Annotated in this window: 212 protein-coding genes, 2 tRNA genes and 2 pseudogenes (2 of these 216 only partly in view); 112 read left to right on the top strand and 104 right to left on the bottom strand. The window is 67.3% G+C overall.

The window, feature by feature from the left end:
- Positions 1–16: the start of a glycosyl transferase gene (locus tag IFT87_RS04070; RefSeq protein WP_192007608.1), read on the bottom strand. Its footprint begins 1,085 nt before the window's first position; 16 of the gene's 1,101 nt are visible here — the first part of the coding sequence; its start codon is at positions 14–16; its stop codon lies beyond the left edge, outside the window.
- Between the two features lie 98 nt (positions 17–114).
- Between IFT87_RS04070 and IFT87_RS04065 the strand changes: the two genes are divergently transcribed.
- Entirely contained in the window at positions 115–777 is a 663-nt protein-coding gene (locus tag IFT87_RS04065; RefSeq protein ID WP_192007606.1) for a sulfite oxidase-like oxidoreductase, read from the top strand.
- Here IFT87_RS04065 and IFT87_RS04060 read toward each other — a convergent pair.
- Genes IFT87_RS04060 through IFT87_RS04050 form a run of 3 tightly spaced genes read right to left on the bottom strand, consistent with a single transcriptional unit; the run spans position 774 to position 3,765 of the window.
- The gene (locus IFT87_RS04060; protein ID WP_192007605.1) at positions 774–2,024 is read right to left on the bottom strand and encodes an adenosylmethionine--8-amino-7-oxononanoate transaminase; all 1,251 of its coding nucleotides are present in this window, start codon (positions 2,022–2,024) and stop codon (positions 774–776) included. The two genes, IFT87_RS04065 and IFT87_RS04060, sit on opposite strands and share 4 nt — an antisense overlap.
- Positions 2,021–2,644, bottom strand: a complete 624-nt coding sequence (bioD, locus tag IFT87_RS04055) for a dethiobiotin synthase (RefSeq protein WP_192007603.1) — start codon at positions 2,642–2,644, stop codon at positions 2,021–2,023. The genes IFT87_RS04060 and bioD overlap by 4 nt, the downstream gene beginning before the upstream one ends.
- Positions 2,641–3,765, bottom strand: coding sequence for an 8-amino-7-oxononanoate synthase (locus IFT87_RS04050; protein WP_192007601.1), 1,125 nt, complete (start codon positions 3,763–3,765; stop codon positions 2,641–2,643). Before IFT87_RS04050 ends, bioD begins: the two co-directional genes overlap by 4 nt.
- 170 nt (positions 3,766–3,935) lie before the next feature.
- Between IFT87_RS04050 and IFT87_RS04045 the strand changes: the two genes are divergently transcribed.
- The 3 genes from IFT87_RS04045 (at position 3,936) to IFT87_RS04035 (ending at position 6,728) form a co-directional block, all read left to right on the top strand.
- Complete coding sequence (locus IFT87_RS04045; RefSeq protein WP_037530220.1) at positions 3,936–4,943, top strand: class 1 fructose-bisphosphatase; 1,008 nt, start codon at positions 3,936–3,938, stop codon at positions 4,941–4,943.
- Positions 4,944–5,020: 77 nt separating this feature from the next.
- Positions 5,021–5,503: a hemerythrin domain-containing protein gene (locus IFT87_RS04040; protein ID WP_192007599.1), complete on the top strand. Its 483-nt coding sequence runs from the start codon at positions 5,021–5,023 to the stop codon at positions 5,501–5,503.
- A gap of 43 nt (positions 5,504–5,546) precedes the next feature.
- Positions 5,547–6,728: a glycosyltransferase gene (locus IFT87_RS04035; protein WP_192007597.1), complete on the top strand. Its 1,182-nt coding sequence runs from the start codon at positions 5,547–5,549 to the stop codon at positions 6,726–6,728.
- 27 nt (positions 6,729–6,755) lie between these two features.
- Here the strand turns inward: IFT87_RS04035 and IFT87_RS04030 are convergent, their stop codons facing one another.
- Genes IFT87_RS04030 through yajC form a run of 4 tightly spaced genes read right to left on the bottom strand, consistent with a single transcriptional unit; the run spans position 6,756 to position 10,088 of the window.
- Positions 6,756–7,124, bottom strand: coding sequence for an Mth938-like domain-containing protein (locus IFT87_RS04030; protein WP_107931815.1), 369 nt, complete (start codon positions 7,122–7,124; stop codon positions 6,756–6,758).
- Between the two features lie 39 nt (positions 7,125–7,163).
- A complete protein-coding gene (gene secF / locus IFT87_RS04025) occupies positions 7,164–8,129 on the bottom strand; it encodes a protein translocase subunit SecF (RefSeq protein WP_031441217.1) in 966 nt (321 codons plus the stop codon).
- 16 nt (positions 8,130–8,145) lie between these two features.
- On the bottom strand, positions 8,146–9,750 hold the full coding sequence (secD, locus tag IFT87_RS04020; RefSeq protein ID WP_031441218.1) for a protein translocase subunit SecD: 1,605 nt from the start codon (positions 9,748–9,750) through the stop codon (positions 8,146–8,148).
- The gene (yajC, locus tag IFT87_RS04015; RefSeq protein WP_037532337.1) at positions 9,750–10,088 is read right to left on the bottom strand and encodes a preprotein translocase subunit YajC; all 339 of its coding nucleotides are present in this window, start codon (positions 10,086–10,088) and stop codon (positions 9,750–9,752) included. The genes secD and yajC overlap by 1 nt, the downstream gene beginning before the upstream one ends.
- A 200-nt stretch (positions 10,089–10,288) precedes the next feature.
- Between yajC and IFT87_RS04010 the strand changes: the two genes are divergently transcribed.
- A tRNA-Pro gene (locus IFT87_RS04010) sits at positions 10,289–10,365 on the top strand.
- A gap of 75 nt (positions 10,366–10,440) precedes the next feature.
- On the opposite strand, the gene IFT87_RS04005 is transcribed toward IFT87_RS04010, so the two are convergent.
- Complete coding sequence (locus IFT87_RS04005; protein ID WP_084215302.1) at positions 10,441–10,899, bottom strand: DUF3617 domain-containing protein; 459 nt, start codon at positions 10,897–10,899, stop codon at positions 10,441–10,443.
- A gap of 58 nt (positions 10,900–10,957) precedes the next feature.
- Here IFT87_RS04005 and IFT87_RS04000 point away from each other — a divergent pair, with 58 nt between their 5' ends.
- The 5 genes and pseudogenes from IFT87_RS04000 to hslU all read left to right on the top strand — a co-directional run bounded on the left by IFT87_RS04000 (position 10,958) and on the right by hslU (position 14,322).
- The gene (locus IFT87_RS04000) at positions 10,958–11,200 is read left to right on the top strand and encodes a DUF4169 family protein (RefSeq protein ID WP_192007596.1); all 243 of its coding nucleotides are present in this window, start codon (positions 10,958–10,960) and stop codon (positions 11,198–11,200) included.
- Between the two features lie 117 nt (positions 11,201–11,317).
- On the top strand, positions 11,318–11,854 hold the full coding sequence (locus IFT87_RS03995) for a glycoside hydrolase family 108 protein (RefSeq protein WP_037530946.1): 537 nt from the start codon (positions 11,318–11,320) through the stop codon (positions 11,852–11,854).
- Between the two features lie 71 nt (positions 11,855–11,925).
- Positions 11,926–12,153 (top strand): annotated as a pseudogene (locus tag IFT87_RS03990) (3TM-type holin); the annotation flags it as partial.
- Positions 12,154–12,365: 212 nt separating this feature from the next.
- Complete coding sequence (gene hslV / locus IFT87_RS03985; RefSeq protein WP_081874259.1) at positions 12,366–12,908, top strand: ATP-dependent protease subunit HslV; 543 nt, start codon at positions 12,366–12,368, stop codon at positions 12,906–12,908.
- A 118-nt stretch (positions 12,909–13,026) separates the two neighbouring features.
- On the top strand, positions 13,027–14,322 hold the full coding sequence (hslU, locus tag IFT87_RS03980) for an ATP-dependent protease ATPase subunit HslU (protein WP_037530944.1): 1,296 nt from the start codon (positions 13,027–13,029) through the stop codon (positions 14,320–14,322).
- A 299-nt stretch (positions 14,323–14,621) separates the two neighbouring features.
- Here the strand turns inward: hslU and IFT87_RS03975 are convergent, their stop codons facing one another.
- The 3 genes from IFT87_RS03975 to IFT87_RS03965 all read right to left on the bottom strand — a co-directional run bounded on the left by IFT87_RS03975 (position 14,622) and on the right by IFT87_RS03965 (position 17,360).
- Positions 14,622–14,888, bottom strand: a complete 267-nt coding sequence (locus IFT87_RS03975) for a hypothetical protein (RefSeq protein ID WP_037530941.1) — start codon at positions 14,886–14,888, stop codon at positions 14,622–14,624.
- Positions 14,889–14,945: 57 nt separating this feature from the next.
- The gene (locus IFT87_RS03970; RefSeq protein ID WP_056679374.1) at positions 14,946–16,379 is read right to left on the bottom strand and encodes a DEAD/DEAH box helicase; all 1,434 of its coding nucleotides are present in this window, start codon (positions 16,377–16,379) and stop codon (positions 14,946–14,948) included.
- Between the two features lie 240 nt (positions 16,380–16,619).
- On the bottom strand, positions 16,620–17,360 hold the full coding sequence (locus IFT87_RS03965; RefSeq protein ID WP_235188324.1) for a Crp/Fnr family transcriptional regulator: 741 nt from the start codon (positions 17,358–17,360) through the stop codon (positions 16,620–16,622).
- 154 nt (positions 17,361–17,514) lie between these two features.
- On the opposite strand from IFT87_RS03965, the pseudogene IFT87_RS20985 reads away from it, so the two are divergent.
- Positions 17,515–17,852 (top strand): annotated as a pseudogene (locus tag IFT87_RS20985) (DUF6894 family protein); the annotation flags it as partial.
- Between the two features lie 33 nt (positions 17,853–17,885).
- Here the strand turns inward: IFT87_RS20985 and IFT87_RS03960 are convergent.
- The 7 genes from IFT87_RS03960 to IFT87_RS03930 all read right to left on the bottom strand — a co-directional run bounded on the left by IFT87_RS03960 (position 17,886) and on the right by IFT87_RS03930 (position 23,051).
- Positions 17,886–18,299 carry a VOC family protein gene (locus tag IFT87_RS03960; protein ID WP_037531709.1) on the bottom strand — a complete coding sequence of 138 codons (414 nt, stop codon included), beginning with the start codon at positions 18,297–18,299 and terminating at the stop codon, positions 17,886–17,888.
- 261 nt (positions 18,300–18,560) lie between these two features.
- Positions 18,561–19,364: a hypothetical protein gene (locus IFT87_RS03955; protein ID WP_426291171.1), complete on the bottom strand. Its 804-nt coding sequence runs from the start codon at positions 19,362–19,364 to the stop codon at positions 18,561–18,563.
- Positions 19,365–19,369: 5 nt separating this feature from the next.
- Positions 19,370–20,107: an alpha/beta fold hydrolase gene (locus tag IFT87_RS03950; RefSeq protein WP_037531168.1), complete on the bottom strand. Its 738-nt coding sequence runs from the start codon at positions 20,105–20,107 to the stop codon at positions 19,370–19,372.
- A 38-nt stretch (positions 20,108–20,145) separates the two neighbouring features.
- Positions 20,146–20,349, bottom strand: coding sequence for a helix-turn-helix transcriptional regulator (locus IFT87_RS03945; protein ID WP_031394295.1), 204 nt, complete (start codon positions 20,347–20,349; stop codon positions 20,146–20,148).
- A complete protein-coding gene (locus IFT87_RS03940) occupies positions 20,346–20,753 on the bottom strand; it encodes a hypothetical protein (protein WP_037531170.1) in 408 nt (135 codons plus the stop codon). The genes IFT87_RS03945 and IFT87_RS03940 overlap by 4 nt, the downstream gene beginning before the upstream one ends.
- 582 nt (positions 20,754–21,335) lie before the next feature.
- Positions 21,336–21,590 carry a DUF6356 family protein gene (locus IFT87_RS03935; protein WP_031441081.1) on the bottom strand — a complete coding sequence of 85 codons (255 nt, stop codon included), beginning with the start codon at positions 21,588–21,590 and terminating at the stop codon, positions 21,336–21,338.
- A gap of 36 nt (positions 21,591–21,626) precedes the next feature.
- On the bottom strand, positions 21,627–23,051 hold the full coding sequence (locus IFT87_RS03930) for a glutamate ligase domain-containing protein (RefSeq protein WP_192007592.1): 1,425 nt from the start codon (positions 23,049–23,051) through the stop codon (positions 21,627–21,629).
- 48 nt (positions 23,052–23,099) lie between these two features.
- On the opposite strand from IFT87_RS03930, the gene IFT87_RS03925 reads away from it, so the two are divergent.
- The 4 genes from IFT87_RS03925 (at position 23,100) to IFT87_RS03910 (ending at position 30,308) form a co-directional block, all read left to right on the top strand.
- Entirely contained in the window at positions 23,100–23,915 is an 816-nt protein-coding gene (locus IFT87_RS03925; RefSeq protein ID WP_037532016.1) for an LD-carboxypeptidase, read from the top strand.
- Positions 23,916–24,533: 618 nt separating this feature from the next.
- Entirely contained in the window at positions 24,534–26,525 is a 1,992-nt protein-coding gene (thrS, locus tag IFT87_RS03920; protein WP_031396175.1) for a threonine--tRNA ligase, read from the top strand.
- Positions 26,526–26,624: 99 nt separating this feature from the next.
- Positions 26,625–27,155: a translation initiation factor IF-3 gene (gene infC, locus IFT87_RS03915; protein WP_031396176.1), complete on the top strand. Its 531-nt coding sequence runs from the start codon at positions 26,625–26,627 to the stop codon at positions 27,153–27,155.
- Between the two features lie 333 nt (positions 27,156–27,488).
- A complete protein-coding gene (locus IFT87_RS03910) occupies positions 27,489–30,308 on the top strand; it encodes a TonB-dependent receptor (RefSeq protein WP_192007590.1) in 2,820 nt (939 codons plus the stop codon).
- A 182-nt stretch (positions 30,309–30,490) separates the two neighbouring features.
- Here the strand turns inward: IFT87_RS03910 and IFT87_RS03905 are convergent, their stop codons facing one another.
- Positions 30,491–33,238 (bottom strand): [protein-PII] uridylyltransferase, encoded by a 2,748-nt coding sequence (locus IFT87_RS03905; protein ID WP_192007588.1) that lies wholly within the window; start codon positions 33,236–33,238, stop codon positions 30,491–30,493.
- A gap of 98 nt (positions 33,239–33,336) precedes the next feature.
- Between IFT87_RS03905 and IFT87_RS03900 the strand changes: the two genes are divergently transcribed.
- The gene (locus IFT87_RS03900) at positions 33,337–34,626 is read left to right on the top strand and encodes a homoserine dehydrogenase (RefSeq protein ID WP_192007586.1); all 1,290 of its coding nucleotides are present in this window, start codon (positions 33,337–33,339) and stop codon (positions 34,624–34,626) included.
- Positions 34,627–34,976: 350 nt separating this feature from the next.
- On the opposite strand, the gene IFT87_RS03895 is transcribed toward IFT87_RS03900, so the two are convergent.
- From IFT87_RS03895 to IFT87_RS03880, 4 genes are all read right to left on the bottom strand, one after another.
- Positions 34,977–35,432, bottom strand: coding sequence for a hypothetical protein (locus IFT87_RS03895; protein ID WP_249403168.1), 456 nt, complete (start codon positions 35,430–35,432; stop codon positions 34,977–34,979).
- Between the two features lie 120 nt (positions 35,433–35,552).
- Entirely contained in the window at positions 35,553–35,891 is a 339-nt protein-coding gene (locus IFT87_RS03890) for a hypothetical protein (RefSeq protein WP_192007584.1), read from the bottom strand.
- 76 nt (positions 35,892–35,967) lie between these two features.
- Complete coding sequence (locus IFT87_RS03885) at positions 35,968–36,411, bottom strand: CoA-binding protein (protein ID WP_037532025.1); 444 nt, start codon at positions 36,409–36,411, stop codon at positions 35,968–35,970.
- A 141-nt stretch (positions 36,412–36,552) separates the two neighbouring features.
- On the bottom strand, positions 36,553–37,503 hold the full coding sequence (locus IFT87_RS03880) for an Mrp/NBP35 family ATP-binding protein (protein ID WP_192007582.1): 951 nt from the start codon (positions 37,501–37,503) through the stop codon (positions 36,553–36,555).
- A gap of 69 nt (positions 37,504–37,572) precedes the next feature.
- Here IFT87_RS03880 and hflK point away from each other — a divergent pair, with 69 nt between their 5' ends.
- From hflK to IFT87_RS03855, 5 genes are all read left to right on the top strand, one after another.
- On the top strand, positions 37,573–38,745 hold the full coding sequence (gene hflK, locus IFT87_RS03875) for a protease modulator HflK (RefSeq protein WP_192007580.1): 1,173 nt from the start codon (positions 37,573–37,575) through the stop codon (positions 38,743–38,745).
- Entirely contained in the window at positions 38,742–39,608 is an 867-nt protein-coding gene (gene hflC / locus IFT87_RS03870) for a protease modulator HflC (protein ID WP_037530602.1), read from the top strand. The genes hflK and hflC overlap by 4 nt, the downstream gene beginning before the upstream one ends.
- 105 nt (positions 39,609–39,713) lie before the next feature.
- Positions 39,714–41,279, top strand: coding sequence for a Do family serine endopeptidase (locus IFT87_RS03865; RefSeq protein ID WP_037530600.1), 1,566 nt, complete (start codon positions 39,714–39,716; stop codon positions 41,277–41,279).
- 110 nt (positions 41,280–41,389) lie between these two features.
- Positions 41,390–43,039 carry a helicase HerA-like domain-containing protein gene (locus IFT87_RS03860; RefSeq protein WP_192007579.1) on the top strand — a complete coding sequence of 550 codons (1,650 nt, stop codon included), beginning with the start codon at positions 41,390–41,392 and terminating at the stop codon, positions 43,037–43,039.
- A 334-nt stretch (positions 43,040–43,373) separates the two neighbouring features.
- Entirely contained in the window at positions 43,374–44,606 is a 1,233-nt protein-coding gene (locus IFT87_RS03855; protein ID WP_037530495.1) for a M20 metallopeptidase family protein, read from the top strand.
- A 125-nt stretch (positions 44,607–44,731) separates the two neighbouring features.
- On the opposite strand, the gene IFT87_RS03850 is transcribed toward IFT87_RS03855, so the two are convergent.
- On the bottom strand, positions 44,732–45,688 hold the full coding sequence (locus IFT87_RS03850; RefSeq protein WP_192007577.1) for an isopenicillin N synthase family dioxygenase: 957 nt from the start codon (positions 45,686–45,688) through the stop codon (positions 44,732–44,734).
- A 141-nt stretch (positions 45,689–45,829) separates the two neighbouring features.
- On the opposite strand from IFT87_RS03850, the gene IFT87_RS03845 reads away from it, so the two are divergent.
- From IFT87_RS03845 to IFT87_RS20125, 5 genes are all read left to right on the top strand, one after another.
- Positions 45,830–47,089: a multidrug effflux MFS transporter gene (locus IFT87_RS03845; RefSeq protein WP_192007575.1), complete on the top strand. Its 1,260-nt coding sequence runs from the start codon at positions 45,830–45,832 to the stop codon at positions 47,087–47,089.
- A 72-nt stretch (positions 47,090–47,161) separates the two neighbouring features.
- Positions 47,162–47,503 carry a hypothetical protein gene (locus tag IFT87_RS03840; protein ID WP_037530490.1) on the top strand — a complete coding sequence of 114 codons (342 nt, stop codon included), beginning with the start codon at positions 47,162–47,164 and terminating at the stop codon, positions 47,501–47,503.
- Positions 47,504–47,576: 73 nt separating this feature from the next.
- On the top strand, positions 47,577–48,197 hold the full coding sequence (locus IFT87_RS03835; protein WP_192007574.1) for a hypothetical protein: 621 nt from the start codon (positions 47,577–47,579) through the stop codon (positions 48,195–48,197).
- 265 nt (positions 48,198–48,462) lie between these two features.
- A complete protein-coding gene (locus IFT87_RS03830) occupies positions 48,463–49,128 on the top strand; it encodes an outer membrane protein (protein WP_031394478.1) in 666 nt (221 codons plus the stop codon).
- A 232-nt stretch (positions 49,129–49,360) separates the two neighbouring features.
- On the top strand, positions 49,361–50,125 hold the full coding sequence (locus IFT87_RS20125) for a thermonuclease family protein (RefSeq protein WP_342211126.1): 765 nt from the start codon (positions 49,361–49,363) through the stop codon (positions 50,123–50,125).
- 141 nt (positions 50,126–50,266) lie between these two features.
- On the opposite strand, the gene IFT87_RS03820 is transcribed toward IFT87_RS20125, so the two are convergent.
- From IFT87_RS03820 to IFT87_RS03800, 5 genes are all read right to left on the bottom strand, one after another.
- Entirely contained in the window at positions 50,267–50,548 is a 282-nt protein-coding gene (locus IFT87_RS03820; protein WP_157840523.1) for a DUF2442 domain-containing protein, read from the bottom strand.
- Complete coding sequence (locus IFT87_RS03815) at positions 50,523–50,693, bottom strand: helix-turn-helix domain-containing transcriptional regulator (RefSeq protein WP_157840522.1); 171 nt, start codon at positions 50,691–50,693, stop codon at positions 50,523–50,525. Before IFT87_RS03815 ends, IFT87_RS03820 begins: the two co-directional genes overlap by 26 nt.
- Positions 50,694–50,873: 180 nt before the next feature.
- A complete protein-coding gene (locus IFT87_RS03810; RefSeq protein ID WP_056409090.1) occupies positions 50,874–51,929 on the bottom strand; it encodes a ribonucleotide-diphosphate reductase subunit beta in 1,056 nt (351 codons plus the stop codon).
- Positions 51,930–51,964: 35 nt separating this feature from the next.
- Complete coding sequence (locus IFT87_RS03805; RefSeq protein WP_192007571.1) at positions 51,965–52,228, bottom strand: hypothetical protein; 264 nt, start codon at positions 52,226–52,228, stop codon at positions 51,965–51,967.
- Positions 52,225–52,428: a hypothetical protein gene (locus tag IFT87_RS03800; RefSeq protein WP_031396614.1), complete on the bottom strand. Its 204-nt coding sequence runs from the start codon at positions 52,426–52,428 to the stop codon at positions 52,225–52,227. The genes IFT87_RS03805 and IFT87_RS03800 overlap by 4 nt, the downstream gene beginning before the upstream one ends.
- Before the next feature lie 56 nt (positions 52,429–52,484).
- On the opposite strand from IFT87_RS03800, the gene IFT87_RS03795 reads away from it, so the two are divergent.
- Positions 52,485–52,733 (top strand): DUF2171 domain-containing protein, encoded by a 249-nt coding sequence (locus IFT87_RS03795; RefSeq protein WP_031396615.1) that lies wholly within the window; start codon positions 52,485–52,487, stop codon positions 52,731–52,733.
- A gap of 461 nt (positions 52,734–53,194) precedes the next feature.
- On the opposite strand, the gene IFT87_RS03790 is transcribed toward IFT87_RS03795, so the two are convergent.
- Entirely contained in the window at positions 53,195–53,506 is a 312-nt protein-coding gene (locus IFT87_RS03790; protein ID WP_042467039.1) for a hypothetical protein, read from the bottom strand.
- Between the two features lie 63 nt (positions 53,507–53,569).
- Positions 53,570–54,958 carry a Na+/H+ antiporter NhaA gene (gene nhaA / locus IFT87_RS03785; protein ID WP_037529938.1) on the bottom strand — a complete coding sequence of 463 codons (1,389 nt, stop codon included), beginning with the start codon at positions 54,956–54,958 and terminating at the stop codon, positions 53,570–53,572.
- A 176-nt stretch (positions 54,959–55,134) separates the two neighbouring features.
- On the opposite strand from nhaA, the gene IFT87_RS03780 reads away from it, so the two are divergent.
- The 5 genes from IFT87_RS03780 to IFT87_RS03760 all read left to right on the top strand — a co-directional run bounded on the left by IFT87_RS03780 (position 55,135) and on the right by IFT87_RS03760 (position 62,940).
- Complete coding sequence (locus IFT87_RS03780) at positions 55,135–55,338, top strand: DUF5818 domain-containing protein (protein WP_031440577.1); 204 nt, start codon at positions 55,135–55,137, stop codon at positions 55,336–55,338.
- Positions 55,339–55,424: 86 nt separating this feature from the next.
- Positions 55,425–57,233, top strand: a complete 1,809-nt coding sequence (locus IFT87_RS03775; RefSeq protein WP_192007570.1) for a DUF885 domain-containing protein — start codon at positions 55,425–55,427, stop codon at positions 57,231–57,233.
- 152 nt (positions 57,234–57,385) lie between these two features.
- Positions 57,386–58,894 carry an ATPase domain-containing protein gene (locus IFT87_RS03770; protein ID WP_342211125.1) on the top strand — a complete coding sequence of 503 codons (1,509 nt, stop codon included), beginning with the start codon at positions 57,386–57,388 and terminating at the stop codon, positions 58,892–58,894.
- A gap of 13 nt (positions 58,895–58,907) precedes the next feature.
- The gene (locus IFT87_RS03765; RefSeq protein WP_167396739.1) at positions 58,908–60,581 is read left to right on the top strand and encodes a response regulator; all 1,674 of its coding nucleotides are present in this window, start codon (positions 58,908–58,910) and stop codon (positions 60,579–60,581) included.
- Positions 60,582–60,708: 127 nt separating this feature from the next.
- The gene (locus IFT87_RS03760) at positions 60,709–62,940 is read left to right on the top strand and encodes an ATP-binding protein (RefSeq protein WP_192007568.1); all 2,232 of its coding nucleotides are present in this window, start codon (positions 60,709–60,711) and stop codon (positions 62,938–62,940) included.
- Here IFT87_RS03760 and IFT87_RS03755 read toward each other — a convergent pair.
- The 13 genes from IFT87_RS03755 to gloB form a co-directional block, all read right to left on the bottom strand.
- A complete protein-coding gene (locus tag IFT87_RS03755; RefSeq protein WP_037532835.1) occupies positions 62,937–63,509 on the bottom strand; it encodes a hypothetical protein in 573 nt (190 codons plus the stop codon). The genes IFT87_RS03760 and IFT87_RS03755 overlap by 4 nt on opposite strands.
- Positions 63,509–64,678: a M48 family metallopeptidase gene (locus IFT87_RS03750; protein WP_192007567.1), complete on the bottom strand. Its 1,170-nt coding sequence runs from the start codon at positions 64,676–64,678 to the stop codon at positions 63,509–63,511. Before IFT87_RS03750 ends, IFT87_RS03755 begins: the two co-directional genes overlap by 1 nt.
- Positions 64,675–65,421, bottom strand: a complete 747-nt coding sequence (locus IFT87_RS03745; RefSeq protein WP_037530266.1) for a hypothetical protein — start codon at positions 65,419–65,421, stop codon at positions 64,675–64,677. Before IFT87_RS03745 ends, IFT87_RS03750 begins: the two co-directional genes overlap by 4 nt.
- Positions 65,422–65,603: 182 nt before the next feature.
- Positions 65,604–67,490: a ribonucleoside-diphosphate reductase subunit alpha gene (locus tag IFT87_RS03740; RefSeq protein WP_409349135.1), complete on the bottom strand. Its 1,887-nt coding sequence runs from the start codon at positions 67,488–67,490 to the stop codon at positions 65,604–65,606.
- Positions 67,491–67,897: 407 nt separating this feature from the next.
- Complete coding sequence (locus IFT87_RS03735; RefSeq protein ID WP_192007565.1) at positions 67,898–70,570, bottom strand: EAL domain-containing protein; 2,673 nt, start codon at positions 70,568–70,570, stop codon at positions 67,898–67,900.
- 76 nt (positions 70,571–70,646) lie between these two features.
- The gene (locus IFT87_RS03730; protein WP_031394897.1) at positions 70,647–71,645 is read right to left on the bottom strand and encodes an inorganic phosphate transporter; all 999 of its coding nucleotides are present in this window, start codon (positions 71,643–71,645) and stop codon (positions 70,647–70,649) included.
- Positions 71,646–71,903: 258 nt separating this feature from the next.
- The gene (locus IFT87_RS03725) at positions 71,904–73,022 is read right to left on the bottom strand and encodes a DUF47 family protein (protein ID WP_056679450.1); all 1,119 of its coding nucleotides are present in this window, start codon (positions 73,020–73,022) and stop codon (positions 71,904–71,906) included.
- Positions 73,023–73,167: 145 nt separating this feature from the next.
- The gene (locus tag IFT87_RS03720) at positions 73,168–75,501 is read right to left on the bottom strand and encodes a TonB-dependent receptor (protein ID WP_426291078.1); all 2,334 of its coding nucleotides are present in this window, start codon (positions 75,499–75,501) and stop codon (positions 73,168–73,170) included.
- Between the two features lie 148 nt (positions 75,502–75,649).
- Positions 75,650–76,273, bottom strand: a complete 624-nt coding sequence (locus IFT87_RS03715) for a glutathione S-transferase (RefSeq protein ID WP_192007561.1) — start codon at positions 76,271–76,273, stop codon at positions 75,650–75,652.
- Positions 76,274–76,506: 233 nt separating this feature from the next.
- A complete protein-coding gene (locus tag IFT87_RS03710; RefSeq protein WP_192007559.1) occupies positions 76,507–78,690 on the bottom strand; it encodes a TonB-dependent receptor in 2,184 nt (727 codons plus the stop codon).
- A 135-nt stretch (positions 78,691–78,825) separates the two neighbouring features.
- A complete protein-coding gene (locus tag IFT87_RS03705) occupies positions 78,826–79,188 on the bottom strand; it encodes a hypothetical protein (protein ID WP_192007557.1) in 363 nt (120 codons plus the stop codon).
- 2 nt (positions 79,189–79,190) lie between these two features.
- A complete protein-coding gene (locus IFT87_RS03700; protein ID WP_192007556.1) occupies positions 79,191–79,607 on the bottom strand; it encodes a hypothetical protein in 417 nt (138 codons plus the stop codon).
- A gap of 40 nt (positions 79,608–79,647) precedes the next feature.
- Entirely contained in the window at positions 79,648–80,376 is a 729-nt protein-coding gene (gene gloB, locus IFT87_RS03695; RefSeq protein ID WP_192007555.1) for a hydroxyacylglutathione hydrolase, read from the bottom strand.
- Between the two features lie 156 nt (positions 80,377–80,532).
- Between gloB and IFT87_RS03690 the strand changes: the two genes are divergently transcribed.
- Positions 80,533–81,549 (top strand): fumarylacetoacetate hydrolase family protein, encoded by a 1,017-nt coding sequence (locus IFT87_RS03690; RefSeq protein WP_192007554.1) that lies wholly within the window; start codon positions 80,533–80,535, stop codon positions 81,547–81,549.
- A gap of 12 nt (positions 81,550–81,561) precedes the next feature.
- Here IFT87_RS03690 and IFT87_RS03685 read toward each other — a convergent pair whose 3' ends face one another.
- The gene (locus IFT87_RS03685) at positions 81,562–81,909 is read right to left on the bottom strand and encodes an MmcQ/YjbR family DNA-binding protein (protein WP_192007553.1); all 348 of its coding nucleotides are present in this window, start codon (positions 81,907–81,909) and stop codon (positions 81,562–81,564) included.
- A gap of 195 nt (positions 81,910–82,104) precedes the next feature.
- Between IFT87_RS03685 and IFT87_RS03680 the strand changes: the two genes are divergently transcribed.
- From IFT87_RS03680 to IFT87_RS03670, 3 genes are all read left to right on the top strand, one after another.
- Complete coding sequence (locus tag IFT87_RS03680) at positions 82,105–83,412, top strand: thiamine pyrophosphate-dependent enzyme (protein ID WP_192007551.1); 1,308 nt, start codon at positions 82,105–82,107, stop codon at positions 83,410–83,412.
- Positions 83,413–83,468: 56 nt separating this feature from the next.
- Positions 83,469–84,476, top strand: a complete 1,008-nt coding sequence (locus tag IFT87_RS03675; RefSeq protein ID WP_192007736.1) for an alpha-ketoacid dehydrogenase subunit beta — start codon at positions 83,469–83,471, stop codon at positions 84,474–84,476.
- A 103-nt stretch (positions 84,477–84,579) separates the two neighbouring features.
- A complete protein-coding gene (locus tag IFT87_RS03670; protein WP_192007549.1) occupies positions 84,580–85,932 on the top strand; it encodes a dihydrolipoamide acetyltransferase family protein in 1,353 nt (450 codons plus the stop codon).
- Positions 85,933–85,935: 3 nt separating this feature from the next.
- Here IFT87_RS03670 and IFT87_RS03665 read toward each other — a convergent pair whose 3' ends face one another.
- From IFT87_RS03665 to IFT87_RS03650, 4 genes are all read right to left on the bottom strand, one after another.
- Entirely contained in the window at positions 85,936–86,607 is a 672-nt protein-coding gene (locus IFT87_RS03665) for a peptidylprolyl isomerase (RefSeq protein WP_037530574.1), read from the bottom strand.
- Positions 86,608–86,774: 167 nt separating this feature from the next.
- The gene (locus IFT87_RS03660; protein WP_192007548.1) at positions 86,775–87,971 is read right to left on the bottom strand and encodes a thiolase family protein; all 1,197 of its coding nucleotides are present in this window, start codon (positions 87,969–87,971) and stop codon (positions 86,775–86,777) included.
- Between the two features lie 39 nt (positions 87,972–88,010).
- Positions 88,011–88,424, bottom strand: a complete 414-nt coding sequence (locus IFT87_RS03655) for a DUF4345 domain-containing protein (RefSeq protein WP_037530576.1) — start codon at positions 88,422–88,424, stop codon at positions 88,011–88,013.
- Positions 88,421–88,897: a DUF2721 domain-containing protein gene (locus IFT87_RS03650; RefSeq protein ID WP_031440529.1), complete on the bottom strand. Its 477-nt coding sequence runs from the start codon at positions 88,895–88,897 to the stop codon at positions 88,421–88,423. Before IFT87_RS03650 ends, IFT87_RS03655 begins: the two co-directional genes overlap by 4 nt.
- A 122-nt stretch (positions 88,898–89,019) precedes the next feature.
- Here IFT87_RS03650 and IFT87_RS03645 point away from each other — a divergent pair, with 122 nt between their 5' ends.
- Positions 89,020–90,108 carry a GNAT family N-acetyltransferase gene (locus tag IFT87_RS03645; RefSeq protein ID WP_192007546.1) on the top strand — a complete coding sequence of 363 codons (1,089 nt, stop codon included), beginning with the start codon at positions 89,020–89,022 and terminating at the stop codon, positions 90,106–90,108.
- Here IFT87_RS03645 and trmB read toward each other — a convergent pair.
- Complete coding sequence (trmB, locus tag IFT87_RS03640; RefSeq protein ID WP_037530578.1) at positions 90,105–90,785, bottom strand: tRNA (guanosine(46)-N7)-methyltransferase TrmB; 681 nt, start codon at positions 90,783–90,785, stop codon at positions 90,105–90,107. The genes IFT87_RS03645 and trmB overlap by 4 nt on opposite strands.
- Before the next feature lie 65 nt (positions 90,786–90,850).
- Here trmB and IFT87_RS03635 point away from each other — a divergent pair, with 65 nt between their 5' ends.
- The 4 genes from IFT87_RS03635 to IFT87_RS03620 all read left to right on the top strand — a co-directional run bounded on the left by IFT87_RS03635 (position 90,851) and on the right by IFT87_RS03620 (position 93,887).
- On the top strand, positions 90,851–91,696 hold the full coding sequence (locus IFT87_RS03635) for a formate/nitrite transporter family protein (RefSeq protein ID WP_192007544.1): 846 nt from the start codon (positions 90,851–90,853) through the stop codon (positions 91,694–91,696).
- A 2-nt stretch (positions 91,697–91,698) separates the two neighbouring features.
- The gene (locus IFT87_RS03630; RefSeq protein ID WP_084215210.1) at positions 91,699–92,367 is read left to right on the top strand and encodes a phosphatase PAP2 family protein; all 669 of its coding nucleotides are present in this window, start codon (positions 91,699–91,701) and stop codon (positions 92,365–92,367) included.
- Between the two features lie 33 nt (positions 92,368–92,400).
- Positions 92,401–92,685: a hypothetical protein gene (locus IFT87_RS03625; protein WP_042466252.1), complete on the top strand. Its 285-nt coding sequence runs from the start codon at positions 92,401–92,403 to the stop codon at positions 92,683–92,685.
- An 89-nt stretch (positions 92,686–92,774) separates the two neighbouring features.
- Complete coding sequence (locus IFT87_RS03620) at positions 92,775–93,887, top strand: AI-2E family transporter (RefSeq protein ID WP_107045674.1); 1,113 nt, start codon at positions 92,775–92,777, stop codon at positions 93,885–93,887.
- Between the two features lie 90 nt (positions 93,888–93,977).
- Here IFT87_RS03620 and metK read toward each other — a convergent pair whose 3' ends face one another.
- Entirely contained in the window at positions 93,978–95,195 is a 1,218-nt protein-coding gene (metK, locus tag IFT87_RS03615) for a methionine adenosyltransferase (RefSeq protein ID WP_192007542.1), read from the bottom strand.
- 72 nt (positions 95,196–95,267) lie between these two features.
- Positions 95,268–96,836: an apolipoprotein N-acyltransferase gene (lnt, locus tag IFT87_RS03610; protein WP_192007541.1), complete on the bottom strand. Its 1,569-nt coding sequence runs from the start codon at positions 96,834–96,836 to the stop codon at positions 95,268–95,270.
- An 812-nt stretch (positions 96,837–97,648) separates the two neighbouring features.
- Between lnt and IFT87_RS03605 the strand changes: the two genes are divergently transcribed.
- Positions 97,649–98,068, top strand: coding sequence for a VOC family protein (locus tag IFT87_RS03605; protein ID WP_031438939.1), 420 nt, complete (start codon positions 97,649–97,651; stop codon positions 98,066–98,068).
- A gap of 10 nt (positions 98,069–98,078) precedes the next feature.
- Complete coding sequence (locus tag IFT87_RS03600; protein ID WP_031396320.1) at positions 98,079–98,381, top strand: polyhydroxyalkanoic acid system family protein; 303 nt, start codon at positions 98,079–98,081, stop codon at positions 98,379–98,381.
- 145 nt (positions 98,382–98,526) lie between these two features.
- Here IFT87_RS03600 and IFT87_RS03595 read toward each other — a convergent pair whose 3' ends face one another.
- From IFT87_RS03595 to IFT87_RS03540, 12 genes are all read right to left on the bottom strand, one after another.
- Complete coding sequence (locus tag IFT87_RS03595) at positions 98,527–99,852, bottom strand: PQQ-dependent sugar dehydrogenase (protein WP_192007540.1); 1,326 nt, start codon at positions 99,850–99,852, stop codon at positions 98,527–98,529.
- A 212-nt stretch (positions 99,853–100,064) separates the two neighbouring features.
- Positions 100,065–100,964 (bottom strand): hemolysin family protein, encoded by a 900-nt coding sequence (locus IFT87_RS03590; RefSeq protein WP_031393856.1) that lies wholly within the window; start codon positions 100,962–100,964, stop codon positions 100,065–100,067.
- Positions 100,965–100,972: 8 nt separating this feature from the next.
- Entirely contained in the window at positions 100,973–101,482 is a 510-nt protein-coding gene (gene ybeY, locus IFT87_RS03585; protein WP_031438936.1) for an rRNA maturation RNase YbeY, read from the bottom strand.
- A 123-nt stretch (positions 101,483–101,605) separates the two neighbouring features.
- Complete coding sequence (locus IFT87_RS03580; protein WP_031438935.1) at positions 101,606–102,610, bottom strand: PhoH family protein; 1,005 nt, start codon at positions 102,608–102,610, stop codon at positions 101,606–101,608.
- Positions 102,611–103,034: 424 nt separating this feature from the next.
- Entirely contained in the window at positions 103,035–104,354 is a 1,320-nt protein-coding gene (gene miaB / locus IFT87_RS03575; RefSeq protein ID WP_031438934.1) for a tRNA (N6-isopentenyl adenosine(37)-C2)-methylthiotransferase MiaB, read from the bottom strand.
- A gap of 237 nt (positions 104,355–104,591) precedes the next feature.
- The gene (locus IFT87_RS03570) at positions 104,592–105,116 is read right to left on the bottom strand and encodes a lysophospholipid acyltransferase family protein (RefSeq protein ID WP_342211124.1); all 525 of its coding nucleotides are present in this window, start codon (positions 105,114–105,116) and stop codon (positions 104,592–104,594) included.
- Between the two features lie 193 nt (positions 105,117–105,309).
- Positions 105,310–105,732 (bottom strand): Fur family transcriptional regulator, encoded by a 423-nt coding sequence (locus tag IFT87_RS03565; RefSeq protein WP_031394622.1) that lies wholly within the window; start codon positions 105,730–105,732, stop codon positions 105,310–105,312.
- A 75-nt stretch (positions 105,733–105,807) separates the two neighbouring features.
- A complete protein-coding gene (locus IFT87_RS03560; protein WP_192007539.1) occupies positions 105,808–106,317 on the bottom strand; it encodes a GNAT family N-acetyltransferase in 510 nt (169 codons plus the stop codon).
- Positions 106,317–106,949: a tRNA (adenosine(37)-N6)-threonylcarbamoyltransferase complex dimerization subunit type 1 TsaB gene (tsaB, locus tag IFT87_RS03555; protein WP_192007537.1), complete on the bottom strand. Its 633-nt coding sequence runs from the start codon at positions 106,947–106,949 to the stop codon at positions 106,317–106,319. Before tsaB ends, IFT87_RS03560 begins: the two co-directional genes overlap by 1 nt.
- 39 nt (positions 106,950–106,988) lie before the next feature.
- Positions 106,989–107,588: a malonic semialdehyde reductase gene (locus IFT87_RS03550; RefSeq protein ID WP_037530711.1), complete on the bottom strand. Its 600-nt coding sequence runs from the start codon at positions 107,586–107,588 to the stop codon at positions 106,989–106,991.
- Positions 107,588–108,160 (bottom strand): NifU family protein, encoded by a 573-nt coding sequence (locus IFT87_RS03545; RefSeq protein ID WP_031396534.1) that lies wholly within the window; start codon positions 108,158–108,160, stop codon positions 107,588–107,590. Before IFT87_RS03545 ends, IFT87_RS03550 begins: the two co-directional genes overlap by 1 nt.
- 83 nt (positions 108,161–108,243) lie before the next feature.
- Positions 108,244–109,122 (bottom strand): aspartyl/asparaginyl beta-hydroxylase domain-containing protein, encoded by an 879-nt coding sequence (locus IFT87_RS03540; RefSeq protein ID WP_037530708.1) that lies wholly within the window; start codon positions 109,120–109,122, stop codon positions 108,244–108,246.
- Positions 109,123–109,275: 153 nt separating this feature from the next.
- Here IFT87_RS03540 and IFT87_RS03535 point away from each other — a divergent pair, with 153 nt between their 5' ends.
- Positions 109,276–112,245 (top strand): M16 family metallopeptidase, encoded by a 2,970-nt coding sequence (locus IFT87_RS03535; RefSeq protein ID WP_192007535.1) that lies wholly within the window; start codon positions 109,276–109,278, stop codon positions 112,243–112,245.
- Between the two features lie 151 nt (positions 112,246–112,396).
- Positions 112,397–112,882, top strand: coding sequence for a hypothetical protein (locus IFT87_RS03530; RefSeq protein WP_037531841.1), 486 nt, complete (start codon positions 112,397–112,399; stop codon positions 112,880–112,882).
- A gap of 33 nt (positions 112,883–112,915) precedes the next feature.
- Here the strand turns inward: IFT87_RS03530 and IFT87_RS03525 are convergent, their stop codons facing one another.
- The 3 genes from IFT87_RS03525 to IFT87_RS03515 all read right to left on the bottom strand — a co-directional run bounded on the left by IFT87_RS03525 (position 112,916) and on the right by IFT87_RS03515 (position 117,778).
- Positions 112,916–114,706, bottom strand: a complete 1,791-nt coding sequence (locus IFT87_RS03525; RefSeq protein WP_192007534.1) for an AMP-dependent synthetase/ligase — start codon at positions 114,704–114,706, stop codon at positions 112,916–112,918.
- 199 nt (positions 114,707–114,905) lie between these two features.
- Positions 114,906–116,654: a gamma-glutamyltransferase gene (gene ggt, locus IFT87_RS03520; RefSeq protein WP_192007532.1), complete on the bottom strand. Its 1,749-nt coding sequence runs from the start codon at positions 116,652–116,654 to the stop codon at positions 114,906–114,908.
- A gap of 92 nt (positions 116,655–116,746) precedes the next feature.
- Entirely contained in the window at positions 116,747–117,778 is a 1,032-nt protein-coding gene (locus IFT87_RS03515; RefSeq protein WP_192007531.1) for a quinone-dependent dihydroorotate dehydrogenase, read from the bottom strand.
- A gap of 234 nt (positions 117,779–118,012) precedes the next feature.
- On the opposite strand from IFT87_RS03515, the gene IFT87_RS03510 reads away from it, so the two are divergent.
- The 9 genes from IFT87_RS03510 to mtnP all read left to right on the top strand — a co-directional run bounded on the left by IFT87_RS03510 (position 118,013) and on the right by mtnP (position 126,696).
- Positions 118,013–118,441: an SUF system Fe-S cluster assembly regulator gene (locus IFT87_RS03510; RefSeq protein ID WP_031441060.1), complete on the top strand. Its 429-nt coding sequence runs from the start codon at positions 118,013–118,015 to the stop codon at positions 118,439–118,441.
- A gap of 124 nt (positions 118,442–118,565) precedes the next feature.
- Positions 118,566–120,056 (top strand): Fe-S cluster assembly protein SufB, encoded by a 1,491-nt coding sequence (sufB, locus tag IFT87_RS03505; RefSeq protein ID WP_056020496.1) that lies wholly within the window; start codon positions 118,566–118,568, stop codon positions 120,054–120,056.
- Between the two features lie 96 nt (positions 120,057–120,152).
- Complete coding sequence (gene sufC, locus IFT87_RS03500) at positions 120,153–120,896, top strand: Fe-S cluster assembly ATPase SufC (protein WP_031441058.1); 744 nt, start codon at positions 120,153–120,155, stop codon at positions 120,894–120,896.
- A 157-nt stretch (positions 120,897–121,053) separates the two neighbouring features.
- Positions 121,054–122,127, top strand: coding sequence for a SufD family Fe-S cluster assembly protein (locus tag IFT87_RS03495; RefSeq protein ID WP_192007529.1), 1,074 nt, complete (start codon positions 121,054–121,056; stop codon positions 122,125–122,127).
- On the top strand, positions 122,124–123,338 hold the full coding sequence (locus IFT87_RS03490; RefSeq protein WP_037530760.1) for a cysteine desulfurase: 1,215 nt from the start codon (positions 122,124–122,126) through the stop codon (positions 123,336–123,338). Before IFT87_RS03495 ends, IFT87_RS03490 begins: the two co-directional genes overlap by 4 nt.
- Positions 123,335–123,796, top strand: coding sequence for an SUF system Fe-S cluster assembly protein (locus IFT87_RS03485; RefSeq protein WP_031395029.1), 462 nt, complete (start codon positions 123,335–123,337; stop codon positions 123,794–123,796). Before IFT87_RS03490 ends, IFT87_RS03485 begins: the two co-directional genes overlap by 4 nt.
- A gap of 127 nt (positions 123,797–123,923) precedes the next feature.
- Complete coding sequence (locus IFT87_RS03480) at positions 123,924–124,277, top strand: HesB/IscA family protein (protein WP_031441054.1); 354 nt, start codon at positions 123,924–123,926, stop codon at positions 124,275–124,277.
- A 167-nt stretch (positions 124,278–124,444) separates the two neighbouring features.
- Positions 124,445–125,836: an amino acid permease gene (locus tag IFT87_RS03475; protein ID WP_037528993.1), complete on the top strand. Its 1,392-nt coding sequence runs from the start codon at positions 124,445–124,447 to the stop codon at positions 125,834–125,836.
- Positions 125,833–126,696 carry an S-methyl-5'-thioadenosine phosphorylase gene (gene mtnP / locus IFT87_RS03470; protein WP_192007528.1) on the top strand — a complete coding sequence of 288 codons (864 nt, stop codon included), beginning with the start codon at positions 125,833–125,835 and terminating at the stop codon, positions 126,694–126,696. The genes IFT87_RS03475 and mtnP overlap by 4 nt, the downstream gene beginning before the upstream one ends.
- Before the next feature lie 459 nt (positions 126,697–127,155).
- Here the strand turns inward: mtnP and acnA are convergent, their stop codons facing one another.
- The gene (gene acnA / locus IFT87_RS03465) at positions 127,156–129,840 is read right to left on the bottom strand and encodes an aconitate hydratase AcnA (RefSeq protein ID WP_031396444.1); all 2,685 of its coding nucleotides are present in this window, start codon (positions 129,838–129,840) and stop codon (positions 127,156–127,158) included.
- A gap of 274 nt (positions 129,841–130,114) precedes the next feature.
- On the opposite strand from acnA, the gene IFT87_RS03460 reads away from it, so the two are divergent.
- Positions 130,115–130,552, top strand: a complete 438-nt coding sequence (locus tag IFT87_RS03460; RefSeq protein WP_249403166.1) for a phasin family protein — start codon at positions 130,115–130,117, stop codon at positions 130,550–130,552.
- A gap of 46 nt (positions 130,553–130,598) precedes the next feature.
- Here IFT87_RS03460 and IFT87_RS03455 read toward each other — a convergent pair whose 3' ends face one another.
- From IFT87_RS03455 to IFT87_RS03445, 3 genes are read right to left on the bottom strand one after another with little or no spacing between them, the layout of a single operon-like run.
- Positions 130,599–132,161, bottom strand: a complete 1,563-nt coding sequence (locus IFT87_RS03455) for an efflux transporter outer membrane subunit (RefSeq protein ID WP_192007526.1) — start codon at positions 132,159–132,161, stop codon at positions 130,599–130,601.
- Positions 132,158–135,433, bottom strand: a complete 3,276-nt coding sequence (locus IFT87_RS03450) for a multidrug efflux RND transporter permease subunit (protein WP_192007525.1) — start codon at positions 135,431–135,433, stop codon at positions 132,158–132,160. Before IFT87_RS03450 ends, IFT87_RS03455 begins: the two co-directional genes overlap by 4 nt.
- Before the next feature lie 6 nt (positions 135,434–135,439).
- Positions 135,440–136,630 carry an efflux RND transporter periplasmic adaptor subunit gene (locus IFT87_RS03445; RefSeq protein WP_056679550.1) on the bottom strand — a complete coding sequence of 397 codons (1,191 nt, stop codon included), beginning with the start codon at positions 136,628–136,630 and terminating at the stop codon, positions 135,440–135,442.
- A gap of 537 nt (positions 136,631–137,167) precedes the next feature.
- Between IFT87_RS03445 and rpiA the strand changes: the two genes are divergently transcribed.
- The 15 genes from rpiA to IFT87_RS03370 all read left to right on the top strand — a co-directional run bounded on the left by rpiA (position 137,168) and on the right by IFT87_RS03370 (position 154,958).
- The gene (gene rpiA / locus IFT87_RS03440) at positions 137,168–137,842 is read left to right on the top strand and encodes a ribose-5-phosphate isomerase RpiA (RefSeq protein WP_192007524.1); all 675 of its coding nucleotides are present in this window, start codon (positions 137,168–137,170) and stop codon (positions 137,840–137,842) included.
- A 70-nt stretch (positions 137,843–137,912) separates the two neighbouring features.
- Positions 137,913–140,006, top strand: a complete 2,094-nt coding sequence (gene tkt, locus IFT87_RS03435; RefSeq protein WP_192007523.1) for a transketolase — start codon at positions 137,913–137,915, stop codon at positions 140,004–140,006.
- Positions 140,006–141,130 (top strand): transaldolase, encoded by a 1,125-nt coding sequence (gene tal / locus IFT87_RS03430; RefSeq protein ID WP_192007521.1) that lies wholly within the window; start codon positions 140,006–140,008, stop codon positions 141,128–141,130. Before tkt ends, tal begins: the two co-directional genes overlap by 1 nt.
- 147 nt (positions 141,131–141,277) lie before the next feature.
- On the top strand, positions 141,278–142,261 hold the full coding sequence (gnd, locus tag IFT87_RS03425; RefSeq protein WP_037528983.1) for a phosphogluconate dehydrogenase (NAD(+)-dependent, decarboxylating): 984 nt from the start codon (positions 141,278–141,280) through the stop codon (positions 142,259–142,261).
- Positions 142,258–143,067, top strand: coding sequence for a Cof-type HAD-IIB family hydrolase (locus IFT87_RS03420; protein WP_037528981.1), 810 nt, complete (start codon positions 142,258–142,260; stop codon positions 143,065–143,067). Before gnd ends, IFT87_RS03420 begins: the two co-directional genes overlap by 4 nt.
- Positions 143,064–143,807: an HAD-IIB family hydrolase gene (locus IFT87_RS03415; RefSeq protein WP_031396456.1), complete on the top strand. Its 744-nt coding sequence runs from the start codon at positions 143,064–143,066 to the stop codon at positions 143,805–143,807. Before IFT87_RS03420 ends, IFT87_RS03415 begins: the two co-directional genes overlap by 4 nt.
- Positions 143,808–143,811: 4 nt before the next feature.
- Positions 143,812–144,267, top strand: a complete 456-nt coding sequence (locus tag IFT87_RS03410; protein WP_031441771.1) for a GreA/GreB family elongation factor — start codon at positions 143,812–143,814, stop codon at positions 144,265–144,267.
- On the top strand, positions 144,267–144,449 hold the full coding sequence (locus IFT87_RS03405) for a hypothetical protein (RefSeq protein WP_031396458.1): 183 nt from the start codon (positions 144,267–144,269) through the stop codon (positions 144,447–144,449). The genes IFT87_RS03410 and IFT87_RS03405 overlap by 1 nt, the downstream gene beginning before the upstream one ends.
- Positions 144,450–144,753: 304 nt before the next feature.
- Positions 144,754–145,926 carry an NAD(P)/FAD-dependent oxidoreductase gene (locus IFT87_RS03400; protein ID WP_037528979.1) on the top strand — a complete coding sequence of 391 codons (1,173 nt, stop codon included), beginning with the start codon at positions 144,754–144,756 and terminating at the stop codon, positions 145,924–145,926.
- Between the two features lie 57 nt (positions 145,927–145,983).
- Positions 145,984–147,750: a DEAD/DEAH box helicase gene (locus tag IFT87_RS03395; RefSeq protein ID WP_192007519.1), complete on the top strand. Its 1,767-nt coding sequence runs from the start codon at positions 145,984–145,986 to the stop codon at positions 147,748–147,750.
- A 287-nt stretch (positions 147,751–148,037) separates the two neighbouring features.
- Entirely contained in the window at positions 148,038–148,514 is a 477-nt protein-coding gene (locus IFT87_RS03390) for a YaiI/YqxD family protein (protein WP_192007517.1), read from the top strand.
- 43 nt (positions 148,515–148,557) lie between these two features.
- On the top strand, positions 148,558–151,848 hold the full coding sequence (locus IFT87_RS03385) for a PAS domain-containing protein (protein WP_192007515.1): 3,291 nt from the start codon (positions 148,558–148,560) through the stop codon (positions 151,846–151,848).
- A gap of 100 nt (positions 151,849–151,948) precedes the next feature.
- Positions 151,949–153,247, top strand: a complete 1,299-nt coding sequence (locus IFT87_RS03380; protein ID WP_192007512.1) for an Hsp70 family protein — start codon at positions 151,949–151,951, stop codon at positions 153,245–153,247.
- Positions 153,244–153,906 (top strand): hypothetical protein, encoded by a 663-nt coding sequence (locus IFT87_RS03375; RefSeq protein ID WP_192007510.1) that lies wholly within the window; start codon positions 153,244–153,246, stop codon positions 153,904–153,906. Before IFT87_RS03380 ends, IFT87_RS03375 begins: the two co-directional genes overlap by 4 nt.
- Positions 153,903–154,958: an AbrB family transcriptional regulator gene (locus IFT87_RS03370; protein WP_192007508.1), complete on the top strand. Its 1,056-nt coding sequence runs from the start codon at positions 153,903–153,905 to the stop codon at positions 154,956–154,958. Before IFT87_RS03375 ends, IFT87_RS03370 begins: the two co-directional genes overlap by 4 nt.
- Before the next feature lie 167 nt (positions 154,959–155,125).
- Here IFT87_RS03370 and IFT87_RS03365 read toward each other — a convergent pair whose 3' ends face one another.
- Positions 155,126–156,451, bottom strand: a complete 1,326-nt coding sequence (locus IFT87_RS03365; RefSeq protein ID WP_192007506.1) for a sigma-54-dependent transcriptional regulator — start codon at positions 156,449–156,451, stop codon at positions 155,126–155,128.
- Positions 156,448–158,208 (bottom strand): sensor histidine kinase, encoded by a 1,761-nt coding sequence (locus IFT87_RS03360; RefSeq protein WP_056679588.1) that lies wholly within the window; start codon positions 158,206–158,208, stop codon positions 156,448–156,450. Before IFT87_RS03360 ends, IFT87_RS03365 begins: the two co-directional genes overlap by 4 nt.
- A gap of 230 nt (positions 158,209–158,438) precedes the next feature.
- Here IFT87_RS03360 and IFT87_RS03355 point away from each other — a divergent pair, with 230 nt between their 5' ends.
- The 4 genes from IFT87_RS03355 (at position 158,439) to IFT87_RS03340 (ending at position 163,865) form a co-directional block, all read left to right on the top strand.
- Positions 158,439–159,785 (top strand): dicarboxylate/amino acid:cation symporter, encoded by a 1,347-nt coding sequence (locus tag IFT87_RS03355; protein ID WP_260171256.1) that lies wholly within the window; start codon positions 158,439–158,441, stop codon positions 159,783–159,785.
- A gap of 63 nt (positions 159,786–159,848) precedes the next feature.
- Complete coding sequence (locus tag IFT87_RS03350) at positions 159,849–161,393, top strand: alginate export family protein (protein WP_037531872.1); 1,545 nt, start codon at positions 159,849–159,851, stop codon at positions 161,391–161,393.
- Between the two features lie 167 nt (positions 161,394–161,560).
- Positions 161,561–162,769 carry an acyl-CoA dehydrogenase family protein gene (locus IFT87_RS03345; protein WP_192007733.1) on the top strand — a complete coding sequence of 403 codons (1,209 nt, stop codon included), beginning with the start codon at positions 161,561–161,563 and terminating at the stop codon, positions 162,767–162,769.
- Between the two features lie 4 nt (positions 162,770–162,773).
- Positions 162,774–163,865 (top strand): acyl-CoA dehydrogenase family protein, encoded by a 1,092-nt coding sequence (locus IFT87_RS03340; RefSeq protein WP_192007504.1) that lies wholly within the window; start codon positions 162,774–162,776, stop codon positions 163,863–163,865.
- A 76-nt stretch (positions 163,866–163,941) separates the two neighbouring features.
- On the opposite strand, the gene IFT87_RS03335 is transcribed toward IFT87_RS03340, so the two are convergent.
- Both IFT87_RS03335 and IFT87_RS03330 read right to left on the bottom strand, forming a co-directional pair.
- Positions 163,942–164,259 carry a hypothetical protein gene (locus IFT87_RS03335; RefSeq protein WP_037532235.1) on the bottom strand — a complete coding sequence of 106 codons (318 nt, stop codon included), beginning with the start codon at positions 164,257–164,259 and terminating at the stop codon, positions 163,942–163,944.
- A gap of 77 nt (positions 164,260–164,336) precedes the next feature.
- Entirely contained in the window at positions 164,337–165,455 is a 1,119-nt protein-coding gene (locus tag IFT87_RS03330; protein WP_037532237.1) for a fatty acid desaturase family protein, read from the bottom strand.
- Positions 165,456–165,699: 244 nt separating this feature from the next.
- Here IFT87_RS03330 and IFT87_RS03325 point away from each other — a divergent pair, with 244 nt between their 5' ends.
- Positions 165,700–165,960 (top strand): hypothetical protein, encoded by a 261-nt coding sequence (locus IFT87_RS03325; protein WP_037532231.1) that lies wholly within the window; start codon positions 165,700–165,702, stop codon positions 165,958–165,960.
- A 97-nt stretch (positions 165,961–166,057) separates the two neighbouring features.
- Entirely contained in the window at positions 166,058–166,585 is a 528-nt protein-coding gene (locus IFT87_RS03320) for a hypothetical protein (protein ID WP_192007502.1), read from the top strand.
- Positions 166,586–166,594: 9 nt separating this feature from the next.
- Here IFT87_RS03320 and IFT87_RS03315 read toward each other — a convergent pair whose 3' ends face one another.
- On the bottom strand, positions 166,595–166,870 hold the full coding sequence (locus IFT87_RS03315; RefSeq protein WP_243845694.1) for a hypothetical protein: 276 nt from the start codon (positions 166,868–166,870) through the stop codon (positions 166,595–166,597).
- A gap of 154 nt (positions 166,871–167,024) precedes the next feature.
- Between IFT87_RS03315 and IFT87_RS03310 the strand changes: the two genes are divergently transcribed.
- Entirely contained in the window at positions 167,025–167,864 is an 840-nt protein-coding gene (locus IFT87_RS03310; RefSeq protein ID WP_037531022.1) for a hydroxypyruvate isomerase family protein, read from the top strand.
- Between the two features lie 57 nt (positions 167,865–167,921).
- On the opposite strand, the gene IFT87_RS20820 is transcribed toward IFT87_RS03310, so the two are convergent.
- Together IFT87_RS20820 and IFT87_RS03300 are read right to left on the bottom strand one after the other, a co-directional pair.
- A complete protein-coding gene (locus tag IFT87_RS20820; RefSeq protein WP_031393912.1) occupies positions 167,922–168,716 on the bottom strand; it encodes a retropepsin-like aspartic protease family protein in 795 nt (264 codons plus the stop codon).
- Positions 168,717–168,864: 148 nt separating this feature from the next.
- A complete protein-coding gene (locus IFT87_RS03300) occupies positions 168,865–169,869 on the bottom strand; it encodes an SDR family oxidoreductase (protein WP_192007500.1) in 1,005 nt (334 codons plus the stop codon).
- 162 nt (positions 169,870–170,031) lie between these two features.
- On the opposite strand from IFT87_RS03300, the gene IFT87_RS03295 reads away from it, so the two are divergent.
- Both IFT87_RS03295 and IFT87_RS03290 read left to right on the top strand, forming a co-directional pair.
- On the top strand, positions 170,032–170,736 hold the full coding sequence (locus IFT87_RS03295) for a dihydrofolate reductase family protein (protein ID WP_037531020.1): 705 nt from the start codon (positions 170,032–170,034) through the stop codon (positions 170,734–170,736).
- 144 nt (positions 170,737–170,880) lie between these two features.
- Entirely contained in the window at positions 170,881–171,594 is a 714-nt protein-coding gene (locus IFT87_RS03290; protein WP_192007498.1) for a replication protein A, read from the top strand.
- Positions 171,595–172,031: 437 nt separating this feature from the next.
- Here the strand turns inward: IFT87_RS03290 and IFT87_RS03285 are convergent, their stop codons facing one another.
- Together IFT87_RS03285 and IFT87_RS03280 are read right to left on the bottom strand one after the other, a co-directional pair.
- On the bottom strand, positions 172,032–173,333 hold the full coding sequence (locus IFT87_RS03285) for a hypothetical protein (protein ID WP_192007496.1): 1,302 nt from the start codon (positions 173,331–173,333) through the stop codon (positions 172,032–172,034).
- A 48-nt stretch (positions 173,334–173,381) separates the two neighbouring features.
- The gene (locus IFT87_RS03280) at positions 173,382–174,254 is read right to left on the bottom strand and encodes a hypothetical protein (RefSeq protein WP_192007494.1); all 873 of its coding nucleotides are present in this window, start codon (positions 174,252–174,254) and stop codon (positions 173,382–173,384) included.
- A gap of 1,314 nt (positions 174,255–175,568) precedes the next feature.
- Between IFT87_RS03280 and IFT87_RS03275 the strand changes: the two genes are divergently transcribed.
- The 4 genes from IFT87_RS03275 to IFT87_RS03260 all read left to right on the top strand — a co-directional run bounded on the left by IFT87_RS03275 (position 175,569) and on the right by IFT87_RS03260 (position 180,480).
- Positions 175,569–175,994, top strand: a complete 426-nt coding sequence (locus IFT87_RS03275; RefSeq protein ID WP_192007492.1) for a LexA family protein — start codon at positions 175,569–175,571, stop codon at positions 175,992–175,994.
- The gene (locus IFT87_RS03270; protein ID WP_192007490.1) at positions 175,991–177,262 is read left to right on the top strand and encodes a Y-family DNA polymerase; all 1,272 of its coding nucleotides are present in this window, start codon (positions 175,991–175,993) and stop codon (positions 177,260–177,262) included. The genes IFT87_RS03275 and IFT87_RS03270 overlap by 4 nt, the downstream gene beginning before the upstream one ends.
- Before the next feature lie 244 nt (positions 177,263–177,506).
- Positions 177,507–179,621 (top strand): hybrid sensor histidine kinase/response regulator, encoded by a 2,115-nt coding sequence (locus IFT87_RS03265; RefSeq protein ID WP_342211123.1) that lies wholly within the window; start codon positions 177,507–177,509, stop codon positions 179,619–179,621.
- 238 nt (positions 179,622–179,859) lie between these two features.
- Complete coding sequence (locus IFT87_RS03260) at positions 179,860–180,480, top strand: DJ-1/PfpI family protein (RefSeq protein ID WP_192007488.1); 621 nt, start codon at positions 179,860–179,862, stop codon at positions 180,478–180,480.
- A gap of 102 nt (positions 180,481–180,582) precedes the next feature.
- Here the strand turns inward: IFT87_RS03260 and IFT87_RS03255 are convergent, their stop codons facing one another.
- From IFT87_RS03255 to IFT87_RS03245, 3 genes are all read right to left on the bottom strand, one after another.
- Positions 180,583–181,389 carry a DNA adenine methylase gene (locus tag IFT87_RS03255; RefSeq protein ID WP_192007486.1) on the bottom strand — a complete coding sequence of 269 codons (807 nt, stop codon included), beginning with the start codon at positions 181,387–181,389 and terminating at the stop codon, positions 180,583–180,585.
- Between the two features lie 149 nt (positions 181,390–181,538).
- Entirely contained in the window at positions 181,539–182,552 is a 1,014-nt protein-coding gene (locus IFT87_RS03250) for a phage portal protein (RefSeq protein WP_192007484.1), read from the bottom strand.
- Positions 182,552–184,372, bottom strand: coding sequence for a terminase large subunit domain-containing protein (locus IFT87_RS03245; protein WP_192007483.1), 1,821 nt, complete (start codon positions 184,370–184,372; stop codon positions 182,552–182,554). The genes IFT87_RS03250 and IFT87_RS03245 overlap by 1 nt, the downstream gene beginning before the upstream one ends.
- A 171-nt stretch (positions 184,373–184,543) precedes the next feature.
- Between IFT87_RS03245 and IFT87_RS03240 the strand changes: the two genes are divergently transcribed.
- The 11 genes from IFT87_RS03240 to IFT87_RS03190 all read left to right on the top strand — a co-directional run bounded on the left by IFT87_RS03240 (position 184,544) and on the right by IFT87_RS03190 (position 190,886).
- Entirely contained in the window at positions 184,544–185,371 is an 828-nt protein-coding gene (locus IFT87_RS03240; protein WP_192007482.1) for a GPO family capsid scaffolding protein, read from the top strand.
- 44 nt (positions 185,372–185,415) lie between these two features.
- Positions 185,416–186,486 carry a phage major capsid protein, P2 family gene (locus tag IFT87_RS03235; RefSeq protein WP_192007480.1) on the top strand — a complete coding sequence of 357 codons (1,071 nt, stop codon included), beginning with the start codon at positions 185,416–185,418 and terminating at the stop codon, positions 186,484–186,486.
- A gap of 94 nt (positions 186,487–186,580) precedes the next feature.
- The gene (gpM, locus tag IFT87_RS03230; RefSeq protein ID WP_249403165.1) at positions 186,581–187,303 is read left to right on the top strand and encodes a phage terminase small subunit; all 723 of its coding nucleotides are present in this window, start codon (positions 186,581–186,583) and stop codon (positions 187,301–187,303) included.
- Between the two features lie 135 nt (positions 187,304–187,438).
- Positions 187,439–187,921, top strand: a complete 483-nt coding sequence (locus IFT87_RS03225) for a head completion/stabilization protein (protein WP_192007476.1) — start codon at positions 187,439–187,441, stop codon at positions 187,919–187,921.
- On the top strand, positions 187,921–188,136 hold the full coding sequence (locus tag IFT87_RS03220; protein WP_192007474.1) for a tail protein X: 216 nt from the start codon (positions 187,921–187,923) through the stop codon (positions 188,134–188,136). Before IFT87_RS03225 ends, IFT87_RS03220 begins: the two co-directional genes overlap by 1 nt.
- Positions 188,137–188,140: 4 nt before the next feature.
- Positions 188,141–188,494, top strand: a complete 354-nt coding sequence (locus IFT87_RS03215; RefSeq protein WP_192007472.1) for a hypothetical protein — start codon at positions 188,141–188,143, stop codon at positions 188,492–188,494.
- Positions 188,494–189,009: a lysozyme gene (locus tag IFT87_RS03210; RefSeq protein WP_192007470.1), complete on the top strand. Its 516-nt coding sequence runs from the start codon at positions 188,494–188,496 to the stop codon at positions 189,007–189,009. The genes IFT87_RS03215 and IFT87_RS03210 overlap by 1 nt, the downstream gene beginning before the upstream one ends.
- The gene (locus tag IFT87_RS03205; RefSeq protein WP_192007468.1) at positions 189,006–189,470 is read left to right on the top strand and encodes a hypothetical protein; all 465 of its coding nucleotides are present in this window, start codon (positions 189,006–189,008) and stop codon (positions 189,468–189,470) included. The genes IFT87_RS03210 and IFT87_RS03205 overlap by 4 nt, the downstream gene beginning before the upstream one ends.
- Positions 189,418–189,717: a hypothetical protein gene (locus IFT87_RS03200; RefSeq protein ID WP_342211122.1), complete on the top strand. Its 300-nt coding sequence runs from the start codon at positions 189,418–189,420 to the stop codon at positions 189,715–189,717. Before IFT87_RS03205 ends, IFT87_RS03200 begins: the two co-directional genes overlap by 53 nt.
- 216 nt (positions 189,718–189,933) lie before the next feature.
- On the top strand, positions 189,934–190,428 hold the full coding sequence (locus tag IFT87_RS03195; protein WP_192007466.1) for a phage tail protein: 495 nt from the start codon (positions 189,934–189,936) through the stop codon (positions 190,426–190,428).
- Positions 190,425–190,886, top strand: a complete 462-nt coding sequence (locus IFT87_RS03190; protein ID WP_192007464.1) for a phage virion morphogenesis protein — start codon at positions 190,425–190,427, stop codon at positions 190,884–190,886. The genes IFT87_RS03195 and IFT87_RS03190 overlap by 4 nt, the downstream gene beginning before the upstream one ends.
- A gap of 137 nt (positions 190,887–191,023) precedes the next feature.
- Here the strand turns inward: IFT87_RS03190 and IFT87_RS03185 are convergent, their stop codons facing one another.
- The 3 genes from IFT87_RS03185 to IFT87_RS03175 form a co-directional block, all read right to left on the bottom strand.
- Positions 191,024–191,554, bottom strand: a complete 531-nt coding sequence (locus tag IFT87_RS03185) for a hypothetical protein (RefSeq protein WP_206757220.1) — start codon at positions 191,552–191,554, stop codon at positions 191,024–191,026.
- Between the two features lie 1,008 nt (positions 191,555–192,562).
- Positions 192,563–193,672, bottom strand: coding sequence for a helix-turn-helix domain-containing protein (locus tag IFT87_RS03180; RefSeq protein WP_192007460.1), 1,110 nt, complete (start codon positions 193,670–193,672; stop codon positions 192,563–192,565).
- Positions 193,673–194,338 carry a hypothetical protein gene (locus tag IFT87_RS03175; protein WP_192007459.1) on the bottom strand — a complete coding sequence of 222 codons (666 nt, stop codon included), beginning with the start codon at positions 194,336–194,338 and terminating at the stop codon, positions 193,673–193,675. It lies immediately after the preceding gene.
- 437 nt (positions 194,339–194,775) lie between these two features.
- Between IFT87_RS03175 and IFT87_RS03170 the strand changes: the two genes are divergently transcribed.
- The 8 genes from IFT87_RS03170 (at position 194,776) to IFT87_RS20980 (ending at position 202,283) form a co-directional block, all read left to right on the top strand.
- Entirely contained in the window at positions 194,776–195,675 is a 900-nt protein-coding gene (locus IFT87_RS03170; protein ID WP_192007457.1) for a baseplate assembly protein, read from the top strand.
- Entirely contained in the window at positions 195,672–196,217 is a 546-nt protein-coding gene (locus IFT87_RS03165) for a phage tail protein I (RefSeq protein ID WP_192007455.1), read from the top strand. The genes IFT87_RS03170 and IFT87_RS03165 overlap by 4 nt, the downstream gene beginning before the upstream one ends.
- A gap of 12 nt (positions 196,218–196,229) precedes the next feature.
- The gene (locus tag IFT87_RS03160; protein ID WP_192007453.1) at positions 196,230–198,344 is read left to right on the top strand and encodes a hypothetical protein; all 2,115 of its coding nucleotides are present in this window, start codon (positions 196,230–196,232) and stop codon (positions 198,342–198,344) included.
- Between the two features lie 11 nt (positions 198,345–198,355).
- Positions 198,356–198,586 carry a hypothetical protein gene (locus IFT87_RS03155; RefSeq protein ID WP_192007452.1) on the top strand — a complete coding sequence of 77 codons (231 nt, stop codon included), beginning with the start codon at positions 198,356–198,358 and terminating at the stop codon, positions 198,584–198,586.
- Between the two features lie 88 nt (positions 198,587–198,674).
- The gene (locus IFT87_RS03150; protein ID WP_192007450.1) at positions 198,675–199,226 is read left to right on the top strand and encodes a phage baseplate assembly protein V; all 552 of its coding nucleotides are present in this window, start codon (positions 198,675–198,677) and stop codon (positions 199,224–199,226) included.
- A 5-nt stretch (positions 199,227–199,231) separates the two neighbouring features.
- On the top strand, positions 199,232–199,588 hold the full coding sequence (locus tag IFT87_RS03145; RefSeq protein WP_249403164.1) for a GPW/gp25 family protein: 357 nt from the start codon (positions 199,232–199,234) through the stop codon (positions 199,586–199,588).
- A gap of 14 nt (positions 199,589–199,602) precedes the next feature.
- A complete protein-coding gene (locus tag IFT87_RS03140) occupies positions 199,603–200,781 on the top strand; it encodes a phage tail sheath subtilisin-like domain-containing protein (protein WP_192007446.1) in 1,179 nt (392 codons plus the stop codon).
- Positions 200,782–200,813: 32 nt separating this feature from the next.
- Positions 200,814–202,283: a phage major tail tube protein gene (locus tag IFT87_RS20980; RefSeq protein ID WP_192007444.1), complete on the top strand. Its 1,470-nt coding sequence runs from the start codon at positions 200,814–200,816 to the stop codon at positions 202,281–202,283.
- A gap of 297 nt (positions 202,284–202,580) precedes the next feature.
- Here the strand turns inward: IFT87_RS20980 and IFT87_RS03130 are convergent, their stop codons facing one another.
- Positions 202,581–203,237, bottom strand: a complete 657-nt coding sequence (locus IFT87_RS03130; RefSeq protein WP_192007442.1) for an XRE family transcriptional regulator — start codon at positions 203,235–203,237, stop codon at positions 202,581–202,583.
- 83 nt (positions 203,238–203,320) lie between these two features.
- Between IFT87_RS03130 and IFT87_RS03125 the strand changes: the two genes are divergently transcribed.
- The 9 genes from IFT87_RS03125 to IFT87_RS03085 all read left to right on the top strand — a co-directional run bounded on the left by IFT87_RS03125 (position 203,321) and on the right by IFT87_RS03085 (position 207,333).
- Positions 203,321–203,620, top strand: coding sequence for a transcriptional regulator (locus IFT87_RS03125; RefSeq protein ID WP_192007441.1), 300 nt, complete (start codon positions 203,321–203,323; stop codon positions 203,618–203,620).
- Positions 203,617–204,111 (top strand): hypothetical protein, encoded by a 495-nt coding sequence (locus IFT87_RS03120; protein ID WP_192007439.1) that lies wholly within the window; start codon positions 203,617–203,619, stop codon positions 204,109–204,111. The genes IFT87_RS03125 and IFT87_RS03120 overlap by 4 nt, the downstream gene beginning before the upstream one ends.
- Positions 204,108–204,446, top strand: a complete 339-nt coding sequence (locus tag IFT87_RS03115; RefSeq protein ID WP_192007437.1) for an ogr/Delta-like zinc finger family protein — start codon at positions 204,108–204,110, stop codon at positions 204,444–204,446. The genes IFT87_RS03120 and IFT87_RS03115 overlap by 4 nt, the downstream gene beginning before the upstream one ends.
- Positions 204,447–204,559: 113 nt before the next feature.
- Positions 204,560–204,997 carry a hypothetical protein gene (locus IFT87_RS03110; RefSeq protein ID WP_192007435.1) on the top strand — a complete coding sequence of 146 codons (438 nt, stop codon included), beginning with the start codon at positions 204,560–204,562 and terminating at the stop codon, positions 204,995–204,997.
- Positions 204,994–205,152, top strand: coding sequence for a hypothetical protein (locus IFT87_RS03105; RefSeq protein WP_192007433.1), 159 nt, complete (start codon positions 204,994–204,996; stop codon positions 205,150–205,152). Before IFT87_RS03110 ends, IFT87_RS03105 begins: the two co-directional genes overlap by 4 nt.
- The gene (locus tag IFT87_RS03100; RefSeq protein ID WP_192007431.1) at positions 205,149–205,427 is read left to right on the top strand and encodes a hypothetical protein; all 279 of its coding nucleotides are present in this window, start codon (positions 205,149–205,151) and stop codon (positions 205,425–205,427) included. The genes IFT87_RS03105 and IFT87_RS03100 overlap by 4 nt, the downstream gene beginning before the upstream one ends.
- 29 nt (positions 205,428–205,456) lie before the next feature.
- Positions 205,457–205,699, top strand: a complete 243-nt coding sequence (locus IFT87_RS03095; protein ID WP_197975133.1) for a DUF2312 domain-containing protein — start codon at positions 205,457–205,459, stop codon at positions 205,697–205,699.
- 360 nt (positions 205,700–206,059) lie between these two features.
- Positions 206,060–206,230: a hypothetical protein gene (locus IFT87_RS03090; RefSeq protein WP_192007427.1), complete on the top strand. Its 171-nt coding sequence runs from the start codon at positions 206,060–206,062 to the stop codon at positions 206,228–206,230.
- Complete coding sequence (locus tag IFT87_RS03085) at positions 206,227–207,333, top strand: tyrosine-type recombinase/integrase (RefSeq protein WP_192007425.1); 1,107 nt, start codon at positions 206,227–206,229, stop codon at positions 207,331–207,333. Before IFT87_RS03090 ends, IFT87_RS03085 begins: the two co-directional genes overlap by 4 nt.
- A gap of 4 nt (positions 207,334–207,337) precedes the next feature.
- Here the strand turns inward: IFT87_RS03085 and IFT87_RS03080 are convergent.
- The 14 genes from IFT87_RS03080 to IFT87_RS03015 all read right to left on the bottom strand — a co-directional run bounded on the left by IFT87_RS03080 (position 207,338) and on the right by IFT87_RS03015 (position 221,681).
- Positions 207,338–207,414: transfer RNA gene (locus IFT87_RS03080), tRNA-Arg, on the bottom strand.
- A 23-nt stretch (positions 207,415–207,437) separates the two neighbouring features.
- Positions 207,438–208,127: an endonuclease III gene (gene nth / locus IFT87_RS03075; RefSeq protein ID WP_031441705.1), complete on the bottom strand. Its 690-nt coding sequence runs from the start codon at positions 208,125–208,127 to the stop codon at positions 207,438–207,440.
- Positions 208,128–208,131: 4 nt separating this feature from the next.
- Positions 208,132–208,860 carry a 4-hydroxy-tetrahydrodipicolinate reductase gene (gene dapB / locus IFT87_RS03070; RefSeq protein WP_056405144.1) on the bottom strand — a complete coding sequence of 243 codons (729 nt, stop codon included), beginning with the start codon at positions 208,858–208,860 and terminating at the stop codon, positions 208,132–208,134.
- Positions 208,861–208,961: 101 nt separating this feature from the next.
- Positions 208,962–209,750: a nucleotidyltransferase family protein gene (locus IFT87_RS03065; RefSeq protein WP_192007423.1), complete on the bottom strand. Its 789-nt coding sequence runs from the start codon at positions 209,748–209,750 to the stop codon at positions 208,962–208,964.
- A complete protein-coding gene (locus IFT87_RS03060) occupies positions 209,747–210,640 on the bottom strand; it encodes a hypothetical protein (protein WP_192007421.1) in 894 nt (297 codons plus the stop codon). Before IFT87_RS03060 ends, IFT87_RS03065 begins: the two co-directional genes overlap by 4 nt.
- Positions 210,637–211,674, bottom strand: a complete 1,038-nt coding sequence (locus IFT87_RS03055) for a diacylglycerol/lipid kinase family protein (protein WP_056405148.1) — start codon at positions 211,672–211,674, stop codon at positions 210,637–210,639. Before IFT87_RS03055 ends, IFT87_RS03060 begins: the two co-directional genes overlap by 4 nt.
- Before the next feature lie 66 nt (positions 211,675–211,740).
- Positions 211,741–212,205: a DUF2141 domain-containing protein gene (locus IFT87_RS03050; RefSeq protein WP_056679741.1), complete on the bottom strand. Its 465-nt coding sequence runs from the start codon at positions 212,203–212,205 to the stop codon at positions 211,741–211,743.
- Positions 212,206–212,300: 95 nt separating this feature from the next.
- Positions 212,301–213,629, bottom strand: coding sequence for a lipopolysaccharide biosynthesis protein (locus IFT87_RS03045; protein ID WP_056679744.1), 1,329 nt, complete (start codon positions 213,627–213,629; stop codon positions 212,301–212,303).
- A gap of 73 nt (positions 213,630–213,702) precedes the next feature.
- The gene (locus IFT87_RS03040) at positions 213,703–214,818 is read right to left on the bottom strand and encodes a CDP-alcohol phosphatidyltransferase family protein (RefSeq protein WP_192007419.1); all 1,116 of its coding nucleotides are present in this window, start codon (positions 214,816–214,818) and stop codon (positions 213,703–213,705) included.
- A gap of 47 nt (positions 214,819–214,865) precedes the next feature.
- On the bottom strand, positions 214,866–215,972 hold the full coding sequence (locus IFT87_RS03035; protein ID WP_192007417.1) for a hypothetical protein: 1,107 nt from the start codon (positions 215,970–215,972) through the stop codon (positions 214,866–214,868).
- A complete protein-coding gene (locus IFT87_RS03030; RefSeq protein ID WP_037532820.1) occupies positions 215,969–216,676 on the bottom strand; it encodes a phosphocholine cytidylyltransferase family protein in 708 nt (235 codons plus the stop codon). The genes IFT87_RS03035 and IFT87_RS03030 overlap by 4 nt, the downstream gene beginning before the upstream one ends.
- Positions 216,677–216,889: 213 nt before the next feature.
- A complete protein-coding gene (locus IFT87_RS03025; RefSeq protein WP_426290859.1) occupies positions 216,890–218,302 on the bottom strand; it encodes an efflux transporter outer membrane subunit in 1,413 nt (470 codons plus the stop codon).
- 536 nt (positions 218,303–218,838) lie between these two features.
- Positions 218,839–220,026 (bottom strand): HlyD family secretion protein, encoded by a 1,188-nt coding sequence (locus tag IFT87_RS03020; protein WP_192007415.1) that lies wholly within the window; start codon positions 220,024–220,026, stop codon positions 218,839–218,841.
- A complete protein-coding gene (locus IFT87_RS03015; protein WP_031440138.1) occupies positions 220,023–221,681 on the bottom strand; it encodes an MFS transporter in 1,659 nt (552 codons plus the stop codon). The genes IFT87_RS03020 and IFT87_RS03015 overlap by 4 nt, the downstream gene beginning before the upstream one ends.
- A 261-nt stretch (positions 221,682–221,942) precedes the next feature.
- On the opposite strand from IFT87_RS03015, the gene IFT87_RS03010 reads away from it, so the two are divergent.
- Entirely contained in the window at positions 221,943–223,028 is a 1,086-nt protein-coding gene (locus tag IFT87_RS03010) for a mechanosensitive ion channel family protein (RefSeq protein WP_037530095.1), read from the top strand.
- A 206-nt stretch (positions 223,029–223,234) separates the two neighbouring features.
- Here the strand turns inward: IFT87_RS03010 and IFT87_RS03005 are convergent, their stop codons facing one another.
- Positions 223,235–224,623, bottom strand: a complete 1,389-nt coding sequence (locus IFT87_RS03005; RefSeq protein ID WP_031394052.1) for an alpha,alpha-trehalose-phosphate synthase (UDP-forming) — start codon at positions 224,621–224,623, stop codon at positions 223,235–223,237.
- On the bottom strand, positions 224,620–225,401 hold the final stretch of the coding sequence (locus IFT87_RS03000; protein ID WP_249403163.1) for a glycoside hydrolase family 15 protein. 1,045 nt of this gene lie beyond the right edge of the window; the window shows 782 of its 1,827 coding nt (coding positions 1,046–1,827); its start codon lies off the right edge, out of view; it ends in the stop codon at positions 224,620–224,622. The genes IFT87_RS03005 and IFT87_RS03000 overlap by 4 nt, the downstream gene beginning before the upstream one ends.

Below are 225,401 nucleotides of genomic sequence, written 5' to 3'. Positions count from 1 at the left end.
TGATCGGTTGAGGCATTACCGGGGGATACCCGCTCCGCAGCGTGAAATCCCCTGGGAAATCCCCCGGGAAATCGACAGTGGCCCCGTCGCCGCAAGCCGCCTAGTCTGTGCCGCATGAGCGATGATGACAGGTCCGAACCGACCAAGCTGACGCGGTCGAAGCAACGCTGGGCAAGCGAGGGCAAGTTCCTGACGGGAGCGACAGACCGCGCGGAGGGCGACCGCCTGCCGCCGGGGCAGCACCTGGTCCGCGACTGGCCGGTGCTCGATCTCGGCCAGCAGCCCGATATCGCGCGCGAGCGGTGGCGGCTGACGATCGACGGGCTGGTCGAGCGGCCGGTGACGCTCGACTGGGCGGGGTTCATGGCGTTGCCGCAGACCGCGGTGCGGTCGGACATTCACTGCGTCACGACCTGGTCGCGCTACGACAATGACTGGTCGGGCGTGGCGACGCGCGACCTGCTCGACCATGTCGGCCCGGGGGATGCGGCGGCGTTCCTGACGCTGCACGGCTATGACGGCTACACCACCAATGTCCCGCTGGCCGATTTCGCCGCGGCGGACGCGCTGCTCGTGCACAGCTGGCAGGGCAAGCCGCTGACCCGCGAGCATGGCGGCCCGGTCCGCCTCGTCATCCCGCATCTCTATTTCTGGAAAAGCGCGAAGTGGATTTCGCGGATCGCGTTCCTTGGCGCGGACAAGCCGGGCTTCTGGGAGGTCAATGGCTATCACCGGCGCGGCGACCCCTGGGCGGAGGAACGCTACAGCGAGGACTAGAGCAGGGTCGCGCACGCCTCCTCGATCGCGGCATAGACCGCGTCGAGGTCGGCTTCGTCGATGCAATAGGGCGGCATGACGTAGACGGTGTTGCCGAGCGGTCGCAGCAACAGGTCGCGTGCGGTGAAGAAGCGCAGCAGTTTCGGGCCGAGATCCGATAGATAGCCGCGATCGCCGACTTGCAGGTCGACCGCGGCGATCGTGCCGATGCGGCGCGGATTGGTCACGCCGGGCAGGCGGGCGATGCGGTCGAGATGCGCCGCCTGTCGCGCACCGAGTGTCGCGATCCGGTCATGCACCGGCTCGTCGCGCCAGATCGCCAGATTCGCGTTGGCGGCGGCGCAGGCGATCGGGTTGGCGGTATAGCTCGAGGAGTGGAAGAACATCCGCGCGCGATCGTCGGACAGGTGCGCGTCGAAGATCTCCGCGGTCGCCATCGTCACCGCGAGCGGGACCGCGCCGCCGGTCAAGCCCTTGGACAGGCAGAGGATGTCGGGCACGACGCCCGCCTGTTCGCAGGCGAGAAGCGTGCCGGTGCGGCCCCAGCCGGTCATCACCTCGTCGGCGATGAACAACACGGCGTGGCGGGCGCAGATCGCGCGCATCTCGGCGAGGACGTGCGGCGGATAGATCAGCATGCCGCCCGCGCCGAGCACGAGCGGTTCGACGATGAACGCGGCGGGCGCGGCGCGGCATGCTGCCTCGAGCGCGTCGAGCGTGGCCTGTTCGGCGCCGGGGTGGGGGAAGGGGATGGTGCCGACGTCGAACAGCAGCGGCGCATAGGCGCGGTTGTAGACGCCGCGTTCGCCGACCGACATCGTCCCGATCGTATCGCCGTGATAGCTGTGTTCGAGCACCAGGATCCGGTCGCGCGGTTCGTCGTGGTTGCGCCAGTAACCGAGCGCCATCTTCAGCGCGACCTCGACCGCGGTCGAACCGGAATCGGAGAAGAAGACGTGGCGCAGCGCCTTGGGCATGATCGCGACGAGGCCGTGCGCGAGCGTCTCGGCGGGCTCGTGCGTCCAGCCGGCGAAGATGATCTGGTCCATCCGCCCCGCCTCCTCAGCGATCGCGGCCATGATCCGGGGGTGGCGGTGGCCATGCGTCGTCACCCACCAGGACGAGATCGCATCGACGATCCGCCGCCCGTCGCTGGTATGAAGCGCCGCCCCCTCGGTCCGGACGATGCGGGGGATCGGGTCGCCCAGACCATGCTGGGTGAAGGGATGCCAGATCGGCGACGTCATCGGAAATCCTCGAGCCGGAAACTGGCGGCGAAGGCGGCGCCGAGCGCGGCGGCGTCGAGCCGGGGGAGCATCGGCAGCCGGCCGAGATGCCGCACGTCGCCCAGCCGGACGATCGCCGCCTCGCTGTGCGGGACCGCGTCGCCGACGAACGCGACGCCGAGGATCGGCACGTCGCGGTGGCGCAGCGCCTCGATCGACAACAGGCTGTGGTTGATCGTGCCGAGCGCGGTGCGCGCGACGATCACGACGGGCAGGCGCCACTGCGCGAACAGGTCGGCAAAGACGCAGGTGTCGGTCAGCGGCACCATCACCCCGCCCGCCCCCTCGATCACCAGCGGGCCGGGCAGCGCGGGGGGCACGAGCCGGTCGAGGTCGATCGTCACCCCGTCGATCATCGCCGCGCGGTCGGGCGAGCAGGGCGTCGTCAGCCGGTAGGCCTCGGGGAGGATCCGCTCGCGCGCGAGGCCGGACAGCGCGGCGACGCGCGACGCATCGCTGCCGCCGTCGAGCCCGGCCTGGACCGGTTTCCAATAGCTTGCGTCGAGCGCGCCCGCGAGCGCGGCGGCAAAGACGGTCTTGCCGACATCGGTGTCGGTGCCGGTAACGACGAGACGGGTCATGACAGGGCCTTTTGCAACGCGTCGCCTAGCCCTGCGATCTGGGGTGTGGTGACGTTGAGCGTGAGCGAGATCCGCAGGCGCGACGTGCCGCTGGGCACGGTCGGCGGGCGGATCCCGCGGACGTCGAACCCGGCCGCCTGGACCGCCGCCGCGACGCGCATCGTCGTCGCATCGTCGCCGAGCACGAGCGGGAGGATCTGCGATCCGGTCGGCACGACGCCGTAGGGCGCGAGCGTGGCTTCGGCGGTGGCGATGAGCGCGCGCAGGGCGGTGCGGCGTTCGGGTTCGTCGGCAAGTATCTGCAGGCTCACGCGCGCGGCGCTCGCCATCAGCGGCGAGGGCGCGGTCGAGAAGATGAACGCGCGGGCCCGGTTGACGAGGAAGTCGCGGACGACGTCGGGGCCGCAGACCAGCGCGCCCTCGCACCCCATCGCCTTGCCGCAGGTGCGTAAGGTAACGATGTCGGGCCGTCCCTCCAGATGCCCGGCGAGGCCGCGGCCATCGTCGCCGAACACGCCGGTGGCATGCGCCTCGTCGATCAGCACGACGCCGTCATGCGCCTCGGCGAGCGCGACGAGCGCGTCGAGCGGCGCGCGGTCGCCGTCCATGCTGTAGAGGCTTTCGACCGCGATCCAGGGCCGCCCGGTGCCGCCCGCGCGGCGCCACTGCGCGATCGCATCGGCAAAGGCGGTGACGTCGTTATGCGCTGCCGAGACCGTCTCCGCACGGCCGAGCCGCATCCCCTCATGCGCGCTCGCATGGATCAGCGCGTCGTGGACGACGAGGTCGCCGGTCTGCGGCAGCGTCGCGAACAGCGCGGCGTTGGCGGCATAACCGGTCGAGAAGTACAACGCGGCCTCCGCGCCGAAGAACGCCGCCGCCTCGGTTTCGAGCAGGATATGTTCGGGATCATTGCCGCGGAGCAGCCGCGATCCGCCCGAACCGACCGCGACGCCGCGCGCGAGCGCGGCCGCGACGGCCGCGGCGATCCGTCCGCTCTGGCCGAGCGCGAGATAGTCATTGGAGGCGAAATCAACTCCTTGCCGCGCGATCAGCGCACGGCGGCGCGTCGCGGCGGCAAGCGCGGAGAGGTCGCGATGATGCTGGTCGAACGCGGACATCGCGGCAGCCTCTAGCGACAACGCCGCGCCAGCGCGAGCCGATTGGCCGAAACACCCCGTCATAAAGAGGGATCGTTCGGTCGGATCGGGCATTTCTCTCCTATGGTATAGCAGGATCGGCTTGGCTAACCACGATTGCATTCTCCATTCCGGTCGAAGGTACCCTGCCCATGAAGCGCAAGACGCTGACCCAGTTCCTGATCGAACAGCAACGCGAGGCCGGCACGCTGCAGCCGCAGCTGCGCCTGCTGATCGAGGTCGTCGCGCGGTCGTGCAAGGCGATCAGCCATGCGATCGGCAAGGGGGCGCTGGGCGGCGTGCTCGGCAGCCTCGAGAGCGAGAACGTCCAGGGCGAGGTGCAGAAGAAGCTCGACGTGATCGCGAACGAGATGCTGCTCGAGGCGAACGAGTGGGGCGGGCACCTGGCGGCGATGGCGTCGGAGGAGATGGAGACGATCCACCTCGTCCCCAACCGCTATCCCAAGGGTGAATATCTGCTGCTGTTCGATCCGATCGACGGGTCGAGCAATATCGACGTCGATCTGTCGGTCGGCACGATCTTTTCGGTGCTGCGCGCGGCCGAGACCGCGTCGGGCGCCGATGTGTCCGAGCAGGACTTCCTCCAGGCGGGGCAGACCCAGGTCGCGGCAGGCTATGCAGTCTATGGTCCGCAGACGATCCTAGTGCTGACGGTCGGCGCCGGCGTGCACGAGTTCACGCTCGACCGCGAGATCGGGTCGTGGGTGATGACCGACACCAACATCCGCATGCCCGGTGGCAAGCGCGAATTCGCGATCAACACGTCGAATGCGCGCCAATGGTCGCCCGAGGTGACGCGGTTCATCGACGAGCGGATCGCGGGCAAGGACGGGCCGCTCGGTACCGATTACAACATGCGCTGGACCGGATCGATGGTCGCCGACGCGCACCGCATCCTCAAGCGCGGCGGCGTGTTCCTGTACCCACGCGACGTCCGCCAGCCCGGCAAGGTCGGCAAGCTGCGGCTGATGTACGAGGGCAATCCGATGGCGATGCTGATGGAGCAGGCAGGGGGTGCCGCCACCGACGGCGAGCAGCGCATCCTGTCGATCGAGCCGAGCAGCCTGCACCAGCGGATCGGCCTGATCATGGGCGATCCGGCAGAAGTCGAAGCGATAACCACCGCCTATCGGGAGTAGCGCGCATCGTCACCCGCCGGCGGTCGGGGGTTGGGGCATGACGGACGAGGGCGCGCGTTGAAAAGGGGAGAAATTCGATGGAAGTCACCTCACAAAGACTCGCCGAGCAGCGTGACGACCGGACGTCGTGGCGACGCCTGATCGACGATCATGACCGTATCGCCGAACGCTGCGCCGACCTGGTCGCGCTGTTGCAGCGGCGCGGGCATAATTGCGCGGGGGCGTCGCGCAAGCTGCTCGAGCTGGCGGTGCTGGTCGCGGATCATCTGGGCGTCGAGGACGAGGTGATCGACCTGACCGCGATCGCGACCGAGGCGGACTATTCGCCCGAGACGGTCGCGGTCATGGCCGCGGAACTCGACGCGCTGCGCCGCGAATGGCGGGTGTTCATCGCGCACTGGCTGCCGACGATCGAGCCCGCCGACTGGTATGAGTTCCGCGGCGAAGCCGAGGCGATGCTGAGCCGGCTGACGCATCAGGTGCAGCGCGAAAGCGCGCTGTTGTATGACGATGCGCTGCGCGCGGGGGTGATCGCGACCGGGCCGGTCGACCTGCAATAATCGCGGCGACAGGGTTCTTAACCCGGCGGCGATATCAAGGGCCATGATGCGCGTCCTGACCCTGTCCACGCTGTTTCCCGATGCGAGCCGGCCCAATTTCGGCGTCTTTGTCGAGCGGCAGACGCTGGGGCTCGCGGCGCATCCGGGGGTCGACCTGCGTGTCATCGCACCGATCGGCCTGCCGCCCGGGCCGCTGCGTCTGATGCCGCGTTTCGCGCCGCTCGCGCGGTTGCCGCTCAAGGAGACGTGGCGTGGGGTGGGCGTGCAGCGGCCGCGGTTCACGACGATCCCTGCGACCGGGGGGCGGTGGCAAGCCGCGGCGCTGACCCGCGCGCTGATCCCGGTGCTCGACGCCGTGCGGCCGAATTTTCCATTCGATGTCATTGATGCGTCGTTCTTCTTTCCCGACGGCGTTGCCGCGGTCGCGCTCGGGCGACGCTATGGCGTGCCCGTGTCGATCAAGGCGCGCGGGGCGGATATTCATCTTTGGGGTCGTGCGGCGGGCACGCGCGCGCAGATCCGGCGTGCGGGTTGCGCGGCGGACGGGCTGCTCGCGGTCAGCGCGGCGATGCGCGCGGACATGATCGCGATGGGGATGCCGGCGGCGCGGATCCGGGTGCATCATACCGGAGTCGACCAGGCGCGGTTCCGCCCGATCGACGCGGCGGCGCGTGCGGCTGAGGCGGCGCGGCTGGGCGTGACGGGGCCGATGGTGCTGTCGGTCGGGGCGCTGATCCCGCGCAAGGGACATGACGTGGTGATCGAGGCGGTCGCGCGCCTGCCGGGTGTCTCGCTGAGGATCGCGGGCGAGGGGGGCGACCGGGCGCGGCTGGAGGCGCTGATCCGCACGCTCGGCGTGGGGGGCAGGGTCCGGCTGCTCGGCAGCGTCGCGCATGAGGCGATTCCGCGGCTGGTCGCGACCGCCGACGTGATGGCGCTCGCCTCGGCGTCCGAGGGGCTGGCGAATGCGTGGGTCGAGGCGCTGGCCTGCGGGACGCCGATCGTGATCACCGATGCGGGCGGCGCAGGCGAGGTGGTCACGTCGGGCGAGGCGGGCCGGATCGTGCCGCGCGATGCGGCGGCGTTCGGCGCGGCGATCGCGGGGATCCTGGCGGCACCGCCGGCGAGAGAGGTGACGCGGCGTGTCGCGGCGCGCTTTACCTGGGAGGCTAACAGCGCCGCGCTGTTCGCGCATCTGGCGGGGCTGGTCGGGGGCGGAGCCTAGCGCGCCCGACCAAACGCCTGAAAAGCCTCAGCCTTCGAGAGGGTAGAGCGCGGCGGCGATCCAGCGGCCTTCGCCGCGAAGCACGGCCCAGGCGCGCGCGGCGGCGCGGCTGTCCATCGCCTCGATCCCGACGCCCTGCGCCTCGACCGCGCGGCGGAAGGCGGCGGCGGGCTGGCGCAGCTGCGATCCGGTGCCGAGCAGCAGGAATTCGGGCTTGGGCGACAGCGCGAGGACGCTGGCGACATCGTCCGCGCCCAGTGCCTCGAACGGCGGCGGCGTCCAGCCGTCGGCGCGCGACGGGGTGATCAGCAGCGCGGTATAATAGCCGTCGTCGACCCGGAACCCGCCATGACCGATCGCCGAGATCATCGGTCCGTCGGTCTTTTCCTTGTCCATTCTCACGCGCTTGTCCTCACGTGCCGGGCCCGCCGCGCATCAGCGGCCGGCCTTCGGGCCCACGCGCTCGGCGTCGTCGCGGTCGCCCTTGCGGCCCTCGGGCTCGGCGCGCAGGCCGAGCGTGATGAGCAGCGACGACGACACGTAGATCGACGAATAGGTGCCGACGACGATGCCGAGGATCATCGCCGCGGTGAAGCCGCGCAGCACGTGCCCGCCGAGCACCAGCATCGCGGTCAGCGCGAGCAGGATCGTGACCGAGGTCATGACGGTACGCGGCAGCGTCTCGTTCACCGACAGATCGATGATCTCGCGCATGTCCATCTTGCGATAGCGGCGCATATTCTCGCGGATACGGTCGTCGATGACGATCTTGTCGTTGATCGAATAGGACACGATCGTCAGCACCGCGGCGACGATGTTGAGGTCGAATTCGAACTGCGTCAGCGCGAAGAAACCGAGCGTCATCAACAGGTCGTGGACGATCGCGACGACGGTCGACACGCCGAACTGCCATTCGAAGCGGACCACCGCGAACAGGCCGATGCCGAGGATGGCCAGCCCGACCGCGAGCAGCCCCTTGCTGATCAGCTCGTCCGAAACCTTGCCCGAGATCGTGTCGTATTTCGAGAAGGTCGCGCCGGGGAACTTGACCGCCAGATCGTCGGCGACCTTCTTGACGAGTGCGTTGGTCGCACCCTCGTCGGTGCTTTCGGGGATCGGCAGACGGATCGACAGCACGGTCGGATCGGCGAAGGACTGGATCGAGGCTTCGCCGACGCCGAGACGATCGACCTCGGTACGGACCGCGTCGATCGACGGCGGAGTCGCGAACCGCTCCTCGATCAGGACGCCGCCGACAAAGTCGACGCCCATGTTCAGACCCTTGGCGAAGACCAGCCCGACGGCGGCGAGCGACAGGAGGATGGTCAGCCCGAACGCCCATTTGCGGAGCGAGACGAACTTCAGGTTGGTGTTGTCGGGTACGAGTTTCAGCAGGCGCATGATGATGTCTCCCGCCTCAAATATTGATCGTGGTGGGGCGGTTCTTGCGCAGCCAGAGCGCCACGAGCATCCGCGTGAAGGTCACCGCGGTGAACACGCTGGTGCAGATGCCGATCAGCAGCACGACCGCAAAGCCCTTAACCGGGCCGGAGCCCAGCAGGAGCATGATCACGCCGGTGATCGCGTGCGTGACGTTGGCCTCGAAGATCGTGCGTGACGCCTCCTTATAGCCGAGCTCGACCGCCTGGACGATGTTGCGCCCGCGGCGGCGTTCCTCGCGAATACGCTCGTTGATCAGCACGTTGGCGTCGACCGCAGTACCGATCGTCAGCACGAAGCCGGCGATGCCGGGCAGCGTCAGCGTCGCGTTGAGCATCGCCATGACGGCGACGATCACGAGGATGTTGATGACCACCGCGAGGTTCGCATAGAGGCCGAACCGGCCATAGGTCACGAACATGAACACGATCACCGCGAGCGCCGCGACGATGCTGGCCAGCACGCCGGCGCGGATCGAATCCTTGCCGAGATCGGGGCTGACGGTGCTCTCGGCGATGATCTTCAGATTGATCGGCAGCTTGCCCGATCGCAGCGAGATCGCGAGTGCGTTCGCCGATTCGGTGGTGAAATTGCCCGAGATCGAGGCGCGACCACCGAGGATCGGCTCGTTGATGTTGGGCGCGGAGATCACCGAATTGTCGAGGATGATCGCGAACGGCTTGTTCGTGTTTTCCTGCGTGACCTTGGCGAAACGTCGTCCACCGACCGCGTCGAAGGTGATCGCCACCTGCGGCGCGTTGGTCTGCGGCTCGAACTCCTGGCGGGCATCGGCGAGCTGATCGCCCGAGATGATCACCGATCGCTTGACCGCGATGAACGGAATGCCCTGCGGATTGCCGGGGTAAGGAATGACCTGGCTGCCGACGGGGGCGATGCCCTTGACGAGATCGGCGGGGTTCGCGGTCTCGTCGACCAGCTTGAATTCGAGCTTTGCGGTCTTGCCGAGCAGGTTCTTGAGCGCCTGCGGATTCTGCAGGCCCGGCACCTGGACGACGATACGCGTCGCGCCCTGGCGGACGATCGTCGGCTCCTTGGTGCCGAGTTCGTCGATGCGGCGGCGGACGACTTCGGTCGCGTCCTTCATCGCGGTGTCGATCGCCTGCTGGAGCCCGGCCTCGGTCGGCTTGAGCACGAACCGGCTGGTGTCGACGACGTTGATGTCCCATTCGCGCTGGCCGCTCATCCCGGCGCCACCGCCGGTGATCGAGAGCAGCCGCTCGCGCGCGGCATCGACCTGGCTCGGATCGCGGAGCAGGAAGCTAAGCTGCCCGCCACGCACCGAAATATCGCCGATCGCGATCCGCGGCGTGCCGTTGCGCATCGTGCCCGCGATGCTGTCGCGCATCGCCTCGATCCGCGAATTGGCGAGATCGGCGGTGTCCGCCTCGAGCAGCAGATAGCTGCCGCCCGCCAGATCGAGACCCAGGTTGATCCGCTTATGCGGAATCGCCCCCCACTTGCTGGTCGTCGATTCGGAGAAGAAGCTCGGGATCGCAAGCGCGCAGAGCACGGCCAGCAGGCCGATGATCGACGCGACCTTCCAGCGGGGGAAATCCAACATCAGTCGTTCGCCGGCTTCGTGTTCGGGCTGGTGATGTCGGTGAGCGTCGCCTTGACGACGCGGACGCGCGTGTTGGGCGCGATCTCGACCTCGACGATCGCGTCCTCGACCTTGGTCACCTTGCCGATGATGCCGCCGGCGGTGACGACGCTGTCATTCTTCTTGACCGCCGCGACCGACGCCTGGAGCGCCTTCATCCGCTTTTGCTGCGGACGGATCATCAGGAAATAGAAGACGATGAAGACGAGGAAGAGCGGCGCGAGGCTCAGGAACGAGGCGATGCCGCCCGATGTCGCCGTCTCGCCGGCGGCCTGCGCATATGCTGGGGAAATGAACATGGAGTCCCGTTTTGGCTGGTGGGCAGGCGCCATACGCCCGCGCTCGCATGGGCGATGCCGCTATCACCGGTTGCCGCCCCGCGCAACCGATGCGCGCCGGTGAAGCGTGGCCGGGCCGCGATGAGACGGACGAATATGGGCTTTGCCGCAATCGCGTGCTTGCATCGTGCGCAACATCCGCATAATGCGCGCCCTTCGGTCGGGGCGTAGCGCAGCCTGGTAGCGCATCACACTGGGGGTGTGGGGGTCGCAGGTTCGAATCCTGTCGCCCCGACCAGAAATTTCCGGAGCCGGCCGCCAGAGGCGATGCCGCTCCCGGGCACGAAATATCGTGCCATTCCAGATCCTGGTGTCAGCGTTTGCAGACGGGGCCGGTGCGTGCCGCGACCTGATCCGCGACGATCCGCATCGCGCCCTTGTCGGTCTCGCCGGTCATCGTCATCCGTGCGGTAAAGCCCGTCGCGCCATAGCTGCCCGCGCGGACGATCCGCATCGGCGGCCCCTTTTTCTGCGGACAGCTCATGACATGGTCGATCCGCCCGCCCGCGAACTGTGCGCGCTCGACGGTGCAGCGCGCCTCGGGCTTGGGGACGAACAGCGCGGCGACGCCCGACGATGCCTGTTCGGGCGGCAGGCATTTGCGCTCGGTCTTCGATTTTCCGCGCATCATCCGCAGGATAAACCCCGGCGCACCCGGAATGACGAGCTCGACCGCGGTCGAGGTGATCGCCCAGGCGCCGGGCGGCAGCGCCTGCGCCGACGCGGCGGCGGGGAGCAGGAGAAGGGCGGACAGCAGGACGGGATGGCGCATAGGAGGGGCAGTCTGTAGCGCCGGCGGGGTGCTGGCAAGCGGGGTGCGAGGGGTTTTCATGGGCGAGATCATCAATTTGCGGCGGGCGCGCAAAGCGCGGGTGCGGCGCGAGGCGGGGGTGGTGGCGGACGCGAACCGCGCGGCGTTCGGGCGGACCAAGGCGGAGCGTGCGCGGGATGCTGAGGAGCGGGCGCGGGGGGAGCGGGTGCTGGATGGGGCGCGGCTGGATGGGGAGGAAAGCTCAGGTTTGGGAGCGGGTTGCGGGGTGATCAGGGGGGGGGTGCTTGGCTCTGGATCCTGACTTTCGTCAGGATGACGGATGGGAGTGGGTGTTCGTCTTTTACCATTCGTGTCGCTGATCTTGCTTTTCGCTAACCTATATGGTTATAGGGTGTGCGGCGAATCGGGGGGGTCGGGGATGGAGATCGGTGGGCTGATCGAGGCGGTGATCGATCGTGAGGGCGGGTACGGCGATCATCCGGCGGATCGCGGGGGGGCGACGCGGTTCGGGATCACGCAGGCGGTGGCGCGGGCGCATGGGTTTGCGGGGGACATGCGGGTGTTTCCGCGGACGGCGGCGGTCGCGATCTATCGGCAGGCTTACTGGATTGACCCCGGATATGAGGGGGTTGGCCGGCTCGCGCCGGATATTGCGGGCGAATTGTTCGATACCGGGGTCAATATGGGGCCGGCGGTCGCGAGCGGGTTTCTGCAGCGGGCGCTCAACGCGCTCAATCGCGGGGCGAGCGATTATCCCGATCTCGTCGTCGATGGCCGGATCGGGCCGGGGACGCTGGCGGCGCTGGCGGGGTTCCTCAAGCGACGCGGGGCGGGGGGCGAGGCGGTGCTGCTGAAGGCGATCGAGGCACTGCAGGGCGAACGCTATGTCGCGCTGGCGGAGCGGCGGCCGGCGAACGAGGCGTTCCTTTATGGCTGGCTCGCGAACCGGGCCTGAGGCGGAAAGCGCCACTTTTCCAGGGGGGTGTCATGACGAGAGGCGTTGAGGAGGGGGCGGAGCTGCCCGCCGATCCGTGGGTGACGCGGGCGCGGCCGGGGTTCCTGTACGTGATGTACGCGTTGCTGCTGGGGGCGATCCCGGTCGGGCTGCTCGCGGCGGTGCGGCCGGCAGCGGCGCAGGCGATCGCGGGCGGCGTGGGGGCGTATCTGGGGGCGATCCCCGAGCCGCTCTACGCGCTCTTCGGGACGGGGTATCTGGGGTATACCGCGGCGCGTGAGTGGGGGAAGCGGCGGTGAGCGGGACTGGTATCGGAGCGGCGGGCGTGGCGTTCGGGGCTCTGGATCCTGACTTTCGTCAGGATGACGTAAAGGGGGAAGGTAACCGGGAAGCTGACAGGGAAGTCGAGCGGGAGGGTGAGGGGGTGGTGCAGGGGGTCGGTGCAGCGGACCGTTGCGTGGTCGAAAGCGCACCCTACATCGCGGTCATGAGTGCAAATGATCCCCACGCCATGCCGGTCTGGCACGGCACCACCATCCTTTCGGTCCGGCGCGGCGGCAAGGTCGTCGTGATCGGCGACGGCCAGGTCTCGATGGGCCAGACGGTCATGAAACCCAATGCGCGCAAGGTGCGGCGGCTCGGCGACGGGTCGGTGATCGGCGGGTTCGCCGGCGCGACCGCGGACGCCTTTACGCTGTTCGAACGGCTCGAACGCAAGCTGGAGCAGCATCAGGGGCAGTTGCTCCGTGCCGCGGTCGAGCTTGCCAAGGACTGGCGGACCGACAAGTTCCTGCGCAACCTCGAGGCGATGATGATCGTCGCGGACAAGGACGTGACGCTGATCCTGACGGGCAATGGCGATGTGCTCGAGCCCGAGAACGGCGTCGCGGCGATCGGATCGGGCGGCAACTATGCGCTCGCCGCGGCGCGCGCGCTGGTCGAGTATGAGAGCGATGCCGAGGTGCTGTGCCGCAAGGCGATGGGAATCGCGTCAGAGCTCTGCGTGTACACCAATGACCGGCTGACCGTGGAGTCGATGGACTCGACCAGCTGATTTCGACGCCCCTCCCGTTCGGGGGAGGGGTCGGGTCGGGCTTCACCAGGCGCCCGTCCCGCGGATAGTCCCCACCCCCAACCCCTCCCCTGAAGGGGAGGGGCGAAGAAGAGTGATCATGAACGACCAGCTTACCCCCAAGGCCATCGTGGCCGCGCTCGATGCGCATATCATCGGCCAGGCCGCGGCCAAGCGCGCGGTCGCGGTGGCGATGCGCAACCGGTGGCGGCGCCAGCAGCTCAGCGAGGATCTGCGCGACGAGGTGACGCCGAAGAACATCCTGATGATCGGGCCGACCGGCTGCGGCAAGACCGAGATCAGCCGGCGTCTGGCGAAGCTGGCCGATGCGCCGTTCGTCAAGGTCGAGGCGACCAAGTTCACCGAGGTCGGCTATGTCGGCCGCGACGTCGAGCAGATCGCGCGCGACCTGGTCGAGGAGGCGATCCGGCTGGAGAAGGAGCGCCGGCGGATCGCGGTGAAGGACAAGGCCGAGGAGGCGGCGATGGGCCGGCTGCTCGACGCGCTGGTCGGCAAGGATTCGAGCACCGCGACGCGCGAGAGCTTCAAGCAGCGGTTCCTCGACGGGCATCTGAACGCCGCCGAGGTCGAGATCGAGGTCGAGCAGGCGCCGACCACGCCGTTCGAGATCCCCGGCGGCGCGCCGCAGATGATAAACATCGGCGAGATGATGAAGTCGCTGGGCGGCGGGCAGCAATTGAAGCGCCGCAAGCTGACGGTGACCGCGGCGTGGGACAAGCTGGTCGAGGAAGAGGCCGACAAGCGGCTCGACCAGGACGAGGTGAGCCGCGTCGCGTTGGCGGATGCCGAGGCGAACGGAATCGTGTTCCTCGACGAGATCGACAAGATCGCGGTGTCGGACGGGCGCGGCGGATCGGTGAGCCGCGAGGGCGTGCAGCGCGACCTGCTGCCGCTGATCGAGGGGACGACGGTCGCGACCAAATACGGACCGATGAAGACGGACCATATTTTGTTCATCGCGAGCGGGGCGTTCCATGTCGCCAAGCCGAGCGATTTGCTGCCCGAGTTGCAGGGGCGTCTGCCGATCCGGGTCGAGCTGAAGGGCCTGACCGAGGGGGATTTCGTCGCGATCCTGTCGGACACCAAGGCGTCGCTGCCGCTGCAGTACAAGGCGCTGATCGCGACGGAAGGCGTCGAGATCCGCTTCACCGAGGACGGCATCGCCGCGGTCGCGCGGATCGCCGCCGAGGTGAATGCCGAGGTCGAGAATATCGGCGCGCGGCGGTTGCAGACGGTGATGGAGAAGCTGCTCGAGGATGTCAGCTACAATGCCGAGGATCGCGGCGGGTCCAGCGTGGTGATCGACGGGGCGTATGTCGACAGCCAGCTGAAGGAGATTGCGCGGAATACGGATCTCAGCCGGTTCGTGCTTTAGTCTGGGGGTTTTTCGGGTGCGTTCGGGGGCGGGGGTGCCATTGCGCTCCCCCGCTCCGTTCGTGCTGAGCGAAGTCGAAGCACTTGGGGCAGGCCCTTCGACTTCGCTCAGGGTGAACGGGTGGGGCGCAGGCGCCCCCTCTCTTCCGTCATCCTGGGCTTGACCCAGGATCCAGGGTTACGGGCGGGGTCGCTTTTGGCTCTGGATCCTGACTTTCGTCAGGATGACGCGGGGCGTGAGGTGGTGCGCGCACCACGGTCGTCAGCCTAGGGGAAGCGTGGTCCGCCGCGTGGCGGGCGCTACAGCACGACCGTCTGCGGTCGCGCGGCCTTCAGCGCGGCGAGGACCATGGTTTCCCAGATGGCGGGGTCGCCGGCGGCGGCCATGGTCTGGTCGGGTTCGCGCAAGGTGCGCAGGACCGCGAGCGCGTCGGGGAGATAGTCGGTCCAGGCGTCGTCGATCAGGCGCGACGCGGAGGCGGCGTCGCCGCCGGCATTGGCGCTGATCCGCTGGCCCGCCAGGACGCGGGCGATGCGTTCGGCGATCGGGGTATTCGAGACGTCCATCAGTCTTCTCCTCGCAGGTCTGCCTATAGCAAACCCGCGAGGCAAAGACATGGGGCCTTAGCGTGCCGAGCTGGGGCCGGCGCCGCGGCCCTGGCCGCCGGGGCGACCGCCACCGGCCGGGCGACCACCGCCCTGGCCGCCGGGACGACCGCCGCCCTGGGGACGACCGCCGCCGCCACCCTGGCCGCCGCCACCCTGACCGCCACGGCTCGCGCCCGCATAGTTGCGGCCGGTGGTGCCGGTCGCGCGGGGGGCGTGGGTGGCGCGGGGACGCGCGGGATCGCGCGGACGGTCGATCCGGACTTCGGGATCGGCGCCCATCGTCTTGACGCGGGTCTGCTTGATCTGGTTCGACAGGTTGACGAAATCGTCGGGCAGCGGGCGGACCGTCACCTTCTGGCGGGTGATCCGCTCGATGTCGCGCAGATAGGCCTTCTCGTCATCCGCGCAGAACGCGACGGCGATGCCGCTGGCGCCCGCACGCGCGGTGCGGCCGATGCGGTGGACATATTGCTCGGCGACGTTGGGCAGCTCGAAGTTGATGACGTGGCTGACGCCCGAGACGTCGATGCCGCGTGCGGCGATGTCGGTCGCGATCAGGACCTTGACCTTGCCTTGCTTGAACTCGCCGAGTGCGCGCTCACGCTGGCCCTGGCTCTTGTTGCCGTGGATCGCGTTCGAGGCGATGCCGTTGCCCGCGAGCAGCTTCACGACGCGGTCGGCGCCGTGCTTGGTGCGCGTGAAGACGAGCGCGCGGTCGATCGCGGGATCACCCAGCGTGATCGTCAGCAGCGCCTGCTTTTCCGACTGGTTGCAGAAGGTGACATACTGGTCGACGCGCTCCGCGGTGGTCGCGGCGGGCTTGACGGAGACGGTCTTCGGATCGAGCAGGAACTGCGAGGCGAGATCGCGGATCGCGGTCGGCATCGTCGCCGAGAAGAACAGCGTCTGGCGCTTCTTCGGCAGCATGCGGACGATCTTCTTCAGCGCGTGGATGAAGCCCAGGTCCATCATCTGGTCGGCTTCGTCGAGCACGAGGATCTCGATCATCGACAGGTTGCAGAAGCCCTGCTCGATCAGGTCGATCAGGCGGCCCGGCGTGGCGACGAGGATGTCGACGCCGCGGCTGAGGTCCTGGCGGTTCTTGTTGATGCTGGTGCCGCCGAACACGGTGGTCACCGACATCTTGCTGAACTGGCCATAGGCGCGTGCGCTGTCGGCGATCTGGCTGGCGAGTTCGCGCGTCGGCGCGAGGACGAGCATGCGGCAATGCGTCGGCAGGACGCGCTTCTGCGTCTCGGTCAGGCGCTGGATCGAGGGGAGCACGAACGCGGCGGTCTTGCCGGTGCCGGTCTGCGCGATGCCGAGCAGATCGCCGCCCTCGAGCAGGATCGGGATCGACTGGGCCTGGATCGGCGTCGGCTCGGTATAGCCCTTGGCTTCGAGCGCGCGGACGAGGGGCTCGGCGAGGCCGAGGTTGGAAAAGGACATGAATAGTCTCTCAAATGTGCCGGGCTCGCGAATCCACAGGAGGACGCGCGAGGGGCGTGGTGTTTTGACACCCCGCGTGAAAAGGGAAGCCCGTTAGAAACGACCGAGGCGGAGCCTGGACCTTGTTCAGGTCCGATCACGCTGCATGACACCTCGATGGAGGTCAGATGCGCGCGACCGGCCGAAAAGTCAAGAGTGGCCGGGTCGGGGCGGCTCTGGCCCCGTCCTCGGGCCCCGTCCTCAGCTGCGCGTCTGGGTCAGGTGGAGATAGCGTTCGTTGAATTCGGCGGCGTCGCGCAGCGCGCACCAGTCGACGACGCCGATCTGCCGCTTGCGGCGCGTGATCAGCCCGTCGGTCTCGAGCGCGCGGAGCACGCGGTTGACGTGGACCGGGGTCAGGCCGAGCGCATCGCCCATCTGTTCCTGCGTCATCGGCAGTTCGTAGCTGCCGTCCGCGTCGCTGAGCGAGGAGGCGCGCAGCCGGGCGGAGAATTCGCAGAGCAGATGCGCGAGCCGCATCTTGGCGTTGCGGCGGCCGACGTTGAGTAGCCATTCGCGGTGGATCGACGCCTCGACCAGCGCCTCGATCCACAAGGCGGTGGCGATCTTCGGCGAGACCGCGACGATCTCGCGCAGTGCGGGGATGGGGATCTCGGCGACGGTGATCCGGGTCAATGCCTGGACGTCGTGATCCGATTCCTCGAGGAAGAGGTTCTGGAGATCGATGAAGTCGCCGGGCATCAGGATCGAGACAATCTCGCGCTCGCCATCGGGGGTGAGCTTCTGGCGATAGGCGAAGCCGTCGATCACGAACGCGCAGCGCAGCGGGCGTTGCCCCTCGCGCAGCATATAGGTCGACTGGTCGATCGTGCGCAACTTGCACGGCAGCGCCGCGATCGCCACGCGATCCGCCGCGCTCAGCTCGACCCGGGTCGCGAGCTTGGCAATCAGATGATCGGTGACGACGATGGGGTAATCCACATGCAGGCTCCGCTCGGGCGGGAGCATATCGAACTCTCAGTCGCCGGGTTAAGCATAGCTTGCCCCGAGGCGCCCTGCACTATCACAGGCGTTATAGTCTCGCTCAAACATAGGTTAGACGCGCATTTCGGAAATTGTCGGTTATTGTAAGAAAATGTCGGCTGCCGCGCGCTGTACGGGTGGCGCGGAACCGATCGTCGCGCAGGGGCGTAGACGCCTTGCGAGAAACAGGGGCGAACGATGGGCGCGGCAGCGCCGGTCGCCCCGGCCGTCGCGTCGAACGCACAGGATGTCGCTGATGCCGCGATACAGATTTCAGATCGCCCTGGGCGGCGAGGTGATCGAGGATCACGAGGGGATCGAGCTGGCGCATCGCGCGGCGGCGATCGAGCATGCGATCGTGGCGATGCGCGAGATGCTGGCGGAGGACATCCGCCAGGGCTGTGTCGACCTGACGATGCGGATCGAGATCATCGAGGGCGGCGGTGCGACNGGCGGCGGGCCGACGATCCTTACCAGTGGCCCTTACCAGTGGCCGGTGTTGGGCATCGACGCCCAGGGCTCGGCGGGGTCGAGCCGGCCGTCCTGCAACAGCTCGATCGAGATGTTGTCGGGGGTGCGGACGAACGCCATGTGGCCGTCGCGCGGCGGGCGGTTGATCGTCACGCCGGCATCCTGGAGCCGCTGGCAGGTCTCGTAGATATTGTCGACGCGGTAGGCGAGATGGCCGAAATTGCGGCCTTCGCCATACTCTTCCGGATCCCAATTGTGCGTCAGCTCGACCTCGGCGCTCTCGTCACCGGGCGCGGAGAGGAAGATCAGCGTGAAGCGACCCTGCTCGTTTTCGAGGCGGCGGGCCTCCTTCAGCCCGAGCAGCTCGAAGAACGCGATCGTCTTGGCCGGATCGGTGACCCGGATCATCGTGTGCAGATATTTCATGGACGGCCTTTTCGGGTTGGATCGCCGGTAGATAGGCTGCGCCCCGGCGGGGTTCCAGAGGGGCGGACGGGGTTGTGGGGCATTCGCCATGGAGACTGTTGCCGCGCCCCTATCCTCCGTCCGTCATCCCCGCGGAGGCGGGGATCCAGAGGGGCGGACGGTGGTGGCCGGGCCGTGAGGATTGCCAGTCTGGGTTCCCGCCTGCGCGGGAATGACGTTTGGGCGGGCGCGGCTCTCACGGTCGATCAGGGTTTGGGCGGATCAGGGTTTGGGCGGGTCGAACTGGCGGAGCGCGGCGATGGCGTTGCGGGCGGTGGGGGTGTCGGGGGCGAGGCGCGCGGCTTCGGCCCAGGCGGCGCGGGCGCGGGTTTCGTCGCCGTCGCGCGCGGCGATGTTGCCCGCCTCAAGCTGGACCGAGGCGTCGTCGGGGGAGCGCTTGAGCGCCTCGGCGATGTCGCCGCGTGCACGGGGCAGATTGCCCATCCGCCGCGCGAGCGTTGCGGACAGCAGCCAGGCGAGCGGATCGTCGCCCGCGGTGGTCAGCGCGAGATCGATATCGGTGCGCGCGGAGGCGAGATCGTCCGCGGCGACGAGCGCGCGCGCATGGTCGAGCCGTGCCTCGCCGAGCTGGAGCCCGGTCAGCGTCCCCGCGGTGAGCGCCGAATCGAGCGCGGTGCGCGCCTTGGTCGCGTCGCCCGCGGCGAGCCAGGCATTGCCGCCCTGCGCCCAATAGGTCGCGGCGCGATCGTCGTGCGCGAGCTGCGCGTCGCGCGCCGCGCTCTCGAATTCGGCGGCGGCGGCGGCCCAGTTCTTTTCCGCGGCAAAGGCGAGCCCGCCACAGTCGCGCGCCGCGGCGCCGCCGCCCGCCATCCGCCAGCGGCCCGCCTCGGCACGCGCGGCGACCGGATCGGTGGCGATCGTCGCGATGCAGCGCTGGAGCCGGGTGGCATCGTCGGCGGGGCCGGCGGCGGCGGACCTGGCCGCCGGTGCCGCTGTCGGCTTGGCGGCAGGTTTCGCGGCGGGGCTGGCGGCCTGGGACAGGAGCAGCGCGGGGGCGAGCAGCATCAGGATCATAGGCGGGCGATCACATCCTCGACCGCGCGGATGATCAGCGCGATGTCGGAATCGCGTGACAGGCGGTGATCGCCGTCCTTGACGAGCAGTGTCTGCACATCGGCTGAACGAAGCAGCTCGGCGAGCCGGGTGGTGCGTAGCCACGGCACCGCCTTGTCGCGCTGGCCCTGGATCAGGCGGACGGGGCAGCGGATCTCGATCCAGCCGAACATCAGCCGGTTCGCCTCGCCCGACGCCCAGAAGCCGCGGGTGTAGATGGTGGGTTCGGGGCCGTAGTCGTTGGGGCGTTCGAGCCGGCCCGCGCTGAGCAGCGTCAGCTTTTCCTCAGGGGTGAAGCCCCAGTCGGTGAAGTCGGGCGCGGGGGCGATGCCGACGAGCGCCGCGACCAGATCGGGGCGGGCCTTCGCGACGAGCAGCATCAGCCAGCCGCCGAGCGACGAGCCGACGAGCACCGCGGGGCCGTCCGCCAGCGCCTCGAGCATCGCGATCACGTCGTCGCGCCAGTCGACGAGCGTCTGATCCTCGAACGCGCCCTCGCTGCGGCCGCAGCCGCCATAGTCGAAGCGGAGATAGGCGCGGCCCTGCGATTTCGCCCAGGCCTCGAGCGTAACCGCCTTGGTGCCCGTCATGTCCGAACCATAGCCCGACAGGAAGACGATCGTCGGGCCGGTGCCGGTCGTGTGGTGATAGGCGAGGCGGGGGCGGTCCGGCGCGGGGGTGGTGGTGTCGGTCATGCGCGGGGCTTTAGCCAAAGCGGGCGGGTCGGGATAGGTCAGGCTGGTGCGGAGGGGCTGGTGAAGATGTCCTCGATCGCGAGGCCGAACAGCTCGGCGATGCGGAAGGCGAGCGGAAGCGAGGGGTCGTAGCGGCCGGTTTCGATCGCGTTGACGCTCTGGCGCGAGACGTCGAGGCGGTCGGCGAGGTCGCCCTGGCTCCAGTCGCGTTCGGCGCGCAGGACTTTCAGGCGGTTCTTCATACGGTCCCTGCGCGCACCGCGGCGATGTTGAGGCACCCGCCGAGCATCAGGCCGGCAAACCAGAGCACACCCGCCGAATAGGCCGGGACATGCGGCGCGAGGCCGAAGCTTTCGAGAAAGCCCCAGATCGTCGTCGCGCAGAGCATGAAGACGGTGGCGATCAGCGTCTGGCGGACGTTCATCGTGCGGATATATTCGTCGGGCTCGTCGCGCAGATAGCGCCCCCAGGCGAGGAAGACGCCCAGCAGCGGGAGCGCGGGCAGCACTGCGAGAAGATAGGCGAGCGGGCCGGTCGGCGGATGGCTGCGGAACAGCGCCACCACGCCGAACAGCGTGCCCATATACGCAAGGCTGAGACCGAGAACGGTGGCGTTGTAGCGGCGCAGCGCGGGGCTCTTGTGCATGGTCAAGCGTCCTTTCGAATCGGTAAAGGAAACTTGTCATCTAGGGGTGTGGGAGTCAAGGTGGCTTTACAGCGGGGGTGGGGTTGAGGGGATGCGATCGCGACTGGCCGTTCTCCCACGTAGGCGGGAGTCCAGGGTGGCAGGGCTCGGTGCTGCTTGGCTCTGGATCCTGACTTTCGTCAGGATGACGGGGGAGGGGGGCGGCGCTTCCCCGCCGTCCGGATGGCGAGTGGGGAGGGCGGCGCTTCCCCGCCGTCGGGAGGACGGGTGGAGGGCTGCACTTCACCGCCGTCATCCTGGGCTTGACCCAGGATCCAGGGTCACGGGGCGCAGCGCTGCTTGGCTCTGGGTCCTGACTTTCGTCAGGATGACGGGTGGGGGGTGGGCGTCGCTTCCTCGCCGTCGGGAGGACGGGTGGGGGGCTGCACTCAACCGCCGTCATCCTGGGCTTGACCCAGGATCCAGGGTCACGGGGCGCAGCGCTGCTTGGCTCTGGGTCCTGATTTTCGTCAGGATGACGGGTGGGGGAGGGCGGCGCTTACCGCCTTCGTCCTGGGCCCCCGCTTTTGCGGGGGGACGGGGTCAGATGATGAATTCTACCGTCTTCATCTGGGTCTGGTCGGCGGCGACGGCGCCGCGTTTGGCGACCATCTGGCGGTGGAGTTCGCGCACCGTGTCGCTGCCGCTGGTCTTGCACAAAGCGGGGATGACCGCGTGGACGAGGGCGCCGAGGCCGCCGGCGATCATCGTCACGCCGAACCGGCTCGCGACGCCGAAATGCTCGGCATAGCTTTCGCCGACGGTGGCGGGATGGTCGAGGAAGAGGCGGCGGAACATCGGCGGGTCTCCGGACGGGGGATCGGGCTTATCCTATCAGCCGGCGAGGGATTCGACCATGGTCGCCGCGAGCAGGCTGAGCGTGTCGTCGCGCGCGCCCATCACGACGATGCGGTCGCCGGGGCGCGCCTCGGCGACCAGCAGCGCGGCGGCGTCGGCGCGGTCGGCGATGTGGCGGGCGTCGCGGCCCTCCGCGGCGATCCGGGCGACGATGTCGGCGCTGGTGACCTCGCGGGTGACGGTGCCGCCATAATAGGCCGGGTCGGGGAGGACGAGCAGGTCTTCGGGCGCCATGCGCTCGACGAAGGTGGCAACGAGTTCGGTGCCCATGACCTTCAAGGGACCATAGCCGTGCGGCTGGAAGAGGATCAGCAGGCGGCCGGGAAAGGCGTGGAGCGTATCGAGCGTCGCGGCGATCTTGTCGGGGTTGTGGCCGAAATCGTCGATCACCGCGACGCCGTTTGCCGTGCCGACCAGATCGAAGCGGCGGCGCAGGCCGGTGAAGCTCGCGAGTGCCTTGACCGCGTCGGGCAGCGACACGTCGGCGGCCATCGCCGCGCCGATCGCGGCGAGCGCGTTCGCGACGTTGTGGCGGCCGGGGACGGCGAGCTTCACGCGCGTGCGGACGCCGCGCGAGACGAGGTCGAAGCCAATCGCGAAGGGTTCAGGGGCGAGATTCTCGGCGCGGAGGTCGGCCGACGCGTCGATCGCGAAGGTGGTGACCTGGCCGCGGGGGAGGCGGGCGGCGAGCGCGGCGGCGTCGGGATCGTTGGCGTTGACGACCGCGGTCTCGGCCTTGGCGATGAAGGTGCCGAAGAGCGCGCGGAGTTCGTCGAGCGACTTGTGGTCGAGGCTGACATTGTTGAGGACGGCGATCTTCGGCGCGTAATGCGCGATCGAGCCGTCGCTTTCGTCGACTTCGCTGACGAAGCTGTCGCCGGCTCCGACCAGCGCGCTGGCGAATGGGGCGTCGGGGGATGCGAAGTTCTTCATCACCGCGCCGTTCATCACGGTCGGGTCGCGGCCGGTGGTGTGGAGGATCCAGCCGATCATGCCGGTGACGGTCGACTTGCCGCTGGTGCCGGCGACACCGATCGGCAGGCGGCTGTCGTTGAACAGGGAGGCGAGCAGCTCGGCGCGGGTGGCGCGCGGGCAGCCGAGCGCGGCGGCGGCGATCATGTCGGGCACGGTCGGCTCGATCGCGGCGGAGGCGACGACGTGCTGGTCCGCGGAGACGATGCCGCTGCCGTCCTGCGGGAAGAGCGCGACGCCCTTGGCGGCGAGGTCGTCGAACTTGGCGGGGACGCGGCCCTGGTCGAGATTGCGGTCCGAGCCCGCGACGGTCGCGCCGCGGCCCGCGAGGATCATCGCGAGCGGCATCATCCCCGACCCGCCGATGCCGATGAAGAAATAGGCGGGCTGGTCGGCGGCGGTCTGGTCGGAGGGGTTGGTGATATCCATGTGCTCGCGCTATCGGCGGTTGCGTAACGGGGCAAGACAGGACGAACCATGCGCATCGGTGTTCTCGCCGCGTCGAGCCGGACCAATCCCTCGGCTATCCCCGTGGTCACCGCCTATGCGGCGCGCGCGTTTCCCGAGGTCGAATTGGTGTTCCATCCGCAATGCACCGCGACCGACGGGCATTTCGCGGGGTCGGATTTCGCGCGGGCGGCGGCGTTTCTCGAATACGCCAATGATCCGGCGTTCGACGCGATCTGGTTTTTGCGCGGGGGCTATGGCGCGAACCGGATCCTGCAGATGGTGATGCCCGAGCTGGGGCGCGCGGCACGGCACAAGACGTATCTGGGCTATTCGGATGTCGGGTTCCTGCTGGGGGCGCTCTACGCGCGGCGGATCGGGCGGGTGGCGCACGGGCCGATGGTGAGCGACATCAACCGGCATGACGGCGAGGCGACGGTGGCGCGGTCGCTGGGGTGGATGGCGCGGGGGAATCGCTCGGGACTCGAGCCGGGGCTCGGGGGGCAGCCCTCGGCGGCGTTCAACCTTTCGATCCTGACGTCGCTGATCGGGACGCCGTGGCTGCCCGACCTGACCGACCACGTGCTGATCGTCGAGGAGGTGTCGGAGCCGATGTATGCGATCGACCGGATGCTGTTCAAAGTGGCGAACGCGACGCAGCTGAAGGGGATTGCCGGGCTCAGGCTGGGGGCGGTCACTGCGGTGCAGGCGAACGAGCCGGCCTGGGGGGAGACGCTGGATTACATGATGGTGCGCTGGGCGCGGGACATGGGGGTGCCGTATCTGGGGCGGGCCGAGGTGGGGCACACGCAGGGGAACCATGTGGTGCCGTTTGGGGTGGGGTGAGGGGGCAGATTGCTTCCACCCCGGCGGAGGCCGGGGTCCAGTTGGTGAGGTCGGCGTAACTGAGCGCGGTCTTTTGTCGGCGACGTTTCCCAACTGGGCCCCGGCCTTCGCCGGGGTAGAGTTTGGGGAGGGGCGCGGGGTTATTGCGGTGTGCTGGGGTCGCGGCGCGCGCTGTTTGGCTCTGGATCGTGACTTTCGTCAGGATGACGGGGGTGGGTCCGCCCCGGCGGAGGCTGGGGTCCAGGTGGTGAGGTCGGCGTGACTGGGCGCGGTCCTTTGTTGGCGACGTTTCCCAACTGGGCCCCGGCCTTCGCCGGGGTGGAGTTTGGGGGTGGTCGCGGGGATATTGCGGTGTGCTGGGGTCGCGGCGCGCGCGGCGTGGCTCTGGGTCCTGACGTTCGTCAGGATGACGGGGGTGGTTCCCCGGCGGAGGCCGGGGTCCAGGTGGTGAGGTCGGCGTAACTGGGCGCGGTCCTTTGTCGGCGACGTTTCCCAACTGGGCCCCGGCCTTTGCCGGGGAACATGGGGGCGGTTCGTGGGGTGTCGGTGCGTGGCGGGTTGCCTATATCGGCTGGGCGACGGCATAAGCGCCGCTCTTCCATCACGAGAAAGTTCCTCATGTCTGCCATGTTCCGCATTACGCTTCCCGACGGTTCCGTCCGCGAGGTTGCGCCCGGGACTACGCCCGCGGATGTTGCCGCGGCGATCGGGCCGGGGCTTGCCAAGGCGGCGCTGGCGGCGCGGATCGATGGGCAGGTGCGGGATCTCGGGCGGCCGTTCGAGGGGGATACGCAGCTGGCGCTCGTCACCGCGCGCGACGAGGCGGATGCGCTCGAGCTGGTGCGGCATGACCTGGCGCATGTGATGGCCGAAGCGGTGCAGCACCTGTTCCCGGGGACTCAGATCACGTTCGGGCCGGCGACCGATGACGGCTTCTATTACGACTTCGCGCCGAAGGACCGGCCGTTCACCGACGAGGACCTGCCCGCGATCGAGGCGGAGATGCGGGCGATCATCGCGCGGAACGAGCCGTTCCTGCGCGAGGTCTGGAGCCGCCAGCAGCTGATCGACCGGTGGACCGAGCAGGGCGAGACGTTCAAGGCCGAATGGGCCGCCGAACTGCCCGAGGGCGAGGAGCTGACCATCTATCGCCAGGGCGAGTGGCTCGACATGTGCCGCGGGCCGCACATGGTATCGACCGGCAAGCTCGATCCCGCCGCGTTCAAGCTGACGCGCGTGAGCGGTGCCTATTGGCGCGGTGACCAGAAGAACGCGATGCTCAGCCGCATCTACGGCACCGGCTGGCTCAACAAGAAGCAGCTCGACCAGCACCTGTTCCGGCTGGAGGAAGCCGCCAAGCGCGATCATCGGAAGATCGGGCAGGAGATGGACCTGTTCCACCTCCAGTCCGAGGCGCAGGGGTCGGTGTTCTGGCATCCCAACGGCTTCGTGCTGTGGCGCCAGCTGGAGGCGTATATGCGCCGGCGGCTCGATGCTGCGGACTATGCCGAGGTGAAGACGCCGCAGCTGATGGACGCCAAGCAGTGGGAGCAGTCGGGCCACTGGGGCAAGTATCGCGAGAACATGTTCGTGGTGCCCGACGAGATCCCCAATGTGGAAGACGAGGGCGCGGTCCTGTCGGGCGAGGGCGACCTGATGGCGCTCAAGCCGATGAACTGCCCGGCGCACGTCCTGATCTTCAAGCAGGGGATCAAGTCGTATCGCGACCTGCCGATCCGGATGGCGGAGTTCGGCTGCTGCCACCGCAACGAGCCGCATGGCGCGCTGCACGGGATCATGCGCGTCCGCCAGTTCACGCAGGACGACGCGCATATCTTCGTGCGCGAGGACCAGCTGGTCGAGGAGGTGCGCAAGTTCTGCGAGCTGCTCGACAGCGTGTACAAGCATCTGGGCTTCGAGGATTATGCGGTGAAGCTCGCGCTGCGGCCCGAGAAGCGGTTCGGCGACGACGCGATGTGGGACAAGGCGGAGGCCGAGCTGCGCGAGGCGGTGATGCAGTCGACGCTGAGCGACACGATCAAGGCGAATTTCGAGGAGCTGCCGGGCGAGGGCGCGTTCTATGCGCCCAAGCTCGAATTCCACCTGACCGATGCGATCGGGCGGACGTGGCAGGTCGGCACGATCCAGTCGGACCGCGTGCTGCCCGAGCGACTCGACGCGTCCTATGTCGGCGCGGATGGCGAGCGGCACCGGCCGGTGATGCTCCACCGCGCGATTCTGGGCACGTTCGAGCGGTTCATCGGCATATTGATCGAGCATCATGCCGGGCGCTTCCCGCTGTGGCTGGCGCCGGTGCAGGTGGTGGTCGCGACGATCGTGTCGGATGCGGACGACTATGCGCACAGTGTCGTCGCCGCGCTGCGCAAGGCGGGGATCCGCGTCGAGACCGACCTGCGCAACGAGAAGATCAACTACAAGGTGCGCGAGCACAGCCTGGCCAAGGTGCCGGTGCTGTTCGTGGTCGGCAAGCGCGAGGCGGACGAGGCGACGGTCGCGATTCGCCGGCTGGGCAGCCAGGGGCAGGAGATGCTGTCGCTCGACGAGGCGGTGGCACGCCTTGCGATCGAGGCGCGCGCTCCCGATATGTGATGGACGAGGCCGGCTTTCCGCGCAGAGCTTTCTGCGCTATAAGCCGGCCCAAATACTTCGTCAGAAACAACAGGAGCAACCCCCATACGTCCTCCCACGATGCGCCGGCCCATGCAGACGCCCGCGATGAACGGCCCGCGATTCAACGAATTCATCCAGAGCCAGAAGGTCCGCGTGATCGATCACGAGGGCGAGAATCTGGGCGTGATGTACACGCGCGAAGCGATCGAGCAGGCGGCCGAGCATGGTCTGGACCTGGTTGAGGTTTCGCCCAACGCCGATCCGCCCGTCGCCAAGTTCCTCGATGTCGGCAAGTTCAAGTACGAGGCGCAGAAGAAGGCGAACCTCGCACGCAAGTCGCAGAAGACGCAGGAGATCAAGGAGATCAAGATGCGTCCGAACATCGACGACCATGATTACGACACGAAGATGAAGAAGGTAAACGACTTCATCGGCGAGGGCGACAAGGTCAAGATCACGCTGCGCTTCCGTGGCCGCGAGCTGAGCCATGGCCAGCTTGGCATGAACCTGTTGAAGCGCGTGCAGGACGACGTCGCGGAGATCGCCAAGATCGAGGCGTATCCGCGCATGGAAGGCCGTCAGATGCTGATGGTGCTCGCGCCCAAGTAACGGCGTGACGACGCGGCCCACGATGCGGGACGCGATACGACGATAGCGACCGGCCCATCGCCCCCTGTTCGGGGCGGTGGGCCGTTTGCGTTGGGGTGCAGGTCACCATGACCCTTTCCGTAGCGTCAATCGCCGCGGTCGAACCGCCCGTGCGCGATGCATCGATTTCGGGGCTATCACGCGGTGTTATTGCTCGGTGTTGCGGAAGTGCGACACAGCGACCGGAAAGTTACTTCCGCATACGGAAATCGGTGGACGCTGCATGAAAATTCCAATTACCTCCTGACCAAACCGGAAATTCGAAATAATTCGAAGCCGCCAGGAGAGATGCCCATGCGCATGACCGCATATCTGTTGTCTGCCGCCGCGACGATCGCGATCGCGGCGCCGGCCTTCGCACAGGATGTCCCGACGACGCAGCCCGAGGCGCAGACCGTACCCTCAAATACATCGGGTACCGCCGCCGCGTCGGTCGATGCGCAGCAGCCTCCGGTCGCCGAGAACGCGAATCCCCAGCCGATCAACGCAGGCGACATCGTCATCACCGCGACCCGGCGTTCCGAGCGGCTGTCGAACGTGCCGATCGCGGTGTCCGCGGTCGGCCAGGCCGCGCTGCAGAATTCGGGTGCGACCGACATCCGCCAGATGACGCAGCTCGCGCCGTCGCTGCTGATCTCGTCGACGGGGTCGGAGGCGAACGCCTCGGCGCGTATCCGCGGCATCGGCACGGTCGGCGACAATCCCGGCCTCGAAAGCTCGGTCGCGGTGTTCATCGACGGCGTCTATCGCAGCCGCACGGGTTCGGGGCTCAACGATCTGGGCGAGGTCGACCGGATCGAGGTGCTGCGCGGACCGCAGGGGACGCTGGCCGGGCGCAACGCATCGGCGGGCACGATCAACATCCTGACCAAGCTGCCGTCCTACCAGTTCGGCGGCTATGGCGACGCGACCTATGGCAATTACAACAATATCCGCATCGCGGGCGGGCTGACCGGGCCGATCATCAAGGACAAGCTGGCGTTCCGGCTCGACGGCGTGTTCGGCAAGCGCGACGGCTATTATTACGACGTCATCAACCAGACCGATTACAACGACCGCAACCGCTATTTCGTGCGCGGGCAGCTGCTGTTCGAGCCGAGCGCCGACGTGTCGGTGCGGCTGATCGGCGATTACACGCGGCGTGACGAGAAATGCTGTGGTGCGGTCTATATCGACACGCGCGAGAAGATCGATCCGACGCCGGGCGTCGCGGGCGACTTCGCGATCAACCCCGCGGGCAACCGCATCCAGCAGGTCATGCAGAGCATGGGCGCGGTGTTCCCGAGCCAGGGCGACCCGTATAACCGCCGCATCGCCAACACGCTGGGCCGCGCCTATTCGAACATCACCAAGGATTATGGCGGTTCGGGCCAGATCGACGCGAACCTCGGCTTTGCGCAGCTGACCTCGATCACCGCGTACCGCGAGTACAAGTCGGGCGGCGCGGCGGACATCGATTACGGCAATCTCGACATCGGCTACCGTGCGGACGACGGCAACAGCTATCGCCAGTTCCACACCTTCAGCCAGGAAGTCCGGCTGAACGGATCGCTGTTCGACGACAAGCTCGACTGGCTGGTCGGCGGCTATTATTCGAAGGAAGACCTGGTCGTCGCGGACAATCTGAAGTTCGGGACGCAATATGGCGCGTTCGCCGCGTGCCGGATCGTCGCGACGGTCAACCCGGCGGCGGCGCTGCGCAATCCGGCCAATCCGGGCTGCCTCAGCGCGGCGGGACGTGCGGTCCTGTCCGGACAGGCTCCGGGCACGCAGCCCGCCTTCGGCGCGCTGACCGGTACCATCCTGAGCGGCATCGACCGGTTGAGCACGCTCAACAATCTGGGCGATCAGCGGTCGACCTATTATCAGGACAGCGAGAATTACGCGTTCTTCACGCACAACATCTTCAAGGTCACCGACAAGCTGTCGATCACCGGCGGGCTTCGCTACACGCATGAGGCGAAGGATTTCCACGCCGATTTCAACAACAACAACACCGTCTGCCCCGCGCAGCAGGCGGCGCTGAGCCCGCTGCTGGCGAGCGCGGCGGTGCCCGCCAGCCTGAAGACGCTGGTCGGCGGGATCGTCACGCTGACCTGCACGGGCAATTCGACCTCGGCGCTGAACGGGCTCGATCTGAACGACGGGTTCAAGGAAGGCGAGTTCAGCGGCACGGGGATCGTGTCGTACAAGCCGCGTACCGACACGCTGCTCTATGCGTCCTATTCACGCGGCTACAAGGCGGGCGGCTACAACCTCGACCGGTCGGACCTGACCGCGAACGTGTTCGCGGCGCCGACCAATGCGAGCGCGAGCCGGCTGCGGTTCGATCCCGAGACGGTCAACTCCTATGAGCTGGGGCTGAAGTTCACCTCCGCGCAGTTCACCTTCAACGTCGCGGGCTTCCGCCAGGAGTTCAAGAACTTCCAGCTGAACACGTTCAACGGCACCAACTTCATCGTCCAGAACATCAGCTCGTGCGACACCAGCCTGAACGGCGCGGATCGCGATGCGAGTGCGGCGACGGGCGCGTGCACCGGCGACGTGAAATACGGCGTGCGGTCGCAGGGCGTCGAGCTCGAGGCGGGGCTGTTCCCGGTCCGCGACGTCGCGGTGAGCCTCGGCTACACCTATGTCGACACGACCTTCAAGAACAACCTGGTCGGGTCGGAGACGGGCGAGGCACTCGACCCCGCGCTGTTCCTGCTGTCGGGTAACACGCTGTCGAACGCGCCCAAGCACACGGTCACCGCGTCGGGGACGTGGACGCCCGAGCTGGGGTCGTCGGGGATCACCGGGCTCTTCTACATCGATGGCCGCATGACCAGCGATTATAATACCGGGTCGGACCTGTTCACCGAGAAGGCGCAGGACGGCTTCTTCCTGATGAACGCGCGGATCGGCATCCGCGGGCCGGCGCAGAAATGGGCGGTCGAATTGTGGGCGCAGAACCTGCTCGACACCGATTACCAGCAGGTCGGGTTCAATGCGCCGTTCCAGGGCGCGGGCAATCTCGACCAGGTGAAGGCGTTTGGCGGGGTGGGGAACCAGATCTTCACCTCGTACCTCGCCGAGCCGCGGACCTATGGGCTGACGGTGCGGACGCGGTTCTGATCGTTCAACGTCGCTAGGGAAGGCCGGTCCGCTCGGGAGAGCGGGCCGGCCTTTTTCGTTTGTGGCGGGGGGGGGGGGTGGCGCCTCACCCACGCCGTCATCCTGACGAAAGTCAGGATCCAGGATAACTGAGCGGGACGTTCGTGGCTCTGGATCCTGACTTTCGTCAGGATGACGAAGAATCAGGCGGCGAGGTCGAGTTGCTTGCCGGCGGCCGCCGCGAGCAGGCGGCGTTCGAGGGTCTTCAGCCGGGCGGGGGCGGTGATGCGGTCGCCGGTGAGGTCGGTGATGTAGAAGGTGTCGACCGCGCGTTCGCCATAGGTGGCGACATGCGCGGAGTGGATCGTCACCTTCGACTGGAAGAGCGCCTGGGCGAGCCGGTTGAGCAAGGCGGGGCCGTCGCGGGCGTTGACCTCGACCACGGTGAAGCGGTTCGAGGCGCGGTTGTCGATCATCGCGTTGGGGACGATGTCGAACGCCTCGGCGCGCGCGCGCGGGAGCGGCTTGGCGACGAGGCGGTCGGCGAGCTTGCCGCGGTTGGCGAGCGCATCCTCGATCGCGGTCTTCAGGCGGGCGAGCTGTTCGCTGCCGTCGAACGGGCGGCCGAACGGATCCTGGACGAGGAAATTGTCGACCGCCATGCCGTCGCGCGTGGTGTGGATCCGCGCGTCGATGATGTTGCCGCCCGCGACATGGATCGCGCCGGCAATGCGGTAGAAGAGCCCGGGATGATCCGCGGCGTAGATCGTCACCAGAGTCGCGCCGCGGCCGGGATAGACATGCGCGTCGATCGCGAGCTGCGCGTCGCCGGTGCCCGCGAGGAAGCGCGCATTGTGGACGAGCACGTCCTCGGGCTCGGCGATCCAATAGGCCTCGGGCATGCGGCGGACGAACGCGGCGAACTCGGCGTCGCTCCAGCCGAGATCGGCGTGGAGCGTCTCGTGCTTGGCGGCGATGCGTTCGGCGCGACCCTTCTGCTTGTGGCCGAGCCGGAGCACCTCCTCGGCGGATTCATAGAGGTCGCCGAGCAATTGCCGCTTCCAGCCGTTCCAGACGCCGGGGCCGACCGCGCGGATGTCGACGATGGTGAGCACGAGCAGCAGGCGGAGTCGCTCGGGGCTCTGCACCACGTCGCAGAAGTCGAGGATCGTCTTGAAGTCCGACAGGTCGCGCTTGAACGCGGTCGCGGACATCAGCAGATGCCAGCGGACGAGCCAGGCGACGGTCTCGGTCTCGGCCGGCGACAGGCCGAAGCGCGGGCAGAGACGCTGCGCGACCTCCGCGCCGAGGATCGAATGATCGCCGCCGCGGCCCTTGGCGATGTCGTGGAGCAGCACCGCGACATAGAGGACGCGGCGCGAGACGATCTGGCGGAAGATCGCGCTGGCGAGCGGATGGTCGTCCTTCAACGCGCCATTCTCGATCCGTGCGAGCAGGCCGAGCGCGCGGATCGTGTGTTCGTCGACGGTGTAGTGGTGGTACATGTCGAACTGCATCTGCGCGACGACGCGGCCGAAATCGGGCACGAAGCGGCCGAACACGCCGGTCTCGTTCATCCAGCGCAGGACGAGTTCGGGATCGCGCGGCGAGCTGAGCACGTCGAGGAACAGCGCGTTGGCGGTCGGATCGTCGCGGATGTCGTCGACCAGCTTCACGTCGCGGGCGGCCGCGCGCATCGCGAGCGGGTGGATCTCGAGCGTATTGCGGTCGGCGAGCTGGAAGATCTCGATCAGCCGGACCGGACTTGCACGGAAGAAATCGTCGTCGGGCAGCGCCAGCCGACCGCGGTCGAGGACGAAGCCGTTGAGGCGGCGCGGGCTGCGGCGGATCGTCGGCAGCCCGAAGCGGCGGCCGCGCGCGGCGAACTTCTCGTCGAGATGCGCGAGGAAGACGCCGGTGAGGTCGCCGACGGTCTTCGCCTGGAGAAAGTAGAAATGCATGAAGCGCTCGACCTTCGGCTTGCCCGGGCGGTCGGAGAAGCGCATCCGGTCGGCGATCTCGCGCTGGACGTCGAAGGTCAGCCGGTCCTCGGCGCGACCGGTGATGCTGTGGAGGTGGCACCGCACCGCCTGGAAGAAATTGTCGGCGCGGTGGAAGAGGCGATATTCGGCCTTGGTGAACAGCCCGACATCGACGAGCTGCGCCGCACGCTGGACGTCGTAGATATACTTGCCGATCCAGAAGAGCGCGTGGAGATCGCGCAGGCCGCCCTTGCCCTCCTTGACGTTGGGTTCGACGACATAGCGCGTGTCGCCCATCTTGCGGTGGCGCAGGTCGCGCTCGACGAGCTTGTCGGCGATGAACGCGCGCGCGGTATCCGCCTGGACCTCGACCTTGAAGCGGCGCGAGGCCTCTTCGTAGAGATCCATGTCGCCGGTGACGTAGCGCGCCTCGAGCAAGGCGGTGCGGACGGTGATGTCGGCCTTGGCCTGGCGGATCATCTCGTCGAGCGAGCGGCTGGACTGGCCGAGCTTCAGGCCGAGATCCCAGAGCGTGTAGAGCATCGATTCGATGATGCGCTCGACCCGCGGGGTCTGCTTGCCCGGCGTAAGGAAGCCGATATCGACATCCGAATGCGGCGCCATCTCGCCGCGGCCATAGCCGCCGACCGCGATCAGCGTGAGCCGGTCGTCGGGGGTGGGGGCGGGCGCGGGGTGCAGCCGGGTGGTGGTGAAATCGAACAGCAGGCGGAGCAGCTGGTCGATCAGATAGGCTTGCGCGCTCGACACCTCGAGCCCGCGGCTGGGATGTTCGGCGAGCCGCTTGGCAACCTCGACCCGGCCCGCGTCGAGCGCGGCCTTGAGCAGGATCGTCGCCTGGCGGCCGAGCGCGACCGGGTCGGTCTCGTCCAGCGCGGCGATGGTGTCGGCGACCGCGCGGCGATCGACGATCGCGCGGCGGTTGGGCAGGTGATCGAAGCGGCCGGTCATGCGGGACCAGATAGGGCGCGCGGCGCCATTCGTCATCTTGATTGCGGGAATCCTTCCCGAACCCTAGGTCTTCGCGCGGGTTTGGCGAAAGGAAGACGATGAGCGAAGCGTTGCGCGTGGGACTGGCGGGCCTGGGAACCGTGGGGGGCGGCGTCATCCGGCTGCTCGACGCGAACCGCGAGCTGATCGCCAGACGGGCCGGCCGCGCGATCGAGGTCGTCGCGGTGTCGGCGCGTGACCGCTACAAGGATCGCGGTGTCGATCTGACGCGGTTCGCCTGGGTCGACGATACGACCGCGCTGGCGCAGCAGGCGGACGTCGATGTCGTCGTCGAGCTGATCGGCGGATCGGACGGCCCCGCGCTGACGCTCGCACGCTCGACGCTCGCCGCGGACAAGTCGTTCGTGACTGCGAACAAGGCGATGCTCGCGCATCACGGCTATGAGCTGGCGACCGCGGCGGAAGCGGCGCGTGTCGCGCTGAAGTTCGAGGCGGCGGTCGCGGGCGGGATCCCGGTGATCAAGGGGCTGCGCGAGGGCGCGGCGGCGAACGCGATCGGGCGGGTCTACGGCATCCTCAACGGGACGTGCAATTTCATCCTGAGCAAGATGGAGGCAGAGGGGCGCGATTTCGCCGAGATCCTCGCCGAGGCGCAGGCGCTGGGCTTTGCCGAGGCGGATCCGAGCTTCGACATCGACGGGGTGGATGCGGCGCACAAGCTGTCGATCCTCGCCTCGATCGCGTTCGGGACACGGCCGGCGTTCGACACGGTGGCGGCGAGCGGCATCCGGCACCTGCTGGGCGCGGATATCGCAGAGGCGGCGGCCTTGGGCTACCGCGTGCGGCTGCTCGGGCTGGCGGAGGACGGGCCGGACGGGCTGTTCCAGCGCGTGCATGCGCATCTGGTGCCGGTCGACCATCCGCTCGCGCACGTCACGGGGTCGCTGAACGCGGTCGTCGCGGAGGGCAATTTCGTCGGGCGGCTGCTGTTCCAGGGTGCGGGCGCGGGCGACGGGCCGACCGCGAGCGCGGTGGTCGCGGACCTGATCGACATCGCGCGCGGCGAATATGGGCCGCCCTATGCGATGCCGGCGGCGTCGCTGGTCGCGGCGGCGACCGCGGACAGCGGCGAGCGGCGCGGGCGCGCCTATCTGCGCTTCACGGTCGCGGACCGGGTCGGCGTGCTGGCCGAGATCGCCGCGGCGATGCGCGACGCGGGCGTCTCGATCGAGAGCCTGATCCAGCGCGGCGCGATGGCGGACGGCAGCGTGCTCGTCGCGATCGTGACTCATGAGGGGCCGGAACGGTCGGTCGCGCAGGCGCTGGAGAAATTGCGGGGGTCGCAGAGTCTGGTTGGGCAGCCGTTGTGGATGCATATTTTGGGGTGATTTTGGGGGTGGGGTGATGGCCGCCCGCTTCCGTCATCCTGACGAAGGTCAGGATCCAGGGTGGCGGAGGGCTGCACTGTGTGGCTCTGGATCCTGACTTTCGTCAGGATGACGGGGTTGTGTGGGGATGACGGCCCCTACTTTTCGTCATCCCGGGCTTGACCCGGGACCCAGCGTGGCGGGACGCTGCGCTGCTTGGCTCTGGGTCCTGACGTTCGTCAGGATGACGGGGTCGTGTGCGGGTGGCGGCCGCCCCAGCCGTCATCCTGGGCTTGACCCAGGATCCAGAGTTGCGGGGTGCTGTGCTGCTTGCCTCTGCGTCCTGACTTTCGTCAGGATGACGGGGCGGGTTACGGCCGCGCGGGGGCCGGGGGGGCGGGGTCTGACAGGTCGATGGCGATGCGGCCGGCCTTGTCGGGTTTCTTGGCGAAGGCGCTTTTGGCGAGCGCGACGGCGCCGGCGATGAGGGGGGCGATCGGCGGGCCGAAGCCGGACTGGCAGCCGCTCTGGGTCGCCGCGCAGGGCGTTCCCTCGAGCGACAGCGCGCGGATCGCGGTCATGTTCGGGTTGGAGGCGACGGGGCGGTCGGGCGGGCCCCAGTCGGGGAGCGGGAGGCGCGGGCCCGATTGGGTGCCGGGCGCGCAGACGGTAATCGTCTTGTCGCCCTCCTTCACCACCGGGCAGTCGGGGGGATTGAGGATCGACCAGCTCTTCTCGGTCGGGGCCGACGAGGTCGATGTGGCGGCAGGCTGGGCGGCCGGTGTGGTGCCGGCCTGTGCGAGCGCGAGCAGGGTGACGAGAATCATCGGCGGCACCTCAACGGTTTGCGGTGATCATGAGCATCGCCCGAGCATGGACCCGATCGGGGCGTCTTGCCACTCTGCTGATGGCGGGGGCGTGATGGCGCGGGGGTCAGGGTGCGGGGGTCAGGGTGCGGGTTTGCGGAGGCCGCCGGCGGTGACGCCCGCCGCGCCGACGCCGACCGACACGCCGGCCATGCCGCCGCCGACCTGGAACGGGCCCATGTCCTGGACCGGGGTGCGCGCGTTGAGCAGCCGGACGCGTTCCGCGGCAAGGCTTTCATGGCGCGGATCGCCGGGGTCGTGCTCGACGAACGGCACGCGGAACCGATCCGCCTGGCGCAGGCCGCAGACGGTGATGTCGGTCGAGGCGGGATCGATGACGCAGCGGGGTTCGGCGGCGAGTCGCTCGCCGGCCTTGGCGAGCAGCGGGTCCTGAGCGAGAGCCAGAAAGAAGGCGAACATGACCTGTCCCCGATACGCGATGGGCCGATACGAAGCTCGTCGCGAGGGTGACGCACGCGCAGGCGAGCCGCAAGCGTCAGTCGGTCGGATCCCGATCTATCCTGGCGACGCCGAGCCGGGGGATCTCGATCGCGGGGCAGCGGTCCATGACGACCTGAAGCCCGGCGGCTTCGGCGCGGGCGGCGGCGTCCTCGTTGATCACGCCGAGCTGCATCCACACCGCTTTCGCGCCGATCGCGATCGCCTGGTCGACGGCCTCGCCCGCGGCGGCGGAGTTGCGGAAGATGTCGACGATGTCGATTTCGTCGCCGAGCTGGGCGAGTTCGCGGAAGACGAATTCGCCGTGGATGTGCTCGCCAGTGATCTGCGGGTTGACCGGAATGACACGGTAACCGTGCGCCTGCATCCGCGCCATCACGCCGTAGGAGGGGCGGTCGGGGCGGTCGGACGCGCCGACCAGCGCGATCGTGCGCGCATTTTCGAGCAGCGTCCTGATATCGGAGTCGGCGGTAAGAGGCATCGCGGCGTCCTCTTCGGGGGAGCACCCGTCCGGGTCTGTACATAGACCGGTCGGGTGGCTGGAATCCTGGTCCGCTCGTGCCGTAGCTCTACGCGCCAGGCACGACCGGTAACAGCACAACGGCGCGGGCCCCAAAACGTTTCACATTTTTCCAATCCATGCGACGACCTGAGCAGCGAGGGCGGCAAAGATCACGTCGTCGGGCTCGGCCGCGGGGGGCGTTCCCGCGTCGGAGGCGGTGCGGATCGACAGCGTCAGCGGGACGCGGCCAAGGAACGCGATGCCGAGCTCACGCGCGGCCGTCTCGGCGCCGCCATTGCCGAACGGATCCGAACTTTCGCCGCAATGCGGGCAGACATAGCCGGCCATGTTCTCGACCAGCCCGATGATCGGGATGCCGGCCTTTTCGAACAGGTCGATCGCGCGGCGGGCGTCGATCAGCGCGAGGTCCTGCGGCGTCGAGACGATGATCGCGCCCGCGGGACGGTATTTCTGGACCATCGTCAGCTGGACGTCGCCGGTGCCGGGGGGAAGGTCGAGCACGAGCGTGTCGGTCGCGCCCCAGTCCGCCTCGACCAGCTGGCCGAGCGCACCCGCCGCCATCGGCCCGCGCCAGGCGAGCGCGCGGCCGGGATCAACGAGCTGGCCCATCGACAGGAGGGGGACGCCGTAGGGGGTGGGGACCGGGTCGAGCACCTTGTCCTTCGCGGTCGGGCGGGTGCCCTCGACCCCCATCAGTCGCGGCTGCGACGGGCCGTAAATGTCCGCGTCGACGAGGCCGACGCGGCGCCCGGCCCTGGACAGCGCGATGGCGAGGTTGGCGGACAGCGTCGACTTGCCGACCCCGCCCTTGCCGCTGGCGACCGCGATCAGCCGGCGGGTGGTGCGTTCGGCGGTCATGACCACGCGCACCTCGCCGACCCCCGGCGCGGTGGCGGCCATCTTCACCGTGGCCTCGAGCGCGTCGCGCGCCTTCGGGTCGAGGCCGGTCGCATCGACCACCACGCCGAGCCGCGTTCCTTCGAGTCGCACCGTGGCGCGCGGGCCCGCCACTGCGGCAATCGCCGCCTTTACCGCTTCAATGTCGATCATCGCCGCCAGATAGGCCCGTGGCGGGCGCTTGGCACTGTTTTTCCGCGATGGCACACCTATAAAGGTTGGATGACGATCTTTACGCGCTGGCTCCGGCGTCCCCCCATTCTCGCCGTCGAAACGCCAAAGGGCCCCTGGGGCGGCCCGGGTGACGACAATGCCGGCGAGGGCGGCGGCCCCCGCAATCCCTGGGCGCTGCCCCCCGGCGGTCGCAAGCCGACCGGCAAGCCGAGCGCGCTCGACGAATTCCTGAAAAAGGCGCGGGTCTCGGGCGGCGGTGGCGGCGGCGGCAGCAGCGGCGGCGGGTTCGGCGGCCTGCCGACGGGCGCCAATGCGCGCGCGCTGTGGGCGATTGCGGTGGCTGTGATCGTGGTCCTGTGGCTGCTGTTCACCTCGTTCCACCAGATCGGGCCGCAGCAGCGCGGCGTGGTCACCTATTTCGGCAAATATGCCGGCACGCTCGACCCGGGCATCCGCCTGACCCCGCCCGCGCCGATCGCGAGCGTCGAGGTGGTCGACGTGCAGAATATCCGCACCGACAATTTCCCCGTCGGCGACGGCGAGAACCTGACGCTGACCGGCGACCAGAACATCATCGATCTGGCCTATTCGGTGCGCTGGGACATCGCCGATCCGCGCGATTACGTGTTCCAGCTCGCCGAGCCAAACACCACGGTACGCGCCGCGGCCGAGAGCGCGATGCGCGCGGTGGTCGCGACGACGACGCTGGAGCAGGCGATCGGCACGGGCCGCACGGTGATCGAGCAGCGCGTCGCCGAGATGACCCAGCAGATCCTGAACGACTATAAGTCGGGCGTCCGCATCCAGGGCGTCGCGATCAAGCAGGCCGCCGCGCCCGCGCAGATCGTCGAGGACTTCAACGCGGTGACCGCGGCGCAGCAGGAGGCGATCGCCAACCTCAACCAGTCGCGCTCCTATGCGCAGCAGGTCGTGGCGCGCGCGCAGGGCGAGGCCGCATCGTTCGACAAGGTCTATGAGCAATATCGCCTCGCCCCCGAGGTGACGCGTCGACGGATGTATTACGAGACCATGGAAGCGGTATTGGCCAAGAGCGACAAGACGATCGTCGAGACTCCGGGCGGCGTCGTCCCCTATCTGCCGTTGCGCAACGGCAAGCGGCTCGCCGATCCGGAGGTCGCGCCGCGCGCCGCCCAGCCGGCGACGCCCGCGCCGGCCGCCGCCGCCGCCGCCGCCGCCGCCCAGCCGGGAGCTGCCCAGTGAACGGCCTGACCTGGCGTAACCCGCTGATCGCGGGCGCGATTGCACTGGTGCTCGTGATCCTTGCCGCGGCGAGCTTTGCGATCGTGCCGGAAACGCAGCAGGCGGTGATCCTGCGGTTCGGCCAGCCGATCCGGACGGTCAACGCCTATGCGCCCGGCCAGCCGTTCGGCCAGACCGGCGCGGGGCTGATCGTACGCGTGCCGTTCATCGACCGCATCGTGTGGATCGACAAGCGCGTGCAGGACATCGAGCTGGACAACACGCTGGTGCTGTCGACCGACCAGCTGCGGCTCGAGGTCGATGCCTATGCGCGCTACCGCGTCGTCGACCCGCGCAAGATGCGCAACGCGGTCGGCAGCGAGGAACGCATTCCCGACCAGCTGCGCCCGATCCTGGGGTCGGCGCTGCGCAACGAGCTGGGCAAGCGGCGCTTCGTCGAACTGCTCAGCCCCGAGCGGTCCGAGCTGATGGATAATATCCAGACCGGGTTGCAGCGCGTGGCGAGCCAGTACGGTGTCGAGATCGTCGACGTGCGGATCAAGCAGGCGAACCTGCCCGTCGGCCTGCCGCTCGAAAGCGCGCTCAAGCGCATGTCGAGCGCACGCCAGCAGGAGGCGATCACGATCCGCGCCGAGGGCCAGAAGCAGGCGCAGATCGTCCGTGCGCAGGCGGACGCCGATTCGGCGAAGATCTATGCCGAGAGCTTTGGCAAGGATGCCGACTTCTACGACTTCTACCGGGCGATGCAGTCCTACCGGCACACGTTCGGGGCAGATGGCGGTCCGGCACCCGAAGGATCGACGTCGATAATTCTTTCGCCGAACAACAGCTATCTGCGGGAATTCGAGGGCCGCGGGCGTTAAAGCCCGTGAGCTTGCTCTGAACACCCGTTCATATTCAAGCGTCGTTCAGCCGTAATCGGCGATGAAACCCCGGTTTCGGACGATGAAACGAGAGGACAATATCCAGTGCGTTACGCCTACGCCATTACCAGCGCTCTACTGCTCGGCGGCGCGACCGCGACGCTCGCGCTCCAGCCCGGCACCGCTTCGGGGACCGGCCAGGTCGCCCAGAACGAACCTGGCGCGATCCAGGCGGTCGTGCCCAAGCCCGGCGCGCCGATGAGCTTTGCCGACATGGTCGCGCGGCTCCAGCCCGCGGTCGTGAACATCTCGACCAAGCAGACGATCGTCCAGAAGCAGCAGGCCAACCCGTTCGCGGGCACGCCGTTCGGCGAGCTGTTCGGCGGCATGGGCGGCGGTCCGCAGGGTGGCCCGCCGGTCAAGCGCGAGGGTGCGTCGCTCGGCTCGGGCTTCCTGATCTCGGCGGACGGCTATGTCGTCACCAACAATCACGTGATCTCGCCGGGCGCGCAGGGCGCGACGGTCGATTCGATCACGGTGACGCTGAGCAACAAGAAGGAATATGTCGCCAAGGTCATCGGCAAGGACCAGGAATCGGACTTGGCGCTGCTGAAGATCGACGCGCCCAACCTGCCCTTCGTCAAGTTCGGCGATTCGAACGGCGCGCGCGTCGGCGACTGGGTCGTCGCGATCGGCGAGCCGTTCGGGCTGGGCGGCACGGTGACCGCGGGGATCATCTCGGCGATCAACCGCGTCACCGGACAGGGCGGCGCGTATGACCGCTTCATCCAGACCGACGCATCGATCAACCAGGGCAATTCGGGCGGGCCGATGTTCGACCTGAACGGCAATGTGATCGGCGTGAATTCGCAGATCTTCAGCCAGTCGGGCGGCAATATCGGCATCGGCTTCGCGATCCCCGCGGCGACCGCCAAGCCGATCATCGCGACCTTCATGAAGGGTGGCACGATCGAGCGCGGCTATATCGGCGTGACGCTGGGCCGTGGCGGCACGATCGATGAGGATACCGCCGCAGCGCTCGGCATCGCCAAGAACCAGGGCGAGCTGATCAACGACGTCACCGCGGGCGGACCCGCGGCGCGCGCCGGCGTGCGCGCGGGCGACGTGGTGACCAAGGTCAACGGCCAGGTGGTCACGGTCGACCAGTCGCTGTCCTATCTCGTGTCGAACGTGAAGCCCGGCCAGACCGCGCGGCTCGACATCCTGCGCAACGGCAAGCCGACGAGCGCGAACGTGGTCGTCGTGCCGCGGCCGAGCGCGGACAAGCTGGCGGCGACGCTGGGCGGCGACGCGCAGGGCTTCGGCACCGACGACGGCGATGACGATGATGCAGCGACCGGCGCGGCACCCACCGCGGGTGCGGCACTCGGGATCGGCGTCCAGCCGCTTACCCCGGCGATCGCGCAGGCGGTCGGCGTCGAGGCGGGCACGCAGGGCGTGGTGATCGCGGCCGTCGCGCAGACGAGCGATGCGTTCGGCAAGCTCAAGCGCGGCGACGTGATCATCTCGGTCAACGGCACGCCGGTGCGCAGCGCAACCGAGCTGCAAAGCGCGGTCACGACGGCCAAGGCCGCCGGGCGTCCGCAGGTGCTGTTGCAGGTCAAGCGCGGGCGCGGGCCGGCGCAGTTCCTGCCGGTCAAGATCAAGTAATCGACTCGACACTCGCGTGTCCCGAAGGACCGTCGCTCACCCGAGCGGCGGTCCTTTTTCTTTGCGGGGCGCGGGGTTAGGATCGGGATCGACAGCGAGGATATAGCAGCATGGGCGACGGCATCTTCATCGGCGCGAGCGCGGACGGTACGCGGCAGACGCTCGAGCTCAAACGCGCGAACCGGCACGGGCTGATCGCGGGCGCGACGGGGACGGGCAAGACCGTGACCGTGCAGGGGATCATCGAGGGGTTTTCGGCGAACGGCGTGCCGTGCTTCGTCGCGGACGTGAAGGGCGACCTGTCGGGGCTCGCGATGGCGGGATCGCCGACCGCGAAGACGCATGCGATCTTTGCCGAGCGCACCAAGGCGATCGGCGATGACGGCTGGGCCTATGCCGACACGCCGGTGCAGTTCTGGGACCTGTTCGGCGAGCAGGGGCATCCGATCCGCACGACGATCAGCGAGATGGGGCCGGTGCTGCTCGCGCGGCTGCTCGACCTGAACGAGGTGCAGGAGGGGGTGCTGACGATCGCCTTCCACGTCGCGGATACGGAAGGGCTGCTGCTGATCGACCTCGACGATCTGCAGGCGATGCTGAGCGAGTGCGCGGGGCGGGCCGACGAGCTGACGACGACCTATGGCAACGTGTCGAAACAGTCGATCGGCGCGATCCAGCGGGCGCTGCTCCAGTTGCGGTCGCAGGGCGCGGAGCATTTCTTCGGGGAGCCGGCGCTCGAATTGCGCGACTTTATCGGCGTCGACGACCGGGGGCGGGGGCTGGTCAACATCCTTGCCGCGGACAAGCTGATGGCGAGCCCCAAGCTCTATTCGACGTTCCTGCTGTGGCTGATGAGCGAGCTGTTCGAGCAGCTTCCCGAGATCGGCGATCCCGACAAGCCGGTGCTGTGCTTCTTCTTCGACGAGGCGCATCTGCTGTTCGATGCCGCACCCAAGGCGCTGCTCGACACGATCGCGCAGGTCGTGCGGCTGATCCGGTCGAAGGGCGTGGGCGTGTATTTCATCACGCAGAACCCGATCGACATTCCCGAGACGATCGCGGGGCAGCTCGGCAACCGGGTGCAGCATGCGCTGCGCGCGTTCACGCCGCGCGACCAGGCAGCGGTGCGCTCCGCGGCGGAGACGTTCCGGGCGAATCCGGGGGTCGATGTCGCGACCGCGATCACCGAGCTGAAGGTGGGCGAGGCGCTGGTGTCGCTGTTGCAGGCGGACGGGTCGCCAACGCCGGTCGCGCGCACGCTGATCAAGCCGCCGGTGTCGCGGGTCGCGCCGATCACGCCCGCCGAGCGCGCGGTGATGATCGAGACGGATGCGATCGGGGCAAAATACGACACTTTGGTCGATCGCGAGTCGGCGGAGGAGCTGCTCGCGGCGAAGACCGAAGCGGCGAGCGCGGCGGCGGCGGAGGCGAAGGCGACGACCGCGGCGGAGAAGGCGGCGGTGGCGCAGGCGAAGCTCGACGCGAAGGCGGCGCGCGAGGCTCGGGCGGCGGAGCGCGAGGCGGAGCGGGTTGAGCGGGCGGCCGAGCGCGAGGCGGCGGATTCGCCCTGGGCGAAGATGGCGTCGTCCGCGACGCGGGCGGCGAGCTCGTCGATCGGGCGGCAGGTGGCGAACGAGATCGGGAAACAGGTGTTCGGGACGAGCAGCCGGAGCCGGTCGCGGTCGCGCGGCGGGGCGTCGGGGGGTGGTCTGGTCGGGAGTGTGCTGCGCGGGGTGCTGGGGGGGTTGTTTCGGGGGTGATGGGGGTGGGGTGCGGTTCGGCTCCTCCAGTTACCACCCCGGCGGAGGCCGGGGCCCAGTTGGGGAGGTTGGAGTAACGGAGCGCCGTCCTGCATCATTGGCGTCCCCCAATTGGGCCCCGGCCTTCGCCGGGGTGGTGGGGGGTGTGGGGGCTGGCGGCTCTCTCCTCCATGTTCACCTGCGAAGGCGGGTGCCCAGACTGGGTCCCCGCCTTTGCGGGGACACAAGGGGAGCGGGGTGGTGGAGGGGGTGGGGTGCTGTGGTATAGGGCGGTATCGGCACGGGCCGGGCGTTGGCCGGGCCGGTGCACCACGTCTTGCAAAGGTACCCGATCATGTCGCTCGATTTCGAATCCACCACCGACTGGGCCGCGATCGGTGAGGAGAGTCTCGATGCGGCGATCGAGTTGCGGCGCGCGATCCATGCGGATCCCGAGGTCGGGCTGCACTGTCCGCGCACCTCGGACAAGGTGAAGGCGGCGCTGGCCGGGCTGCCGCTGGAGATCCGCGAGGGGACGTCGACCACCGGCTTCGTCGCGATCCTGCGCGGCGGGCGGGGCGGTGGTACCGCGGGGGGCAATGGGCGGACCGTGCTGTTGCGCGGCGACATGGACGCGCTGCCGATGCAGGAGGAGACGGGGCTGCCGTTCGCGTCGAAGATCGATGGCGCGATGCATGCGTGCGGGCATGATTCGCATACCGCGATGCTGGTCGGCGCGGCCAAGGCGCTGTGCGCGCGGCGGGACGCGTTGCCGGGGACGGTCGTGTTCATGTTCCAGCCGGGCGAGGAGGGGCATCACGGTGCGCGGCACATGATCGCCGACGGGCTGCTCGATGCGCCTTTGCCCGAGGCGGGGTTCGCGCTGCACATCTCGCCCAACATGCCGATGGGGCATGTCGTCAGCCGGTCGGGCACGCTGATGGCGTCGACCGACACGCTGCGCGCGACGATCACCGGGCGCGGCGGGCATGCGGCGATGCCGCACGATTGCCTCGATCCGCTGCCGATCGCATGCGAGATCGTCACCGCGCTGCAGACCTATGTCGCGCGGCAGGTGGCGGTGACCGATCCGGCGGTGCTGTCGATCACCAAGCTGAATGCGGGGAGCGCGCACAACGTCATTCCGTCGAGCGTCGAGATGCTCGGCACGATGCGGACCTTGTCCGAGCGGACGCGCGAACAGCTGCGCGCGGCGTTCGTGCGGATGGTCGAGGGGATCGCCGCAGCGCACGGCGCGGTGGGGACGCCGACGATCGAGCAGGGCTATCCCGTCACCGTGAACGATCCGCGCGCCACCGATCTGATCAAGGCGGTGGCGACGACGATCGGCGGCGAGGGCGCGTATCAGGTGATGCCGCCGATGATGGGGGCGGAGGATTTCTCGTACGTGCTGCAGAAGCTGCCGGGGGCGATGGCGTTCATCGGCGCGGCGCCCGAGGGGAGCGACCCGCGGACCAATCCGCCGCTGCACAATACGAAGATGACGATCGACGAGCGGGTGATGGCGCACGGCATCGCGGTGCACTGCGCGGTGGCGGAGCGGTTTCTGGCGAACGGGTTCGATTGAGGTTCACGCACCACCCCGGCGCAGGCCGGGGCCCAATTGGGAAGGTCGGCGTAATGGAGCGGTGTCCGCGGTTACTGCCGTCCCCCAATTGGGCCCCGGCCTTCGCCGGGGTGGTAGAAGAGCGGTTACTTCTTGATCAGGCCGATCTCTACCAGGCGTTCGTAGAGATAGTCGTGCGCGGTGATCGGGGTGGGGTAGCGGTTGGGGTTTTCCGCGGTGATCGTCGCGGGCAGCGTCTGAATCAGGAAATCCGGCGCGGGATGCAGGAAGAACGGCATCGAGTAGCGCGAATGGCCGCGGCGTTCGGGGGGCGGGTTGACGACGCGGTGCGTGGTCGAGGGCAGGACGTGGTTGGTCAGCCGCTGGAGCATGTCGCCGACATTGACGACCATCGCGCCCTCGGGCGGCTTGATCGACAGCCAGCGGCCGTTGGCGCGGTCGAGCAGTTCGAGGCCGGCCTCTTCCGCACCGAGCAGCAGGGTGATGAGGTTGATGTCCTCATGCGCGCCGGCGCGGACGCCCTCGGCATCGGCGGGGATCGGCGGGTAGTGGAGCAGGCGCAGGACGCTGTTGCCGTCCTTAACCGCGGGGTCGAACCAGTCGGGCGCGAGCTTCAGGTGGCGTGCGATCGCCGAGAGCAATTTGTCGCCCGCGGTGTCGAACGCCTTGAACAGGTCGAGAAAGACCGGCTTGAAGCCCTCGGGCCGGGTCGGCCAGACGTTCGGCGACATCTGTGCCGCGTAGCGGTGGCCGGCGGGGAGCTCGCGGCCGACATGCCAGAATTCCTTGAGGTCGACGACCTTGGCGTCCTTGGCGATCTCGGTCTTGAACGGGGTGTAGCCGCGCGCGCCGCCGCCGCCGGGGGCGAAATAGCCGCGCTTCTCGTCCTCGGGGAGCTCGAACAGCGCCTTGGTCTCGGCCCAGGCCTGGTCGATCAGGTCGGTCGGGATTCCGTGATCGGCGACGATCGCAAAACCGAAGCGTTCGAACGAGTTGCCGAGCGCGGCGGCAAAGCCATCGGGGTCGTGCGCCTGATCGGCGAGGCTGAGCGTGGGAACCTGGGCGGCGGGGCTGTCGAGCATGGAAGGATGTCCGGATAGGGGAGCGTCGATATAGCGACGCGGGGGGGCGGTGCCAATTGCCTGGCGGGATTTCGCGTGGCGGCTGTGGCGGGGTGGATAGCGGGTTTCGTAGGTAGCGATAACGCGGTAGGGCGCCGCATCATGACCGCAGAAACCCCAGTATCCGACGCGCCCGCGATGCGCGGCGCGCCGATCGGCTTTGTCGAGTTCGTGGCGCTGGTCGCAGCCCTCATGTCGCTGACCGCGCTGGGGATCGATTCGATGCTGCCCGCGCTGCCCGCGATCGGCGAGTCGCTGGGGATCGCGAGCGAGAACAGCCGGCAATATATCGTGACCGCGTTCGTCATCGGCTTTGGCGTCGCGCAGCTCGTCCACGGGCCGCTCGCCGACCGGTTCGGGCGCCGCACGGTGCTGCTCTGGTCGCTGGGGCTGTACGCGCTCGCCAATGTCGCCTGCGCGCTGGCGGGAAGCTTCACATTGCTGCTGATCGCGCGGGTCGCGGGCGGGGCGGTGATCGCCGCGGCGCGGGTCGCGACGATCGCGCTGGTGCGCGACTGTTATCACGGGCGGGCGATGGCACGGGTGATGTCGATCGCGTTCATGGTGTTCATGATCGTGCCGATCCTGGCGCCGACCTTCGGCTGGAGCGTGCTGCAGTTCGGCGACTGGCGCGCGATCTTCTGGGTGATCGCAGGCCTGACGCTGGTCGTGCTCGCCTGGTTCTGGGTCCGGATGCCCGAGACGCTCGCGCCCGAGAACGTCCTGCCGATCACGCCGGCGCGGATCCTGTCGGACTGGCGGCAGACGCTTAGCGACCGGCTGTCGCTCGGCTATACGCTGGCGGCGACCGCGCTGATGGGGTCGCTCTATGGCTATCTCAACTCGATCCAGCAGATCATGGCGGACGTGTTCGCAAAGCCTGACCTGCTCGCGCTGATCTTCGCGGTCACCTCGGTGACGATGGCGGCGGCCAATCTGATGAATTCGCGGATCGTGATGAAGCTCGGCACGCGGCTGATCAGCCACTGCGCGCTGTCGGGGCTGATCCTGGTGTCGCTAATGCATCTGGGCGCGATGGAGGCGGACTGGGAATCGCTCACCAGCTTTGCGGTGTTCCAGGCGCTGACGCTCGGCTGTTTCGGGCTGGCGACGTCGAATTTCTCGGCGATGGCGATGGAGAATATGGGGCGGATCGCCGGCACCGCGTCGAGCGTGCAGGGGTTCGTCAGCGTCACCGCGGGCGCGGTGATCGGCGCGATGATCGGCCAGGCGTTCGACGGGACGACGGTGCCGCTGGTGCTCGGCTTCCTGCTCGCGGGGCTCGCGGCGCTGGCAGTCGTCGCGCTGACGGAACGGGGCCGCCTCTTCCGGCCTGCGATCGTCGTCAAACCGGCGGAGTGACGGAACCGGGCACGCGTGCCCGCCGTTCCTTGACGCGAGACCGCACTACGCGGCCTGAGCAGGAGCGATAGCATGGGCGGACATCAGGTTCCCGGCATGGGCACGGGCGACGACGGGTATGACGAGGACGGCTATGACGAGAGCCAGCGCGCCGAGATCCTCGAGGCGACGCGCAGCGGCCCGGTCGACGGCGCGATCGTCACCGATCTGAGCCCCGATCTGGGCACGGACGACGACGAGGACGAGCCGATCGACGACATCGACATGGATTCGGAAGCGGTAGGCCAGACCGATTCGACCGTGACGATGGACGAGGACGATATCGACGAGGACGATGTCCAGGACGAGCTCGACGATGGCAGCATCGACGATGACGAGCTGGACGATGCCGACGACGTCGCGCTGAAGCCCTGACCCCTGCGATCCCCCGACGCGCGTGCGGCAGCGATCCCCGCACGCGCGTCCCGCTTCGATGTAGGAGGCGCGCGTGCGTATCGTGATCGCAACCGGCGGCGTGATGCCGATCCTCCTGGGATGCGGCCTTGGCGGCTGCTCGGACCCAAAGCAGCAGCAGCTCGACGTCACCGCGGCGGCGGCGCGCGCGCAGCAGAATATCGCGCGCTATGCGGTGGACAGCCGCCCCGGCCGGCATCCCGTCGGCACCACCAAGATCGCGGCCGCAGCCCCCGAGACCTTGCCCGAGGCGGCGGCGGCGGTGGTGCGAGGCTATTACCAGCGGATCGCGGCGCATGACTTTGCCGGGGCACGTGCGCTCTGGTGTCGCGACGGCGAATCCTCGACGCTCGACCGGGCGGGCTTCGCGAACCGCTTTGCGCGCTATGCCCGTTATGACGCGAGCATCGCGGCGCCGGGCAGCGTCGATGCGGGGGCGGGTCAGCTGCACATCTCGGTGCCGGTGCGCGTGTCGGGGACGCTCCGCGACGGGACGCGCTTTGCCGATGACGGGATGGTTCTGCTGCACCGCGTCAATGACGGGATCGAGACCGCGAGCGCCGAGGCGCATCTCTGGCGGATCGAATCCACCTCGGTCGACCCGGTGATCCCGCCGCCGCGCGCGCCCGTCACCAGCGCGCCCAGACGCCGCTAAGCCGCTGAAACCCGGGTATCCGTAGCGTCTTGCCGACGCCCGGGAAAAGCCACGAAGCCGCCATGATGGCCGCGGTTTCGCCCTTGTTCGTTCATCCGACCGTCAGAAACCGTTGCCATCTTGCCACAACCGGCGATTGTTCCCGAAATCGACGCACGGCGGTGCAACATTTTCGTCATCGACCTGTTTGGAGGGCCTGAGTGTCACGCGCCACGGGTTGTCCGGGGCGGCGGGACCCAGAACGAAACAAGAAGGTCATTCGAATATGCGTAAGCTTTCCATCGCAGTCGCCATCGCAGCAGCCGCCCTCGCCGCTCCGGCGTTCGCGCAGGACATGTCGGCTCCTGCCCCCACCGACAACAGCGCAGCGCCCGGCGAAGCCGCTGCACCGGACGGCTCGAAGGCCTTCGGGATCGAGCCGTATTTCGGCGTCATGGGCGGTTGGGAGCAGTTCGACAACGAAGCCGGCCACGGCATCCCGCAGGCGCTGAACGCCAACGGCACGCTGCGTCGCGGCTACAAGCCCTCGGGTTCGCTCGTTCAGGGCGTCCTGGGCGTCAACGTTCCGCTGGGCCCGGTCTTCGTCGGCGCAGAAGGTAACGTGATCAAGGGCATCGATGGCAACATCGACTGGCAGTATGGCGCAGCAGGCCGTTTCGGTTTCCGCGCTGGCGACAGCGGCCTGATCTACGGCAAGGTCGGCTACCAGTGGGTCAACTTCGACCATTTCTCGGGCCTGTCGAACACGGTTCCGAACACGAACCGCGACTATAGCGCGATCACCTACGGCATCGGCGCTGAAGTCGGTCCGCAGAGCATCGGCCTGAAGGGCATCACCGGCAACGCCGGCTTCCGCATCCGCGCCGAGGTCAACACCTTCGGCGACGCGCAGAGCTTCCGCCCGATGCTGGGTATCGTCACGCACTTCTGAGCTCTGGCTTAGACACGTGAAATCGGGCGGGGTGCGAGCGATCGCACCCCGCCCTTTTTTGTGTCCGGCGCGGATCGGCCGGGCCGCGTGGAGAGGGGTCGGGCAGTGCCATGACGTCCTCCTGATGTTCCCGATGCGTTCTGGCGCATTTCCGACTCGCTTCGCCGCATGTGAGTCGACGGGCGAGTGACATCGACTCGTGGCCGCGTAGGCGCGAAAGGCGATGGAGTATGTGTTTGATTTTATGCGGTTGCTGAGCGGCAATCGCGGGACGGGTGGCGCCCGTCGTCGGAGCGGTCCGGGTCTCGCGCTCCAGCTCCGCCTGGTGTTCTACGGCGTGCTGATCGGGCTGATGGTGCCGACCTTGCGCAAGATCGACTGGTCGCCGCTCGTCCCGCCGGGTCTGAAGGTCGAATGGCCGACCGGGTTCGGCGTGACCTGGCCCGCGGGGCAGCTCCACGTGCCGGGCGGCTGGGGGCGGCTGCGCGATACCGCCGCCGACGTCGCGCCGTCTGCCGCGGGTCTGGGCAGCACGGCCGCGACCGCGGCGGCTGCGGCGGCGGGCGCGGCGGGCGGGCTGATCGTCGGGGCGGGGGCTGGGGCCGGGTCTGGCGCTGGGGCCGGCGCGGTGGGGGCGGGGAAGGCGGTATCGGCGCGCTTCACGATCTGCGGCCGGGCGAAGCGGGTCAACTGCATGGTCGACGGCGACACCTTCTGGATGAACCGCACCAAGATCCGCATCGCCGATATCGACACCCCCGAAACGCACCCGCCGCGCTGCAAGGCGGAAGCGCGCGCGGGCCACCGCGCGACGCTCCGGATGCAGGCGCTGCTCAATGCCGGGCCGTTCACGCTGACGCGGATCAAGCGCGATGTCGACAAATATGGGCGCAAGCTGCGGCTGGTGCAGCGCGACGGGCGGTCGCTGGGCGACACGCTGGTCCGCGAGGGTCTCGCGCGGCGTTATGGCGGGGGCAAGCGGTCGCCCTGGTGCTGAGCGGGGCTCTGGTCGTCGGCATGTGACGGCACTGGGTTTACGGCGGCGATCACGAAGTCGGGTCAGCCCGTTTGGCTTCCCGCCCTCGCGGAAATGACGACCCTTTCGGGATCAGGCGAGGCGTGCCCCACCGGCCGCGCATTAGGTTGCGTTGCGGATCAGCAGGTCCTTGGCTGCCAGACGCTGATGCAGCGCGTCGGCGGACAGTTCGGAGCCGTTCGGCCAAGCCAGCGCGCCGCCTTCGATGAAGGCGCGGGCGAAATAGGCGGGGTCGGCGAGCGGGCGCGTCATGACCGTGTCGCGGGCTATGAGGTCCGCCGCGGACCAGTGCGCGGCGCTGCCGTCCGAAAAGACGAGGTCCAGCGTATCGTCGCCGGTAATGGCGAGGCGAACGAGGTTAATCACGAACGTCTGCACCGACACTGCTGCGGACCTGGGCCACGTCGGCAAGTGCGGCAGCGATCAACGCCGGGTCGCCGTCTTCGAAGACCGCTTCGAGATAGGCGAGCATTGCGGCATCGCTATCGAGATGCGCGGTAGGGCTCCAGCCGGTCGTTTTGATGGCCATCAGTCTGACACTCCAAACCTCGGCGATCATCGTCGCCTTGCCGGGATTTGTCACCTGCCGTCTGCAGAACGAGGCCGGCATGAGCAAAGCCCATGCCGTCGGCCGGCGCTGATGGCGCCGCCGGCCGGTCGCGCCGCCGGGGCGGGGTTTAGCGGTCGCTAAACCCGCGCGCGGCGCGACTTACTCCGCCGCAACACCCGCCAGTGAGAACATGTCGCCGCCGTCGGCGAGGTCCTCGTTCGCGGCGGGGCCCTTCTTGGCGGTCTGGCGCTTGTCGAAGCTGTCCCAGACGTCGTTCCACTGGCCCTTGGTCGCGGCCTTCGAATATTCGGTGGCGCGCTGTTCGAAGAAGTTGGCATGCTCGACGCCGTTGAGCATCGGGGCGAGCCAGGGCAGCGGGTGCTCGTCGATCATGTAGATCGGCTTGAGGCCGAGCTGCGTCATGCGCCAGTCGGCGATGAAGCGGATATACTTCTTGATCTCCTTGGGGGTCATGCCGTTGACCGGACCCATTTCGAAGGCGAGATCGATGAAATTGTCCTCGAGGCGGATCGTCGTCTGGCAGACGTCGGCGATGTCGTCCTTGACCGCCTTGGTGAGGCACTGACGCTCCGCACAGAAGGTGTGGAACATCTTGATGATGCCCTCGCAGTGCAGGCTCTCGTCGCGGATCGACCAGGTGACGATCTGGCCCATGCCCTTCATCTTGTTGAAGCGCGGGAAGTTCATCAGCATCGCGAACGAGGCGAAGAGCTGGACGCCCTCGGTGAAGCCGCCGAACATCGCGAGCGTGCGCGCGATATCCTCGTCATTGTCGACGCCGAAGCTCTGCATATAGTCATGCTTGTCCTTCAGCTCGGCATATTCGAGGAAGGCGCCATATTCGCTCTCGGGCATGCCGATCGTGTCGAGCAGATGGCTGTAGGCGGCGATGTGCACCGTCTCCATGTTGCTGAACGCGGCGAGCATCATCTTGATCTCGGTCGGCTTGAACACGCGGCCGTATTTCTCGTGGTAGCAATCCTGCACCTCGACGTCCGCCTGGGTGAAGAAGCGGAAGATCTGCGTCAGCAGGTTGCGCTCGTGATCGCTGAGCTTCTGCGCCCAGTCGCGGCAATCCTCACCCAAGGGCACTTCCTCGGGGAGCCAGTGGAGCTGCTGCTGGCGCTTCCAGAATTCGAACGCCCAGGGGTATTCGAACGGCTTGTACTGCTTGCGGGCTTCGAGGAGGGACATGGGATACTCCGGGACAAATTTGGGAAATTGAGAAACTAGAAACGGCTTGAACTGGTGATGACGACGACGAGGAACAGCAGCGACGCGATCGGTGCGGCGATCATCAGCACGCGGCCGCGCTGGCGGATCTTGCCGATGTCGAGCCCGCCGGGGTTCCAGCCGGGCGTCGGACCCCAGAAGGTCTCGCCGCGAAAGTCGCCCGACCAGGGATTATGGTCGAGCCGGCTCCAGTGACGGCCGAGGATCATGTTCGCCGCGCAGATGCCGACGACTGCGAGGATCAGGACGAGCGTGTTCACGATTCGAGCGTCCATTGCCACATCGCGCCCGCCGACAGCGCGAGCACGATCGCGCCCGAGGTGAGCATGATGCCGATCATCCGGAAGGCATAGACCTGCTTGTCGCTGACGTCGGGGCTGCGCAGCCGCAACAGCATCGCGACGCCGATGATCCCGAGCAGGGCCGCGACGACAAACATGATGGCGCTGCCATAGGTCATGCGACCAATGCCCGAGACGCGCGTTCTGCACCCGGACCCACCACAGGAGACGCAAAATGGTCGACGCAACCCAGATCAAGGAACACGCTGAAGTCATCGGCGCGGACGGCGTTCATGTCGGTACCGTCGATCATGTCGACGGCGACCGCATCAAGCTGACCAAGAATGATTCGCCGCAGTCGCAGGACGGGCAGGGCGCCAAGCATCACTATATCTCGCTCGGCCTCGTCGCCGAGATCGAGGGTGACAAGGTCCGCTTGAGCGCGACGGGCGCGAACGCGCTGACGTTCGAAGAGAGCGAGTAACCGCGCGGCGCCCTCTCCCGAGCGGAGGGGGCGCGCCGAGTACGCGACAGGGGCGTTCCGGAACGATCCGGGGCGCCCTTTTCGCGTCGTGCGTGCACGGCTGCGGGCCGTGGCACAGGGCACCCGAATCGGGGTGGCGTCGGCCGATGTCCGCCCGGCGGCAGAGTGCGATTTGCTGCGCATGTCGTCTCCGTCCTAGCTGGGCCCGGCGTCGCCGATGGGCGGCGCTGCGTGACGCCATTTATCTACATGATCGGGCCGGATATCGCTATGCACTTATTTCGATAAGAGCCGCGAATTATCCAACTTGCACCTAGGGATGGTGTGGTCGGGGCCGTTTCGACACCAGATACGGGATCGGGCGTCGGGACGCGCTCGGGTGGTCGAGACCCCTGCGAGCCCGCGGAATTCCGCGGGTTTCGGGGCCGCACAGGCGCTGTCCGGGCCCCGAAATGACGCGATCAGGCTGCTTCGGGGTCGTCGTCGACCGGGGCCGCGCGCCCTGCGGTCGGGAGCAGTGCGGCAAGCGCTGCGATCGCGTCGCCGGTGAAGTGCCGGACCGCGCCCTCGGGCCCGATCTGGAGCGCGTGCTCGGGCGTCAGCGTCGCCGCGCGCTGATGCTCGGGATCGAGCGTCGTCCAGGTGCGGACCGCGGTCTCGAGGCTGGTCACCTCGGCGACGTCGGTGTCGCCGCGGGGCACGTTTTCGAGCGCAGCGCTCATTCGCCAGTCGATGTCGGGCGGCGTCGTGTCGCCCCAATAGGCTTCGGTCATCGTCATACCTCCATCACGCGAGAACCCTATGGAAGCGCCCGGTGCCCGGCGGAGGTTCCGTACTCAGCCGGCCTCGGTCCGCGCCGCGGCGGTGCGCAGCAGGATATAGCCAAGCGCACCCGAGGCGAGCGACGCGGCGAGCACCGCGAGCGAGGCCATCTCGGTCCGCTGCGCATCGGGAAAGGCGAGATTGGCGATGAACAGCGAGATGGTGAAGCCGATCCCCGACAGCGCGCCGATCGCGAGCACCATCCGCCAGGTGACCGCGTCGGGCAGTTCGGCAGCGCCCGCCTTGACCGCCAGCCAGGTCGCGGTGACGAAGCCGAGCGGCTTGCCGAACGCGAGCCCGGCGAACACGCCGATCCCGAGCAGCGATCCCGCGGCGTCGGCGAGCAGGTCCGACGAGAAATGGATCCGCACCGCCGACAGCGCGAACAGCGGCAGGACGACATAGGACACCCAGGGGTTGAGCATCTGGACGAGACGTTCGGCGGGTTCGTCGGTCGCCTCGGTCATTTCCTGGATATAGCCGAGCTGTTGCTGCGCCTTGCGCTGGATTTCCTCGTTTTCCTCGGGGTCGCCCGACTCCGCCTCGTCGACCGCCTGCTTGAAGCGGTCGATCGGGGCCTGGACGCGCTCGGCGAAGCGGCGTTCGGACAGCCGCGACTGGGTCGGCGACAACAGCCCGAGCATCACCCCGGCGATCGTCGCATGGATGCCAGACGCATAGACGCCCGCCCAGACGATCAGCCCGAGCAGCACATAGGGGATGGGCGAGACGAGCTTCAGCCGCAGCAGCACGAAGATCGCGACATAGGCGACCGCCGCGACGACGAGCATCGGCAGGACCAGGGTGCCGGTATAGGCGACCGCGATGACGAGCAGCCCGCCGACATCGTCGATCGCCGCAAACGCCAGCAGCACCGCGCGGATCGACACGGGCAGCCGGGTCGCGAACATGCCGATGATCGCGAGCGCGAACGCGGTGTCGGAGGTGATGACGGTGCCCCAGCCGCTCGCGGCTTCGGTGCCGTAGTTGAAGGCGAGATAGACCGCGACGGGGACGAGGATCCCGCCGATCGCGCCAGCAAGCGGAAACATCGCGGTGCGCACGGTCGACAGCGCGCCCTTGGTGAATTCGCGCTTCACCTCCGCGCCGATGATCAGGAAGAACAGCGGCAACAGCGCCTCGTTCACCCAGTCGGCGAGCGGGTGCGCGGCGCGGAAGCTGCCGAGCCGGATCTCGAGCGTGCTGTCCCACATCGTCTGGTAATCATGCGCGATCGGCAGGTTGGTGCAGACCAAAGCGACGATCGTGGCGATGAGCAGCGGCCCGCCGACGACCTGATCGGCGGCGAAGAACGGCGCGAGGCGGTGGAGGAAACCGGCGGCGGCGGGCGAATGATGCGCGCGCGCCGCCAGCTTGCCGGAGAGACGGGGGGTGAGGGCCATGATGTTCCAGGATCGCGTCGGCAGGACGCGCGTGCGGGTATAACGGTGCAGACCGCCTGTCGTATCCCTTGCCGTATCCCTTGGGCGCGTGGGACACTTCTGCCAGCGGACCGACGCCGCCGGGGGTTGCGTCGCGCGTCACCTGCGGTATCGCCGCTGGCAGGAGGCCGCGCGCCATGACGACCATCGGAACCAAGATCGACGAGACGGGGACGCTGATCCGTGACGGCGGTGCGTTCTACCTCCGCCGCGACATGGGCGGGCGCTATGAGCTCGAGCTCCACCGCACGCCGGTCGACCTGGTCGAGAAGCGCGTGCGGCTGGTCGGCACGCTGGTCGGCGACGACCTGGTGAATGCGGACGGCGTCTCGCCCGTCTGAGCGCGTAAGTCCCAGATAGCATGGGGCCCGGGGTGGATCGAGACCGCCCGGATGCTACACCCTCCCCCGAATCAGGGGAGTAGTCCATGCATCGTCGTCGGTTTCTAACGAGTGCCGCTGCCGCGTCCGTCATCGGCGCGGTCCCGCTGAAGGGGGCCGCCGCGGCGGGATCGCGCGACGCGGCGCTGCGCACGATGCTCGACCGGTTCTTCTATGCGCGGCTCGACGATTCGCCCGAACAGGCGACGCGGCTGGGGCTCGACACGGGAACGCGCAGCGGGCTGAAGGCGCGGCTCGACGACCAGTCGGCGGCGGGACGTGCGCGCGAGCTGGCGCAGGCGACCAAGGAACTCGCCGAGCTGCGCGCGTTCGGGACGAGCGGGCTGTCGAGCGACGCCGCGCTCGATCACGAGATCGTGACCTATCAGCTGACGCGCGCGGTCGCGGGCGCGAAGCGGTTCACCTATGGCAGCAGCCTCGGGCGGTTCGCGCCCTATGTGCTGAGCCAGCTGACCGGGCCGTATCGCGACGTGCCCGATTTCCTCGAATCGCAGACGCGGGTGCGCGATGCGGGCGAGGCGGATGCGTATCTGCAGCGGCTGTCCGCGCTGCCCAAGGCGATCGACGACAGCAGCGAGCAGCAGCGCAGCGACGCGGCGCGCGGCGTGTTCGCGCCCGATTATATCCTCGACACGACGCTGAAGCAGCTGGGCAGCGCGATGGAGGGCGCGGCGGCGCAGAGCGTGATGGTGACGAGTTTCGCCACCAAGCTGAAGGCCGCGGGGCTGCCCGACGACCGCGTCGCGCGCGCGACCGCGATCGTCGAGCGCGACGTCCGCCCCGCGCTCGAGCGACAGCGTGCGCTGGTCGCCGAGCTGCGCGCCAAGGCGGTGCACGATGCGGGGTGCTGGCGGCTGCCCGATGGCGACGCCTATTATGCCGCGGCGGCGGAGGCCGCGACGACGGTGGCGATGAGCGGGGACGAGATCCACCGGCTGGGCCTCGCGCAGGTCGCCGAGATCGGCGCGCGGATCGACGGCATCCTGAAGACGCAGGGGATGACGCAAGGGACCGTCGGCGAGCGGCTGGTGGCGCTCAACAAGCGGCCCGACCAGCTTTATCCCAACACCGATGCGGGCCGCGACGCGTTGCTCGCGCATCTCAACCGGCAGATCGTCGCGATGCAGGCGCGGCTGCCCGAGGCGTTCGCCAGCCTGCCCAAGGCGCCGGTCGAGGTGCGCCGCGTGCCGCCGACGATCCAGGCGGGCGCGCCGGGCGGCTATTACCAGAACGCCTCGCTCGACGGGTCGCGACCGGCGATCTATTATATCAACCTGCGCGATACGTTCGACCGGCCCAAATTCGGGCTCGCCACGCTGACGCATCACGAGGCGGTGCCGGGGCATCATCTCCAGGTCAGCCTCGCGCTCGAAAGCGAGCAGATCCCGCTGATCCGCCGGCGCGGCTTCTTCAGCGGCTATTCGGAGGGCTGGGCGCTTTACGCCGAACAGCTCGCCGACGAGATGGGGACGTACGAGGGCGATCCGCTGGGGCAGGTCGGCTATCTCCAGTCGCTGCTGTTCCGCGCGACGCGGCTGGTGGTCGACAGCGGGATGCACGCGAAACGCTGGAGCCGCGAAAAGGCGACCGATTACCTGATCGCGACGACGGGGATCGCGCGCGGCCGCAGCCAGGGCGAGATCGACCGCTACACGGTGTGGCCCGGCCAGGCATGCAGCTACAAGATCGGCCACACGGTGTGGACGCGCCTGCGCGACGAGGCGAAGACGCGGCCGGGATATACGCCGAAGGGCTTTCATTCGGTGCTGCTGAAGGGGGCGATGCCGCTCGCGATCCTCGAACGCGTGGTGCGCCGGACGGGGGCGGGGGCTTAAGGCCCCCCAGCTTGCCGACGCGGCCGGACCGCGGTGACTTTTGCAAAAATTCCGCAGCGGAAACTTGTGCGTTGCCGGGGGGTTGTTGGGCGGGGGCTCTCGAACCGGACATGGTCCGGCGCGGCGCCCGGACTGGCCTGGAGAAATGTCGCGTGCGTCAAGAACCGTCATCACCCTCCGACGGGAGCGTCGTATCGACCGGCCTCGACCCGCTGAACTACATCCTCGACGGCGGCTATGCGTATAACCGCGTCCACCTGATCGAGGGCGAGCCGGGGTCGGGCAAGACTACGCTCGGGCTGCAGTTCCTGCTAGCCGGGCGCGATGCGGGCGAGCGGTGCCTGTACATCACGCTGTCGGAAAGCCGCGACGAGTTGCTCCATGTCGCCAAGACGCATGGCTGGGACATGACCGGGGTCGACATCTTCGAACTGGTGCCGCCCGAGCTGAGCCTCGACGTCGATCGCGAACAGTCGATCGTCTATTCGTCCGATCTCGAACTCGGCGAGACGGTCAACATGGTGATGGAGGCGGTCAGCAAGGTCGAGCCGACGCGGATCGTGTTCGACAGCCTGTCCGAAATCCGCCTGCTCGCGCAGGGGCCGCTGCGGTTCCGCCGGCAGCTGCTCGCGCTCAAGCATTATTTCGCGCAGCGCGGCTGCACCGCGCTGTTCCTCGACGACCTGACGCAGACCGAGGACGATCTCAGCCTGCACAGCCTGGCGCACGGCGTCGTCCGGCTCGAACAGATCGCGCTGCCCTATGGATCCGAGCGGCGGCGGCTGCGCGTCTACAAGATGCGCGCGCGCGCGTTTCGCGGCGGCTTCCACGACTTCGTGATCCGGCGCGGCGGGCTGCAGATCTTTCCACGGCTGACCGCGGTCGCGCATCCCGATACGGGTTTCGTCGACCGGCTGGCGTCGAGCGGGATCGAGGAGCTCGACACGCTGTCGGGCGGCGGGCTCGATTACGGGACGACGACACTGATCATCGGGCCGTCGGGATCGGGCAAGACGACGCTGTCGCTGCAATATGTCTTTGCCGCGCTCGAACGCGGGGAAAAGGCGCTGTTCGTCAGCTTCGACGAGACCGAGCGCGTGTTCATGCGCCGCGCGGCGGGGATGGACCTTGACCTCAGCGACCATGTCGCGGCGGGGCGGCTGTGCTTCCGCCAGGTCGATCCGGGCGAATTGTCGCCGGGCGAGCTGACCGGGATCATCCGCGACCAGGTCGAGCGCGTCGGCGCGACGGTGGTCGTGCTCGATTCGCTGTCGGGCTATCAACTCGCCATGCCCGAGGAGCAGCACATGCTGCTGCAGATGCACGAGGTCGTGACCTATCTGAACCAGCAGGGCGTGCTGGGGCTGCTCGTCCTGACGCAGACCGGGATGATCGGGACGATGCAGTCGCCGGTCGACCTGACCTATCTGGCGGATTCGGTGATGCTGCTCAGGTTCTTCGAGGCGGATGGCGCGATCCGGCGGGTGATGTCGTTCCTGAAACGCCGGATGGGTCCGCATGAGGGGACCTTGCGCGAGTTCCGGATCGACAGCGGCGGGATCCGCGTCGGGCCGCAGCTGACCGGGTTTCGCGGCGTGCTGACCGGGACGCCCGAATATGGGGGCAGCGCCGCCCTGCTGACGAACCGTGACGAATCCTGACCGACCGGCCGTGATGACCGACGATTTCCTGGTGGTCGCGCCGACCGGCCGCGACGCCGACGTGACCGCGCAGGTGCTGCGCTCTGCCGATATCGCCGCGGTGGCGGATGCCGACGGGACCGCGCTGTTCGCGGCGATCGCGGGGGGCACGCATGCCGGCGCGATCCTGACCGACGACGCGCTGTCGCGGCTCGACCAGGAGCGGCTGCTCGCAGCGATCGCGGCGCAGGCGCCCTGGTCCGACTTTCCGTTCATCCTGCTGAGCAAGCGCGGCGAACCGCGGCGCGGCGCGCGCGAGGTCGAGGCGGTCGCCAACGTGACCCTGCTCGAACGCCCGCTCCACCCTGCGTCGCTGGTCAGCGCGGCGCGGGCGGCGCTGCGCGCGCGGCAACGCCAGCGGCTGGCGGCACGGCATTTCGAGGACCGCGAAAAGGCACGCGCCGAGCTGCGCGATCTGGCCGACACGCTGGAGGCGAAGGTCGAGGCGCGGACGCGCGAACTGGCGGCGGCGAACGACCGGCTGACCGCGGAGATCGCCGAGCGCGAGCGCGCCGAGGCGCGGCTGGTCCAGGCGCAGAAGATGGAGGCGATCGGCCAGCTGACCGGGGGCATCGCGCATGATTTCAACAATCTGCTGACCGCGGTGATCGGCTCGCTCGACCTGTTGCTGCGGCGCACCGACGACGAGAAGATCCGGCGGCTGGCGAGCATGGCGTTGCAGGCGGGCGAGCGCGGCGCGACGCTGACCGCGCAGCTCCTGTCCTTTTCGCGGCGCCAGCATCTGTCGCCGGTGCCGGTCGAGCCCAACCAGGTGGTGGCGTCGATGGCGGACCTGCTCGCGCGGTCGATCGGGGCGGCGGTGACGGTCGAGCTCGACCTGGCGGACGATGTCTGGCGCGCGATGGTCGATCCGACGCAGCTCGAGGTCGTGCTGCTCAACCTGGCGATCAACGCGCGCGACGCGATGCCGTCGGGCGGGGTGGTGCGGATCGCGACGCGCAACCTGGCCGCGGTGCCCGACGCGCTGACCGCCGAGCTGAACCCGGGCGCCTATGTCGCGATCGAGGTCGCCGATACCGGTGCGGGGATGACGCCCGCGGTGCTGGCGCGCGCGTTCGAGCCGTTCTTCACCACCAAGGGGCAGGGCAAGGGCACGGGCCTGGGGCTCGCGCAGGTCTACGGCTTTGCCCGCCAGTCGGGCGGCACGGTCCGGATCGTCAGCGCGGAGAATGAGGGGACGGTGATCACCTTGTACCTGCCGCGGACGACCGAGGTCGCCGATCCGGTCGCGATCGAGCGGCTGGCCCAGGCGACCGGATCGCGGCAGCGGATTCTGGTGGTCGACGACGACAATGACGTCCGCGGGGTCGCGGCGCAGATGATCGAGGAGATCGGCTATCAGGTGGTCGCGGCGGCGAGCGGGTCCGAGGCGCTGACCGAATTCGGGCGCGCGTCGTTCGACCTGGTGCTGACCGACGTGGTGATGCCGGGCATGTCGGGCGTCGACCTGGCACGGCGGATCCGTGCGGTCGCGCCCGCCATGCCGCTGCTGTTCGCGAGCGGCTATGCCGATGTCGCGACGTTCGGCGACGAACTGGCGGCGGAGACGGTGCTGAAGAAACCCTATCGCATCGGCGAGGTCGCGGCGCGGATCGGCGACGCACTGTCGGCGGAGTCGACGCAGTAGCGCAGGTGACGGACATTGCAGCGTTTCGCGGCGGCGGTGCGGTGTATAGGATGGGGTAAGGCCCGTGCGTGTACGGTGATCAGGGACGCAGGATTTCGGACCCGGGGTGGGGGCAAGGTGGGGCAGCGTGACTGAGCGGCATGGATTCCTGGGCGACGGACCGCTCGCGGCGCTGATCGCTACGTTCGACTGGTCGGCGACCCCGCTCGGCCCGATCGAGGACTGGCCACCGCACCTGCGGACCGTGGTATCGATCCTGTTGCGCGCGCCGGTGCCGATGGCGCTGCTGTGGGGCGAGGAGGGGATCCTGCTCTACAATGCGCGCTATGCGACGATCGCGCAGGACAAGCATCCCGCGATCCTCGGCATGCCGGTGCGCGAAGCCTGGACGGAGGCGGCGGCGTTCAACGACGGCGTGGTGCGCGCCGGGATGGCGGGCAAGACGCGGAGCTATGCGCGGCAGGAACTGACGCTGTACCGCCACGGCGAGCCCGAGACGGTGTTCCTCGACCTCAATTACTCGCCCGTGCTCGATGCGGACGGGGTGCCCGCGGGCGTGCTGGCGGTGGTGATCGAGACGACCGACGCGGTGCTCGCCGAGCGCAGCCTGCGCTGGGAGACGCACAGCCTCGAGACGCTGAACGTCACCGGTGCGGCGCTGGTCGCCGAGCTCGAGCTCGAGCCGCTGATCCAGATGGTCACCGATGCGGGGGTCAAGCTGACCGGGGCGGAGTTCGGGGCGTATTTCCACAATCTGATGGACGAGACCGGCGAGCGGCTGCACCTGTTCACGCTGGCCGGGGCGGAGCGGGCGGCGTTCGAGAAGCTCGGGCGGCCGCGCGCGACCGCGGTGTTCGGGCCGACCTTCCGCAACGAAGGGGTGATCCGCTCGGACGATATCCGCACCGACCCGCGCTACGGCAAGAGCGCGCCGCATTACGGGATGCCGCGCGGGCATCTGCCGGTGCGCAGCTATCTGTCGGTGCCGGTCACGTCGCGCACCGGGGTGGTGCTGGGCGGGCTGTTGTTCGGCCATTCCGAGCCGGGACGTTTCGGCGAGCGGCACGAGCGGCTGCTGGTCGGCGTCGCGGCGCAGGCGGCGATCGCGATCGACAATGCACAATTGTTCAAGGCGGTGCAGGAGGTCAACGACACGCTCGAACAGCGCGTGGCCGAGCGGAGCGCGGAGCTGACCCAGGCGCACGAGGCGCTGCGCCAGGCGCAGAAGATGGAGACGCTGGGCCAGCTGACCGGGGGTATCGCGCATGATTTCAACAATCTGCTGACGGTGATCCGCGGATCGACCGACCTGTTGCGGCGGCCCGACCTGAGCGCGGAACGGCGCGACCGGTACATCACCGCAATCGCCGACACTGCCGACCGCGCGACCAAGCTGACCAACCAGCTGCTCGCCTTTGCCCGGCGATCGTCGCTGACGCCCGAGGTGCTCGACGTCCGCGCCGTCGTCAGCGGGATGACCGACATGCTCGCGACGCTGTCGGGATCGTTCATCGACATCGCGCTGAGCCTGCCCGACACGCCGTGCCTGACGCATGCGGATGCGAGCCAGCTCGAGACCGCGATCGTCAACCTGGCGGTCAATGCGCGCGACGCGATGGCGGGGCGCGGCGCGCTGCGGATCGTGGTCGGGCGCGCGGCGCGGATCCCGGCGGTGCGCGGCCATGTCGCGCGCGACGGGGATTTCGTCACGATCGGCGTGCGCGACACGGGCAGCGGGATCGACCCGGCGCATATCGAGCATATCTTCGAGCCGTTCTTCACGTCGAAGGCGATCGGCCACGGCACCGGGCTGGGGCTGTCGCAGGTGTTCGGGTTCGTGAAACAGTCGGGCGGCGAGGTGATCGTCGAGAGCACGCCCGGCGCGGGCGCGACGTTCACGTTGTACCTGCCGCATGATCCGACCGGCGTGCCGGCGGGGGTCGGCATCGCGGCGGAGGCGCGCGGCGACGGGCCGTCGCTGCGGATCCTGGTGGTTGAGGACAATGCCGCGGTTGGCGACTTCGCAATGTCCGCGCTCGCCGATCTGGGGCATGCGATCGTGTTCGCGCGCGATGCCGAGGAGGCGCTGGCGATCCTGGCGCGGGAGGTGGACGCGTTCGACGTGATGTTCTCCGACGTGGTGATGCCGGGGATGAACGGCGTCGCGCTGGCGCAATATGTCCGCCGGGACTTTCCCGCGATGCGCGTGCTGCTGACCAGCGGGTATAGCGACGTGATCTCGAAGGACGGCGCGCAGGGCTTTGCGCTGTTGCACAAACCCTATTCGATGGCGGAGCTCGCGCGGGCGCTGCATGCGGTGATGGAGGCGGACCGGCCGCTGGCGGCGGGCGCGTTCTAGAGCGCGGCGCTGTCGGTGAGGCGGTGGACGTCGCCGAGCAGCCGGTCGAAATAGTCGGTGCGCGGCGCATCGAAGGTGACGATGTAGAGCAGCCCCGCGACGATCGTCGCGCGTGCCTCGCCCCGGCGCGGCAAATCGTCGGCGTCGACATAGGCATAGCCGAAGCGGATCCCGGCATGGCCGAGAAACGGGTCGGGCGCCGCGGTGGTGAGCCTGAAGTCCGCAATCCCGCCCGCGCTGCGATAGGTCGATTCGAGCAGTTCGGGGATTTCGGCGAGCAGCATCGCGTCGCCGAACCGGGGCAGCGTCCTGCGGCGCCGGGGTTCGCGGAGCAGCGGCTCGCCGGGTGCGATCCCGCCGAACCAGGTGACCGCGTTGAGCCGCTCACCGTCGAGCGTCCAGACCTCGGCCTTGCGGCCCGGTCGGGCGGAGAGCTGGTTCCAGTCGCGCGGCGGGGTGACGGTCATCGTGCGGGCGACGCGGACGGGCTTGCCCTGCGCGCGATAGGCGTTGGCGTCGGCCGGCGCGGGCAGGAGCATGAGGAGGGCGGGAAGCAGCGGGTAGCGCATCAGCGGTCCTCCGGGGCGGCGATCAGGGCCGCGATCATGCCCGCATCGCCGGCGGCGGGGTCGACCGCGAGATAGCGGCGCAGTGCTGCCTGTCCCTCCGCGAGGCGACCGGTCCGGACCAGCGCCAGTCCCAGCCCGCGCTGTGCGGCGGCGAGGCTCGGGTCGAGCGCAGTAGCCTGTGTATAGAAATGTGCGGCGTTGACGAGGTCGCGGGGGTTGCCGCGGGCGCGGTACAGGTCGCCGCGCGCGCGCCAGAGTGCTGCGGTCCAGCCGCGCGCGGCACAGGCGGCGATCAGATAGGCGCTGGCGCCGAAGTCGTTGAGCTTGATCTGGTCGTCGAGGAACTGCGGCAGCCACGGCGCGAGCGCGTCGGCATGGCGGTCGGCGCCGTCGTCGCGGTCCGCCGCGTCGGGCAGCGCGAGCGCATCGAGTGTGGCGGCGCGTTCGGCCTCGGGCGGGTGCGAGGCGTAGAAGCCGATGCGGTCGAGCCGCGGCCGGTGCGCGCCGCGCGCGACCGCGGAGGCCCCGGCCTCGGCGATCGCGTTCTGCCACAGCTGCGCGGCGGCCTGCGGGCGGAGGCGGCTGGCGTTGAGATAGCCGATCCCGAGCCGATCGGCCTCGCGCTCCTGATCGCGCGAGAAGCGGTAGAGCGCGCCATAGACCGATCGGCCGAGCGTGGCGAAGCGGCGGCGCAGATCGGCATCGGGGGCCATCGCGGCGAGCACCGCGCCCCAGCCGAGCAGGTCGGATCCGGTACGCTGCGCCCGGAACTGCGCAAGCGTGTGGCGGCGTTCGAAATGGCCGAATTCATGCCCGAGCACCGCGCCGAGCTCGGCCTCGCTGCGGGCGCGGAGCAGCAGCCCGCTGAACACGCGCATCGTCCCGTTCGCCGCCATGCTCGCGTTGAACAAAGGCACGCGCAGGACATAGACCCGCACGCTTGCACAGCGCGCCGCGCCGACCGTGTCGCAGAGCGCGCGGCGGACATAGGCGTCGAGCGCGGCGTCGCGGATCAGCAGCGGCGACAGCGCGAGCTGGCGCTCGTCCTCGTCCGCCTCGGCCCAGGCGCCGATCTCGTCGACGCCGACCGGTTGATAGGCGCCCGTATAAGGCGGCGGGGCGGGGGCGGTGGCGGCGAGCAGGGCCAGGGCGAGCGCGGTGACGGTCATCGGGGGGCGGGGGTGCTGCCGGGGAAATCGGCGAGCAGTTGCTGGACGCGTGTGGCGGCCCCTTCGGGGGTGCGCAGGTCGCCGCCCATCGCGCGGTCGGCGTTGAGCCAGAGCAGGTCGCCCGTCCGCAGATCGACCAGCCCGGCATAGCCCGCATGTTCGCCAGCGCGGAGCGGGATGCCCGGCCCGAGCATCGCGACGATCTGCAGCAGCTTGCGCCCGGTCGAGCCATAGGCGTCGCTGGTGCTGAGGAAGAGCGCGTAATCGGCGTCGCTCGCGCCGGGCAGCCGCGCGATGCCGGGCCCGAGCGTCCAGTCGAACCGTCCGGCCTGCGTCGCCAGCTTCTTGGTCGGCAGGCGGTCGCCGGCGAAGAACTGATAGCGGATCACCGATTGCGAGACCGCGGCGAACAGCGCGGCATAGTCCGCCACCAGCCGTGCCGCATCGCCGTCCGCTACGGGCGCGGAAATCACGCGGTTGCCGAGCGCCTGTTGCTGCGCGGCGAGTGCGGTTTCGATGTTGCGGCGGGCCTGGTCGGTCCAGTCGCCATTGGGTTCGAACATCCCGCCGGTCGAGCGCGCGCCGACGCGGATGCTCGGGCGGATCAGGAGGATGGTCCTGCCGCTGCCGGCGGGCAGGGTGAAGCCGGTCTTCTGCGCGCTTTTCTGGCGGGCGGCGGCGGGTGGCGCTGGCGTGAGGGCCAGCAGCATGATCGCCAGACGCGTCGCGAGCCTTGTCCCCATCGACGCCCCCCAGCGCGCTGTCCCGGTGACCGGGCTAGGCCGCGCGCACGGGGGCGACAAGCCGCAGACCGGCCCGCTTTGGACCTAGCCCGCGCGCGCACGAAAAAGCCTGTCGCGCTAGCGGCGCGACAGGCTGTTCGATCAGGCGGCGGGCGGGCCCGCCACGGTGATGGGTCGGGGGCTTACTGGCAGGCGAGGCACTCGTCATAATCCTTCGACTCGACGTCGATTTGACGCAGGTCGATGGTGTTGTCCGCCTCGACCCCGCCCGCAAAGCCGGCGCGCTGCACCGACTTGGAGCGGAGATAGTAGAGCGACTTGATGCCGAGCTCCCAGGCGCGGAAGTGGAGCATCAGCAGATCCCACTTCTCGACGTCCGCGGGGATGAACAGGTTCAGCGACTGCGCCTGGTCGATGTACGGCGTGCGGTCCGCGGCGAGTTCAAGCAGCCAGCGCTGGTCGATCTCGAAGCTGGTCTTGTAGCAGTCCTTTTCCTCGGTCGAGAGGAAGTCGAGATGCTGGACCGAACCGCCCTGTTCGAGGATCGAATTCCACACCGCGTCCGAGTTCTTCGACTTTTCGGCGAGCATCTTCTCGAGATACGGGTTCTTGATCGAGAAGCTGCCCGAGAGCGTCTTGTGCGTGTAGATGTTCGCCGGGATCGGCTCGATGCACGCCGACGTGCCGCCGCAGATGATGCTGATCGACGCGGTCGGCGCAATCGCCATCTTGCAGCTGAACCGCTCCATCGCGCCGACATCGGCGGCGTCGGGGCAGGGCCCGCGCTCGATCGCGAGCTGCATCGAGGCTTCGTTGGCCTGCGCGTTGATGTGCTTGAACATCCGCAGGTTCCACGACTTGGCCATCGCGCCTTCGAACGGGATGCCACGTGCCTGAAGGAAGCTGTGGAAGCCCATGACGCCAAGGCCGACCGAACGCTCGCGGCCCGCCGAATAGGCGGCGCGTTCCATGCCGGGCTCGTGGCGGTCGATATAGTCCTGCAGCACGTTGTCGAGGAAGCGCATGACGTCCTCGATCAGGCCCTTCTCGTCCTTCCACTGATCCCAGGTTTCGAGGTTCAGCGACGACAGGCAGCAGACCGCGGTCCGCTCGTTGCCGAGGTGATCCTTGCCGGTCGGCAGCGTGATTTCCGAGCAGAGGTTCGAGGTCGAGACCTTGAGGCCGAGTTCGCGGTGATGCTTGGGCATCGCCTTGTTCACGTGATCGGCAAAGACGATGTACGGCTCGCCGGTCTGGAGACGCGTCTCGACGAGCTTCTGGAACAGCGAGCGCGCGTCGACCGTGGCGCGGATCGCCTGATCCTTCGGCGAGCGCAGATGCCATTCCTCGCCGTTGCGCACCGCCTCCATGAAGGCGTCGGTGATCAGCACGCCGTGGTGGAGGTTCAGCGCCTTGCGGTTGAAATCGCCCGAGGGTTTGCGGATCTCGAGGAATTCCTCGATCTCGGGGTGCGAGACGTCGAGATAGACGGCCGCCGAGCCACGGCGCAGCGAGCCCTGCGAGATGGCGAGGGTGAGCGAATCCATGACGCGGACGAACGGGATGATGCCGCTGGTCTTGCCGTTGAGGCCGACCGGCTCGCCGATGCCGCGGACATTGCCCCAATAGGTGCCGATGCCGCCGCCGCGCGAGGCGAGCCAGACATTCTCGTTCCAGGTGTCGACGATGCCGCCGAGGCTGTCGGGGACCGAGTTGAGATAGCAGGAGATCGGCAGGCCGCGACCGGTGCCGCCGTTCGAGAGAACGGGGGTGGCGGGCATAAACCAGAGCTTCGAGATCGCGTCGTAGAGACGCTGCGCATGGCCGGCGTCATCGGCGTACGCAGACGCGACGCGGACGAACAGGTCCTGATAGCTCTCGCCCGGGAGCAGATAGCGGTCCTTGAGCGTCTCCTTGCCGAATTCGGTCAGCAGCGCGTCGCGGCTGTGATCGACCTCGACCGGGTAGATCTGCGCGCGCACGGAATGGCTGTCCTGCGCCTGACGCGGCGCCTTGGGGGCCTCTGCTGCGGGCGTGTCGAGGGTCTGTTCGATGGTGTCGGTCGTCATGTCGCTATCCCGGCTGCTGTCTCTGAAATCCAAAAGACCGCTCCTAAAATTCTGTAATCGTTCGAATCGGGAGCATATCCCATGCTATCATCGGGCAGATCAAAAGCAGAACGAAAACTGATCGGCAGCGCGTGGTCACGCCTGTCGACAACCAGGGTGGCAGCCCGAGGGGCGCACCGTGTTCTACCAGAGATAGGGCCTGCCGCTGTAAGTAGCCCCCAGATACTGTGCCAATCCCGCAGCGGGTGCAAGCCGCTAGTTGGCCCGTTGCGGCCCTGCCCGGACTGGATTGGGGTGTCCGGACGCGGCGGCGACGGCGCGACGCGTGGATCTGCGCCGGGTTCGCGATACGCAAGCGGATTTCGCGCCTTTCGAAATATTTTCGAGCGAGCCGCGCGCGCCCGCGGTCAGCCCGCGCGGCGCATCCCGCGGACCAGCGGCGGAGGGCCGAGCCGTTCGATATCGACCGGATGGTCGAAGGCGAGCCCGGCGCGGCCGTCGCGCAGCCAGCGAATCTGCGCGCCGATCATCTGGCCGTCGACGAGCTCGATCGAGACCCCGGCGCCGGTCGGATCGCCGCGGACCATCAGCCCCTCGACCATCGCGCCGCTGGTCGAGATGTCGCGGACGCGGACATCGACGAGCGTGTCCTCGACCAGCAGCCGCGCCGAGCGCAGCATCCGCACGCGCGGCGCACGGCTGGTCTTGAACCCGGCGGCGGTCGCCACCCCCGCGGCGGTGGAAAGCTGTTCCATCACCACTTCGTTGAGGACCGGGCGGCCATAGACATAGCCCTGGATATGGCTGCAGCCGAGATCGCGGACGAGCGCGATCTCGTCCTGCAGCTCGACGCCTTCCGCCGTCGTCTCCATGCCGAGCGTGTCGGCGAGCATGACGATCGCCTTGATGATCGCGGCGTTGCGATTGCCGGGCTCGGCCGCGCCCTTCACGAACGACTGGTCGATCTTGATCTTGTCGAACGGCGCGGTGCGTAAGTAGCCGAGCGACGAATAGCCGGTGCCGAAATCGTCGAGCGCGAGCCGGACGCCGATCCCTTTGAGCGCCTTGAACATCTGGTCCGAGGACGCGCTCTCGTCGAGGAAGACGCCCTCGGTGATCTCGAGCTCGAGCCGGTTGGCGGGGAGCCCGGACTGGGCGAGCGCGCTGGTGACGAGGGCTGGGAGCGCGGGGTTGGCGAACTGGATCGGCGAGACGTTGACCGCGACGCGGACGTCGGCGGGCCAGCGCGCGGCGGCGTTGCACGCGGTGCGCAGGACCCAGGTGCCGATCGCCTCGATCAGCCCGCATTCCTCGGCGATCGGGATGAAGTCGGCGGGCGACACGGGGCCGCGGGTCGGGTGGTTCCAGCGGATCAGCGCCTCATAGCCGACGATCCGCGTCGACTTGGTGCTGACGACGGGCTGGTAGCAGAGGTGGAACGCGCCCTCGGTCACCGCGATGCGCAGATCGTCCTCGAGCTGCTTGCGCGATTTCGCCCCCGCCAGCATGTCGTCCGAATAGAAGCGGTGGACGCCGCGGCCATCGGCCTTCGCCGCATAGAGCGCGAGATCGGCGTTGCGGATCAGCGTCTCCGAATCCTTGCCATGCTGCGGCGTGATCGCGATGCCGATCGAACAGCCGATCGAGACCGACGCGCCGCTGATGAAATAGGGTTGCGACAGCGCGAGGATGAGCTCGCGCGACAGGGTGCTGAGCGTGTCGCGGTTGTCGACGCCGGGCAGGACGATCTGGAACTCGTCGCCGCCGAGCCGGCCGACCAGCCCTGCGTCACCGACCACGCGCGTGAGCCGCTGTGCGACCTGCTTGAGCAGCAGGTCGCCCGCCTGGTGGCCGAGCGTGTCGTTGACCGCCTTGAACCGGTCGAGATCCATCAGGAACAGCGCGGTCGGGCGGTAGGGCCCGGCCTGCTGCGCGAGCGTCTTGTCGAGCGACAGCCGCATCCGCTGGCGGTTGGCGAGCCCGGTCAGCCCGTCGAACAGCGCGAGGCGGTTGATCTCGGCATCGGCCTTGCGCTTTTCGGTGAGGTCGAAGCCGGTGCCGATAAAGCCCTGGAAGCGGCCGATCTCGTCGATCACCGGTCGGCCCGACATCGACCACCAGCGCTCGGGCGCGGGGTCGGCGGCGGCGCAGACCGAATAGTCCGAGAAGGAGGTGCGCGACGACAGGTGGAAGGCGAGCGTGCGTTCGGTGCCGGGCGCCTCGCTGTCCATGCGGAACAGGTCGGTGAGGATGCAGCCGACCAGGCCGGACGACGGGTCGCACCCCTCCTCCGGATTGGCCGGCGGCGGGAGCGCGTGCGCGATCTTGGGCGAGATATAGGTGATGCGGCCGCGCCGGTCGGCTTCCCAGAACCAGCCGGGGCCGTAATTCTCGAACTCGGCCATCAGTTTCATCGCAAGCCGGCCCTCGCTCGACTGGTCCGCGTGATCGAGCGCGAGCGCATAGTCGATCCGCGCCATCCGGTAGGCGACCGCGGCAAACCCGGCAAAGGCGGCGATCGCGACGACCGGCGCGATCCCCACGCCCGACAGCAAGGTCAGCATCAGCGCCAGGCCGATGCCGAACCCCAGGGTCGCGGCGCGCACGGCGTAAAGCGTGATCGCGGTGACGCTGATCGCGCCGACGATCGCGACCAGCCCGGCGAGCTCGATCGGCCCACCCGGCAGCTCGACGGTGACCCAGAGCAAGGACAGGAGCGCGGCGGACAGCCCGGCGGCGCAGGTCGCGAGCACCGCATTGCGGCGATGGATCGGCCATTCGCGCAGCGTCCTGCTGCGCACCGTTGCAAAGGCCGCGCCGGACAGCAGGGCGATCACCCCCGCATGCACCGCCACCGCCGCGATCAGCGCCGGCTGTGCCGCCAGCGAGACGCCGAAGACGATCGCCGCGGCGACCAGATGCGCGATCAGCGCGACCGGCCAGACCGCGCCGACCTTGGCGAGGCGGACATGCTGCGCGGCGCTCCACGCATCCTCGTCGCTTTCGACGAGCCCGAACAGGATGAGGCTCGTGGCGTCGGGATGATCGCGGAGAGGAATGGCGGGAGAGCGCGAGAACATTCCGCAAGCGTACCGCATCAGCGGTTGCGCAATTGCCCTCCGATCATGCTTAACAGGCCGTAAGCGCCTGCATTTATCAGATAAATAGCCCAGTCAGCCAATAGGTCGCCGCCCCAATCGCGGCGGCGGCGGGCAGCGTCACCGTCCAGGCAATGATGATGTTGCTCGCGACGTTCCAGCGCACCGCGGACAGGCGGCGCGCGGCGCCGACGCCGACGATCGCGCCGGTGATCGTGTGCGTCGACGAGACCGGCACGCCCCAGAAGGTCGCCGCGAACAGCGTGATCGCGCCGCCGGTCTCCGCGCAGAAGCCCTGCGCAGGGGTCAGCCGGGTGATCTTCGACCCCATGGTGTGGACGATCCGCCAGCCGCCCGACAGCGTGCCGAGCGCCATCGCCGCCTGGCAGGACAGCACGACCCAGAAGGGCACGTGGAACTCGCCGCCGAGCAGCCCCTGCGAATAGAGCAGCACCGCGATGATCCCCATCGTCTTCTGCGCGTCGTTGCCGCCATGGCCGAGCGAATAGAGCGCGGCGGAGATCAGCTGGAGCTTGCGGAAGCGCTTGTCGACGCCGAGCGGGGTGAGCTTGAGGCTGGTCCAGGCGACCAGCAGGACGAGCAGCAGCGCGAGCAGCAGCCCGACCGCGGGCGAGACGAAGATCGCGCTGACGGTCTTGATCACGCCGCTCCAGACGATCGCGCCGAAGCCGATCTTGGCGACGCCCGCGCCGAGCAATCCGCCGATCAGCGCGTGGCTGCTGCTCGAGGGGATGCCGAGCACCCAGGTGATGACGTTCCACGCGATCGCGCCGATCAGCGCGGCGAAGATCACCTGCGCGTCGATCACCTGCGCATGGACGATGCCCGTGCCGACGGTCTGCGCGACGTGGAGCCCGAAGACGGCAAAGGCGATGAAGTTGAAGAACGCCGCCCAGAGCACGGCATATTGTGGTTTCAGCACACGCGTCGAGACGACCGTCGCGATCGAGTTCGCGGCGTCGTGCAGCCCGTTGAGGAAATCGAACAGCAGCGCGATGCCGATCAGGCCGATGAGGACCGGGAGCGAGAGGATCATGCGGCTGCCTCGAACGCGGTGTTACCACCCCGGCGGAGGCCGGGGCCCAGTTGGAGAGGTCGCAGTAACTGTGCGCTGCCCTCGGCCATGGTCGTTCCCCAACTGGGCCCCGGCCTTCGCCGGGGGGGTGCCTTGGGGAAGGTCGCGGGCTGAAACGACGCGTAACGAACGGTCGATCCAGCCATGGCCGTCCCCCAACTGGGCCCCGGCCTTCGCCGGGGGGGTGCCATGGGGGATGTCGCGGGCCGAAACGACGCGTCACGCATGGTCGATGACGAGTCCCTGGATCTCGTTGGCGACGTCCTCGAACCGGTCGACGATCTTTTCGAGGCTCGAATAGATTTCGCGGCCGATGATGAAGGCCATCGGGTCGGCATGGCTCTTCGACGCGGCGAACAGCGCGCGCAGGCCGGTGTCGTGGATGTCGTCGGCGTGACCCTCGATCTGGATCAGCCGGGCGGTCAGGTCGTGGAGACGGCCGGCGTTGCTGCCGAGCGAGCGGAGCAGCGGGATCGCCTCGGCGGTGATCCGCGCGGCCTCGACGATGATCCCCGCCATGTCGCGCATCTCGGGCGCGAACTCGGTCACCTCGTAGAGCGCGATCGCGTTGGCGGTGCCGTTCATCTGGTCGATCGCATCGTCCATCACGCCGATCAGGTCGGTGATCGCGCTGCGGTCGAACGGCGTCACGAACACGCGGCGGACGTCCTGCAGGACCTCGCGCGTGATGTCGTCGGCCTCGTGTTCGCGGCGCACGATCTCGGCGATCTGGCTTTCGATCGAGCCTTCGCCGTGGAGCAGCCGGGCGAGCGCGTCGGCGCCCGCGACGAGCGTCGCGGCATGCGCGTCGAACAGCTCGAAGAACCGCCCCTGCTTGGGCATGAGTGCCTGGAACCAGCCCAGCATCGGAAAACGCCTCCTCATTCGTGACCGCAGCACCGGCAGCACGCGTTGTTCGAACGCCACCGGGATCGGTGGCTTTCGGAATCCTCGGATCAGAGCCTTGAGTTCGGGCTCGTCGACCGCGGCGGCGGCCTTATCAGGCGGAAACCACCGTGTCTCGCGCTGATCCCGCTCGGGCCAGTCCGCGACCTGTTCGACGACCTGCATCGGATAGACGCTGACGATCATCGGCCGGAGACGCCCGCTGCGGCGCCGCTTGTCGTAGCAGAAATCGCCGACCGCGCTGGGGCAGGGGATGCCGCGAATCCCGGCTTCCTCGAACGCTTCCTGCGCGGCGGCCTCGTGCGAGGCGAGGCCGGCAATCGGATTGCCCTTGGGAATCACCCAGCGGCGCGTCTCGCGCGAGGTGATGAGCAGGATCTCGGCGGATCCGTCGGCGGTGATCCGGTAGGGCAGGGCAGCGATCTGACGGATCGGTCGGGTCCTCGGGCAAGGTCAAACCCGATGTCTGACACGCACCGCGCGCGAGCGCCAGACGCTCCGCAACGGTGGCGTGGCGGATGAACCGCCACGATCCGCAAGGGGATGGCGTGGCGGGGTTACCGCCACGCCGGCCTTGTCAGCGGAACTTGCCGCTGAGCGAGACACCGATGATCCGCGGTTCGTTGAACACCGCGGCCATGTAGTTCTCGATCACGCCCTTCAGGTTCTTCTCGCCGGTGATGTTGCGTGCGAACACCGCGAGTTCATAGGCGTCGTCGGGCGCGGCATAGCCGATCTTCAGACCGCCTTCGAAGTTGCCGTTCGCGGTGAACTCCTTGGTCTTGTAGAGCACGAACTGCGTATAGCCCTGGATGTTGAAGTCGCCCGCGATGAACGCGTGACCGCCATTGCCGAGCGGCTGGTCGTAGCGGGCGGTCAGGTCGACATTATACTCGGGCGCATTGGGCAAAGGCTCGCCGTCGATCTTGACGAGGAAGGTCGTGCCGAACGCGCCTGGGACGGGGCGGACCGCCGCGGACGGCGTGCAGACGACCGCGTTGTTGAGCGCGCAGATCTGCACCTCGGTCGTCGTGTCGCGAATCGCGCTGTGGAGCAGGCTGAGCCCGGCGCCGAGCGTGAGGTTGGGAACGGGCTTCCAGTTCGCCTCGGCCTCCATGCCATACGCCTCGGCCTTGTTGCCGTTGAACAGGATGCCGTTCCCGTTGAGATCGTTGCCGTTGAGCTGGATGTCGTTGACGCGGTAGCCGAACACGGTCGCGTTGAGGCTGAGCGTGTTGTCGAGCAGGCGGGTCTTGATGCCCGTCTCCCACGACAGGATCGTCTCCGAATTGGCGGTCGAGAAGTCCGAGTTGAACACCGCCGAGCGGCCCTGGATCGTCGGTCCGCGGAAGCCCTGTGCAATGCGCGAGTAGAGGCTGATGTCGGGGCTCGCCTGGTAGAGGAGGCTCGCGTCCCAGCTCGGCTTGGTCGCCTTCAGCGTGACGTCGGTGCGGAAGTTGGCCGGATACTGGCTGATACCGGCGACATTCTGGACCGGCTTGAGCAGCTGCGTGCGCTTCTTGTCCTCGGTGATGCGGCCGCCGGCGGTGAGCGTCAGCCGGTCCATCAGCTCGTAGCTGATCTGGCCGAAGCCGGCCCAGGAGGTGTTGACGTCGTGGAGGCGGACCCAGTTGTTCGGGTTGCGCTGTGCGGTCGTCAGGAAGAAGGTCCGCTGGTAGAAATCGGTGATGTCGCGCGTGTCGAAATACAGGCCGCCGACCTGCCAGTTGAAGCGGCCGCCCTGCGTGCCCGCCAGACGCAGCTCCTGCGACCACTGGTCGAGATCGCGGATCTGGCCCTGCGACTGGCCGAAGCCGTTCGCCGTGCCGCGCACCGGGAAGTTTGCGCCCGCGCCGCCATCGGTGTCGCCGCGGCTGAAGCCCGAGGTCGTCTCATAGGCGGTGATCGAGGTGAGCGCGGCAGGACCGAAGTCGTAGGTCGCGCGGACCGAGCCGCCATAGGTGGTGTAGCTCTGCGGATTGTCATTGCCTTCGTCGAGCGCGACGATGTTGCGCGGCTCGGCCTGGACGTCGTTCGAACCCTTCTTCAGCGCGGCGCGGTGGAACAGCGTCGAGGTGCCGTCATACCAGCGGGCATGCCCCGACAGGTCGAGCGAGAAGGCGTTGCCCGGCGTCAGCGCGAGCTGGACGCGGACGTTGCGGTCGTCGAACCCGCCCATCGCGTTCTTGCGCGGGGTCGCGGTGCTGTCCTGCGTGACGCCGGCATAGACGTTGTCGACATAGTTTTCGCGGTGCTGGAGCAGCGTCGAGACGCGGATCGACAGCAGGTCCTTGATCAGCGGGCCACCGACGCCCGCGTCGACGCTGACGCTGCCATAGGTGCCGACCGAGGCCGAGGCGCGGCTGTCGAAGTCGTTGGTCGGCTTGATCGTGTCGAACTTGATGATGCCCGCGGTCGTGTTGCGGCCGAACAGCGAGCCCTGCGGGCCGCGCAGCACCTCGACCTGGCGGACGTCATAGACCGGGTTCGACTTCAGCACGACATGCTCGAGGATCACGTCGTCCTGGATGATCGTGACCGGCTGCGACGCGCCGAGGTAGAAATCGATGTTGCCAAGACCGCGGATGTAGAAGCGCGGGAAGATGCGGCCGGTGGTGGTCTCGACATAGAGGCCGGGGACGCGGCCCGACAGCGACAGCAGCGTGTCGTCGCCACCCGCCTGGAACGCACGCAACGCATCGCCCGAGGCGACGCCGACCGACAGCGGCACGCGCTGGAGATTCTCCGAGCGGCGCTCGGCGGTGACGACGATCTCGCCCAGGCCGTCTTCAGCGGGGGCGGCAGCAGGGGCGGTGGTCGTGTCCTGGGCGGCGGCGGGCAGGGCGGCGAGCAGCAAAGTCGCGGGTGCGATGCCGCGCAGGAGCGACGTGGTCAGACGGGTGCGTGTCACGGTGATATTCCCTGGATGATCTTCTTGGTGTCGACAGGGACGCACCCGACGAGCCGCGCGCGCCGATCGCGGCCACCCCCGTGGACCGTGATCGCCGTCGCGCGGCTCATGCTGTCGCAATGCCCCCCGGCGACGCGCTAGCCGCGGATCATGTTGGAAAAATGACAGTCGGCGCATCCGGCTGCCACGTCGTGACTCTGGTCATGACCGCGGCGAAGAGCGGCGAGGCGAGATAGCGCCCCAGCCAGTCGTGGAGCGCGGGGAGGGGGAGCGTGTCGAACCAGCCGCGGTCGGTCTGCGCGAATTGCCGTACGAACGGTAGGATCGCGATGTCGGTCAGCGTGACGCGGGGGCCGGCGAGGTGGCCGGTGGCTGCCAGCCGCGTGTCGAGATCGGCGAGGATCGCGGTGGCGGCGGCGCGGTGCTCGAGCGGGTCGGTCGCGTGGCGATCGGCATATTTGTAGCGGTCGAGGTGATGCTTGAACGCACCGTCGTTGGTCGCGATCAGATCGGCGTCTGCTCCGGCGAGCCAGTCGAGCGGATCGGCGAGTGCCAGCGCCCAGTGCATGATGGCGAGGCTCTGGTCGATGACGCGGCCGTCGGGGAGGATCAGGACGGGGACGGTGCCCTTGGGGGAGGCGGCGAGCATCGCGGCGGGCTTGTCGCGCAGGACGATTTCGCGGAGCTCGACCACGATGCCACTGGCGACGACCGCGCTGCGGGCGCGGATTGCGTAGGGGCAGCGGCGGAAGCTGTAGAGGATGGGGGGCATGGGTTGGGTATAGGGGGCGGGGGGCGGCGCGTCTCCGGGCTGGTTCGCGCGCCGTCGCTCGCGAGGGTTTCTGCTGGCTCCTTGCGCTCGCCCCACCCCGGCGAAGGCCGGGGCCCAGTTGGGAAGGTTTTCGTGATGGCGGGCGGGGGATTATCACCTTGGTCCCCCCACCTGGGCCCCGGCCTTCGCCGGGGTGGTGCTCCTTTTCTGGGCGTGGGGAGTGGCCCCTCCCGTTACAGCCCGAAGCGGAGGGTGGCGCGGATGTCGCGGCCGGCTAGGGGGGCGAAGTCCTTGAGGAAGCTGGCGTGGCGGCGGGCTTCGACGTCGAACAGGTTGTTCGCGCTGAGCAGGATCGAGGTCTTGCTGTCCTTGCCGAACGGGTTGAAGCCCAAGGTCGCGTTGATCATCGTATAGCCGTTGGTGGTCGTCTCGAATGCGGCGATGCGGTCCTGGTCGAAGACGTGCTCGACCTCGAGCCGGCCGTTGACGCGGTCGCCCTGTGCCTCGATCCCGCCGAGCACGCGCATCGGCGGGATGCGGGGGACGGGGCCGTTGTCGACGATCGTCGCGCGGACATAGTCGCCGAGCAGGTCGGCGTTCAGCACATAGCCGCCGATCTGGGCGAGCCGGACCGAGGCATTGGCCTCGAACCCGTAATAGCGCGCATCCGCCTGCTGATACTGGAAGCAGGGCAGGTCGACCTCGCGCCCCGACGGATCGGCGGCGGTCTGGCAGACGCTCTGCGCGACCTGGTTCTCCGAGATATAGTTGGAGAAGTCGTTGTAATAGGCCGACGCGTCGAAGCTGAAGCCGTCGCCATGCGCGTGGAGCGTGCCCTCGATGCCCCAGCTCTTCTCGAGCTTGAAGTCGGGGCTGCCGAATTCATAGGCCTGGGTGCCGGCATGGCCGCCGTTCGCGAACAGCTCTTCGGCCGACGGCGCGCGCTCGGTATGCGAGAGGTTGATGCCCAAGCGGACCGCGTCGGTCACGCCGTAGGAGGCGCCGAGCGAGCCCGAGACCGCGTCGAAGCTGCGGCTGCCGCGGAAGAAGCGGAGATCGTCGAGCGGGGTCTTGGCGGAGAGCGACGTCGTCTCGTAGCGCAGCCCGCCCTCGGCCCGGAACGCGCCGGCGCTATATTGCTGGAGCGTGAAGAGGCCGGTCTGGTTGGTCTCGTTGCGCGGCAGGAAGGCCTCGTCGCCGTTCACGTCGAACAGGCGGTTGAAATATTGCACACCCGATGCGCCCTGCCAGCCGCCGCGATTGGCCTGGACGAGCTCGATCCGGCCTTCGGTGCCGTTGTTGAAGAAGGCGGTGCCGACACCGCCATCGGGTTCGAGCTCGAAATGGCGATAGGTGGCGTGGCCCGCGCGGACGCGGATCTTGTCGAGGAAGCCGCCGCCCGTGTTGATCTCGCCGCGCAGGTCGACGCGGTTCTGGACGACGTCGAGGCGGGGCGCCTCCTGCTCCTGGCCGACCGCGGTCGCGTAGCGGATCGGCACGCCGTAGAGGCTGTCATAATGGCTGTACGACACGCCGAGATTGCCGCCATCGGTGATGATCGACGCACCGACGCCCGCGGTCCAGGTCTCGGACTGGGTGTTGGGCAGCTTGCCGCGGAGTGCGGCGGAGCCGGCGAAGTCGATCGGCTCGTCGGTATCCTGCGGCAGGCCAACCTGGGAAAGCGCGGCGGCGCGCGCCTGCGACGACAGGATGTTGCCGCCGGTGCGCAGATTGCCCGACTTCAGATAGGAACCGTCGGCGTGGAGGACGAGGTGCTGGCCGACCGCGACGTCGCCGGCGCCGCCGCCCGAGCGCTCGTTCGCGGCCGAGCCGTAGGTGGCGATGCCGTTCACGCGGTAGCCGTTTTCGGGGACGGTGCGCGGGATGCGCGTGTCGATGACGTTGACGACGCCGCCGACCGCGGACGAGCCGAACAGGAGGGCGGACGGGCCGCGCAGCACCTCGATCCGCTCGGCGAGCAGCGGGTCGATGATGACCGCGTGGTCGACCGAGGTGTTCGAGACGTCGATCGAGCCGATCCCGTCGGTCAGCACGCGGATGCGCTCGCCCTGGAAGCCGCGCAGGATCGGGCGCGACGCGCTGGGGCCGAACGAGGTGGCGGACACGCCGGGCTGGCGCGCGAGCGTCTCGCCGATGGTCGGGCGCAAATTGCGGGTGAGCTCGGCGCCCGAGAGGATCGAGGTGCCCTGGAGGACGTCGGTTTCGCTCTGGCGGACGGGGGCGGTGACGAGGATCTCGGCGGCGGCGCGCGGGGCGGGGGTGCGGGTCGGGGCTGGGGCTGGGGCTGCGGCAGGCGTATCGGCCGGTGCGCCGGTCGGCGTCGTGTCGGTCTGGGCGGTCGCGGCGGTCGCGGCGAAGACCGCCAGCGCGCTGATCCCGATGAAAGTCTTACGCATAGAAACGCTCCTTGAACCCCGGAGCTGCCGCCTAGCGCGAATGATGTATCATATCAAAGGAGATGTTCGCAGCTGCGGAAAATTGGATGGCTGGTTGTTGCCATGATGCAACATATCATCCGGGACGGCCGGGCGTCAGGGTTTGTCGTAGGGGGTGAAGTCGGTGAAGCGGCAGGAGGGTGAGGGGATCGACAGGCCGGGTTCGATCAGCCGGAACCGGTCGTTGCGGCAGAGCTGGCCGCCATAGATGTCGACGATGATCGTCGACTGCGGGCGCAATTGCGGACAGGGGCCGACCGGGCCGGTGCGCCAGACGCGCTTGCCCGACTGGCGATAGAGGATGGTGGTCGCGTCGAGGATCGTCGGCCCCTGGACCAGGCCGATGCCGATGCAGCGGACCGGCGCGCCGGCGATGCGCCCCGCGAGCGGATCGTCGCGGCCGGCGACGAGCGTCAGCGCGAGCGCGGCGAGGGCGGCGATCCGGCCGGAGCGCGGCATCCTCACCGGGCCTTCCGATAGGGGACGAATTCCCCGAAGCTGCAGCTGCCGCTGGGGAAGCGGCTGGCGCGGTCGATCGTGTTGGCGATGTCACCGCGGCAGAGCTGGCCCGAGGGCGTCCGCGTGATCAGGATGTTGCGGTCGAGATCGCCGCACCCGCCATTGGTCTCGGTCCGGTAGATCGTGCCGTTGTTGACGCGGTAGAGGAAGGTCGAGCCGTAGCTGGTCACCTGCTTCTGGCCGAGGGCGTTGAGGCACAGGGTCGGCTCGCCGGGGGTCAGCCCCTTGAGCGCGGTCGCGAGCTTTCGCTCCGTTTCAGTTTCGCGCTGCGCGATCTGTGCCTGTTCGCGCGGGGTCGCCGTACAGGCGGTGGCGGCGATCGTCAGGCAGAGCAGCGATAAGCGTGTCATGATGCGCATGCGGTTTCCTTTGCGCCCCCAAGCGTACGGCATAACCTATTTAGCCCTTGAACGCATCCTTTGCCGCACGCCGTTCGCCGAGCTCGGCGGCCGAGGTCGCGCGGAGAAACGGATTGGTCGCGCGTTCGAGCCCGATCGTCGTCGGCACGGTCGCCTCGCCGCGCGCGCGGGCGGCGTCGACCTCGGCCATCCGGTCGCGGATCGCGCCATTGTCGGGCTCGGCGACCAGCGCGTAGCGGCCGTTCGACTGGGTATATTCATGGCCGCAATAGACGCGCGTCTCGTCGGGCAGTGCTGCGTAACGCTGCATGTTGGCGAACATGTCGGCGGGCGTGCCCTCGAACAGCCGGCCGCAGCCCATCGCGAACAGCGTGTCGCCGGTGAAAATCACCGCGTCGTCGGCGAAGTGGAAGGCGATATGGCCCTGCGTATGCCCGGGCACGGTCATCACCTGCGCGGCGTGCGCGCCGAGCGTGACGACGTCGCCCTCGGTCACGGTGCGGTCGAGCGTCGGGATCTTCGCGGCCTCCGCGGCGGGGCCGGTGACGGTCGCGCCCTGAGCGCGGATCGCGGCGTTGCCGCCGGTGTGATCGGGATGCCAGTGCGTCGTCCAGACCTGATCGATCCGCCAGCCGCGCGCGGTCGCCGCGGCGATCACTGGATCCGCCTCGCCCGGGTCGAGCGCAACCGTGGTGCCGCTGTCGGGATCGTGGATCAGCCAGGCGTAATTGTCGCTGAGGACGGGCACGCGGATGATGTCGAGGGGCATGGCAGGCTTTCGAAGGCGGTGGCCAGGTGTGGCGCCGGGGTCGGGGGGATGCAAGGACAACGCATGAGCGGGCGGTCGGGATGCGCGTGCGACCGTCGGTCTCGACTTCCGGCGGCGGGCGGGCGTAGGGTGGTGAAAACATTGAGAGGATCCGCAATGAAACTGGCCAGCCTGAAGGACGCAGATCCAGCCCGGGGCCGTGACGGCCGGCTCGTCGTCGTGTCGAACGACCTCGCCTGGTATGCCGATGCGACGCATATCGCTCCGACGCTGCAGGCCGCGCTCGACGACTGGGACCGGCTTGCGCCGATGCTCGAAAATCTGTCGACCGATCTCGAGCACGAGATGATCCCGATGCGGCGCTTCCACGAGCATGACGCGGCGTCGCCCTTGCCGCGCGCCTATCAGTGGGCGGATGGCTCCGCCTATGTGAACCATGTCGCGCTCGTGCGGCAGGCGCGCGCCGCCGAGATGCCCGACAGCTTCTGGCACGATCCGCTGATGTATCAGGGCGGGTCGGACGGGTTTCTGGGGCCGCGCGACCCGATCCCGCTCGCCGACGAGAGCTGGGGCTGCGACATGGAGGGCGAGGTCGTCGTCGTCACCGGTGACGTGGCGATGGGCGCGAGCCGCGAGGAGGCGCTGGCGGCGGTGCGGCTGGTCGGGCTGACCAACGACGTGTCGCTGCGCAACCTGATCCCGGGCGAGCTGGGCAAGGGGTTCGGGTTCTTCCAGTCGAAGCCCGCCAGCGCGTTTTCGCCGGTGTTCGTGACGCCCGAGTCGCTCGGCGACTGGTGGCAGGACGGCAAGCTGCACCGCAAGCTGATGGTCGACCTGAACGGCCAGCCCTTTGGTCGCGCCGAGGCGGGCGAGGACATGACGTTCGATTTCGGCACGCTGATCGCGCATGCCGCCAAGACGCGCAAGCTGGGCGCGGGGACGATCGTCGGGTCGGGCACGGTGTCGAACCGCGGCGCGGATGGCGGGCCGGGCAAGCCGATCGCCGAGGGCGGGGTCGGCTATTCCTGCCTGGCCGAAGTGCGGACGATCGAGACGATCGCGGGCGGCGCAGCGGTGACCCCGTTCCTGAAAAAGGGCGACACGGTGCGGATCTGGGCGGAGGACGACCGGCATCGCCCGATCTTCGGGGTGATCGAGCAGACGGTAGAGTAGCGCGCGAGCCGGCTAGGGACGCTCGCCATAGGCTTTGCGCTGCGCTGACGTGGCGCGGTCCCACCAGGCGCGGGCGAGCAGATCCGCGATCCGCTCGCCCGCGCCGGTGCCGTAGCGGACCAGCACCGCCGGCCAGCCGTCATAATGATCGGTCTGCCAGAAGGTCGCGGGGTCGGTGTCGAGCAGGATGTCCTTCTCGTCGAGGCCGATATGGAGCACGAAGCTGCCGGGATCGGGCGCGGTGGTGGACGCGAGCGTCTTGCCGCGGAACCTGAGTGCGGGCCGGCCATAGCTGGTGCCCGGCTCGACACCTGGCAGCGTGCATCCGATCGCGACGACGGCGTTCCAGTCCTGCAGCATGTCGCCCTGTCTCCCCCCGTGTCCGCCCGCGTCCGCAGGCTCATGCTATCGCATTGATCGCACGGCGTTGCACGCCGCCGGTGCGAATGCGGAGTCCGGCAAAACTCCCTCTCGCCAATGCCGTTGAAATTTTATAACAAGGCCGCGAAGAGCGATCCGGCGCGTACGCCGCCGGGCGATGGAGATGGAGTGACGATGGCCAGCGAGCACCCTCGCGCCGATTCGCAGCCGCTGCGCAATCTACCCGGATTGACGCTGCATGTGCCCGAACCGAAGTTTCGACCCGGCGATCCGGTCGATTTCGCCGAAGTCGACGTGCCGCCCGCGGGGCAGGCGCGGCGTCCCGATACCGCGGACAAGGCGAGCGATTTCACTGATCTCGCCTATACGCTGGTCCGCGTTCTCGACGACGAGGGCCATGCGGTGGGGCCGTGGGATCCCAAGCTTTCGCCCGATATGCTGCGCCGTATGCTGCGCAGCATGGCGCTGCTCCGTGCGTTCGACGAACGCATGTTCCGCGCACAGCGGCAGGGCAAGACGAGCTTCTACATGAAGGCGCTGGGCGAGGAGGCGGTCGCGGTCGCGGCGGCCTATGCGCTCGATTACGAGGACATGTGCTTCCCCTCCTACCGCCAGCAGGGGTTGCTGATCGCGCGGGGCTGGAGCCTCGTCGACATGATGAACCAGATCTATTCGAACACCGCGGACAGGCTGGGCGGCAAGCAGCTGCCGATCATGTATTCGGTCAAGGAAGCCGGGTTCTTCTCGATCTCGGGCAACCTCACGACGCAATATCCGCAAGCCGTGGGCTGGGCGATGGCGTCAGCGGCGAAGGGCGACACGCGGATCGCGGCGACCTGGTGCGGCGAGGGATCGACCGCGGAGGGCGACTTCCATTCGGCGTGCACCTTTGCCGCGGTCTACCGCGCGCCGGTGATCTTCAACGTCGTCAACAACCAGTGGGCGATTTCGAGCTTCTCCGGGTTTGCGGGCGCGGAGGCGACGACGTTTGCGGCGCGGGCGGTTGGCTATGGCATTGCCGGGCTTCGAGTCGACGGTAACGACGCGCTGGCCGTGTACGCAGCCACTGAATGGGCGGCCGAGCGGGCGCGGACCAACCAGGGGCCGACGCTGATCGAGCATTTCACCTATCGCGCGGAAGGCCATTCGACCTCGGACGATCCGGGTCAGTATCGCAGCGAGGGCGAGCCCAATGCATGGCCGCTCGGCGACCCGATCAAGCGGCTGAAGGATCATCTGATCGCGATCGGCGAATGGGACGACGAGCGCCACGCGGCGCAGGACAAGGAGCTCGCCGAGCAGGTCAAGGCCGCGCAGAAGGAGGCCGAGAAGAACGGCATCCTCGGCCACGGGCTGCACCAGCCGCTCGAATCGCTGTTCGACGGCGTGTTCGAGGAGCTGCCCTGGCATCTGAAGGAGCAGCGTCAGCAGATGCTCGATGAAGAGGCGGCAAGCGGCCGTCCATGGGATCGCAAGGCATGAGCGACATGATCGAGACACCCGGGTCCGAAACAGCGGACGGCGGCGAAACCAGCCGGATGAACATGATCCAGGCGATCAATTCCGCCATGGACATCATGATGACGCGCGATCCCGACGTGATCGTGATGGGCGAGGATGTCGGCTATTTCGGCGGCGTGTTCCGCGCGACCGCGGGGTTGCAGGCGAAACACGGCAAGACGCGCGTGTTCGACACGCCGATCACCGAATGCGGGATCATCGGCGTCGCGGTCGGCATGGGCGCGTACGGGCTGCGCCCGGTCCCCGAGATCCAGTTCGCGGATTACATCTATCCCGCGCTCGACCAGCTCGTGTCCGAAGCCGCCCGGCTGCGCTATCGCTCGGCGGGTGAGTTCACCTCGCCGATCACGGTGCGATCGCCGTTCGGCGGCGGCATCTTCGGCGGGCAGACGCACAGCCAGAGCCCCGAGGGACTGTTCACGCACATGTCGGGGATCAAGACGGTGATTCCGTCGACGCCCTATGACGCGAAGGGCCTGCTGATCGCGGCGATCGAGGACAATGACCCGACGCTCTTCTTCGAGCCCAAGCGCATCTATAACGGACCGTTCGACGGCTATTGGGATCGGCCGTCGCAGAACTGGTCGAAGCACCCGGCCGGCGAAGTGCCGAACGGGTACTACAAGATCGAGCTCGGCAAGGCGAAGATCGTCCGGGCCGGCGAGGCGCTGACGATCCTCGCCTACGGCACGATGGTGCATGTCTGCGCGGCGGTGATCGCCGAGACGGGGATCGACGCCGAGATCGTCGACCTGCGCACGCTCGTCCCGCTCGACATCGAGACGATCGAGGCGTCGGTGAAGAAGACCGGGCGCTGCATGATCGTGCACGAGGCGACGCGGACCAGCGGGTTCGGCGCGGAGCTGTCGGCGCTGGTGCAGGAGCGGTGCTTCTACCATCTCGAGGCACCGATCGAGCGCGTGACCGGGTTTGACACGCCCTACCCGCACAGTCTGGAATGGGCCTATTTCCCGGGGCCGGTCCGTATCACCGAGGCCCTCAAGAAGATCATGAAGGACGCATAATGATGCGTTCACCCACCCCCGTTCGCTTCGAGCGCAGTCGAGAAGCCTTCGGAATCCCTCACACAAGTTTCTCGACTTCGCTCGAAACGAACGGAATTTTCTGATGGCTCGCTTTACCTTCAAACTGCCGGATATCGGCGAAGGCATCTCGGAGGCCGAGATCGTCGCATGGCACGTCGCGATCGGCGACCGCGTCGAGGAGGATTCGCCGGTCGCGGACATGATGACCGACAAGGCGACGGTCGAGATGGAGTCGCCCGTGTCGGGCGTCGTCGTCGAGCTGGCGGGCGAGGTCGGGGATCAGGTGTCGATCGGTGCCGCGCTGGTGGTGATCGAGACGGATGCGGTCGATGCCGGGGGCGAGGTCGTGGCGGCGCCGTTGACGGCGGCGCAGGCGGAGACGGCGGAGCAGTATGAGGCGGAGAATCCGGGGGTTGAGGAGGTGGTCGAAACGCCGACCGCCACCACCCCGGCGGAGGCCGGGGCCCAAATGGGGGGCGCCGGTAACGATGCGCAGTCCGTTATTACGTCGACCTCTCCAACTGGACCCCGGCCTTCGCCGGGGGGGAGTGACGAGCAGGTCGCTGCCGCCAAGGCGCATGCGCTGGCGTCGCCCGCGGTGCGCGCGCGGGCGCGGGATCTGGGGATTGATCTGGCGTCGGTGAAGACCGAGTCCGACCGGGTCCGTCATGCCGATCTCGACGCGTATCTGCGGTATGGCGCGGGTCAGGGCTATCAGGCGCCGGGGGCGAGCCGGGCGCGCGCGGACCAGCCGATCAAGGTCATCGGCATGCGGCGCAAGATCGCCGAGAACATGGCCGCGTCGAAGCGCGCGATCCCGCATTTCACCTATGTCGACGAGATCGACGTGACTGCGCTGGAGGCGATGCGTGCGGATCTGAACGCCAATCGCGGCGGGCGGCCCAAGCTGACGATGCTGCCGCTGATGATCGTCGCGATTTGCAAGACGATTCCTGACTTCCCGATGCTCAACGCGCGCTATGACGACGAGGCGGGCGTGGTGACGCGGCACGGGGCGATCCATCTGGGCATGGCGGCGCAGACCGATGCGGGGCTGACCGTCCCCGTGATCCGCGACGCGCAGGACCGCAACGTCTGGCAGCTCGCGACCGAGATCACGCGGCTCGCCGAAGCCGCGCGTGCGGGCAAGCTCGCGCCGAACGAGATGGGTGGCGGCACGATTACCGTCACCTCGCTCGGGCCGCTCGGCGGGATCGCGACGACGCCGGTGATCAACCGGCCCGAGGTCGCGATCATCGGGCCGAACAAGATCGTCGAACGCCCGGTGTTTAGGGGCGACGAGGTGGTCCGTGCGAAGCTGATGAACCTGTCGATCAGCTGCGACCACCGCGTCGTCGATGGCTGGGACGCGGCGAGCTTCGTCCAGGGGCTGAAAAAGTATCTCGAGACGCCGGTCCTGCTGTTCGCGGACTGAGGGTCAGCGCGGCCGTGGCGGGGTGGGGCGCGTCTTCAACAGCCATGGTCGCGGGCCGCTGGTCGGGCGGGGCGTGCCGTCGAGCCGCTTTGCGCTGATCAGCGCGACGCGGTTGAGGATCATCTGGCCCTTGAACGCGTCGAGCCCGCCACCGGTCGGCTTGGCGAGGATGCGGCGGACCGTGTCCATGCCGCCGACGACATGGCCGAACGCCGCATAGCCGAGATAGCCCGGGCGCGCGTCCATCGCGGGGGTCGGGCCGATGGTGATGAAGAAATTGCCGCCCGCCGAGCCGGGCTCGCTGCCGCGCGCCATCGAGATCGTCGCATCAAGATGGCGGATGCCGGTCTGCGTCGTCGTCTCGAGCGGGAAGGCGGGCAGGATGCGCCGCGCGTCGGTGCGGATGCCGCCTTGGATGAAGCCGAACTTCGGCGCCTTCTTGCTGCGCGCGGCGCGGTAGAAATCGGTGCCGTCGAAGCGGCCGTCATCGACATAGGCGAGGAAGTTCGCGCTGGTCTTGGGGGCATGGCGCGTGTCGAGCGCGAGCGTGATCGGGCCTTCCGAGGTGGTGAGGCGGACGCGGACGGTGCCGGGTTTCGCGGGGGTGGGCTTCTGGGGGGCGGCGGTGGCCGGGGCGGCCAGCAGCGCGAGTGCCGGGAGGAAGAGGAAACGCATAGGCGGGGCACGACCTTGTCATTCTGAACAGGGGTGGCCCTGTATACGTCCCGTCATCCTGACGAAAGTCAGGACCCAGGGTAACGGGGTGCGGCGCGTGTGGCTCTGGGTCCTGACTTTCGTCAGGATGACGGGTTGGGGGCGGGGTTACCCAGCCCCCCGTCGCGTCAGACGATCTCGAACAGGCCGGCGGCGCCCATGCCGCCGGCGGTGCACATCGAGACCACCACATAGCGGACGCCGCGCTTGCGGCCCTCGATCAGCGCGTGGCCGACGAGGCGCGAGCCGGTCATGCCGAAGGGGTGGCCGACCGCGATCGCGCCGCCATTGACGTTGTACCGCTCGGGATCGATGCCGAGATGGTCGCGGCAATAGAGGCATTGCGACGCGAACGCCTCGTTCAGCTCCCACAGGCCGATGTCCGCGACGGTCAGCCCGGCGCGGTCGAGCAGCTTGGGGATCGCGAAGACCGGGCCGATGCCCATTTCGGCAGGATTGCAGCCCGCGGACTGGAAGCCGCGATAGATGCCGAGGATCTCCTTGCCCTCGGCCTCCGCGGTCCGGCGGTCCATCAGCAGCTGTGCGGACGCGCCGTCGGACAGCTGGCTGGCATTGCCCGCGGTGACGCTGGTCCCCGGGCTGGAGAAATCGCCGCCCGGCCAGACGGTCTTGAGCCCGGCGAGCGCCTCGGCGGTAGTGCCCGCGCGGATCCCCTCGTCCTGGCTCAGCGTGACGCGCTCGCTGCCGGTGCGCGCGCCCTGCTTGTCGAACAGCGCCTTCTCGACGGTGATCGGGACGATCTCCTCGGCGAACGCGCCGCTCGCGAGGCCGGCGGCGGCGCGCTGCTGGCTCATCGCGGCATAGGCGTCCTGCGCCTCGCGGCTGATGCCGTATTTGCGCGCGACGATCTCGGCGGTCTCGATCATCGGGATATAGGCGGCGGGCTCGCGCGCGGTGACGCTCTGGTTGACGTAGCGCGGCGCGTCCTTGGTCACGGTGTAGCTGATCGATTCCATCCCGCCCGCCAGCGCGACATCGGCCTCGTCGCAGATGATCGTGCGGGCAGCGAGCGCGACCGCGGTCAGTCCCGAGCCGCATTTGCGGTCAAGCGTGACCGCGGGGACCGATTCGGGCAGGCCGCCGGCGAAGAGCGCCATGCGTCCGGCATTGCCGCCCTGCGTCCCCCATTGGTTGCCGACGCCCCAGAACACCTCGTCGATGCGCGCGGGGTCGATCCCGGCGCGCTCGACCGCCGCGTTCATGACGTGTCCGCCGAGCACCGGTGCCTCGGTCGCGTTGAACGCGCCGCGATAGGCTTTGCCGATGGCGGTACGGGCAGTCGAGACGATGGCGGCTTCACGCATGCTTGGACCTTTCGAGGACCGGGTATGGTCAAGCGTCGTCTAGGGATTCGGTCCGGCGTTGGAAAGAGCCCGGCGGGCGAGGCGCGCCTGCCAGAGCATCAGCAGCGGTACGACGAGGATTTCCATGCCGAGCCCCAGCACATGCCCGCGCGACGGCATGCCGACATCGATCAGCGAGACGAGCCGCGCGAAGCCGCCGACCACGATCAGCGCGCCGAGCAGCCGGAAGCGCGGGCCCTTGGTCTCGATATGTGGGATACAGCTGAGGAAGCCGAGCCCGGTCGCGAAGAAGATGCCCGAGATATAGCGGAAATGGCTGTCGAGATCGCGGGGCACGTCGGCGAGGTGGCCGAACGGCGCGGGGCCGTGGACGATCCCCTGACCGCCGACGAGCAGCGGCAGGAGGCAGGCGATCGCGACGACGCCCTGCAGCAGGCGGTGTTCGAGCGTCATGTCAGCTTGTCGAGCAGTTCGGGGTTGTCGAGCAGTTCGGGGCGGATGCGGAAGGCGACCAGCGAGATCCGGACCTCGATCATGAAGCTGGCAAAGGCGGCGATCAGCAGGATCATCGCAAGGATGAACGAGACCGCGACATAGGTCCCGAAGTGCAGCTTGGCGAGTTCGGCGATGAACAGCAGCGCGATGACGATACAGGTCATGATCGCGCTCGACACCGCGAGGAAGAGCGAGGCGTTGATGATCGTCATCCGCCGGTCGAGCAGCCGCAACTCCCAGATATGGCGGATGCGTTCGGGCCCCGCGCTGCTGGGATGGAGCTTTTCGAGCTGGCGGGCGCGGTCGATGACGCGCGAGAGGCGACCGGCGAGCACGTTGAGCAGCTGGCCGATGCCCGCGAGCATGAAGACGGGCGCAAGCGACAGCTGGATCGTCTGCGCGATCGTCGAAACGGCGGGAAGGGGTATCATCCTGATCATCATGCGGAATAACCGCGCCGGAGGGAAGCCAATCCCGCCCCCGCCCTGAAGCCCCGCGGCGCCCGGTGCGATCCTGCACTACCTGGTAAGGGATTGCTGCTAGGGGGCGTGCGATGTCGAAGCCGATGCTCCTGTCCGACCGCGTGCCGGTGCCGCCTAGCGCGCAGGCAAGCGTGGTCGAGGGCCTGAGCATCGCGATCGACGCGGTCGCCGCGCGCGCGGCGCCGAGCCACCGGTTCCTGCGCTATGGCTGGTATGCGGCCGCGCTGAGCGCCTATGGCGGCCGCGCGAAGACGCTGGTGGTCGAGGAGGACGGCGTCGCGGCGATCGCGTTGCCGTTCGTCGCGCTCGGCCCGGCCTGGCTGCGGCTGGCGACGGTGCCGGGCTGCTACTGGCCGTTCCGCAGTTTCGGCATGGCGATGGGGGCAAGCGAGGCAGCACGCGCGGCGGCGCTGCGCGGGCTATCCGCGCAGTGCAACGGCCTGCGGATCGGCCCGGTTCAGGACGGCGATCCGGCGGCGGACGCGCTGATCGCGAGCGCGCGGGCGGCGGGCTGGTGCGCGATCGACCGGCACCTCGGCGACGCCTGGGTGCTCGACCTCGTGCCGAGCGTCGATGGCGAGCGCTGGCCGCGCAACTCGACGCTGCGCAAGAACCGCTTTCACGAAAAGCATCTGGCCGAGCATGGCGCGCTCGACTGGCAGGCGCTGGCGGGGGCGGACTGGCCGGCGCGGTTCGCCGATCTGGGTGCGGTCGAGCAGACGAGCTGGGTCGCCAAGGAGACCGATCGCCGCGACATGAAATTCACGACCGACGGGCATCTCGCCTTCTGGCAGGCGGCGGCGGTCGATCCGGTGCTGGCGGGGATGTTCCGCGCGGCGCTGCTCCGCGTCGACGGCGTGCCCGCCGCCTTCTCGTTCGACATCGACACGGGGGCGCTGATCTACGCGATCGCCAACAGCTACGACCCGCGTTTCGCCAAGCATTCGCCGGGCAAGCTGCTCTACTGGCGCAACCTGGTCGCGGCGATGGCACGCGGCGCGACCAGGGTCGACTGGGGCGCGGGCGACAGCGGCTACAAGCGGGTGATCGGCGCGGCGGAGGGCGCACCGATCCGCGACTGGCTGTTGCTCAGGCCCGGGCTGCCCGCGATTGCGGGTCGCGCGCTGGCCGGCTGGTGGCGGCGCAGCGGCGGGCGCTAGTCGCGGATATAGCGGAAATACCATACCTCATGGCCCTGGCGCCGGGCTTTCCGCTCGTAGCGCGTCTCGGGCCAGTCGTCGGGGCGGGTCAGGAAGTCTTGCGGGGTGCGCGCCTGCCAGGTGAAGTCGCGGCGCTGGTCCATGATCATCATCGACCAGCGGCAATAGGTCGGATCGTCGGTGCCGAGCCGGAATTCGGCACCCGGCTTCAGCTTGGCGGCGATCGTGTCGAGCGGACCGTGATTGACCATCCGCCGCTTGGCGTGGCGCGCCTTGCGCCAGGGATCGGGGTGGAGGAGGTAGAGCCGGTCGAGGCTGGCATCGGGCAGCCGCTCGATCACCTCGAGCGCGTCGCCCATATAGAGCCGCACATTGGTCAGCCCGCCGTCGCGGATATGGCCGAGCGCGCCGACGACGCCGTTGAGGAACGGTTCGCAGCCGATGAAGCCCACATCCGGATTGGCCGCGGCCTGGCCGGCGAGATGTTCGCCCGCGCCGAAGCCGATCTCGACATGCAGCGGACGGTCGTCGCCGAACAGGGTCGCGGCGTCGACGATCCCCGTCTCGGGAACCGACAGACGCGGAAGCATCTCCTCGACGAGCGCGGACTGGCCCTGGCGAAGCTTGTGGCCCTGGCGACGGCCATAGAGGCGGCGAATGGTGGCGGGATCGTTCATCGCCGCGCGCTCTAGCGGTCGATTGCGCGGGAGCAAAGCACGTAGCGGTCCGTTACAAGGCCGTAATGGCCGAAAACAGCACCACCACGTCGGACACCGGGTCCGCACCCGAGGGGCCCGAGCAGGACGTCGAGGACCTGAAGGCGGCGGACGCGGGCGATCTCCACCGCGCGGTGCGCGAGGCGGGCGAGGAGGAACTCGCGCGCCCGGGGGTCTCGCTGTTCTTCTCCGCGCTCGCGGCGGGGCTGGCGATCACCGCGTCGCTGGTCGCCGAGGGTGCGCTCCACGCCGCGCTGCCCGATACGCCGTGGCGCGAGCTGGTCGTGTCGCTCGGCTATCCGGCGGGGTTCCTGGTCGTCATTCTCGGTCGGATGCAATTGTTCACCGAGAGCACGATCAGCGCGATGCTGCCGCTGGTGACCAAGCCGTCGCGCTGGGCGCTGCGGCGGACGTTGCGGCTGTGGGGCATCGTGTTGGGCGCCAACCTGCTTGGCACCGCGCTGACCGCGGCGGCGATCGCGGGCGGTGTGCTCGGCGGGGCGGAGCTGCGCGAAGCGATGATCGCGGTGTCGATGCGGATCACCGAGCTTGGCGCCTGGGCGACGTTCGTCAACGCGATCCCGGCGGGGTTCATGATCGCGATCCTCGCCTGGTCGCTGCCCAATGCGCGCGGCGAGGCGTTCATGGTGATCTTCGCGGTGACCTATGTGGTGGCGATCGGCGGGTTCAGCCATTCGATCGTCGGATCGGACGAGGCGTTCCTGCTGCTGTTCACCGGGCATGTCGATCTGGTCCGGACCTTTGCCGGACTGTTGCTGCCGGCGATCATGGGGAATCTCGTCGGTGGTGCGGGGGTGTTCGCGCTGCTGGCGCATGCGCAGGTGCGCGGCGAAATGCGACAGAAGGACTGATGATGACGGGCAAGAGCAAGAGTGCGGCGGCCAAGATCGCCGAGGCCGACCGCAAGGCGACCTACAAGCTGGCCGAACACCGCGATGCGCCGGTGGTGAAGGCGACCGGCTTTCTCGCCGAGGTTGCCGACCAGCCGCAGCTGATCGCGACGTCGATCGGCACGCTGGTGATCGGGCTGGTCGCGCGGCGGCCCGACCTGATCCGCGGCGGTGCGCGAATGCTCGCCTCGCATCTGGCGGCGACCGCGGCGAAATCGGTGATCAAGCATTCGGTCGACCGGACGCGGCCGGGCCATGCGCTCGACACCGGCAAGGCGCGGTTCGAGACGGGCGACAGCGACGATCACAAGCAGACGTCCTTCCCCTCGGGTCATACCGCAGGCGCGGTCGCGGTCGCGCGTGCGGCGTCGCGCGATATCGACGGTGCGGCGATGCCGTCGGCGCTCGCGACGGTCGCGGTGGCGGCGGCACAGCCGGTCAACGGCAAGCATTATCTGTCCGACCTGGTCGTCGGCGCGGCGGTCGGCTGGATCGCCGAGGCGGCGGTCAGCGCACTGTTCGACCGTGTCGCGCCGGTCGTCGAGCATGTCACTGAAAACACGCAAATATCCGCGGATCACGATCCCGCGACAGTGCCGAACGGGGCCGAGGGAACCGTTCCGCCTGCGTGACGGTTTGGATGGCCTCACAAGAGGGATTTATACATGAAGACCATTGCTACCGCGCTCATGCTCGCAACGCTGACCATTCCGCTCGCAGCCTGTGGCGGCAAGGGTGACGACAAGCTGGGCAGCCAGGTCGAAGGCGCCGCGGAAAACCGCGCCGACGCGCTCGAGGCGGCTGCCGACAATCTCGAGGATCGCGCCGAGGCGGTTCGCGATCAGGGCGAGAAGCAGGGCGAGGCGGTCGACGACGCGGATGTGAACGCTGCCGCGATGTCGAACGAGCAGAAGGCGGCCCTCGTCAACGGCAGCGCCGCACTGCGCTAAGTACAATGATGCCGTCCCCGCCGATTCGGGCGGGGGCGGTATCGTCGGCGGCGCCTGGGGCCGACCGACGATGTTGGGGGGGATGCATGATGATCAACCGGCGCCGGCTCGAAACGGGCGGATTCCTGATATTCCTGGTGGTGATCACGATCGCGCTCGTCGTGGTCGTCTGGTCGTACGCCCTGGCGCTGTTGTGGGCCGCGCTCGCCGCGATCCTGTTCCAGCCGCTGTTCCAGCGCCTGCTGGAGCGGATGCCGACGCGTCGCAACACCGCCGCTGCGCTGACGCTGCTGATCATCCTGTTCGCGGTCGTCGTGCCGAGCATGATCATCGGCGGGATGATCGTCGACCAGGCGGGCACGGTCTATACCCGCATCCAGAATGGCGAGATCAATTTCGCCGCCTATTTCAACCAGGTGCATGATGCGTTGCCGACGCGCCTGCAGACGCTGCTCGACAAGGCCGGGTTCGATTCGATCGAGCGGATCCAGGCGCGACTGTCGCAGACGATGGGCAACAGCGTGCGGACCATCGCCAGCCAGGCGCTGTCGATCGGGCGCAACGCCGCCGCCTTCCTGCTCGCCTTTGGTATCGCGCTGTACGTGATGTTCTTCCTACTGCGCGACGGCGAGACGATCGGGCCGAAGATCTGCGACGCGCTGCCGCTCGAGCGGTCGGTGACCGCCGCGCTGGTCGACAAGTTCGTGTCGGTCGTGCGTGCGACGATCAAGGGCACGGTGATCGTCGCGCTCGTCCAGGGCGGGCTGGGCGCGGCGACCTTCTGGATCGTCGGGCTGCCCGCGGCCCTGCTCTGGGGCCTGCTGATGGCGCTGACCTCGCTGCTGCCCGCGCTCGGGCCGGCGATCGTCTGGGTTCCGGTCGCGGTCTATCTGCTCGCGACCACCGCGATCTGGCAGGGGCTGGTGGTGATCATCTCGGGCGTCGTCGTGATCGGCATGGCGGACAATATCCTGCGACCGATCCTGGTCGGGCGCGACACGGGAATCCCCGATTTCGTCGTGCTGGTCACGACGCTGGGCGGGATCGAGCTGATCGGCCTGAGCGGTATCGTCGTCGGGCCGCTGGTCGCGGCGCTGTTCCTGGCGTCGTGGCAGATCCTGACCGAGCAGCGGCATCGGCAGCGCGCGAGCGCGCCGCTGGTCGGCGACGCGGCGGGGACCGACCGGTCGGCGCCCGGCTGATCGTTTCCGATCCGGCGTAGCGGACATGAAAAAGCCTCCCCCGGACGGTCCGGGGGAGGCTTTTCTGTATCATCTATTCGGCGAAGTGCGTCAGGCGGTTGCGGCCTTCAGCTTGTCGACCAGATCGGTGCGCTCCCAGGTGAAGCTGTCACCCTCGGGCTCGCGGCCGAAATGGCCGTACGCCGCGGTCTTCTTGTAGATCGGCGCGTTGAGCTTGAGGTGCTCGCGGATGCCCTTGGGCGTCAGGCGGACGAGCTTGGGCAGGACCGCCTCGAGCCTGGCCTCTTCTACCGTGCCGGTGCCGTGCGTGTCGACATAGACCGACAGCGGCTCGGCGATGCCGATCGCGTAGCTCAGCTGGATCGTGCAGCGGCGGGCGAGCCCGGCGGCGACGACGTTCTTCGCCAGATAGCGTGCGACGTAAGCGGCCGAGCGATCGACCTTGGTCGGATCCTTGCCCGAGAACGCGCCGCCGCCATGCGGGGCTGCGCCGCCGTACGTGTCGACGATGATCTTGCGGCCGGTGACGCCGGCGTCGCCGTCGGGGCCACCGATCTCGAACGCGCCGGTCGGGTTGATGTAGATCGCGGTCTCGTCCGAGATGAAGCCCGCGGGCAGCACGTCGGTGAACACGCCCATGACATAGTCACGCAGCTCGGCGTACTTGGCCGGATCGGGGTTCTTGCCCTTTTCCGAATAGCCCGGTGCGTGCTGGGTCGAGACGACGAGCGCGGTCGCGCGGACCGGCTTCTCGTTCTCATAGGCGAGCGTCACCTGGCTCTTGGCGTCGGGCTCGAGGAACGGGGCTGCGCCCGAGTGGCGATCGGCGGCCATCCGCTCGAGGATCTTGTGGCTGTAGTAGAGCGTCGCGGGCATCAGGCCGGGCGTCTCGTCGGTCGCATAGCCGAACATGATGCCCTGGTCGCCGGCACCCTCGTCCTTGTTGCCGCTCTCGTCGACGCCCATCGCGATCTCTGCGGACTGGCCGTGGAGGTTGTTCTCGAAACGGAACTCGTTCCAGTGGAAGCCCGACTGCTCGTAGCCGATTTCCTTGACGGTGTTGCGGACGGCGGCCTCGATCTCGTCGAGCACGCCATCGGCCCACTGGTCGTTCTCATAGATGCCCTTGCCGCGGATCTCGCCGGCGAGGACGACGAGCTGCGTGGTCGTCAACGTCTCGCAGGCGATGCGTGCCTCGGGATCCTTGGCGAGGAACAGGTCGACGATCGTGTCGCTGATCTGGTCGGCGACCTTGTCGGGATGGCCTTCGGAGACCGACTCGGAGGTGAAGAAAAAGGACTTGCGCATGAAACCTCTTCGCAAAAGGCCCGGCGGTGGGACACCGCGGAGCATCATATAAGGAAAGCTTTATATGTCCTTCTAGCGTTCGCGGCGGCGCAGGGCAACGGCCAAGGCGATCATCGCCGCCATGACCAGCCCCGCCGCCAGATTGCCGAGCCGCGCAAACAGCGTCACCGGCAGCGCGGGCGGCATCGGCAGCTCGGCCGCGCCCGCGGTTTCATGCGCGACGGTGGCGAGCAGGCGACCGTCCGCGGCGATGATCGCGGAGATGCCGGTCGGGGTCGCGCGGACGATCGGCAGCCCCTCCTCGATCGCGCGCATCCGCGCCTGGGCGAGATGCTGCGGCGGGCCCCAGCTGCCGAACCAGGCGTCGTTCGAGGGGTTGAACAACAGCCGCGGGCGGTGCGCGCGGTCGACCGTCTGGCCTGAGAAGATGATCTCGTAGCAGATCTGGATGCCGATCGACCCGAAGCCCGCGAGCGTCAGGTTGCCCGGCCCCTCGCCCGAGGTAAAGTCGATGTCGCCCGGGACGAGCCGCGCGAGCCCGAGCGGTTTGAGCAGCCACGGCATCGGCAGATATTCGCCGTAGGGGACGAGATGCGCCTTGTCGTAGCGACCGCGCAGCCGCGCCTGTGCGTCGATCGCGAACACCGAATTGGTCGCGCCCGCGATCCGGTCCTCTTGGTCGAACGACAGCGACGTGCCGCCGGTCAGCAATATGTCGTCGGGGCCGAGCAGCCGCGCGATCCGGCGGCGCAGATAGGCCGGGCTCGACCAGTCATAGGCGTAGAAGGGATAGCCATCCTCGAGATAGTCGCGCACCACCCCCTCCGGCCAGACGACGAGGCGGGGGGTGGCGCCGGGCGTGCCCGACAGCTTTTCGAGCGCGGACAGCACGCGTTCGCCGTCCGATTCGCTGCGATCCTCCTGGCCGATATCGGGCTGGACGACGCGGACGCGCGGCGCGTTGGCAGGCGCGGCGGGGGCGTCGGTCCACAGCGCCGACAGCGCGGCGAGCGCGAGCAGGGGCACGACGATCGCGGGCATCGCGACGCGGCGACGGCTGAGCATCCACAGCGATCCCGCCGCGACGATCGTCACGCCCGACAGTGCATAGGTGCCGATCCAGGCGGACAGCCGCGCGATGCCGATCGCGGGCAGCCACATTACCCCCAGCGGATCCCAGGCATAGCCGGTGAACAACACGCTGCGCAGCCACTCGGTCGCGATCCATGCGGCGGCGAAGACGAGGATGAAGGCGGGGTCGGGCGTTGTGGTCGCGCGGCGTCCGAACCGCCAAGCCAGCGCTGCGGCGACCATCGGGAAGATCGCGAGATAGAGTGCGAGCCCGACCGCGGCGAAATAGCCGAGCACCGGCGGCATCGCGTCCTGAAAGTCGAACGCGTGCTGGAACCAGTTGTTGTTGACGGTGAAATGCCCGAGCCCGAACAGCCAGCCGCGCCACAGCGCCTGGCGGAGCGTCGGTGCATCGTGGACGAGCGCGAGCCACGCGGCGACTGCGACGAGCGCGAGCGGCCAGAGATCGAGCGGCGCAAACCCCGTCGCGGCGATCGCGCCGAGCAGGAGGCTGGCGAGCGCGTGGGAGGTGAGGGCGGCGCGGGCGGCGCGGGCGGGAGAGCGGGTCACGCCTGCGCTATGGCGTGGCGGCGGGGGGCGGGCAATATCTGAGGCTGCATCTGGCGTGGCGGCGGGGGGGATGGGGCGTCTGGGTTGGTGGGGTGGGACGCTTTCGTTGGCCTCGGTACCAACCCCTGGGTCTACCCCCACACACGACCACCCCGGCGGAGGCCGGGGTCCAGGTGGGAAGGTCGCAGTGACGGCGCGCTGTCCTGCGTTACCGTCGTCCCCCAATTGGGCCCCGGCCTTCGCCGGGGTGGTGCCATCTCCTTGCGGGCAGCTGGTACTATATCGACAATTAGCATCGTGCAGGCCGCATCCCTTGCACCTCCCCGGCGGAGGCCGGGGTCCAGGTGGGAAGGTCGCAGTGGTGTCGCGCTGTCCTTCGTTACCACCGTCCCCCAACTGGGCCCCGGCCTTCGCCGGGGTGGTGCCATCTCCTTGCGGGCAGCTGGTACTATATCGACAAATAGCATCGTGCAGGCCGCATCCCTTGCACCTCCCCGGCGAAGGCCGGGGCCCAGATGGGGAGGTCGCAGTGGTGTCGCGCTGTCCTGCGTTACCATCGTCCCCCAACTGGGCCCCGGCCTTCGCCGGGGTGGTGGGGAGGAATGGGGGCGGTAGCGACCGGTGGCCGAACCTCGAGCTGTTTCCCCGCGAAGGCGGGGATCCAGACTGGGCTCCCGCCTTCGCGGGAGAACAGGGGCCGCCGCTTATGGGGAGCAGGGGCGCGATACTTCGACAAGAGCAGCGGACGCGCAGCGGGCATCGCATAGCGGGGGCGGGGTGACGGGGGGGATCATCCGCTCTATCCTGCCCGCATGACGCTGCGCCCCTTTCATCTCGCCTTTCCCGTCCATGACCTCGCCGCCGCGCGGGCCTTTTACGGGGGGACGCTCGGCTGTCCCGAGGGGCGGTCGAGCGATCACTGGATCGACTTCGACCTGTTCGGGCATCAGATCGTCGCGCATCTCGATCCGGCGGCGAAGGCGGTCGCGGTCGAGAATGCGGTCGACGGGCATCAGGTGCCGGTGCCGCATTTCGGCGTGGTGCTGACGATGGACGACTGGACCAGCCTGTCCGAGCGGGTCGCGGCGGCGGGGGTCCGCTTCGGGATCGCGCCGCATGTCCGCTTCAAGGGCGAAGTCGGCGAGCAGGCGACGATGTTCTTTTGCGACCCCAGCGGCAACGCGCTCGAGTTCAAGGCGTTCGCACAGGACGCGATGCTGTTCGCACACTGAGGATCAAAGAATGTCCAATCCCATTTCGGTCGATATCCCCCACAAGCTCGGCAAGGCGGGGGTGCGCTCGCGGCTCGACAGCGGCATCGACACGATCGGGTCGAAGATCCCCGGCGGATCGGTGACCGATCGCCGCTGGGAAGGCGATACGCTGCACTTCACCGTCAGCGCGATGGGGCAGGTGATCGGCAGCAAGGTCACGGTGTTCGAGGACAATGTCCATGCGATCGTCGACCTGCCCGGGCTGCTCGGGCTGTTCGCGGGCAAGGTGCAGGACATGATCCGCAAGGAAGGGCCGAAGCTGCTGCGGTGAGGGTTTGTGCGGCCTGATACGGCCATGCCCGTCATCCTGACGAAGGTCAGGATCCAGGGTCACGCGGGGTGTCGTGTGTTACTCTGGATCCTGACTTTCGTCAGGATGACGGGGGAGGGGGAGGCGTTCTCGCGCCTCCCCGCAGTTACTTCGTGCTGACGCGCCAGATCGTGTTGCCGACATCGTCGGCGACCAGCAGCGCGCCGCTCTTGTCGGTGATGACGCCGACCGGGCGGCCCTGTGCTTCGCCATCCTTGTTGAGGAAGCCGCCGAGCACGTCGACGGGCTTCGCGTTCGCCGCCGGGAAGCCGGTGTCGCCGAACGGGATGTAGACGACCTTGTAGCCCGAGAGCGGCTTGCGGTTCCACGAGCCGTGCTCGCCGACGAATACGCCGTTGGTGAAGCGGTCGCCGAGCTTCGCGTCGCCCGCGAAGGTCAGGCCGAGGGCGGCGACATGCGGTCCGAGTGCATAGTCGGGACGCTTGGCATATTGCTGGAGCGCGGGGTTCTTCGGCTCGACCCGATCGTCGGGATAGCCGCCCCAATAATACCAGGGCCAGCCGAAGTGATCGCCGAACTCGACCTGGGTCAGATAGTCGGGCGCGAGGTCCGAGCCGAGCATGTCGCGTTCGTTGACGACGGTCCAGAGCTGGCCCGACTTGGGGTTGATCGCCATGCCGTTGGGGTTGCGCAGACCGGCGGCATAGATCCGCCAGTTCTTGTCCTTCGGCCAGACCTGCAGGATGTTGGCGCGGTATTTCTCCGCGTCCATACCGTTTTCGGCGATGTTCGACGCCGAGCCGACGCCGACATAGAGCGTCTTGCCGTCGGGGGCGGCGATCACGTTGCGCGCCCAGTGATTGCCACCGCCGTTGAGCGGAATGACACGCTCGGGCTTGGCAGTGATCCGGGTCGCGCCCTCGGTATAGGGCACGCGGACCAGCGCGTCGGTGTTGCCGATATAGAGCTGGCCATCCATCAGCGTCATGCCGAAGGGCGAGTTGAGCCCGGTCATGAAGGCCGAGCGCGTCTCCGCCACGCCGTCGCCGTCCGCGTCGCGCAGCAGCGTGATGCGGTTGGCCGATGGCACGCCCGCACCCGCGCGGCCCATCAGGAAGTTCATCACCGTCGTGACGATGCCGGGACCTTTACGCGGTGGCGAGTTGGTCTCGGCGACCAGCACGTCGCCATTGGGCAGGCGGTAGAGCCAGCGCGGATGATCGAGCCCGGCCGCGAACGGCTGGACCTTCATCCCCGCCGCCGCGGTCGGCATCGCGCCCTTGGGCCAGCCGACCGCCTTGGCGACGCCGATCGTCGGCAGCATCTGGATCCGCGGCGCGGTGATGTCGGGCCGCTTGCCGGTGACCTGGTTGACGTCGAGCCGGGCGGTATCGGGCCAGGCGAGCCAGGTGAACCCGGCGATCCCGACCAGGATGATCAGCCCGAGCACGATGAGGATGTGTTTGCGCATGCAGGAGAGTTAGGCGGGAGTGCGGGCGGGGGCAATGGCGTGATTGCGGTTGGCGGTGGAGCGCAATGCTTCGTCATTCCCGCGGAGGCGGGAATCCAGAGGGGCAGGGTCTGCGTGCTGTCGGAAGGTCAGCCGGTATGGGTTCCCGCCTTCGCGGGAATGACGTGCGGGGGGGGGCGGGGCGTGTCGGCCGACGCACCGCCCCCTTCGTGTCAGTCGTCGTCCTCTACCAGCACGACCGGGGGGTGGAGGCGGAGGCGGTTGACGCGGCGTTCGTCGGCTTCGGTGACTTCGAGCTTCCAGCCGCTCGGATGATCGACGCACTCGCCGATCTGCGGGACATGGCCTGCGAGCAAGGCGGCGAGGCCACCCAGCGTGTCGATATCGCCATCGACCTCGGCGAGCCGCGGGTCGATCAGTTCGGCGGCATCCTCTAGCTCGGCGCGCGCGTCGACGTCCCAGGCGCCGCCGTCGATCGGGGTCATCAGCACCTGCGGCGCGTCGTCATGCTCGTCCTCGATATCGCCGACGATCTCCTCGATCAGGTCCTCGAAGGTGACGAGCCCCTCGGTGCCCGAATATTCGTCGAGCACGATCGTCAGATGGACGTGCTTCTGCCGCATGTCGGCGAGCAGATCGAGCGCGCCGCGCGACATCGGCGCGTAGAGCGGCTCGCGGATCAGCCCGGCGAGCGTCGTCGGATGCTCGGCGCCGGTCGCGAGGATCGTGAAGACGTCCTTGATATGGACCATACCGATGATCGTATCGAGATTGTCGCGATAGACCGGCAGGCGGCTGTGGCCGGCCTCGGCGAACAGCTTGACGAGGTCGGCGAACGACGTCTCCTCCTCGACCGCGATGATGTCGGCGCGCGGCACGCCGACATCGCCTGCGTCCCGCTCGCTGAAATGCAGCAGGTTGCGGACCATCTGGCGTTCGAGCGGGGTGAGATCGCCCTTGGCATCGGGGGCGGGATCGCCCTCGTGCCGGTCGATCGCATCCTCGAGCTGATCGCGCAGCGATTCGTCGGGGGCACCGAAGATCAGGCCTTTCAGCCCGCGCCAGATACTGTCGGTACTATCGCCGTTTCCGGCATTGGGGCCATCGGCCATCGTGGTCGTCAGTCCTCTGTGATGAGATAGGGATCGTGGAGCCCGAGCGCGGCGAGCGCGTCGCGTTCGATCTGCTCCATACCCTCCGCCTCGTCGTCGTCCATATGATCATAGCCTAGCAGATGCAGCGTGCCGTGCACCATCAGATGCATCGCATGATCCTCGACCGAGATGCCGCGCTCCGCGGCTTCCGCGACGCAGACGCCGTGCGCGAGGATGATGTCGCCGAGCAGCACCTCGCCATCGTCCGAATTCTGCGCGATCGTCTCGAGCAGATCGGCCTGTACCATCGGGAAGGACAGGACGTTGGTCGGCTTGTCCTTCTGGCGATACTGTTTGTTGAGCGTGTGGACCTCGTCGTCGGACGCGAGCCGGAACGAGATCTCGACCGTGGCGGCGCCGGTCAGCAGCTGGCCGTGCGGCGTGCGTTCGATCGCCGCGGTCGCGGCGCGCTTAGCGAGGCCGTCCCAGTCCTGGTCGGGCCAGGGAGCCTCCGAAGAGAGCGCGATTTCGAGCATGCGGGTCCTTCCGGCGGAAACGTCAGGACGAAATCATTACACAGGTGGCAAAGTTCCGCACCCCTTGTGGTATGCGGACGGCCCGGCGGCTATCCCGGCATGTCCGGAATAGCCGCGCAGGGATCAGGCGTCGCTGCCTTCATAGGCTTCGACGACGCGGCCGACGATCGGGTGGCGGACGACGTCGCCGACGGTGAAGCGGCACATCGAGATGCTATCGACCCCCTCCAGACGGCGGACCGCATCGGCCAGACCCGAGGCGGCGACGCCGCCGGGGATGTCGACCTGCTTGGGATCGCCGCAGATCACCATCCGGCTGTTCTGGCCGAAGCGGGTGAGGAACATCTTCATCTGCGCCGGCGTGGTATTCTGCGCCTCGTCGAGGATCACGAACGCGTCGGCCAGCGTGCGGCCGCGCATGAAGGCGATTGGTGCGACCTCGATCTCGCCGCTCGCGATGCGGCGTTCGACCTGCTCGGCGGGGAGGCAGTCGTAGAGCGCATCGTACAAGGGACGGAGATAGGGATCGACCTTCTCCTTCATGTCGCCGGGGAGGAAGCCCAGCCGCTCGCCCGCCTCGACCGCGGGGCGCGACAGGATCAGCCGCTGGACGCTGCCGGTGATGAGCTGCTGGACCGCCTGTGCGACCGCGACATAGGTCTTGCCGGTGCCTGCCGGCCCGAGCGCGAAGATCATGTCGTTGCTGGTCAGCTCGCGCATGTAGTGCGCCTGTGCCGGCGTGCGCGGGACGATCGTCTTCTTGCGCGTGCGGATCATGATCGGGGGGGCAGCGCCGCCGCCGGCATCGGCGCGGATGATGCCTTCAAGCACGGGTTCGTCGGCCATCGCGATCGACGCGTCGACGAGGCCGGTGTCGACATCCTCGCCGCGCTGGATCCGGGCATAGAGATCGTGGAGCACGTCGCGCGCCTTGGCGACCTGTTCCGCGGTGCCCTCCAGACCAATCTTGTTGCCGCGCGCGGTGATGTACACACCGAGGCGGTTTTCGAGCGCTACCAGATTCTGGTCGTACTGGCCGAAGAGCCGGACGAGGAGTTGGGGCTTGTCGAACAGCAGCTCGACTCGGGCGCGGTCACCGGACTGGGCGGGAACGGGTTTACGGCTCATGCGGTCCTTTCGGGGGCAGACGTGTCGGATCGGTGATCGGGTATGGTCGGGCCGGCACGCATCACGCCTGGGATGGCGTTCGACCAGAGATGAGCATGGGAGCCCGCGCGTTCAAGCGGCGCCGGGGCGCCTGGCTGGCGATGATTCGAGTCGCGTGGGCGAAGCTGCATCGAGGGGGAGTGTGGCAGGGGATTCGGGCGGGGGACAGCGGTAGTTTTGGTGTTGCGTGCGAAGGCTGGGGGGCGTTGCCTGAAAACCTCAGCGGGTGGGGCGATGTGGCGGATGCCATTGACCGCTATACCACCCCGGCGGAGGCCGGGGCCCAGTTGGAAAGGTCGATGTAACGGAGGATCGTCCGTCGTTATGCCCGTCCCCCAACTGGGCCCCGGCCTTCGCCGGGGTGGTGGTAAAAGGTGGGGCGGTTTCAGGCGGCCTGCGCGATGCGTTCCACGCCGGTCAGCGAATTGGGGCCGGCCGCCGCGAGCGTTACCTCGACCAGGTCGCCGATCGCATGGTCGCCGATCAGGTGGACCGACTGCAGCCAGGGGGACTTGCCGATCAGCTGGCCGGGGAGCTTGCCGGGGCGCTCGAGCAGCACGGTGCAGGTCCGGCCGACGGTGGCGGCGTTGAACGCGTGCTGGTCGCGGTTTAGCGCGGCCTGGAGGCGCTGGAGACGCTCGTCCATCACCGTCTCGGGCACTTGTTCGGTAATCGCGGCGGCGGGGGTGCCGGGGCGCGGGCTGTATTTGAAACTGTAGGCCTGCGCATAGCCGACCGCGTCGACGAGGCTCAGCGTGTCCTCGAACTCGGCATCGGTCTCGCCGGGGAAGCCGACGATGAAGTCGCCCGACAGCGCGATGTCGGGGCGCACCGCGCGGACCCGGTCGAGCAGGCGGAGATAGGAATCGCGGGTGTGGCTGCGGTTCATCGCCTTCAGCACGCGGTCGCTGCCCGCCTGGACGGGAAGGTGGAGGAACGGCATCAGGCTCTCGACGTCGCGGTGCGCGTCGATCAGGCCCTGTGTCATGTCGTTGGGGTGGCTGGTCGTGTAGCGGATCCGCGCGAGGCCGGGGATGCGGTCGAGGTCGCGGATCAGGTCGTGGAGGCCGCGCTCGTTCTCGGACCAGGCGTTGACGTTCTGGCCGAGCAGCGTGATCTCGCGCGCACCGGCGTCAACCAGCGCCTTCGCCTCGTCGACGATCGCCGCGAACGGCCGGCTGATCTCGGCGCCGCGGGTGTAGGGGACGACGCAATAGGTGCAGAACTTGTCGCAGCCTTCCTGCACGGTCAGGAAGGCCGAGGGCGCGACCTTGCGGCGCGTCGGGAGCGCGCCGAACTTCGACAGCAGCGGCATGTCGGTGTCGAGCGACGGCGTGCCCGCCGCGGCTTTTGCGACGAGGTCGGGGAGGTTGTGATAGGCCTGCGGGCCGACGACGACGTCGACCTTGGCGCGGGTGAAGATCTCCTGCCCCTCGGCCTGCGCGACGCAGCCGGCGACCGCGATCATCGGCGTCTTGCCGTTCTTGCGCAGCTGGTCCTTGCGCAGCCGGCCGATGTCCGAATAGACTTTTTCGGTCGCGCGCTCGCGGATGTGGCAGGTGTTGAGCACGACGATGTCGGCATCGACCGCATCGGCCTGGGTCAGCCCGTCGGCGGCCATCAGTTCGGCCATGCGCTCGCCGTCATAGACGTTCATCTGGCAGCCGAACGACTTGACGTGATAGGTCTTGGGTTTCGAGGTCATGCGCGCGCCGTACCAAATTTGTGTGCGTGGGGGGAGGGGCGTCTTCGGGGGCCGGTATCCGAGGGTGCCACGACATCAACTATGTGCACCTCCCCGGCGGAGGCCGGGGTCCAGTTGGGGGGCGTTGCTGACTTAGGGCAACGCCTCGTTACTCCGGCCTTGCCAACTGGGCCCCGGCCTTCGCCGGGGTGGTGTTGGGGGCGGGGTGAGGGCAACGCGCTCCCCCTTACAGAATAGTCAGAGGGCTTCGATACGGCGGCGGGCTTCGGTGGCGATGGCCTTGCGGTTGCCGAAATCGGCGGGGGCGAACGGCTCAGCGAAGTGCAAGGTCGCGACGAAGCTGCCGCGGCGTTTCAGGACGCGGGCGGCGTGGTGCTGGCCGGGTTCGTCGCCGACCCAGGCGAGCTCGTGCGTGGCGGGGCCATAGTCGATGCGGACCGGCTGGACGCGGACGCCCGGCGGGGGCGGGTCGAGCGCGGCGAGCAGCGCGGCCTTGAAGGGGAGGAGCGTGACGCCGTCGCCGGTCGTGCCCTCAGGGAACAGCGCAACGGGCCAGTCGCGCGCGAGCGTGTCGCGGAGCTGCGCGATCTGCGCGGTCACCGCCATGCGATCGGCGCGGCTGACGAAGATGGTGGCGTTCAGCGTGCAGAGCCAGCCGACCAGCGGCGCCCGGCGAAGCTCGGCCTTGGCGATGAAGGCGGTGCCGGTCGCGCCCGACAGCAGCAGGATGTCGATCCAGCTGAGATGATTGGCGACGAACACGACGTCATGCAGCAGCGGCGTGCCGACGATCCGTCGCCGTGCGCCGACGATCCGGCCGACCAGCCCGAGAAAGCGCGGCGGCCAGGGCGATCGCCGGCCGAACAGCCGCCACAGCCCGTGGACCGGCAGCGCGAGCAGCAGCGCGATCAGCAGCGCCGCGAGCCGCGCGACGAGACGCAGGCGCCCGATCGGATCAGTCCTTGCGGGTCAGCGCGACGCCGTAGAGTTCCATGCGGTGGTCGACGAGCCGGAAGCCGAGCTTCTCGGCGATCGCCTTCTGCAGCTGTTCGAGCTCGGGATCGACGAATTCGATCACCTTGCCGCTCTCGACGTCGATCAGATGGTCGTGATGCGCCTCGGGTGCGGGTTCGTAGCGCGCGCGCCCGTCGCCGAAATCATGGCGGTCGAGGATGCCCGCCTCCTCGAACAGCCGCACGGTGCGATAGACGGTCGCGATCGAGATGCCGGGGTCGATCGCCGAGGCGCGCTCATAGACCTTTTCGACATCGGGATGATCATCCGCTTCCGACAGGACGCGCGCGATGACGCGGCGCTGCTCGGTAATGCGCAGGCCCTTCTCGTTGCAGAGGGCTTCCAGATCGATCTTGCGCGGCATGTGTCATTCCCTTGGTAAACCTCCATGTAGGCGGTTAACGCTGTTGCGAAAAGGGATAGTGACTCGCAATAAGCCTCAGTGGCCGAGCGCGCGCGAATAGGTGTGCGCGTCATGCGCCACCCCCGACCGGCCGCGATAATAGGCGCGGCGTTCGCCGACCTTGGCGAAACCGTGCGCGGTGTAGAGTTCGACCGCCTCATTGCCCGCGCGCACCTCGAGATGCAGCGTGGCGACGTTGGCGGCGATGCAGTCGGCGATCACCGCGCCGACCAGCGCGGTGCCGATGCCGCGGCGGCGCGCATCGGTCGCGACCGCGATCAGCAGCAGCTCCGCCTCGTCGAGCACCGTCCGCGTCATCGCGAAGCCCGCGGGCCGATCATCGACAAAGGCGAGGACGAGCTGGATGCCGGGCAGCGCGAGCACGCCGAGGCACTGGGTCCGCGTCCACGCCTCGCCATACGCTGGGTCGAACGCGTCGCCCATCAGCGCGTCGACGATGGCGAGGTCCCGCGCGTCGCCCGCGCGCAGCACGACCGCGGATGCCGCGTCTTCGTCGGAGGGCGGGGGCACGGCGCGGGTCGCCATCAGCGCGGCACCGCCGGATGGACCGCGGCGGGCTTCGCATCGGGCGCGCGGCCATAGATCGGGACGGGCGGCAGCGCGGTGAGTGTCTCGGGCAACAGGATCGCGGCGCCCGCATCGGGCAGCGCCTCGGTCAGGTCGAGATCATCGGCGAGCGCGGCGAGCCACCGCACGCCATTGCCGACCGCGCGCCGTCCCGCCAGCGCCGCGAGCGCCGCGTCGGGCTTCAGCGACACCATGTCGGTGCGCGGCGACAGATCGGCGGCAAAGCACTGCATGAAGACCTCGCCATGCCCGCCCTCTAAAACTACTGCAATATCATCGGTTAAGCGATCATCGAATCCCGCCGCGGCGACCAAAGGCAGCGACGAGAAGCCGGTGACCGTCGCCGACCAGCCGAGTGCCAGCCCGCGCGCGGCGGCGATGCCGACACGGACGCCGGTGAAGCTGCCGGGGCCGACATCGACGAGGATGCGGTCGGCGCGGCCGCCGCCGGGCAGCGCGGCGATCATCGGCACGAGCCGTTCGGCATGGCCGCGCCCGACGACGTCATGCGTCCGCGCGACGATCACGCCGTCATCGGCGAGCGCGACCGAACAGGCGGCGGTGGACGTCTCTATGATCAGCGTACGCATATCGGTAATCCCTCTCCCCTCCGGGAAGAGGGCGTCATGTCAGGCGATGCTGTTGAACTTCGCGAAGTCGGGGCGTGGCGACCTGGCGAAGATCGTCGCGGGATCGCCATAGCCGAGCGTCGCGATGAAGTTGGTATGGACCGCGGGCGTGTCGGCGAAGAAGGCCGCATCGACCTTGTCCGCGTCGAACCCCGACATCGGCCCGGTATCCAGCCCGAGCATCCGCGCGGCGATGATGAAATAGGCACCCTGCAGCGTCGAATTGCGGAAGGCCGATGCCGCGCGCAGTTCGGCGCTGCCCGTGAACCAGGATTTCGCATCGGCGTGCGGAAACAGTTCGGGCAGATGCTCGTGGAATTCGGTGTCCATGCCGATGATCACCGAGACGGGCGCGTTCAGGATCTTGGGCTGGTTCTGCGCGCTGCACGCGTCGGCAAGCTTCTGCTTTGATTCGTCGCTGACGCACCAGACCAGCCGCGCGGGCAGCTGGTTGGCGGACGTCGGGCCCCATTTCATCAGATCCCAGATCGCGTGCAGATCGGCCTTCGCGACCGGGCGGTCGGTATAGCCGTTATAGCTGCGCGCCTCGCGGAAGATCGCGTCGAGCACGACGTCGGGCTGGGGACCGCGCAGGGTCATCAGACGGCGCGCACTTCGGTGACTTCGGGGACGTAATATTTCAGCAGCTGCTCGATGCCGTTCTTGAGCGTCGCGCTCGACGAGGGGCAGCCGGCGCACGCGCCCTGGAGCTGGAGGAACACCTTGCCCTTGTCGAAGCCGCGATAGACGATGTCGCCGCCGTCATTGGCGACCGCCGGGCGGACGCGCGTCTCGATCAGGTCGCGGATCTGCGCGACGATATCGGCATCGGCCGGGTCGTCGGTCAGCACGGTATCGTCGGACGGCACCGAAAAGCCTGCGCTCGCGGGGCGGAACAGCGGCATCGCGGCGGAGAAGTGATCGAGCATGATTGCCAGCACGTCGGGCTTCAGGTCCGACCAGGCGACGCCGGGGGCGGCGGTCACCGAGACGAAGTCGCGCCCGAAGAACACGCCGGTCACGTCGCCGAGCCGGAAGATCGCATCGGCGAGCGAACTCGCCTCGGCCTCCTCGGGGGTGGCGAAGTCGCGGGTGCCGGACTCCATGACGGTGCGTCCCGGCAGGAACTTCAACGTCGCGGGGTTCGGGGTGGATTCCGTTTCGATCAGCATGGGGTGCATGTGGCGACGGGGGGCGGAGGGATCAAGCAAACTCTTCTTTGGCACCGGCATAGCGTTTGCGAGGCCGGATGCCGTCAGACGTCGAGCTGTTTCACCGCGGCGTTCCAGTCGCCGATGTTGCGGACCGCGTCCTGGACGAAGGCGGAGCGGCGGACGACGTTCAGGAAGGCGTCGGCGATCCACTTGCCCGGATTGCGCAGCGGCCGCTCGAACTGGATGAGCAGGACGACGCGCGTGCCGCTCGTGTCGTTCCAGACCGCGTGGTTGTAGGTGTCGTCGAACACCAGCGTCTCGCCCTCCGACCAGCGCACGGTGCGGTCGTGGACGCGCATCCGGACGTCGCCGTCGCGCGGCACGATCAGGCCGAGGTGACAGGTGATCAGCCCCTTGGTCACGCCGCGATGCTCGGGGATGTGCGTGCCCGGCGCGAGGATCGAGAAGAAGGCGCTATTGAGCCCCGGGATCTGCGCGACGAGATCGCGCGTCCGCGGGCAGCGCACCAGATTCTCGTCGATCGGATAGCCATAGCCCCAGAGGAAGAACGAGCGCCACTTGTCGATCTCGGCGATCGCGCGGTGATCGGGCGAGATCGTCGCGAGGCTGGGCGAGGCCTCGCCGCGCAGCGCGACCGCGACCGCCTCGTCACGGATGTCGCGCCAATGCTCGCGCAGCAACTGCGTCCAGGCGAAGTCGCGGACGTCGAGCACCGGGTCGTTCGAGACGAGCGACGAGCTCGCGATCAGCCGGTCGAACACGCCGCGCAGATGCTTGCCGACGCGGATGATCAGCGGCCGGCCGGGTTCCGCCGCGAGCGGCGCGCCGGGCTGGGGCGCGCCCGAAATGACGGTCAGATCGGGGGTGCGGTGGGGGGTGCTGCGGGGATCACGACCAGAATTTCGCCACATTGCCGGACCCGTCGCGGTCCCGGTCTTCGCCCTGACTTCGGCTTGCATTCGCACTCCACTCTTCGTCGTTCGCTCGTACCGCGCGCCCGTATTCGCGCTTGCAGGTGATTGAGATAGCGCGGCTATGGGACGAAATGATGGCGCAGCGCGCGCGACGGGCACAGCGCTGGCGGTCGGCGGCCGGGGGCGCTACAGGACGGCATGGCGTTTACCCCCCGCGCGTTCGGCGCTCCCGTCTTCCTGTCGCTCGTGCTGTGCCTGGCGATCCCTGCCATCGGCCAATCGGGGACGCGGCCCGCGTCCCGCGCCAAGCCGCCCGCGGCGGCACCTGCGGCCCCCGTCCAGCCGCAGACCGTGGCGATGCCCGGCGAGGCACCGACGCTGCCGGGGCTGCCCGGGATCGACACGACCGCGTGGCTCTACAAGGGCAGCGATCTCACCCGCGATCCCGAGTGGAAGTTCGGCACGCTGCCCAACGGGCTGCGCTTTGCCGTGCGCAAGAACGGCGTTCCGCCGGGTCAGGTGTCGGTCCGCGTCCGCGTCGATGCCGGGTCGCTGAACGAGAGCGATGCCGAGCGCGGCTATGCGCATTTCATCGAGCATCTGTCGTTCCGCGGGTCGAAATACGTCCCCGACGGCGAGGCCAAGCGCGTCTGGCAGCGGTTCGGCGCGACGTTCGGATCGGACACCAATGCGCAGACTACGCCCGTCTCGACGACCTACAAGCTCGACCTGCCCTCGGCGAGCGAGGCGGGGCTCGACGACAGCCTGAAGATCCTGTCGGGGATGATGGAGCAGCCGGTGCTGACCGATGCGACGGTCACTGCCGAGCGCCCGGTGGTGCTCGCCGAACAGCGCGAGCAGCCCGGACCCCAGGTGCGGATCGGCGATGCGATCCGGTCGACCTTCTTCGCGGGCCAGCCGCTCGCGGACCGGTCGCCGATCGGCAGCATCAAGACGCTCGAGGCGGCGACCGGCGCGAGCATCAAGGCGTTCCACGATCGCTGGTACCGGCCCGAGAACACCGTTGTCATCATTTCGGGCGACATGGATCCGGCGCTGTTCGGACGGCTGATCGTCAAGAACTTCGCGGACTGGAAACCGGTCGGCGCGTTCACCGCGGCGCCCGATTTCGGCAAGCCCGATCCCGCCGCCCCCGCCGCACAGGCGATCGCCGAGCCGTCGCTGCCCGCGGTCGTCACGCTCGGCGTGGTCCGGCCCTGGGTGTACAAGGACGACACCGCGATCATGAACCAGACGCGGCTGGTCGACGTGCTGGCGACGCGGCTGATCAGCCGGCGGCTCGAGACGCGCGCGCGCGCCGGTGGCAGCTATCTCCAGGCGGGGGTGTCGATCGACGACGTGTCGCGGTCGGCGAACCTGACCAGCGTCAACATCGTGCCGATCGGGACGGACTGGGAAGCGGCGCTGAAGGACGTGCGCGCGGTGATCGCCGACGCGCAGACCAACGCGCCGAGCCAGGCCGAGGTCGACCGCGAATATGCCGATTTCGACACGATCATGCGCACCCAGGTCGAGACCGCGCGGGTCGAGGCGGGCGCGCGCCAGGCCGACGACATGGTCGGTGCGCTCGACATCCGCGAAACCGTCGCGGGGCCGGAGACGTCGTACAAGATCCTGCAGGACGCCAAGGCGAAGGGCATGTTCACCCCCGCCACGCTGCTCGCGGCGTCGAAGCGGATCTTCGAGGGGACCGCGACGCGCGCGCTGGTCAACACGATCACGCCTGACCCCGCCGCTGTGGCCAAGCTCGAGACCGCGCTGAAGGCGGACGTCTCGGGTCTCGCGGGGCTGCGTCGCCAGCAGAATGCGGTGACGTTCGCCGCGCTGCCGCCGCTCGGCAAGCCCGGCGTCGTGGCATCGCGCGAAAAGATCGCCGCGTTCGACATGGAGCAGGTGACCTATGCCAATGGCACCCGCCTGCTGCTGTTCCCCAATACGGGCGAGACCGGCCGCGTCTATGTCCGCGTCCGGTTCGGTCGCGGTTACAGCGCGATCCCGGCTAACAAGCCGAGTCCGGCCTGGGCGGGCGACCTCGCGCTGGTCGCGGGCGGGATCGGCAAGCTCGACCAGGGCGATCTCGACCAGCTGACCGCCGGGCGTCGCATCGGCCTCGACTTCGGGATCGACGACGACGCGTTCACGCTGGGTGCGCTGACCTCGCCTGCGGATTATGCCGACCAGCTGACGCTGATGGCCGCCAAGCTCGCCTTCCCGGCATGGGACGCAGCGCCGGTCGCGCGCGCGCGGGTCGCGGCGCTGGCGGCGTTTGCGGGCTATGAATCGTCGCCCGACGGCGTGCTGTCGCGCGATCTGGAGAAGCTGTTGCGCGCGGGCGATCCGCGCTGGGGCACGCCGTCGCGCGAGTCGGTCGAGGCGCTCAACGCCAAGGACTTCCGCAAGTTCTGGGAGCCGCTGCTCAAGACCGGGCCGATCGAGGTGTCGGTGTTCGGCGACGTGAAGAGCGAGGAGGCGATCGCCGCGGTCGCCAAGAGCTTCGGCGCGATCGCCGCGCGCTCCGCGTCGACCGCGGTGGCGGCGCCGGTGCGCTTCCCCGCGCATGTCGCGACCCCGGTGATGCGCACGCATACCGGCCCGCAGAACCAGGCGGCGGCGGTCATCGCCTGGCCGACCGGGGGCGGGATCGAGGCGATCACCGAGAGCCGTCGCCTCGACGTGCTCGCACAGGTGTTCGCCGACCGGCTGTTCGAGCGGCTCCGCCAGGCGGCGGGCGCGAGCTACAGCCCGAACGTGCAGAGCCAGTGGCCGACCGGGATGAACAGCGGCGGTCGCCTCGTCGCGATCGGCCAGGTCGCGCCTGAGAAGGTCGCGTTCTTCTTCGAGACCGCGCGCAAGATCGCCGCCGAGCTGGTCTCGACGCCGATCGCGGAGGACGAGCTGCAGCGGATCAAGCGGCCGATGGGGCAGTACATCATGCGCGCCTCGACCGGGAACCAGTTCTGGATGCAGCAGCTCGGCGGGGCGACCTATGATCCGCGGCGGATCGACGCGACCAAGCGGATCGCCGAGGATCTGGTGTCGACGACGCCGGCCGACCTGCAGGCGGTCGCGGCGAAATATCTGCGCCCCGACCGCGACTGGACGATGGCGGTGGTGCCCGCCGCGGTGCCCAAGCCGGCGGCGAAATAGGCGGACCTGGAGGACGCGTGCCGGTCGGTGCGCGCCCTTCGCCGAAGAAAATATCCTCGCGCAATGTCGGGCGGCGGGGATCGATCCGCACCACCGGATCGATCGTCATGCTGCGGGCGTTTGAACCTGATTCATACCCGGGAGTGTATTGATGAAGAAGACGTGGTTAGCGCTGGCGGTTGCCGGCGGGTTGGGCGTGTCCGCCTGTTCGGGCGCGCCGTCGACCGATGCGGTCGATAACAATGCGATGAGCACTGCGGGCGTATCGCTGCGCAATCTGGGCGAAACCGAAGTCGCAGCGCCGGCGCCGCCCGCGCTGACGGTCAAGGGCGACCTGATCCCGACCCCGTCGGATACCGCCTCGCGCTATTTCCTGCTGCGCGAGCGCCGGGCGATCGGCGGCACGGTGATCGCGATCATCCGCCAGGAACATGCCGGCCGCGTCGCCTATGCCCGCACCGAAGTCGATTGCGAGCGTCGCCTGTTCCATGTCCTGGGCGTCGCGCCGCGCCGTTCGCTGGTCGAGACGAGCATCGCCTATGACGGTCCGTTGCGCCCGATCGCCGGGCTGCCGCTGCGCGAGGAGCTGGCGACCTATGTCTGCAAGCGCAGCAACCTTCCGCTGGGCGCAGCCTGAGGGGGCGGGGGGTCCAATGTGGCCCCCCATTCGTCAGCCCTTGAGGTAGAGCGCGTCGAGCCGGCCGCCATAGGCCTGGCGGATGACGTGGCGGCGGATCTTGAGGCTCGGCGTCAGCTGTTCGTTCTCGATCGTGAACGGCCCGTCCGCCAGCACGAAGCGGCGGACGCGTTCGGTGACGGTCAGATCCTTGTTCACGCGTTCGATCGCGTGGCCCAGCGCGGTCCGGAACTCGCTGTTCTCGGCCAGCCTGCTGAAATTGCACGCATCGCCGTTCGACGCGCACCATTGCTGCGTCCATTCGGGATCGGGCACGATCAGCGCGACCATATAGGGGCGCTTGTCGCCGGCGATCATCGCCTGGACGATCTCGGGCTGGAGCGTCAGCATCCCCTCGATCTTCTGCGGGGCGACATTGTCGCCCTTGTCGTTGATGATCAGATCCTTCTTGCGGTCGGTGATGCGGATGCGGCCCTGCGCGTCGATCTCGCCGACGTCACCGGTGTGCAGCCAGCCGTCCTTCAACACCTTCGCGGTCTCGGCGTCGTTGCGCCAATAGCCATGCATGACGAGCTCGCCGCGGACCAGGATCTCGCCATCCTCGGCGATCCGCACCTCGGTATCCTTGAGCGGCGGGCCGACCGAATCCATCCGCACGCCCGCCTTGGGGCGGTTGCACGAGATGACGGGCGCGGCCTCGGTCTGGCCATAGCCCTGCAGGAAGGTGAGGCCGATCGATTCGAAGAACAGCCCGACCTCCGGGTTGAGCGGCGCGCCGCCCGAGATCATCGCCTTCAGCCGGCCGCCGAACTTCTTCGCGATCTTGGGCTTGAACAGCGTCGCGACGGCGGCCTGCGCCGGCCGGTCGATCAGGCGGAGCTTGCCCGCATAGCGCCGGGCGCCGATGTCGAGCGCGCGGGCGAGCAGATAGGCGGACGCGCCGCCCTGTTTCTCGATCGTCTTCGAGATGCGCGTGCGCAGCACCTCGAACAGGCGGGGGACGACGAACATGATCGTCGGGCGCGTCTCCTCGATGTTGGCGGCGAGCTTTTCGAGGCCTTCGGCATAATAGATCTGGCCGCCCAAGGAGATCGGGAAATGCTGGCCGCCGGTATGTTCATAGGCGTGGCTGAGCGGCAGGAACGACAGGAAGACCTCGTCGTCCCAGCCGAAATCCTCCGAGATGACGGCGGCGCAGCCTGCGCAATTGTGCAGGATCGCGCCGTGATGCTGCATCACGCCGCGCGGCGCGCCGCCGGTGCCCGAGGTGTAGATGATGCAGGCGAGATCGTCGCGGGTGAAGGTCGCGCGCGCCGCCGCGGTCTCGGGCGTGGTCGGATGCGCGGCGATCAGCGCGTGCCAGTTGTGGAAGTCGATCGCCGCGGGGACTCGCATGTCCTCGAGCCCGATCACGATCTGCGCCTGGTTCGAGCGCAGGACCGCGGGGAGCACCGTTTTCGCCAGCTTCGCGGTCGAGACGATGATCGCGCAGGCGCCCGCATTCTCGATGATGTGCAGGTGATCGCGTTCGGTGTTGGTGACATAGGTCGGCACCGTCACGCAGCCCGCGGCCATGATCGCGAGGTCGCTGAGGCACCATTCGGGGCGATTCTCGCTGACCAGCATCACCCGGTCGCCGCGTTTGAGCCCGATCGCGGTCAGCGCGCTGGCGAGGCTCGCGACCTGTCGCGCGGCGTCGGCCCAGCTGGTCGCCACCCAGGCGCCGCTCTGCTTGGTCCAGAGGAACGGCGAGTCGCCCCTCTCCGCGGCGCGCGCGAAGAACATGGTGACGAGGTTGGGGAAGGGTTCGAGCTGGCGGGGCATGGTCTCTCCTGGGGCGCTCTTGCGAACTGTGTCCCCTCGCGGGGCCGCTCGGTCTTTGGTGCGGTATAGTCTGCTAACGGTCCGTCGTCATTCCCGCGGAGGCAGGAACCCATATTGGCTGACCGGCCTGTGGGATCACCGATGTCAGCGCCTATGGATCCCCGCCTGCGCGGGGATGACGACAAAGGGGCGGGGCATGCTATTCCGGCGCGCGCTGGAGGGCGCCGACGCGCTGGATCTGGGTCACCGTGCCGTCCTGCGCGATTCCGACGCCTTCGCTGCGCGGATCCGCGGCGCCGACCCAGCGGCCGTTCACCCGCTCGACCGCGTTCGCCTTGAGGCCGAGCGCGGTGACCTGCACCGTCTCGCCCAGTGCCTCGAGCGCGGGGATCATCGCCTCGCGCTCGGTGCCCTTCTCGACCGCGGCGACATGGCCGGGGGCGTAGATCAGGCCGAGCGCGATCGAGTCCTGTGCGGACAGTTTCCAGTCGACGACGCCGATGATCGCCTTCGCGACCTGCGCGATGATCGTCGAGCCGCCCGCGGCGCCGACCGCGAGCCGGACCTTGCCCTCGGGGCCGTAGACGATCGTCGGCGACATCGAGCTGCGCGGGCGCTTGCCGCCCTCGACGCGGTTGGCGACGAGATAGCCGCCCTTTTCGGGGACGGTGTCGAAGTCGGTGAGCTGGTTGTTGAGCACGGTGCCGTCGACGGTCAGCCCCGAGCCGAAATAGCCCTCGACCGTGGTCGTCACCTCGACGACGTTGCCGCGCGCGTCGGCGACCGCGAGATCGGTGGTGCCGGGGACTTCGCTGACCGGCGCGGACTGGCGCGCGGGGGCGCCGGGGGGCGAGCCTGCGCTGACGCTGGCCATCGTCGTGGTCGGCTGGATCAGCGCCGAGCGTGAGGCGAGATAGGCGGGGTCGAGCATGCCCTTGACCGGCACCGACACGAAATCGGGATCGCCGACATAGAGGTCGCGGTCGGCATAGGCGAGCCGCGAGCTTTCGGCGAACAGGTGCCACGCCTGCGGACTGTCCTTGCCGAGCTTGGCCATGTCGAAGCGTTCGAGCTGTTTCAGGATCATCAGCACGGTGATGCCCCCCGAGGAGGGCGGGCCCATGCCGCAGATGCGGTGGACGCGGTAGGTGACGCAGACCGGCGCGCGGGTCTTCGCGTCATAGCTGGCGAGGTCGCCGGTCGTCATCTTCGACGGGTTGCGCGCGGCGCCATTGACCGTGGTGACGATCTTCTGCGCCTCGGGCCCGACATAGAAGCTGTCGGCGCCGCGCGCGGCGATCCGCTGGAGCAAGGCGGCCTGGGCGGGGTTCCTGATCATCGCGCCGATCGCGACGGGCGATCCGTCGGGGGCGGAAAAGAGCGTGCGCGTTTCAGGCGTGATGTGGCCGCCATACGCCTTCATCCCGTTGACGAGCCGCGGCGACGCCTTGAAACCGTTGGTCGCGAGCCGGATCGCGGGGTCGAACAGTCGCGCCCAGGGGAGCTTGCCCGACGCGCGGTGCGCGAGCGCCATGCCGCGCAGCGCGCCGGGGACGCCGACGCTGCGACCACCGGGAACCGCGTCGCGGTGACTGAGCGGGGTGCCGTCGGCGGCGTAGAACCAGCGTGGATCGGCGGCGGCGGGGGCCTTTTCGCGCGCGTCGATCGTGCTGAGCCCGCCATTCGCGGCATGGCTGACCCAGAAGCTGCCCCCGCCGATCCCCGAGCTTTGTGGTTCGACGACGTTGAGCGCGAGCATCGTTGCGATCGCCGCATCGGTCGCGCTGCCGCCCGCGCGCAGGATCTCGACACCCGCGGCGGCGGCGCGGGGGTCGGCGGCGCTGACCATGCCCTGATCCTTCGCCGGGGCGGTGGCGGGGGCGGTCCGGCGGGCTTCGGCGGTGGCGGTGGGGAGGAGGAGGGCGAGCGCGAGGAGTGGAGTCTTCATCGCGTGCGAACCTAGCGCGGATCGGGTGGGTGGCAAGGCGTCCGCCGCAAACTCGCCGTCATCCTGGGTCGAGCCCAGGATGACGAAGTGTGTCAGCGGGCGTCGACGCCGATCGCGTCAGCGATGCTGGCGAAGCCGTCGCGGGTGAGCAGCGCGTCGAGCTCGCGCAGCATCCGTGCGGGGAGGCCGGGGCCTTCATACACCAGCGCGGTGTAGAGCTGGACGAGGCTCGCCCCTGCGCGGAGGCGGGCATAGGCTTCCGCACCGCTGCCGATGCCGCCGACCGAGATCAGCGGGATCGCGGCGCCGGTGGCCTTGCGGAAGTCGGCGAGGCGCTGGCGCGCGAGCGGGGCGAGCGGGGCACCCGACAGGCCGCCGGTTTCTTTGGCGTTCACCGAGCGCAGGCCGGGGCGGCCGATCGTCGTGTTGTTGACGATCAGCGCGTCGATCCGGTTGTCGATCGCGGCGCGGGCGATGTCGTCGATGTCCGCGGGCTCGAGGTCGGGCGCGACCTTGAGGAAGATCGGCGTGGTGCCCTTGGCGGCGGTGCAGGCGGCGAGCAGATCGCGCAGTGCTGCGCCATGTTGCAGGTCGCGCAGGCCGGGGGTGTTGGGCGAGCTGATGTTGATCGTGATGTAATCGGCGTGCGGCGCGGCGCGGGTGACGCCGTGGACGTAATCCGCGGTGCGATCGCTCGCGTCCTTGTTCGCGCCGACGTTGATGCCGAGCACGCCCTTGCCGCGGCCGTGCGCCTTCGCCCGGTCGAGCGCCGCGTCGAGGCCACCATTGTTGAAGCCGAGGCGGTTGATCACCGCGCGGTCTTCGGGGAGGCGGAAGATGCGCGGCTTGGGATTGCCGGGCTGGGGCAGGGGGGTGAGCGTGCCGATCTCGACGCTGCCGAGCCCGAGCCCGAAGAACCCGTCGATCGCGCGGCCGTCCTTGTCGACGCCGGCGGCGAGCCCGACCGGGTTGGGGAAGGCGATCCCCGCCACGCTGGTCGCAAGCCGCGGGACGGATGGCGCGAGCGGCGTGCCCGCCTTGCCCCAGGCGGCGAGCGCGGCGATCGTCAGGCCATGCGCGCGTTCGGCGTCGAGGCGGAAGAGAAGCGGGTGGTAGAAGGCCATGCGCGCTCTTACCCAGATCGGCTGGGGTGGCCAAACCCTTCTTCCGTCATTCCCGCGCAGGCGGGAATCCATCCGTCCGCAGGCGCAAAAGACAGAGTGGATTCCCGCCTCCGCGGGAATGACGAAGTGGACTCAGTTGCGAGTCGTTAGCACTGACGGACGGGTTGACGCTGCTGCCCGCAAAGCCCATTTGTCAATCGGATCATATCGGTCCGATTGGACTCACAAGTCACCATGCGTCTTTCCAGCCTAGCCGACTATGCGGTCGTGATGATGAGCGCCGCGGCGCGTCATTGCGGTGGTATCGCGCGGCTGAACGCGACGCTGCTGAGCGAGGAAACCGGCGTGCCGCTGCCGACGGTGCAGAAGCTGGTAAGCCGCTTGTCGGCGGCGGGGCTGATCGAGAGCACGCGCGGGACCGGCGGCGGGTTTCGCCTGTCGCGGCCGCCCGCGTCGATCTCGCTCGCCGACATCATCGAGGCGGTCGAGGGCCCGATCGCGCTGACCGCGTGCGTCGACGGTGCGGCGCAGGATTGCTGCATCGACCAGACGTGCAAGGTGAAGCCGCACTGGAACGCGGTCAACGGCGCAGTCCGCGGCGCACTCGCCGGCGTGACGCTCGCCAGCCTTTTGCAAGTCCCGAATTCGCCGGTGCCCGCATGACGCGCGCAGCGCCTAACCCCTTTCTCCGCGATCTCTGCGCCTCCGCGCGCAAAATCTCATATTCGCGCAGAGACGCAGAGATCGCAGAGTTTTTAGAGAGCCGCGTTGCGGCGGAGATGGAATGATGGCTACCCGGAACGCAGAGGCCTATGCCGCCGCGAACAAGACGTACGAGTGGGGCTTCTCCTCGGACATCGAACAGGAATTCGCGCCCAAGGGCCTGTCGGAAGACACGGTGCGCTTCATTTCCGCCAAGAAGGGCGAGCCGCAGTGGATGCTCGACTGGCGTCTGAAGGCGTTCGCGCTGTGGCAGACGATGGAAGCACCCGACTGGTCGAAGCTCAACGTGCCGCCGATCGATTACCAGGACGCCTATTATTACGCGGAGCCCAAGGCGAAGCCGAAGCTCGGGAGCCTCGACGAGGTCGATCCCGAGATCCTGCGCGTCTATGAAAAGCTGGGCATCCCGATCGGCGAGCAGAAGATGCTCGCGGGCGTGGTCGAGGATCCGCTGAACGAGGACGGCACGCCGAAGCGCCGCGTCGCGGTCGACGCGGTGTTCGACAGCGTCTCGGTTGCGACCACGTTCCGCAAGGAATTGGAGGCCGCGGGCGTGATCTTCCGGTCGATCTCCGAGGCGATCAAGGAATATCCCGACCTGGTGCGCAAGTGGCTCGGCAAGGTCGTGCCGCAGCGTGACAATTACTTCGCGACGCTGAACTCCGCGGTCTTCTCCGACGGCACGTTCGTCTACATCCCCGAGGGCGTCCGCTGCCCGATGGAGCTGTCGACCTATTTCCGGATCAATGCCGAGAATACCGGGCAGTTCGAACGCACGCTGATCGTCGCCGACAAGGGGTCGTACGTCTCCTATCTCGAAGGCTGCACCGCGCCGATGCGCGACGAGAACCAGCTGCATGCGGCGGTCGTCGAACTCGTCGTGCTCGACGATGCCGAGATCAAGTACTCGACCGTACAGAACTGGTATCCGGGCGACGAGAACGGCGTCGGCGGGATCTACAATTTCGTCACCAAGCGCGCTTTGTGCCAGGGCAAGAACTCGAAGGTCAGCTGGACACAGGTCGAGACCGGCAGTGCGATCACGTGGAAATATCCGTCGTGCGTGCTGGCGGGCGACGGCTCGGTCGGCGAATTCTATTCGGTCGCGGTGACGAACAATCGCCAGCAGGCCGATACCGGCACGAAGATGATCCACCTCGGCAAGAACACGCGGTCGACGATCGTGTCGAAGGGGATTTCGGCGGGGCGCTCGGACAACACCTATCGCGGGCTGGTGCGCGTCGCACCGACCGCGGAGGGCGTGCGCAACTTCACGCAGTGCGACAGCCTGCTGCTCGGCGACCAGTGCGGCGCGCATACCGTGCCGTATATCGAGGTCCGCAACCCGTCCGCGCAGATCGAGCATGAGGCGACGACGTCGAAAATCTCCGAGGACCAGCTGTTCTACGCGATGTCGCGCGGGCTGGATGCGGAGGCGGCGGTGGCGTTGATCGTCAACGGCTTCGCGCGGGAAGTGCTGCAGCAGCTGCCGATGGAGTTCGCGGTCGAGGCGCAGAAGCTGTTGGGGATCTCGCTGGAAGGGTCTGTGGGGTGATCCCCGCCCGTCATCCCGCTGGCGCGGGCATGACGGGACAGCGCTGGCGCAGGACGCGCCGCGGAAATTTAGAGATTTGGAATTGGGCAGAATTCGATGCTGAAAATTGAAAACCTTCATGCCGAGATCGACGGCAAGGAAATCCTCAAGGGGCTCTCGCTCGAGGTGAACGCGGGCGAGGTGCACGCGATCATGGGGCCGAACGGCGCGGGCAAGTCGACGCTGGGCTATGTGCTCGGCGGGCGGCCTGGGTACGAGGTCACGTCGGGCTCGGTGACGTTCGACGGCGTCGACCTGCTCGAGCTCGAGGCGCATGAGCGCGCCGCGGCGGGCGTGTTCCTTGGCTTCCAGTATCCGGTCGAGATCCCCGGCGTGTCGAACGTCCAGTTCCTGCGCGAGGCGTTGAACGCGCAGCGCGCGACGCGTGACGAGAAGGCGCTGTCGGGCGGCGAGTTCCTGAAGCTCGCGCGCGGGCAGGCGGATCTGCTCGGGATGGATTACGACATGCTCAAGCGGCCGGTGAATGTCGGCTTTTCGGGCGGCGAGAAGAAGCGCAACGAGATGGTGCAGATGGGCATCGTCAACCCGAAGTTCGCAATCCTCGACGAGACGGACTCGGGCCTCGACATCGATGCGCTGCGCGTCGTCGGCGACGGCATCAACCGCATCATGCGCGCGCCCGACAAGGCGGTGCTGCTGATCACGCATTACCAGCGGCTGCTCGATTATGTTGAGCCGGACTTTGTCCATGTGCTGGCCGACGGGCGGATCGTCCGCTCGGGCGGCAAGGAACTCGCGCAGCAGCTCGAGAGCGAAGGCTATGTGGGGATCGCCGCATGATCTACCTTCGCGCCGCAGGCAGGAAAGATTGGGCTCACGCGAAGGCGCAAAGGCGCGAAGGGCGTGTGGTCAATAATCTCGTCAGCAATATCCTTCCAACGCCTCTTCGCGCCTTCGCGCCTTCGCGTGAACCATTCTCGTTTTCGTGGGCCGCATCATGAGCGTTCTCGAACTTCCCTCCACGCGCGAGGAGTCGTGGCGCTGGGGTGATCCGGCGGCGATTGCGGCGGCGGCGGGGTTGCCGCGCGGTGAGGCGCTGGCGGGCTCGTGGTTCCTCGAGCTTGAGGGCGCGCGGGCGGTGTTTGTCGATGGCGTGCTGGATGAAGGTCGCAGTGATCTTCGGCATGTCGCGATCGCGCCGCTCGAGGGTGGTACGCATGTGCTGGGCGCGCGGACGACCGGTCATGGCTGGTCGTTGCGCGTCGAGGCGCATGCTTCGGCGGAGCTGATCCAGATCGTCCATATCGCGACCGGGGGCGAGAATCATGTTCCCGCCGAGATCGTGCTCGCGGACGGCGCGCAGGCGTCGGTGGTCGAGACCTATGTCGGGACCGGCTGGTCGAACCGGTCGACGCGGATGAGGCTGGGCGCGGGCGCGAAGCTGACGCGTGCGGTGCGGTTGCTGCAGACCGCGGGCTTCGTGTCGGTGCGCGACGAGGCGGATGTCGGTGCGGGGGCGAGCCTGATCGTGACGATGCTCGGCGCGGGCGATGCGGGGACGCGGATCGACGGCGCGATCACCGTTTCGGGCGACGATGCGTTTGCCGAATATGGCGGCGCGCTGCTGACGCGGCGCGACCAGCGGCAGGAATGCGCGCTGTCGGTGCGGCATGCCGCGCTGAACGGGCAGAGCAAGCAGATCTGGCGCGCGGTCGCAGCGGACACGTCGACCGCGAGCCTTGCGGCGCGCGTCGAGGTGGCGCGCGATGCGCAGAAGACCGACGGCGTGCAGTCGCTGCGCGGGCTGCTGCTCAAGCGGACCGCGACGGTCAATCTGAAGCCCGAGCTCGAGATCTTCGCGGACGACGTGAAGTGCGCGCACGGTGCGACGGTCGGCGAACTCGACCAGCGCGCGCTGTTCTACATGCAGAGCCGCGGCATTCCGCATGCCAAGGCGCAGGCGCTGCTGACGCGTGCGTTCGTCGGCGATGCGTTCGCGCAGATCGCGGACGCGACGGTGCGCGATGCATTCGTTGCGGACGCGGATGCGTGGCTGGAGGCGGCATTATGACCCTGACGCTCGAAACGCGCCCGCTCGACCGGGTGTCGGACTTCCCGGCTATCCCCGACGGCTGGGCCTATCTCGATACCGCCGCCACCGCGCAGAAGCCGCAAGCTGTGGTCGACGCGATCACCCGCGCTTATGGCGAGACCTATGCGACCGTGCACCGCGGTGTGTACCAGCGCTCCGCCGACATGACCGTCGCGTACGAGGCGGCGCGGGGGGCGGTGGCGCGGTTCATCGGCGCGGGATCGCCCGACGAGATCGTGTTCGTGCGCGGCGCGACCGAGGCGATCAACCTGGTCGCGACCTGCTGGGCGGGGACCCAGTTGAAGGCGGGCGACCGCATCCTGCTGTCGATGCTCGAGCATCATTCGAACATCGTGCCGTGGCAGATGATCGCCGAGGCACGCGGTGTCGCGATCGACGTGCTGCCGCTGACCGCGGACCATTGCATCGATCTCGACGCGATGGAGCGGATGATCACGCCCGCGCACAAGCTGGTCGCGCTCGGCCATGTGTCGAACGTGCTCGGCTCGGTGCTCGACGCGAAGCGGGCGACGGAGATTGCGCATTCGGTCGGGGCGAAGATCCTGCTCGACGGCTGCCAGTCGGTGCCGCGGATCGCGGTCGACGTGTCTGCGATCGGCTGCGATTTTTACGTGTTCTCGGGCCACAAGCTGTACGGTCCGACCGGGATCGGCGTGCTGTGGGCAAAGCCCGAGCTGCTCGAGGCGATGCCGCCCTATCAGGGTGGCGGGTCGATGATCGACAAGGTGTCGTTCGCGAAGACGACGTACGCGCCGGCGCCGGGACGGTTCGAGGCGGGGACGCCGCATATCGTCGGCGCGCTCGGGCTGCATGCGGCGATCGACTATGTCGAGAGCATCGGGCTGGCGGCGATCCATGCGCACGAAACCGCGCTGGTCACCGCGACGCGCGAGGCGCTGTCGGGGATCAATTCGGTGCGGCTCTATGGCCCGGCGGATTCGGCGGGGATCGTCTCGTTCACGATCGAAGGGGTTCATCCGCACGACATCGGCACCATATTGGACGAAGAGCGCGTCGCGATCCGGGCTGGCCATCATTGCGCCCAGCCGCTGATGGAGATGCTGGGCGTCGAGGCGACGGCACGGGCGAGCTTCGGTGTCTATAACGGTCCTGCTGACGTGGATGCGCTGGTGCGCGGTATCGCGCGAGTAACGAGGATATTTGGATGAGCGATCGGTTCGAGATCGAGGAAGTCGAGGCGGTGCAGTCGCCGCCCAAGGCGCGTGTCGTGCTCGACACCGACGGCGATGCGGAGCGCAAGCGCGACTATCTCGCCGGGTTCCTGGCGCAGAAGCCGCAGGTGGACTCCCCCGGCGAACCGGGTGGCGCGGTCTATGACGCGATCATCGATGCGTTGAAGGACATTTACGATCCCGAAATCCCGGTGAACATCTATGACCTGGGGCTGATCTACGGCGTCGAGGTGACCGAGGACGGGCATGCGGTCGTCACGATGACGCTGACCACGCCGAACTGTCCGGTGGCGGAATCGATGCCGATGGAGGTCGAGATGCGCGTCGGTGCGGTGCCGGGCGTCGGGGTGGCCGAGGTAAATCTGGTATGGGATCCGGCATGGGATCCGCAGAAGATGTCCGACGAGGCGAAGCTCGAACTGGGCATGTTGTAACGACTTGCCCCTCCCCTTCAGGGGAGGGGACGGGGGTGGGGCCTCACCGCGAGCGCGCGATCCGGTCGGGCGCCCCACCCCAACCCCTCCCCTGAAGGGGAGGGGCTTTAGATGGAAGGAACGAGCCATGGCGACGACATTACGAGCACGGCCCGCGGCGCTGAACCTGACCGCGACCGCGCATGCGCGAATCGCGGACCTGATGGCGCGCGCGCCGGAGGAGTCGATCGGGGTCAAGCTGTCGACACCCAAGCGCGGCTGTTCGGGACTCGCCTATTCGGTCGATTATGTGAGCGAGGCCAAGCCGTTCGACGAACGGATCGACACGCCCGGCGGCACGCTGTTCGTCGATGGCGGGTCGATATTGTACCTGATCGGGTCGACGATGGACTGGGTCGAGGACGACTTCACGGCCGGGTTCGTGTTCCAGAACCCCAACGCCAAGGGTGCGTGCGGGTGCGGGGAAAGCTTCACGGTCTAAATTCTGCCGTGAGCTAATGTGTCCCCGCGAAGGCGGGGACCCAGACTGGGCTCCCGCCTTCGCGGGAGAACAAAGATCCGGCCGAGCCAAGGCGATGCCGGCCGACCGGCCGCCTTGCTTGCCCATCCCGTCCTGTGCCACTCCCCCCTGAAGAAGAGGGGATCTACGTGGCCAGTCTGTTTCGCCGAAAAATCGTCACCGAGCAGCCGCCCGAGCATCAGCTCGCGCGGACCTTGTCATGGCCGCATCTGGTCGCGATGGGCGTGGGCGGGATCGTCGGCACGGGGATCCTGACGCTGATCGGCGTCGGGGCGGGGCTCGCGGGCCCCGCGGTCATCCTGTCGTTCATCATCGCCGGCGGGATCTGTGCCTGCGCCGCGCTCGCCTATGCCGAGATGGCGACGATGATCCCCGCGTCGGGCAGCGCCTACACCTATAGCTATGTCGTGCTCGGCGAGCTGATCGCCTGGGTGATCGGCTGGAGCCTGATCCTCGAATATTCGCTGGTCGTGTCGACCGTCGCGGTCGGCTGGTCGGGCTATGCCGCGCCGTTGCTGCGCGGCGCGTTCGGGTTTCCCGAGGCGCTGACACTCAGCCCCGAGCTGGGCGGGATCCTGAACGTGCCGGCGATCGTCATCATCGCGGTCGTCGCGGGCGTGCTGTCGTTCGGGACGCGCGAGAGTGCGACGCTGAACGCGGTGCTGGTGGCGGTGAAGATGATCGCGCTGACCGTGTTCGTGTTCATCGCGCTCCATTATTTCAACAGCGCGAACCTGCAGCCGTTCATGCCCTATGGCTTCCCCAAGGCCGTCCAGCCCGACGGCGCGGAGCGCGGCGTGATGGCGGCGGCGGCGATCATCTTCTTCGCATTCTACGGGTTCGACGCGATCTCGACCGCGGCGGAGGAGACGAAGAATCCGGGCCGCGACCTCGCGATCGGCATCCTCGGATCGATGGTGGCGTGCATCGCGATCTACATCCTTGTCGCGGTCGCCGCGGTGGGCGCGTTGTCCTATACGCGGTTCGCCGGCTCGGCCGAGCCGCTCGCGCTGATCCTGCGCGAGATCGGGCGGCCGGGGTTCGCGACGTTCCTCGGCGCGTCGGCGGTCATCGCGTTGCCGACCGTGCTGCTCGCCTTTCTGTTCGGGCAGAGCCGGATCTTCTTCACGATGGCGCGTGACGGGCTGCTGCCGCTGGGCCTCGCCAAGGTTTCCAAGCGCGGTGCGCCGGTGCGGATCACGTGGATTACCGCGGCGATCGTCGCGGTGATCGCGGGGCTGTTGCCACTCGCCGAGATCGCGGCGCTCGCCAATGCGGGGACGCTCGCGGCGTTCGTCGCGGTGTGCGCGTGCATGCTGGTGATGCGTCGCCGTGCGCCCGATGCGGTGCGCACCTTCCGCGCGCCTGCCGCGACGCTGGTTGGCATCGTCGGCATTCTCGGCTGCCTGTATCTGTTCTTCAGCCTGCCCTCGAAGACACAACTCTATTTCGGCATGTGGAACCTGCTCGGGCTGGTGATCTACTTCGCCTATGCGCGGCCGCGGGCGCTTGCCGAATGAGCGGCTGGACGATCGGGATCATCGGCGGCTCCGGGCTGTACGGGGTCGAGGGGATCGAGGACGGGCGCTGGCAGACGGTGGAGACACCCTGGGGTGCGCCGTCGGATGCGATCTATACCGGGCGCGTAGGGCCTGTCGGGGTGGCGTTCCTGCCGCGGCACGGGCGCGGGCACAGAATCGCGCCGTCGGACCTGAACGCCCGCGCGAATATCGATGCGTTGAAGCGGCTGGGCGTGACCGATGTGCTGGCGGTGTCGTCGGTCGGGTCGCTGGTCGAGGCGCGGCCGCCGGGGAGCTTCACGATCGTCGACCAGTTCATCGACCGGACCAAAGGGCGGGTGTCGAGCTTCTTCGGCACGGGCCTGGTCGCGCATGTCTCGATGGCGGATCCCGTGTGTCCGCGCCTGTCGGGCTATGCCGCCGATGCCGCGCGTCAGGCCGGGGCCGAGGTCGACGACCGCGGCACCTATCTGGCGATGGAGGGGCCGCAATTCTCGACGCGCGCGGAAAGCCGGTTGTACCGCCAATGGGGGTGCGACGTGATCGGGATGACCGCGATGCCCGAGGCGAAACTCGCGCGTGAGGCGGAGCTGCCCTATGCGCTGGTCGGGATGGTGACCGACTATGACTGCTGGCGCGAGGAGGCGGCGGGGGTCGATGTCGCGGAGGTGATTGCGCAGCTCGGTGCGAATGCGGCGAAAGCGCGCGCGATGGTGATGGCGTTGCTGCGCGGCCTGCCGGCGGAGCGGCCGGCGTCGCCGATCGATACCTGTCTCGACAGTGCGATCATCACGGCGCGCGAGGCGCGGGATCCGGTGCTGGTGGCGAAGCTCGACGCGGTGGCGGGGCGGGCGCTCTAGCGGCGGCGTGACGCGCGAGGCTCTGGGTCCTGACGTTCGTCAGGATGACGGTTCGGGGAGGTGGTGGTTTGCCACCGGGTGCGGTGATCGGCGGAAGAATTGCGGCGATCCGAGGGCTCCGACACATTGGTGCAACATATCGGCGCGATGAGGTGGGGGTCGCCGCTCCCTCTCCCCCTGTGGACGGCGACGTGGCCGGGTTGTTCCCCCTCCCGGTCCCTCCCTGAACTACGGGGCGATCGTCATGGTCGCCCCGCTTTTTTCTGCCGGGCCCGGGTCGCGTTCGAGACGCGCCGTCTGGTGAAACTCGCCATCCAAAACACGTCATCCCAGCGAAGATCGGGATATCCCTTGTAGTGGGCGACATGCGCCTCACGGGGATATTCCGGCTTTCGCTGGAATGACGGTAGTTCAGGGGGCAGGCGTCGTCCCGGATTGCGCCGGGACAACGTCGCCGGATCAGGCGGCCAGCTTGCGCAGGACGTAGTGCAGGATGCCGCCGTTGAGGAAGTATTCCAGCTCGTTGACGGTATCGATCCGGCACTTGGTCTGGAACGTCTCGCTGGTGCCGTCGGCGCGGGTCATCTTGACGCTCACGTCCTGACGCGGGCGGATGCTTGCCACGTCGAGGATGGTGAACGTTTCCGAGCCGTCGAGGCCGAGCGTCTTGCGATCGGTGCCTTCGGCGAACTGCAGCGGCAGCACGCCCATGCCGACCAGGTTCGAGCGGTGGATACGCTCGAAGCTCTCGGTGATGACCGCGCGGACGCCGAGCAGGTTGGTGCCCTTGGCCGCCCAGTCGCGCGACGAACCGGTGCCATATTCCTTGCCGGCGACGATCACGAGCGGCGTGCCGTCCTGCTTGAAGCGCATCGCGGCGTCGTAGATCGCCATGACCTCGCCGTCATATTTGGACATGCCGCCTTCGACGCCGGGGACCATCTCGTTCTTGATGCGGATGTTGGCGAAGGTGCCGCGCATCATCACGTCATGGTTGCCGCGGCGTGCGCCATAGCTGTTGAAGTCGGCCTTGCTGACCTGATGCTCCTGGAGGAAGCGGCCGGCGGGGCTGTCCGCCTTGATCGAGCCTGCGGGCGAGATGTGATCGGTGGTGATCGAATCGCCGAGGATCGCGAGCGGCTTGGCGTCGATGATGTCCTGCACCGGCGAGGGCGTCATGCTGAGGCCCTCGAAATAGGGCGGGTTGGCGACATAGGTCGACCCTGCGCGCCAGGCGTAGGTGTCCGAACCCGTGACGTCGATCTCGCGCCACTTCGAGTCGCCGGCATAGACGTCGCCGTAGCGCGCACCGAACATCGACGCGTCGATGTTGGCGTCCATCGTGCTGCGGACCTCCTCGTTGGTCGGCCAGATGTCGCGCAGATACACGTCCTGGCCGTCGGTGCCCTGACCCAGCGGCGTCTCGATCATGTCGGTCGTGACGGTGCCCTTGATCGCATAGGCGACGACGAGCGGCGGGCTGGCCAGGAAGTTGGCGCGGACGTCGGGCGAGACGCGGCCTTCGAAGTTGCGGTTGCCCGAGAGGACCGAGGCCGCGACGAGGTCGTTCTCGTTGATCGCCGACGAGATCGCCGGCGCCAGCGGGCCCGAATTGCCGATGCAGGTCGTGCAGCCATAGCCGACGAGGTTGAAGCCGAGCGCGTTCAGGTCGGCGGTGAGGCCGGCCTTGTCGAGATAGTCGGTGACGACCTGCGAACCCGGCGCCAGCGACGTCTTCACCCAGGGCTTCGACTTGAGGCCCAGCGCGTTCGCCTTGCGGGCGACGAGGCCGGCGGCGACGAGCACCGACGGGTTCGACGTGTTGGTGCAGCTGGTGATCGCGGCGATCACGACGTCGCCGTCGCCGATGTCGTGCTCACGCCCCTCGACCGCGACGCGCTCGGGCTGCTCCTTGTGGTAGAGCTTGTGGAGGTCGCTGTTGAACACCTCGTCGACCTTGTTGAGGCTGACGCGGTCCTGCGGGCGCTTCGGGCCTGCGAGCGATGCGACGACCGAGCCCATGTCGAGCTCGAGCGTGTCGGTGAAGACGGGGTCCTCGGCATTCTCGTCGCGCCAGAAGCCGTTGGCCTTGGCATAGGCCTCGACCAGCTCGACATTCTCGTCAGACCGCGCGGTGAGGCGCATGTAATCGAGCGTCTTGTCGTCGATCGGGAAGAAGCCGCAGGTCGCGCCATATTCCGGCGCCATGTTGGCGATCGTCGCGCGATCGGCGAGCGTCATCGACGACAGGCCTGGGCCGAAGAACTCGACGAAGCGGCCGACCACGCCCTTGGCGCGCAGCATCTGCGTGACGGTGAGCACGAGATCGGTGGCGGTGATGCCCTCGTTCAGTGCGCCCGTCAGCTTGAAGCCGACGACTTCGGGGATCAGCATCGAGACGGGCTGGCCGAGCATCGCGGCCTCGGCCTCGATCCCGCCGACGCCCCAGCCGAGCACGCCGAGACCGTTGATCATCGTCGTGTGGCTGTCGGTGCCGACCAGCGTGTCCGGATAGGCGATCATCGTGCCGTCGCCATGATCACCCGACGAGGCCGACGACCAGACGGCCTGGCCGATATATTCGAGGTTCACCTGGTGGCAGATGCCGGTGCCGGGGGGGACGACCTGGAAATTGTCGAGCGCCTTGCTGCCCCACTTCAGGAATTCGTAGCGCTCGATGTTGCGCTCGTACTCGAGGTCGACGTTATCCTCGAACGCCTTGGGCGTGCCGAACTCGTCGACCATCACCGAGTGATCGATGACGAGGTGGACGGGAACCTGCGGGTTGATCTTCTCGGGGTTGCCGCCGAGCTTGGTCATCGCATCGCGCATCGCGGCGAGATCGACGACGCAGGGCACGCCGGTGAAATCCTGCATCAGCACGCGCGCCGGGCGATACTGGATCTCGCGGTCGCTGCGACGCTCCTTCTGCCAGTCGACGATCGCCTGGATGTCGTCGCGCGTTACGGTGACGCCGTCCTCGAAGCGGAGCAGGTTCTCGAGCAGCACCTTCATCGAGAAGGGCAGGCGGCTGATGTCGCCGAGCTGTTCGGAGGCCTTGGCGAGGCTGTAATAGTCGTACGACTTGCCGCCGGTCGAAAGGCTCGTGCGGGTCTTGAGGGTGTCCTGGCCGATGGCAGTCATAGGGGTCCTTCCCGTGGGCGTCGGGCCGCCGGGCGCCGAGGGGAAAGCGGCCTATGGGACCGCGGGGGCGCGTAGGGGACCGACCTGAATGCGGTTACTGCCGGGGCCTTAGCAAGGGGGGGCGGGCGGGGGAAGGGCGGGTTTTGATTGAGACGCGGTTTCGCGTGCGCGACTAACATTGCGACCGACATTGCGACCGGGCCACAACCGGTTATGCTCCGGCTCCGTCGAAGGCCGATGCAGCAAGCACGCCGGAATGGAGAGGACCATAAATATGTCAGACGATGTCAAAGCCGCGATCGACAAGGGTGCTGGTCGGGCAAAGGCGGCGACCGATCAGGCCGCGGGTGCGGCGAAGACCGCGACCGATCGGATGCAGGCGGATGCGCAGAGCGCGCAGGCCGCGTTTTCGGATCATTTCGGCGAGCCCGCCAAGCGCGCGGGCGAGGCGCTGAAGGAATCGGGACGCAAGATGGCGGAGAACGGGTCGACGATCGGCGCGAAGATGATTGACCAGGCCGAGCAGAATACGCGCGAGGCGTTCGCGGCGATGCGCGAAGCGGCGTCCGCCAAGGACCTGACCGAGGTGATGAAGATCCAGAGCGACTATCTGCGGATACAGAGCGAGCGCAGCATGAGCCAGGCGCGTGAGATCGGCGAGCTGATCATGCGGTTCGGGCGCGACGCGGTCACGCCGATGAAGGGCGGCTGATCATCGACCCGCGCCGGGCCGACAGGATCGGCCCGGCGCGACCGGCCTATTCGGCGCGCGGTGCGCCGGTGGCGGTGACGGGCCGCGGTCCGTTGGCGGTCGCCTCGAGCGTCGAGTCGCCGCCGAGCACGCGGTAGAGCGTGACCCGGTTGCTCGCGCCGACCAGCTGCGTCGCGACGAGGTTGCGCTGCGCGGTGTAGAGCGAGCGCTGCGCGTCGAGCGAGCTGAGGAAGGTGTCGATCCCGCCGCGATAGCGCGCGTCGGACAGGCGATAGGTGTCCTGCGCGGCGGCCGCGAAATTGACGTTGGCGGCGAGCTGATCGGCGATCGTGCCCTGGCGCGCGAGCGCGTCGGCGGTTTCCTGGAACGCGGTCTGGATCGATTTCTCGTAGTTCGCGAGCGCGGCATCGCGCTGCGCCCTGGTATATTCGACATTGGCGACGCCCGCGCCCGCGCGGAAGATCGGGTAGCTGATCGAGGGCGCGACCGAATAGTTGAACGCGCCGCCCGAAAACAGCGAGGTCAGCGCGCTGCTGGCAAAGCCGAGCAGACCCGTGAGCGAGACGCGCGGGAACAGCTCGGCACGCGCGGCGCCGATCTCGGCATTGGTCGCACGCAGCTCATATTCGGCCTGAACGACGTCGGGGCGGCGGAGCAGGATGCCGCTGTCGAGGCCGGCGGGCAGGGTGGCGACGGTCGGCAGCGCCTGCTCGATCGAGGCGGGCAGGAGCGCGGCGTCGAGCGGCGCGCCGACGAGCAGTTGCAGCGCGTTGATGTCCTGCGCGAGCGCGGTCTTCTGGGTCGCGAGGTCGGATTGCGCGGTGAACAGGATCTGCTGGGCCTGACGCAGGTCGGTGCGCGGTGCGACGCCGCCGCGGAGCCGCGCCTGGGTGAGGGTCACGCTGCGCTGCGAGCTGGCGACGGTGTCCTGCGCGATCTTGAGCAGGCTCTGGTCGGAGGCATAGGTCAGCCAAGCATCGGCGATGTCGCCGACCAGCGTCAGCCGGGTCGCACGCGCGGCGGCTTCGGTCTCGAAATAGCGGTTGAGTGCGGCACCGGTCAGCGAGCGGATGCGGCCGAACAGGTCGAGCTCGAACGCGGTGGTGCCGAGATCGACCGAGAAGGCGCTGTTCGAGCTGGACGAGCTGACGACGGTCCCGCCCGTGCCGGTCCCGCCGGTCCCCGTGCCGGTGCCTGTCCCGGTCCCTGTGCCGCCGGTGCCCGTGCCTGTGCCCGTGTTGCTGGTCGCGGTGCTGCGCGCGCCATTGCCGCCGCCCGAATAGCTGTAGCGGCCGCTCGCGTCGATCTGGGGGAGCAGGTCGGCGCGCTGGATGCGATATTGCGCGCGGGTGGCGGCGATGTTCGCGGCGGCGACGCGCAGGTCGCGGTTGTTTGCCAGCGCCTGGACGATGATCTGCTGGAGCCGCGGGTCCCGGAACACGTCGCGGTAGGTGAACGCCGGCAGCGCCGCTTCGGACTGACGCAGATAGGCGTCGCCGACCGGCCAGGATACCGGCGTGGGCAGCTCGGGCCGGACATATTTGGGGGCGAGCGAGCAGCCCGCGAGCGCGGTCGACGCGGCGAGGATCAGGAGTGGCGAACGCATCATGCGGGCTCCGGCCGGTGGGGGCCTGGTTGTTCGGGAGGGCCGAGCTTTTCGGAATCGCGACCGTCATGGTCATCCTCGCCGCCGTGGAAGCCGGTCGGGCGACCACGCAGCTTGGCGATGCCGTCGCGCGCGCCGCGGCGGACGAGCACGAAGAACAGCGGGATGTAGAAGATCGCGAGCAGGGTCGCGGTCAGCATCCCGCCGACCACCGCGGTGCCGATCGCGATACGGCTGTTCGCACCCGCGCCGGTCGACAGCGCGAGCGGCAGCACGCCGAGGATGAACGCAAACGAGGTCATCAGAATCGGGCGAAGACGGATCTTCGCGGCGGACAGCGCAGCCTCGATGACGCGCTTGCCCTTGCGCTCTTCCTGCTCCGCGAACTCGATCATCAGGATCGCGTTCTTCGCCGCGAGCCCCATCGTCGTGAGCAGCCCGATCTGCAGATACACGTCGTTGATGAGGCCGCGCAGCGTCACCGCGAGGATCGCGCCGACGAGGCCCAAGGGGATGACGAGCAGCACCGCGATCGGGATCGACCAGCTCTCATAGAGCGCGGCGAGGCACAGGAAGACGACGAGCAGCGACAGCCCGTAGAGGATCGGCGCCTGGCCCGAGGACAGGCGTTCCTGATAGGAGAGCCCCGACCAGGCGACCGAGGTGCCGGGGATCTTCCCGGCAAGCTCGGCGATCCGGGTCATCGCGTCGCCCGAGCTGACGCCCGCCGCGCCCGACCCCTGGATCTCGTAGGACGAGATGCCGTTGAACCGCGAGAGCGTCGTCGGCGCCTGCGACCAGCTGGTGCGCGCGAACGAGGAGAAGGGCGCCATCTGGCCGTTCGATCCGCGGACGAACCACTGGCTCAGGTCCGAAGGCGCGGCGCGGAACTGCGCGTCGCCCTGGACATAGACGCGCTTGACGCGGCCGCGGTCGATGAAGTCGTTGACATATTGGCCGCCCCAGGCGGTCGACAGCGTCGAGTTCACGTTCGCCTGGGTCAGCCCGAGCGTCGAGAGCTTCTGCTGGTCGGCATCGACACGCAGCGTCGCGACGTCGGGCAATTCGGTCAGGCGGATCGCGGTCAGCGAGGAATCGGCGCGGGCGAGCGCGAGCAGCTTGTCGCGCGCGGCGTTGAACTCGGTCTGGCTCAGGCTGCCGCTGTTCTGCAGCTGCATCGTGAAGCCGTTCGACGAGCCGAGACCGCGGATCGCCGGCGGGACGAGCGAATAGACCTGCGCATCGCGGAACCCTGCGAACGCCTCGGCCGCACGACCGGTGATCGCCTCGGCTGTATTCTCCTTGCCCTCGCGATTTTCCCACGGCGCGAACGAGACGAAGCCCTGGCCGGTATTCTGGCCGCTCGCACCACCGCCACCGCCGCCGCTGACGGTGAACATCGTGCTCACATTCGCCTTCTCGTTGGTGAAGTAATATTTCTCGATCTGCTTCTGCAGCGCGAAGGTACGCCCTTGCGTCGCGCCTGCGGGCAGCTGGAACTGGACGATGCCGGTGCCCTGGTCCTCGGTCGGCAGGAAGCCCGTGGGCAGGCGGAGGAACATCACCGCGAGCAGCGCGACGACCGCGGCATAGATCAGCAGGAACAGCCATTTGCGATTGACCACCGACTGGACGGCGCCGACGTATTTCCTCGTACCCTTTTCGAACGTGTCGTTGAACTTGTCGCCCGCGCGCGTGAAGAAATGCGCGACCTTCGGAAATTTGCGCTCGCCCCAGCTCTGTTCGGGATTGCCGTCGGCATCCTTCTTCTTCTGCTTGAGCAACGTCGCGGTCAGCGCCGGCGACAGGATCAGCGCGACGAGCACCGACAGCACCATCGCCGACACCATCGTCAGCGAGAACTGGCGGTAGATCACGCCGGTCGACCCGCCGAAGAACGCCATCGGCAGGAACACCGCCGACAGCACGAGCGCGATCGCGACCAGCGCGACGGTGATCTCATTCATCGACTCGATCGTCGCCTCGCGCGGCGACATGTCGGGGTTTTCCTCCATCAGCCGCTCGACATTCTCGACGACGACGATCGCGTCGTCGACGAGCAGACCGATCGCGAGCACGAGCCCGAACAGCGTCAGCGTGTTGATCGAGAAGCCCGCGAGATAGAAGACGCCGAACGTGCCGAGCAGCACGACCGGGACCGCGATCGTCGGGATCAGCGTCGCGCGCCAGCTCTGCAGGAAGACGAACATGACGATGACGACGAGGATGACCGCCTCGATCAGCGTCTTGATGACCTCCTCGATCGACAGCTTGATGAAGTTGGTCGTGTCGTTGGCGTAGGCGAATTTGAGGCCTGGCGGGAAGCTCTTGGCGGACTTCTCGACATAGGCCTTGACCAGCTCGGCGGTCTTGAGCGCGTCGGCGCCGGGGGCCAGCAGCACCGCGATGCCCGCGCCCGGATGCGCGTTGACGCGGCTGCGCGCGTTGTAGTTCTCGGCGCCCAGTTCGATCCGCGCGACGTCGCGCAGCTTGACCGTCGCGCTGGTGTTGGTGGTCTTCAGGATGATATTGGCGAACTGCTCGGGCGTCTGGAGACGCGACTGGGCGGTGACGGTCGCGTTGAGCATCTGCGTGTCGGGCTGCGGCTGGCCGCCGAGCTCGCCGGCCGCGACCTCGGTATTCTGCGCCTGGATCGCGGTCGTCACGTCGCTCGGGATCAGCTGGAAGCTCGCCAGCTTATTCGGGTCGAGCCAGATCCGCATCGCGTACTGCGCGCCGAAGACGTTGCTGTCGCCGATGCCCGGAATACGGCCGAGCGGATCCTGGAGGTTCGAGACGAGATAGTCCGAGACGTCCTGGTTGGTCAGCTTGTCGGTCTCGTCATAGACGCCGACGATCAGGAGGTTGTCCGGGTTCGACTTGCGGACGACGAGGCCCTGCTGCTGGACCTGGGTGGGGAGGCGCGACAGTGTCTGCTGGACCTGGTTCTGCACCTGGACCTGCGCGATGTCGGGATCGGTGCCCTTTTCGAACGTGACCGTGACCGTTACCGAGCCGCGCGACGACGAGGACGAGCTGAAATAGATCAGCCCGTCGATCCCGGTCAGCGACTGTTCGACGACCTGCGTCACGCTGTTCTGGATCGTCTGCGCGTTGGCGCCCGGGAAGGTCGCGCGGATCGTCACCTGTGGCGGCGCGACGTCGGGATATTGCGCGATCGGCAGGCTCATGATCGCGCCGATGCCGCCGAGCATCACGATGATCGCGAGCACCCAGGCAAAGATCGGGCGATCGATGAAGACACGGGATAACATAAGGGTCTAGCCGGCCTTTTTCTGGCTGGCCTTATCGCCACCCGAGGAGTCGCCCTTGGGCGCTTCGATCTTTTGCGCGGTGTTTTCGGGGACCGGCTTCACGCTCTGGTTGGGGGCGATCTTCGACAGCCCCTGCGTGATGATCCGGTCGCCGGGGTTGAGCCCGCTGGTGACGACCCAATAGGGGCCCTGCGTCCGGTCGGCCTTGATCGTCTTCTGCACCGCCTTGTTGTCGGCACTGACGACATAGACGGTCGCGTTGCCCTTGGCATCGCGCGCGACGCCCGCTTGCGGCACGAGGAACGCGCGCTGGTTGATCGCCTGCGCGAACTTCGCCTGGACGAACATGCCGGGCAGCAACAGCCCCTGGGGATTGGGGAAGCGCGCGCGCAGCGTCACGGTGCCGGTCTCGGTGTTGACCAGCGCCTCGGCGAATTCGACCGAGCCGGTCGCGCCGTAATCGCTGCCATCCTCGAGCTTGAGGCGGACCTCGGCGCGGGTCGGGACGATGCCGTTCTGGCCGAGCGAGCGACGCAGCGCGAGCAGGTCGCCCGAGGCCTGCTGGATGTCGACGAAGATCGGGTCGAGCCGCTGGATCTGCGACAGCGGATCGGTCTGGGTCGCGGAGACGAGCGCGCCGACGGTGAACAGCGAGCGGCCGATCCGCCCGGTGATCGGCGCGGGGACGGTCGTGAACTTCAGGTTGATCTGCGCGGTCTCGAGCGCGGCGCGGGTCTGTGCGACCGAGGCGGTCGCCTGGCGCGAGGTCGCGATCGCGTTGGTGTAATCCTGCTTGCTGATCGCCTCCATCTCGGCGAGCGGCTTGTACCGCTGCGCAAGGATGCCCTGCGCCTCGGCATTGGCGCGCGCGCTCTGCAGGTTCGCCTGCGCCTCGTTGGCGGCGGCGCGGTAGAGGCGCGGGTCGATCTCGTAGAGCGGCTGGCCCTTCTTCACGAGCGTGCCCTCGGTGAAGAAGCGGCGACGGATGATCCCGGTGACCTGGGGGCGGACGTCCGAGCTTTCGAACGCGGTCGTGCGGCCGCTGAGTTCGGTGGTCATCGCGACGCTCGACGGCTGGATGACGACATAGCCGACGGTGGGGGTGCCCTGGCCCGGCTGACCGCCCTTGCCCTTGCCTTTAGCGGCATCGCCGCCGCCACCGGAACAGGCCGCGAGGCCGATCAGCGCGGGTGCCATCACGGCGTAGCGCCAAGGGGTAAGTCGTTTGGCTATCAAGTGGGGTATCCGCGATCAGATGAGGGCCGGCTAAACCATGCGGATGTACCAGAAGTATGTCAGTTGAAAAGCGGACGCGAAAAATAGGGAAGAAAGAGTAACCTGGTTTGTTGGTGGGGGTGTTTTGTGGTGTTTCCGGGGTGGGGTTTTTTGCGGTCGGTTGTGTTGGCGAAGGTCGGGATCCGGGGTCTCGAGGGGATCGTTGGTGGCTCTGGATCCTGACTTTCGTCAGGATGACGGGGGGTTTTGGGGGGGGCTGTTGCGATGATTCCGCTGATCGGTTCGTATTCCTGATCCGTTCGTGTTCCCCAACCCATTCGTCTCGCCCCAATCCGTTCGTTTCGTTTATCCGTTCGTTCCCCCCCTCCGTTCGTGCTGAGCGAAGTCGAAGCACCGTCTCTTGGGGCATGCCCTTCGACTTCGCTCAGGGCGAACGGGGAGGAGGGACGGGGGCGGTTGGATTGGATCGGGGGCAGTTGATTTGAAAAGGCGCAACACATGATCGATGACGACAAGCAGGCGGCGGCGGTGGCGGCGGTGGCGGAGGTTCGGGACGGGATGCTGGTCGGGCTGGGTACCGGGTCGACCGCGGCGTTCGCGATCCGTGCGTTGGGCGAGCGGGTCGCGGCGGGGCTCGACGTCCGCGCCGTCGTCACGTCCGAGGCGAGCGGCGCGCTGGCGCGGCAGGTGGGTATCGCGGTGCTCAACTTTGCCGATATCGCGCAGGTCGACCTGACGATCGACGGCGCGGACGAGATCGATGCGCGCTGTTTCGCGATCAAGGGCGCGGGCGGGGCAATGCTGCGCGAGAAGATCGTCGCCGCAAGCTCGGCACGGATGGTCGTGATTGCCGACGGATCGAAGCGGGTCGAACGGATCGGTGCGGCGAAGCTGCCGGTCGAGCTGCTGCCCTTCGCGCGAGGCTATGTGATGCGCGTGTTGAGCGACTTGGGTGCGGCGCCGGTGATTCGGCCCAACTATCGGACGGATCAGGACAATCTTGTCGCGGATTGCCGATTTCCGGCACTCGAGGACCCGCACGCGCTCGCTGCGGTGCTGGCGGCGATTCCGGGCGTGCTGGGCCACGGATTGTTCCTCGACGAGGTCGATGCCGCGTATATTGCATCGAAAGGCGTCGTTACGCGACTGGAACGCTCGGGTGCATCCGCCTAAAGGCATCCTATGTTGGCAACCAGATCGGATGCGCGGCGTTCGGTCACCGTCTAGAGCGAGGCTTTCTTTCATGACCGATACCGCAACCGCCCCCACGATGAAGGCGGATCCGAACCTGCACGAGGACGGTTCGCCCGAGCGTCTGACGATCGATACGATCCGCACGCTGTCGATGGACGCGGTGCAGAAGGCCAATTCGGGCCATCCCGGCACGCCGATGGCGCTCGCGCCGGTCGGCTACACGCTCTGGTCGAAATTCCTGCGCTACGATCCCAAGCATGCCGACTGGCCCAATCGCGACCGGTTCGTCCTGTCGGTCGGCCATGCGTCGATGCTGCTCTATGCGCTGATCCACCTCGCCAAGATCGAAGAGATCAGTGCGGACGGCGAGAAGAGCGGCAAGGAGGCGGTCAGCCTCGAAGACATCCGGCAGTTCCGCCAGCTTTCGTCCAAGACCCCGGGCCACCCCGAATATCGCCACACGACGGGTGTCGAGACCACGACCGGCCCGCTCGGCCAGGGTTGCGGCAATTCGGTCGGCATGGCGATCGCCGAGCGCTGGCTCGCGGCGCGCTACAACAAGGACGGCTTCACGCTGTTCGACCATGACGTCTACACCATCTGTGGCGACGGCGACATGATGGAGGGCGTCTCGGCCGAGGCGGCGAGCATGGCCGGGCATCTGAAGCTCAGCAATCTGTGCTGGATCTACGACAGCAACCACATCTCGATCGAGGGCGCGACCGATCTCGCATTCGACGAGGATGTCGGCCTGCGCTTCGACGCTTACGGCTGGAACGTCATCCATGTCGACGACGCGAACGACACTGCCGCGCTGAGCCGTGCGATCGAGACGTTCAAGGCGACCACCGACAAGCCGACCTTCATCGTCGTGCATTCGGTGATCGGTTACGGCAGCCCGAAGGCGGGCAGCGAGAAGGCGCATGGCGAGCCGCTCGGCGACGAGAATATCCGCCTCACCAAGCAGGCCTATGGCTGGCCCGAGGACAAGTCCTTCTACGTGCCCGACGGCGTGATCGAGCATTTCAACGGTGCGATCGCGGAGCGTGGCGCGAAGCTGCGCGACGAATGGGTCGCGCTGACCGACAAATATCGGGGTGCATATCCCGAGCTGTCGGCCGAACTCGAGCTGCTGCTCAAGGACGAGCTGCCCGAGGGCTGGGACGCGGACATTCCGGTGTTCGAGGCGGATCCCAAGGGCGTCGCCAGCCGTGATTCGGGTGGCAAGGTGCTCAACGCGATCGCCGCCAAGGTGCCGTGGCTGATCGGCGGTTCGGCCGATCTCGCGCCGTCGACCAAGACCGACATCAAGGGCCAGCCCTCGTTCGAGGCGAACAACTATGCCGGCCGCAACTTCCATTTCGGCATTCGCGAACATGGCATGGGCGCGATCGTCAACGGCATGGCGCTGTCGCATCTGCGCTCCTACGGCTCCACCTTCCTCGTCTTCGTCGATTACATGCGCGCACCGGTGCGCCTGTCGGCGATCATGGAAGTCGGCGCGGTCTGGGTGTTCACGCACGATTCGATCGGCGTCGGCGAGGACGGCCCGACGCACCAGCCGATCGAGCATCTGGCGACGCTGCGTGCGATCCCCGGGCTCGACACGATCCGCCCGAGCGACGCGAACGAAGTCGTCGCGGCGTGGAAGGCGGTCCTGAAGGACGCCAGCACGCCCGCCGCGCTGATCCTGTCGCGCCAGGCGCTGCCGACGCTCGACCGGACCAAATATGCGAGCGCCGACGGCGTTGCGCAGGGCGGTTATGTGCTCGCCGATTGTGACGGCACGCCCGACGTGATCCTGATCGCGACGGGCAGCGAAGTGTCGCTCGCGGTCGACGCGCATGAGAAGCTGGTCGCGGACGGCGTGAAGAGCCGGGTCGTGTCGATGCCGAGCTGGTATCGCTACGAACTGCAGGACGCTGCCTACAAGGAAAGCGTGTTGCCGCGGGGCGTGCGGGCACGCGTTGCAATCGAGATGGCCGGGTCGATCGGCTGGGACCGCTATGTCGGGCTCGACGGCGCGACCGTGACGATGTCGACCTTCGGTGCCTCGGCACCGCTCGCCAAACTGCAGGACAAGTTCGGGTTCACCGTCGACAATGTCGTCAAGGTTGCCCGCCAGGTTATGGAGACCAAGTGATGGGTGCGCTCAACGATCTCGAAGGCTTCGGCCAGGCGGTGTGGCTCGATTTCGTCGACCGGAAGTTCCTGGAGGCCGGCGGTCTCCAGAAGCTGGTCGATGAGGACGGGCTGACCGGTGTCACGTCCAACCCATCGATCTTCGAAAAGGCAATGGGGCACGGCGAGGCCTATGACTCGACGCTCGCGAAGTTCGACAAGGAGAACCCCGGCGCTGCGACGATCGACCGCTACGAGCATCTCGCGATCCAGGACATCAAGGCGGCGGCGGAGACGCTGAAGCCCGTGTATGACCGGCTCGACGCGAAGGACGGCTATGTCAGCCTCGAAGTGTCGCCCTATATCTCGGACGATACCGACGCGACGATCGCCGAGGCGCGCAAGCTGTGGGCGGCGGTCGACCGGCCGAACCTGATGATCAAGATCCCGGGGACGCTCGCGGGTGGCCCGGCGATCTCGACCGCGATCTCGGAAGGGATCAATGTCAACGTGACCTTGCTGTTCTCGATCGACGCCTATGTCCGCGTCGCCGAGGCCTATGCGGCAGGGCTCGAGAAGCGCGTCGCCGAGGGCAAGCCGATCGACCGGATCGCCAGCGTCGCGAGCTTCTTCGTCAGCCGGATCGATTCGATGATCGACAAGCAGATCGATGCACGGCTCGAAAAGGGTGATGCCGACGCGGATGCGCTGAAGGCGGTGCGCGGCAAGGTCGCGATCGCCAACGCTAAGATGGCGTATCAGTGGTATCTCGAGTTCCTGAAGTCGGATCGCTGGCAGGCGCTCGCCGCCAAGGGCGCGCAGCCGCAGCGGCTGTTGTGGGCGTCGACCGGGGTCAAGGATCCGAGCTATCCCGACACGCTCTACATCGACACGCTGATCGGTCGTGACACCGTCAACACGATGCCGCCCAAGACGATGGACGCGTTTCGCGACCATGGCACCGCGGCGGAGACGATCACCGCGGATGTCGATGGCGCGAAGCATGTGCTGGCGGAAGCCGAGCGGCTCGGGCTCGACCTCACCGGCGTGACCGGCACGCTGGTCGAAGAGGGCGTCGCCTCGTTCGTGAAGGCGTTCGACGACCTTCTCGGGTCGATCGCGAAGAAGCAGCCGGCGACGGCGTAAGACACGTTCCCGCTCGTGCCGAGTAGGGATCGAGCGAAGCCGAGAGACCGTATCGAGGTACATGTCCCTCGATACGTCGTCTCGACACGCTCGACGTCTACTCGGGACGAACGGCAGGTATTTTCCAGCGAAAGCGCGGAGTGAATCATGAAGATCGGACTGATCGGCCTCGGCCGGATGGGCGGCAATATCGCGCGCCGGTTGATGAAGAACGGCCATGAGGTCGTCGCGTTCGATCGCGATGCGGAGGCGGTGAAGAAGCTCGCGGCGGATGGCGCGATCGGCGCGGACTCGCTCGACGACATGCGCGGCAAGCTCGACACGCCGGCGATCTGGTGGGTGATGGTGCCCGCGGGCGAGCCGACCGAGCAGACCGTGCAGGCGATCGCCGAAAAGGCCGCCGAGGGCGACATCATCATCGATGGCGGCAACAGCTTCTACAAGGACGACGTCCGCCGTGCGAAGGAGCTCGCGGAAAAGGGCATCCGCTATGTCGACGTCGGCACGTCGGGTGGCGTCTGGGGCCTTGAGCGCGGCTATTGCATGATGATCGGCGGCGAGACGGAGACGGTCGACTATCTCGACCCGATCTTCGACACGCTGGCGCCGGGCATGGGCGAGATCGTCCGCACGCCGGGCCGCATCGAGGGGCAGGCCGATCCGCGTGCGGAAAAGGGCTATATCCACGCCGGCCCTCCGGGTGCCGGGCACTTCGTCAAGATGGTCCATAATGGCATCGAATACGGCCTGATGCAGGCCTATGCCGAGGGTTTCGACATTCTCAAGGGCAAGTCGGGCGAGCATGTCGCGGAGGACCAGCGCTTCGACATCAACCTGACCGACGTCGCCGAAGTGTGGCGTCGCGGCAGCGTGATCTCGTCGTGGCTGCTCGATCTGTCGGCGATCGCGCTGGCCAAGGATGGCACGCTCGAAGGGTTCAGCGGCAGCGTCGCGGATTCGGGCGAGGGCCAGTGGACGATCGACGCGGCGATGGAAGAGAAGGTGCCCGCCAACGTGCTGAGCGCCGCACTCTACGCACGCTATCGCAGCCGGGTCGACCATACGTTCGGCGACAAGCTGTTGTCGGCGATGCGCTTCGGCTTCGGCGGGCATGTCGAGATGCCCCAGTGAGCATCAAGCTGCTCGTGTCCGACGTCGACGGCACGCTCGTCGACAAGGACAAGAAGGTCGCGCCCGCGACCGTCGATGCGGTCAGGCGGCTGAAGGCGGCGGGGCTGGGCTTCACGATCATCAGCGCGCGGCCGCGATCGGGGATGATGCCGATCGCCGAGCTGCTCGGCATCGACGAACCGATGGGCGCGTTCAACGGCGGGATCGTGTTCAAGCGCGACGGCACGGTCATCGAGCATCACATGGTCGATATCGACGTCGTGCGCGGCGCGATGGACATCATCGGTGACGCCCCCGTCGATACCTGGATCTTCGCCGACGACGTCTGGTATGCCAGCACCGACCAGGGCAGCCATGTCGACAGCGAGCGGAAAGCCTCGGCGCAGGACCCGGTGATCGTCGCCGACTTCACCGATCTGCTCGGCAAGGCGGACAAGGTGACGTTCGTCAGCGACGACGAGGATCTGCTGCGCGACCTGCACGCCAAGGTCGCGGCGAAGTTCGACGCGCAGGCGACGATCGTCCAGAGCCAGACCTATTATCTCGACATCACGCCCGTGGCGGGCAACAAGGGCAGCGGGATCGAGGAACTCGCGGACGCGTTCGGCATCAGCCTGACGCAGACCGCGGCGATCGGCGACCAGGCGAACGACATCGCGATGCTCAAGCGGGCCAGGCTGGCGATCGCGATGGGCAATGCGCCGCAAAATGTCCGTGACGTCGCGCACGAGATTACCACCGCGAACGATGCCGATGGCGTCGCGCACGCGATCGACACATTTATCCTGACTGGAGTTTCCGCATGAAAGAGTTGGTTGCCTTTGACCTCGACGGAACGCTGGCCGAAAGCAAGCAGCCCTTGCAGGAGCCGATGGGCGAGGCGCTCGCGGACCTGCTCGACGTCGCGCATGTCGCGGTGATCTCGGGCGGCGACTGGCCGCAGTTCGAAAAGCAGGTCGCGAGCCGTCTGCCCGAGCGCGCCGATCGCACCAAGCTGTGGCTGATGCCGACGACCGGCACCAAGCTGTACCGGTTCGACGACGCCTGGCGTGCGGTCTATGCCGAGCTGTTCGAGGAAGACGAGAAGCAGAAGATCCTCAAGGCATTCGACGAGTCGCTCGAGGCGACCGGGTTCGTCCCCGAGCAGACCTGGGGCGAGCGGATCGAGGATCGCGGCAGCCAGATCACCTTCTCCGCGCTCGGCCAGGAAGCGCCGATCGACGCCAAGCACAGCTGGGATCCCGACTTCGCCAAGCGCAAGGTGATCCAGGCCGATCTGCGCCAGCGTCTGCCGGGTCTGTCGATCAACATGGGCGGCGCGACCTCGATCGACATCACGCGCGAGGGTGTCGACAAGGCGTACGGCCTGAAGAAGCTCAACGAGGCGAGCGGGATCGCGCTCGACAAGATGATGTTCATCGGCGACGCGATCTTCCCGGGCGGCAACGACTATCCGGCCGAACAGCTCGGGCTCGACGTCGTGAAGGTGAAGAATGTCGACGGCACGCTGGCGGCGATCGCCGGGATCGTCGCATGCCTGAAGTAAGCGCATGAGCGTCGCGTTTCGCCGCGAAAGCGACGAGGAACATCTCGAGCCGAAATTCGAACAGCCGATCGCGCCGGGGCCCAATTTGGTCACGGCGCGCGGCCTTGCGCTGATCGGCGAGCGCGTCGAGACGATCGAGGCGGCGGTGGCGGCCGAGACCGACGAGGAAGCACGCAAGGTGCTGCTGCGCGACCTGCGCTACTGGCACACGCGCCAGACGACGGCAGAGCTCGCGCCCGAACCCGAAGAGGGTGAGGTCGGGATCGGATCGTCGGTGCGCGTGCGGATGAACGGCGCGGAGCGGACGATCGCGATCGTCGGCGGCGACGAGGCGGAGCCGGGCGAGGATCGCCTCGCTTTCTCCGCCCCGCTCGCACGCGCGCTGATGGGCGCCGCGGTGGGCGAGACGGTGGCGTTTGCCGGCAAGGCGGATGCGATCGAGATAGTGGAGATCGCATAATGGCCGAGGCGAAATTCGAACGGCACCGCCAGCCCTGGACCCAGGACGAGATCCAGAAGCTGCACACGCTCGCCAAGAAGGGCATGGCGCTGAAGGCGATCGCCAAGGCGCTGACGCGGAGCGAGGAATCGGTGAAGACGCGCGCGAAGGAAGATTCGCTGAATATCGCGAAGCTGCGGTGATTTTTCCGTTGCCCTGATTTTTGTCAGGATGACGATTCTAGAATTCACCACCCCGGCGGAGGCCGGGGTCCAGTTGGGGAGGTGGGGGTAACGGCGCGCGACGTGCGTCATTGCCGTCCCCCAACTGGGCCCCGGCCTTCGCCGGGGTGGTGCTTTCGTTAGGAGCAGGTGGCGCCTATAAGGGCGATCCCGAACGCGCTGAATCCGGCCTTGTTCTCCCGCGAAGGCGGGAGCCCGGATCCTCGCCTTCGCGGGGAAACACCTTTGACCAGCGGCCTGCACCCCGCGCCGCACGGAGCGAACCTTGTCCGATTACGACGCGATCATCCTCGGGGCAGGCGCCGCCGGGCTCATGTGCGCCGCGGTCGCGGGGCAGCGCGGGCGGCGGATCCTGCTCGTCGATCATGCCGAGCAGGCGGGGAAGAAGATCCTGATCTCGGGCGGCGGGCGGTGCAACTTCACCAACATGCACACCGCCGCCGACCGCTATATCTCCGCCAATCCGCATTTCGCCAAGTCCGCGCTCGGCCGTTACACCGCGCAGGATTTCCTCGCGCTCGTCGAGAGTTACGGGATCGCGTGGCACGAAAAGACGCTGGGGCAGCTGTTCTGCGACGGCTCGGCGAAGCAGATCGTCGAGATGCTGCTCGACGAATGCGACAAGGGGCGGGTCGATCTGTCGCTCGGGCGCGCGGTCACTGCGGTCGAGCATGGCGATGGCGGCTACCGCGTCGCGATCGACGGCCGCGCGGTCACCGCCCCCGCGCTGGTGATCGCGACCGGTGGGCCGTCGATCCCGAAAATGGGCGCGACCGGTTTTGCCTATGATCTGGCGCGGCAATTCGGATTGAAGGTGGTCGAGCCGCGGCCCGCGCTCGTCCCGCTGACGCTCGGCGGCGACGAGATCCTGTTTCGCGAATTGTCGGGCGTCGCCGCCGATGTCGTTGCGACGGCCGGCAAGGCCGCGTTCCGCGAGGCGGCGCTGTTCACGCATCGCGGACTGTCGGGCCCGGCGATCCTGCAGGCCTCGTCCTATTGGCGGCACGGCCAGCCGGTGGGCATCGATTTCGTCCCCGACCGCGACTCCGGCTGGCTCCCCGCGGCGAAGCGCACCACGCCGCGCACGACGCTGCGCAAGCTGCTCGGGGGGACGCTGCCTGACCGACTCGCCGAGACGCTGAGCGAGCGGCTGGGGATGACGGGGGAGATTTCCACGCTCACCGATCGCCGGCTCCAGGATGCGGAGCGTGCGCTAAGCCATTGGCAATTCACGCCAAATGGCAGCGAAGGCTATGCCAAGGCGGAGGTGACGGCGGGCGGAATCAGCACTGCTGAGCTTTCTTCACAAACAATGGAAGCCAAACGCGTAAAAAACCTGTATGCGGTCGGCGAAGCGGTCGATGTCACAGGGTGGCTCGGCGGCTACAACTTCCAATGGGCATGGGCGAGCGGGTGGGCCGCGGGCCAAGTCCTGTAGGGACCACCACGCCAGTGCTTTGCCGTAGCGTCAAGCCGGCCACCAATTAGGACGTACATGCCTTTTTCAAATATTCCGTCGCTTCTTTCCGAAGCGCTCGCCGCGCGTGGCTATACCGCGCTCACCCCCGTCCAGGCGCATGTGATCGAGGAGAATGCGGTCGGTCGCGATCTGGTCGTGTCGGCACAGACCGGCTCGGGCAAGACCGTCGCGTTCGGCCTGGCGATGGCCGGCGAACTGCTCGGTGAAGCGGGTGAGGACGGCGTCCAGCGCCTGCCGGCGCCGCACAAGCCGCTCGTCCTGTGCATCGCACCGACGCGCGAACTCGCGCTGCAGGTCAGCCGCGAGCTGATGTGGCTCTATGCCAAGGCCGGCGCGCGCATCTCGACCTGTGTCGGCGGGATGGACGCGTCGAAGGAGCGTCGCAGCCTCGCACACGGCGCGCATATCGTCGTCGGGACGCCCGGCCGTCTGCGCGACCATCTCGAGCGTGGCGCGCTCGACCTGTCGGCCCTGAAGGTCGCGGTGCTCGACGAGGCCGACGAGATGCTCGACATGGGCTTCCGCGAGGATCTCGAGCAGATCCTCGACGCGTCGCCCGAGCAGCGCCGTACCCTGCTGTTCTCGGCGACGATGCCGCGGCCGATCGTCGCGCTCGCCAAGCGCTACCAGAAGGATGCGCTGCGCATCTCGACCGTCGGCGAGGATCGCGGTCATGGCGACATCTCGTACCAGGCCGTCACGGTCTCGCCGTCCGAGATCGAGCATGCGGTGATCAACCTGCTGCGCTTCCACGAGGCGGAGACGGCGATGCTGTTCTGCGCGACCCGCGATAACGTGCGCCATCTGCACGCGAGCCTGGTCGAGCGTGGCTTTGCCGCGGTCGCGCTGTCGGGCGAGCATTCGCAGAACGAGCGTAACGCCGCGCTCCAGGCACTGCGCGACCGTCGTGCACGCGTCTGCGTGGCGACCGACGTCGCCGCGCGCGGCATCGATCTGCCGACGCTCAGCCTCGTCGTGCACGTCGAACTGCCACGCGATGCCGAGACGCTGCAGCATCGCTCGGGTCGTACCGGTCGTGCGGGCAAGAAGGGCACCGCCGTGCTGATCGTGCCGTTCCCGCGTCGCCGTCGCGTCGACATGATGCTGAAAGGTGCGAAGATCAACGCGGAGTGGGTCAACGCCCCGACCGCCGAGGACATCCGCAAGAACGACCATGAGCGGTTGATCACGATGCTGATGCAGCCGGTCGAGGTCGAGGACGAGGATCGCGAGCTCGCGACCCGCCTGATGGCCGAGAAGACCCCTGAGGATATCGCCGCGGCGCTGGTCCACATGCACCGCGCGACGATGCCGCAGGCCGAGGATCTGATCGACCAGAGCAAGCAGTCGGTCAGCGACGATCGTTCGCAGGGGCCGCGCGCGGGCTTCGAGGACACCGTCTGGTTCCGCATGGATATCGGTCGTCGCCAGAACGCCGATCCGCGCTGGATCCTGCCGCTGATCTGCCGTCGCGGGCACATCACCAAGTCCGAGATCGGTGCGATCCGCATCGGCCCGAACGAGACCGCGTTCGAGATCCCGCGTGCCGTCGCGTCGCGCTTCTCGGCAGCGATCCAGCGTACCGCGCAGGCGGGCGAAGAGGAGAGCGGCGTCGCGATCGAGGCGATGCAGGGCGCGCCCGAAAGCACCGCACGCCATGCCGGCGGCGGTGGCCGCAGCAACGCGGGCGCCCCGCGCTCGACGCTGCACCGCGCGGCCCCGCGTGGCGGTCCGGCTCCAGCGCGCAAGGCGCCGTATCGCGGCAATCGCGAGCGTAGCTGACCCTGCCGCCTTCCGTTCGTGCTGAGCGACGTCGAAGCACCCCGGCCTGGGGCATGCCCTTCGACTTCGCTCAGGGCGAACGGGGTGAGGGCGCGGGCGGCCCCCGCGCCGTCATTCTGACGATGGCAGGGGCCCTCTTTGCCCCGTCATCCTGACGATGTCGGGAACCTATTTAGCCCCGTCATCCTGACGAAAGTCAGGATCCAGAGCCGCGGACGCCGTCCTGCTTGATCCTGGATCCTGACTTTCGTCAGGATGACGACGTTGGTGTAATCGGGAGATAGCCGATGACGACCGCACCCACCGCACCCAACACCCTCCGCATCCTCGTCGACGCCGATGCGTGTCCCGTCAAAGACGAGATCTACAAGGTCGCGTGGCGGCACGAGGTGCCCGTCACCATCGTCGCGAACAGCCATTTTCGCGTGCCCGTCCACCCGCTCGTCAACCGCGTCGTCGTCAGCGACGGGTTCGACGCCGCCGACGACTGGATCGCCGAGCAGGCCGATGCGAAGGCGGTGGTGATCACCGCGGACATCCTGCTCGCCGATCGCTGCGTGAAGGCGGGGGCAACCGTGCTTGCCAATACCGGCAAGCCGTTCACCACCAGCTCGATCGGCGGTGCGATCGCCACGCGCGCGATCATGGCCGATCTGCGCGCGGGCGGCGACGTGATCGGCGGCCCTGCACCCTTCGCCAAGGCGGACCGGTCGCGTTTCCTGTCGGCGCTCGACGCTGCGCTGGTCCGGCTGAAGCGCGGCTGAGCCATGGCTCGACTTCCCTGGTCTCTCCGGGCACACATAGGTTATGCGTCCCCCTCTGCTCGATCGTGATGAACTGCTCGCGCGACAGGCGTTCCAGCTCGCGCTGGTCGACCTGTTCCGCACGATGGCGCGGCCCGACGACATCATGGCGGCCGCCGCCGCGGCGCTGGGCTCGCATCTCGACGTCGCGCGCTGCGGCTATGACGAGGTGTCGGCGGACGGCGCGATGACCCAGGGCGTCGGCGACTGGTCGAACGGGACGCTGCCCGGCCTCGCCGCGACGCCAGACGGAGACCGAGACGGAGACGGAGACGGGGACGGGGACGGGGACGCGGCACTGGGCGCGGGCGTGGTCGCCGATCTGCGGCGCGGGCACACGGTGATCGTCGACGATTGCACGACCGACGCACGCGCGCGTGATCCGGCGACCGCGCGGTGCTGGGCGCAGGCCGGCGTCGGCGCACTGATCGCCGCGCCGCTGCTCCACGACGGGCGGCTGGCGGCGGTCCTGTACCTGTACGAGGCCACGCCGCGCGACTGGACCAGGGCGGATATCGCGCTGGTCGAGGACGTCGCGCTGCGCACCTCGGACGCGGTCGACCGGGTGCGCGGTGAGATCGCGGTGAAGGCGAGCGAGGCGCGCTATCGGTCGCTGTTCGAATCGATCGATGCGGGGTTCTGCGTGATCGAGGTGCTGTTCGCCGACGGCACGCCGTACGACTATCGCTTCCTCGAGGTGAACCGGGCGTTCGCGCGCAACACCGGGCTCGATGACATGATCGGGCGGACGATCCGCGACGTCGCGCCCGACATGGAACAGCGCTGGTTCGACCTGTACGGCCATGTCGCGACGACCGGCGAGCCGCTGCGGTTCGAGGATCCCGCCTCCGCGCTGCAGGATCGCTGGTTCGAGGTCTATGCCTACCGCGTCGATGCGCCCGAGCTGAATCATGTCGCGGTGCTGTTCAACGACATCAGCGAGCGCCGTCGCAACGAGGTCGCGCTGTCCGAAAGCCGCGAGGAGCTGGAACTGGCGACGCGGGTCGCGCGGCTGGGGCGGTTCGACTATCGGCCGGCGGACGGCATGCTGCGCTGGGACGACCGGTGCCGCGCGCTGTTCGGGATCCCGGCGGGCGCGCCGGTCGAGTACGAGTCCGCCTTCCTCGCCAATCTCCACCCCGACGACCGCGCAGCTGCCGATGCGCAAGTCGCCGCCGCGCTTGATCCGCGCGGCACGCGGATGTTCGATTCGGAATATCGCACGATCGGCCAGAGCGACGGCGTCGAGCGCCACATCGTCGCGCACGGCATCGCGTTCTTCGATGGCGATAGTCCGATCCGGCTGGTCGGGACGGTCGTCGACATGAGCGACGATCGCCGCGCACAGGCGGCACTGCGCGAGACGAGCGAGCGGCTGCGGCTCGCCAGCCGCGCGACCAACGACGCGATCTGGGACTGGGACCTGCGGAGCAATTCGGTGCTGTGGAACGAGGCGCTGACGCGTGCCTATGGCCATGTCCTGCCCGATGCGAAGTCGACCGGCGACTGGTGGCTGGACCAGGTCCATCCCGAGGACCGCGCGCGGATCCATGCGAGCATCGATGCGGTAATTTACGGGCAGGACAGCGACTGGACCGACGAATACCGGTTCGCCTGCGCCGACGGCCGCTATGCCGATGTGCTCGACCGCGGCTACGTCATCCGCGACGAGGACGGCGCGCCGACGCGGATGATCGGCGCGATCCTCGACCAGTCGACGCGCAAGGCGGCGGAGCGCCAGCTGCGCGCGATCAACGAGGGACTGGCCGAGGCCGTCGAGGCGTCGACCGCGGACCGCGACCGGTTGTGGGAATTGTCGTCCGACATCATGCTGCGCGCCGAGTTCGACGGCACGATCGTCGCCGCCAATCCCGCCTGGACCGACATGCTCGGCTGGTCGATGGACGAGATCGTCGGACGCCAGCTCTTCTCGCTGCTCCACCCCGACGACGTCGCGCATACCGGCCTGGCCGCGGCGGGGATCGCCCGCGGCGAGGCGGTCGCGCGGATCGACAATCGCTATGCCCACAAGGATGGCAGCTATCGCTGGATCAGCTGGGCGGCGCGGCCGGGCGACGGGCTGATCAACGCGGTCGGGCGCGACGTCACCGCGGACAAGGAGCGCGAGGCGCAGCTCGCGTGCGCCGAGGATGCGCTGCGCCAGGCGCAGAAGATGGAGGCGGTCGGCCAGCTGACCGGCGGCATCGCGCACGACTTCAACAACATGCTGACCGGTATCCTGGGCGGGCTCGACATGGTTCGGCGCAACGTGCCCGAACCGCGCCCGGACAAGGTCGACCGCTATCTGGAGGCGGCGACGGTCTCCGCGCAACGTGCCGCGGGGCTGACGCAGCGGCTGCTCGCCTTTTCGCGGCGCCAGTCGCTCGACGTGAAGGCGACCGATGTCGACCGGCTGATTGGCGATATGGAGGATCTGCTCGCACGGACGCTCGGCGAGAATGCACGGCTCGAGATCCGGCGGCAGGACGCGACCTGGCCGGTGACGACGGATGCCAACCAGCTCGAAAGCGCGCTGCTCAACCTCGCGATCAACGCGCGCGACGCGATGCCCGACGGCGGGCGGCTGACGATCGAGACCGAGAACACGCATCTCGACGCGCACTATACCGAGGCGATCGGCGATCTCGCGCCCGGCGACTATGTCGCGATCGGCGTCAGCGACACCGGCACGGGCATGTCGAAGGCGGTGATCGAGAAGGCGTTCGACCCGTTCTTCACCACCAAGCCGATCGGGCAGGGCACCGGGCTCGGCCTGTCGATGATCTATGGCTTTGCGCGCCAGTCGGGCGGGCATGTCCGGATCTATTCGGAGGAGGGCGAGGGCACGACGGTCAAGCTGTACCTGCCGCGCTTCCACGGCACTGCGGCGGCCAGCGTGCCGACCGCGGACCGCGACCTGCCGCGCGCGGACGGCGAATGCGTGCTGGTGGTCGAGGACGATGTCGCGGTGCGGATGCTGATCGTCGATATCCTCGGCAGCCTCGGCTACGGCGTGATGGAGGCGGGCGACGCGCACGCGGCGATCCCAATTCTAGAAAGCGATCGGCGGATCGACCTGCTGGTCAGCGATGTCGGCCTGCCCGGGATGGACGGGCGCCAGCTGGCCGAGGTCGCGCGGCGGCATCGCCCCGATCTCCGCATTCTGTTCGTCACCGGCTATGCCGAAAAGGCGGCGGTGCGCGGCGAATTTCTGGGTCCGGGGATGGAGATGATCACCAAGCCGTTCGCGCTCGACATGCTCGCCGAACGGATCCGCGAGATGGTCGCGCGCTGACCCCGGGCGAGCGCGAAGACGCGTCGCCCGTGACTTTACCGGTTGCCATCCCGGGGCCCCGGTCGGCATAGGCAGGCGCCACCCGCTCCCGGAGACCTTCATGCAAACGCCAGCCGCGAGTCCCGCACTGGGGCTCGACTTCGGCACGACCAACAGCGTCGTGGCGCTCGGGACGCCCGGGGGCACGCCCGAACTCGTGACCTTCGCCGCCCCCGCCGAGACCAGCCCGGTATTCCGCTCCGCGCTCTGCTTCTGGCAGGACGACAGCGGCAAGGGACTTGCGGTCGATGCGGGGCCGTGGGCGATCGCGGAATATATGGAATATCCGCTCGACAGCCGGTTCATCCAGTCGTTCAAGTCGGTCGCGGCGATGAAGACGTTCGAGCAGGCCTCGGTCTTCGACAAGCGCTATCGCTTCGAGGAGATGGGCAAGCTGTTCCTCGACAAGCTGATCGCGCATGCGGGCGGCAAACTCGACACGCGGCCGCAGCGGATCGTCGTCGGGCGACCGGTCGAATATGCCGGCGCGCGGCCCGACGAGGCGCTCGCGCGGACGCGCTACGACGCGATGTTCAAGGGGTTCGGCGCGGAGATCCATTACGTCTATGAACCGCTTGGCGCTGCGTACAGCTATGCGACGCGGCTGACCGAGCCCGCGACGATCCTGGTCGCCGATTTCGGTGGCGGCACGAGCGACTTCTCGGTTGTGCGCGTCGCCGAGCCGGGCGCGGCACGACGCTGTACGCCGCTCGGCCATGCGGGCATCGGCATTGCGGGCGACCGGTTCGACTACCGCATCCTCGACCGGCTGGTGCTGCCGATGCTGGGCAAGGGCGGCGCGTACAAGTCGTTCGGCAAGGAGCTCGAGATCCCGCGCGCCTATTTCGCCGATTTCGCGGACTGGTCCAGGCTCGCGCTGATGCGCAACCGCAAGACGATGACCGAGCTCGAGCGGTTGCAGAAGACCGCGATCGACCCCGATGCGATCGGCCGGATGATCGCGGTGATCGAGAACGAGCTCGGCTATCCGCTGTATGACGCGGTCGGCACGCTGAAGCGGGCCTTGTCGCAGGGCGAGGACGCGCATTTCCACTTTGCGGGCGCGGGGCTGGAGATCGAGGCGGAGGTGACGCGCGCGCAGTTCGAGGGCTGGATCGCTGACGACGTCGCGCGGATCGAGGCGACGGTCGACAGCGCGCTGGCCGCGGCGAAGGTCGGCGGCGGCGATATCGATCGCGTGTTCCTGACCGGCGGATCGTCGCTGATCCCGCGGGTGCGGCAGATCTTCGTCGAGCGGTTCGGCGAGGCGGCGATCATGAGCGGCGGCGAGCTGACCTCGATCGCGCACGGCCTCGCGCTGATTGGCGAGCAGGACGACATCGCGGCGTGGTCTGCGTGATCCCTCGGGTTCTTCTCGGGACGGCGCAGGTGCCGGGGGGCGGCGAGTTGCGGCTGCTCCAGCGCGGCGCGGAATTCTCGATCATGCTCGGCGCGAACGAGCTGATGAACAGCCGGCTGAGCGGGTCCGAAGAGGCGCTGGCCGAGCAGGCGTGCGAACGGATCGGCGCGCGGTCGGGCGTGCGGATGCTGATCGGCGGGCTCGGCATGGGCTTCACGTTGCGGGCGGCGCTCGCGCGGCTCGGGCCCGATGCCGAGGTGGCGGTCGCCGAGATCGTGCCCGCGGTGGTCGAATGGGCGCGCGGGCCGATGGCGGCGCTGCACGGCGACAGCCTGACCGACCCGCGCACGCGGATCTTCGAGGGCGATGTCGCCGCGGCGATCGCAGACGGGGAGTGGGATGCGATCCTGCTCGACGTCGACAATGGTCCCGACGGGATTTCGCGGCCGGGGAACGACCGGCTCTACGGCGCTTCGGGGCTGGCGCGGGCGCGTGCCGCGCTGCGGCCCGGCGGGGTGCTCGCGGTCTGGTCGTCGGCGCCGAGCAAGCCGTTCGCCCGCCGGCTCGACGAGGCGGGGTTCGTGGTCGACGAGGTCGTCGCGCGCGCGACGCGCAAGGGCGGCGCGCGTCACGTGATCTGGTTCGCGACCAAGGCATGATCTGGCGCTGGGCTCTGCTGGTCGCGCTGTCGGCGCTGGTGGCGGGGGCGCTGGAATGGATCGGACTGCCAGCCGGACTGCTGCTCGGGCCGATGATCGCGGCGGTCGTGCTCGCGGTGCGCGGCGGCTCGCTGGGGGTGCCGATCCTCGCCTTTCGCGGCGCACAGGCGGCGGTGGGGACGCTGATCGCGGGGTCGATCACCACCGGGATCGTCGCGACCGTCGCGCAGCACTGGCCGGTGTTCCTCGCGGTCAATGTCGCGACGCTCGCGGCCAGCAGCGTGCTCGGCTATCTGCTCAGCCGCTGGCAGGTGCTGCCGGGCACCGTCGCGGTATGGGGTTCGACGCCGGGCGCCGCGAGCGCGATGGTGCTGATGGCGCAGGCGTATGGCGCGGATTCGCGGCTGGTCGCGGTGATGACCTATACGCGCGTCGTGTGCGTCGCAGTCGTCGCCTCGGTGCTGGCGGCGGTGATGGTCGGCGGGGGCAGCGGGCATCATCCGGCCGCGGCGTGGTTCGCGGGCGTCGATCCGGTCGCGGTGCTGCGGACGGTGGCGATTGCCGGTGTCGGCGCGATTCTTGGCGTCAAGCTGCGGCTGCCCGCGGGCGCGCTGCTCGGACCGCTCGTGCTGGGCGGGGTGCTCAACGTCACCGGGATCGCGCAGCCGGTGCTGCCGCAATGGCTGCTCGCGATCAGCTATGCGGTGGTCGGGTGGAAGATCGGGCTGTCGTTCACGCGCGATACGCTCCGGGTCGCCGGCAAGGCGATGCCGCGGATCCTGCTGTCGGTCGGGCTGCTGATCGCGTTCTGTGGCGGCATCGCGGCGGCGCTGACGCGCTGGGCGGGGATCGACCCGGTCACCGCCTATCTCGCGTCGAGCCCCGGCGGGATGGATTCGGTCGCGATCATCGCCGCGTCGAGCCCGGTCGACGTGCCGTTCGTGATGGCGCTGCAGGTGATGCGGTTCCTGGGCGTGCTGCTGATCGGACCGCCGCTCGCGCGGTTCGTGGCGACGCGGCAGGGCGGGGTGGTCCCGGTCATTCCGACCTAGGGATGAATCGACCCGCCTAACCCCAATCCGTTCGTGCTGAGCGAAGTCGAAGCATCTGCGCGCGCGGCCTGCCCTTCGACTTCGCTCAGGGCGAACGGGGATGGGGGCGTTACCGGTAGCCTCGACCCGTCACTTCGACTTCGCTCAGGGCGAACGGAATGGGGGCGTTACCCCTTGGTCGGGCGATAGGCCTCGACGTCGATCTCGTGGCGTTTCAGCTTGTCGTAGAAGGTCTTGCGCGGGATGCCGAGCGCGGCGAGCGCGGAGCGGACGTCGCCGCTGACCTGGTGCAAGGTCGCGCGGATCATCGCTTCCTCGAACTTGTCGACGCGCGCGGGCAGCGGCAGGTCACCATCCTCGTCCGCCGGCGCATCCGCCTCGACGCGCAGCACCAGCCGTTTCGCCAGATTGTCGAGCTCGCGGACATTGCCCGGCCAGTCATGCTGGCCGAGATAGGCGAGCGTCGCGGTGTCGATCGTCGGCACCTCGCGCCCGAACCGCTCGGCGGCCTGGTGCAGCAGATGCCCGAACAGCAGCGGCACGTCGTCGCGGCGTTCGCGCAACGGCGGGATGCGCAGCCGCACCGCGTCGAGCCGGAACAGCAGTTCGGCGCGGAACCGGCCATCCTCGACCGCCTGGTCGAGCCCGGGCTTGGCCGCCGCGATCACCCGCAGGTCGAGCGCACGGGGCAGGTCGCCGCCGACCGGCATGACCTCGCGCTCCTCGAGCACGCGGAGCAACTTGGCCTGGACCGCGGGCAAGGTGCTCTCGATCTCGTCGAGGAACAGCGTCCCGCGGTTCGACGCCTCGATCCGGCCGGTGCGGGGCAGGCGCGAATCGCCGTCATGGCCGAACAGCTCGATCTCCGCGACCGCCTCGGGCAGCGCGGCGCAGTTGACCGCGACGAACGGCCGCGACCGGCGGTTGCTCCAGCGGTGGAGCAGCACCGCGACGAGCTCCTTGCCGGTCCCGGTCTCGCCCTCGACCAGCACGTCGATATCGGCCTGCGCGATCTGGCGCATCGTCTCGCGCAGCCGGACCATCACCGGGGTCTCGCCGATCAGCGGTTCGGCGCCGATCGTCTCCTCGGCGGCGGCGCGCAGCCGGCGATTGTCGAGGACGAGGCGGCGCATCTCGAGCGCACGCCTTGCGCCCGCGATCAGATGGTCGGTCGCAAACGGCTTGGGGATGAAGTCGAACGCGCCGTTCTTGAGGGCTGCGACCGCCATCGCGACGTCGCCGTGCCCGGTCATCAGCAGCACGGGGATCTCGTGGTCGATCGCGGCGATGCGGCGGAACAGCTCCAGCCCGTCCATCTTGGGCATGCGGATGTCGGACACCACCGCGCCGTCGAACCCCGCATCGATCCGCGCGAGCGCGACGGTCGGGTCGCGCTCGGCGATCACCGCGATCCCGGCGAGTTCGAACGACTGTTCGAGCGCACCGCGCAGCACGTCGTCGTCGTCGACGAGCAGGACGCTCTGCTCGCTCATGCTTTTACCAGGATCATGCGGAAGACGGCGCCTCGTGGAGCAGGGACGAGGTCGAGCGTGCCGCCGAACTCGGTCATGATGTCGCGCGCGATGCCGAGCCCGAGGCCGAGGCCGTCGGTCTTGCTGGTCGCGAACGGGGTGAACAGGTCGTCGGCGATGCCGGGATCGATGCCGGGGCCGTTGTCGGCGACGGTCAGCACGACGTCGCGGCCCTTACGCCCGACGGTGACGTCGACGCGCGCATCGGGCCGCTCGGCGACCGCGTCGAGCGCATTCTGGAGCAGGTTGACGAGCACCTGTTCGAGGCGGACGCGGCCGGCGATGACGGTCAGCCGCGCCTCGGGCCCGCTCGGCAAATCGAGCGTCACGCCCTTCGCGCGGAAGCGGTCGCCGATCAGCAGGCGGACGCCGTCGATCGCCGCGTCGAGCGCGACCGGGCCGATCGAGCCCGCGCCGCGCCTGGCATAGCGGCGTAGCCCCGCCGTGATCGTGCCGATCCGGCTGGTCAGCTCGACGATCGCCTGCAGGTTGGTCGCGGCGCGCGCGGGTTCGTCGCGCGCGAGGAACGCGGCGGCATTGTCGGCAAAGGTGCGGATCGCGGCGACCGGCTGGTTGATCTCGTGCGCGACGCTGGCGGTAATCGTCCCGATCGAGCCGACGCGATTGGCATGGGCGAGCTCCTCGCGCGCCTGGCGGAAGCGCTGGTCGGCGGCCTCGCGCTGTTCGACCTCGATCTGCAGCCGGTCGGCGGTGGCGCTGAGCTCGGCGGTGCGGCGTGCGACCTCGGCCTCGAGTTCGGCGCGTGCGCCGGCGTTGCGCTTGCGGCGCTGATGCAACCACCATGCGCCGAGCATCGCCGCGATCGTCGCCAGCGCGGCAATCGTCGTCGCCGAGCGCGTCCGCACCGCCGCACTGCGCAGCGCGGCGTCGAGCGGCTCCATATGAACCAGATGCCAGCCCGCGATCGGCACGGGCAGCGACACCGTCACCGCGGGCGTCCCGTCGCCTAGCCGCGACCGGTCGTCCGCCAGCGTCAGTGGTGCGCGGAGCAGCGGCAGCGTGCCGAACTGCCGCGTCTGCGCGAGTGTCCGACGCCGCGCAGGGGACAACGCGCGCGTCGTGTGGAATTCGAGTCGCGGATCGCTGGAGATCAGGATCACGCCGTCCGCATCGACGACGAAGGTCGCCATGTGATCCTGGATCCAAGCCTGCGCGATGCGGTCGAACTCGACCTTGACCACGACGACGCCGAGCGGCCGTCCCGCGCGGTCGATCCGCCGCGAGAGGTAGAGGCCGGGGCGTCCGCTGACACTGCCCAGCGCGAAGAACTCGGTCGCGCCCGAGGCCATCGCTTTGGTGAAATAATCGCGGTAGCGATAATCATGCCCGAGAAAGCTGTCGGGGCGGTCCGCGTTCGACGCGGCGATCGTCATCCCCTGTGTATCGAGCGCATAGATGACAGGTGCACCGGTGCGCGCCGCGAGCAGCGCGAGCTTGGCGTTGAGCGCCGGATCGACCGTGCCCGACGCGAGGGCCGCGCGGACATCGGTATATTCGCCGAGCATGACCGGGAGCAGGCGATAGGTCTGCAGTTCCGCCTCGAGCAGCCGCAGGTTGCTGCGCGTCTGTTGCATCGCCCGTAGCCGGACCGCAGCGGTCGCATCCGCCACCGTCCGCCGGCCATAGACGGAGGCGACCACCGAGACGATCACACCGAGCGCGGCGAACGCCATCAGCACCGCCAACGCGGTCGTCACCAGCGAGGATCGAGTCCGTCTCATCTGTGCGGATTATCACACACATTCGCATGACGCCATCGACAAAAATGTGCATTATCCGCACATTCGAAACATCGGTACGGAGCAAACTCACGCGAATCCAAGGGTTTGACGCACTTGACGTGATCACTTGTAGTCCGGGGTCCGGCCCGGCATTACCGCCCTCACTAACGTCCCGCGTGAGTGGACGAGACTTTCAGGAGGCGATGTTGACCCTACCATCCCAGACATATGCGGTCGCGGAAACGCCGGCACGCAAAGGCTGGACCAGCCAGCTCTATATCCAGGTGCTGATCGCGATCGCGCTGGGTGCAGCGCTCGGGCATTTCTATCCGACGTACGGCGCGGCGCTGAAGCCGCTCGGCGACGCGTTCATCAAGCTGGTGAAGATGATCATCGCCCCGGTGATCTTCCTGACGCTCGTCACGGGTATCGCCGGGATGAAGGAACTGGGCGCGGTCGGTCGCGTCGCGGGCAAGGCGTTCGCCTATTTCCTGTTCTTCTCGACGCTCGCACTGATCGTCGGCCTGATCGTCGCCAATGTCGTCCAGCCGGGCGCGGGGATGAACATCGACGCCGCCTCGCTCGATACCAAGGGCATCGCCGACTATACGGTCAAGGCGCATGAGACGACGATCACCGGGTTCCTGATGAGCATCATCCCGGACACGATGGTCAGCGCGTTCACCGACGGCAACATCCTGCAGATCCTGCTGATCGCGATCCTGTTCGGCATTTCGCTCAGCCTGGTCGGCGAGCCTGCCAAGCCCGTCCTCAACTTCCTCGAGCGTCTCAGCCTGATCGTCTTCAAGCTGGTCGGCATCCTGATGCGCGCCGCCCCGCTCGGTGCGTTCGGCGCGATCGCGTTCACGATCGGCAAATACGGGATCGGCAGCCTCGCCAATCTCGGCGCGCTGGTCGCGACCTTCTACCTGACCGCGGCGCTGTTCGTCGTCGTCATCCTCGGCACCGTCGCGCGTCTGACGGGCTTCTCGATCTTCAAGCTGATCAAGTATCTGAAGGCCGAACTGCTGCTGGTGCTCGGCACCTCGTCGTCGGAGGCCGCGCTTCCGAACCTGATCCAGAAGATGGAGGCTGCGGGCTGCGAGAAGTCGGTCGTCGGGCTGGTCGTGCCGACCGGCTATTCGTTCAACCTCGACGGTACCAACATCTACATGACGCTGGCCGCGCTGTTCATCGCACAGGCGACGAACACCGACCTGACGCTGGGCCAGGAACTGCTGCTGCTCGTCGTCGCGATGATCTCGTCCAAGGGCGCCGCTGGCGTCACCGGTGCGGGCTTCATCACGCTGGCGGCCACGCTGTCGATCGTGCCGACCGTGCCGATCGCGGGCATGGCGCTGATCCTCGGCGTCGACCGCTTCATGAGCGAGTGCCGCAGCCTGACCAACTTCATCGGCAACGCGGTCGCGACGATCGTCGTCGCCCGCTGGGAAGGTGCACTCGACCGCGACAAGCTGAACGCGGCGCTGTCGGGCCAGCTGCCCGAACTCGCGCCGGCGCCGATCACGACCGCCGCCGCTCCTGCCGCATGATCCCGACGGGGCCGGCGTTGGCCGGCCCCGCGACCAGTACCGGATAGCTTTTTTATGACCTCGATGATGATGCGCCGCGTGCGCCATGCGGCCGGCTTTGCCGTCGCGACCCTTCCCGCAATGGCGCTCGCCCAGGCCGCGCCGCAACAGGCTGCTCCCGAGAGTGCACCGCCCAAGGCGCGCGAACGGCTTGGTCCCGTGTCCAAGGACGCGGCCGGCACCAGCGCGGCCTCGCCGATCGCCGAGAGCTATCCCAATGCCGCGGTCGGCGACGGCGTCACCGCGGGCGGCTACAACCAGTCACGCTGGGCGGAGGACTGGTCGAAACTGCGCGACCCCGCCAAGCGCAAGGACATCATCGACCAGCTGAAATTCATCTCGATCGCGGGCGACGGCGACGTCTACCTGACGCTGTCGGGCGAGGCGCGGCTGCGCGTCAACCACACCACCAACCCCAATCTGCGCGACAGCGAGGCGCAGCGGCAGGACATCCTTCGCCTGTTCGGCGGCGCGGACCTGCATGTCGGCGAGCATCTGCGCTTCTACGGTGAAGTCGCGCACGGCACGCTCGAGGGTGAAAATCTCGGCAACGTGCTGCCGAACCTGCGCAACAAGCTCGCGGTGCAGCAGGCGTTCGTCGACCTGACGGGCACCGTCGCCGATGTCGATGTCGGGGTCCGCTATGGTCGCCAGACCTTTGCCGACGGCCCGAACCTGATGGTCGTGCCGCGCGACAACAACACGCTGTACTTCGGGTTCAACGGCTTTCGCGCCTGGGCGCGGACCGCGGGCGTGCGCGCCGACGTGTTCGACTTCAAGCCGACCGCCTATGGCACGCAGGGCACGCGCGACGACGATGCGGAAAGCGCACGGCGCTTCTCGGGCATCTCGACCGGCGTCGTCCTCCCCGACACGCTGCTCGGCGGGTCGAAGCTGTATCTCGACCCGTTCCTCTGGCGGCTGCGCAACCGCAATGCGGTCTGGGGCACCGACAATGCGCGCGAGGTCCGCAATTTCTACGGCCTGCATTTCTGGGGCGATGCCGGACCGGTCAATCTCGACTGGACCGTCAATTATCAGGGCGGCAGCTATGACAACCGCTCGATCAAGGCGTGGCTGATCCTGCTCGCGCAGACCTACAAGCTCGGCAAGGGGCGCAACGCGCCGCGCGTCGGCTTCCATGCGGATTATGCCAGCGGTGGTGGTGCCTATGGCAACGGCACGCTGCGCACCGCGCTCGCGCCGTTCGGCAACAACATCTATTACAGCTATCAGCTGTTCGCGACGCCGACCAACCTGATCGCGGTCGCGCCGAACGTCAGCTTCACCGTGCTCGACAAGCTGCGTCTGACTGCGGAATATCAGCTGTCGTGGCGCGATTCGCAGAACGACGCCGTGTACCGCGCCAATGGCAGCGCCTTTGCCGGCACGCAGAATGTGTCGGGCAGCAAGATCGCCGACACGATCCGCTTCCAGGCGGTCTATCCGATCTCGTCGCGGCTGTCCTTCACCGGCCGTTACGAGCATCTGATCGCGGGGTCGTCACTGACCCGCGCCGGGTACAAGAACTCGGACTTCCTCGCCGGCTGGCTCAGCTACCGCTTTTGATGACCTAGATCCTCCCCCTGGCGGGGGAGGATCGTGACGGCACGCGATACCGTCAGGATTAACCTGCGTCGCACCCACCCGTATTTTCCGTCCTTCCGACCATACCGGTCCTTCAATTTTGCGATCGACTGTGGCACATGGACTCCATCATCAGGAGTCACATGGTCATGGATCTGAGCTTCACACCCGACGAAGAGGCCTTCCGCGAGGAGGTGCGCGACTTCTTCCACGAAAAACTCCCCGCGCGTCTCTCGACGCTGGTCCGCGAGGGCCGCCGGCTGCGCAAGGCCGACATGGAGGAATGGCACGCGATCCTCAACGACCGCGGCTGGCTTGCCAATCACTGGCCGCGCGAATGGGGTGGGCCGGGCTGGAGCGTCATCCAGCGCTTCATCTTCGACAATGAGTCCGCACTCGCGCACGCGCCGCGCGTCGTGCCGTTCGGCGTCAACATGCTGGGGCCGGTGCTGATCAAATACGGCTCGGAAGAGCAGAAGCGCCACTGGCTGCCGCGCATCCTCGACGGCTCCGACTGGTGGTGCCAGGGCTATTCGGAGCCCGGCGCCGGCTCCGATCTCGCCGGGCTCAAGACCACCGCGGTGCGCGAGACGCGGAATGGCCGCGAGGTCTATGTCGTCAACGGGCAGAAGACCTGGACGACGCTCGGCCAGCATGCCGACATGATCTTCTGCCTCGTGCGCACCGATGCGACCGCCAAGAAGCAGGAGGGGATCAGTTTCCTGCTGATCGACATGAAGACCCCCGGCATCGAGGTCCGCCCGATCACGCTGATCGACGGCGAGCAGGAGGTGAACGAGGTGTTCTTCACCGATGTCGAGGTGCCGGTCGAGAATCTCGTCGGTACCGAGAATGACGGCTGGACCTATGCCAAATATCTGCTGACCTATGAGCGGACCAACATTGCCGGCGTCGGCTTCTCGATCGCGTCGTTCGAGCAGCTGAAGACGGTTGCGCGGACGCAGACGAAGAATGGCCGGCCGCTCGCCGACGATCCGCTGTTCGCGGCGCGGATGGCGCGCGTCGAGATCGACCTCGCCAACATGCAGACCACCAATTTGCGCGTCGTCGCGGCGGTGGCGGGCGGCGGTGCGCCGGGCGCGGAAAGCTCGATGCTCAAGATCAAGGGGACCGAGATCCGCCAGGAGATCACCGCCCTGACGCGACGTGCCTATGGCGCCTATGCCGCACCCTATATCCCCGAGGCGCTCGAGGCGGGGTGGAATGGCGAGCCGGTCGGGCCCGACGATGCCGCGACCGCATCGCCGAGCTATTTCAACAACCGCAAGCTGTCGATCTTCGGCGGATCCAACGAGATCCAGAAGAACATCATCTCCAAAGCCATATTGGGTCTCTGAGCACATGAACTTCGAGCATAGCGATGACCGCCGGATGCTGGCCGACACGCTCGTCCGCGCACTCCGCGACGGCTATCCGATCGAGACGCGCAACGCTGGTGCCTATGGCGAGGCGGGGTATGACCCCGCCGTCTGGCAGCAGCTGACCGAGCTCGGCATTGTCTCCGCGCTGTTCGACGAGGCCGCGGGCGGGTTCGGCGGCAGCGGGTTCGACATCATGGTGGTGTTCGAGGCGCTCGGCCGCGCGCTGGTGGTCGAGCCGTTCCTCGGCGCGCTGATGGCCGGCCGCGCGCTCGCCGCGGCGGGCGGGCACGACGCGGTGCTGGCGAAGGTCGTCGCGGGCGAGACGATCGCCGCCTTCGCGCACGAGGATGCACAAGCGCCCGTGACCGCGACGCGCGATGGCGACGGCTGGACGCTCAGCGGCACCAAGGCGGTCGTGCACCAGGCAGGCGCCGCGTCGGTCTTCGTCGTCAGCGTCGAACAGCCGGGCGATCCGCTCGTCCTGCTCGTCCCCGCCGACGCCGCCGGGGTGTCGGTCCGCCGCTACAGCGTCGTCGAGGGTGGCGGCGCGGGCGAGGTGACGTTTGACGGCGTCGCGCTCGGCCCTGACGCCCGGATCGGCACGGACGGGCAGGGGCGTGCGGTGGTCGACGCGGCGATCGAGGCGGGGCTGCTCGCGCTGTCCGCCGAGGCGCTCGGCGCGATGGCGTTCGTCAAGGACGCGACGCTCGGCTATCTGCGCGACCGCAAGCAGTTCGGCGTGCCGATCGGCAAGTTCCAGGCGCTGCAGCATCGCATGGCGACCGTGCTGCTCGAGATCGAACAGGCGCAGTCCGCGGTGATCAACGCGGCAGCGGCGTTCGACGGCGACGATGCGACCGCGCGCGCCCGCGCGCTGGCGGCGGCGAAATACACGATCGGCCGGACGGGCGCGCTGGTCGCGGAGGAATCGATCCAGCTCCACGGCGGGATCGGCATGACCTGGGAATATGCGGTGTCGCATTATGCCAAGCGACTGGTGATGATCGACCACCAGCTCGGCGACGAGGACCATCACCTCCAGCGCTATATCGACCTCGCCAAGGCCGCCTGAGGCGCGTCGAGCGGTCTCACCCGCTCCGTCACCCTGACGAAAGTCAGGATGACGGAAGGGTGGATGCGCGCGCGACCTACCGCCCGCGCTTGCCGATGATGGGCCGCAGGCGGACACCGAGGCAGATCACCGTCGGCCAGAACATCGTGTTCGCAACATCGACCAGCGTGTCGTCCCAGCGCCACGACCCGTAGTTCAGCCGGTCCATGATCTCGTTGAACGCCTCGCCCGCCGCGACCACCGTCCAGGGGATAAAGGTGCCGAACGAGCGCCGCGTGATGAGCCGTGCGATCATCAGCAGCGCCATGCCCGCATGGATATGCAGGATGGTGTCGGGCAGCCCGGTGCCGTCGCCGACCCAGTCGATCCACTGATGATAGAGTTTGGGTAACACGTAGAGCCTCCGCCGCGGGCAGGGTGCTGCCCGGGCGGGGGCTTACCGTGATGATCGGCGCAGCGATACCGGCGTGATCAGCCGCGCACCGCCTTGCGGCAGGCCTTGACCAGATTGACGATCAGCCCCGACAGCGTCGAATAATTGGCATGGTGATAGGACGACCCGTCACCAAGCTCGCCTGTCAGGCGGCGATGCGCCTCAGGCAGCGCATGATAGGGCAGCCCCGGCAGCAGATGGTGCAGCGCGTGATAGCGCAGGCCCACCGGCGCCCAGATCTCGGCGAGCAGGCCCGGCGGCGGCACGTTGACGCTGTCGAGATACTGGTCGGTGATGCTCATCGCATCGCCCTCATTCTCCCACAGATGCGCGACCAGCGTGCGGACCTGGTTGAGCACCGCGATCGCCGAGACGATGGCGAGGAAGGTGAGCGAGGCGGCAAGCGGGAATACGCCGGTCGCGGTCAGCACGACGAAGCTGATCGCCCAGATGCTCGCCGCGGTCTCCCAGATCCGCCAGCTGCGCAGCGCGGCGCCCTCGGGCGGCTTGCGGCGGAACTGCGGGTTGATCGCGAGCGCGGAATAGCGCGTGACGACGATCTCGCGCAGCTTGGGCGATAGTAGCGACAAGGGCGCGAGCACGCCGTAGCGCAGGATCAGCCCGATCGGCAGCAGCGCCGACACCAGCACGAAGATCGCGAGCGTCGCCGCCGGCCCGCGGGCAAGCGGCATATATTCCGGATCGCGGTTCGTGCCGTAGCGCGTCTTGGCGTGATGCAGCGTATGGACGCCCTCGTACATCAGCGACGGCATCATCACCGGCACACCGAACAGGATGTTCCACCCCGCCGTGAAGCCGCGCACGGCGTTCGGCTTCATGTGAGACAGTTCGTGAATGAAGCTGAGCGCGCGGTACAGCGCGAGCACCGCGACGACCGCGCCGAGCAGCTTGGCCCAGACCGGCGTCGCGACGATCGCCACCGCCATGCCCGCATAGCCAAGGCCCGCCGACGCGATCAGATCGGTCCAGTAGACGATCGGGCGCGCCGCATGCAGGTCGCGCGTCAGCGACGCCGCGGCCTTGATCATCGCGATATCCTCGCGACCCGCCTGCGCCGCCTTCGGGCGCGCAAGCGCGGCCGAGGCCCGCGACAGGGTCGCAGCAAGGGGGTCGGGCGTGACGAATGCGGTTGCCATGATCATACCATTTTCGGGTGACGTATCGTCGTCGATACAGAAGAATTCAGGCTGAAAAATGGTGATGGGGCGACCGGAATCAACCACCCGGCCGCGCCGCGACCCATTGCACGTCGACGCCACGACAGACGCGCGGGGCCGTGAAGACCCGCCTGCATCGTTAATCTGAATTAGGAACGCTTTGCTGGCGCAATCGTTAGGGCGGTGGTTCCCAACCGGGCTCATTTTTAAGAAAGCGAATTTTATGAAGACATTGATCCTTGGCGCAGCCGCGCTTGCCATGACTGCCCTCCCCGTCGCGGCGAGCGCAGCACCGGCAACCGGCAACGCTGCAAAGTCGCTGTCGGTCGCGTCGTCGGTTCGCACCGGCACCGCCACCAAGCGCTCGAGCAAGATCGCAGCGGACAGCATCGCACCGCTCGTCATCGGCGTCGGCATGCTCGCGGGCGTCACCTACCTTGTCATCGACAAGGAAAATGACGACGACAACTCGGACAGCAACTGAGTAGTGCGCGGGGGCGGCGGTCGCGCCGCCCCCGCAACCTCTGTCGCCCGGTATCGGGCGATAGACGTTTCAAGCCTGCGACGTGTAGGGCTGGGACATGACCCGTATCGTCCGATGCTGCGCCCTGATCGTCCCGTCGCTCGCACTGCCCCTGGCATTGTCGGCCTGCGATCCGCCACGCTGGGCACGCGGTGGCGCTGATACCGACAGCCGCGACCCGATGGCGCGGCGTGATGCCGATTTCAGGCGCACCGAGACGCAACGCGTCGCGCAGGATATTGCCCGGACCGAAGAGTCCGTCCGCCTCGCGATTGCCGAAAAGCGTATCGAGGCGCTCGAAAAATCGCTCGCGGAGATGCAGACCACGCCCGAGACGGTCGAGATCGACCTGCTTAAGGGCCGTCTCGCGGCGGTCGAGGCCAAGGCCTATGCGCTGCAGGATGCCCCGCCATCCGCACCGCCCGCGGCCGCCCCGACGCCCACCCAGCGCCGCGCGGCAAGCACCGACGCCACGACCACCCGTCGCGACCCGTCACGCCCGCCCTTGCGGCTGCCCCAGCTCGAATCCGCCCCGCGCCGCGCCACCGAGGCCGAGAAGGCCGCGTTCAACGCCAACCGTCGCTGATCCGATTCCCTATAATCCGGCCTGATCGATCATCGATGCGATCTCGGCCGGCAACGCGGTTTCCGCCTTGGGCAACAGGCGGTTGAGCGCGGTCTGCACGCGTTTGGTGGCGACCTGATACGCCTTGTGCCGGATCGCGCGCGTCGCGTTCGTCCGCCAAGAGGAACTCTCACCGAGCAGCGCCTCCCATTTGGCCTCCTCGGCAGCGAGAATCGAGAGTGCGAGACGAAGCCCGTCCCGCCGTCCGCGTGCATAATCGTCGGACATCGCCGGCATCTCCATCATGCGCCCCCGGTCCCTGACAAGCGAGGTTCGCTTTGTCCCCCGACCACCACGAAATCTCCCCGTGATCAAGGGCTTGGTCGCATGCCGACCGCAGCGCGTGGCGTCGGGGTGCAATACAGCTTGCCGGCAGGGCCGTCTGGCCTAGTGTGCGGGCATGATTACTCGGCGCACTGTCATCGCTTCTTCTCTCGCCTTGTGCGCGACCTCGGCGATCGCCGCGGCGCCCGCGCGGCGTGGCCGGCTGAAGCAGTCCGTCAGCCGCTGGTGCTATCAGGACATGCCGCTCGACGCCCTGTGCGCCGCCGCGGCGCGCATCGGGCTGGATGGCATCGACCTGCTCCAGCCCGCCGAATATGCGGTGCCGCGCCGGCACGGACTGCGCTGCACCATGGGCTATGCCGCCGACATCATGACCATCCCCAATGGTCTGAACCGGCGGGAAAACCACGCGGCGATCGAACGGGCGTTCCGCATCGGTATCCCGCAGGCCGCAAAGGCAGGCGTCCCCAATGTGATCGCCTTTTCGGGCAATCGCCGTGGCCTGTCCGACGCGGAGGGCGCCGACAATACCGTTGCGGGGCTGAACCGTCTCAAGCGGATCGCCGAGGATCATGATGTGACGATCTGCGTCGAGCTGCTCAACAGCAAGGTCGACCATCCCGATTACATGGCCGACCACACCGCCTGGGGCGTGCGGGTCGCCAAGGAGGTCGCGTCGCCCCGCGTGAAGCTGCTCTACGACATCTACCATATGCAGATCATGGAAGGCGACCTGATCGACACGATCCGCAAGAACATCGAGTGGATCGGCCATTTCCATACCGGCGGGGTTCCCGGGCGGCATAATCTCGACGGCACGCAGGAGGTCGACTGGCGGGCAGTGGCGCGCAGCGTCGCGGATCTCAAATTCCAGGGCTATTTCGCGCATGAATTCGTGCCGGTCGGCGATCCCCTGACGGCGCTTGCCCAGGCGGTCCGGACCTGCACGGTGTGACCGAAAGCCGGACGGTCGACGCTTCGTAAGTGCCGGGGCCAGCGCTTGGCCCGGGACTCAGCGCATCGCGAGCTGCGTCGTCAGCGCGCGCGGCGTGATCGTCATCACCCCGTCCTCGATCGTGACACGTCCCAGCCGCGCGATCTCGGGCTGGCCGAGCAGCGTATAGGGCATGCCGCGCTGGCCGATGCGCATCGCCATCCGGCCCAGACTCTGCCCGCCGATCTCGACCGAGGCGACACGCGCGACGCCGAGCCGGGTATAGCCGCCGATGCCGATCGCGGTTTCCTCGCGCTGCACGGCACGGTCGGCCCCTGTCGCGCGCGCATCGTCCGCCGACAGGATGGTGTAGGCCGCGCCGGTGTCGACGATCGCACGGATGCGGACGCCGTTGACCATCATCGCCGCGACGAAATGCCCGCCCCAGGGATCGCGATTGATCCGCAGGACATGCGGCTGCCCGAAGGTCACGGGCTCGTCGAGGTCGGCGGGGTCGATCTCGATGCGGGGTGCAGGCGGCGGCGCATAGCTCACCGCGGCGACCATCGTCCGCTGCGGCTCGATGCAGGTGACGACGGTGCGCGACAATATGTGCCCCTCGTCGTCCTCGTCGGTCGTCTCGGTCGTGGTGATCACCGCCATGCCCGGCGTCGCCGTGCCGCCGCGCCAGGCCGTGTCGACGATGCGCGTCCGACCGTTGATGGTGGTGACGGTGCGCACGGTGTTCGCCGGGACGTCCTGGATCTGCCCGCCGATCGCGACGCGGACCTGCGCGGCGGCAGCGGTAGCGGTCAGCGCGGACGCCAGCGCGATCGCGAGTGCCCCTGCGCGGACGGTTGCTCTGATGCCCACGGCAGTCCTCTTTTCCTCGTCCACGGACATCCGTCCCGGAGGATCAACAGAACCCTAGCGGCAGTGTGTTTACAGTTGGTTAGCGCGGCAGGACGCGCTGCGGTCGATGTCGATGTCCATGGCGCTTGGCGGCGCGGGCGGTCCGGGATCAGGGGAAGCCCGCACCGCCATGCGCGCCGACCGCGGTCCCGGTCGAGTAGCTCGCCTCGCCGGATGCCAGCGCGACGAACAATATCGCGAGTTCCGACGGCTGCCCCGCGCGGCCGAGCGGCGTGTCCTGGCCGAATTCGTGCATCTTGCCCGGCAGCTGCCCGCCGGCGACCTGAAGCGGTGTCCAGATCGGGCCGGGCGACACGGCGTTGACGCGGATGCCCTTCTTGGCGAGTTGCTTGGCCATGCCGCGCGTCAGGTTCTGGATCGCCGCCTTGGTCGACGCATAATCGATCAAGTCGTCATTCGGATCATAGGCGTTCTGCGAGATCGTGTTGATGATCACCGAACCCGGCGGCATCGCGGGGATCGCGGCCTTCGAAAAGCGGAAGACGTGGAACACGTTGGTCTCGTAGGTGCGGACGAACTGTTCGTCGCTGATCTCCATGATGTCCGCCTTGGACTGCTGATAGGCGGCATTGTTGACCAGGATATCGAGACCGCCGAGCTGCGCGATCGCTTTCCTGACCGTATCCTCGCAGGCCTTCTGGGTGCGGATGTCGGCGGGCAGCAGCACCGCCTTGCGCCCCGCCTGCCGGATCAGGTCGGCGACCTCGCGCGCGTCCGGCTCCTCGCTGGGATAATAGTTGATCGCGACGTCCGCGCCCTCGCGCGCAAAGGCGATCGCGGCGGCGCGCCCGATGCCGCTGTCGCCGCCGGTGAGCAGCGCCTTGCGACCGATCAGCTTGCCGCTGCCGCGATAGCTCTGCTCGCCATGATCGGGGCGGGGGGTCATCTTGCTGGCGAGCGCGGGCCAGGTCTGGCGCTGCTCGGGGAAGGGGGTGCGGGTGTACACGGTGCGCGGATCGCGCAGGCTGGGGGCGGGCCCGGTGGCGGAGGGCTCGGTCGATTGCACCCGCGCCATGCCCGGCGCAGCCGCGGCGGCAAGGCCGATGGCGGCACTGCCCAGGATGCTGCGGCGTGAGGTTTCACCGTTGCTCATGATCGGATCCTTGTCGGTGGTCGGGGTCGCCGGCGCGCTGGTCCCTGCTCGACGAACCGGCGCGCGGACCGTTCCATCGGCGCGGTCATCCGGTCCGACACCGCGGAAACCGCGGATGCCGAGCGGCGTTCATCCCCGATCTGCACCCGCGAGTATTCTGCCATGACCGACCGTCCCCGCATCATCTGCCTCATGACCGCGTCGGTCGATGGTGGCCTGCATCCCAGCCGCTACACCGACAGCCCGGATGGCACCGCCAAGGCGTGGACGCGCGCCTATGAGTCGCTGCACGAGCGCCTCGACGCCGATGGCTGGATCGTCGGACGCGTCACCATGGCGGAGATGGCGAAGGGAGAGCCGCGTGCGTCGACGACGGCGGACGCGCCCGCGCGACCGTCGCTGTTCCAGACGCGCGATGCCGCGTCCTTCGCGATCACGCTCGATCGCGCCGGCAAGATCCGCTTCGCCGGGCCCGACATCGGCGGCGACCCTGTGGTCGTGCTGCTCGGACGCGGGGTGAGCGACGCCCATCTCGCCGAGCTCGCCGTCAATGGCGTGTCCTACCTCGTGTCGGACAGCGACGAGATCGACCTCGCCGGTGCGCTCACAACGTTGCGTCGCGAACTCGGCATCGAAACACTGCTGCTCGAAGGCGGCGCCGGCATCAACGGCTCGTTCTTCGCCGCCGGTCTGGTCGACGAACTCAACCTCGTCATCGCCCCCGCACTCGACGGCGGCACCGATGCGGAGCGGATCGTCGCGGCGGGCGACGGTCTGAAGGGCAAGGTGACGCTATCGCTGCTCGGATGCGAACAATTGGCCGCGGGGGCGGTCAATTTGCGGTACCGGGTGGAGGCGGTCGGCTAAGCGCAGTCGGCGTACATAGCGGAACGGAATTGGTGCACCCGACTGGTCTCCGTTAATCGCGCCGGTTCAATATGTTGGCTTGGCTAACCACAAAGACGGCAAGCGCGGAAACCTGCGGTTTTCTGACGCACTGGCTAACCAGTCGTGAGCGCCCGTTCGCTGTTTCAGATTGCCGGCGGCAAAGTGAAAAAGGGCCATCGCACGGGCCAGCCGGTCCGCCGCAGCAGCTATCGCGCGGGTGAGCGCGAGCAGCGCTATTGGCGCCCCTTCAACAAGGCCGAACGCAACGCACGGATGCGCGCGGCCGAGGTCTACGACCGCAAGCACAAGATCGCCGGCAAGCGTAACGGGCCGCTCGGCGCGATCGGCGTCGACGTGCTGCGCGAGCTGATGCGCATGATCGACTTCAAGACCGGCCGGCTCGAGCCCGCCATCGCGACGCTCGCGGACCGGCTGCGGCGGTCGCGCGGCGCGATCGTCAGCGCGCTCGCACGTCTGAAGGATCACGGCTTCCTCAACTGGATCCGGCGGTTCGAACCGATCGAGGATCCCGACGCCTTCGGCCCCCAGGTGAAGCAGGTGACGAACGCCTATTGGTTCGAGCTGCCCAAAGAGGCGGCCGACATGGTTCGCCGGATGATCGGGAAGGGGCCTCTGCCCGACGACGAGGTCACGCGCAGGAAGGCCGAGGAAGAGCAGACGGCAGCGATGCTCGCGACCGTCTCCGCCGAGGACCTGGCCGCGTTCCGGGCCGGCAACGAGACGCCGCTGGCCAAGGCCCTCGCTTCGCTGGGGCGGCGTGTAGACCTCTGTAACGCGAATTCACCGGGTGGTCAGAACCCATCCCTACAAGGTTAAATATAAGAGGAACGCCGTTGGCGTGCGCAGGTTTGTGGTTTCACCAAGCCCCCGAGGCCCGAACCCAACGGGTTCAGCATCCAGCGACTGCGGGTGAGCGTGCCGGCTTGCACCGTCCCGTGCATCCTGGGGAGGATGCGTGACTTCGAGGTCTGACACCCGTTAGCGATACATACTCATGGCAAGGCAATATTATGGTCTGGACGTCATCCGTTCGTCCCCGTTTAGAGGACAACGGCCCACCTGCATTCTGGCTAAGACGACGTTGGCGGATGTTTGTTTACGCGTTGTCGGCTCCGAGGAGTTTGCGGCAGTATTTCTTATGGAGCAATAATGTCGAAAAAATAGCAATTTCAGCTGCAAACGGAGGGCGTTAATCTACAAGACCTCATGGCTCCGCATATTGCGCTTTGCGAATGAGTCGGATGAAATCCGTGCTAATTTAGCCCTAGCTTGGATAACGCCCGATCAGCCGCGGTGCGTAAAGTCACATCCTTAGTGTTCGCTTCAATCTGTTTAAGCCTGCTACGTACGGTCGAGGCCTGCGCGGTCGTAAGCTTAGGTAAAATAGCGGATCTATCTACTGCGACTGCTACTCCTAGCTGCTGGCGGTAGCTCCGAGATTTTGTGGCGTCGACGATTGCCGCGAAGCGATCGGCCGTGAACTCTTCAAATTGCAATGCGAGCTCGCGTCGCGCTCCTCGCCTTGCCGTCGCATTTTCCGAATCGAGATCGACAAGAATGCGCTCGAGGGCATCGGGGGTCACAGCCCGCCCCGTTAGCGCCGCCGCGGGTCTTCCCGCTACAGTCGTTGTGGTGGTGAACTGGTCATCCGATGGCGGCTTTGCGCCAGCGGGATAGAGACGAGCGACCAGAGCCTGGTCCTTGGCCGAGACGATATTCTTCTCAATGACGTAGCAGCGACTTGCTTTACCCGTGCGAAAGATGGCGGCGGGCTGCGCGTACATCATAATTGAGTCCGGGTCGGGATCGCCAGCTTTGGCATCTGGATCAGCAGCGGCGATCGGGCCCAGGTTGCGGTCCACGGTCTCTCGGTCCCAGCTATTTGGATTGCGCCCATAATAATCGTAAACGTTGCCGGGTCCGGTCCAGATGATTTCAGCTTGGCAACCGAGGACCGGGTTTTGGTGTTCGTGCAGCAGTCCGAGCGCATGTCCAAACTCATGCAGAATCGTCCCCCTGTCGCGAGCATCAGCAAGTTGGACCACATTCGCGGGGGTGTAGAAAATACCTGCTCGCGTTCCCTGATTAGGGTTGTAAATGTTGCTGAAGCTTTCGAAGTTCATCGAGGGTTGATAAACAGTAGCCTCATCTTGGGCGTCAAGGCCGATCAGCGACCAGTAGCCTTCGCCGGAAAAACCGATTCTGATGCTGCTTAGGCCGGAGGTTGGCTGACGACAGTCTCGCCACTTCCCCGGCGTGCCGAAGTCGAACCGGATATTGGCATACTTTGACCATTCGGAGGCAACCGTCGAAATTAATGTCTTTACGACGGCGTTACCCCCGAAGAAGCAGACTTGCAGGGTGTCGCCGCCGTTCCAAAGGCGATCTGCCGCGTGGAGCTGCTGCAGGGTTCCCGTCGGTTTGCGGGCTGACTTCAGCCAACCGAGATGTTCGGGCAGTGACTCGACGATCAGCGGCGGATCGCCGTCGGAGACCTGCGACTGAACGGGCGCTGCCGCGCTTACAATTATCAGCAGCGTGACCAATTTCTTCATGTTCGGTCCCTCCCAAATGGCGGCTTGGTTATTATGCGCGATCTAGGATCAGGATCTGTCGAGTTGAGCTTCCAAGATCGCTACTAGATCTGCCTTCGTTTTTTCCTCATCGAGGCGGCGCTTGGTCGCCGTAAGCCTGCTGTCGAAGACGTTTGGCGCCACGGCATTTACTGCGTCGACGACAGTGGCGGTGTTCTGCGCGTCCCCACCCTTGTCATATTGCAAACTAATTGGTTCGCCGAGAGGGTCAAACTCGGCTGCAACGGTACGTTTGCCGAAAATGCTGCCGCTCCCAGTCGGCACCATTTGCAGCCGTGAGAGCTGAGGGAGTGTGGTCGACGTTCCAGTCGTAGCTTCTCGGCCCCACCCTTCAGGGCAGCGCATGACCTTACAGTCTTCAGCGACGGGGGTCAGGGAAGCCGCAGCAGGCACAGGTCGCAAATACACCAGATCTCGACCGCCGCGAACGGTCGCTTCGCTTCTATCCAGCGGTGAACACGGTGCGGGTTCGGCATCCGCCGCGCAGCCGAGCAAGCGGTCCATGCGCGCGTCGACAGAGACGTTGATCGTATAACCTCTGCGTCCCACGATAGGCCTTCCCGCTGCCACGCCCTCACGGTCGAGCATCACGTTTAGGCTGGGCCGGACTGCCTCATCTTCCAAACCTGGACGAGCAAACACCAATCGGGTTTCAACGACGAGCCATTGTTCAAAGGAGGGGGCAGGGACGAACGCCACGAGATCGTCCACCGTGCCATCATCTCTTCGTTTCGGATCAAGCGCACGGCTCGTCGACGTGGTTATCGTTAGAGAGTCCTGCAGCGCGGCAGCTTGTACTGTTCGTCGGTCTAGTAGAGCGATGAGTGCCGGATCACCGGCCGAAGCAAGTCGTGCCTCCAAATCATTCATCTCCGTTTGCACCTGCTCGAGTTCGGCAATGGTTGCGGCGATCCGGTCGGAACACCGAAGAAGATGAGCTCGCACAGTGGGTTTCGGAAGAGATCGAGAACGGCGCGCGGCCGCGTGAAGAGGTCGACGCGCGCCTGCAGTGGCCACAAAAACCGCAGGGACTGCCAAAGGCGCTGCCGATAGCGTGTAAGCCGTAGCCGCAGCCTTTAAGAGTGAGATCATTAGAGTGCCGGCTTGTCCCGTCGCACTCGAGTTGAACGTCCTGATTATCCCCCCGTCGAGCCCGACCTTCGTGGATCTATCTACTAGGAAGCCGGAGCCCGCATCAATTACGACCATGCGCCCGCGCGACGCTTTCGCCGCGATCGCGGGCGTGTAGGCGATAGCGAGGGTAGGATCCTTGTCGCTGGGGCAGCGTAGGATCCGATGAGCAATAGAGCCTGAGATTCTAGTTTTCGGCAGGAAATAGCTCAGCTGCGGGCGAGGGGCAGTCGAATGACCTGTTGCAGCGAGCACGGCAGCCAGCAAAAGCATGGCGATCCCTTTCATCACGGACTCTTACACACGCGTGCGCTACATAACTGACAGCAACCATATCGCTCCCCATTTCGGCCTGTCAATGCATTTGCCGAATGTTTCTAAAGACTAGCTATAAAAATGCTGGCCGTCTCACATGTTGATTCTCATGGGTTCCGCTACTCAATGCGAAGAGGCCCAGACAGAATTCAAAACTTGTAAAACATTGTGGCATTAGAACTGTCGTAAGACCCATAACGCAGATAGAGATCACAAGGTTCTTACAACTATGAGGTTGAATGGTGCGGCCGTACAACCGTCATGTAAAAATCGCGGTTTTGCTGACCCAACAAACCAAATAGACATTGAGTAAAGCGTCTGGGTATGGGCCGAAACGAAGTGGTACTTTGGCTAGCTCCCGCAGGCTATAGTATGGCGTTGGAAACGGCGGCCAAGTGCATCAATATGCATCAGCGGATGATCCTCAAAAGGGCCAAGGAACCCGCATTTTTCATCGGGCTGGCATCAAAAACTTGGTTTGCATCAAAAGAGACCCAAAAAGCCCGCGGGCGAGGCGGGGGTTCTTGCGCTGCTTTTGGGGGTCGCGGGCTTCTGGCCGCTTGGTCCGGTCCGGACCGCTTGGTGGGCTTCGACGGATAGTCGGCCCTATGCCGTGACTGCGCGACCAAGCGACTGACGCGCTCTGATCACGCGCGTCAGCGTCAAATGCCCGCACCTCACTGAAATCATGTGTTCCCTTTCTGTTCTGACTCACGCTAGATGGCGGTCCAAAGAGTCGCGGGAACAATCATGCACCACCTCCACCTCCACGATGTCCCGTTCGACCTGATACCGTTCGAAGTGCCGTTCTTCCTGTCGCGAACGCCAGCTGGCTTTCCGTCGCCGGCACAGGACGACATGGAGGAGCCGATCGACCTCGGCGCCTGGCTCGTCCAGCACCCCGCCGCCAGCTACATCATGCGCGTCGACGGCCATTCCATGCTGGGCGCCGGCATCAACGACGGCGACCTGATCGTCGTCGACCGATCCAAGACGCCGCGCGCCGGCGCGATCGTCGTCGCCATGGTCCATGGCGACCGCACGCTGAAGCGCCTGCGGCACATGGATGGCCGGCACTGGCTCGTCCCCGAGGCTGAGGGTTACCCGCACACGCTCGTTGATGAGAATGTCGAGATCTGGGGCGTCGTCGTCGGCGTCGCGCGCCAAGTCCGGTGAGCGGGCCGATCGCGCTCATCGACTGCAACAACTACTATGTCTCGTGCGAGCGCGCGTTTGACAGCAGCCTCATCGGGGTGCCCGTCATCGTGCTGTCGAACAATGACGGGTGCGCCGTCGCCCGCTCGGCAGAGGCCAAGGCGCTTGGCATCAAGATGGGCGAGCCCGTCCACCTGCTGCGCGACAAAATCCGCACGCACGGGATTCGCGTGCTGTCGTCGAATTACACCCTGTACGGCGACATGCAGCGCCGGGTGGTCGCGGCGTGCGATGCCTTCGCACGGGACTTCGAGATCTACTCGATCGACGAGACGTTCCTCGACCTGACCGGCTTCGAAGACCGCGACCTGGTCGCACACGTCAACGCGATGCGCGCCCAGGTCCGCCAGTGGACCACGATCCCCACCTGCGTCGGCATCGGCGACACCAAGACGCTGGCGAAGCTCGGCAACGCTGCGGCCAAGAAGAACCCGATGTTCGACGGCGTCGCCGATCTGCGCGACGATGCGGTTCGCAAATGGGTGATGGACCGGTTTCCGGTCGAGGACGTCTGGGGTGTTGGCGGCGCGACGGCCCGAAAGCTGCTGGCGCTCGGCATCGGCAATGCCGGCGCGCTGCGCGACATGCCGATGAAGCAGGCGCGCGCGGTCGGCACGGTCGTGCTCGAGCGCCTGGTCGGTGAGCTGCGCGGCGTCCCGTCCGATGCGGTCGAGACCATCGCCCCGCAACGCAAGGGCATGGCGGTCACGCGCTCATTCGGCACGCCAGTGAGCGACTTCCACACGCTGTTCGGCGCGCTCACGCAATATGCGATGCGGGCGGGCGAGAAGCTTCGGTCGCATGGGCTCGTCGCAGGCCGGCTGACCGCGTTCTTCCATACCAACAGGCACAAGCCCGACCGGCCGCAATATGCCGGCTCGCGCACGGTGGCGCTGCACCCGATGACCAGCGATAGCCTGGAGCTCATAGCCGCGGCGAAGCGCGGTGCGTCGGCCGCCTGGCGCGATGGCTATGCGTATACCAAGGCCGGCATCATGCTCGACGATCTGATCGCGGCAGATATGCGCCCCCGAACATTGTTCGAGGGCGACACGGACAAGCGCGACCGGTTGATGGGCGCGCTGGACGAGATCAATACCCGCTTTGGAAAGTTCGCCGCCACGACCGCTTCGCAAGGCTTTAAGCGGCAGTGGAAGATGCGATCCGAAATGAAATCACCCGCTTGGACAACCGACATCCGTGAGGTGCCGAAAGTTCGTGCAGGATAGGCTGGCGAGCGCACGCGAACGTCCGGGATTGGTGGACAACGGACAGGCAGCTTCGAGCGTGAGAAGGCGGTAGCTGCCGTCCGGCGAACGATGTTCCGGGACATTGTAGGTTTTGGTGTAATTCATTCGATCACCTTAGCGCGTCGGCTAGACCCGTTGACCGTTGGTGTGGCAGCTATACGTCAGCAGGGTTATAGAAAATGTCAGCGAATTGAGCGCTGCGAGAGGCGAGGCGGAGTAGCGCGTGAGCAGTTCGGAGGACGAGGCACGAATTAAGCCGTTGAGCGAGATTAGCCACGCACACCCCTTTTTGAGAGGGGGCGGTGAAATGGGTGCGCGCATGCGTGCCTATAACTGGGCGGAAACACCACTCGGTGATCCCGACGATTGGCCTGAGACCCTGCAGACCATGGTGTCAGTTATATTGAACTCCGCGCTACTTGGGACTGTCCTGTGGGGACCAGAGCTAAGGCTCCTCTACAATGACGCCTACGCTCCCGCTCTTGCTGGTCGACATCCCATGGCTCTCGGCCGTCCGATAGCCGATGTGTGGGGACCGGTGTGGGACCAGATTGCGCCTCAGTTCCTCCCCGTCATGGAGACCGGCGAACCGATCTTTGATCGTAGACTTCCGCTCTTGATCGAAAGGGAGGGCCGGAGCGATCTGACCTACTGGACCTATAGCGTATCGCCAATCCGAGGCCCCGATGAACGTATTGTTGGGCTTCTGAACCAAGCAATCGAGATCACGGGAGAAGTTCGCGCAGAACGGGACCGCGCTGAAGCTGAGGAACGTCTACGTAATTTGAATGTGGATCTGGAGTTACGGGTAGCCGAACGAACGCAGGAACGCGACCGTCTTTGGCGTAACACGCAGGATGTGCAGCTCATCTGTGACACGCTGGGAATGCTGAAGGCCGTAAACCCAGCATTCACGCGTATCCTCGGCTGGACACCCGATGATGTGATCGGTCGAAACGTGTTCGATTTCATTATCCCGGACGAGGAAGCGAGCACCGGCGCGCTTCGGCAGGCGAGCGAGCAGCAGCTTTTGGCATTCGAAAACTGTTACCGCCACAAGGATGGCAGCGTGCGCTGGTTCGCTTGGGTGGCGTCCCCCGAAGCAGACCTGGTTTATGCCAGCGGACGGCATATCACGGCCGAAAAGGAACAGGCCGAGGACTTACGTAATGCCGCCGAGGCGCTACGCCAAAGCCAGAAGATGGAAGCAGTAGGCCAGCTCACCGGCGGGCTCGCGCATGACTTCAACAACTTGCTCACCGGCATAATGGGGAATCTGGAGCTGCTCCAGATGCGGGTCGCACGGGGACGTATCGAGGACCTCGACCGCTTCATCAATGCCGCTCAAGGTGCAGGCCGTCGTGCCGCCACCCTGACGCAACGTCTGCTCGCGTTCTCGCGCCGTCAGACGCTCGATCCCAAGCGGACTGATGTCAATCGGCTGCTGGTTGGGTTGCACGACCTGCTACACCGCACGGTCGGAGCGACCGTCGACATCAAGGTCGTGCAAGCCGCTGGGTTATGGACGACTCAGATCGATGGCCCGCAGTTGGAAAATGCGCTCATCAACCTGTGCGTGAATGGACGCGATGCTATGCCAGAGGGTGGCAAGCTAACGATCGAGACGGCCAATGAAACGATAGACGATCGCATCGGACGAGAACGTGACTTGCCGGCAGGCCAGTACGTCTCCGTGTGCGTCACCGACACTGGGACGGGCATGTCGGAGGAAACGATCCGCCGTTCGTTCGAGCCGTTTTTTACCACCAAGCCCATGGGCCAGGGCACGGGCTTGGGACTATCCATGATTTACGGGTTTGCCAGGCAGTCAGGTGGGCAGATCCGCATCCACTCTGAGCTCGGCCAAGGCACGACAGTCTGCATCTATCTGCCGCGTCACCATGGCGAAGCGGAAAGCGACACTGCCGACGTCGAAACTACGTCTACGCAAAAAGCTGAAGGCCAGACGGTGCTAGTCGTCGAAGACGAAGCGACGATCCGCCATGTCATCGACGAGGCTCTGGACGACCTCGGCTACACTGTGATCGGGGCAGCGGACGGCGCGGCTGGGATCAAGGTGCTCCAGTCGGGCGCCAGAATTGAACTGCTCATTACCGACGTCGGCCTACCTAATGGCATGAATGGTCGACAGGTGGCGGACGAGGCACGCAGGCTTCGGCCAGGCCTGAGGGTGCTGTTCATCACAGGATTCGTCGAAAACGCGGCAGTTGGGAATGGCCACCTTGAACCCGGAATGGAACTACTTACCAAGCCGTTCACGTTGAAAGCGTTCTCCACCAAGGTCGCGGACATACTGAATCGGCCTGCCCTCAGCTAGACGGCTGAGCGATCATCAGGGCACACGGTTTTTTGAACGGCCGCTTCCGGGCACCCAGATTGCCCAGCTGAGTGACCGGGTTTGGGCGGAAGCGGTCATTCGGCGCGATAGGCTTGAACGTTCGGGATCAGTAAGGGAACGATCCGGCCGCTTTTAGCGAGGAGTGGCTTATACCTCCCGTGCCCTTTTCTCTAGTTCCAGCTACATCGGATTTTCAACACTCGCCGGGGAGGCGTTCATGCAAATTTCGGTTTTGACATTCGAAGGGTTCAACGAGCTCGACTCCTTTATCGCAGCAGGAATACTGAATCGGATGAGGGCACATGGCTGGACCGCGCACATCACCTCGCCGACCGATTCCGTCACGTCCATGAACGGCGTCACGGTCAAGCGTCAGAAACCCTTGGAGTTCGCTGCCGAAGCGGATGCCGTGATAATTGGAAGCGGGATCAGGAGCCGCGAAATCGCGACTGATAATGACCTGCTGTCCCAGATCAGCCTTGATCCATCCCGCCAACTGATCGGCGCGCAGTGTTCGGGCACCCTCTTGCTCGCAAAGCTGGGCTTGATTGGCTATCTTCCTGCCTGCACCGACCTGACAACCAAGCCCTGGGTGATCGAGGCGGGCGTCGAGGTGATCGATGCCCCCTTTGTCGCACATGGCAACGTGGCGACGGCCGGAGGCTGTATGGCCTCACAATACTTGGCGGCGTGGATAATCGCCCGTGGCGCTTCGCTGCGCGATGCTGAGGAAGCGATGCACTACGTCGCACCGGTAGGCGAAAAGACGTTTTACGTTGAACAGGCTATGAGAGTTGTTGCGCCTTTTATCTCGCCGGCAGCCTCTATCGCCGCTTGAACACGACGCGGTGACCGGCGCCTTCTCGGTGCCGTTCACCGCGCCGGAATAACAATTTGTGGTCGGAAGCGGCGGGGCAGTGCAAACACTGCCCCGCAACGTTCAGAGCAGGGCGAGGTTCGACACGATCAGCTCGCCCGCGCGCTGCGCGGCGCCGGCCCCGACCGTGTACGTCGTCTCGGCCGTCGCGACATGAAACCGCGCGAACGTCGCCCGCGCCCCCGGCGTGTCGTTGATCGACAGGATGAAGCGCCCCTTGATCCCCGCCAGCTGGTCGGCGAGCTGGTCGAAATCGGCCCGGCCGAACACGTCCTGGCCGTAATCCGTCTCGCACCCCCAATAAGGCGGGTCGAGGTAGAACAGCATGCCGGCGCGGTCATAGCGTCGGATGAAGTCGGCATAGCCGAGCTGCTCGATCACGACGCCGGCCAGACGCTCGTGAATGTCAGCCAGCAGCGGCTCCAGCTTGATGACGTTGAACCGCGCGCCCTGCGTCTTGTCGACGCCAAAATGCCGACCGTTGACCCGTCCACCGAACGCCAGGCGCTGGAGGTAGAGGAAGCGACACGCGCGCTCGAGGTCGGTCAACGTCTCGGGCGGCGTCGCCTTCAGCCGTTCGAACTCGGCGCGCGACGCAACGCGGAAGCGCAGCATGTCGATCATGTAGGGATAGTGACGCTGCAGCACGCGGAAGAACGTCACGACGTCGCCCGACACGTCGTTGATGACCTCGACCTTCGGCCGCGACCGGCGCCGCAGGAAGATGCCGCCCATGCCGACGAACGGCTCGGCATAGCCGTCATGATCGACGTGCTCGATCATCGCGACCAGGCGCGACGCCAGATTGCGCTTGCCGCCGATATAGCCCGCGGCAGGTGCGACGGGCTGAACGGAATTAAGGGTATACATGTTGGATTTCCTCGCCTTGTAGAGATCCCGCCCGCGCAGATCGCGCGGGTGCGGGACGGCCGATGGCCGTTGGTCGTGGCGAGAAGCTCCTCGTCGGTGTGCCGGGCTGGACTCCGGCATCCCCCGCCCGGCTATGCCGGACGCGAAAGCTATTTCGCCGGCGCGGCGACGCGCGGCGTGAACCGGACGGCGTCGAAGCCAAGCCGGTCGTTGATCTCGAGAAACGCCATTTGCAGCGGCACGATCTCCAGCTCGAAGAACATGTCGACGGCTTCGCTGATCTTGCCGAGCTGCGAGCCCTGCGCCGGCACGATCCCCAGCACCGAGGGCGGCGTGCGGTGCGCGGCGAGCACGTCGTCGCGCGTGGCGTTCTTGATGCCAAGGAACTCGTCCTTCGCGCCGACCTCGGCGATCGGCAGGATCTTGATGCTGCCCTCCTTGCCGCCCGGCGCATGGACAAACAGGTTCTTGAAGTTGCCCGGGCCCTTCGAGTTCTTCAACGCGTCGCGCAGCTCGTCGGTGTCGTTCTCGTCGATGTCGCCGGTGGCGTAGAGGATGTAGACGGCATGGCTGCCGTTCAGATAGTAGCGGCGCCGGAACAGCGTTGCCGCCTCGTTCAACAATGCCGACTGCAGGGCGCTGAGATATTCGGGAACGCCGTAGATCTCCTGGTTGATGTCCGGCTGCATGATCTGGATGACGCTGCCGGGCTTGAATGGCGTTGCGGCCGCTATGCCGGGCGACCAGAAGAACTCGCCATCGACCAGACCGCGCCGGGTATATTTCGCCAGGCTGTGATCGAGCCGCAGTGCCCCGCCGATGACGCTGTCCCGGCGTTCGAGATAGGCGTTTCCGAAGACGAGATAATCCTGCACCGCACGACCGAACGCCGAGCGCGACAGGGTCGGCGTCGCGCCGGTGCCGCGCATGACCGGATCGAACGACGCGACGACGAGGTTGCGCTTGAGCATGATTGCCGAGCTGTGATGCGGCGACACGCGGAACGCGCGCGCCAGCCCGTCGAGCGACAGGGGCGGCTCGTACCAGCGGTCGGTGCGGTAGCATTCGACCATGTCCATGATCTCGCGCCGGTTGAGCACCGGTTCGGGATCCCCGAACGAAAAGGCGGTCGCCTTGCTGGCGCGTGCGGGCGGCTGGTCCATCAGAATATCTCCATTCGTGTTTTCGGGCGCGCCTGGCCGTCGAGCGGTTCGTTGATGAAAATGTGCATCGCCGCCCAGGCGAGGTCGGCATGGCCGACGGACCCGGTGCGATTCGCCTTGAAGGTCACGCTCTTGCCGCTCTGGGTCAGTGCCTTCTTGATCGACAGGAAGGCGGACTGCAGGTCGATCCAGCCGCGGTCATATTCGATGCGCTGACGGGCGAAGCTGTGCTGCGCCTTCATGACGAGCCCGGTCTTCACCTCGAGCGAATATTCGATCGCGACCACGCCGCGGACCTTGGCGTCGCGCAGCAGCTGATAGACCGCGGCGCCCACGCCCTTCTTGTCGATGCCGAGATAGGTGCAGTTGTACCGTGCGAGCCGCGCCTTCACAAACTCGGCCTGCGCCTGAAAGTCGCCCTTGATCTGGTGGCGCTCGAGCAGGCGAAACTTGCCCGCCGGACCTTCGGGCGGCAGCGCGATCACCAGCGCAGCATTGTCGCCGTCAACGCTCTCCTGCGGATCGTATCCCGCCCAGACCTCGCGGTTGCCGACCGGGCGCTTGGCCAGCATGTCGACATCGGGCCAGTCGACCATGGCGTCGACGCCGCAGCGCTGCAGCTCGTTGAACTTGAACGCCGACAGGCTGTCGTCGACGAACCCGCACATGAGCAGGTTGGCGAATTCATCGGGCGCATATTCGATGCGCAGCTCGTCGATGTTGAACAGGTCGCAGCCGCGCGCGGCCGCGTCTTCGATCGTCACGATCTGCCGCCAGATCTGGTCCTCGCACAGCACGCCGGCCTGCAGCCGGGCATGGCCGACATCGATCTCGATGCGGTCGGCCTTCTTGACCCGCCGGTTGCGACGCTCGCCCGTCCAATAGGGATGCGCCTGGTGGGCGATCGTCGACGGCGTGGAGAAGTACGTGCGGCGCCAGCGCTTGTGCATCGCCATCGCACTGGCGACCTTGTTCAGCTCCTCGAAGCCGTAGGTCCAGAAGAACTCGTCGAAGTAGAAATTGCCGTGATAGCCCTGCGCGGTGCGCGCATTGGTGCCGAGGAAGATCAGCTCGGCTGCGGGCTCGCCATCGGGGATCGTGTCGGCCGTCAACACGATGGGGTCGCCCTGCAGCTTCACACCAACGCGGGTGGCAAACTGGACGATGTAGTTGCGGAAGATGTGCGCCTGGTTTTTCGACGCCGACAGGAAGATCTGGTTGCCGCCCCCGCGTAGCGCGTCGAGCAGCGCCTCGCGGGCAAAATACCAGGTCGCGCCGATCTGGCGGGATTTCAGGATCATGCGGGTGCGCTGATCCTTTGCGCCCCACCAGTCCTCCTGATAGCCGAACAACTCGTCATGGAAGAGCTGCTCGAGCTGTTCGACCTGCTCGGTGGTGAAGTGGTTCCTTGGCTTGCCCGCCTTGCGCTCGCCGGCGTTGCGGTTAGCGACCTTCTCGTTGAGGTCGCCCTCGTGACCGCCGGGTGCTTCGAAGCGGCGCACGCGGGCGCCGGCCACAACCGCGCGCATTAACAGGTCGATCTCCTTGAAATCGCCGCCCGTCTTCGCATCCTTGGCGATCAGCGTGTTGAGCCGGCATTCGAGCGCGTCCTCGATCTTCGACAGCGACGGCGCCTCGTCCCATTTGCGGCGCTGTTTCCACGCCTCGACCGTCGGGCGCTTCAGCCCCAGCTCGTCGGCGATCTGGGTCACGCCCCAGCCGCGCCAGTAGAGGCTGCGCGCTTGGCGCTCGGCGTCGATCGGGATCGGCATTGTCGTTGGCGGCAGCGGCATGCCGGTATCTGCGGGTAGCTTGTCCATGTCGCGGCGGACCTTGCCGCGCGATCATGCCGGTCCGCACGGCGTCTAGAGTGTGGAATGCGATCCCACACCTGCCCGCGCTTGAGACATGACCCGGTTTCGGTCCCTTTGCGGCTTCCAGACGCCGCCTGACGCGGCCCACCGATAGCGAACCCCGAGGGACCGACCGCCATGGGCACCAAGAGCAAGTTCTTCCGCGCCTTCGTCGAAGGCCAGACCATCAGCGACGGCCGGAAGATCGATGCCGACTGGATCGACCAGATCGCCGAGACCTTCGACACCGCCACCTATACGCCGCGCATCAATGTCGAGCATCTCGCCGGCTACAGCCCCGAACCCCCGTTCAACGGATACGGCGACGTCGTCGCGGTGCGCGTGCAGACCGACGACATCGCGATCGCAGGCAAGACCGAGCAACGCCGCGCACTGTATTGTCAGGTCGACGGCAATGACCAGCTCGTCGCGCTGGTCGCGAACAACCAGAAGCCGTTCCCGTCGGTCGAGCTGACCGACAGCTATGCCGGCTGCGGCAAGGTCGGGCTGCTCGGCCTTGCCTTTACGGACAAGCCCGCCTCGATCGGTACGCAGGCGCTGCAGTTCTCGCGCACCGCGCCGGGCTCGCTGTTCGCACCGGGCGCCGAGGCCATCGCGCTCGAATTCGAGACGCCGCCATCTGATCCGGCCAAGGTGGAGGGCGCCGTCGCCGGCTTCTTCTCGGCGCTCGCCGCCCGGCTGAAGGGTGAGCCCGAGAAGCCCGCAACGCCTGCCGCGCCCCCGGTCGCCGCCAATGACAATTTCGATCCGGCCGCCTTCTCGACTGATATCGGCCAGGCGGTCGCCGCGTCGATCGCGGCTGCGCTGAAGCCCGTGACCGAGGCGCACACCGCGCTGCAGGGCGAGTTTTCGGCGCTGCACGCGAAGCTCGAGGCGACGCCCGAGCCCGGCTTCAGCCGGGCGCCCGCCAATGGGGGCAGCGGCGAGCCCGTCACCGACTGCTGACGCCCCCCGCCGACCCGAACAGAATCGCCCCAGGAGCCGCTCCCATGCGCAACGAAACCCGCCTCAAGTTCAACGCCTACACCACGCAGATCGGCAAGCTGAACGCCGTCGAGGATCCCAGCCGCTCGTTCACCGTCGCGCCCGCGGTCGCACAGACGCTGCGCGGCAAGATCCAGCAGTCGAGCGCCTTCCTCACCAGCATCAATATCATCCCGGTCGTCGCGCAGGAAGGCGACAAGGTCGGCGTCGGCGTGAAGGGCACGATCGCCAGTCGCACCGACACGCGGATCCACGACCGCCAGCCGCGCTACCCGGGCGATCTCGACGAGACGCGCTACCGCTGCGAGAAGACCGACTTCGACACGCTCATCCGCTATGAGACGCTCGACGCCTGGGCGCATCAGCCGAATTTCCAGCCACTGATCCGCGACGCGATCGTCAAGGCCAAGGCGCTCGACATCATCACCATCGGCTTCAACGGCACGCATGTCGCGGTCGAGACCGACCCGAACGCCTATCCGCTGCTGCAGGACGTCAATATCGGCTGGCTCCAGCACATCCGCCTCGATGCGCCGGCGCGCGTGCTGAGCGAGGGTGACCTTTCGCCCGCCACCAGCGTCAACGGCGTCGTCACCGTTGCCGGCGCGATTTATGTCGGCGCGGGCGACGTTGGTACCGAGGTCGACTTCGTCAACGTCGACGCGCTGATCTACGACGCGATCGAACTGCTCGACGAGAATTACCGCGACGATACCGACCTGGTCGCGATCGTCGGCCGCGACCTCGTCCACGACAAGTATTTCTCGATCGTCAATGCGGCCGGCGACAAGGCGACCGAACAGCTCGCCCGCGACGTCCTGCTATCGGACAAGAAGCTCGGCGGGTTGCAAGCGGTGCGCGTGCCCAAGTTTCCTAAGAACGCGCTCCTGATCACCACGCTCGCCAACCTGTCGGTCTACGAACAGATCGGCAGCGAGCGGCGCAAGATCGAGGACAACGCAAAGCGCGACCAGATCGAGAATTACGAGAGCGTCAATCAGGCCTTTGTCGTCGAGGACATGGGCAAGGTCGCGCTCGTCGAGAACATCGTCATGGGCAAAAAGCCGGCCGCCTAAGCGCCGACCCACCGCCCCACCAGTTAGCCCGCTCTCCACAGGACATGCCATGAGCCTTGCTCGCAAACACCGGGATCGTATTCTCGCATCCCAGATGGCATCGGCTCCTGCCCTGGGGAGCGGGTTATCCTCTCCTGCCTCCGACGCCGGCACCCCCGCCGAGCGCGCCGCCGCATCGATCGCGATGCGGCTGCAGCACGATCTGCGCCGGCTGAAGGAGATCCAGTCGATCGCCCGCCGCATCGACGTTAAGCGCGAGATGCTGCCCGCCTATACCGACTGGGTCGCCGGCCTGCTCGACGGCGGGCGCAATGCCGGCGCTGGCATTGCCGAGGACGTGCTGCCGACCGTCATGGTCTGGCTGATCGACACCGGCGACTATGCCCGTGCGCTGCTGCTCGCCGAGCACGTCATCGCCTATGACGTGCCGCTGCCGTCGCGCTACGAACGTTCGGCCGCAGCGCTCATCGTCGAGGAGATCGCCGATGCCGCGATCCGCGCGCAAACCGCCAAGGCGCCGTTCCCGCTCGACGTGCTCGAGCATGTTGCCGAGCTGACCGCCGACGCGGACATGCACGACCAGGTGCGTGCCAAGCTGCACAAGGCGATCGGCACCGAGCTGGCGCGTGCGGCTGACGCGATTGACCCCGCCAAGCCGGAATTCGCGGCGCTCGCACAGCGCGCGCTCGACCCGCTTCGCCGTGCCGTCGCGCTGCACGACCGGGTCGGCGTTGCCGGCCAGATCAAGCGGCTCGAGCGCGCGCTGGCGCCGCCAAAGCCGACCACGAAATCCGCCGGCACCGTGCCGGCGACATAAGCTCGCCCCCGGCGCTCGGGGGCGGATCACGCGGGATGGGAGGGCGCTGCGGCGCTGAGGGCCATCGTCCGATCTGATCCCCACCCCCGAAAACACGAAGGACCGCCCGATGCCCGCCAAAATCGCATTTGTCGCATGACCGGCTTCAGCTGCCCGCCCCCGCTGATGCCGGCGCCGGTCGTGTCGACCGAGGCGCCAATCCGCAATGACGGCTGGTTCCCCGACATCGACCCAGCCGAGCTGCGCGCCGCGCGGCGCATCCGCCACGTCATCACCCCCGAACGCCTGAAGCTCGCCGTCACCGGCGCGATGATCACCGTCGGCAACCAGCTTGCCGTGTGGCAGGCGGCACATATGCTCGCCGGCATCGCGGATCTCGCCGCGGTGCCATCACGCAAGCTCGGCGACACCAGCCGCCTTGTCCTTCTCTACACCCGCGCGATCGGCGCCTATGCCAAGGCCGAGCTCGTCGAGGCGTACCGCGACACGGATCTGACGGGACAGGGCCAGCACGACGCCGAAACCGTCGAGCCGTCGATCATCGAGCTGCGCCGCGACGCGATCCACGCGATCCGCGACATGCTGAGCCGCCCGCGGCTGCGCGCCGAGCTGATCTGATGGCCGACATGCTCACCGCAAAGCAGGGCGACACGCTCGACGAGCTGATCTGGCGCGAGCGTGCGCTCGGTGCGCCCGACATCGGCCGCGTCCTCGCGCTCAACCCGGGCCTCGCCGACGTCGGCACGGTCCTCCCACTCGGCACCCGCGTGACGATGCCCGCCAGCATGTCGCCGGCCGCGCGCACGCTCCCGCTCATCCAGCTCTGGGACTGACCGCATGAAGGATTTTCTCCACGATTTCGGGATCGCGCTGTGGGCGTTCGTCGTCAGCCTCATCCCTGCCGGCCTTGGCTCGGTCGTCAGCCTGCTGGTCGAGAGCGGCCTCACATGGGGGCAGCGGTTCGCGCAGGTCTGGGTCGGGATCGTCGTCAGCTATTTCGTCACCAACGCGGCCGGCGCGCTCTTCGGCATGCACCCGTTCGTGTCGCAGGCGATCGGCTTTCTGGTCGCGATGGTCGCCTTCAAGGGCGCGCCCGGCTTCATCGCCGGCTGCAGCGCCGTCCTCGCCGAACTCCCCGGCAAGCTCAGCGAGCGGCTGCTCGCGCTCATCCCGCGAAAGGACCCCAAGTGATGCCCCAGCCTGATAAGGGATCGTCCGCGCCCGCAAAGCGCAAGACGCTGATCGGCGTGATCGGAGCGGCAGCGGCGCTGATCGTCACGCCGTTCGTGTCGGGCTGGGAATCGGGCGGCACGCCGCGGCTCGTCGCGTACCAGGACATCGTCAAGGTCTGGACGATCTGTGGCGGTGAGACGCTCGGCGTGAAGCCGGGCATGGTCGAGACGGTCGAGGGTTGCGCGCTTCGCGAGGAAGCCGCGCTCATTCGCCACGCCGAGCCGGTTCTCGCCTGTACGCCCAGGCTGCGCACCCATCCCAACCAGCTCTCGGCTGCGATCAGCCTTGCCTACAATATCGGCACCGGCGGCTATTGCGGCTCCACCGTCGCGCGGCGCTTCAATGCGCGCGACTGGCGGGGCGCGTGCGACGCCTTCCTGATGTGGAACCGCGCTGGCGGGCAGGTCGTGCGCGGCCTCGACCGCCGACGCCGCGCCGAGCGCGACCTCTGCCTGAAGGAGCTGCCCCGATGATCCGCGCCCTCTTTGCCAAGGTAAAGGCCGAGGCCTTCTTCCTCGTCCTGCTCGCCGTCGCGGCGGTCGGTGCCTGGCTGTACGTCCAGTACCGCCAGGTCAGCGCCGACCGTGACGATCTGCAGCACCGCGCCGAGCTGATCTGCGCAGGGTCGGGCACCGACTTCGCCGCGACGCCCAAGACGGCGCGCGGCGTGCGCTGCGCCCAGACCATCGCCGGCCTGGTCAAATTCAAGGGCGACAGCGACCAGCTCGCCGCGGCGACGCTCGCCCAGGCGATGGCCGATCACGACGCCCGACAGAACGACGACACCCGCGCCGCGCGCGCTGCTGCCGAGGCAGCAAGCTCGGCCGCACAACGAATGGAGATGGCAGATGCGCAAGCTGAACGGACGAACCTTGTCGATCGTGACTGGTTTCGCGCTGTCAACGGCGTTGCCGGCCTGCGCGCGGCACGCTGAGGCACCGCCCGCGGTCGTGTCGACGCCGATCGTCATCAGGGTGAAGGACACGCCGCCCGCCGAGCTGTTGCGGTGCGCCAATCGCCCCGAGGGACTGCCCGAGGATCCGGCGCTGATCGCACAGATCCCGACGCGGATCCGCGCCGGCATCATCCGCCTCGCGCGATCCTTCGCCGCCAACGCCGACCACCTCGACCGCCTCATCAACTGGAACACGCCCGCCGCGTGCCCGTCGCCCAGGGGATAAGACATTGGCCGTTACCCGCCACGTCCACCGCGCACGATCGCCGTAGATCGCCCTCTGGTGAGCTTCATGACCGATTCCGAAACCAACACGAAAGGAGGTGATTTCATGCGTTATTGGCCCGTTGGCAAACCCATCCGTTAATTGATGCGCCCGGTTTGCAAGAGCCGGGCGACTTCTTCTGGCAGTGCAATACACCCTTGAGACGAAGGACGTTCGTTGAAGAAGCCGGAAAGCCTGCGGCAGACGCTGCAGATGTTCGTGCCTGCGCTCGCAGCGGATCCGTCCAGATTGTCGATCTTCGTCGACAAGGGGCGGATCGCGGCAGGCGCGGGGTCGCTCAGCCTCGAATATCGCTACACCGCCAATATCGTCGTGCAGGATTACGCCGGCGACGTCGACGATCTCATGGTGCCGATCCTGGCATGGATCGCCCAGCACCAACCCCAGCTGTTGCAGCGCACCGACCAGGAGCCGTTCCACTTCGAGTCCGAGCTGCTCGACGCCGAGACCGCCGATGTGTCGATCTTTATCGACCTCGACGAAGCCGTGCGCGTTTCGGCGAAAGAGGGCGGCGGGTTCACGGCCGAGCGCGCAGAGCCTGCGAGCGATGCCGACAGCTTTGGGATCGGGTGCGTACCCCTGTGGCACCTGTTGATGGGTGACCGGGTCGTGGCGCAGACCAGCGACCCGCGCTTCGCGGGGAACCCGTGAGCAACTTCGCCGACATCGAAGCGCTCGCAGGCGCGTTGCTGCGCCGTGTCAATGCCGACGAACGCAGTAAGATTTTGCGCGCCATGGCGCGCTCGCTGCGTAGCAGTCAGGCGGCACGCATTGCGCGCCAGCAGGATCCGGACGGCCAGCCGTTCGCCGCGCGCAAAGCGCAGCCCGCTGGCCGGCTACGGCGCGGCGGGACGATCAAGCGCAAGGCCATGTTCCGCAAGCTCCGCAACACGTCCAACCTGAAGGCGGGGTCGACTGACACCGAGGCGTGGGTCGGGTTCAGCGGGCGTGCAGCGCAGATCGCACGCGTGCACCAAGAGGGGCTCGAGGACGCGCCGGCGAAGGGTGTGAAACCGGTCAGGTACACGCGCCGCCTATTGCTAGGCGGCAGCGAGGCAGAGCGTCAGACGCTGCTCGACATCTTGTTCGCTCATGTAACGGACACGTAGGTGTAGTCAGCGCCTATATCGCTGATCGCATAACTTGTCAGTGGCGGACACACGCCATGTTGGTATTGTGTAGCACAGGAGCATTCGAACGATGCGGTCACCGGTCTAATGAAAAGCCCCGCCAGAGCGGGGCTTAGTTAGAAAGCTTCTACACGTTCCCGCATGCGCTCATGCAGTTGCCCGCCGAATCGCGAGCTTTCGCACTCTAGTAAATCATTGGCGACACTAACCACAGCGGCTTCGATAGCTATGGCGCGCGATAGCCGATCGTGCTTATAAAGCCATAGCGAAACGTCCGCCCAATCCCACAGGGGGCTATTGGTCGTGACGCGCGCCACGGGCGCCGGAAATCCGTCGCCTCGATGACCCTTATAGTAGTTTGTCATCGCAGACCGGCTCATGTCTGAGCGTGAGGCAATGTCTGACAGGCTCACCAGTGGATCAGGTTCAACTCGCTCAACTACGGCACCCGCCTGCTTACAATTCTCCACGGCCGTCGCGATTGCATCCTCTAGGGAAGCCGCCTCGCGGCTGAAATCGACTAAGATATGTCCTTTTTGGAAGGACACTAAGGCATCGTCACACCCCGCGTCGTAAAAGCGACCCTCGAAATTTTCATCCTGCGGATCTAGGCCGGTGGCAATGATCGTGAAATCATGCGTTTCCATCATCTACCTCCTCTTTCTCAGTTTCATGCGGACAACGGGTAACAGCCCGCTTAATCTGCTTGGCGTGGTCCCCGCCGTTCCTCGGCGTACCGGAAATTCCAAATTGACATCCATCGCGGTCGGCTTGTGCACAATACATTCGGCCCCAATGGCCCTGCATGCGTATGGTCCAACCCAGGCTTTCCGCGTACTGGACCGCGTCCTCGACATCCTTGTCGGGGTGCTTTGGCCTAGCCAGCGTTACCTCCCGAAACTAGTGCATTGTGAACATCTGTCAACACCCTTCGTTCCCCCTTTATGATTCTCGTCATGAATTTCACGTTAATCCGCAATGCTCCATGCGGCGATAATCGTGACGGTCATAGCTAGAAAAGCGAAGTTGTAGGGGCCTTAGGTCCGCTTCTCACACAGTCTGCGAGCCTGTGCCCTGGCATTGATCCGCGCAACGATGCCATTGGCGGCCAGGACCGATCAGTCACGCCGGAGGCCCTTGCCTGCCTCATGCGCAGCGCCTTATGGCTCTCCTCAAAATTGTGCAGGACGAAAAGGTTCGAAAACGCGTGAGTAGTTGTCGAGCTTCTTAGAGAGGGCAATGGTCGGGTGCGTGAAGCGGCGCATAGATATGTGCATCGTCAGGTTCTGGCGCTCGGCATAGCTCGTCGAGACATGGACAGCGCCCGGGCTACCTCGCGGCGGATCTGCTTGACCCCGTTGCACTCGACAGGGCTGTAGGGATCGGGAGCACCAATCGTGGGGCCGTGCATCTTCGCAATAGTCGACGGCGAATGCGCGCTCACAGTCCCTGGATACTCGCAATGACCGTTTGTGAGGGGCTTTGCGCACCGTGTCGGCATATTAAAGCGGAACAGGCTTTCCCTGTCTTTAACGGGCGCAAAGCAGCTAATCAACCGCATCAATCAACCATCGAACAGCATTGCAAAATTTTAAGTACACTTATTCCTAAGAACACATGTTCTCTTATAATTATACCATTTTTTATGCTTCGTATCAGGCAACACGTTCATTATCGACAATTAAACTAAGACCCTTCGACCGAGAGTTTTTTATCGAGACCTCCCGTTCGTCCCTCTTACCTGCAAGTCCAAATACTAACGTCTCGAACTCGTCCTCCGGTATATTAATATCACGAGCAATTTCTGCCTTAGTAATTTTTTCATTCCATAGTTCTTGAAAGACGGTTCGCCAAATATGAGAGGTCTCAAACGGCATAGGATCAGGTTCTTTAGTTCGGGTTCCGTCCCTATTCATCTGTATGAAGTAACCCCGAGCTTGCCACTCTGACAGAACTCCAATCTTGGACAGATGATAGGTCAAAGCGGCCAGCGATACACCCCACCTCTTTTTATGGTTTTGTATATCCCCGAGGGAGCGTACGCGACCGATCCTGCTCCGTACGGCGCTTGCCGGCATCAAGAAACTAGCTGCGAAAGCGTTAGCTTCCGGCTCGGCTGATTTATGACCTGACCCGCCATGTTGGTGCATGCACAAATGACCTAATTCATGAGCTGCATCAAACCGGCTATGCTCTGAGGACTTAAGAGTATTCAAAAATATAAACGGAATTCCCGAACGCCAGCATGAAAAGGCGTCTACACGAACTGTCTCTTCAGCTAGCGAGTAAACTCTAACACCTTTTGCTTCCAAAAGATCTATCATGTTTCCGACAGGTCGATCACCTAGACCCCAGTGAGCCCTAAGCGTCTCAGCAGCCGACTCCGGAGTCCGCTCATGGCTAAGATTTGGCACGTCCATCTCTGGGAGACCAAACTTTTCGTCGATTTTATCTGATACCAAAAATGCCAAAGATGCCGCAGCAAGTGCACGCTTGCGCTCCTTCGCAGTCATGGCTTTTAGACTTCGAAAACTTGCATCATCCCTATCAACCTCGTCCAGATCATCACCAAAAAGAAAAGCCTTGGGATACCTTAAGGCATTAGCCAAGGCTTCAATGGTTTCCGGCTCTGGCTGGTTGTTTTTGTTTTCTATTCTCGAAAGCGTAACAGGACTTATGCCGGCAGCATCTGCAAGCGCCTGACTCGTCATCTCTCTACGGCTTCGTGCAAGTCGCAGACGTTGGCTATTAAATGATGCTTCCATTTACTTCTTCTGTATGGTCGGCTTGATCTCGAATTTGTCATCGTCAGTATCGCCCGCGCCGTGCTGGCTTCCTAACTTCTCAAATTCACCGTGCTTAAAGACTAGTATTCTTTCATAAAATCCGCAGAACTGCTCGTCTTCTACAGCTTTTGGCCTAGAAATCTCGCAGCAGACCGTGCCGTTGGCGTCGATCGACATCATGACGTACCAACATTCAGAGTCGGCGAACGTGGCCTCTCTCGCCTCCTGCTCTCTTGCCTGTGATTCCCACTCTGGAAATAGAAAACCAGACCTTGACGCCTCGATCAATCGACGCTTTCCATCGCCAATTTTTGACTTTGGCTGAGGGTCTTTAATGCCGCATGCAGCATCGACGGTTTGGAACATCAATTTTCGACCGTTCAAAGGATCGAAAACTCCTTCCATGTTGTTCTTGGAAAAATTTTCATAGCTCACAGTGCCTATAGATAGGCAAACAGTACGAAGGGCCTCGACGCCAAAAATGTATTTAAGGCTGCCTTCGGCAGTCCTAGGTTGAAGCTCAGACGATAGGTTTCTACCGTGCAGTGCCCCTTCGCAAATCTGCGCGACCAATTCTTTAGTCAAGCCAAATTCCCATAACCTGCTGTCGGCTGGGATGGGCGGCTTTGGTCGCTTGAGGGTCATTGCGAGGCCTTGTTAATTTCTGACCCCTCAAATGTGGCACAGAATTTTAACAAGGGCAATAGCGAGCTTACTACCCTACCGACTTGTGGCAGCCGCCTTTGCGACGTCGCCCGTGGTTCTGGGGCATGCTCTCCGCATGTTTCTCCTAGCCCTAGCGTCCCATTTGGGCGGCGGCGCTGGGTCATTTTTTCGTGCTCGTTGTTAATCTCGCCGGTAGTGATCTTGCTGATTACCACCGCAAGGTCGATTGCGTCGACGGGGCGAGTCTCGTCATTAAGGCTCTAGGCGGTTGACCCACCCATATAGAGAATGAAGGGCCGAATCACCCGCAGCAATGTCCGCTAACTTCCCATAATGGACATCCTGACAAGGTGTGAAATCCCATCCCACACCCAAGCATGATGGCGCTGCCCTGACCTGACCGACGACATGGCCGGATGGCCGATCCGTCAACTTTCACCGCTGTCGATCTGTCGCGCCTGCCGGCGCCGACCATCGCCGAGACCCTCGATTTCGACACGATCTACGGCGAGATGCTCGCGACGCTGCAGGCACTCGTGCCCGCGTTCGATGCGACGGTCGAATCCGATCCCGTCATAAAGCTGCTGCAGGTCGCCGCCTACCGCGAGATGCTGCTGCGCGCGCGCGTGAACGATGCCGCGCGCGCCGTCATGCCCGCTTATGCCCTCGGCGCGGATCTCGACAACCTCGCCGCGCTGATGGGCGTCGTCCGCCTCGTCATCACGCCTGCGATAGCAGGAACCGGCGCCCCCGCGGTCCTCGAAAGCGACGACGACTTCCGGCGCCGCCTGGTGCTAGCCCCGGAGGGCTATTCGGTCGCCGGGCCCGAGGGCGCGTATATCTTCCACGCGCTATCGGCGTCGCCGGACGTGCTCGACGCCAGCGCCACCAGTCCGGCGACCGGCGAGGTACGGGTGACGGTGCTCGCGCGCGCCGGCAACGGCACCGCGTCACCCGCCTTGCTCGACACGGTGCTCGCCTATGTGTCGGCCGAAACGCGCCGCCCGCTCACCGATCGCGTTACGATCCGCTCGGCGGAAATCGTCGAATATGCAGTCGACGCGCAGATCACGACGTTTGCCGGTCCCGATGGTTCGATCGTTATCGTCGAGGCGCGCAACCGGCTTGCCGCCTATGTCGCCAATTCACACCGCCTCGGCCGCGACATCACGCGCTCGGGGATCTTCGGCGCGCTACACACCGAGGGCGTGCAAAACGTCGTGCTGACCAGCCCGGCCGCCGACATTGTGCTCGACCGCACCCAAGCTGGTTGGTGCACTGCGGTCTCCGTCGTTCATGCCGGGCTCGGCGAATGACGCTGCTACCTCCCAACGCTACCGCGCTCGAGCGCGCGGTCGAGACGAGCATGGCGCGGATCGGCGACGTCGCGGTGCAGCTTCGATCCCTTTGGAACCCCGATACCTGCCCCGTCGATCTGCTGCCCTATCTCGCCTGGGCGTTGTCGATCGACAGCTGGTCGAGCGGCTGGTCGGAAACGGTCAAGCGCGCCCGCGTGCGCCAGGCGCTCTCGATCCAGCGCAGCAAGGGCACGTCCGCTTCGGTGCGCGATGTCGTCGCCTCGTTCGGAGGCGTCGTGGCGCTGCGCGAATGGTGGCAGATGACGCCGCCCGGCGAACCGCACACCTTCAGTCTGGTGCTCAACCTCACCGACGATACCGGCACCCCAGTCGACGCAGCCTTTGCCGATGCCGTCATCGCCGAAGTCTATCGGACCAAACCGGTCCGTTCGCATTTCACCTTCAGCCAGGCGCTCAGCGCAACCGCGGGCATCGTCCCCGTCGCCGCAGCCCGTCCCGCCACCTTTGCCCGCCTCACCATGACCGCCCCTGCGGCCTGACCCGGAGAGATCATGTCGATCACCCTACGCATTACCGACGCCGGCCGCGCAGCGCTCGTCAACGCTTCGCACGACGGGACCAACGCCGTGCGCATTGCGAACGTCGGCGTCTCGCCGCTGGCGCTTTCCGCCGGCCCCGCCACCGCAGTGCTGCCCGGGGAAGTGAAGCGGATCAACACGATCTCTGGCACGGGCGTGGCGGCCGACGTGATCCATGTCGTTGTCCGCGATGAAACCGCCGACACCTATACCGTGCGCAGCTTGGCGCTGTATCTCGCCGATGGGACGTTGTTCGCCGCTTACGGCCAGGCCGCGCCGATCATCGAAAAATCCGCCGCAGCGCTGATGCTGCTCGCGATCGACGCAACGATGCTCGACGTCGCCGCGAACCAGATCACGTTCGGTGACGCGAACTTCCTTAACCCGCCCGCGACCGCCGACACCGCCGGCGTCGTCGAACTAGCTACCGTCGCAGAAGCGTCCGCCCGTGTCGGCGATCGTGCGCTCACGCCCGCCACTGCAGCTGCAGCTCTACTTGACTGGCTCGGTTTTACTCCGGTCAACAGCGCTGGCGATACGATGCACGGCCGTCTCATATTCGCGGACGAAATTGGCAACTGGTCGGTTGGCCTGCGCCCTGGCGCAGATCTGTGGACAGTACGGGACGAACAGTTCGGTACCGACACTTTGGTCCTCGATCCGGCGGGTAACCTCATCATTGGCTCCGCCGCGCGTCCAGGCGAGCGACGATTTTCGCTTTCCAACCTCGTCACCGACTTCGGGATCGTCACGAGCGGATCGGCCGGGGGCGGTTCGCGGATCGTCAATTCATGGGTGACCGGTGGCCAGGGGCCGTTGGTGATGGAGAATGCCGCCGGCGAGATGGCTCGGTTTTCACCGACCGGTGTGCTGCAGCTCAAACAAGTAGCGACGCGCGCCGGCAATGCGTTGTGGGACGCCGGTAACGACGGCGCAGGCTCCGGTCTCGACGCCGACCTGCTCGATGGGCGGGATGGAAGCTGGTACAGCGACATCGTCGGGCGCCTGGGATTCATCCCCGTACGTCAGACTGCCGGCTTCGTCGTCGAGGTTCGGTTCAGCGACGGCCAGCTCAAAGCCCGCGTCAATCTCGACAACGATCTGGGCGCTTTCGTCTTTGGCGGTGACATTGCCGATGTCTGGCGTGCCAGTAACGACGGGGCGGGTTCCGGTCTCGACGCCGATCTGCTCGATGGTCGCGACGGGTCCTGGTACGCCGATATTACCACCCGGCTGGGATATTCACCCATCAACCGGGCAGGCGATACCATGAGCGGGCGGCTGCGCTTCGCTGACGCGCAGGGTCTTTGGTCGGTCGGTCTGCGCACTGGCGCAAATCTATGGACGGTGCGGGACGAACAATTCGGGACCGATACGCTGGTCCTCGATCCGGCCGGAAATCTGATCATCGGATCCGCCAGCCGCCCGGGTGAGCGGCGGTTTTCGCTTTCCAACCTCGTCACCGATTTCGGGATCGTCACGAGCGGCTCGGCCGGCGGTGGCACCCGCATCGTCAACTCATGGGTCACCGGTGGCCAGGGGCCGCTGGTGCTGGAGAATGCGGCGGGCGAGATGGCGCGGTTCACCCCGGCGGGCGCGCTGCAGCTGAAGCAGGCCGCGACGCGGGCAGGCAATATGCTGTGGGACGCGGGCAACGACGGCGCAGGCTCCGGGCTCGATGCGGATATGCTCGACGGACTCGACTCGACTGCCTTCATGCAGAAAAGCGGCGGTGCATTCACCGGGCCGATTACACTCAAATCGGTGACCTTCGGCGGAAACGCGGGCAACTATACGCTTTCGATTCCGGACGGCACCGACCAGGTGTTGTTGCGTGACAATCAGTTCGGCCGGGATGTCGCGTCGCTGTCGCGAGCATCCCTGACGCTGGGTGACGGTGTGGCGCTGAAGCGAGCCAATAGCGGGCGCTTCGTCCACTACAAAGACGATCTTCCTGGAGACACCATCACCCGCAGCACGGCCGCCCCGGCGGGCGGAAGCGACGGGGATATCCACTACGAAATCAACACCGCGGCCGGCACCATGCGCTTCTGGCATAATTACGGCGGAACATGGGTCCACACCTGAGAGGAATGTTCATGAAGACGACTATCGGCAAATATGATCCGGCAAGCTGCAGCGTCCCGGTTACCTTCGAAACCGATGATGTGAAGCACGAACGCTTCGTCAACGCATGCCTGAAGAACGGAGTATATGATAAAAAGGCGACCGCCGAACGCGTTACACAGGTCGCGCTGGGCGTAGCTGCCAAGATCGAAGTCGGCGCGATCGTCACGCCGGCCGCGCCGGAAAACGCGACCGAGGTCTAGATTAACGCCTGACCCATCGGGTGTGGGATCACATTCCACACCCGCCACCCCGCGCACGGCGCGGCCGACAAGGCCAATGTCGCGCGTCATGAACGCGCTTCCCGATCCCCGCCGAATTATCGGCAACATCATCCGTCTCGGCACCATCGACAGCGTCGATCGGGCCGATGCGACGTGCCGCGTGCGGATCGGCGAGATCGTCACCGGCGACATCTGCTGGATCGTGCAGCGCGCTGGCAACACCCGCATCTGGTCACCGCCGACGATCGGCGAGCAGTGCCTGCTGCTCTGCCCCGAAGGCGACACCGATGGCGGCGTCGCTGTGCTGGGGCTGTTTTCCGATGCGATGCCTGCGCCCTCGGCCGAGGATCTGGACCTGATCCAGTTCGGCGACGGCGCGATCCTGTCCTATGACGCGCATGCGCATCTACTGGTCGCGCAGCTCCCCGCGGGCGGCAAGGTCCGCATTGACGCGCCGAGCGGCGTCACGATCACCGGACCGGTCTCGATTACTGGCGACGTGACGATCACCGGCAAGGCAACCGCCAGCGATGACGTTATCGGCGGGGGTAAGAGCCTGAAGTCCCATGTGCATAGCGGCGTTACCGCGGGCAGTGCAGTCTCGGGTCCGCCACGATGATCGGCATGAGCGCCGTCACCGGCAAGCCGCTCGAAGGGCTCGATCATCTGCGCGAGTCTATCGCGGACATACTGTCGACGCCGATCGGCTCGCGCGTCGGCCGGCGCGAATACGGCTCGCTGCTCCCGGATCTGATCGACCAGGCGATGAACCCCGCGGGGCGCATGCGTCTACTCGCAGCGACCGCGCTCGCGCTGCTGCGCTGGGAGCCGCGCATCGTGCTGACCAACGTCGCAATTCAGCAAGTCGGCGAGGCGCTCTTCGCGCTCGTCCTTGACGTCCGCCGCACCGACGTCCCTGCGGTCGCCGCGCGGACCCGTCTCTCCATCCCGCTTGCCGGCGCGCTGCCGGCGTTCGCCTAAAAGGATCTGTTCGCATGGCCTATCAGCATGGCATTACCGTCACCGAAGTTACCGAGGGCGCGCGCGCATTGGTCGAGACGGCCACCGCCGTCATTGGCATGGTCGCGACTGCCACCGCGCCGGCGGGTGCCGCAACTGCAGCGCTGGACGCAGCTTTCCCGCTCAATCGCCCCGTGCTCGTCACCGATATCGATGCCGCGATCGGCATTGCCGGCACGGGCGGCACGCTGCGCCTCGCGCTGCAGGCGATTGCCGACCAGGTCCGCACGCCCGTCGTCATCGTGCGCGTTGCCGCCGGCGCCGATGCCGCCGCGACCAACACCGCGGTGATCGGCGGAACGGTAAACGGCATGAAGACCGGCATGCAGGCGCTGCTTGCGGCCGAGGCGCAGCTCGGCATCAAGCCGCGGATCCTCGGCTGCCCCGGGCTCGACACGCTCCCCGTCACGACCGCACTAATCGTCGTTGCGCAGAAACTGCGCGCGATGGCCTATGCCGCGGCGATCGGCGCCGACATTGCGGCTGCGATCGACTACCGCGCCGGCTTCGACGCGCGCGAGCTGATGCTCGTCTGCCCCGACTTCGTCGCCTTCGACACGCTCGCCGGCGCCAACGCCACCAGCTTTGCGGCCGCCCGTGCGCTCGGCATGCGCGCGCGGATAGACCGCGACGAAGGCTGGCACAAGACGCTGTCGAACGTGCCCGTCGTCGGCGTGCTCGGGCTCACCAAGGATGTCCAGTTCGACGTACAGGATCCCGCCTGCGAGGCGAACTTGCTGAACGCCAAGCAGGTTACCGCGCTGATCCGCAGCGGCGGAGGCTTTCGCTTCTGGGGATCGCGCACGACCGCTGACCCGACCTCGCCCTTCACGTTCGAGTCCGCGACGCGCACCGCGCAGATCCTCATGGATACGATTGCGGGGGGCATGATGTGGGCGATCGACAAGCCACTGCGCCCAAGCCTCGTCAAGGACATCGTCGAGACGATCAACGGCACGCTGCGCGGCATGAAGAGCGCCGGGCAGATCCTTGGCGGCAGCGCCTGGTTCGATGCCGACAAGAACACCGCCGCGACGCTCAAGACCGGCAAGGTCGTCATCGATTACGACTACACGCCGGTCCCGCCGCTCGAAAACCTGCTGCTGACCCAGCGCATCACCGACAGCTATCTCGCCGACTTCGCCGTCGCCTGATCGCCCTTTTTCCCGACTGACAGGAGCCGAGCATGGCACTCCCCCGCAAGCTGAAGAACCAGAATTTGTTCAACGAAGGCCGCAGCTATCTGGGCGAAGTGCCCTCGGTGACGCTGCCCAAACTCACCCGCAAGCTCGAGGAATATCGGGGTGGCGGGATGGACGGCACCGTCAAGCTCGACATGGGCGCCGAGGCGATGGAGCTGGAATTCAGCGCCGGCGGTCCGCTGCGCGACGTGCTGCTACAGAGCGGGTCGCCGACGATCGGCGGAATCTTCCTACGCTTCGCCGGTCAGTATCAGAACGACGCGACCGGCACCTCCGACGCGGTTGAGGTGACCGTGCGCGGCCGCCACGAAGAGATCGACATGGGCGAGCAGAAGGTCGGCGAAGGCGGCGAGTTCAAGGTCAAGATGGCGCTCGTCTATTACCGGCTCGAATGGAACGGCGTGACGCTAATCGAGATCGACGTGCTCAACATGGTCCACCTCGTCGGGGGCATCGATCGCCTCCCCGACTTCAAGGTCACGCTCGACGGCACCGACCTGACCGACCGGATCCGGCCCCGCCTCATTACGCTGCGGCTGAGCGAGCGTCGTGGCGGCGACGCCGACCAGCTCGAGATCACGCTCGACGATTCGGACGGCCGGCTGGCGATGCCGCGCGAGGGCGCGACGCTGAGCGTGCAGCTCGGCTGGTTGGCCGGATTCGGCGTGACGGTCGGCCTGGTCGACAAGGGCAAGTTCACCGTCGACGAGGTCGAGCATAGCGGCCCGCCCGACCAGATCACGATCCGTGCCCGAGCAGCCGACTTCACCAGCGCGATTGCCACGCGTCGCGAGAAGAGCTGGCACGACACGACGCTCGGCGCGATCGTCACCGAGATTGCCGGGCGTAACCGGCTGGTACCGCGTTGCGCGCCCGCGCTGGCGGCGATCGCGGTCAAGGCGATGGCACAGACCCGCGAGAGCGACATTGCGCTGCTGCGCCGGCTGGGGCGCGAGCATGACGCGGTGGCAACGGTGAAGGGCGGCGCATTGATCCTTTCGCCTACCGGCGCCGCGACAACGGCAACCGGCACGGCGATCCCGGCAATCACGATCCGCCGCGGCGACGGCGATCGTCACAGCTTCCGGATCCGCAAACGCGAAGAAGCGGGCAGCGTTTCGGCCGATTGGCATGATCGCAAGGGCGCGAAGAAGAAGACCGTGACGGTCGGCACCGGCGCCGGCGAGGTCAAGCGTCTGGCGCGGACCTATCCCAGCGAGGACGCTGCCCGCCGCGCAGCGGCTGCCGAGCAGGGCCGCGCCGCACGCGAGCCTCGCTCTTTGGATCTGGGCCTCGCGCTGGGGCGGCTAGAGATCTACCCGGAGCGGCCCATCATCATTCAGGGGTTCAAAGCGGATATTGACGCGGCAAAATGGCTGGTCGCGGACGTCTCGCACGAATTGATTGCGGATCGCGGATTTACCACTGCCCTGACATTAGAAAATGCCGGGTGATAGATCGACATCCTTCGCTCGCTGCTGCTGAGCAAATTAAGATCCCATAGAACGCTGAAACATATCGCGGTAATAGCGAAGTCGGGCATTTTGAGCGTCGGCTGCGTTCATGCGGATCAAGATCGGCCGCTGCCACGGCTTGCGACTATCGGCCATATATAACGTCCCGTTCATCGATGAATCGGCGCAGCTTAGAATGCGCTAGCAATTAATCAATATTCAAGTGTTGTAAATTTATGAATACGGACAAGCAGTATTTATAAGCAACTGGCTGATAGCGGCCTTAAGTTGCACCCATCAAACTCGTTTTACGACTCTCGTAATGCGACCAATAATATTGATTTCATCAGGATGCGCCGAGTCATCCGAGACTTCAGAACTATCTGACATGATAATCACTTTATCGCCGCGAATACGAAGACGCTTTATCATCGCCATATCGCCAATCGTAAACGCCCAGATCAGATCCTGATCGCCCACACGCCGTTCCGACCGGTCTATGAGCACCATATCATTGTCGTTGATCGTGGGCGCCATGGAGTCGCCCTTGCCCCGCGCCCACGCCAAGTGCGTTGCCGCACTATGGGTCAACTGATCTACCCAAGCTTTTGGAAAATGAACCATTTCAACGCCGATTTGACCGTCGGCGAAAGTCGCTCCCATGCCGTAAGCCATATCGACCATTGCGATTGGCACTAAATCCAGATGCGCTGCAACTTCGCTTTCGGTCGGCGCTGGAAGGGCCCCCTCACTCGCGTCGTCAGTTTCGCCCGTCAGATATGCCGTCGTCGTACGTAACTCCCGAGCGATCTCGTGTAGGCTCTTCGATCCCGTCTTATTTCGGTTGATCAGCGCGTAGATTGCGGGCTGCGATAGCCCTACGCGGCGGGCAAGCTCGGACTGTGAAAGTCCGAGCATTTTCATCCGAGCGCTGACGCGTTCTCCTAAAGTCATCCGCTCATCCTATAGCGACAGTTATAGCGCACCATCTAAATGCAGCTATTGACTGATCCATAAATGCAGTTATAGATGCATTTATGGATGACACAAAGACCCCGTTTGAAGCGCTAGAGGCCGCGGTAGCCCGTGTCGGCTCGCAAACGGGTCTTGCCCGTATTTGCGGCGTATCGCAGCCAGCTGTGTGGAAGTGGCTAAAGACCAGCAAGCGCTTGCCGCCTGAACATTGTATCGCAGTTGAGGCTCAGACTGGTGTGTCGCGTCATAATCTCCGCCCCGATATCTATCCACTTGAGCCCACGTCTAATGGCGTACCGGATCAGATTCGAAATATCTCGTGCGATCGCACCGGCATTTCGCACCGAATGGTTCGCGCATGACTACCATCCGCACCCCCCGCACTTTCGCGAACGCCATGACACGCGTCGCGGCTTCGCTCTCTTTTGAGACGTGCCGGAAGATCGCTCACCGGTCCAACCGGACGGTGCGCTACTGGTCGGAAGAACGCTCGAAAAAGCGACCGACGATCGAGCAGGCGTTGCAATTCGACATCGCCTACCGGCTGGCCGGTGGCGAGGGTGCCCCGTTTCTGGACACCTACATGCACAAGCTCGACGTTGCCGTGGAGGCTGCGATCGCCTGCAGCGATGCGCTTGCCGGGGATTTCGCAACCTTCGCGCGTGAGTCCGGCGAAGCCGTCGCCGCCGGGTTTGCCGTAACGCTTTCAAACGCCTCCGAGCGCGACATCATCCGTGCCGTCGGCGAGGTCGAGGAGGCCGAGAGCGCGCTAACCGCGATCCGCCGTCGGCTCGCCAGCATCGCAAGGCTCGGCGCGCGATCGAACACAGCGCCAGTCCGGGGAACACAATGACGATCTCGAAACCTACCAAGCATCGCATTCCCGGCATCGCCTGCCCGCATTGCAGCGGGCCGGCGGGGATCCGCAACAGCGCGGCGTTGACCACGATGGTGCGGCATATCCGCTATCGCTGCGAGAACGACACCTGCGGGCATGTGTTCGTCGCCGAGCTGCAGGTCATCCGCACGATCGTGCCGAGTGCCTGCCCCAACCCGGACATCCGCCTCCCTTTTTCCAACCCGAACATTTGCGGGAGCCGACCGACGCCGGCGAATGACGATAACCGCACCCCGGCCAATGACGACGTCGTGACGTCGCCCGCCGCGATCACGCCCGCCCCGGGCTGATCGCGCGCGGCAGCGCCGCACTCCACCTCCCACACCGTATCCCACCGACCCACCGCCCCGCCGGAAGCCCGTGCTTCCGGTGACGCCAAAGCCTTGCCTCAAAGGATCGAGCCATGCTCCACGTCACTCCGTCGACCGGTCGCTCCGTGCCGCTTGCCGCCGCGCAGGTCGCCCCGCTCACGCCCGCCGCATACCTCCGCCTCCGCCGGGCCGCGGCAGGCCTATCGGTCTCTGACGCCGCCAGACGGATCGCACCGAACAACCAGGCCGACGCCGCCAGACTGATCCGGCAGCTGGAAACCGACGGCACTGCGGCTCGCTATGTCGAGACGATCCACGGTCTGCGCGACGCCTACCCACTCGACGTCGACGTGTACCTGCAGCTGCGCGATGCGCCTGCCGATGCGCGTCCGCGGATCTGTGTCGGTTGCGGGTGCAGCCACTGGGATCCGTGCGGTTTGCCTGATGATGCCGGCAGCTGTGCCTGGACGAACGAAACGACCTGCACAGGCTGCAGCGGCGAGGCCTTTCCGATCACGGTGTACCAGTGAGCATCGTCGCCAACGCGTCGGGTACGCGTCAGGTCTCTCGCCGCATGCGTCGTCGCCGTGCCGCCAAACTCACGCTACTGATCGCGTTCGCCTTTGTCTGGATCCCCGTCGCGATCGTCATGGTCATCGCGGGCATGCCGGATCGCCGCGCATGATCGTGCCGCACCTCATCCACGGTGCCGGCATCGGTTTGCTTGTCGGGGGCGGCGCGACGGCGCTCGGCGTCATCACCGCCAGCCTGATCCCGCAATGGCCCCGCATCGTCCGGCTCGCGCTCGGCAATGTCGAACCCGTGCAGCGAGTGTCGGACGCCATTCCACACCGCGGGACCGATGGCGGCCCCCGTCAGCCAAGCCAGCCAGGGCATCCGCCCACGTTTCCGCGCGCCCTCTGCCCCCTCCACACTTCACAAAAAGGTTCGATCGCATGACCCAGACCACCGCAGACCGGAACGAAGGCATGGGCGGCGGTCACGTCGCGGCCGACGAGCTGCGCCTTCTGATCGAACGCGCCGAGCGCCTCGAGGAGGAGAAGAAGGGGATCAGCGACGACATCAAGGACGTGATGGCCGAGGCGAAGGGTCGCGGTTACGACCCCAAGGCGATCCGCAAGATCCTGTCGATCCGCAAGAAGAAGCGGGAGGAGTATCAGGAAGAGGAGGCCATCCTCGAGGTCTACCTCCAGGCACTGGGGATGCTGTGATGGCCGCCCCCGCCGTTGCCTCCCTTTCGCTGCGCTCGCGGGTCGTCCTCGTCATCGCCGCCAGCTTCTTCGCGTGGATCCTGACGCTGGCGGCAGCCGCTGCCGCGGTGCTGCCATGATCCGCCAGCTGACCAAAGCCGAGCGGGGGAGCGTCCGGCACCATGCCCGCCGTCAGTGGCGTACAATCCTGGTGCCGTTCGCGTTAATAGATGTGCAAGATATTGGCCGCTCAGTCGTCTGTATGCGCCGACTTGAAACCCGGTGGAGTGATCGGCAACGCCGCCGACTCTGGCGCCTTCCTGTCGCACAACTCGCCCGGCGTCCGATGGCGCCAAACCAACTAATTGACGGGGCCGACGCATGAGTGCGCGAGCGTTGATCAAGCAGGCTGATCTTACCCGGGTGCTTCGCGCAGCCGAGAAGGTCGGCATTCCCGTGCGGGTCGAGATCGAACCCGGCCGGATCATAGTCACGACCGGGGCAGGGGGCGTCCCCGCCGGTGCGAACAGCCTGGACGAGATGTTCGCATGAAGCGGCGCTGGCTTCCGAAGCACGTCAGCACGTTCCGCGACCGGCATGGCAAGGCCCATTATCGCTACCGCCGGACGGGCTTCGTCACCTATTATTTCAAGAACGAGCCGGGGACCGACGCGTTTCTGGCCGAGCTTCGCGCGTGCAACGAAGGCGTCAGCGCGCCCGCGATCGAGGCCGGCGCCAACCGCGCCGCCGTCGGCACGTTCGACGACCTGCTGTCCCGCTATTACCGTTCGCCCGACTTTCTCGATCCGGGCGAGCGCACACGCGTCGTCTATCGCGGCACGCTCGAGCGCTGGCGCTCGCGGACCCGCAAGGGGCGGCGATACGGCGAGATCATGGTGCGCGAGCTGCAGCCGCGTCACGTCGAGGCGATGCTCGCCGAGCTGCTGCCGCATCGGACGTCGGCGAACATGCTTCGCAAGCGGCTTTCCGCGCTGATGAAGTTCGCCATGCGCATCGGCATGGCCGGATCGAACCCGGTCATCGTCACGCGGCCCTTCAAGGTTAGCGGTGGCGGATTCCACAGCTGGACCGAGGAAGAGATCGCCGCCTACGAACGGCGCCACGCGATCGGCACGGTCGCCCGGCTGGCGTTCGATCTGATGATCTGGACCGGCCAGCGCGGCGGTGATGCCCGCAAGATGGGTCCCGCCAGCGTTCGCGACACCCGGCTCGAACTGACGCAGGAAAAGACGAAGGTCTTCGTGTCGCTGCCGATCATGCCCGGCCTGGCAGAGTCGATCCTCGCGACGCCGACGGTCGGCGCGTTCTTCGTCGTCACCGAGTTCGGAAAGCAGTTCTCGGTGAAGGGCTTCGGCAACAAGTTCCGCCAGTGGTGCGACGAGGCTGGCCTGCCGAACTGCTCGGCACACGGGCTGCGCAAAGCCGCCGCGCGCCGCTTCGCCGAGGCCGGCTGCTCGAATCAGGAGATCAAGGCGTGGACCGGTCACACGACCGACAGCGAGGTCGCGCGGTACACCGCCGCAGCCGATCAGCGCACGCTTTCAGACACCGCCGCGGACAAGCTTTTGGCTAACCTTGCGGAAAGGTTAGCCAAAGATGCCGCTAAGGCATTGAAATCAGGAGAGAAAAAGTGAAGTTTGGTGCACCCGACTGGATTCGAACCAGTGGCCTCTGCCTTCGGAGGGCAGCGCTCTATCCAGCTGAGCTACGGGTGCCTGAGGCGTGCGCGTAGCAAAGCCTAGTCGGGTGCGCCAGCCATTTTCTTGGCCGCGCCGATCTTGGCGGCGACCTTGGGCGGCGGGGTCTTGGGCTTGAACGCGCACAGGTCCGCGACGAGGCAGCGCCAGCATTCGGGGGTGCGCGCTTTGCAGACATAGCGGCCGTGCAGGATCAGCCAGTGATGCGCGTGGAGGCGGAAGGGCTGGGGGGTGGCCGCGTCGAGCTTCAGCTCGACCGCGAGCGGGGTCTTGCCGCGCGCGAGGCCGGTGCGGTTGCCGACGCGGAAGATGTGCGTGTCGACCGCGAAGGTCTCCGCGCCGAACGCGACGTTGAGCACGACATTGGCGGTCTTGCGGCCGACGCCGGGCAGGCGTTCGAGCGCGGCGCGGTCGTTCGGGACGACGCCGTCATGCTCGTCGACGAGCATCTGCGACAGCGCGATGACGTTCTTGGCCTTGGTGTTGTACAGGCCGATCGTCTTGATGTGCTCCTTCAGCGCGTCGAGCCCGAGCGCGAGCATCGCCTGCGGCGTGTCGGCGATGCGGAACAGCGCGCGCGTCGCCTTGTTGACGCCGATGTCGGTCGCCTGTGCGGACAAGGCGACCGCGACGACGAGCGTGTAGGGATTGACGAATTCGAGCTCGGTCTCGGGATGCGGATCGGCCTCGGCGAGCCGCGCATAGAAGTCGACGACGTCGGCCTTCTTCACTGGCTCACAGCCCCAGCACGTCGCCCATCCGGTAGCGGCCGGCGGGCTGGTCGGCGAGCCAGAGCGCCGCGCGCACCGCACCGCGTGCGAAGATGCTGCGATCGTCGCCGCGGTGGTTGAGCTCGATCCGCTCGCCTTCGCCCGCGAAGATCACGCTGTGGTCGCCGATCACCGACCCGCCGCGCAGCGACGCGAAACCGATCGTCCCCTCGCTGCGTGCGCCGACCAGCCCGGCGCGGCTGTCGACGCGCAGTTCTGCAAGCGTCGAATCGCGCCCGCGCGCGGCGGCCTCGCCGAGCAGCAGCGCGGTGCCCGACGGCGCGTCGACCTTGTGCCGGTGATGCATCTCGACGATCTCGACGTCCCAGTCGGGGCCGAGCCGCGCCGCGGCCTCGCGTACCAGGATGCCGAGCAGCGTGACGCCGAGCGAGGTGTTGCCGGTCTGGAGGATCGCGATGTCGGCAGCCGCCGCGTCGATCAGCGACTGGTGCTGCGGGGTCAGGCCGGTCGTGCCGATGACGAGCGCGGTGCCCGCCGCGCGCGCGGCGGCGAGATGCGCCTCGATCGCCGAGGGGGTCGAGAAGTCGACCAGCACGTCGGCGGCGGCCGCGAGCGGGCTGGGGTCGTCGCCCGCATCGACGCCGCCCGCGAGCGTCGCGCCCGCGGTCTCGATCGCGTCGGTGATCGCGCGGCCCATCCGGCCGGCGCTGCCATAAATGCCGATCGCGGTCATGCGGGCCCGGGGGGCGGACGGAGGCGAGGTCGGTGCAATCATGCGCGCGCTTTCGCACGAAGCGGGGGGTCGCGAATAGACCCCAAATCCGCGCGATAGCGTTATCGCGGGACGGGCGGGACGGGCGGGACGGGCGGGAGCGACCGGACGAGGTCGAGATCGGCGGGCTTGTCGACATCGACCGCGGCCAGCCCGTACGGCGTCGCGACCGCTGCCGCGACCAGCCCCGCCTTGCGCCCGAGATGCGCGATCGCATCGCCGAGCGTCAGCCGGCCCAGCGCATAGCGCAGCAACAGCCCCGGGCCGAGCCGGCGGACGATCCGCCACGGCCGCTTGCGATCCGCCTCGACCTGCCGCCACAGATCGATCGCGGCGATCGACCTGGGGGTAGCGAAGCGGAACAGGTTGCACCCCGACCAGCCGCCATCGGCGAAGCGGAGATAGGTGCGTCGCGTCCCCGGCGCCGCCGCCTCGACCACATCGCGTCGCGCGAGCAGCACCGCGACATCGGCGTCGGCGGGGATGTCGGACTGGAACCGCGTGATCCATTCGGGCCGAAGCAGCGCATGATCCGCGGTGGTCACGAGCAGCGGGGTGCCAAGCGCGGCGATCCCGTCGCCGACGCTCAGACTCGGGCCGCTCGCGGCGTCGAGCACCCGCAGCCCCAGCGCGACCGCATGATCGCGCACCGCGGCGTCCGATACCGATACCGCGATCACGCCCGCGCCCGCCTGTCGCAGTGCGTCCGCGACCCGCGCGAGCAAGGTCCGTCCCTCGAGCAGGATCAGCGCCTTGTGCGCGACGCCCGCATAGGCCGCGAGCGGATCGACGCCACCGCGCGACCCGGCGAGGATCAGCGCGTTGAACGGGGTAGGCACGGCGTCCGTCATGCCGCCTGCCGCGCGCGCCAGACGCGCCACAGCACGCCGGGCGCGGCAAGGATCGGATGCCGCTCGGCCCAGGGCGACAGCGGCACGGCGATCCCGGTATGCCGCTCGATCTTCCACGCGCCGTAACGGGCGGCGCCGTCGAAGGTGAAGGCGGCGCGCATCAGCCGGGCGATGTTGATCGGCTTGCCCGCGCGCCGTCGCAGCCGCCACGCGCGCAGCACCGCGGCGCGGCGTGCGGGCGGCAGGGCAGGGCGCAGCGCCTCGCCCTCGGCCGTCACGGCGATCCCGTCCGCCGCCCAGGCGAGCGGGAGCAGCCGGTCATAGCGGTCGGGGTCGAAGCCGATGATCTGATCCTCGCGCCCGCCCTTTTCGACGCGGAATTCGGCGGCATAGGTCTGGCGGAACAGCGCCCGCCAATAGTCGCGCGGGGTGCCCGTCTCGGGGCCGAGCGCGGCGGCGAACCGGGCGGCGGAACGTGCGGCGGCGGCGATCGCCTCAGCGATCCGCGCGGTCGTCGCCTCGTCGCGCGACCACACCAGCGCACAGGGCTGCACGAACCGCGTCCAGATCGTGGTGTCGAGCGTCCCCGCGTCCGCCGCCTTGGCGAAGGTCGACAGCCGCATCGTCGCGATCTTCGCGCGCAGCGTCTCGCCCGCCTCGTCGAACTCGCGGTAGCTGACGGTCGGCCAGATGCCGCGTTCGGGCGGACCCGCAGTGAGCACGTAGAAGTCGAGCACGCCCTCGGTCGCCCCGGTCCGCAGGTTCGAGCCGTAGAACAGGATGCCGATCGCGCCGGGCGTCGCCGCGAGCGCCTCGGCGACACGCCGCACCGCAGGGATCACCGGGGCGGCGAGCTGGTCGCGGACGAGCGCGCCGAGCGTCGCGCTCACGGGACGACGAAGCTGATCGGCGCCGCTTGGCGGATCGTCAGCGCGCCGCCCGGATAGACTTCGCCGTCGAGGATGAAGCCCGCCTCCATCGTCACGTCGAGCGCGGGCGTGTCGATCCGGTGATAGCCCGCCCGGTCGAGCCATTTGGCCGGCGAGCCCGCGACGATCAGCGGTGCGGCGGCGGCGAGCCAGCGCGGCGGCGCATCGACCAGCAGCGTCTTCAGCCCGTCGCGCGCGGCGCCGAACGGCTGGACGCCCAGCGGCATCCGCGTCAGCGTCGAGGCGAGCAGGATGTAGCGATGCGTGTCGGTGTCCGCGACCCGGCCGGCATCGGCGGCGGCATCGTAGCGGACGTGCATCCGGTTGCCCGCGCGCCACATCCCCGATGCGCGCCCGAACAGCGTCTGGACGATCGCCCAGCTCAGCGCGACGCCGACCGCGAAGCCCTTGAACGCGCCCGCGCGGTGCGCGCGCTGCGCCAGCCCGGTCGCCTCGACGAACGCGCCCGCGCCGAACAGGAATCCGCGGAGTTTCTGGCCGGTGCCGGCGCGTTCGACCTCGACCGGGCGACGGACGATGCTCGCGCCGTCGCGCGCCGCGGCGAGCGCCTGGTCGAGCGTCCAGTGATCGGGGATGCCGAGATCGAGTGCGAGCGCGTTGGTCTTGCCCGACGGCACGATCGCGACCCGCGGCATCGCGCCCGTCCACACCGTCGCCGCCGCGGTCAGCACGTCGCGGATCGTGCCGTCGCCGCCGTCGATCACCAGCAGCTCGATCCCGTGCTGCGCGAAATCGGTCAGCACCTCGGCTAGTTCGGCCTGGGTCCGCGGCGTGACCGCGAGCACCGTGCCCGACACGAACGGCCGCGTCGCCTCGACGCTGCTGCGATTCCGGTGGCTCTTGGGGTTGCAGATGATCCCGGTGCGGATCTGCGACGCAGCACTGCGCGCGGTCACGTCCGGTGCCGCGCCGCGTCTGGCCGCTGGAAACGGCACGCCATCAAAGGCCTGGAAATTGGAAACGGCGTCGCTCACACTCTTGGCTACCTGTCGCAGGCTAGTATCGCTACATTTTTATGGCACGTCTGCCCCTGATCGACGCTAGCGCCGATACCGCATCTTCATCCGCACGACCGTCCCCCCGGCCGGCAGCGCCACCCGCGCCGACGCGAAGGAGGGCAGGCCGACCGATGTGGGGGCGTCGTTCGAAAATCCAAACCCCTCCTTGGGCAGGAACAGCGTGCGGTTGAAATCATGGTCGCTGTTCTCGTCATGATATTGCGCGATCGCGTAATAGCCGGGCTTCAGCCAGAAACAGGCATGCGGCTGCGCGGCGGACACGCGCGCGCGCGCCAGCTTGCCGCCCTTGGACAGGAACCGGCCCTTGTCGTCGGGATAGACGGTGAACGCGACCTCGCCGACCGCATTGTGCAGCGTGGTCGCCTCGAGCACGAGCTTGGCCGCGCCGTTCCCGGGCGTGCCGACGCACGTCTCCGCGGCAGCCGCGGACGTCGAGGCGAGCGTTGCACCCGCGGCGAGCGCGAGCAGGAGAGGCAGATTCGTCATGGGGGACCCTTGCAATCGCATAACGGCAATTTGGAGGCCAATGACGTCGGCTCTGTGAACCCGCGCTTTATCGACGGCGGCGGGGCGTGCCGCCCTCAGGGACGGCTGCGCGTCAGATTCGCCGCAGCAAAGCCGAGCAGGATCGCGACCGCGACCGAGCCGATCGCGACGCCCATCGCCACCCCGGACGAACCATAGAGCGGCATCAAGGCGAACGCGCCGATGAACAGCAGGACGACGCCCACGACGCGGATCGCGAACACCGTGCCCGCGCGGTTGACCGCGGTCAGCACGGTGTCGAGGCTGACGGTCGCCAGATCGAAACACCCCGCCGCCGCGAGCCACAACAGCACCGGATAGGCGCTGCCGAACGACTTGCCGCCGACCAGTTTGAGCATCGGCTCGCCGATCAGTGCGACGACCGCGAGGATCGCGAGCGCCGCCGCGCTGCTCGCCAGCATCGTCCGCACCAGGATATAGCGCAGCCGCTCGGGCGCCGCGGTGCGGACCGCGCGGACGATCTCGGGGAAGGCGGCGCGCGACAGGAGCTGCGACAATTTGGCGAGCGCCTGCGCGACCTGTGCCGCCAGCCGGAACGCACCCGCCGCGGCGGGGCCGATCGACGCACCGACCAGCAGCAGCGGGATCTGCTTGCTCGACAGGCCGAGCGTCGCGCTGGCATTGGTACTCAGCGCGAACTTCACCACGCCGGGATTCTCCGCGACCAGCGCGCGCCAGCCGCTGCGCCCGCCGAGCATCAGCGCGAAGTCGCCGCTGCGCCACACCATGATCCAGTAGGTCGCCGCGGTGACCAGCTCGGCCGCGGCCCAGGCGATCATGAAGCCGCGGATCGTCGGGTCGAACAGCATCGCCGCGCCCGCGCCGACGAAACGGATCACCGGCGTCATGCTGTCGGCGAGCGCGGAGAGCGAGAATTTGTCGCGCAGCCGCAGGATGCCGAGCGGGGTCGAGCGGATCGTCAGCAGCTGGATCACCGCGAAGACGAGCGTGTAGTGCATCAGGTCGCGCGGAATGCCGAACGCGTTCGCCCAGATCTGGAGGATGCCGATCGTCAGCAGCGCGCCGAGGATCGCGCTCGACAGGTCGAGCCGCGCTGCCAGCCGGAACAGCCGCGCGAGCCGCGGGCTGTCACCGTCATGGAGCGGCTGGACGCCGTACTGGACGATGATCTGCCACGTCTGGAAGCCTACGAACGTCGTCAGCGCCTGGACCGCGCCGGTGATCAGCGCGAACCGGCCGAAATCGACGACCCCCAAGGTGCGCGTCGCAAAGCCGAGATAGAAGAGCGACAGGATCGCCAGCACGCTGCGGCTCGCGAGCAGCCAGCCCAGGTTGCGCGCCGCCGAACGCAGCACGCCACCGAAATCCTTGGTCGTGGGGGAAGGGGCGGGGGCCTGGGTCATGCGCCCTGCGGCCCCTAAAGCGCGCGGTGCGGTGCGGCAAGTCGCGGCTGGCGGGTCGGGGCGTTCGACGCGATCAGGCGAGCCAGCTCGTGATCGCGCCGCCCTTCGCGCGCCGTGCCATCGCCTGGAACAGCCGGACGAGATGGACGACCAGCGAGATCGCGGTCCACGCCGCAACGCCGATGATCCCCCAGTCGGGCCGCGTCACGACCAGCCCCGCGAACAGGATCACCATGTTCGGGTTGCGCCGCGCGGTGATCAGCCGGAACCAGCTGTCGAACCGTTCCCAGACATGGATGTGCATCCCGAACCGGACGATGAACGCGCCCTCGATCAGCCGCTGCGCGACATAGCCGAACAGCATCGTGCCGATCACCGCCCAGAAGGTCGCATCGTCGAGCGGCCGGCCATAGGGCGCGCAGCCCGCGGCCCAGGCCCACCACCAGAAGGGCGGATGGACCAGGTCGACGCCGTGATCCCATGCATTGCCGAGCTTCGACGCGGTGATCGTGCAGCGCGCGAGCTTCCCGTCGACGGTGTCGAGCACCATGAAGACGAGGCCGGTGGCAAGCCCCGTCCAGAACCAGCCATACCAGAAGGCGATCGTCGCGACGATGCACAGCACCGATCCCATCGCGGTGACCTGGTTCGGCGTGATCCCCGCGCGCGCGCAGACCCGGGTGATCGCCAGCGCCCATTCGGGCCAGAGATATTTGGTCAGCAGGTCGGTGACGCCCTTGTACGCGCCGACATAGCTCGCCCGCTCGATCGCGGGGACCGCGGCGGGGACGAGCCGTTCGGCAAACGGCTTTTCGCGCTTGCGCAGCGCCTCGTTGAGGATCCCCTCGTCCGACTCGGCGGCGATGATCGTCAGCCCGCTGGCGGCGTCGAGGGCTGCGTCCGCGTGCATCGCCGCGGCGACCCGCGCCCGCTCCTCGGCGGTCCGGACATGCGCCAGCACGGGAACGCCCGCGCGCGTCATCACGGTGCCGGGGCGCGTCTTCAGATGCGCGGTCCAGACCGGGTCGAACGCGAACGCCATGTTGGCGAGGATCGCCGGGCCGTCTGCCGCGTCGCTTCCGGCAAAGCCCTGCGCCACGCCGATCCGACGCAGCCGCTCGTCATTGCGCATCCCCCAGAGCAGGGTCGGATTGTCGCCCAGGGGCACGAGTGCTGGCATGTCTTGCATCCGCTGCCCGATAGCCGATTGCGCGCGGATTGCGAGCCCGGGCTGGTTCAGCGCAGCGCGGCGAGCACCGCCTGCGCCGCGCGCGCGGGTGCGCCGCCCGCCACGTCGCCGAGCGCGGTCTCGACGAACCGCGTCTGGAAATCCCGATATCCGGGATGCAGCGCGGGCGCTGCGTCGATCGCCGGGATCAGCACGTCGAGGCTGTCGACGACCGCGCCTGCGCCCCACATCGCATAAGAGGGGTCGCCCACCCAGTCGGCCCCCAGCGCGTTCAGGAACACGCACGGCCGCGGGCGCATCATATATTCGACCACCTGGCTCGACGTGTCGCCCAGATACAGGTCGGCGGCGGCGGTGTAGCTGCCATCGACCATCGCGAAACTGTCGAGATCGGCATGCACGCCCGCGCGGCCGGCGAGCCCGGCGACGAAGCCGCGCAGCTCGGGCGCGCGCTCGACGAGCCGCTGGTGCGGCGCGAAGATCAGATTGTAGCGCCCGTCGGCGAGAATGCGCTCGACCACCTCGGGCCCCCAGCGCCACCAGGACGAGCGGTGCGCCTGCCAGTGCGGGGTGTAGAGGATCACCGGCCGCGGATCGGCAAACAGCCGCGCGGCGGGGGTGCGCTGGCGGAACGCGGCCTTCACATAGCCGGTGGTGACGATCCGCTCGGGCGCGTCGCCGCCGTCGATCAGCGCCTGCCGGTCGCGCTCGGCCGCGACCAAGGTGCGCCACCCTGCGCGCCGCCGCCAGTGACCGCGCGCCATCATCGACCCCGCACCGTGGAACGTGTCGATGAACCGCGTCCGCAGCGGCAGCGTCGCGGGCAGCCACAGGCTGGTCTGTTCGGCGCACACCACCACCGGCGTGCGCAGCAGGTGCGGCAGGAGGCGGAACAGCGTCGGCAGCTTGGGCGGCAGCGGCGGATTGTCGCCCTCGGCATGGCCGGGCAGCGCGCGAAACCCCGGCGCGCGCCGGATCGTCACCTGCCCAAGCCCCGTGCTCCAGCGTGCAAGCAGCGCTTCGTGCACCGACGTACTGACCCACAATTCGATCGGCAGCGTCGGCTCGGCGGCGGCGAGCGCCTCAACGATCGGATAGAGATGCGGGATCAGCAGCGTCTCGCCGAGGAACAGGAACGCGACCTTGCGGGTCATGACGCCTGCCAATGCGCGATGTCCTCGGGCCGGTCGATCTCCTGCCAGCGCGCGCCGGCGGGGATCCGCAGCGCGCGGACGCCGGCGCCCTCGGCAACGCGGCGGACGACCGCGTGGTGATAGGCATGGATCCCCTCGTCCTCGCCGATCACCGCGCGCAGCGCGTCGGCATAGGCGGTGCCGCCGCCCGACAGGATCAGCCCGAGCGACCGGTCGGTCGCCTGATGCCCGACCAGATGCTTGCCGACCGCGATCACCCGCTCGCCCTCCGCCTCGACCAGCATGTCGTCGAGGCCGGGTTCGTGGAGCGGCTCGACCACCAGGGTCACGCCGGGCGCGGGCTCGGCGCGCGCCGCCTGCAGGATCGCGGCGTCGAACAGCGTGTCGCCGTTCATCAGTGCGAACGCGGCGCCCAGATGCGCGCGCGCCGCCCAGACGCTGCCGATGCTGTTGGCGACCGACCAGAAGGGGTTGAAGAGCAACGTCGTCGGCGGGTCGCCGCGTCGCCCGGCCAGATGCGCGGCGATCTGGTCGATGCGATACCCGCCGACGATCACCGCACCATCGAACCCCGCCGCCGCGACCGCGTCGAGCTGCGAATCGAGGATCGCCCGCCCACCGACCTGCACGAGGCATTTCGGCGTGCTGAGCGTCAGCGGCAGGAGCCGCGATCCGTGGCCCGCGGCAAGGATGATGGCCTTCATGGCACCCGCTTATGCATCAACTGTGGCAGGAAAATGCAGCGCTTCGTCCGTGGATGCGGGGGGCAAAGTCGCGCCTGCCGTCCTGCTTTGATTCTGGGCACCCGCCTGCGCGGGGGAACGGTGGCGAATCCGGTGTGGCAAAACCTGTTCTCCCGCGAAGGCGGGAGCCCAGGGTTGCAGGCGGCGGCCTGCGTAACCCTGGGGGCACGCCCCTCAGCGCCGCACGATCGCCGCATCGTCGCGCGACCAGCCGCCGCCCATCGCCTGGTAGAGCGTCACATAGGCCGTCAGACGGTCCGCGCGCGCCTGGACCAGCGACAGCTCCGCGGTCAGCAGCCCGCGCTGCGCATCGAGCTGGTCGATATAGGCCGAATAGCCCGCGCGGTAGCGGTTCGAGGCGTTGCGCAACGCGCCCGCGAGCGCATCGCGCTGTGCGGCGAAGGCATTGGCCTGTTCGCCCGAGCGGCGGACGCCCGCAAGGCTGTCGTCGACCTCGCGGAACGCCTGGAGCGCGGTGCGGCGATAGGCGAACGCCGCCTGGTCGCGGCGTGCGGTCGCGGCATCGGCCTGCGCGCCCAGCCGCCCGCCGTCGAAGATCGGGCTGAGCACGCTCGCGCCGATCGAGAACACCGCGATCGGATCGGCGAGCGCGCTCGACAGCACGACGCCCGCCGATCCGGTGAGCGCGAGATTGGGCAGCATCGCCGCGCGCGCGCTGTCGAGCGAGCGGTCGGTCGCGACCAGCGTCTGCTCCGCCTGATAGAGATCGGGGCGGCGGCGGAGCAGGTCGGCGGGCAGCCCGTCGGGGATCGCGGGCGCGGCGAGCCGGTCGAGCGGCAGGCCGCGCGGGATCGGCCCGGGGACATCGCCGAGCAGCAGGCTGAGCGCGTTTTCCTGGCGGCTGATCGACAGTTCGGCGGCGGGGACGAGCTGTTCGGTGGCGTGATATTCCGCCTCGGCCTGGCGCAGTTCGAGGTTCGAGGTGTAGCCGGTCTCGGCGCGACGGCGGGCGATGCGCAGCCCCTCGGCGCGCGCGTCGAGCGTCTGGCGCGCGACCGCGAGCCGCTGGTCGAGCGCACGCAGCGTGATGTAGCCGGTCGCGACGCTGCTCGCGATCGCGAGCCGGACGGTGTCGCGCGACGCTTCGCTCGCGAGCAGCTGCGCCTGCGCCGCGCGGCTCGCCTGGCGAAGCCGGCCGAACAGGTCGAGATCATAGCTGATGCTGACCGCGGGCTGCGCGCCGATCGCGTCCGACGGCGTGCCGAACGCGCTGACGGTCTGGCCGGTGGTGCCGGGCGCCGACCCGTTGACGAGCGGCGTCTGTTGCGCGCGCGCGAGCCGCGCGGCGGCCCGCGCCTCGTCGATCCGCGCCGCCGCCGCCCCCAGATCGGGGCTGTTGGCAAGCGCCTGCGCGACGAGGCTCGTCAGCGCGGGATCACCAAACGCACTCCACCAGTCCGCCCGGATCGGCGTACCCGGCCCCAGCGCGGTCCGCCACGCCGGCGGCGGCGCGACCGCGGTCGCAGCGGGCGCCTCGGGGCGGGGGCCGATACACGCGGTGGCGAGCAGCGCGAGGGGGAGGGCGGCGGCGGTCCGCCATGCGTGTTTGCGCCGCCACGTCCGCACGCCGCCCCACGCTCGCACCCCCTGCCACCACCCCGGCGAAGGCCGGGGCCCAGTTGGGAAGGTCGCAGTAACGGCGGACAGCGCTCCGTCATCGCCGTCCCCCAACTGGGCCCCGGCCTCCGCCGGGGTGGACGTTCTCGCCAGGGTAGCGGTTTTGATTGCGGCGGCGGCGTGGGTCGACGCAGCGCCCTCCCCCAAAATGTCTCCCCGCGAAGGCGGGGACCCAGGCTGGGCTCCCGCCTCCGCGGGAGAACAGGCCTCGCACGAAACGTCGGGTATCGCCCGCATCCCCTGCAACCACCCCGGCGAAGGCCGGGGCCCAGTTGGGAAGGCCACAGTAACGGCGGACAGCGCTTCGTCATCGCCGTCCCCCAACTGGGCCCCGGCCTCCGCCGGGGAGGGGATTCTCGCCGGGGTAGCGGTTTTGATTGCGGCGGCGGCGTGGGTCGGCTCAGCCACCTCCCTCAAAATGTCTCCCCGCGAAGGCGGCGATCCAGGCTGGGCTGGAGAACAGGGACCGAGGGGGGGTCGCGACATCACCGCGGCCCCGGCCCGCCGGCGGTATCGACCCGCGCCTGCACCGACATCCCCGGCCGCAACCGCGCACTCAGCGGCTGGCCCGGATCGACGCGGATGCGGACCGCGATCCGCTGCGGCACCTTGGTGAAGTTGCCGGTCGCATTGTCCGCCTTCAGCACCGCGAATTCGGACCCCGCCGCGGGCGAGATCCGTTCGACGCGCCCGGTCAGCCGTTCGTTCGCGAGCCCGTCGACGGTGAACGACGCGGGCTGGCCGACCGCCATGCGCGCGGTCTGCGCTTCCTTGAAGTTCGCGATCACCCAGGTTTCGGGCGGCACGAGGAACATCAGCTGCGACCCCGCGGTCACATATTGGCCGAGCCGGACACCGACCTCGCTCAGCCGCCCCGTCTCGGGTGCGCGGATCACCGTGTTGGCAAGGTCGATCCGCGCGAGCTGGCGCGCCGCCTCCGCGCCCGAGACGCCCGCCTCCTGGCCGCCGCGTCCGACCTCGACCGTGCGGACGTCCTGCCGGGCGATCTCGCGCGCGGCCTTGGCCTGCTGGACCTGTGCTTCCGCCTGGCGGAGCGCGGCGAGCGTCTGGTCGCGTTCGCGCAGACTGACCGAGCCGTCGGTGACGAGGTCGTTGACGCGCGCCATGTCCGCCTGCGCGCGCATCAGCTGCGCCGCGGCATTGGCGACCGCTGCGTCCTGCGCGGCGAGGCTCGCCTGGCGGCTGCGCGCGGTCTGGAGGCTGTTCGACAGCGTCGCCGCCTGCGCGTCGACCTGCGCCTGCGCCTGGTCGATCCGCTGGCGATAGATGCGGTCGTCGATCTTCACCAGCGGGTCGCCCGCCTTCACATCCGCGAAGTCGCGCACGAGCACCTGCGTCACATAGCCGCTGACCTGCGGGCTGATCACCGTGGTGCGGCCGCGGACATAGGCATTGTCGGTCGATTGGTAGCTGGTCGCGAACGGCGGCAGCCGCCACGCCGCGAGCACCGCGCAGACGCCCGCGATCACGAGCAGGACGATGACGCCGATGACCCGCGGGCTCGGCGGCTGCGGTCGCCAGCCCGAGCCGACCGGGGTGGCGGGCGTCGCTGCGGGCGCAGGCGCAGGTGCGGCGGTCGGGGCGGCGGCCGTCTCCGCCTGTTTCTCCTCCGTCGCGGGTCCTTCTGCCACCGGGCTGCGGGCGTCGGTCATGTCGTCCTCTCAAGTCGCGCACGGCGTTCGCGTCGTTGGCGTCGCACCATCAGGAAGACGAGATACCCGAACGTCCCTCCGGCGAGAATCGCGACCAAGCGGAAGACGTCGGCATAGGCAAGCACGTTTGCTTCGCGCGTCGTGGTCTGGGACAAAATCGCCGCGCCTTCCGCGCTGCGCAGCGTCGGATCGACGATCACCCGGCCGACCGCGGCGCCGCCCGCGGCGATGCGCTGCGCGACGATCGGGTCGGTCGGCGAGATCTGCTGGACGAGCGCCGCGCTGTTCGCCTTCTCGCGGACCACCTGATAGCTGCCAAGCAGCGCGGTACCGCCCAGGCCGCCCAATGAGTTGATGATCCCGAACAGCGCGATGAAGCTGATGATGTGCCCCGCCCCCTCCTTCAGCGCGCGCGTCATCCCGAACAGCAGCGCCGGCCCCAGGAAGAAGGTCGCGGAGAAACCGATGATCGCCTGCGTCACGTACATCTGCGGCGCGCGCGTCAGGCTGGTCGCATAGGAGTCGAACCACGCCGCCACCGCGACCAGCCCGATCGCGAGCATGATCGGGTGGCCGAGCCGCTCGACGTCGAGCGTCACCGCGCTCGCGATCACGCCCGCGACCGAGGCGACGAAGATGATCAGGAAGAACGGGATGAGCTGGTCGTTGTTCTGCCCCAGCACGGTCAGCAGGCCGACCGCGGCATAGGTCTGTTCGGACAGCACGATCCGCGCCATCACGATGACGACCGTGAAGCGCAGGATATCCGCGCTGCCGAGCCAGCGGGTGTTGAGCAGCGGATTGACGCGGTGATGCTCGACGACGATCGCGGCGGCGAACATCGGGATCGCGACGATCAGCGCCCAGCCGATCCACGGCGCATTGGTCCACCACAGGATCCGCCCGAGCCCGAGCACCGCGGCGAACAGCGCGGTCGACCCGGCGAACAGCACGAAGGTGAGGAAGTCGAGCGGCTCGAACGCCTTGCTCCGCGTAGTCGGCGGCAGCCGCAGCGCCGCGACCGCGGCGAGCGACAGCAAAGCGAGGCCGAGTTCGAACAGGTACAGGGTCCGCCACTGCGACATCGCCAGCAGGTCGGGCGAGAACAGCCGCGCGAGCGGCGTCGCGCATTGCGGGATGCCGATGCCGAGCACCACCGCCTTCAGCCGCCATTTCGCGGGCAGCGACTGCATCACGTAATAGAGGCACAGGCTGCTCAGCGCGGCCCCCGCCATCCCGCTGATCGCCCGCACCGCGATCGCGGTGGCGAACCCGTGGACGAACAGATGCGCGAGCGTCACCAGCACGTAGAGCGTGAGGAAGATCAGCGCGAAGGGCCTGAGCCCGAACTGCGCGCGGAACTTGATCATGAGCAGGTTGATGCTGACGTTGGTCATCACATAGACCGTCGGCAGCCACGCGATCTCTGCCGGATCGAGCCCGAGCGCACCCTGCAACGTATACGTGTTCGCACTGATAAGCGCATTGCCAAAGCCGACCGTCAGTCCGAGCAGGATGCCGATCAGCGCATAGGCGATCTGGCGATGCCGCGGATGCGCGGGCGAGCCCGGTGAGCCGGGGAGGACGGGCAGTTCGTGCGGTGCGAACGTCCAGTCTTCCTCGCTCAGGAAGCGTCTGATTCTCCGGGCGATCATGGTCGCTGTCTTGTGGCATGATCACGGAGGCGCGTCATCCGGGAAGACGGGGCGCGGCGAGCGATTTTCCCAGGGAAAACACCACCCCGGCGAAGGCCGGGGCCCAGTTGGGGGACGGCGGTAACAGCGGGCCGCCCTCCATTACTGCGACCTTTCCAACTGGGCCCCGGCCTCCGCCGGGGAGGTGCGCATTTCCAACGCTCGCCCCCCCCCATGCTGCACCGCAGCGGAACATCCCAGCACCCGCACCGTTGCGCTGTCATGCGCATATTCAGATCGCTCCACATACCACCCGAATGGGTCTGGCTGGAAAGCGTCGCCGTGGTCTCGGCGGCGGTGCTCTTCGCGTTGATCGCACACTGGCTGACGATGCGGATCGCCGGCCATGCACAGCGGCGGTCGACCGCCAAGACCGACGGCCTCGTCCTCGCGCGCGTCCGCCGGCCGTTGCGCGCGGTGTTCGTCGCGGTCAGCGTCGCGTTCGTCGCGCGGATCCTGCCGATGGATGACGATATCGAGGAATTGTGGAAGCAGCTGCTCGGCTTCCTCGTCCCCGCTCTGCTCGGCTGGCTCGCAGTCGCCGCCCTGCGCGCATTCCAGGACGTGATCGAGATCCGCTCGGACATCACCGTCGAGGACAATCTGCGCGCGCGGCGCAAGCGCACCCGCGCGGCGATCCTCGGCCGGATCGGCACCTTCTTCATCATCTTCATCAGCGTCTGCCTGATGCTGCTCAGCGTCCCCGGCATCCGCTCGATCGGCGTCACGCTGATGGCGTCGGCGGGTATCGCCGGCCTCGTCGTCGGTGCCGCCGCCCAGCCTGCGCTCAAGAACCTGATCGCCGGCGTGCAGATGGCGTTTACCGAGCCGATCCGGCTCGACGACGTGTTGATCGTCGACGGCGAATGGGGGCGCGTCGAGCAGATCAACCTGACCTTCGTCGTCATCAAGATCTGGGACGAGCGCCGCCTCGTCGTGCCGGTGTCGAAGTTCCTCGAACAGAGCTTCCAGAACTGGACGCGCGAGACCAGCCAGCTGATGGGCTCGGTCTTCTGGTATGTCGATCCGTCGACCGACGTGCCGCGGCTGCGCGAGAAGCTCGCCGAAGTGGTGAAGGCCAATCCGCGCTGGGACGGCCGGTTCTTCAACCTCCAGGTCACCGACATGAAGGCCGACGCGGTCGAACTCCGCGCGCTGATGACCGCCAAGAACGCCTCGGTCGCGTTCGACCTGCGCTGCGACGTGCGCGAGGCGATGCTGGCGTATATCACGGCGGAAATGCCCGAGGCGATGCCCCGCGGGCGCCTGCTGATGGCCCCGGACCCGGTGCGCGGCACCGCGTCGTAACGCGGGCGCGGCGTACGACACCCAAAACCCGTCACTCTGACGTTGGTCAGGATGACGGGTCTTGGGGAGAACCCGTCACCGCTCGGCGTCATCCCGACCCAAGCCGTCATTCCCGCGGAGGCGGGGATCCATATTGGCTGGCCGTGGAGAGGACTCGCGGGGGTAGCCAGTCTGGATCCCCGCCTGCGCGGGGATGACGAAGCTAGTTACGCCTCGACATGCTCCGGCGCATCTTCAAGCGCGGTGATGAACAGTTCGCACCACCACATCACGTCCTCCTTGCGGACGTTGTCGATCAGCTTCTCCCAGCGCGCCTTGCGCTCCGCGAGCGGCATCTTGAGCGCGCGGGCGATCGCGTCGGACATCTCCTCCGGGCTGTACGGATTGACCAGCACCGCATCCGACAGCTGCGCCGCCGCGCCCGCGAACTGCGACAGGATCAGCACGCCGGGATCCTCGGGATCCTGCGCCGCGACATATTCCTTCGCGACCAGGTTCATCCCGTCGCGAAGCGGCGTCACCAGCCCGACCCGCGCCGCGCGGTAGATCCCCGCGAGCACGTCGCGCGGGAAGCCCTGGTTGACGTAGCGGATCGGCGTCCAGTCGATGTCCGAAAACTCGCCGTTGATCCGCCCCGACATCGAATCGAGGTTCGCGCGGATCTCCTGATAGGTGTCGACCTTCTCGCGGGAGGGCGGCGCGATCTGGAGCATGTAGACCAGCCCGCGGTGATCGGGGTGCGACGCGAGGAACCGCTCATAGCCCGAGAAGCGCTCGGCCAGACCCTTCGAATAATCGAGCCGGTCGACCCCGACGATCAGGCTGCGCCCGGTCGCCGACATGTACATGCGCTCCTTGGCATGGCGCGCGGTGTCGCTGCTCGCGGACTTTTCGAAATCCGCGGTCTCGATCCCGATCGGCGTGGTGATCGCCTTGATCGTGCGGTCGCCGACCGTCACCCAGCCATCCTCGCCGACCACGCCGTCGAGCTGGCTGGTGACGTAATGCAGGAAGCTGTCGAGCCAGTCCTGCGTCTGGAACCCGACCACGTCGTACGCGAACATCGATTCGACCAGCGCGCGGTGGCTCGGCAGCGACAGCAGCATGGCCATCGGCGGCCAGGGGATATGGAGGAAGAATCCGATCTTGTTCTCGACCCCTAGCTTGCGCAGCTCGCGCCCCAACGGGACGTGATGATAGTCGTGCACCCAGACGAGATCGTCGGGCTCGATCAGCGGCAGCACCGTCTCGGCAAAGCGCTTGTTCACCCGCGCATAGCCGCTGGAGAAATCGCGTTCGAACTCGGTCAGATCGATCCGGTAATGGAACAGCGGCCACAAGGTCCGGTTCGCATAGCCGTTATAATATTCGTCGAAATCCTGTTCCTCCAGGTCGATCGTCGCGGTGGTGACGCCCTTGCCCTGCTGGAAGTTGATATGCCCGGTAAAGGTCTCGGTGGTCGCGCCCGACCAGCCGAACCAGACCCCGCCCTTTTCGCGCAACGCCGCGAGCAGCGCGACCGCGAGGCCGCCCTGGTTGCCCGACGGCGCGTCGACCGATTGCACGCGATTCGAAATGACGACCAGGCGACTCATCGTACGGCGCTCCAGGGTTTGCTGAGGAGGACGGCGCAGTTGATCAGCCCCACCAGCGAATAGGTTTGCGGATAATTGCCCCACAGCTCGCCGGTATTGGGGTCGATATCCTCGGACAGCAGCCCCGCGGGCGTGCGCCGCGCGACCATTTCGGCGAACAGCGCGCACGCATCGGCGGTGCGGCCGGTCGCGTGCAGCGCCTCGATCAGCCAGAAGGTGCAGACGTTGAACGCGGTATGCGGCAGGCCGAAATCATCCTCGGTCGCATAGCGCAGCATGTGGCTGCCGCGGCGGAGACCCTCTTCGACCGCCTTCAGCGTCGACTGGAAACGCGGATCGTCGGGCGCGAAGAAACGCAGGTCGAGCAGCTGGATCAGGCTCGCGTCGAGATCGTCGCCGCCGAACGTCGCGGAGATGCGCTGAGTCTCCTCGCGCCACGCCGAGGTCTCGATCGTCTTGCGGATCGTGTCCGCGCGCGCGTTCCAGAACGTCCGGCGATCCTCGAGCCCGAGCACGCCCGCCGCATTGGCGAGCCGGTCGCACGCCGCCCAGCACATCGCCGCGGAATAGGTGTGGACATGCGCCTTGGTGCGCAGCTCCCACAGCCCCGCATCGGGCTTGTCATAGGTCTCCCAGGCGCGGTCGCCGACGAGTTCGAGGCTCTTGAAATCCTCATGGCTCGACATGCGGAACAGCCGCTGGTCGAAGAACGCCTGGACGTCGGACAGGATGATCTGGCCGTACGCGTCGTGCTGGATCTGCTCGTATGCCTGGTTGC

The organism is Sphingomonas sp. CFBP 8765 (assembly GCF_014841445.1).
GTDB classification, from domain to species: Bacteria; Pseudomonadota; Alphaproteobacteria; order Sphingomonadales; family Sphingomonadaceae; genus Sphingomonas; species Sphingomonas aerolata.
This window is presented reverse-complemented; position numbering and strand designations above follow the sequence as displayed.

What these genes read in the sequence shown, in the direction of transcription:
- IFT87_RS04065 (WP_192007606.1), top strand. Translation starts at nt 115, where the DNA reads ATGAGCGATGATGACAGGTCCGAACCGACCAAGCTGACGCGGTCGAAG.
- IFT87_RS04060 (WP_192007605.1), bottom strand. Translation starts at nt 2,024, where the DNA reads ATGACGTCGCCGATCTGGCATCCCTTCACCCAGCATGGTCTGGGCGAC.
- bioD (WP_192007603.1), bottom strand. Translation starts at nt 2,644, where the DNA reads ATGACCCGTCTCGTCGTTACCGGCACCGACACCGATGTCGGCAAGACC.
- IFT87_RS04050 (WP_192007601.1), bottom strand. Translation starts at nt 3,765, where the DNA reads ATGTCCGCGTTCGACCAGCATCATCGCGACCTCTCCGCGCTTGCCGCC.
- IFT87_RS04045 (WP_037530220.1), top strand. Translation starts at nt 3,936, where the DNA reads ATGAAGCGCAAGACGCTGACCCAGTTCCTGATCGAACAGCAACGCGAG.
- IFT87_RS04040 (WP_192007599.1), top strand. Translation starts at nt 5,021, where the DNA reads ATGGAAGTCACCTCACAAAGACTCGCCGAGCAGCGTGACGACCGGACG.
- IFT87_RS04035 (WP_192007597.1), top strand. Translation starts at nt 5,547, where the DNA reads ATGATGCGCGTCCTGACCCTGTCCACGCTGTTTCCCGATGCGAGCCGG.
- IFT87_RS04030 (WP_107931815.1), bottom strand. Translation starts at nt 7,124, where the DNA reads ATGGACAAGGAAAAGACCGACGGACCGATGATCTCGGCGATCGGTCAT.
- secF (WP_031441217.1), bottom strand. Translation starts at nt 8,129, where the DNA reads ATGCGCCTGCTGAAACTCGTACCCGACAACACCAACCTGAAGTTCGTC.
- secD (WP_031441218.1), bottom strand. Translation starts at nt 9,750, where the DNA reads ATGTTGGATTTCCCCCGCTGGAAGGTCGCGTCGATCATCGGCCTGCTG.
- yajC (WP_037532337.1), bottom strand. Translation starts at nt 10,088, where the DNA reads ATGTTCATTTCCCCAGCATATGCGCAGGCCGCCGGCGAGACGGCGACA.
- IFT87_RS04005 (WP_084215302.1), bottom strand. Translation starts at nt 10,899, where the DNA reads ATGCGCCATCCCGTCCTGCTGTCCGCCCTTCTCCTGCTCCCCGCCGCC.
- IFT87_RS04000 (WP_192007596.1), top strand. Translation starts at nt 10,958, where the DNA reads ATGGGCGAGATCATCAATTTGCGGCGGGCGCGCAAAGCGCGGGTGCGG.
- IFT87_RS03995 (WP_037530946.1), top strand. Translation starts at nt 11,318, where the DNA reads ATGGAGATCGGTGGGCTGATCGAGGCGGTGATCGATCGTGAGGGCGGG.
- hslV (WP_081874259.1), top strand. Translation starts at nt 12,366, where the DNA reads ATGCCGGTCTGGCACGGCACCACCATCCTTTCGGTCCGGCGCGGCGGC.
- hslU (WP_037530944.1), top strand. Translation starts at nt 13,027, where the DNA reads ATGAACGACCAGCTTACCCCCAAGGCCATCGTGGCCGCGCTCGATGCG.
- IFT87_RS03975 (WP_037530941.1), bottom strand. Translation starts at nt 14,888, where the DNA reads ATGGACGTCTCGAATACCCCGATCGCCGAACGCATCGCCCGCGTCCTG.
- IFT87_RS03970 (WP_056679374.1), bottom strand. Translation starts at nt 16,379, where the DNA reads ATGTCCTTTTCCAACCTCGGCCTCGCCGAGCCCCTCGTCCGCGCGCTC.
- IFT87_RS03960 (WP_037531709.1), bottom strand. Translation starts at nt 18,299, where the DNA reads ATGAAATATCTGCACACGATGATCCGGGTCACCGATCCGGCCAAGACG.
- IFT87_RS03955 (WP_426291171.1), bottom strand. Translation starts at nt 19,364, where the DNA reads ATGCTGCTCGCCCCCGCGCTGCTCCTGTCCCAGGCCGCCAGCCCCGCC.
- IFT87_RS03950 (WP_037531168.1), bottom strand. Translation starts at nt 20,107, where the DNA reads ATGACCGACACCACCACCCCCGCGCCGGACCGCCCCCGCCTCGCCTAT.
- IFT87_RS03945 (WP_031394295.1), bottom strand. Translation starts at nt 20,349, where the DNA reads ATGAAGAACCGCCTGAAAGTCCTGCGCGCCGAACGCGACTGGAGCCAG.
- IFT87_RS03940 (WP_037531170.1), bottom strand. Translation starts at nt 20,753, where the DNA reads ATGCACAAGAGCCCCGCGCTGCGCCGCTACAACGCCACCGTTCTCGGT.
- IFT87_RS03935 (WP_031441081.1), bottom strand. Translation starts at nt 21,590, where the DNA reads ATGTTCCGCCGCCTCTTCCTCGACCATCCCGCCACCGTCGGCGAAAGC.
- IFT87_RS03930 (WP_192007592.1), bottom strand. Translation starts at nt 23,051, where the DNA reads ATGGATATCACCAACCCCTCCGACCAGACCGCCGCCGACCAGCCCGCC.
- IFT87_RS03925 (WP_037532016.1), top strand. Translation starts at nt 23,100, where the DNA reads ATGCGCATCGGTGTTCTCGCCGCGTCGAGCCGGACCAATCCCTCGGCT.
- thrS (WP_031396175.1), top strand. Translation starts at nt 24,534, where the DNA reads ATGTCTGCCATGTTCCGCATTACGCTTCCCGACGGTTCCGTCCGCGAG.
- infC (WP_031396176.1), top strand. Translation starts at nt 26,625, where the DNA reads ATGCGCCGGCCCATGCAGACGCCCGCGATGAACGGCCCGCGATTCAAC.
- IFT87_RS03910 (WP_192007590.1), top strand. Translation starts at nt 27,489, where the DNA reads ATGCGCATGACCGCATATCTGTTGTCTGCCGCCGCGACGATCGCGATC.
- IFT87_RS03905 (WP_192007588.1), bottom strand. Translation starts at nt 33,238, where the DNA reads ATGACCGGCCGCTTCGATCACCTGCCCAACCGCCGCGCGATCGTCGAT.
- IFT87_RS03900 (WP_192007586.1), top strand. Translation starts at nt 33,337, where the DNA reads ATGAGCGAAGCGTTGCGCGTGGGACTGGCGGGCCTGGGAACCGTGGGG.
- IFT87_RS03895 (WP_249403168.1), bottom strand. Translation starts at nt 35,432, where the DNA reads ATGATTCTCGTCACCCTGCTCGCGCTCGCACAGGCCGGCACCACACCG.
- IFT87_RS03890 (WP_192007584.1), bottom strand. Translation starts at nt 35,891, where the DNA reads ATGTTCGCCTTCTTTCTGGCTCTCGCTCAGGACCCGCTGCTCGCCAAG.
- IFT87_RS03885 (WP_037532025.1), bottom strand. Translation starts at nt 36,411, where the DNA reads ATGCCTCTTACCGCCGACTCCGATATCAGGACGCTGCTCGAAAATGCG.
- IFT87_RS03880 (WP_192007582.1), bottom strand. Translation starts at nt 37,503, where the DNA reads ATGATCGACATTGAAGCGGTAAAGGCGGCGATTGCCGCAGTGGCGGGC.
- hflK (WP_192007580.1), top strand. Translation starts at nt 37,573, where the DNA reads ATGACGATCTTTACGCGCTGGCTCCGGCGTCCCCCCATTCTCGCCGTC.
- IFT87_RS03860 (WP_192007579.1), top strand. Translation starts at nt 41,390, where the DNA reads ATGGGCGACGGCATCTTCATCGGCGCGAGCGCGGACGGTACGCGGCAG.
- IFT87_RS03855 (WP_037530495.1), top strand. Translation starts at nt 43,374, where the DNA reads ATGTCGCTCGATTTCGAATCCACCACCGACTGGGCCGCGATCGGTGAG.
- IFT87_RS03850 (WP_192007577.1), bottom strand. Translation starts at nt 45,688, where the DNA reads ATGCTCGACAGCCCCGCCGCCCAGGTTCCCACGCTCAGCCTCGCCGAT.
- IFT87_RS03845 (WP_192007575.1), top strand. Translation starts at nt 45,830, where the DNA reads ATGACCGCAGAAACCCCAGTATCCGACGCGCCCGCGATGCGCGGCGCG.
- IFT87_RS03840 (WP_037530490.1), top strand. Translation starts at nt 47,162, where the DNA reads ATGGGCGGACATCAGGTTCCCGGCATGGGCACGGGCGACGACGGGTAT.
- IFT87_RS03830 (WP_031394478.1), top strand. Translation starts at nt 48,463, where the DNA reads ATGCGTAAGCTTTCCATCGCAGTCGCCATCGCAGCAGCCGCCCTCGCC.
- IFT87_RS03815 (WP_157840522.1), bottom strand. Translation starts at nt 50,693, where the DNA reads ATGGCCATCAAAACGACCGGCTGGAGCCCTACCGCGCATCTCGATAGC.
- IFT87_RS03810 (WP_056409090.1), bottom strand. Translation starts at nt 51,929, where the DNA reads ATGTCCCTCCTCGAAGCCCGCAAGCAGTACAAGCCGTTCGAATACCCC.
- IFT87_RS03800 (WP_031396614.1), bottom strand. Translation starts at nt 52,428, where the DNA reads ATGACCTATGGCAGCGCCATCATGTTTGTCGTCGCGGCCCTGCTCGGG.
- IFT87_RS03795 (WP_031396615.1), top strand. Translation starts at nt 52,485, where the DNA reads ATGGTCGACGCAACCCAGATCAAGGAACACGCTGAAGTCATCGGCGCG.
- IFT87_RS03790 (WP_042467039.1), bottom strand. Translation starts at nt 53,506, where the DNA reads ATGACCGAAGCCTATTGGGGCGACACGACGCCGCCCGACATCGACTGG.
- nhaA (WP_037529938.1), bottom strand. Translation starts at nt 54,958, where the DNA reads ATGGCCCTCACCCCCCGTCTCTCCGGCAAGCTGGCGGCGCGCGCGCAT.
- IFT87_RS03780 (WP_031440577.1), top strand. Translation starts at nt 55,135, where the DNA reads ATGACGACCATCGGAACCAAGATCGACGAGACGGGGACGCTGATCCGT.
- IFT87_RS03775 (WP_192007570.1), top strand. Translation starts at nt 55,425, where the DNA reads ATGCATCGTCGTCGGTTTCTAACGAGTGCCGCTGCCGCGTCCGTCATC.
- IFT87_RS03765 (WP_167396739.1), top strand. Translation starts at nt 58,908, where the DNA reads ATGACCGACGATTTCCTGGTGGTCGCGCCGACCGGCCGCGACGCCGAC.
- IFT87_RS03755 (WP_037532835.1), bottom strand. Translation starts at nt 63,509, where the DNA reads ATGCGCTACCCGCTGCTTCCCGCCCTCCTCATGCTCCTGCCCGCGCCG.
- IFT87_RS03750 (WP_192007567.1), bottom strand. Translation starts at nt 64,678, where the DNA reads ATGACCGTCACCGCGCTCGCCCTGGCCCTGCTCGCCGCCACCGCCCCC.
- IFT87_RS03745 (WP_037530266.1), bottom strand. Translation starts at nt 65,421, where the DNA reads ATGGGGACAAGGCTCGCGACGCGTCTGGCGATCATGCTGCTGGCCCTC.
- IFT87_RS03740 (WP_409349135.1), bottom strand. Translation starts at nt 67,490, where the DNA reads ATGACGACCGACACCATCGAACAGACCCTCGACACGCCCGCAGCAGAG.
- IFT87_RS03735 (WP_192007565.1), bottom strand. Translation starts at nt 70,570, where the DNA reads ATGTTCTCGCGCTCTCCCGCCATTCCTCTCCGCGATCATCCCGACGCC.
- IFT87_RS03730 (WP_031394897.1), bottom strand. Translation starts at nt 71,645, where the DNA reads ATGATCCTCTCGCTCCCGGTCCTCATCGGCCTGATCGGCATCGCGCTG.
- IFT87_RS03715 (WP_192007561.1), bottom strand. Translation starts at nt 76,273, where the DNA reads ATGCCCCCCATCCTCTACAGCTTCCGCCGCTGCCCCTACGCAATCCGC.
- IFT87_RS03710 (WP_192007559.1), bottom strand. Translation starts at nt 78,690, where the DNA reads ATGCGTAAGACTTTCATCGGGATCAGCGCGCTGGCGGTCTTCGCCGCG.
- IFT87_RS03705 (WP_192007557.1), bottom strand. Translation starts at nt 79,188, where the DNA reads ATGCCGCGCTCCGGCCGGATCGCCGCCCTCGCCGCGCTCGCGCTGACG.
- IFT87_RS03700 (WP_192007556.1), bottom strand. Translation starts at nt 79,607, where the DNA reads ATGCGCATCATGACACGCTTATCGCTGCTCTGCCTGACGATCGCCGCC.
- gloB (WP_192007555.1), bottom strand. Translation starts at nt 80,376, where the DNA reads ATGCCCCTCGACATCATCCGCGTGCCCGTCCTCAGCGACAATTACGCC.
- IFT87_RS03690 (WP_192007554.1), top strand. Translation starts at nt 80,533, where the DNA reads ATGAAACTGGCCAGCCTGAAGGACGCAGATCCAGCCCGGGGCCGTGAC.
- IFT87_RS03685 (WP_192007553.1), bottom strand. Translation starts at nt 81,909, where the DNA reads ATGCTGCAGGACTGGAACGCCGTCGTCGCGATCGGATGCACGCTGCCA.
- IFT87_RS03680 (WP_192007551.1), top strand. Translation starts at nt 82,105, where the DNA reads ATGGCCAGCGAGCACCCTCGCGCCGATTCGCAGCCGCTGCGCAATCTA.
- IFT87_RS03675 (WP_192007736.1), top strand. Translation starts at nt 83,469, where the DNA reads ATGAACATGATCCAGGCGATCAATTCCGCCATGGACATCATGATGACG.
- IFT87_RS03670 (WP_192007549.1), top strand. Translation starts at nt 84,580, where the DNA reads ATGGCTCGCTTTACCTTCAAACTGCCGGATATCGGCGAAGGCATCTCG.
- IFT87_RS03665 (WP_037530574.1), bottom strand. Translation starts at nt 86,607, where the DNA reads ATGCGTTTCCTCTTCCTCCCGGCACTCGCGCTGCTGGCCGCCCCGGCC.
- IFT87_RS03660 (WP_192007548.1), bottom strand. Translation starts at nt 87,971, where the DNA reads ATGCGTGAAGCCGCCATCGTCTCGACTGCCCGTACCGCCATCGGCAAA.
- IFT87_RS03655 (WP_037530576.1), bottom strand. Translation starts at nt 88,424, where the DNA reads ATGACGCTCGAACACCGCCTGCTGCAGGGCGTCGTCGCGATCGCCTGC.
- IFT87_RS03650 (WP_031440529.1), bottom strand. Translation starts at nt 88,897, where the DNA reads ATGATACCCCTTCCCGCCGTTTCGACGATCGCGCAGACGATCCAGCTG.
- IFT87_RS03645 (WP_192007546.1), top strand. Translation starts at nt 89,020, where the DNA reads ATGTCGAAGCCGATGCTCCTGTCCGACCGCGTGCCGGTGCCGCCTAGC.
- trmB (WP_037530578.1), bottom strand. Translation starts at nt 90,785, where the DNA reads ATGAACGATCCCGCCACCATTCGCCGCCTCTATGGCCGTCGCCAGGGC.
- IFT87_RS03635 (WP_192007544.1), top strand. Translation starts at nt 90,851, where the DNA reads ATGGCCGAAAACAGCACCACCACGTCGGACACCGGGTCCGCACCCGAG.
- IFT87_RS03630 (WP_084215210.1), top strand. Translation starts at nt 91,699, where the DNA reads ATGACGGGCAAGAGCAAGAGTGCGGCGGCCAAGATCGCCGAGGCCGAC.
- IFT87_RS03625 (WP_042466252.1), top strand. Translation starts at nt 92,401, where the DNA reads ATGAAGACCATTGCTACCGCGCTCATGCTCGCAACGCTGACCATTCCG.
- IFT87_RS03620 (WP_107045674.1), top strand. Translation starts at nt 92,775, where the DNA reads ATGATCAACCGGCGCCGGCTCGAAACGGGCGGATTCCTGATATTCCTG.
- metK (WP_192007542.1), bottom strand. Translation starts at nt 95,195, where the DNA reads ATGCGCAAGTCCTTTTTCTTCACCTCCGAGTCGGTCTCCGAAGGCCAT.
- IFT87_RS03605 (WP_031438939.1), top strand. Translation starts at nt 97,649, where the DNA reads ATGACGCTGCGCCCCTTTCATCTCGCCTTTCCCGTCCATGACCTCGCC.
- IFT87_RS03600 (WP_031396320.1), top strand. Translation starts at nt 98,079, where the DNA reads ATGTCCAATCCCATTTCGGTCGATATCCCCCACAAGCTCGGCAAGGCG.
- IFT87_RS03595 (WP_192007540.1), bottom strand. Translation starts at nt 99,852, where the DNA reads ATGCGCAAACACATCCTCATCGTGCTCGGGCTGATCATCCTGGTCGGG.
- IFT87_RS03590 (WP_031393856.1), bottom strand. Translation starts at nt 100,964, where the DNA reads ATGGCCGATGGCCCCAATGCCGGAAACGGCGATAGTACCGACAGTATC.
- ybeY (WP_031438936.1), bottom strand. Translation starts at nt 101,482, where the DNA reads ATGCTCGAAATCGCGCTCTCTTCGGAGGCTCCCTGGCCCGACCAGGAC.
- IFT87_RS03580 (WP_031438935.1), bottom strand. Translation starts at nt 102,610, where the DNA reads ATGAGCCGTAAACCCGTTCCCGCCCAGTCCGGTGACCGCGCCCGAGTC.
- miaB (WP_031438934.1), bottom strand. Translation starts at nt 104,354, where the DNA reads ATGACCTCGAAACCCAAGACCTATCACGTCAAGTCGTTCGGCTGCCAG.
- IFT87_RS03565 (WP_031394622.1), bottom strand. Translation starts at nt 105,732, where the DNA reads ATGCCGCGCAAGATCGATCTGGAAGCCCTCTGCAACGAGAAGGGCCTG.
- IFT87_RS03560 (WP_192007539.1), bottom strand. Translation starts at nt 106,317, where the DNA reads ATGGCGACCCGCGCCGTGCCCCCGCCCTCCGACGAAGACGCGGCATCC.
- tsaB (WP_192007537.1), bottom strand. Translation starts at nt 106,949, where the DNA reads ATGCGTACGCTGATCATAGAGACGTCCACCGCCGCCTGTTCGGTCGCG.
- IFT87_RS03550 (WP_037530711.1), bottom strand. Translation starts at nt 107,588, where the DNA reads ATGACCCTGCGCGGTCCCCAGCCCGACGTCGTGCTCGACGCGATCTTC.
- IFT87_RS03545 (WP_031396534.1), bottom strand. Translation starts at nt 108,160, where the DNA reads ATGCTGATCGAAACGGAATCCACCCCGAACCCCGCGACGTTGAAGTTC.
- IFT87_RS03540 (WP_037530708.1), bottom strand. Translation starts at nt 109,122, where the DNA reads ATGCAAGCCGAAGTCAGGGCGAAGACCGGGACCGCGACGGGTCCGGCA.
- IFT87_RS03535 (WP_192007535.1), top strand. Translation starts at nt 109,276, where the DNA reads ATGGCGTTTACCCCCCGCGCGTTCGGCGCTCCCGTCTTCCTGTCGCTC.
- IFT87_RS03530 (WP_037531841.1), top strand. Translation starts at nt 112,397, where the DNA reads ATGAAGAAGACGTGGTTAGCGCTGGCGGTTGCCGGCGGGTTGGGCGTG.
- IFT87_RS03525 (WP_192007534.1), bottom strand. Translation starts at nt 114,706, where the DNA reads ATGCCCCGCCAGCTCGAACCCTTCCCCAACCTCGTCACCATGTTCTTC.
- ggt (WP_192007532.1), bottom strand. Translation starts at nt 116,654, where the DNA reads ATGAAGACTCCACTCCTCGCGCTCGCCCTCCTCCTCCCCACCGCCACC.
- IFT87_RS03515 (WP_192007531.1), bottom strand. Translation starts at nt 117,778, where the DNA reads ATGGCCTTCTACCACCCGCTTCTCTTCCGCCTCGACGCCGAACGCGCG.
- IFT87_RS03510 (WP_031441060.1), top strand. Translation starts at nt 118,013, where the DNA reads ATGCGTCTTTCCAGCCTAGCCGACTATGCGGTCGTGATGATGAGCGCC.
- sufB (WP_056020496.1), top strand. Translation starts at nt 118,566, where the DNA reads ATGGCTACCCGGAACGCAGAGGCCTATGCCGCCGCGAACAAGACGTAC.
- sufC (WP_031441058.1), top strand. Translation starts at nt 120,153, where the DNA reads ATGCTGAAAATTGAAAACCTTCATGCCGAGATCGACGGCAAGGAAATC.
- IFT87_RS03495 (WP_192007529.1), top strand. Translation starts at nt 121,054, where the DNA reads ATGAGCGTTCTCGAACTTCCCTCCACGCGCGAGGAGTCGTGGCGCTGG.
- IFT87_RS03490 (WP_037530760.1), top strand. Translation starts at nt 122,124, where the DNA reads ATGACCCTGACGCTCGAAACGCGCCCGCTCGACCGGGTGTCGGACTTC.
- IFT87_RS03485 (WP_031395029.1), top strand. Translation starts at nt 123,335, where the DNA reads ATGAGCGATCGGTTCGAGATCGAGGAAGTCGAGGCGGTGCAGTCGCCG.
- IFT87_RS03480 (WP_031441054.1), top strand. Translation starts at nt 123,924, where the DNA reads ATGGCGACGACATTACGAGCACGGCCCGCGGCGCTGAACCTGACCGCG.
- mtnP (WP_192007528.1), top strand. Translation starts at nt 125,833, where the DNA reads ATGAGCGGCTGGACGATCGGGATCATCGGCGGCTCCGGGCTGTACGGG.
- acnA (WP_031396444.1), bottom strand. Translation starts at nt 129,840, where the DNA reads ATGACTGCCATCGGCCAGGACACCCTCAAGACCCGCACGAGCCTTTCG.
- IFT87_RS03460 (WP_249403166.1), top strand. Translation starts at nt 130,115, where the DNA reads ATGTCAGACGATGTCAAAGCCGCGATCGACAAGGGTGCTGGTCGGGCA.
- IFT87_RS03455 (WP_192007526.1), bottom strand. Translation starts at nt 132,161, where the DNA reads ATGATGCGTTCGCCACTCCTGATCCTCGCCGCGTCGACCGCGCTCGCG.
- IFT87_RS03450 (WP_192007525.1), bottom strand. Translation starts at nt 135,433, where the DNA reads ATGTTATCCCGTGTCTTCATCGATCGCCCGATCTTTGCCTGGGTGCTC.
- IFT87_RS03445 (WP_056679550.1), bottom strand. Translation starts at nt 136,630, where the DNA reads ATGGCACCCGCGCTGATCGGCCTCGCGGCCTGTTCCGGTGGCGGCGGC.
- rpiA (WP_192007524.1), top strand. Translation starts at nt 137,168, where the DNA reads ATGATCGATGACGACAAGCAGGCGGCGGCGGTGGCGGCGGTGGCGGAG.
- tkt (WP_192007523.1), top strand. Translation starts at nt 137,913, where the DNA reads ATGACCGATACCGCAACCGCCCCCACGATGAAGGCGGATCCGAACCTG.
- tal (WP_192007521.1), top strand. Translation starts at nt 140,006, where the DNA reads ATGGGTGCGCTCAACGATCTCGAAGGCTTCGGCCAGGCGGTGTGGCTC.
- gnd (WP_037528983.1), top strand. Translation starts at nt 141,278, where the DNA reads ATGAAGATCGGACTGATCGGCCTCGGCCGGATGGGCGGCAATATCGCG.
- IFT87_RS03415 (WP_031396456.1), top strand. Translation starts at nt 143,064, where the DNA reads ATGAAAGAGTTGGTTGCCTTTGACCTCGACGGAACGCTGGCCGAAAGC.
- IFT87_RS03410 (WP_031441771.1), top strand. Translation starts at nt 143,812, where the DNA reads ATGAGCGTCGCGTTTCGCCGCGAAAGCGACGAGGAACATCTCGAGCCG.
- IFT87_RS03405 (WP_031396458.1), top strand. Translation starts at nt 144,267, where the DNA reads ATGGCCGAGGCGAAATTCGAACGGCACCGCCAGCCCTGGACCCAGGAC.
- IFT87_RS03395 (WP_192007519.1), top strand. Translation starts at nt 145,984, where the DNA reads ATGCCTTTTTCAAATATTCCGTCGCTTCTTTCCGAAGCGCTCGCCGCG.
- IFT87_RS03390 (WP_192007517.1), top strand. Translation starts at nt 148,038, where the DNA reads ATGACGACCGCACCCACCGCACCCAACACCCTCCGCATCCTCGTCGAC.
- IFT87_RS03385 (WP_192007515.1), top strand. Translation starts at nt 148,558, where the DNA reads ATGCGTCCCCCTCTGCTCGATCGTGATGAACTGCTCGCGCGACAGGCG.
- IFT87_RS03380 (WP_192007512.1), top strand. Translation starts at nt 151,949, where the DNA reads ATGCAAACGCCAGCCGCGAGTCCCGCACTGGGGCTCGACTTCGGCACG.
- IFT87_RS03370 (WP_192007508.1), top strand. Translation starts at nt 153,903, where the DNA reads ATGATCTGGCGCTGGGCTCTGCTGGTCGCGCTGTCGGCGCTGGTGGCG.
- IFT87_RS03365 (WP_192007506.1), bottom strand. Translation starts at nt 156,451, where the DNA reads ATGAGCGAGCAGAGCGTCCTGCTCGTCGACGACGACGACGTGCTGCGC.
- IFT87_RS03350 (WP_037531872.1), top strand. Translation starts at nt 159,849, where the DNA reads ATGATGATGCGCCGCGTGCGCCATGCGGCCGGCTTTGCCGTCGCGACC.
- IFT87_RS03345 (WP_192007733.1), top strand. Translation starts at nt 161,561, where the DNA reads ATGGATCTGAGCTTCACACCCGACGAAGAGGCCTTCCGCGAGGAGGTG.
- IFT87_RS03340 (WP_192007504.1), top strand. Translation starts at nt 162,774, where the DNA reads ATGAACTTCGAGCATAGCGATGACCGCCGGATGCTGGCCGACACGCTC.
- IFT87_RS03330 (WP_037532237.1), bottom strand. Translation starts at nt 165,455, where the DNA reads ATGGCAACCGCATTCGTCACGCCCGACCCCCTTGCTGCGACCCTGTCG.
- IFT87_RS03325 (WP_037532231.1), top strand. Translation starts at nt 165,700, where the DNA reads ATGAAGACATTGATCCTTGGCGCAGCCGCGCTTGCCATGACTGCCCTC.
- IFT87_RS03320 (WP_192007502.1), top strand. Translation starts at nt 166,058, where the DNA reads ATGACCCGTATCGTCCGATGCTGCGCCCTGATCGTCCCGTCGCTCGCA.
- IFT87_RS03315 (WP_243845694.1), bottom strand. Translation starts at nt 166,870, where the DNA reads ATGATGGAGATGCCGGCGATGTCCGACGATTATGCACGCGGACGGCGG.
- IFT87_RS03310 (WP_037531022.1), top strand. Translation starts at nt 167,025, where the DNA reads ATGATTACTCGGCGCACTGTCATCGCTTCTTCTCTCGCCTTGTGCGCG.
- IFT87_RS03300 (WP_192007500.1), bottom strand. Translation starts at nt 169,869, where the DNA reads ATGAGCAACGGTGAAACCTCACGCCGCAGCATCCTGGGCAGTGCCGCC.
- IFT87_RS03295 (WP_037531020.1), top strand. Translation starts at nt 170,032, where the DNA reads ATGACCGACCGTCCCCGCATCATCTGCCTCATGACCGCGTCGGTCGAT.
- IFT87_RS03285 (WP_192007496.1), bottom strand. Translation starts at nt 173,333, where the DNA reads ATGAAGAAATTGGTCACGCTGCTGATAATTGTAAGCGCGGCAGCGCCC.
- IFT87_RS03275 (WP_192007492.1), top strand. Translation starts at nt 175,569, where the DNA reads ATGCACCACCTCCACCTCCACGATGTCCCGTTCGACCTGATACCGTTC.
- IFT87_RS03260 (WP_192007488.1), top strand. Translation starts at nt 179,860, where the DNA reads ATGCAAATTTCGGTTTTGACATTCGAAGGGTTCAACGAGCTCGACTCC.
- IFT87_RS03255 (WP_192007486.1), bottom strand. Translation starts at nt 181,389, where the DNA reads ATGTATACCCTTAATTCCGTTCAGCCCGTCGCACCTGCCGCGGGCTAT.
- IFT87_RS03250 (WP_192007484.1), bottom strand. Translation starts at nt 182,552, where the DNA reads ATGGACCAGCCGCCCGCACGCGCCAGCAAGGCGACCGCCTTTTCGTTC.
- IFT87_RS03245 (WP_192007483.1), bottom strand. Translation starts at nt 184,372, where the DNA reads ATGGACAAGCTACCCGCAGATACCGGCATGCCGCTGCCGCCAACGACA.
- IFT87_RS03240 (WP_192007482.1), top strand. Translation starts at nt 184,544, where the DNA reads ATGGGCACCAAGAGCAAGTTCTTCCGCGCCTTCGTCGAAGGCCAGACC.
- IFT87_RS03235 (WP_192007480.1), top strand. Translation starts at nt 185,416, where the DNA reads ATGCGCAACGAAACCCGCCTCAAGTTCAACGCCTACACCACGCAGATC.
- gpM (WP_249403165.1), top strand. Translation starts at nt 186,581, where the DNA reads ATGGCATCGGCTCCTGCCCTGGGGAGCGGGTTATCCTCTCCTGCCTCC.
- IFT87_RS03225 (WP_192007476.1), top strand. Translation starts at nt 187,439, where the DNA reads ATGACCGGCTTCAGCTGCCCGCCCCCGCTGATGCCGGCGCCGGTCGTG.
- IFT87_RS03220 (WP_192007474.1), top strand. Translation starts at nt 187,921, where the DNA reads ATGGCCGACATGCTCACCGCAAAGCAGGGCGACACGCTCGACGAGCTG.
- IFT87_RS03215 (WP_192007472.1), top strand. Translation starts at nt 188,141, where the DNA reads ATGAAGGATTTTCTCCACGATTTCGGGATCGCGCTGTGGGCGTTCGTC.
- IFT87_RS03210 (WP_192007470.1), top strand. Translation starts at nt 188,494, where the DNA reads ATGCCCCAGCCTGATAAGGGATCGTCCGCGCCCGCAAAGCGCAAGACG.
- IFT87_RS03205 (WP_192007468.1), top strand. Translation starts at nt 189,006, where the DNA reads ATGATCCGCGCCCTCTTTGCCAAGGTAAAGGCCGAGGCCTTCTTCCTC.
- IFT87_RS03185 (WP_206757220.1), bottom strand. Translation starts at nt 191,554, where the DNA reads ATGGAAACGCATGATTTCACGATCATTGCCACCGGCCTAGATCCGCAG.
- IFT87_RS03180 (WP_192007460.1), bottom strand. Translation starts at nt 193,672, where the DNA reads ATGGAAGCATCATTTAATAGCCAACGTCTGCGACTTGCACGAAGCCGT.
- IFT87_RS03175 (WP_192007459.1), bottom strand. Translation starts at nt 194,338, where the DNA reads ATGACCCTCAAGCGACCAAAGCCGCCCATCCCAGCCGACAGCAGGTTA.
- IFT87_RS03170 (WP_192007457.1), top strand. Translation starts at nt 194,776, where the DNA reads ATGGCCGATCCGTCAACTTTCACCGCTGTCGATCTGTCGCGCCTGCCG.
- IFT87_RS03165 (WP_192007455.1), top strand. Translation starts at nt 195,672, where the DNA reads ATGACGCTGCTACCTCCCAACGCTACCGCGCTCGAGCGCGCGGTCGAG.
- IFT87_RS03160 (WP_192007453.1), top strand. Translation starts at nt 196,230, where the DNA reads ATGTCGATCACCCTACGCATTACCGACGCCGGCCGCGCAGCGCTCGTC.
- IFT87_RS03155 (WP_192007452.1), top strand. Translation starts at nt 198,356, where the DNA reads ATGAAGACGACTATCGGCAAATATGATCCGGCAAGCTGCAGCGTCCCG.
- IFT87_RS03150 (WP_192007450.1), top strand. Translation starts at nt 198,675, where the DNA reads ATGAACGCGCTTCCCGATCCCCGCCGAATTATCGGCAACATCATCCGT.
- IFT87_RS03145 (WP_249403164.1), top strand. Translation starts at nt 199,232, where the DNA reads ATGAGCGCCGTCACCGGCAAGCCGCTCGAAGGGCTCGATCATCTGCGC.
- IFT87_RS03140 (WP_192007446.1), top strand. Translation starts at nt 199,603, where the DNA reads ATGGCCTATCAGCATGGCATTACCGTCACCGAAGTTACCGAGGGCGCG.
- IFT87_RS20980 (WP_192007444.1), top strand. Translation starts at nt 200,814, where the DNA reads ATGGCACTCCCCCGCAAGCTGAAGAACCAGAATTTGTTCAACGAAGGC.
- IFT87_RS03130 (WP_192007442.1), bottom strand. Translation starts at nt 203,237, where the DNA reads ATGACTTTAGGAGAACGCGTCAGCGCTCGGATGAAAATGCTCGGACTT.
- IFT87_RS03125 (WP_192007441.1), top strand. Translation starts at nt 203,321, where the DNA reads ATGGATGACACAAAGACCCCGTTTGAAGCGCTAGAGGCCGCGGTAGCC.
- IFT87_RS03120 (WP_192007439.1), top strand. Translation starts at nt 203,617, where the DNA reads ATGACTACCATCCGCACCCCCCGCACTTTCGCGAACGCCATGACACGC.
- IFT87_RS03115 (WP_192007437.1), top strand. Translation starts at nt 204,108, where the DNA reads ATGACGATCTCGAAACCTACCAAGCATCGCATTCCCGGCATCGCCTGC.
- IFT87_RS03110 (WP_192007435.1), top strand. Translation starts at nt 204,560, where the DNA reads ATGCTCCACGTCACTCCGTCGACCGGTCGCTCCGTGCCGCTTGCCGCC.
- IFT87_RS03100 (WP_192007431.1), top strand. Translation starts at nt 205,149, where the DNA reads ATGATCGTGCCGCACCTCATCCACGGTGCCGGCATCGGTTTGCTTGTC.
- IFT87_RS03095 (WP_197975133.1), top strand. Translation starts at nt 205,457, where the DNA reads ATGGGCGGCGGTCACGTCGCGGCCGACGAGCTGCGCCTTCTGATCGAA.
- IFT87_RS03090 (WP_192007427.1), top strand. Translation starts at nt 206,060, where the DNA reads ATGAGTGCGCGAGCGTTGATCAAGCAGGCTGATCTTACCCGGGTGCTT.
- IFT87_RS03085 (WP_192007425.1), top strand. Translation starts at nt 206,227, where the DNA reads ATGAAGCGGCGCTGGCTTCCGAAGCACGTCAGCACGTTCCGCGACCGG.
- dapB (WP_056405144.1), bottom strand. Translation starts at nt 208,860, where the DNA reads ATGACCGCGATCGGCATTTATGGCAGCGCCGGCCGGATGGGCCGCGCG.
- IFT87_RS03065 (WP_192007423.1), bottom strand. Translation starts at nt 209,750, where the DNA reads ATGACGGACGCCGTGCCTACCCCGTTCAACGCGCTGATCCTCGCCGGG.
- IFT87_RS03050 (WP_056679741.1), bottom strand. Translation starts at nt 212,205, where the DNA reads ATGACGAATCTGCCTCTCCTGCTCGCGCTCGCCGCGGGTGCAACGCTC.
- IFT87_RS03045 (WP_056679744.1), bottom strand. Translation starts at nt 213,629, where the DNA reads ATGACCCAGGCCCCCGCCCCTTCCCCCACGACCAAGGATTTCGGTGGC.
- IFT87_RS03040 (WP_192007419.1), bottom strand. Translation starts at nt 214,818, where the DNA reads ATGCAAGACATGCCAGCACTCGTGCCCCTGGGCGACAATCCGACCCTG.
- IFT87_RS03035 (WP_192007417.1), bottom strand. Translation starts at nt 215,972, where the DNA reads ATGACCCGCAAGGTCGCGTTCCTGTTCCTCGGCGAGACGCTGCTGATC.
- IFT87_RS03030 (WP_037532820.1), bottom strand. Translation starts at nt 216,676, where the DNA reads ATGAAGGCCATCATCCTTGCCGCGGGCCACGGATCGCGGCTCCTGCCG.
- IFT87_RS03020 (WP_192007415.1), bottom strand. Translation starts at nt 220,026, where the DNA reads ATGACCGACGCCCGCAGCCCGGTGGCAGAAGGACCCGCGACGGAGGAG.
- IFT87_RS03015 (WP_031440138.1), bottom strand. Translation starts at nt 221,681, where the DNA reads ATGATCGCCCGGAGAATCAGACGCTTCCTGAGCGAGGAAGACTGGACG.
- IFT87_RS03010 (WP_037530095.1), top strand. Translation starts at nt 221,943, where the DNA reads ATGCGCATATTCAGATCGCTCCACATACCACCCGAATGGGTCTGGCTG.
- IFT87_RS03005 (WP_031394052.1), bottom strand. Translation starts at nt 224,623, where the DNA reads ATGAGTCGCCTGGTCGTCATTTCGAATCGCGTGCAATCGGTCGACGCG.